This window comes from Anaeromassilibacillus sp. An250 (assembly GCF_002159845.1).
Classification (GTDB): Bacteria; Bacillota; Clostridia; order Oscillospirales; family Acutalibacteraceae; genus Anaeromassilibacillus; species Anaeromassilibacillus stercoravium.
Genome location: NZ_NFJK01000001.1, coordinates 173,014 through 348,348, shown reverse-complemented (window position 1 = coordinate 348,348; position 175,335 = coordinate 173,014). Strand labels below are relative to the sequence as shown.

156 protein-coding genes, 5 tRNA genes, 1 rRNA gene, 4 pseudogenes and 1 CRISPR repeat array (1 of these 167 only partly in view) are annotated in these 175,335 nt (G+C 51.9%); of the genes and pseudogenes, 132 read left to right on the top strand and 34 right to left on the bottom strand.

The genetic code is table 11. From position 1 onward, the window contains the following. Positions 1 to 79 precede the first annotated feature (79 nt). The 6 genes from B5F54_RS01660 to B5F54_RS01635 all read left to right on the top strand — a co-directional run bounded on the left by B5F54_RS01660 (position 80) and on the right by B5F54_RS01635 (position 8,630). A tRNA-Lys gene (locus tag B5F54_RS01660) sits at positions 80 to 155 on the top strand. A 50-nt stretch (positions 156 to 205) separates the two neighbouring features. Next, positions 206 to 280: transfer RNA gene (locus tag B5F54_RS01655), tRNA-Glu, on the top strand. Positions 281 to 337: 57 nt separating this feature from the next. Then, positions 338 to 454, top strand: a 5S ribosomal RNA gene (gene rrf / locus B5F54_RS01650). Positions 455 to 461: 7 nt separating this feature from the next. Beyond that, positions 462 to 537, top strand: a tRNA-Asn gene (locus tag B5F54_RS01645). Positions 538 to 605: 68 nt separating this feature from the next. Next, a tRNA-Ile gene (locus B5F54_RS01640) sits at positions 606 to 682 on the top strand. Positions 683 to 1,151: 469 nt separating this feature from the next. Next, on the top strand, positions 1,152 to 8,630 hold the full coding sequence (locus B5F54_RS01635; RefSeq protein ID WP_172749499.1) for a glycoside hydrolase family 97 catalytic domain-containing protein: 7,479 nt from the start codon (positions 1,152 to 1,154) through the stop codon (positions 8,628 to 8,630). A 298-nt stretch (positions 8,631 to 8,928) separates the two neighbouring features. Here the strand turns inward: B5F54_RS01635 and B5F54_RS01630 are convergent, their stop codons facing one another. Then, positions 8,929 to 10,521 carry a peptide ABC transporter substrate-binding protein gene (locus tag B5F54_RS01630; protein ID WP_140400303.1) on the bottom strand — a complete coding sequence of 531 codons (1,593 nt, stop codon included), beginning with the start codon at positions 10,519 to 10,521 and terminating at the stop codon, positions 8,929 to 8,931. A gap of 255 nt (positions 10,522 to 10,776) precedes the next feature. On the opposite strand from B5F54_RS01630, the gene B5F54_RS01625 reads away from it, so the two are divergent. The 6 genes from B5F54_RS01625 to B5F54_RS01600 all read left to right on the top strand — a co-directional run bounded on the left by B5F54_RS01625 (position 10,777) and on the right by B5F54_RS01600 (position 16,429). Further along, a complete protein-coding gene (locus B5F54_RS01625) occupies positions 10,777 to 12,636 on the top strand; it encodes a sensor histidine kinase (protein ID WP_172749498.1) in 1,860 nt (619 codons plus the stop codon). Beyond that, positions 12,617 to 13,435, top strand: coding sequence for a response regulator (locus B5F54_RS01620; RefSeq protein WP_087229522.1), 819 nt, complete (start codon positions 12,617 to 12,619; stop codon positions 13,433 to 13,435). Before B5F54_RS01625 ends, B5F54_RS01620 begins: the two co-directional genes overlap by 20 nt. 60 nt (positions 13,436 to 13,495) lie before the next feature. Beyond that, positions 13,496 to 14,401: a helix-turn-helix transcriptional regulator gene (locus B5F54_RS01615; RefSeq protein ID WP_087229519.1), complete on the top strand. Its 906-nt coding sequence runs from the start codon at positions 13,496 to 13,498 to the stop codon at positions 14,399 to 14,401. A gap of 97 nt (positions 14,402 to 14,498) precedes the next feature. Continuing rightward, a complete protein-coding gene (locus B5F54_RS17985) occupies positions 14,499 to 15,209 on the top strand; it encodes a zinc ribbon domain-containing protein (RefSeq protein WP_237966390.1) in 711 nt (236 codons plus the stop codon). A 62-nt stretch (positions 15,210 to 15,271) separates the two neighbouring features. Then, entirely contained in the window at positions 15,272 to 15,688 is a 417-nt protein-coding gene (locus tag B5F54_RS01605; protein ID WP_087229609.1) for a secondary thiamine-phosphate synthase enzyme YjbQ, read from the top strand. Between the two features lie 129 nt (positions 15,689 to 15,817). Continuing rightward, on the top strand, positions 15,818 to 16,429 hold the full coding sequence (locus B5F54_RS01600; RefSeq protein ID WP_087229516.1) for a thymidine kinase: 612 nt from the start codon (positions 15,818 to 15,820) through the stop codon (positions 16,427 to 16,429). 73 nt (positions 16,430 to 16,502) lie between these two features. On the opposite strand, the gene B5F54_RS01595 is transcribed toward B5F54_RS01600, so the two are convergent. From B5F54_RS01595 to B5F54_RS01580, 4 genes are all read right to left on the bottom strand, one after another. Then, positions 16,503 to 17,753: an AI-2E family transporter gene (locus tag B5F54_RS01595; RefSeq protein WP_087229513.1), complete on the bottom strand. Its 1,251-nt coding sequence runs from the start codon at positions 17,751 to 17,753 to the stop codon at positions 16,503 to 16,505. A gap of 146 nt (positions 17,754 to 17,899) precedes the next feature. Beyond that, complete coding sequence (locus B5F54_RS01590) at positions 17,900 to 20,035, bottom strand: hypothetical protein (protein ID WP_087229510.1); 2,136 nt, start codon at positions 20,033 to 20,035, stop codon at positions 17,900 to 17,902. Further along, the gene (locus tag B5F54_RS01585; protein WP_330396764.1) at positions 20,032 to 22,224 is read right to left on the bottom strand and encodes an efflux RND transporter permease subunit; all 2,193 of its coding nucleotides are present in this window, start codon (positions 22,222 to 22,224) and stop codon (positions 20,032 to 20,034) included. Before B5F54_RS01585 ends, B5F54_RS01590 begins: the two co-directional genes overlap by 4 nt. A gap of 189 nt (positions 22,225 to 22,413) precedes the next feature. Beyond that, positions 22,414 to 23,664: an AraC family transcriptional regulator gene (locus B5F54_RS01580; RefSeq protein ID WP_172749497.1), complete on the bottom strand. Its 1,251-nt coding sequence runs from the start codon at positions 23,662 to 23,664 to the stop codon at positions 22,414 to 22,416. 158 nt (positions 23,665 to 23,822) lie between these two features. Between B5F54_RS01580 and B5F54_RS01575 the strand changes: the two genes are divergently transcribed. The 13 genes and pseudogenes from B5F54_RS01575 (at position 23,823) to purD (ending at position 37,579) form a co-directional block, all read left to right on the top strand. Then, entirely contained in the window at positions 23,823 to 24,290 is a 468-nt protein-coding gene (locus B5F54_RS01575) for a MarR family winged helix-turn-helix transcriptional regulator (protein WP_087229501.1), read from the top strand. Further along, positions 24,287 to 26,104, top strand: a pseudogene (gene ftsH, locus B5F54_RS01570) (ATP-dependent zinc metalloprotease FtsH). The gene B5F54_RS01575 and the pseudogene ftsH overlap by 4 nt, the downstream one beginning before the upstream one ends. A gap of 215 nt (positions 26,105 to 26,319) precedes the next feature. Next, on the top strand, positions 26,320 to 27,450 hold the full coding sequence (locus B5F54_RS01565) for a THUMP domain-containing class I SAM-dependent RNA methyltransferase (protein ID WP_087229498.1): 1,131 nt from the start codon (positions 26,320 to 26,322) through the stop codon (positions 27,448 to 27,450). A 401-nt stretch (positions 27,451 to 27,851) separates the two neighbouring features. Then, positions 27,852 to 28,136 carry a co-chaperone GroES gene (locus tag B5F54_RS01560; RefSeq protein WP_087229495.1) on the top strand — a complete coding sequence of 95 codons (285 nt, stop codon included), beginning with the start codon at positions 27,852 to 27,854 and terminating at the stop codon, positions 28,134 to 28,136. Positions 28,137 to 28,183: 47 nt separating this feature from the next. Further along, the gene (groL, locus tag B5F54_RS01555) at positions 28,184 to 29,812 is read left to right on the top strand and encodes a chaperonin GroEL (protein WP_087229492.1); all 1,629 of its coding nucleotides are present in this window, start codon (positions 28,184 to 28,186) and stop codon (positions 29,810 to 29,812) included. Positions 29,813 to 30,409: 597 nt separating this feature from the next. Then, on the top strand, positions 30,410 to 30,862 hold the full coding sequence (locus tag B5F54_RS01550) for an NfeD family protein (protein ID WP_087229489.1): 453 nt from the start codon (positions 30,410 to 30,412) through the stop codon (positions 30,860 to 30,862). A 39-nt stretch (positions 30,863 to 30,901) separates the two neighbouring features. After that, a complete protein-coding gene (locus tag B5F54_RS01545; RefSeq protein WP_087229486.1) occupies positions 30,902 to 31,804 on the top strand; it encodes an SPFH domain-containing protein in 903 nt (300 codons plus the stop codon). A gap of 366 nt (positions 31,805 to 32,170) precedes the next feature. Continuing rightward, complete coding sequence (gene purE / locus B5F54_RS01540) at positions 32,171 to 32,674, top strand: 5-(carboxyamino)imidazole ribonucleotide mutase (protein ID WP_087229483.1); 504 nt, start codon at positions 32,171 to 32,173, stop codon at positions 32,672 to 32,674. 36 nt (positions 32,675 to 32,710) lie between these two features. Beyond that, positions 32,711 to 33,751 carry a phosphoribosylformylglycinamidine cyclo-ligase gene (purM, locus tag B5F54_RS01535; RefSeq protein ID WP_087229480.1) on the top strand — a complete coding sequence of 347 codons (1,041 nt, stop codon included), beginning with the start codon at positions 32,711 to 32,713 and terminating at the stop codon, positions 33,749 to 33,751. Then, positions 33,745 to 34,371 carry a phosphoribosylglycinamide formyltransferase gene (gene purN / locus B5F54_RS01530; protein WP_087229476.1) on the top strand — a complete coding sequence of 209 codons (627 nt, stop codon included), beginning with the start codon at positions 33,745 to 33,747 and terminating at the stop codon, positions 34,369 to 34,371. The genes purM and purN overlap by 7 nt, the downstream gene beginning before the upstream one ends. A gap of 19 nt (positions 34,372 to 34,390) precedes the next feature. Further along, complete coding sequence (locus B5F54_RS01525; protein ID WP_087229473.1) at positions 34,391 to 35,101, top strand: IMP cyclohydrolase; 711 nt, start codon at positions 34,391 to 34,393, stop codon at positions 35,099 to 35,101. 12 nt (positions 35,102 to 35,113) lie between these two features. After that, positions 35,114 to 36,292: a phosphoribosylaminoimidazolecarboxamide formyltransferase gene (locus B5F54_RS01520; RefSeq protein ID WP_087229470.1), complete on the top strand. Its 1,179-nt coding sequence runs from the start codon at positions 35,114 to 35,116 to the stop codon at positions 36,290 to 36,292. A gap of 18 nt (positions 36,293 to 36,310) precedes the next feature. Further along, on the top strand, positions 36,311 to 37,579 hold the full coding sequence (purD, locus tag B5F54_RS01515; protein ID WP_087229467.1) for a phosphoribosylamine--glycine ligase: 1,269 nt from the start codon (positions 36,311 to 36,313) through the stop codon (positions 37,577 to 37,579). A 193-nt stretch (positions 37,580 to 37,772) separates the two neighbouring features. Here the strand turns inward: purD and B5F54_RS01510 are convergent, their stop codons facing one another. The 5 genes from B5F54_RS01510 to B5F54_RS01490 form a co-directional block, all read right to left on the bottom strand. Next, on the bottom strand, positions 37,773 to 38,504 hold the full coding sequence (locus B5F54_RS01510; protein ID WP_172749495.1) for an SGNH/GDSL hydrolase family protein: 732 nt from the start codon (positions 38,502 to 38,504) through the stop codon (positions 37,773 to 37,775). Between the two features lie 152 nt (positions 38,505 to 38,656). Beyond that, entirely contained in the window at positions 38,657 to 40,015 is a 1,359-nt protein-coding gene (locus B5F54_RS01505; protein WP_087229461.1) for a DHHW family protein, read from the bottom strand. Between the two features lie 14 nt (positions 40,016 to 40,029). Continuing rightward, positions 40,030 to 41,499: an MBOAT family O-acyltransferase gene (locus B5F54_RS01500; protein WP_087229458.1), complete on the bottom strand. Its 1,470-nt coding sequence runs from the start codon at positions 41,497 to 41,499 to the stop codon at positions 40,030 to 40,032. Between the two features lie 301 nt (positions 41,500 to 41,800). Next, positions 41,801 to 42,412 carry an HAD family hydrolase gene (locus B5F54_RS01495; protein ID WP_087229455.1) on the bottom strand — a complete coding sequence of 204 codons (612 nt, stop codon included), beginning with the start codon at positions 42,410 to 42,412 and terminating at the stop codon, positions 41,801 to 41,803. Between the two features lie 215 nt (positions 42,413 to 42,627). Next, positions 42,628 to 43,047 (bottom strand): metal-dependent transcriptional regulator, encoded by a 420-nt coding sequence (locus tag B5F54_RS01490; protein ID WP_087229452.1) that lies wholly within the window; start codon positions 43,045 to 43,047, stop codon positions 42,628 to 42,630. 101 nt (positions 43,048 to 43,148) lie between these two features. On the opposite strand from B5F54_RS01490, the gene B5F54_RS01485 reads away from it, so the two are divergent. The 6 genes and pseudogenes from B5F54_RS01485 to B5F54_RS01455 form a co-directional block, all read left to right on the top strand. Further along, entirely contained in the window at positions 43,149 to 43,388 is a 240-nt protein-coding gene (locus B5F54_RS01485) for a FeoA family protein (protein WP_087229449.1), read from the top strand. 81 nt (positions 43,389 to 43,469) lie between these two features. Then, a pseudogene (feoB, locus tag B5F54_RS01480) lies at positions 43,470 to 44,888 on the top strand (ferrous iron transport protein B); the annotation flags it as partial. Between the two features lie 709 nt (positions 44,889 to 45,597). Next, positions 45,598 to 46,551, top strand: a complete 954-nt coding sequence (locus B5F54_RS01470; RefSeq protein ID WP_087229444.1) for an L-lactate dehydrogenase — start codon at positions 45,598 to 45,600, stop codon at positions 46,549 to 46,551. A 23-nt stretch (positions 46,552 to 46,574) separates the two neighbouring features. Next, complete coding sequence (locus B5F54_RS01465) at positions 46,575 to 47,747, top strand: NAD(P)-dependent malic enzyme (RefSeq protein ID WP_087229603.1); 1,173 nt, start codon at positions 46,575 to 46,577, stop codon at positions 47,745 to 47,747. 274 nt (positions 47,748 to 48,021) lie between these two features. Beyond that, positions 48,022 to 49,668 carry a recombinase family protein gene (locus B5F54_RS01460; protein ID WP_087229441.1) on the top strand — a complete coding sequence of 549 codons (1,647 nt, stop codon included), beginning with the start codon at positions 48,022 to 48,024 and terminating at the stop codon, positions 49,666 to 49,668. A 46-nt stretch (positions 49,669 to 49,714) separates the two neighbouring features. Then, a pseudogene (locus B5F54_RS01455) lies at positions 49,715 to 50,452 on the top strand (nucleoside recognition domain-containing protein); the annotation flags it as partial. 171 nt (positions 50,453 to 50,623) lie between these two features. On the opposite strand, the gene rlmH reads toward B5F54_RS01455, so the two are convergent. The 4 genes from rlmH to B5F54_RS01435 all read right to left on the bottom strand — a co-directional run bounded on the left by rlmH (position 50,624) and on the right by B5F54_RS01435 (position 55,206). Then, positions 50,624 to 51,103, bottom strand: coding sequence for a 23S rRNA (pseudouridine(1915)-N(3))-methyltransferase RlmH (rlmH, locus tag B5F54_RS01450; RefSeq protein WP_087229436.1), 480 nt, complete (start codon positions 51,101 to 51,103; stop codon positions 50,624 to 50,626). Between the two features lie 7 nt (positions 51,104 to 51,110). After that, positions 51,111 to 51,914 carry an MBL fold metallo-hydrolase gene (locus B5F54_RS01445; RefSeq protein WP_237966383.1) on the bottom strand — a complete coding sequence of 268 codons (804 nt, stop codon included), beginning with the start codon at positions 51,912 to 51,914 and terminating at the stop codon, positions 51,111 to 51,113. Positions 51,915 to 51,974: 60 nt separating this feature from the next. After that, positions 51,975 to 53,258 (bottom strand): UDP-N-acetylglucosamine 1-carboxyvinyltransferase, encoded by a 1,284-nt coding sequence (locus tag B5F54_RS01440; RefSeq protein WP_087229431.1) that lies wholly within the window; start codon positions 53,256 to 53,258, stop codon positions 51,975 to 51,977. Between the two features lie 451 nt (positions 53,259 to 53,709). Then, positions 53,710 to 55,206 (bottom strand): M23 family metallopeptidase, encoded by a 1,497-nt coding sequence (locus B5F54_RS01435; RefSeq protein WP_242969607.1) that lies wholly within the window; start codon positions 55,204 to 55,206, stop codon positions 53,710 to 53,712. Positions 55,207 to 55,659: 453 nt separating this feature from the next. Between B5F54_RS01435 and B5F54_RS01430 the strand changes: the two genes are divergently transcribed. The 3 genes and pseudogenes from B5F54_RS01430 to cas5c all read left to right on the top strand — a co-directional run. Then, positions 55,660 to 55,747, top strand: a tRNA-Leu gene (locus B5F54_RS01430). A 298-nt stretch (positions 55,748 to 56,045) separates the two neighbouring features. After that, entirely contained in the window at positions 56,046 to 58,178 is a 2,133-nt protein-coding gene (locus B5F54_RS01425; protein ID WP_087229424.1) for a CRISPR-associated helicase/endonuclease Cas3, read from the top strand. A gap of 85 nt (positions 58,179 to 58,263) precedes the next feature. After that, positions 58,264 to 58,461, top strand: a pseudogene (cas5c, locus tag B5F54_RS01420) (type I-C CRISPR-associated protein Cas5c); the annotation flags it as partial. A gap of 106 nt (positions 58,462 to 58,567) precedes the next feature. Here cas5c and B5F54_RS01415 read toward each other — a convergent pair. The 7 genes from B5F54_RS01415 to B5F54_RS01385 all read right to left on the bottom strand — a co-directional run bounded on the left by B5F54_RS01415 (position 58,568) and on the right by B5F54_RS01385 (position 64,927). Next, complete coding sequence (locus B5F54_RS01415) at positions 58,568 to 59,872, bottom strand: tyrosine-type recombinase/integrase (RefSeq protein ID WP_087229421.1); 1,305 nt, start codon at positions 59,870 to 59,872, stop codon at positions 58,568 to 58,570. Positions 59,873 to 59,987: 115 nt separating this feature from the next. Further along, on the bottom strand, positions 59,988 to 60,293 hold the full coding sequence (locus tag B5F54_RS18365) for a helix-turn-helix domain-containing protein (protein ID WP_084730545.1): 306 nt from the start codon (positions 60,291 to 60,293) through the stop codon (positions 59,988 to 59,990). A 488-nt stretch (positions 60,294 to 60,781) separates the two neighbouring features. Next, entirely contained in the window at positions 60,782 to 61,282 is a 501-nt protein-coding gene (locus tag B5F54_RS01405; protein ID WP_087229418.1) for a sigma-70 family RNA polymerase sigma factor, read from the bottom strand. 458 nt (positions 61,283 to 61,740) lie between these two features. Then, complete coding sequence (locus B5F54_RS01400) at positions 61,741 to 62,106, bottom strand: metal-dependent transcriptional regulator (RefSeq protein WP_087229415.1); 366 nt, start codon at positions 62,104 to 62,106, stop codon at positions 61,741 to 61,743. Positions 62,107 to 62,109: 3 nt separating this feature from the next. After that, positions 62,110 to 63,591 (bottom strand): ABC transporter ATP-binding protein, encoded by a 1,482-nt coding sequence (locus B5F54_RS01395; protein WP_087229412.1) that lies wholly within the window; start codon positions 63,589 to 63,591, stop codon positions 62,110 to 62,112. Next, on the bottom strand, positions 63,588 to 64,337 hold the full coding sequence (locus tag B5F54_RS01390) for an energy-coupling factor transporter transmembrane component T (protein ID WP_087229409.1): 750 nt from the start codon (positions 64,335 to 64,337) through the stop codon (positions 63,588 to 63,590). Before B5F54_RS01390 ends, B5F54_RS01395 begins: the two co-directional genes overlap by 4 nt. After that, positions 64,337 to 64,927: an MptD family putative ECF transporter S component gene (locus B5F54_RS01385; RefSeq protein WP_087229406.1), complete on the bottom strand. Its 591-nt coding sequence runs from the start codon at positions 64,925 to 64,927 to the stop codon at positions 64,337 to 64,339. Before B5F54_RS01385 ends, B5F54_RS01390 begins: the two co-directional genes overlap by 1 nt. 189 nt (positions 64,928 to 65,116) lie before the next feature. On the opposite strand from B5F54_RS01385, the gene cas1c reads away from it, so the two are divergent. From cas1c to B5F54_RS01355, 5 genes are all read left to right on the top strand, one after another. Beyond that, positions 65,117 to 66,148 carry a type I-C CRISPR-associated endonuclease Cas1c gene (gene cas1c / locus B5F54_RS01375; RefSeq protein ID WP_087229403.1) on the top strand — a complete coding sequence of 344 codons (1,032 nt, stop codon included), beginning with the start codon at positions 65,117 to 65,119 and terminating at the stop codon, positions 66,146 to 66,148. 9 nt (positions 66,149 to 66,157) lie between these two features. Then, positions 66,158 to 66,448, top strand: coding sequence for a CRISPR-associated endonuclease Cas2 (gene cas2, locus B5F54_RS01370; RefSeq protein WP_087229400.1), 291 nt, complete (start codon positions 66,158 to 66,160; stop codon positions 66,446 to 66,448). Positions 66,449 to 66,623: 175 nt separating this feature from the next. After that, positions 66,624 to 68,333: direct repeats of the CRISPR family, unit length 33 nt; unit sequence GTCACCCTCCGTGTGGAGGGTGTGGATTGAAAT. A gap of 222 nt (positions 68,334 to 68,555) precedes the next feature. Further along, positions 68,556 to 70,226, top strand: coding sequence for a phosphoenolpyruvate--protein phosphotransferase (ptsP, locus tag B5F54_RS01365; RefSeq protein ID WP_172749494.1), 1,671 nt, complete (start codon positions 68,556 to 68,558; stop codon positions 70,224 to 70,226). 166 nt (positions 70,227 to 70,392) lie between these two features. Continuing rightward, positions 70,393 to 72,573, top strand: coding sequence for a DNA topoisomerase III (locus B5F54_RS01360; protein WP_087229395.1), 2,181 nt, complete (start codon positions 70,393 to 70,395; stop codon positions 72,571 to 72,573). A 126-nt stretch (positions 72,574 to 72,699) separates the two neighbouring features. Further along, a complete protein-coding gene (locus tag B5F54_RS01355) occupies positions 72,700 to 73,326 on the top strand; it encodes a cytidylate kinase-like family protein (RefSeq protein ID WP_087229392.1) in 627 nt (208 codons plus the stop codon). Between the two features lie 174 nt (positions 73,327 to 73,500). On the opposite strand, the gene B5F54_RS01350 is transcribed toward B5F54_RS01355, so the two are convergent. Then, positions 73,501 to 73,983 carry an acyl-CoA thioesterase gene (locus B5F54_RS01350; RefSeq protein ID WP_087229390.1) on the bottom strand — a complete coding sequence of 161 codons (483 nt, stop codon included), beginning with the start codon at positions 73,981 to 73,983 and terminating at the stop codon, positions 73,501 to 73,503. Between the two features lie 311 nt (positions 73,984 to 74,294). Here B5F54_RS01350 and ispD point away from each other — a divergent pair, with 311 nt between their 5' ends. From ispD to hpf, 22 genes are all read left to right on the top strand, one after another. Beyond that, the gene (gene ispD, locus B5F54_RS01345) at positions 74,295 to 75,467 is read left to right on the top strand and encodes a 2-C-methyl-D-erythritol 4-phosphate cytidylyltransferase (RefSeq protein ID WP_207651938.1); all 1,173 of its coding nucleotides are present in this window, start codon (positions 74,295 to 74,297) and stop codon (positions 75,465 to 75,467) included. Between the two features lie 96 nt (positions 75,468 to 75,563). Then, the gene (locus B5F54_RS01340; RefSeq protein WP_207738211.1) at positions 75,564 to 75,782 is read left to right on the top strand and encodes a DUF3343 domain-containing protein; all 219 of its coding nucleotides are present in this window, start codon (positions 75,564 to 75,566) and stop codon (positions 75,780 to 75,782) included. After that, the gene (locus B5F54_RS01335) at positions 75,779 to 76,921 is read left to right on the top strand and encodes an aminotransferase class V-fold PLP-dependent enzyme (protein WP_087229384.1); all 1,143 of its coding nucleotides are present in this window, start codon (positions 75,779 to 75,781) and stop codon (positions 76,919 to 76,921) included. Before B5F54_RS01340 ends, B5F54_RS01335 begins: the two co-directional genes overlap by 4 nt. 131 nt (positions 76,922 to 77,052) lie before the next feature. Next, positions 77,053 to 77,934: a diadenylate cyclase CdaA gene (gene cdaA / locus B5F54_RS01330; protein WP_087229597.1), complete on the top strand. Its 882-nt coding sequence runs from the start codon at positions 77,053 to 77,055 to the stop codon at positions 77,932 to 77,934. Beyond that, positions 77,931 to 79,211, top strand: coding sequence for a CdaR family protein (locus B5F54_RS01325; protein WP_087229381.1), 1,281 nt, complete (start codon positions 77,931 to 77,933; stop codon positions 79,209 to 79,211). Before cdaA ends, B5F54_RS01325 begins: the two co-directional genes overlap by 4 nt. A gap of 347 nt (positions 79,212 to 79,558) precedes the next feature. Then, positions 79,559 to 81,649 carry a single-stranded-DNA-specific exonuclease RecJ gene (gene recJ / locus B5F54_RS01320; protein ID WP_242969606.1) on the top strand — a complete coding sequence of 697 codons (2,091 nt, stop codon included), beginning with the start codon at positions 79,559 to 79,561 and terminating at the stop codon, positions 81,647 to 81,649. After that, entirely contained in the window at positions 81,624 to 83,798 is a 2,175-nt protein-coding gene (locus tag B5F54_RS01315) for a RelA/SpoT family protein (protein ID WP_087229375.1), read from the top strand. The genes recJ and B5F54_RS01315 overlap by 26 nt, the downstream gene beginning before the upstream one ends. A 31-nt stretch (positions 83,799 to 83,829) precedes the next feature. Next, positions 83,830 to 84,447, top strand: coding sequence for an MBL fold metallo-hydrolase (locus tag B5F54_RS01310; protein WP_087229372.1), 618 nt, complete (start codon positions 83,830 to 83,832; stop codon positions 84,445 to 84,447). A gap of 4 nt (positions 84,448 to 84,451) precedes the next feature. After that, positions 84,452 to 86,011, top strand: a complete 1,560-nt coding sequence (hemZ, locus tag B5F54_RS01305; protein ID WP_242969605.1) for a coproporphyrinogen dehydrogenase HemZ — start codon at positions 84,452 to 84,454, stop codon at positions 86,009 to 86,011. Continuing rightward, complete coding sequence (locus B5F54_RS01300; protein ID WP_087229369.1) at positions 85,968 to 86,939, top strand: uridine kinase family protein; 972 nt, start codon at positions 85,968 to 85,970, stop codon at positions 86,937 to 86,939. The genes hemZ and B5F54_RS01300 overlap by 44 nt, the downstream gene beginning before the upstream one ends. Before the next feature lie 116 nt (positions 86,940 to 87,055). Next, positions 87,056 to 87,421 (top strand): zinc ribbon domain-containing protein, encoded by a 366-nt coding sequence (locus tag B5F54_RS01295; protein ID WP_191362514.1) that lies wholly within the window; start codon positions 87,056 to 87,058, stop codon positions 87,419 to 87,421. 189 nt (positions 87,422 to 87,610) lie between these two features. After that, entirely contained in the window at positions 87,611 to 89,359 is a 1,749-nt protein-coding gene (locus B5F54_RS01290) for a putative polysaccharide biosynthesis protein (protein WP_242969604.1), read from the top strand. 82 nt (positions 89,360 to 89,441) lie between these two features. Beyond that, a complete protein-coding gene (mazG, locus tag B5F54_RS01285; RefSeq protein WP_087229366.1) occupies positions 89,442 to 90,239 on the top strand; it encodes a nucleoside triphosphate pyrophosphohydrolase in 798 nt (265 codons plus the stop codon). 92 nt (positions 90,240 to 90,331) lie between these two features. Then, complete coding sequence (locus B5F54_RS01280; RefSeq protein WP_087229363.1) at positions 90,332 to 90,607, top strand: HU family DNA-binding protein; 276 nt, start codon at positions 90,332 to 90,334, stop codon at positions 90,605 to 90,607. A 124-nt stretch (positions 90,608 to 90,731) separates the two neighbouring features. Beyond that, a complete protein-coding gene (locus tag B5F54_RS01275; RefSeq protein ID WP_087229360.1) occupies positions 90,732 to 90,998 on the top strand; it encodes an RNA-binding S4 domain-containing protein in 267 nt (88 codons plus the stop codon). A 72-nt stretch (positions 90,999 to 91,070) separates the two neighbouring features. Further along, positions 91,071 to 91,355, top strand: coding sequence for a sporulation protein YabP (yabP, locus tag B5F54_RS01270; RefSeq protein WP_087229357.1), 285 nt, complete (start codon positions 91,071 to 91,073; stop codon positions 91,353 to 91,355). A gap of 13 nt (positions 91,356 to 91,368) precedes the next feature. Then, positions 91,369 to 91,947 (top strand): spore cortex biosynthesis protein YabQ, encoded by a 579-nt coding sequence (gene yabQ, locus B5F54_RS01265; RefSeq protein ID WP_087229354.1) that lies wholly within the window; start codon positions 91,369 to 91,371, stop codon positions 91,945 to 91,947. Then, a complete protein-coding gene (locus tag B5F54_RS01260; RefSeq protein WP_087229351.1) occupies positions 91,901 to 92,203 on the top strand; it encodes an FtsB family cell division protein in 303 nt (100 codons plus the stop codon). The genes yabQ and B5F54_RS01260 overlap by 47 nt, the downstream gene beginning before the upstream one ends. A gap of 54 nt (positions 92,204 to 92,257) precedes the next feature. Further along, positions 92,258 to 92,698: a S1 RNA-binding domain-containing protein gene (locus B5F54_RS01255; RefSeq protein ID WP_087229348.1), complete on the top strand. Its 441-nt coding sequence runs from the start codon at positions 92,258 to 92,260 to the stop codon at positions 92,696 to 92,698. Between the two features lie 110 nt (positions 92,699 to 92,808). Then, positions 92,809 to 93,960, top strand: a complete 1,152-nt coding sequence (locus B5F54_RS01250; protein ID WP_087229345.1) for an amidohydrolase — start codon at positions 92,809 to 92,811, stop codon at positions 93,958 to 93,960. Between the two features lie 18 nt (positions 93,961 to 93,978). After that, entirely contained in the window at positions 93,979 to 94,818 is an 840-nt protein-coding gene (locus tag B5F54_RS01245; protein WP_087229342.1) for a fumarate hydratase, read from the top strand. Positions 94,819 to 95,079: 261 nt separating this feature from the next. Continuing rightward, complete coding sequence (gene hpf, locus B5F54_RS01240) at positions 95,080 to 95,631, top strand: ribosome hibernation-promoting factor, HPF/YfiA family (RefSeq protein ID WP_087229339.1); 552 nt, start codon at positions 95,080 to 95,082, stop codon at positions 95,629 to 95,631. Between the two features lie 140 nt (positions 95,632 to 95,771). Here hpf and B5F54_RS01235 read toward each other — a convergent pair whose 3' ends face one another. The 4 genes from B5F54_RS01235 to B5F54_RS01220 are packed head-to-tail and all read right to left on the bottom strand — an operon-like array spanning position 95,772 to position 98,429. Beyond that, positions 95,772 to 96,437 (bottom strand): DUF4097 family beta strand repeat-containing protein, encoded by a 666-nt coding sequence (locus B5F54_RS01235; protein WP_087229336.1) that lies wholly within the window; start codon positions 96,435 to 96,437, stop codon positions 95,772 to 95,774. Positions 96,438 to 96,468: 31 nt separating this feature from the next. Then, positions 96,469 to 96,918, bottom strand: a complete 450-nt coding sequence (locus B5F54_RS01230) for a GNAT family N-acetyltransferase (RefSeq protein WP_087229334.1) — start codon at positions 96,916 to 96,918, stop codon at positions 96,469 to 96,471. A gap of 15 nt (positions 96,919 to 96,933) precedes the next feature. Continuing rightward, a complete protein-coding gene (locus B5F54_RS01225; RefSeq protein ID WP_087229331.1) occupies positions 96,934 to 97,581 on the bottom strand; it encodes a hypothetical protein in 648 nt (215 codons plus the stop codon). Continuing rightward, positions 97,578 to 98,429 (bottom strand): ATP-binding cassette domain-containing protein, encoded by an 852-nt coding sequence (locus tag B5F54_RS01220; protein WP_172749493.1) that lies wholly within the window; start codon positions 98,427 to 98,429, stop codon positions 97,578 to 97,580. The genes B5F54_RS01225 and B5F54_RS01220 overlap by 4 nt, the downstream gene beginning before the upstream one ends. 112 nt (positions 98,430 to 98,541) lie before the next feature. Here B5F54_RS01220 and B5F54_RS01215 point away from each other — a divergent pair, with 112 nt between their 5' ends. From B5F54_RS01215 to B5F54_RS01105, 22 genes are all read left to right on the top strand, one after another. Next, complete coding sequence (locus tag B5F54_RS01215; RefSeq protein ID WP_087229326.1) at positions 98,542 to 99,324, top strand: MerR family transcriptional regulator; 783 nt, start codon at positions 98,542 to 98,544, stop codon at positions 99,322 to 99,324. Positions 99,325 to 99,679: 355 nt separating this feature from the next. Next, entirely contained in the window at positions 99,680 to 100,396 is a 717-nt protein-coding gene (pyrH, locus tag B5F54_RS01210) for a UMP kinase (protein ID WP_087229323.1), read from the top strand. Continuing rightward, complete coding sequence (gene frr, locus B5F54_RS01205) at positions 100,393 to 100,947, top strand: ribosome recycling factor (protein ID WP_087229320.1); 555 nt, start codon at positions 100,393 to 100,395, stop codon at positions 100,945 to 100,947. Before pyrH ends, frr begins: the two co-directional genes overlap by 4 nt. 39 nt (positions 100,948 to 100,986) lie before the next feature. Next, entirely contained in the window at positions 100,987 to 101,715 is a 729-nt protein-coding gene (locus B5F54_RS01200) for an isoprenyl transferase (RefSeq protein WP_087229317.1), read from the top strand. Beyond that, complete coding sequence (locus B5F54_RS01195; RefSeq protein ID WP_087229314.1) at positions 101,716 to 102,534, top strand: phosphatidate cytidylyltransferase; 819 nt, start codon at positions 101,716 to 101,718, stop codon at positions 102,532 to 102,534. A gap of 91 nt (positions 102,535 to 102,625) precedes the next feature. Next, positions 102,626 to 103,777 (top strand): 1-deoxy-D-xylulose-5-phosphate reductoisomerase, encoded by a 1,152-nt coding sequence (gene dxr / locus B5F54_RS01190; RefSeq protein WP_087229311.1) that lies wholly within the window; start codon positions 102,626 to 102,628, stop codon positions 103,775 to 103,777. 1 nt (position 103,778) lies between these two features. Then, complete coding sequence (locus B5F54_RS01185; protein WP_191362505.1) at positions 103,779 to 104,858, top strand: M50 family metallopeptidase; 1,080 nt, start codon at positions 103,779 to 103,781, stop codon at positions 104,856 to 104,858. Continuing rightward, positions 104,855 to 105,901: a flavodoxin-dependent (E)-4-hydroxy-3-methylbut-2-enyl-diphosphate synthase gene (ispG, locus tag B5F54_RS01180; RefSeq protein WP_087229308.1), complete on the top strand. Its 1,047-nt coding sequence runs from the start codon at positions 104,855 to 104,857 to the stop codon at positions 105,899 to 105,901. Before B5F54_RS01185 ends, ispG begins: the two co-directional genes overlap by 4 nt. Positions 105,902 to 105,953: 52 nt before the next feature. Next, positions 105,954 to 110,309 (top strand): PolC-type DNA polymerase III, encoded by a 4,356-nt coding sequence (locus B5F54_RS01175; RefSeq protein WP_087229306.1) that lies wholly within the window; start codon positions 105,954 to 105,956, stop codon positions 110,307 to 110,309. A 20-nt stretch (positions 110,310 to 110,329) separates the two neighbouring features. Beyond that, positions 110,330 to 110,815 (top strand): gamma carbonic anhydrase family protein, encoded by a 486-nt coding sequence (locus B5F54_RS01170; protein WP_087229304.1) that lies wholly within the window; start codon positions 110,330 to 110,332, stop codon positions 110,813 to 110,815. 26 nt (positions 110,816 to 110,841) lie between these two features. Continuing rightward, positions 110,842 to 112,443 (top strand): TIR domain-containing protein, encoded by a 1,602-nt coding sequence (locus B5F54_RS01165; protein WP_140400300.1) that lies wholly within the window; start codon positions 110,842 to 110,844, stop codon positions 112,441 to 112,443. 3 nt (positions 112,444 to 112,446) lie between these two features. Further along, on the top strand, positions 112,447 to 113,133 hold the full coding sequence (locus B5F54_RS01160) for a YjjG family noncanonical pyrimidine nucleotidase (protein ID WP_087229299.1): 687 nt from the start codon (positions 112,447 to 112,449) through the stop codon (positions 113,131 to 113,133). Positions 113,134 to 113,295: 162 nt separating this feature from the next. Then, complete coding sequence (hisZ, locus tag B5F54_RS01155) at positions 113,296 to 114,489, top strand: ATP phosphoribosyltransferase regulatory subunit (protein ID WP_087229296.1); 1,194 nt, start codon at positions 113,296 to 113,298, stop codon at positions 114,487 to 114,489. A 10-nt stretch (positions 114,490 to 114,499) separates the two neighbouring features. Next, on the top strand, positions 114,500 to 115,132 hold the full coding sequence (hisG, locus tag B5F54_RS01150) for an ATP phosphoribosyltransferase (protein WP_087229293.1): 633 nt from the start codon (positions 114,500 to 114,502) through the stop codon (positions 115,130 to 115,132). 14 nt (positions 115,133 to 115,146) lie between these two features. Beyond that, complete coding sequence (gene hisD, locus B5F54_RS01145; protein ID WP_087229290.1) at positions 115,147 to 116,448, top strand: histidinol dehydrogenase; 1,302 nt, start codon at positions 115,147 to 115,149, stop codon at positions 116,446 to 116,448. A gap of 28 nt (positions 116,449 to 116,476) precedes the next feature. Beyond that, positions 116,477 to 117,544, top strand: coding sequence for a pyridoxal phosphate-dependent aminotransferase (locus B5F54_RS01140; protein WP_087229287.1), 1,068 nt, complete (start codon positions 116,477 to 116,479; stop codon positions 117,542 to 117,544). A 43-nt stretch (positions 117,545 to 117,587) separates the two neighbouring features. After that, the gene (hisB, locus tag B5F54_RS01135) at positions 117,588 to 118,163 is read left to right on the top strand and encodes an imidazoleglycerol-phosphate dehydratase HisB (protein ID WP_087229284.1); all 576 of its coding nucleotides are present in this window, start codon (positions 117,588 to 117,590) and stop codon (positions 118,161 to 118,163) included. Between the two features lie 66 nt (positions 118,164 to 118,229). Further along, positions 118,230 to 118,958: a 1-(5-phosphoribosyl)-5-[(5-phosphoribosylamino)methylideneamino]imidazole-4-carboxamide isomerase gene (gene hisA / locus B5F54_RS01130; protein ID WP_087229281.1), complete on the top strand. Its 729-nt coding sequence runs from the start codon at positions 118,230 to 118,232 to the stop codon at positions 118,956 to 118,958. Beyond that, the gene (gene hisI, locus B5F54_RS01125; protein WP_087229278.1) at positions 118,958 to 119,311 is read left to right on the top strand and encodes a phosphoribosyl-AMP cyclohydrolase; all 354 of its coding nucleotides are present in this window, start codon (positions 118,958 to 118,960) and stop codon (positions 119,309 to 119,311) included. Before hisA ends, hisI begins: the two co-directional genes overlap by 1 nt. A gap of 29 nt (positions 119,312 to 119,340) precedes the next feature. Continuing rightward, the gene (gene hisE, locus B5F54_RS01120) at positions 119,341 to 119,667 is read left to right on the top strand and encodes a phosphoribosyl-ATP diphosphatase (RefSeq protein WP_087229275.1); all 327 of its coding nucleotides are present in this window, start codon (positions 119,341 to 119,343) and stop codon (positions 119,665 to 119,667) included. Between the two features lie 814 nt (positions 119,668 to 120,481). Next, positions 120,482 to 122,464 (top strand): hypothetical protein, encoded by a 1,983-nt coding sequence (locus B5F54_RS01110; RefSeq protein WP_087229272.1) that lies wholly within the window; start codon positions 120,482 to 120,484, stop codon positions 122,462 to 122,464. 64 nt (positions 122,465 to 122,528) lie between these two features. After that, complete coding sequence (locus B5F54_RS01105) at positions 122,529 to 124,022, top strand: tetratricopeptide repeat protein (RefSeq protein WP_087229269.1); 1,494 nt, start codon at positions 122,529 to 122,531, stop codon at positions 124,020 to 124,022. Positions 124,023 to 124,248: 226 nt separating this feature from the next. On the opposite strand, the gene B5F54_RS01100 is transcribed toward B5F54_RS01105, so the two are convergent. Then, positions 124,249 to 124,971 carry an ImmA/IrrE family metallo-endopeptidase gene (locus B5F54_RS01100; protein WP_087229266.1) on the bottom strand — a complete coding sequence of 241 codons (723 nt, stop codon included), beginning with the start codon at positions 124,969 to 124,971 and terminating at the stop codon, positions 124,249 to 124,251. Continuing rightward, positions 124,968 to 125,306: a helix-turn-helix domain-containing protein gene (locus tag B5F54_RS01095; RefSeq protein WP_172749491.1), complete on the bottom strand. Its 339-nt coding sequence runs from the start codon at positions 125,304 to 125,306 to the stop codon at positions 124,968 to 124,970. The genes B5F54_RS01100 and B5F54_RS01095 overlap by 4 nt, the downstream gene beginning before the upstream one ends. A gap of 332 nt (positions 125,307 to 125,638) precedes the next feature. Here B5F54_RS01095 and rpsU point away from each other — a divergent pair, with 332 nt between their 5' ends. The 13 genes from rpsU to B5F54_RS01030 all read left to right on the top strand — a co-directional run bounded on the left by rpsU (position 125,639) and on the right by B5F54_RS01030 (position 138,745). Further along, positions 125,639 to 125,815 carry a 30S ribosomal protein S21 gene (rpsU, locus tag B5F54_RS01090; protein WP_054324066.1) on the top strand — a complete coding sequence of 59 codons (177 nt, stop codon included), beginning with the start codon at positions 125,639 to 125,641 and terminating at the stop codon, positions 125,813 to 125,815. Positions 125,816 to 125,918: 103 nt separating this feature from the next. Further along, positions 125,919 to 126,434: a YqeG family HAD IIIA-type phosphatase gene (locus tag B5F54_RS01085; RefSeq protein WP_087229260.1), complete on the top strand. Its 516-nt coding sequence runs from the start codon at positions 125,919 to 125,921 to the stop codon at positions 126,432 to 126,434. Continuing rightward, on the top strand, positions 126,431 to 126,862 hold the full coding sequence (gene aroQ, locus B5F54_RS01080) for a type II 3-dehydroquinate dehydratase (RefSeq protein ID WP_087229258.1): 432 nt from the start codon (positions 126,431 to 126,433) through the stop codon (positions 126,860 to 126,862). The genes B5F54_RS01085 and aroQ overlap by 4 nt, the downstream gene beginning before the upstream one ends. An 88-nt stretch (positions 126,863 to 126,950) precedes the next feature. After that, positions 126,951 to 127,508 carry an elongation factor P gene (gene efp / locus B5F54_RS01075; RefSeq protein ID WP_087229254.1) on the top strand — a complete coding sequence of 186 codons (558 nt, stop codon included), beginning with the start codon at positions 126,951 to 126,953 and terminating at the stop codon, positions 127,506 to 127,508. Between the two features lie 129 nt (positions 127,509 to 127,637). Continuing rightward, positions 127,638 to 128,060, top strand: a complete 423-nt coding sequence (locus B5F54_RS01070) for a CD1247 N-terminal domain-containing protein (RefSeq protein ID WP_087229251.1) — start codon at positions 127,638 to 127,640, stop codon at positions 128,058 to 128,060. Positions 128,061 to 128,198: 138 nt separating this feature from the next. Beyond that, positions 128,199 to 129,260 (top strand): ABC transporter substrate-binding protein, encoded by a 1,062-nt coding sequence (locus B5F54_RS01065; protein WP_087229248.1) that lies wholly within the window; start codon positions 128,199 to 128,201, stop codon positions 129,258 to 129,260. Next, the gene (locus tag B5F54_RS01060; RefSeq protein ID WP_242969603.1) at positions 129,235 to 130,032 is read left to right on the top strand and encodes an ABC transporter permease; all 798 of its coding nucleotides are present in this window, start codon (positions 129,235 to 129,237) and stop codon (positions 130,030 to 130,032) included. Before B5F54_RS01065 ends, B5F54_RS01060 begins: the two co-directional genes overlap by 26 nt. Positions 130,033 to 130,041: 9 nt before the next feature. Then, positions 130,042 to 130,671, top strand: a complete 630-nt coding sequence (locus tag B5F54_RS01055) for an ABC transporter ATP-binding protein (protein WP_087229242.1) — start codon at positions 130,042 to 130,044, stop codon at positions 130,669 to 130,671. Positions 130,672 to 130,850: 179 nt separating this feature from the next. Beyond that, complete coding sequence (locus B5F54_RS01050; protein WP_087229239.1) at positions 130,851 to 132,743, top strand: nucleoside-diphosphate sugar epimerase/dehydratase; 1,893 nt, start codon at positions 130,851 to 130,853, stop codon at positions 132,741 to 132,743. 263 nt (positions 132,744 to 133,006) lie between these two features. Then, a complete protein-coding gene (locus B5F54_RS01045) occupies positions 133,007 to 134,440 on the top strand; it encodes a glycoside hydrolase family 10 protein (protein WP_087229236.1) in 1,434 nt (477 codons plus the stop codon). Positions 134,441 to 134,699: 259 nt separating this feature from the next. Beyond that, entirely contained in the window at positions 134,700 to 135,443 is a 744-nt protein-coding gene (locus B5F54_RS01040) for an ABC transporter ATP-binding protein (protein WP_087229233.1), read from the top strand. A gap of 11 nt (positions 135,444 to 135,454) precedes the next feature. Beyond that, positions 135,455 to 137,323, top strand: a complete 1,869-nt coding sequence (locus B5F54_RS01035; RefSeq protein ID WP_087229230.1) for a COG1361 S-layer family protein — start codon at positions 135,455 to 135,457, stop codon at positions 137,321 to 137,323. 48 nt (positions 137,324 to 137,371) lie between these two features. Beyond that, the gene (locus B5F54_RS01030) at positions 137,372 to 138,745 is read left to right on the top strand and encodes an ABC transporter permease (protein ID WP_087229227.1); all 1,374 of its coding nucleotides are present in this window, start codon (positions 137,372 to 137,374) and stop codon (positions 138,743 to 138,745) included. A gap of 86 nt (positions 138,746 to 138,831) precedes the next feature. Here the strand turns inward: B5F54_RS01030 and B5F54_RS01025 are convergent, their stop codons facing one another. Next, positions 138,832 to 139,050 (bottom strand): heavy-metal-associated domain-containing protein, encoded by a 219-nt coding sequence (locus tag B5F54_RS01025; RefSeq protein WP_242969602.1) that lies wholly within the window; start codon positions 139,048 to 139,050, stop codon positions 138,832 to 138,834. Between the two features lie 235 nt (positions 139,051 to 139,285). Between B5F54_RS01025 and B5F54_RS01020 the strand changes: the two genes are divergently transcribed. Next, entirely contained in the window at positions 139,286 to 140,206 is a 921-nt protein-coding gene (locus B5F54_RS01020) for a GH25 family lysozyme (protein WP_087229222.1), read from the top strand. Positions 140,207 to 140,344: 138 nt separating this feature from the next. Here the strand turns inward: B5F54_RS01020 and B5F54_RS01015 are convergent, their stop codons facing one another. Further along, on the bottom strand, positions 140,345 to 140,749 hold the full coding sequence (locus B5F54_RS01015; protein ID WP_087229220.1) for a putative ABC transporter permease: 405 nt from the start codon (positions 140,747 to 140,749) through the stop codon (positions 140,345 to 140,347). A gap of 178 nt (positions 140,750 to 140,927) precedes the next feature. Between B5F54_RS01015 and nagB the strand changes: the two genes are divergently transcribed. From nagB to plsY, 11 genes are all read left to right on the top strand, one after another. Further along, a complete protein-coding gene (gene nagB / locus B5F54_RS01010) occupies positions 140,928 to 141,680 on the top strand; it encodes a glucosamine-6-phosphate deaminase (RefSeq protein ID WP_087229218.1) in 753 nt (250 codons plus the stop codon). A gap of 282 nt (positions 141,681 to 141,962) precedes the next feature. Next, on the top strand, positions 141,963 to 142,580 hold the full coding sequence (hisH, locus tag B5F54_RS01005; protein WP_087229585.1) for an imidazole glycerol phosphate synthase subunit HisH: 618 nt from the start codon (positions 141,963 to 141,965) through the stop codon (positions 142,578 to 142,580). A gap of 13 nt (positions 142,581 to 142,593) precedes the next feature. Continuing rightward, positions 142,594 to 143,352, top strand: a complete 759-nt coding sequence (gene hisF, locus B5F54_RS01000; protein WP_087229215.1) for an imidazole glycerol phosphate synthase subunit HisF — start codon at positions 142,594 to 142,596, stop codon at positions 143,350 to 143,352. A 221-nt stretch (positions 143,353 to 143,573) separates the two neighbouring features. Continuing rightward, on the top strand, positions 143,574 to 144,722 hold the full coding sequence (locus B5F54_RS00995; RefSeq protein WP_087229212.1) for a D-alanyl-D-alanine carboxypeptidase family protein: 1,149 nt from the start codon (positions 143,574 to 143,576) through the stop codon (positions 144,720 to 144,722). A gap of 191 nt (positions 144,723 to 144,913) precedes the next feature. Beyond that, the gene (locus tag B5F54_RS00990; RefSeq protein ID WP_087229209.1) at positions 144,914 to 146,254 is read left to right on the top strand and encodes a glucose-6-phosphate isomerase; all 1,341 of its coding nucleotides are present in this window, start codon (positions 144,914 to 144,916) and stop codon (positions 146,252 to 146,254) included. 53 nt (positions 146,255 to 146,307) lie between these two features. Beyond that, positions 146,308 to 146,724, top strand: a complete 417-nt coding sequence (locus B5F54_RS00985) for a hypothetical protein (RefSeq protein ID WP_087229206.1) — start codon at positions 146,308 to 146,310, stop codon at positions 146,722 to 146,724. 154 nt (positions 146,725 to 146,878) lie between these two features. After that, positions 146,879 to 147,379, top strand: coding sequence for a YceD family protein (locus tag B5F54_RS00980; protein ID WP_087229203.1), 501 nt, complete (start codon positions 146,879 to 146,881; stop codon positions 147,377 to 147,379). 24 nt (positions 147,380 to 147,403) lie between these two features. Next, positions 147,404 to 147,586 carry a 50S ribosomal protein L32 gene (rpmF, locus tag B5F54_RS00975; protein WP_087229200.1) on the top strand — a complete coding sequence of 61 codons (183 nt, stop codon included), beginning with the start codon at positions 147,404 to 147,406 and terminating at the stop codon, positions 147,584 to 147,586. Between the two features lie 70 nt (positions 147,587 to 147,656). Further along, positions 147,657 to 148,973, top strand: coding sequence for a DUF512 domain-containing protein (locus B5F54_RS00970; RefSeq protein WP_087229197.1), 1,317 nt, complete (start codon positions 147,657 to 147,659; stop codon positions 148,971 to 148,973). Next, on the top strand, positions 148,966 to 150,288 hold the full coding sequence (der, locus tag B5F54_RS00965; RefSeq protein ID WP_087229194.1) for a ribosome biogenesis GTPase Der: 1,323 nt from the start codon (positions 148,966 to 148,968) through the stop codon (positions 150,286 to 150,288). The genes B5F54_RS00970 and der overlap by 8 nt, the downstream gene beginning before the upstream one ends. Before the next feature lie 34 nt (positions 150,289 to 150,322). Next, positions 150,323 to 151,030, top strand: coding sequence for a glycerol-3-phosphate 1-O-acyltransferase PlsY (gene plsY / locus B5F54_RS00960; protein ID WP_087229191.1), 708 nt, complete (start codon positions 150,323 to 150,325; stop codon positions 151,028 to 151,030). Positions 151,031 to 151,168: 138 nt separating this feature from the next. Here plsY and rpmB read toward each other — a convergent pair whose 3' ends face one another. Further along, positions 151,169 to 151,357: a 50S ribosomal protein L28 gene (gene rpmB / locus B5F54_RS00955; protein ID WP_054323139.1), complete on the bottom strand. Its 189-nt coding sequence runs from the start codon at positions 151,355 to 151,357 to the stop codon at positions 151,169 to 151,171. A 361-nt stretch (positions 151,358 to 151,718) separates the two neighbouring features. On the opposite strand from rpmB, the gene B5F54_RS00945 reads away from it, so the two are divergent. The 12 genes from B5F54_RS00945 to B5F54_RS00890 all read left to right on the top strand — a co-directional run bounded on the left by B5F54_RS00945 (position 151,719) and on the right by B5F54_RS00890 (position 161,421). After that, entirely contained in the window at positions 151,719 to 152,411 is a 693-nt protein-coding gene (locus B5F54_RS00945; RefSeq protein WP_087229185.1) for a site-2 protease family protein, read from the top strand. Positions 152,412 to 152,423: 12 nt separating this feature from the next. Next, complete coding sequence (locus B5F54_RS00940) at positions 152,424 to 153,164, top strand: segregation and condensation protein A (RefSeq protein ID WP_087229182.1); 741 nt, start codon at positions 152,424 to 152,426, stop codon at positions 153,162 to 153,164. Then, a complete protein-coding gene (gene scpB, locus B5F54_RS00935; protein WP_087229179.1) occupies positions 153,134 to 153,694 on the top strand; it encodes an SMC-Scp complex subunit ScpB in 561 nt (186 codons plus the stop codon). Before B5F54_RS00940 ends, scpB begins: the two co-directional genes overlap by 31 nt. 9 nt (positions 153,695 to 153,703) lie before the next feature. Further along, the gene (locus tag B5F54_RS00930) at positions 153,704 to 154,333 is read left to right on the top strand and encodes a DUF2953 domain-containing protein (protein WP_087229176.1); all 630 of its coding nucleotides are present in this window, start codon (positions 153,704 to 153,706) and stop codon (positions 154,331 to 154,333) included. A gap of 80 nt (positions 154,334 to 154,413) precedes the next feature. After that, a complete protein-coding gene (gene ytfJ, locus B5F54_RS00925; RefSeq protein ID WP_087229173.1) occupies positions 154,414 to 154,839 on the top strand; it encodes a GerW family sporulation protein in 426 nt (141 codons plus the stop codon). A gap of 48 nt (positions 154,840 to 154,887) precedes the next feature. Further along, the gene (locus B5F54_RS00920; RefSeq protein WP_087229170.1) at positions 154,888 to 156,051 is read left to right on the top strand and encodes a D-alanyl-D-alanine carboxypeptidase family protein; all 1,164 of its coding nucleotides are present in this window, start codon (positions 154,888 to 154,890) and stop codon (positions 156,049 to 156,051) included. A gap of 23 nt (positions 156,052 to 156,074) precedes the next feature. Continuing rightward, entirely contained in the window at positions 156,075 to 156,959 is an 885-nt protein-coding gene (locus tag B5F54_RS00915; RefSeq protein WP_087229582.1) for a pseudouridine synthase, read from the top strand. Next, positions 156,934 to 157,236 carry a hypothetical protein gene (locus B5F54_RS00910; RefSeq protein WP_172749490.1) on the top strand — a complete coding sequence of 101 codons (303 nt, stop codon included), beginning with the start codon at positions 156,934 to 156,936 and terminating at the stop codon, positions 157,234 to 157,236. Before B5F54_RS00915 ends, B5F54_RS00910 begins: the two co-directional genes overlap by 26 nt. A gap of 178 nt (positions 157,237 to 157,414) precedes the next feature. Beyond that, positions 157,415 to 158,770 carry an acyl-CoA carboxylase subunit beta gene (locus tag B5F54_RS00905; protein ID WP_087229164.1) on the top strand — a complete coding sequence of 452 codons (1,356 nt, stop codon included), beginning with the start codon at positions 157,415 to 157,417 and terminating at the stop codon, positions 158,768 to 158,770. A gap of 39 nt (positions 158,771 to 158,809) precedes the next feature. After that, positions 158,810 to 159,169: a biotin/lipoyl-containing protein gene (locus B5F54_RS00900; protein WP_087229161.1), complete on the top strand. Its 360-nt coding sequence runs from the start codon at positions 158,810 to 158,812 to the stop codon at positions 159,167 to 159,169. Between the two features lie 43 nt (positions 159,170 to 159,212). Then, positions 159,213 to 160,616 (top strand): oxaloacetate decarboxylase subunit alpha, encoded by a 1,404-nt coding sequence (locus tag B5F54_RS00895; protein ID WP_087229159.1) that lies wholly within the window; start codon positions 159,213 to 159,215, stop codon positions 160,614 to 160,616. Between the two features lie 196 nt (positions 160,617 to 160,812). Beyond that, positions 160,813 to 161,421, top strand: coding sequence for a sugar O-acetyltransferase (locus B5F54_RS00890; protein ID WP_087229156.1), 609 nt, complete (start codon positions 160,813 to 160,815; stop codon positions 161,419 to 161,421). 150 nt (positions 161,422 to 161,571) lie between these two features. Here B5F54_RS00890 and pyk read toward each other — a convergent pair whose 3' ends face one another. Then, complete coding sequence (pyk, locus tag B5F54_RS00885) at positions 161,572 to 163,323, bottom strand: pyruvate kinase (protein WP_087229153.1); 1,752 nt, start codon at positions 163,321 to 163,323, stop codon at positions 161,572 to 161,574. A 189-nt stretch (positions 163,324 to 163,512) separates the two neighbouring features. Here pyk and B5F54_RS00880 point away from each other — a divergent pair, with 189 nt between their 5' ends. The 7 genes from B5F54_RS00880 to B5F54_RS00850 all read left to right on the top strand — a co-directional run bounded on the left by B5F54_RS00880 (position 163,513) and on the right by B5F54_RS00850 (position 169,836). Then, entirely contained in the window at positions 163,513 to 164,322 is an 810-nt protein-coding gene (locus tag B5F54_RS00880) for a M15 family metallopeptidase (protein WP_172749488.1), read from the top strand. A 97-nt stretch (positions 164,323 to 164,419) separates the two neighbouring features. Continuing rightward, positions 164,420 to 164,629, top strand: a complete 210-nt coding sequence (gene rpmE, locus B5F54_RS00875) for a 50S ribosomal protein L31 (RefSeq protein ID WP_054323125.1) — start codon at positions 164,420 to 164,422, stop codon at positions 164,627 to 164,629. A gap of 84 nt (positions 164,630 to 164,713) precedes the next feature. Beyond that, positions 164,714 to 165,337 carry a YigZ family protein gene (locus B5F54_RS00870; protein ID WP_087229147.1) on the top strand — a complete coding sequence of 208 codons (624 nt, stop codon included), beginning with the start codon at positions 164,714 to 164,716 and terminating at the stop codon, positions 165,335 to 165,337. Positions 165,338 to 165,493: 156 nt separating this feature from the next. Continuing rightward, positions 165,494 to 166,492 (top strand): deoxyguanosinetriphosphate triphosphohydrolase, encoded by a 999-nt coding sequence (locus B5F54_RS00865; protein WP_087229145.1) that lies wholly within the window; start codon positions 165,494 to 165,496, stop codon positions 166,490 to 166,492. 24 nt (positions 166,493 to 166,516) lie between these two features. Next, positions 166,517 to 168,283 (top strand): DNA primase, encoded by a 1,767-nt coding sequence (gene dnaG / locus B5F54_RS00860; RefSeq protein WP_087229141.1) that lies wholly within the window; start codon positions 166,517 to 166,519, stop codon positions 168,281 to 168,283. A 12-nt stretch (positions 168,284 to 168,295) separates the two neighbouring features. Continuing rightward, positions 168,296 to 169,399 carry an RNA polymerase sigma factor RpoD gene (rpoD, locus tag B5F54_RS00855; protein WP_087229139.1) on the top strand — a complete coding sequence of 368 codons (1,104 nt, stop codon included), beginning with the start codon at positions 168,296 to 168,298 and terminating at the stop codon, positions 169,397 to 169,399. A 14-nt stretch (positions 169,400 to 169,413) separates the two neighbouring features. Then, on the top strand, positions 169,414 to 169,836 hold the full coding sequence (locus B5F54_RS00850) for an RrF2 family transcriptional regulator (RefSeq protein ID WP_087229136.1): 423 nt from the start codon (positions 169,414 to 169,416) through the stop codon (positions 169,834 to 169,836). A 141-nt stretch (positions 169,837 to 169,977) separates the two neighbouring features. Here the strand turns inward: B5F54_RS00850 and B5F54_RS00845 are convergent, their stop codons facing one another. Both B5F54_RS00845 and B5F54_RS00840 read right to left on the bottom strand, forming a co-directional pair. Then, on the bottom strand, positions 169,978 to 170,400 hold the full coding sequence (locus tag B5F54_RS00845; protein ID WP_087229133.1) for an Hsp20/alpha crystallin family protein: 423 nt from the start codon (positions 170,398 to 170,400) through the stop codon (positions 169,978 to 169,980). Positions 170,401 to 170,452: 52 nt separating this feature from the next. Further along, positions 170,453 to 170,878: an Hsp20/alpha crystallin family protein gene (locus tag B5F54_RS00840; protein WP_087229130.1), complete on the bottom strand. Its 426-nt coding sequence runs from the start codon at positions 170,876 to 170,878 to the stop codon at positions 170,453 to 170,455. A 422-nt stretch (positions 170,879 to 171,300) separates the two neighbouring features. Between B5F54_RS00840 and B5F54_RS00835 the strand changes: the two genes are divergently transcribed. The 5 genes from B5F54_RS00835 to B5F54_RS00815 form a co-directional block, all read left to right on the top strand. Further along, positions 171,301 to 172,476, top strand: coding sequence for a phosphopentomutase (locus B5F54_RS00835; protein WP_087229127.1), 1,176 nt, complete (start codon positions 171,301 to 171,303; stop codon positions 172,474 to 172,476). Between the two features lie 17 nt (positions 172,477 to 172,493). Next, on the top strand, positions 172,494 to 173,210 hold the full coding sequence (deoD, locus tag B5F54_RS00830; protein WP_087229124.1) for a purine-nucleoside phosphorylase: 717 nt from the start codon (positions 172,494 to 172,496) through the stop codon (positions 173,208 to 173,210). Between the two features lie 27 nt (positions 173,211 to 173,237). Beyond that, positions 173,238 to 173,903, top strand: a complete 666-nt coding sequence (gene deoC, locus B5F54_RS00825) for a deoxyribose-phosphate aldolase (RefSeq protein ID WP_087229121.1) — start codon at positions 173,238 to 173,240, stop codon at positions 173,901 to 173,903. Positions 173,904 to 173,993: 90 nt separating this feature from the next. Beyond that, positions 173,994 to 174,440: a cytidine deaminase gene (locus tag B5F54_RS00820; RefSeq protein ID WP_087229117.1), complete on the top strand. Its 447-nt coding sequence runs from the start codon at positions 173,994 to 173,996 to the stop codon at positions 174,438 to 174,440. Continuing rightward, on the top strand, positions 174,427 to 175,335 hold the 5' portion of the coding sequence (locus B5F54_RS00815) for a pyrimidine-nucleoside phosphorylase (protein ID WP_207651937.1). It continues 423 nt past the right edge of the window; the window shows 909 of its 1,332 coding nt (coding positions 1–909); its start codon is at positions 174,427 to 174,429; the stop codon falls past the right edge of the window. Before B5F54_RS00820 ends, B5F54_RS00815 begins: the two co-directional genes overlap by 14 nt.

The following is a 175,335-nucleotide window of genomic DNA, read 5'->3' as shown; positions in this document are numbered from 1 at the left end:
TCTTTATTCAGTTTTCAGTGTACTGGCAAAAGGTATACTGGCGAATGGTAAGTCGCGGAAGCGGCGAGGCCACAGGTCTGCACCATTAGCTCAGTTGGTAGAGCACCTGACTCTTAATCAGGGTGTCCCGGGTTCGAGTCCCTGATGGTGCACCAAAGAAGGTCAGAGAGGGGCCGGAACCCTCCGGCTCCTGAGCTGACGATATGGCCCGTTGGTCAAGCGGTTAAGACAGCGGCCTCTCACGCCGTTAACGTGGGTTCGATTCCCGCACGGGTCACCAAAAGCAAACAAGGAAAAATGAATATAGAGCTATTTACACAGGAATGTGATAAATAGAGTTGGTGTTGATGACGATGAGGGTCCACCCGTTCCCATCCCGAACACGGAAGTTAAGCTCATTAGTGCCGAAGATACTTGGCTGGTGACGGCCCGGGACAATAGGAAGACGCCAACACAAACATTCCTCCTTAGCTCAGCCGGTAGAGCATGCGGCTGTTAACCGCAGGGTCGTTGGTTCGAGTCCAACAGGGGGAGCCACTTGATGAAGGAACTACTTTTTGTAGTTCCTTTGGTTTATCCGGATATTTTCGTTGAAATGTGAATAGGGGCCATTAGCTCAGTTGGTTAGAGCAACCGGCTCATAACCGGTCGGTCCAAGGTTCGAGTCCTTGATGGCCCACCAACCCTTTCCGAATGTAGGACATTTTGGAAGGGTTTTTGTTTTTATCAATAGTTTTATATAGTTTATTTTGTATGGATGTAGAATGCCCTCCAGAGTTCTGGAGGGCATTTTTTAATGTCTTGATTGGAGGTTAAAATGATTCGTGATAATCATTAAAGAAGATGCCATTTTGTCACGATGATGAAGTGTTTACACACGGATTTCACAGAGTTCGGATACTGCACAGATCGTTTTTTCATATTCTCATCTCTCGTATACTTATTTATTATATAGGATTCTGTTGCGTTAGATTCAAAGAAAAGTGAAAAAGTTTTAATTCAAATTTTTTGATTCAGTAGAAATGAATTGTCTTTTATTAAAATATACTGAAAATTTAATGGATTATGGAACACTTTTGGAACACTTCCTCTGCTACAATAACAAAGGTACCAACAGGCTTTTGCCTGAAAACAAAGGAGGAGAAGAAAGGATGAAGAAAAAAGCATGGCGATCACTTTTGTCGCTACTTCTGGCATTCACAATGGTATGTTCCATTTGGACGCCTGCATTCGCAAAAAGTGAAGCCACGGAAGAGTGGGATCCTTCCGCAGAGTATGAGCTTCTTACTGTGTTGAAAGACGCAGGCATTGAAGTTTACTCTGGAAACACAAACCCGGGTGCAACCGTAGACCTCTGGTGGAATTACCACGATGACGCGTTGTACTGGAGATTGATTCCGGATAGCGATGGGGAATATTACCGGATTCAACCGAAAAACACCAATGCGACCGTTTTGATGCCAATTGATTCGGCGGCTGTGGAAGGCACAGAGCTGACGGTTGGAAACATCGACGACGCAGACGATTCCCAGTGGTGGAAGATTGTCCCTGCAGAGACAGAGGGCCAGTATAAACTGTTGAATAAGGCTTCGGAAGGAACCGCACCGGTTTATATTGCGCTGGAAGACGATGCGGTGGACGATGGGACCCCGGTTATCTTGTCCGATGGGACGACAGCCTCTAGTTACTGGAATATCAGTAAGGTTGAGGTAGCACCTCCGGAGCCGGTTGACCCGGTTGTAAATGTCTCCGCAGGTAAGACCCTCTTGAACGTGGGCGAAAGCACAACGCTTCAAGCAACCGCGTTGGACGAGTATGAAGAGAGCCTTGCGATCGACGAAATCACCAGCAGCAATCCGGATGTGGTGGAAGTTACGCAGGAAGGCAGCGAGTATACAATTACGGCGAAGGCCAATGGCGTTGCTTCGATCGTTGCTTCGGCGACTTTGAGCGATGGCAGCTCCGTAGAAGGCTATACGCCAATCATTGTAGGAACAGAACCAATAGATGGCGCGATCTATCAATTGACGGCGCCAACCTCCGAAGTTTCTGCTTTGTTTGCCTATGATGCGGCATATGGAGTGGCATCCTACGCCGCGTTGAATGGCGATTCCGTTGTTGTCTCGGCCTCTCCCACTGGCATTGTTACCAGCGAAGGGGACTTCCGCAGTGGCCTCGAATTTGTCGATGTCGAAGAGACCAGCGGGACGGAGGATTATGACCTCTTTGGCGCCAAAGTCAAGCATGTCAATGCTTCGTACAAGCAGATGACCTTTACCTTTGAAAAAGAAGGCGCGTCCTATGCCATCATCCTGCGAGTGTTTGACGATGGCGTAGCGTTCCGTTACAGCATCAATGGCGATGAAAGCACGGATCTGTCGATCTCTTCGGAGCATACGGGCGTTCGCCTGCCGGATGGCGCGTATACCTGGGCGATGAATTACAGCCAGTCCAACGAAGACGTAGAGATTGAGCATCCTTCGATTACGGAGCTCAATTATCGGTATTCGATGCCGTTGCTCTACAAGACAGAAGACGATGTATTTGCTTTGGTGAACGAGGCAGACCTGAATGGTACATATTGCGGTGCACAGATGACCGGCGATGGTACCGGCCTCTTGCGCATTGTCTTTACCCCGGAGCAGACGGACGATGTGGAAACCACGCTGCCGTTTGCAAGCCCGTGGCGCTATGTCGTGATCGGCGACTTGCAGACGATTACCAACAATACTTTGGCTGAATCCCTTTCTCCGGAAAGCAAGGTAGAAGATACCAGCTGGATCGAGGCGGGTACAGTTGACTGGACGTGGTTGAACGGCGATCTTCGCCACGATCAGTTGCCGGATGGCGTTACCTTCGAAACTGCCGGCTTGGAGTATTATAAAAAGTATGTTGATTTTGCCGTGGAAATGGGCTGGAAGTATCAGCTTTTGGACGAAGGCTGGCAGCCGCGCGGCAATACAGCGGCCGGTGAACATGAGTACGAAGGTTACTACGATTGGATGCCGGAGCTGATCGACTATGCCGCTGAAAAGGGTGTCGGGCTGATTGTCTGGGCAAGAAAGGCAAACCTGACCGATGATGCATACCGGCAGAAGATGTTTAAAGAATGGGCCGATATGGGCATCAAGGGCATTAAGCCGGACTTCTTTGATTCCCAGGATCAGGAAACCATCCAGCTCATCGAAAAGATGATGGAAGAAACGGCAGAATATCATCTGCTCATCAACGTCCACGGTGCGGGCAAGCCGACCGGCGAACGCCGTACTTGGCCGCACGCGATCGCACGTGAGGCGGTCCGCGGTGCAGAAGCCTATGCGGTGGACAATATCGATACCTGGGGCGCCATTATGAATGCCCATCACAATTGTTCGCTGCCGTTTGTACGCGGCGCGGTAGGCCCGATGGACTATACCCCCATGGTCTCTTACGGTGCAAACGACAACCTGACGAACCACAATCCAGGCCGCTTCACGGTCGCGCACATGACGGCGCTGCCGGTAATTTATGAGTGCGGCTTGCAGTGCTTGGCCGATAAGCCGGATGTCTATCGTGCACATCCCGGTTATGAGCATTACTTCAAGAATATGCCGTCCGAATGGGACGAGGGAATCTTGATCGACGGGTATCCGGGCGATTATGTCAATATGGCCCGTAGAAACGGTGACGAGTGGTATCAGGGTATCATCTGCGATGGAAAGCTGGATGCAACCTTCCCGCTCGATTTCCTGGGCGACGGCGAATACGTTGCTTACATCTACAAGGATTCCCCAGAAGTTCTGGAGGCAGGCCCCGCTGCCTATGACCAGTTTGGCCGCCACAATCAGGACGGAAGCAACCTGGTGGTCGATGAAGAAACGGTCAACAGCAGCATTGTAGAGGAAATCAAGGTCGTCACCAAGGACGATACGCTGACGATTCCGTTGGCAGAGACCGGCGGCGCAGCCATCCACTATGTCCCGAAGGACAAGGTGCAGGAAGAAGCTCCGGCCATCACCGAGGCAAAGTTGATCACGGACCGCCTGATCGAATTGGATTGGAATCAGGACGTGACGGGCGCCGATGAAAAGGCTAGCTTCCAGGTCATGGTGAATGGACAGGAAGCAGAGCTCAACGACTATGGCTACAATGCCGGCAATGGAGCGCTGTATTTCGATCAGATGACCACTTTGGAGCTGAAAGACGTTCCTGCAGAAGATGCACAGATCACCGTTCAGGTGGTTGGCAATGTGACGAACGAACTGAATGAAGCTGCGGATACCGAAGAGGTCTATACAGTCGAAGTGGCCCCGTTCTATACGCAGTTTGTCCAGGCGGATTGCGGCATCACCGTGAAGTCCAGCGATGCAGTGGAGCCTTCCACGTTGCAGGCTGCGGCGGACATGGTGGATGTCATGCTCTCCGAACGCTCGGATGTTGCGGAGAAGATGATTGAGAATGGCGCAGAACTGGCTGTGTATGGCCAGGGCGAAAGCGCCTATAGCATCCCGGAACATCGTGCGACGTATGATCCGGATATGTATTATGTAGAAGGTTACGGCGGGATGGTTGGCAATCCGGTTGCCAGCATCTATGATGCAAATGTCCTCCGTCTTCTGCGGCAGGATTCTCCGAATCATTATACCAGCTATGAAAATGAATCCGTATTGGTTCACGAGTTTGGCCACTCCGTCCATCTGCTCGGCGTGGATTCGATCCCGGAACTGAAAGAGGAATTTGATGCGGTTTATGCCTCTGCACAGGCGAAGAACCTTTGGCCGAACAGCTACGCGATTTCGAACAGGGAAGAGTATTTCGCAACATGCACGGCGATCTGGTTCAATGCGATGTCCGAATCGAACGACGGCTCTTGGGACGGCGTGCGCGGCCCGGTCAATACCCGCGAGGAACTCCAAGCATACGACGTCGATATGTATAACTTCCTTGCGAAGATTTATCCGGAGACCGAAGCGGTTTCGGAAGCTTGGGCGAATGTTCCCGATAACTTCCATCCGAGTGATGAACCGCAGCAGCCGACCTGGAACACAGAATCGGACTATAAGATCAAGACCGTGTTGAACGGCAGCTGCATGGAATCCAACAGCAACAATTCCAGTGCAGGCGCGATCATCGACCTGTGGTGGGATTTCGATGGCGAAGCAGAGTACTGGCGTTTGATCCCGGACAGCAACAATGAATACTATATGATTCAGTTGCAATCTGCAACTTCCACCGTATTGATGCCGACCGGTTCCAATGTCGCGGAAGGTGTTGCATTGACCCTCGGCGCTACGGACACGGCAAACGATGCACAGTGGTGGGAGATTGTCCCGGCAGAGCAAGCGGGACAGTATCGCCTGATGAATAAGGCTTCCGAGGCGTCCCCGCTCTATATTGCATTGGAAAACGATGCAACAATGGATGGCACGTTGGTCATTTTGGCGACCGACGCAGCGCCCTCTAGTGTATGGACGATCGAAGAGCAGATCCGAAACGAGAACTACCATGAGGCGGACCCGGACGCCATCTATCTGAGTGATCTGGAATGGATCAATGCGGTAGACAGCTGGTTCCTGGTTCGCAAGGATCAGACAGTGGACCAGACGGAGATCTCCTGGAATGAAAACGGCGAAACCGTTATCTATGAAAAGGGCATCGGTACCTTTGCACCGTCCCAGGTGACCTTTGACATCACCGGCCTGCATGCAGAAACCTTTAAGGCGATCGGCTGCTTCCCAGCGGGTAGAGGTAGTTGCGAATTTATCGTTCTGGCGGACGGAGAGCCGATCCTCACAAAGATACTCTCGTACGATGGAAACCAGATTACGCCGGACAACGGCGCTTTGGAAGTGGCCATTCCGGAAGGGACAAAGATTTTGACCCTGTATGCAAACGGCGGCAGCAGCACGACTTGGGCAGATGCCCGTCTCTACTGCGACGAGGAAGCGCAGGAGGATTTGGCCCGCGTCACAGCGAGAACCGAAGAGACCTGGATGCAGGTGGGCGAAACCTCCGCGATCAACGTGACCGGTTATACCGGCCGGGTCGGTTGGAGCGGCCTGCAGAACATCAAGGCAGACCTGACAAATGCAACCATCACCTACAGCAGCAGCGATGAATCCATTGTCAGAGTAGAGAATGGTGCGATTGTAGCAGTGGCTGACGGTACTGCGACGATCACCTGCAATGTGGAACTGGACGGCGTAACGCAGTCCACGACCCTGGATGTCATCGTTGGAAACGGCACGGAAGATTCTTGGACCGCTGTTTCCCCGGATGGTTCCATTAAGACCCTGTTTACCCTGCGCGACGATGGTTCCGTCGTATTTGCAACCTCCAGAGATGGCAACACCGTGATCGGTGCTTCTCCCACCGGATTGGTTACCAATCTGGGCGATTTCCGCACAGGTTTGACCTTTGTGGACTCCAAGACCGAGATCGTGACGGATTCCTATGATCTGATCGGCGCGAAGAAGAGCCATGTCGATGCAACCGGCACAGAGCTCACAATGAGCTTTGAAAAGGACGGCGTCACCTATCGCATTGTCAGCCGCGTCTATGACGATGGCATGGCATTCCAGTATCAGATCGAAGGACAGGAAGGCGAGGAGCTGACGATCTCTTCGGAGGCGACCGGATTCCTGATGCCGGACGGCTCCATCGCACAGACGATGGACTTCAATAAGGCAAACGAGGAACGCTACTATCAGAAGGAGATCGAAGAGCTGGAAGGCGGCTATTGCATGCCATTGCTCTATGAGACCGAGAACGGCGATTGGGCGCTCTTGTCCGAAGCAGCGCTTACCCCGCAGTACAGCGGCGGACAGATCGTGGGCCATGATTCCGGTATGTTGGACGTCGTGTTCTCGCCGGAGCAGTTCAGCGACATCGTCACCACCGCACCGTTTGTATCCCCATGGCGCTTTATGGTCATCGGCGATCCGGCGGACATTGCGGAGAACACGTTGGCAGAAACCTTGAACCCCGATTGCGCAATCGAAGACACCAGCTGGATTGTTCCGAGCCCGGTTGACTGGACCTGGTTGAACGGCGATCTCCGCCACGACAATCTGCCGGAAGGCACTACGTGGGAAGAGACTGCACCGGAGCTGTATAAGCAGTACATCGATTTCGCGGTTGAGATGGGCTGGAAATACCAGCTTCTGGATGAAGGCTGGCAGCCGCGCGTGTACAACCGCGGCAACGACCTGTACGACGGTTACTATGACTGGATGCAGGAAGTCCTGGATTATGCAGAAGAGAAGGGGATTGGCCTGATTGTTTGGGCGAACAAGCGCGATCTGGATACGCCGGAAGAGCGCGAGCGCATCAAGGAATGGGCTGACATGGGCATCAAGGGCATTAAGCCGGACTTCTTTGATTCGCAGAGCCAGGAAATCATCCAGCTGTTGGATATCCTGACCAAGGAAGCAGCAGAGAACCATCTGCTCATCAATATCCACGGCGCTGGCAAGACGACCGGCGAAAGAAGGACCTATCCGAATGCAATCTGCCGCGAGGCTGTTTCCGGCGGTGAGAGCTGTTGGAATGACGCATACTTCGATTGTATGCTTCCGTTCACCCGCTTTGCAGTGGGCGGTGCGGACTTCACCCCGATGGCCTCCTATGGCAACACCTTCGGCAACAAGACCGTAACCCAGGCGCACCTGGTGGCAGAAACCATCATGTTTGAGTGCGGCATCCAGACAATGGCCGATAAGCCGGCTGTCTATCGTGCGCATGTGGCATATGAAAACCTCTTTAAGAATATCCCAACCTCTTGGGAAGACAGCATCCTGTTGGACGGCGACCCGGGCCATTATGTCAATATGGCGCGTACTACAGGCGATGATTGGTATGTAAGCCTTTTGGCAAACGAAGCCCGCACTGCGGCGTTCAACCTGGACTTCCTGGATGACGGCGCGACGTATACCGCATACATCTTCCGCGACAGCGATGACCCGATGAACGACGATACCTCCAAGGCGATCATCACCGAGACGATGACCGTTACAAAGGGCCAGGCGATGTCGATTGACCTGAAGGAGACCGGCGGTGCAGTTGTAAAGCTGGTGAAGACGGCAGATTGGAACGAGCTGAATGCGGCGCTGACAGAGGCAAAGAGCTTGAATTCCAGCAATTACACAGCGGCAAGTTGGAGTGCAGTCGAAGCAGCCATTACAGCAGCAGAGCAGCTTCCGGAAACTGCAGACCAGGCAACCATCGATGCAGCAACGAAGGCGATTAAAGATGCCATTGTAAACCTGGCCAGAAGACCCAGCAACAGTGGCTCCAGCGGTTCCAGTTCGTCGAACAGTGGGAATCCGATGGGTTCTGATGGCGTTGTAGTGGCTGTTGGTACAGGTGCAGCAACTGCTCAGCCCAGAGTGATTTCCGATACAACGATTGATTTCACAGTCAAGAGCGGCAGCGCATACTGTTTCAAGATGACTGTTGTAAATGGCAATAACTTGATGCCGAGCTTTACAGTGGGCAATGGCAATGTACTGAAGACGCAGTTTGTAGCCCAGATCGGAAACGATTACTACTTCCGCGTATGGGCGATTGGCACACCTGGCCAGAGCACAGGCGTTTACACGACCTTGCCGGGCCAGAGCGCCGTCAAGCACTGCACGGTGACGATTGGCTGATTGCTTCCGTAAGATGTTCCTTTGTGGAGCAGAAAGAGAAACCTATTGTGATTTGCTTCCGTAGGGAATGCCGTAGGCGCGAAAAGGCACTGTGTGCCCGCGAAAGACGCCGCGCGTCCGATGAAGCATTGTAATTACCATCCATTCAGCAAATTTAAGGGGCAATCCTGCGGAACATCTTCCGCAGGAAGCCTCTGTCCATTCAGTCAAATAGCAAAACATTTCCCAGTAAAAATGCCTCCTGCCACAGGATTCACTGAGGCAGGAGGCGTTTTTCTTTTGTTGTATAAGATTTTATTTAGGTTGAAAAATCTGCATAGATGTATTGGTATTCCGTATTGATATAATACGTTTGGAAATTTGTAAGCTTTGGATTCTTTAATAGCGCGCTTTGCCGTATTTGCAGGGGAATTAACGCCCCGTCTTCCAGCAAAATGGTTTCCGCCTGCGCCAGGAGGCTCATGCGGCTTTGGGCGTCCATTTGGCTATTGGCTGTTTGAAAGCATTCGTCATATTCTTCGCTCTTATAACTGGCATAGTTATAAGAAGAATCCGATGTCCACAGTTCCAGGTAAGTAGCGGGGTCTGCATATTCCGGAATCCAGCCGGATAGGGACATTTGAAAGTTGTGGGTCTCTTCTAAATCCATATGGGTTTGATAAGGGACTGAGAAAACGTTTATATAAATTCCTAAAACAGATTCCAGTTGTTCTTTGATGATATTCGCTTCCGTTCGGGCCCAATAATCATCCGAAACCAAAAGCTCTAAGCGGATGTCCGACGCTTCTTTAAGCCCCAAGTTTTGAAGGGCGGCATTTAAATAGTCGGTTGCCTTTTGCGCGTCTCCATTGAGAGGGAACGCTTCCAGTGGATATTCTTCACCAAAAGTTTTGTGAGTCCCGGGAAGGATCGGCAGCACATAGCGAGAAATGGCAGTCACATCCTCCGACCCCAAAGCATCCACATAGGCATTCCGGTCAAGTGCATAATTTAATGCCAAACGTAAATTTTTATTGCTGAGCGGACAACTGCCATCCATGTTTAACCGTATAAAATCATTCGCACCATTATAATAGTATTGGATATAAGGGGAGAATGATTCTGGGACATTGGTTGTGCTTGTGGGTAAGACGTCCAGTTCACCATTAAAAAACATGTCGAGCAATTTTGTCCCATTGGTCGATATAATAATGGACACCTGGTCTAGTGGGATGTTATCTGCATCCCAGTAGTTTGGATTTTTTTCCAGAACAATCGAATCATTATGGTTCCATTCTTTCAGCATAAACGGGCCGTTGGAAAGCGTTATATCCACCATAGCAGGATCGCTTTGTGCAGGGATTGGGCTAAAAGTTGGCAAGGTCAATAATTGCAGGAAGTAGGGGGTTGGATTTTCCAGAACAAATTTTAAAATTTTGTCATTGGTCGCTTGAACTCCCAAAGTATCTATCGAAAGCTCTTTCCGGTGGATTTTCGCAGCATTTTTGATTGGGTACGCCATAAAGGGACGGCTGGAATCTTCTTCCGTCAGCATCCGTTGAATGGCATAGACAAAGTCTTGTGCACGCACGGGCGTCCCATCGCTATAACATGCATCTCGCAAATAAAAGGTATAGACCAGCCCGTCTGTTGAGATTTCGTAAGAGTTGGCAATCCCATAGAGAAGTTGGTCGCCGTAAGAACGCATCAATCCTTCGTATATATGATAGGCAATGGTTGCTTCAGGAGAGGCATCTACTTTTTGTGGGTCTAATGTGTTGGGCTCTTGAGCCAACGCATACCGCAAGATTTTTGGATGTGTATGATTTTTCGGAGAGGGTTGCGGCGTGCTGCAAGCGGTGAAGCCAACCATAAGGCATATAAGAAGAAAATATATTTTCACCTTTTTCACACATATCACCTGGAATGTATCATAGAAATTTGTATATTTTTTAGCATAGCATAAACGTTTTCTATATACAAGGCACCTACAAGATATAAAAATAAAATTTTGATGGATTTCTCATAGCATGATTTTTCAAAGGAAAATTCATGCGCATGAACTACGTTAGACTAAAATGGGAAGTTCCATTTGAGAAGAGGCACTTGCATGAAAGCTTTGCGAAAAGAAAACAAAAAATATATCTGGGCGGCTTGTCTGTGCTTTATGATAATAGGATTGGTCATCTTTATGGGGATTTGGCAGCCGCTGCATGATCCAGAAATCTCCCGCTTGGAAAACAGTACAGTGGACCTGCAAGGAATTGACTTTGATACGGGGAAACCCATTATATTAAAGGGCGAATGGGAATTTTTTTGGCAAAAATTGTTGGTTACAGATCATTTAAAAGATCAGGAACCGGATGCATTGGTTCAGGTGCCATCTTATTGGACACAGCTGGAACAGGATGGACAGGCCCTGCCCAATGAAGGATATGCCAGTTACCGCATACGGCTTGTCAATTGCCCACCAGAGGCTGACGTGCTTGTAGTGGTCCCCAATCTTCCTTCCGCATACCGGATATTTTTGAATGGGCAGCCGGTTTCTGGAAGCGGGACGGTTTTGAAAAATCCGGAAAACACGGAAGTATTCCCGAGTTATATTGAAATGAACACCTTGCCGCTGCGCTCTTCAGAATGCGAATTGGTCATTGAAGTATCCAGCCATGTTTATCCAGGCCTATGCCTGACGCCCATCTTGATCGACCGCTCTACATACGAACAGGCGGCGGAGCGGGATATCATTTTTAGTTCGCTGCTGTTGGGCATTGCGATTGTGTTTATTATTTTCTATGCAATGGATCGTATGCTGAAACCTAAAAGTGGGTATTCAGTCACCATCCTTTTGGTGATGATTTTATTTTTGCTAAAAAGCTTTTACAGGGGGCCGATCTTTTCTGCGTTTTGCTTTTGGTCACCGATTCCTTATGATTATATGCTTTTCCCCTTCCATGCTGCGGGCGTGGCAGCCTGGGGAATTCTCCTATGTGCGAATCCAAAGCCTTCTGGGGTTCCAAGAAGCAAGAAGAGGATTGTTTGTGTAAACCTATTGGTTCTGGGAGCCTATGCAATCGCTGTAGGGATTGGATTGGCCTTCCACATTACCTGGTGGTGGGCCCTGGTTGATATCCTTCTTGCCCCCATCCTTTTTGTGGGAATGGTAAAACCGATCCTTCAAGATGAACATGCACCAAGTCCTTATTTTTTCCCTTATTACCTCGGATGCCTTTGCGTCTATGCCGGATGCCTTCTGGGGGATATGGCGCTTGGAGGGCTTTTCCCCTTTGACGACAGCTTTGCCTTCCAGATCGGGCTGGTGTGTTTGACCATTGCTATCAAATATGTGGATGGAAAGCGTCTGAATGCAATCCAAAATGAGGCGTTGAAAGTTGCAGAAATGCGCGCTGAGTTGCAACAGGCCCAGACCAATTTGGCCTTGCACCAGATACAACCACATTTCTTATACAATGCGCTGTTGGCTATTAAAGTGCTTTGCCGGAAAGACCCGGAGAAAGCAGAGAAAGCGGTGTACGATTTTTCCACCTACCTGCGCGGAAATATGGATTCGATTGAAAGCACGGAGCCCATCCTGTTTGAAGAGGAATTGCAAAATATCCGCGCTTATTTAAACATTGAACAGATGCGGTTTGGCGAACGTCTTCATGTGATTTTAGACATTCGGTGCCGGAATTTTATGGTGCCGCCTTTGACGGTACAACCCCTCGTAGAGAATGCTGTGCGGCATGGCATCTGTAAAAAGATTGAGGGAGGGACCGTATCTCTGTGTTCCTACCAAAAAGATGGCTTTGTCTGGATCGAGATTTTAGATGATGGGGTGGGATTTGACGTTGAGCAATTGCAATCCTCTTCTTTTGGTGGAGTTGGGATAAAAAACCTTCGTTACCGTTTAGAGACCTTGCTGAAGGCAAAGCTTGAGATCCAGAGCGAGGTTGGGAAGGGGACTAAACAGGTGATTCAAATTCCAGAACAGGAGGCGCAGCTCTTTGATGAAGACGATGATCGTTGATGATGAGCCGCTTGCAGTAGAAGAATTGGCAGATACTTGCGAACAAATCGAAGATGTGCAGATTGTAGGACGCTTTTTGCATGCCGCAGAAGCTTTAAAATATGCGGAAGGGCATCCCGTTGATTTAGCATTCTTGGACATTGAAATGCCGGGAATTCGGGGGTTGGATCTGGCACACCAGCTTCATGCAATCAATGAACGCATTGCGGTTGTATTTGTGACAGGCTATAAACAGTATGCCTTGGACGCTTTTAATGAAGATGCGTATGGCTATATTTTAAAGCCGTTTGAACAGCAGTCTGTGCGCAAAGTTATCGACAAAGTGCGCCGGGTCGTAGGGCCAACAGAAGGGAAAAAAGCCTTTATAAGGACCTTTGGCCGGTTTGGATTGTTTGTCGATGACAAGCCTGTAGATTTCAAAAGTAGCAAGGCCAAAGAACTCCTAGCCCTGCTCATCAGTCAAGACGGCGCGCTGGTTGATATGGATTCAATCATTGGGACCCTATGGGAAGATGAGCAGTATGATAGCAAAGTCAAGGCAAAGTATCGAAAGGCTTGCATGTATTTGCGCCAAGCATTGGAAAAGGTTGGCCTTGGTGACGCGCTCATATCCGTCCGCGGGAAGTTGGGAATCAATTGCGAGCGCTTCGATTGCGATTATTTTCGATTGCTTGCCGGCGATGTACAGGCAGCGGCTTCGTTTGCAGGGGCATTTCTGTTCGAATACTCTTGGGCAGAAGAGATGTTGCCCAATGTGCAGCGAATGGCAGAAATGGTTTTAGCCAGAAAGCAATCTTAAGTATAGTGTGAAAGCCTTTTGTACCCGTTTCTAAGCGATGTGTATAGTAGGGAGGACGATATGCAGACAGGCCGCTTGTTTTCCATCCTATATTTGTTGATGGAACATGGGAACATGACTGCCAAACAACTTGCGGAGCGGTTTGAGGTGTCGCCCCGCACAATTTACCGTGACATTGATCTCCTGTCCGGGGCGGGAATACCAATCTATGCCAGCAAGGGAAAGGGCGGCGGAATCCAGCTCTTATCCCACTTCGTTCTGGACCGTTCGTTGCTTTCTTCCGAAGAGCAGGATGAAATTCTATTTGCCTTGCAAAGCCTACGGGCGGCCAACATGCAGGGGACACAAGTGCTGTCCCGCTTACATGGGCTTTTTCAGAAGCGTGTAACGGATTGGATAGATGTAGACTTTTCCAGTTGGAATGGCGCCTCAGCGGAGCGGGAGATTTTCGGTATTCTCAAAACAGGGATCTTGGAACAATATGTGTTGGAATTTTCCTATTCCAATACTTTGGGGGAGACCGCCCGGCGCTGTGTGGAACCGATGAAATTGCACTTCCGCAACAGCAGTTGGTATTTGCAGGCTTATTGCCGCACCAGACAGGATTACCGCACCTTTAAAATATCCCGGATGCAGCATGTCTGCCTGACCGGTCAGCGCTTTACCCGCGACCAGCATTCATTGCCGGAAATGGAGCTTCCATCCTATGCATCGGGCCATACCGTCCCATTGGTTTTGCAGATTTCCGCAAAGATGGCCTACCGGGTTTATGATGAGTTCCCAGTGGATTGCATCCGGCGGAGGCAGGATGGGACTTTCGTTGTATCCATAGAATATCCGGACGATCCCTGGCTCTGCGGCTATTTATTGTCCTTTGGAGATGCCATGAAGATCCTTTCCCCGCCGGAAATACAGAACCGGATTGCCTGTTTTGCCCATAATATAGCGGACCTTTATGAAAAATAGGGAGGCTTTGTATTTTAATATGACATGCTCTTGTCCTATTTTGTGGTTTATACTGAGGAAACAAAAACGGGAGATCCCCGGGAAAGAAGGAACAGGTATGAACTATGAAATCGTAACATTGCAGAAAAAAAGAATCGCCGGCGTCTCTGTACGTACGAGCAACGCCAGCCCGGACATGCAGCAGAAGATCGGCGAACTTTGGACGCGTTATTTTCGGGAGATCAATGGAAGACTGGCGGGGGGCAAGGGACAAGCTGCCTACGGCCTATATACCAATTACGAAAATGGCGCACAAGGCGATTATGATGCTTTCGTCGGCTGTGAAGTGGATGGTGACCCGGCGCCACAGGAGGGAATCCGGTATGTGACGATCCCAGCCGGTTCCTATGCAAAATTTCAGTTTCATGGCGATGTAACAAAGGATATGGGGATATTTTGGAAACAGGTTTGGCAGGAAAATCTCCCGCGCAAGTTTACTTGTGATTTTGAAGAATATTCTATCGGGATGGGGAATGGCCAACCTACGGATGTGGCGATCTATGTAGCGCTGGCCGACTTTTGTCAGAGCTGCGGTATGCCAATGACAGAAGCTTCCCAGTATGGGACGAATGCGGATGGGACAAGAAATACCGATTATTGCCGTTATTGCTACCAAAATGGCGCTTTTCTAGCGGATTGTACGATGGAACAGATGGTGGATTTTTGTTTGGACGTGGAAAAGGATTCTGGTAGGTATACGGACCGTGCAGAAGCGAAAAGAGCGATGCTGTCTTGGTTCCCGGAACTAAAGAGGTGGAAAGAGAAATAAGGGATTGCGCTTTTCACAGCGGTTGTGGTAAGATGGGAAAAAATATGAAAGGGGCCGGAATGATGAAATCTTATCGGAAAGAGCTGTGGTTCCATGTGCCGGCGCGCAGGGGCTTGGTCAATATCACACCGCAGGTGGAAGAAGCGCTGCGTGAGAGCGGAATTAAAGAGGGGCTGGTTCTGGTAAACGCCATGAATATCACTGCCAGTGTGTTTATCAATGATGATGAGGCAGGACTGCACCATGATTATGAAGTGTGGCTGGAAAAGCTCGCGCCGGAAAAGCCGTATGACCAATATCATCACAATGGGTTTGAAGACAATGCCGACGCCCATCTAAAAAGGACGATTATGGGGCGTGAAGTGGTGGTAGCTGTGACAAACGGCCGGCTGGACTTTGGCACATGGGAGCAGATCTTCTACTTTGAATTCGATGGAAAGCGGGATAAACACGCTTTGATCAAAATCATCGGAGAATAATCTTGTGTGGGGCCGGTTCAGGAGCATCTGGGCCGGCCTGCTTACTTTATAGAGTACAGACCAATACCAGACGGATGTTGTGCCTTTTCATCCGTAGGTGCGTATCCTTCCGGAAAAGGGGGAAAGGGCATGCCAAAGCTATATTTTAAGTATGGGGCCATGAACAGCTCTAAATCGGCAAACGCTTTGATGGTGAAATTCAATTATGAAGAGCAGGGATACCGTGTTGCGCTGTTAAAGCCCAGCATTGATGATCGTGACGGAACAGAGGTAGTAAAATCGCGCATTGGGTTGGAGCAACGGTGTTATGTGATTGATGAGGACATGAACCTGCTGGACTGGTACGATGCACACCGGGAATACCAGGTGCTGATCGTTGACGAAGCGCAGTTCCTTACACCAGAACAGGTGGAACAACTCAAGGACCTGGCGGTGGATGAAATTCCCGTGTTGTGCTTTGGATTGAAGACAGACTTTCAGACGAAGATGTTTCCTGCGAGCAAGCGCCTGTTTGAATTAGCGGATTCCCTTTCGGAGATCAAATCGGTGTGCCGTTGCGGCAGGAAGGCAGAAGTGAACGCCCGTATCCACGACGGGGCCATCATCAAGGAAGGCAAACAGATTTTGATCGGAGGCAACGAGCGTTATGTAGGGATGTGTTACAAGTGTTGGAGGGACAACCGGTTTTCTGGCCTTTCCCATTCAGCGCATACAGGAACAGAGAAAACAGCCTTAAAGTGATGGTGGCAACCATTCTTTAAGGCTGTTTTTAATGGATGTTTGGACTAGGTATATCCCATTCCTACTTTGCGATTTATTTACGTTCAGAATCTATAGAGGAGGTTTCTACCATATTTTCTGCGGCGGCCTTCCCCTTGGTTTGCGCCTCGGGAAAAATTTTTCGCTGGAACTTCTCTTTGGTAAGCCCTTTTTTGTACAGGCGCCTACGAACTGTTTCGCGGAGAAGCGCATAGAGCACCGAAAAGGTTGGAATGCCCAACAGGATACCGACGATCCCAAACAGGTTCCCACATAGGATGATGGAGAGCAAAACCCAAATCGGCGGCAATCCAATGGAGGTGCCGACCACGCGCGGGTAGATTAGGTTCCCCTCAATCTGCTGGAGAATCAGGAAGAATACAATATAGGTTACCGTGTACCATGGATTCACCAAAAGCAGGATAAAACCCGCTGTGAACATAGAGATATAGGGCCCAATGATGGGAATCAGGCTGCATAGCGCGACAATTGAACTAATCAATACCGCATAAGGCAATCGGAGGATACTCAATCCAATGTACACCAGGAAAAACCAGATGCACGCTTCTGTGAGCTGCCCACGCACAAAATTGGAAAAGATCCGGTTGGCCATGCTGGAAATCTCGATGGTCCGCCTTGCTGCACGGTTGGGCAGGAACGCATAGAGTAGGCGCTTCAAATGGCTGGTCAGCTTTTCCTTACCGAACAGCATATACATACAAAAGATAAAACTCATGGCCATGGTAAAAATGCCGTTCGCCACGCTGGCTGTAATGTTAAACAGGGACCCCATAAAATTGGAGGTAACCTCTGTCGCTTTGGACAAAAGGGAAGTCCAATCGATGGAGAGGGAGTTGATTTGATCTTGGGTCACATTGTATTTTTCCAGAAGACGGATAATCTCGTTTGATAAGCGGCTGATGTACGTGGGGGCGTTCCGAATCAAGACTTCTAAAGAGGAAACCAATTCCGGAACGACAAAAAGGATAATTGCGCCTAAGATGACAATCAATGTTAGGAAGGAGAGCACCACGCAAACGGCGCGCCGGCACTTCTTCCACAGTTTGAGATCTTTTTTATTGAGAAAAGCAAATACTTTCTCCTCGTAAAACTTTAAGATCACATTGACTACAAATGCAATGGCAATTCCGATAAAAAACGGGGATGCAAGCGAAAAGATAGAGAGGAAAAAGCTGAACAGCTTGTCCAGGTTGAACAGAGCGAATATCAACAAAACGGTGTAGGTAATTAAAAGCACAATCCGCTTTGTCAGCTTGGGATCTTCGATCAGCTGTTTTAAATTCATATCGTTCACTCCTCAAGCTCATTATAATACGCGGTGTGAGCGAAGTAAAGAAAAGCCGTTCCAATTCATTGGAATTATCAATGGTTCAAAAGGCCGGATGCCATAGGGTTCCCAAGGCATCCGGCGTTATACATGGCAGTATGTTTTTATTGAAAAAGGGAAGTGATGGATTCCCATAACTGCTGGAAAAGGTTTACCACCCTGTCCCAAAAGCTAGTAGGTTGGGAATCTGGGTCCAGATCCTCGACGGGTTCCTCCGCATCGCCTAAGGAGATTTCTTCTGTGCGCAAGATGACCTGAATGCTGGCAGGAGCAGGATTTTTGCGGGATGTAAACGAAACCATCTCTGCTTCTGCGTCCAAATTTAAGAAATTGCTGTCCTCTTCCACTTGATCCAGCTGGTCTTCCACGGTCCCTTTGATGGAATCGCTTGCATCGCGAAGGGACGACGTGCTGCCGGACATATCCAGGGCTTCTGACAATGCGCCGATCAATCCGTCCAGTGTCTTCTGGGTCCCTTCATTCAGATATTGGCCGCTCTCCTTCATCATCGATTCGAGATCTTGTAGGAAGGTGGAGGTGCTGGTCAATGTGGAGCCGAGCTGTGTGGCCAGTTCGGAACAATCCGACAGCAGGGAGATGGTACCCTCCTTATATTGGTTTAAGGTATGGTTTAACGTTTGTACGGTGGTGAGGAAAGAAGAGCAGGTGGCGATGGCAGCTTGCAAAGATGTGCCGGTGCGGTTGAGTTCACCGATTACGTCCGCGGCGGAATCTAAATCGGAGAGCCCTTTCAGGTCGTCCAATAGATCATCGATTGCACTGCCTAAGCCGTCCAACGTGCCAACGGTATTGCTGGTATTGCTTAAAAGGTCGGTCAGCTTTTTCCGCACTTGTTCCAGCTTGACGGTGGCTTCATCCAATCGGTCGCGGTATTTCTTGAGCGGCGCAAGCAGTGTATCGGAGACGCCTTTCTGTGTAAGGTCCGCGATCACCTGGTCCAACTGGCTTTTGGTGTCCTGCAAACCGGTGAGCAATTTTCCAAGCGGGTCTTCCAGGCGGTCGATCGTTCCTTTTAGATCTTCCAAATCTCCCTCAAACGGCGCGAATGAATCGGTTAGATCATCAATGGCGTCTTGTAGGTTGGTGAGATGCTTGCGGCTGATGGTGGCGTCGTTCAGAGCGTCCTCCAGATCTTCCATGCTGTTTTGGAGACGGGAAAGAGAACTGGAAAGGCTTCCCAAGTCGGAGGCTAGGAGGCCGGTGGTATCTACCATGGCATTGATGTCTGCGCTGACATCGTTGACAAGCTGTTCCCCGTTTTGCAAATGCGGTACGAGAGCAACAATCTTCTGCGAGAGTGCATCCAGATCCTTCAAAGAAGCGTCTGCGCCGTCATAGATGCCTCCCTTCGCGGACTGAATGGATGTGCGCGCCTGTTGTAGGGCTTGCAATCCCTCCTGGGTCAGTTCCAGGCTTCCGGACATATCCTCCAGCGCGTTCAAAATTTGATCCAGGCTGTCATAGACGGAGTCGGCGGAATCGCCGATGGTGTCCTTCGCCTCTTTCAGATCCTTGATGGTCTTCATCTGCTCCAGGGTTCCGGGGATCATCAGCATGATCACGCCGGGAAACTCAAAGCTTTCCGTGCCGATGCGGATGGTAAAGGTTGTATGTTCGCCGGGCAGCGCCGCAAAGAGAACCGCTTTGTATGTACCGATGGATTGTGTTTGGGAACCCGGCGCTTCGATGCTGAGTACATCCTCGACATTGACCATGGTAGCCGCCTGCAACAGCAGATTGTTTTGATAGTAGGTTTCTGCGCTCCCGTTCGGAATGCATTCAATATTGATTTCTACCAAGCCGGATGCGCCGGCGAGGTCTTGCGCTTCTGTGGGAACGCCGTTGAGCTTGTAAGAGACTTTGAAGGACCAGGGCAGGATGATGCTGTTTTGCGCAGGCGTGCATTCGTAAAAGAAGTGATCGTTCGCATCCGGGGAGAGGCTCCAGACAACGCCGTCGTTCGTCAATTCCGGCTCGTCGTATCCGGACATGTTGGTGACCTTTGTGTACGATCCATAGTCCTTAAATTCCCGGTTCCCATTGAGGCTGCATCCTTTGACTACGCTGGTGCCGGTGACGGCGCCGTAGTGGTCCAGGTTGACGTAGACGGCCTCATCCGTTGTGACCGGCGTTTCCACCGCATGTGCAGGAATTGTAGCAAGGGGAAGCAGCATGGCGAAAGATAGGATACAAGCAATCAAGCGTTTATATTTCTTCATGATAAGAGGCCTCCTTTGGAGTTTTGCTGAGCTGTATCAGGGGCTGTAGTTTTTTTTCGTTTGTGTTTTTCCAGCCATGTTTTCCATCGGATGGAACGCTTAGCTTTGCGGAGCGCCCGGCGGCGCATTTGATTCATGACCAGTTTGTCGCTGAGCACCAGGAGGACAGGCAGAAGGAAAATCACCAGCAGGGTGCTCAGAAGGGCGCCGCGCCCCACCAAGTGCCCCATATCTGCGATGGCGGAAACAGTGGAAACATAGTACAGGCCGTAACCAACGATGGTTAGGATGGAACCGGACGTCAGAATGGACAGGGCACTTTGTGAGATTGCATGGATGGCAGCCTCTTTTTTGGGAAGATGGGTACGCGCTTCCAAATAATTGTTGGTTGTCAGGATGGAATAGTCCACTGTCGCGCCTAATTGTAAACAGCTTACGATGATATATCCCATATAAATCATCTTGTCGCCCGCTAAATAGGGGATCGCCATGTTGAAAAAGATGGCTACTTCGATGGGGATCATTACCACGATAGGAATAATGAATGAGTGGAAGGTCAACAGGACCACCACCGCGACTCCCAAAAGCGAAAGGATATTGACGTAATTGTAGTCGTTGGTGATGATGGTTTGGATATCCTGTGTCGAGGGTGTCGTCCCCACCAGATAGGAGCCCTCTGGATAATAGGATTCGACAATCGAACGCACTTCATCCGTACATTGATAAGCGTACGCGCTTTCGTCCTTGGTCTTAAGGTAGATCATGATGCGGCTGTAATCGTCCGAGTGGAGCTGTCCGGTCAGGGATTCTGGAAGGAAGTCTTCGGGGACCCCTTCTGGCAGCGTATCTGCGAGGGATGTGACGGATTTTACATAATCCAAATCCCGCAGCGATTCGGTCAAAGCGCGTTCCGTTACATTGTTGGTATTGGGGACCAATGCAAGGACCAGGTTGCTGCGGCCGAAGCGGGTATTGATCGCCTGCTCATCCTCATACACCTTTGTTCCAGGGCTGGAGCCCAAGGAGCCGTTCCCGAAAAGGAACTGGTTCATATTCTGCGCGGTAAAGGCCGGAACAACCAGAAGGGCAACCAGGATGAGTACGCCGTAGCGGATCTTAAAGACGGCCTTTCCTAATCCCTTGAAAGAGGGCATAAAAGAGCGGTGGGCGGTTTTTTCGATCTTATCCCCCCAGCGGAGCAATAAGGCAGGCATCAAAAGCAATACCGTTAAAAGGCTGATGACAATGCCTTTTGCCAGGACAAAGCCCATGTCAAAGCCAATTTTAAAGCGCATCAGCATCAACACGAGGAAGCCGACAATGGTCGTTGCGCCGCTGGACAGGATGGAAGTCACAGAGCTGTGAATCGCATTTGCCACAGCTTGCTCGGGTTCTACCCCCGCTTGCCGTTCCCTGGTGAAGGAATGCAGCAAAAAGACGGAATAGTCCATTGCGATGGCCAATTGCAGGATGGCCGCTGTACTAAAGGTGAGAAAGGAGATTTCCCCCAAAAAGATATTGGTACCCATGTTGATGATAATGGCCACGCCCATGATGAATAGGAAGAGGAAGGGTTCAAACCAGGATGTTGTGGTGAGGCAGAGGATCACCGAAATCATAAAAATCCCCATCACCATGGCGATAGCAATTTCACGGGTCAAGGTTTCATCCAGAGATTTGTTTTGTACAGCGGGCCCCATGAAATACCCCTTATCCCCGGTGATGGCTTCGATTTCGTTGAGTGCGTTGTGCGTTTTGGCATCGGAATCGTCCTCATCAAAAATGATATCCATCACGGCGTATCCGTCCTTGTAATAGTCCTCGATCGCCTCGTAATTGATAAAAAGTTCGGATTGATAGACGTCGGCTGCGGTATCCGCCCAGGTGACCATATTGACCCCGTCCACCGCTTCGATACGGTCCTTGTACAGTTTGGCTTCATAAAGGGATACATCACCGACCATGACGCGTGCCGTGCCGGGGTAGCCGAATTCCTCATCCATCACATTCAATCCGGCTTTCGAAGCGGCGTCGTCCGGCAAGTATTTGCTCAAATCATAATTGACCCGGACAAAGCAAAGGGCAATAATGCTGAGGACAACGGCAACGGCAAAAATCTTTTCAATCCATTTGCGTTTTCTGATGACAAAATTGGAAAAACGGTGGACCGTATGTTTTTCCTTTTCCAACTGCAATCGCCTCCTGTGACAAATTGTGGAAATCATTTGGCATTCTGGAACGAATCAGAAATTCTAGATGAAAAATCGGATATTGCACATGATACTGGATAAAAAACAGAATTGTATACCATAAAAATACATATTATATTATTTTTTCTACCTAGCATTTTTGAAAATCAAAAGGGATAACCCCTTTGTTCAGTGTTCGCCGGGGCGCTTTGCTTTGGAGAGCTTTTGGCCTCGTTTGCGATACTGCTGCGGGGTCATCCCTGTATACCGTTTGAAAATTTGTATGAAATAGCTTTGGGAGATGAAATGTAAAAAGTTACTGATCTCCAAAAAGCTCTCGTCGGATAGGAGGAGGAGATTCTGCGCTTCGCGCACACGTGCCTGCTGGATGTAAGAGGTAATGGTCGTCCCCGTCTCCTGTTTAAAGCGGCGCGAGAGATACCGGGGGCTCAGCTGCACCTGGTCTGCAAGGATCGAAAGGGAAAGCTCCTCGTGCAAATGATCGGTGATAAATTGAATGCACTGAGTGATGGGAAAGGAATACGCTGTCTGCCGCTGGACATTAGCCACCCGTTCGGTCAGGTCGAATACCATGCGTGCGCACAACATGTAGACATCCTTTACCTCCCCGCAGGTTTCCATCTGCTGCACATATACATCGCTGAGGCGGCATGCAGATTCGGCGCTCAGTCCCCCGGCGATTGCGGCGCGTGAAATTACGGCGGCAATCGCAATGGAGGTATCCTTGCTTTGCCGCAAGGGAGTGGAAGAGAGTGTGCCGGCGGTTCCTGAGAGGTAGGTATCCAATAAGCGTTTTAGTTCAGCGGTATTACCGGTCTGGACGCATTTTGTAAACATTTGCTCGAGCGCAAATGGGACTGGCATATTGGTCAATTCCCGCTGGGAAAAGTAGCTGGATTCCAAGGCGCGGTTGATTGCGTCCTGGGGGATCTGCTGCTGTTGGGCGATAAAAAAATCCGAGATGCCGATACTTTCCCCGAAAATTGTCAGATGGAACATCTGCACATAGCGGATAAACTGTACCGTGTTGTAAACAGGGAGCTGTTTGGCAAGAGTGTAGAGCTTATGCGTATCCTTACAGGGATAAAGCGAAGTCAGGTCACGGATGCTGCCCGGAGAGATCTCCTCCAAAAGCGCTGGTCCCAAAATCAAAAAAAGGGATTGTTCATCCATAGAAAAGGAGATGCAGGCACACAATAAGACCGAATGGTATGTCTGTAGGACCGGGCCTTGTTTCGCGCGTGCAATAAGGGATTCAGAAATGGAGCGCGGGAGGCCGATCTCCTGAAATTCTGGGAGAGAGGGAAAGAAAAGGCGCGTGGCCCCATGGATATCAGCAATTTGAATGGGAATTTGTGATACTTCATAGAGCAATTTGCTGAATTCGCGGATGCGTTCCCAATCGTTATCAAATTTCATAGGTTCTCTCCATTCATCGGTTAGCAAAAGCGTTAGGAAAAGTTCAAAAACCGGTAACATGTTTTTATTTCAAAAATATTATACTATAAACACTCTATTCAATATATTATATATACATGAAAACTATTTGAACAAATTATTGCCAACGGAGGTGTGATATGGAGGTCATCGAATTCAAAAATGTGGTTTGGGATATGACGCGCCGGATTTCCGAATGTATGGATGGGATGTTCCGCCCGATTAGCGAACAATATGGCCTGACACACATGCAGATGCGGATTCTTATGGAGCTTTGGTCCGCGGAGGATTCCCCCACAATCGGCCAGCTTGGGCGCACATTGGGGATGACCAGCGGAAATATGTCCTCCATGTGCAAACGTTTAGAGCAAGAAGGCTTCCTTCTTCGGGTCCGGGATTTACAGGATGAACGTATGGTCAAAATCGCCTTATCTGAGAAGGGGAGGGACACTGTCCGGGCGATTGACCGCCTTGCAGAAGAAAAATATGCCTCCTGCTTAGAGAGGCTTGGACGGGAACGGATGGAGCAAGTTGCCGAAAATTTGCGTGAGATCGATGCGCTACTGCGCGACATGTTGGAAAATCATCAGAAAGGAACAGTCGAATGAAAGAACAGAAATCACCGAAAAAATCATTGATCTATTATTATGTAATTGCGCTCGTGGTGCTTCTTTTATTAAATGCACTGATATTCCCCAGTATATTTGGCACACGGGTAACCGAGGTTTCTTATGACGCATTCCTGGCCCAACTAGAGGCGGGTAAGATCACCTAGGTGGAAGACCAGGAGGATAAAATTGCTTTTATCGGGCAGGACGAAAATGGAAAAGAAGCCGTATTCGTCACCGGCAAAATGGAGGACAGCGATACGCTGAGCAGCCGCCTGGATGAAGCGGATGTTCAATATGGAAAGGAAATCCCGAAAGAAGAGTCGCCGCTTCTTACGTTTATTCTCTCCTGGGTATTCCCCATTTTGATGTTTCTTATTTTGGGGCAGCTGCTCACCCGCTATATGCAGAAAAAGATGGGCGGCCCCAACGCCATGACCTTTGGCAAGAGCAACGCCAAGATCTATGTGGAGGCGCAAACGGGCAAGACCTTTGACGATGTTGCCGGGCAGGACGAGGCGAAGGAAGCCCTTTCGGAGATTGTGGATTTCTTGCACAATCCATCGAAATATGCAGAGATCGGCGCTTCTCTTCCGAAGGGCGCTTTGCTGGTGGGCCCTCCGGGAACCGGTAAGACATTGCTTGCGCAGGCGGTCGCTGGGGAAGCAAAGGTGCCGTTTTTCTCCATCTCCGGTTCGGAGTTTGTAGAGATGTTTGTCGGTATGGGGGCAGCCAAAGTCCGCGACCTCTTTAAGCAGGCCCAGGAGAAGGCCCCTTGCATTGTGTTTATCGATGAGATCGACACCATCGGAAAAAAGCGCGAGGGCGGCATGGGCGGCAACGACGAACGGGAGCAGACCCTCAACCAGTTGCTTACGGAGATGGACGGCTTTGACGGGAAAAAGGGCGTTGTAATCCTGGCCGCGACCAACCGCCCGGATTCCTTGGACAAAGCGCTTCTGCGCCCGGGCCGTTTTGACCGGCGTATCCCGGTGGAACTGCCGGACCTGGCGGGGCGCGAGGCTATTTTGAAGGTTCACGCCAAAAAGATCAAAGTGGCACCCGACATCGACTACAACGCTATCGCCCGCGCGACCGCAGGCGCTTCCGGCGCGGAGTTGGCGAACATCATCAATGAGGCGGCCTTGCGCGCGGTACGCTGCGGCCATTTCAGCGTGACGCAGGCGGACTTGGAAGAGAGCGTGGAGGTTGTCATCGCCGGTTACCAGCGCAAGAGCGCGGTGATCTCCGCAAAGGAAAAAGAGATCGTCGCTTATCATGAAATTGGACATGCGCTTGTTGCCGCGATGCAGAGCGACTCGGCGCCCGTCCATAAAATTACCATTGTCCCGCGTACATCCGGAGCCCTGGGCTATACCATGCAGGTGGAAGAGGGCGAGCGGGTGCTGATGTCCCGCGAAGAGGCGTACAACAAGATCGCCACGCTGACCGGCGGCCGTGCAGCGGAAGAACTGATCTTTGGCTCGTTTACCTCCGGGGCATCCAACGACATCGAGCAGGCGACTAAGCTTGCGCGCTCCATGGTGACCCGGTTGGGCATGAGCAAGACCTTTGACATGATGGCCTTGGAGACGGTCAGCAATCAATACTTGGGCGGGGACGCCTCCTTGACCTGCTCGCCGGAGACCGCGGCTAAGATCGACGAGGAGGTTTTGGAGCTGATCCGTTCTGCGCACGAAAAGGCGATTGCGATTTTGAAGGAGAATATGGAGAAGCTGCATGAGTTGGCGCACTATCTGTTGGAGAGGGAGACCATCACGGGCGAGGAATTCATGGAGATCCTAAAGAAATAATGGGACAGCGGCCGGGCACAGGTGTTTATGCCCGGCCGCTGCTGCTTTTCCGGATGGGTTTTGCTTTTGTAGAGGGCCTATGGTATAATCAATCCATTCCGCATGGGCGCTTGCCGGAAAGGGGCAACGGCGTTTGGATGCGGTGTGGGCCGCCTTTTTAGGCGGATGCGAATCAAATCGAAAACGGGTGTTTCCCGGGAAATAGGAGTGTATCTATGGCTGAACAGTGGAAAATGGTAATCCCGTGCCTGTTGGGGATCGAAGGACTGGTGGGGGATGAATTGCGCGCCATGGAAGCGCAAAATGTGGAACCGCAGAACGGCCGTGTGTTTTTTACCGGAGATGCGTCGATGCTCGCGCGCGCCAACCTCGGCTCACGGTATGGGGAGCGCGTTCTGATTGAACTGGGGAGCTTCGAGGCGCGCAGTTTTGAAGAGCTCTTCCAGGGGGTAAAGGCCCTGCCTTGGGAACAGTGGATCGAAAAAGAGGATGCGTTTCCCGTCAAGGGGCGCTCCCTGAATTCCAAATTAGCCAGCGTCCCAGATTGCCAATCCATCATCAAAAAAGCCGTCGTGGAGCGCCTGAAGGGCAAATACCATCTAAATTGGTTTGAAGAGACCGGGACTCTGCATCAGATTCAATTCCTCATCATGAAGGACCACGTCAGCGTCATGCTGGATACCTCCGGGGCGGGCCTGCACAAGCGCGGTTACCGGGCCAATTCCACAGAGGCGCCGATCAAGGAAACCTTGGCGGCGGCGATGGCGTATCTTTCGCGCGTCCGCCGGGATGGAATTGTGATCGACCCATTCTGTGGCTCCGGCACCATTTTGGTGGAATCCGCGCTTTACGCCAAAAACATCGCCCCGGGGCTGCAACGTTCGTTTACAGCGGAACGCTGGAAGAATATCCCGTCCGCAGTCTGGCAGCAAGAACGGGCGCGTGCGCGGGACCTGGTGTGCCGGGATGCTTCCTTTGCCGGGTATGGATACGACATCGACGGGGCTGCGGTGAACCTGACGCTGGAAAACGCGCGCAAGGCCGGTGTGATCTCCTGCATCCATGCGGAGAAGCGGGATGTGGCGGATTTCCAACCACTGGGCGAACGCGGCGACGTCATTTGCAACCCGCCGTATGGTGAGCGCCTGCTGGATATCCGCGCCGCGGAAGAGCTCTATCGGACGATGGGGAAGGTGTTTACCCCCAAGAAAAAATGGAGCTATAACATCATCAGCCCCGATGAGACCTTTGAGGAGTGCTACGGCCGCAAGGCGGACCGCCGCAGAAAGCTTTACAACGGCATGATTAAGTGTCAGTTTTATATGTATTATAAAAGCGGGATTTAGCAGATGGACAGCCAGTCCGCTACGGCAAAAGCGGCTGGTTGCCGAAGCAGAAATGCAAGAAGAGGGCTGGAAATTTCAGGGAGAGTGTGCGGAAAGGCTTTTATAGCGCATGTGGCCGGTTGTAGGAGCAATGGCTTGAACCCGCCATATTTTGTGGACTCCCCTTGGAAATCCGGCCCTGCTTTGCATATTTCTGGGTGAATTGTAAATAATTTATGAAATTGCATTTTTTCGGGAAAAACCCCTTGATTTTTCCTGCGTAAGTGGCTAAAATAGTCTTAGCACTCAGAGATAGTGAGTGCTAAGAACATATCGTTTCAAGCGGCGCGGTCAAAGCGTCGAGCAGTTTGAAAGGGTATGCATGGATTTTGTAGGATCTATTTCTGAAGGAGGAAATTTAAATGACAATCAAACCGTTGGCAGACAGAGTTCTGATTAAGATGGAAGAAGCAGAAGAGACCACAAAGAGCGGCATCATCCTGGCAGGTTCCGCGAAGGAGAAGCCGCAGGTTGCGGACGTCATCGCAGTGGGCCCCGGCGGTATGGTAGACGGCAAGGAAGTCGTTATGAATGTCAAAGTGGGCGATCGTGTCATCACCAGCCAGTATGCTGGTACGAACGTCAAGATGGACGGAGAGGAATACACCATCGTCCGTCAGAGCGACATCCTGGCAGTGGTTGAATAAATAAGTATTTAAGAGAATTTATAGTATCATATTTGGAGGAATAGACTATGGCAAAGCAGATCATCTATGGCGAAGAAGCAAGAAAAGCTCTGCTGAGCGGCATCAATCAGCTCGCAGATACCGTGAAGATTACGTTGGGACCTAAGGGCCGCAACGTTGTGTTGGATAAGAAGTTCGGGGCTCCGCTCATCACGAACGACGGCGTGACCATCGCAAAGGAAATTGAGCTGGACGACGCATTCGAGAATATGGGCGCACAGCTCGTGAAGGAAGTTGCCACCAAGACGAACGACGTCGCTGGCGACGGCACCACGACCGCAACGCTGCTGGCACAGGCTTTGATCCGCGAAGGCATGAAGAATGTCGCAGCTGGCGCAAACCCGATGGTGCTGCGCAAGGGCGTACAGGACGCTGTAGACACAGCTGTGGATGCTCTTCGCGAGCATTCCAAGAAGGTTACCTGCTCCGACGACATCGCCCGTGTTGCAACGGTTTCCGCTTCGAATGAAGAAGTTGGCAAGCTGATTGCGGACGCAATGGAGAAGGTCACTTCCGACGGCGTCATCACCGTGGAAGAGAGCAAGACCGCTCTGACGGACTGCGACGTCGTGGAAGGTATGATGTTTGACCGCGGCTATATCAGCCCTTACATGGCGACCGATACCGACAAGATGGAGGCTGTCCTGGACGACGCCTACATCCTGATCACCGATAAGAAGATCTCCAACATCCAGGAAGTCCTGCCGCTCCTCGAGCAGATCGTACAGGGTGGCAAGAAGCTGCTGATCGTTGCAGAGGATGTTGAGGGCGAGGCGCTCACAACCCTGATCCTGAATAAACTGCGCGGCACCTTCAATTGCGTTGCAGTCAAGGCTCCGGGCTTTGGCGACCGCCGCAAGGAAATGCTGCAGGATATCGCCGTGCTGACCGGCGGCCAGGTGATCTCCTCCGAGCTTGGCTTGGAGCTGAAGGACACCACGATTGCCCAGCTGGGCCGTGCACGCCAGGTCAAGGTGGACAAAGAGAACACCATCATCGTTGACGGCGCTGGCAACCCGGACGACATCAAGGCGAGAGTCCATCAGATCCGCAGCCAGATCGAGACCACCACGTCTGATTTCGACCGCGAGAAGCTGCAGGAGCGCTTGGCAAAGCTTGCAGGCGGCGTAGCGGTCATCCGCGTAGGCGCTGCAACAGAGATTGAGATGAAGGAGAAGAAGCTCCGCATCGAGGACGCTTTGGCGGCAACGAAGGCGGCTGTGGAAGAAGGCATCGTAGCAGGCGGCGGCGTTGCTTTGATCGATACGATTCCGGCGGTTGCAAAGCTGTTGGAGAGCGTTGAGGGCGACGAGAAGACCGGCGTGCAGATCGTGCTGAAAGCGCTGGAGGAGCCGGTTCGTCAGATTGCGGCGAACGCTGGCGTCGAAGGATCTGTCATCGTGGAGAACCTCAAGAAGGAGTCCAAGGTCGGCTATGGCTATAATGCATTGACCGGCGAGTATGGCGACATGATCTCCTTTGGCATCGTTGACCCGACGAAGGTTACCCGTTCCGCACTGCAGAACGCAGCTTCCGTCGCACAGACAGTTCTCACCACCGAGAGCCTTGTAGCGGACAAGAAAGAGCCGGTTCCGCCGGCTGCTCCGGCTGATGCGGGCATGGGCGGCATGTATTAATCCAAATTGCAATAAGAAGTTTTGGACCCTGGGTTTCACTTTTGCGGAACCCAGGGCTTCTTTATTATTTTAGATGTAAATTTATGACCGCGGCGCCGTTTATCCAAACGGTGGGAAGTCCGGCTAGAAAGAGCATGTTTCCACGCTCTTGGACTTGTGATAAGATAGGGACAATGAAACACAAATCAAATTTTTAGTGGAGGGCAAATGTGAATTGGATTGACGAAGTGCATACTGTTGTTTCCAATCTTCTTGCTTTCTGGTGGCAAAAATGGGGTGGAACAAACGAAAAGGCAGCGTCTTGAGGTGATGGAAGATCACTTGGTTCTATACGCCTTGTACCAACCATCCATTTGGTGATCGTCACGACCTTGTCCAAATTTTCCCATAGACTTGTTACAGATTTGTAAGCATTGCTCGGAAATGGACCTTTTTCACGATTGAAGAAGCCTGAATTGCCTTTGGAACGTCCCGGCTAGGAGAAAGGAGTAGCTTTTCAAAAGAGGCCGAAATCCGCCTTCCCTGTCTTTTTCCGCGGTTTGAGGAAATCGGCTGGGTATGGTAAGATAGGCACATCACCGGAAAGGAGGTGCGACAATGGGAGGAAGTTCCATTTTTTGGCTTGTGGTCATCGTCATCGCCGTTGTAGTTGAGGCGTGTACCGTGCAGTTGGTTTCCGTTTGGATGGCAATTGGCGGTGTAGGAGCGCTGATCGCTGGCCTGTGCGGAGCGCCGTTTTGGGTACAGACGGCTGTATTTGCCGGCGTCACGGCTTTGGCGCTCTTGATCAGCCGCCCCATGGTCAAAAAGGTGATGCACTTTCAAAAGGTGGACACAAATGCAGGACGCTACATAGGGAAAACTGGCATTGTCACAGCGCGGATCGATAACACGGAAGGGATTGGCCAGGTGACCGTGCTCGGCAGCGTCTGGACAGCGCGTTCCGCCGACGGCTCCGTGTTGCCGGAAGGAGAGAATGTCGTCATCAAAGCGATCGAAGGGGTAAAACTGATTGTAGAACCGGAGAATCACTATCTGAAGACCGAATAACGACGAACTTAACGAGAGAAGAACAAAGGAGAATGGTTTATGCCATATGTAATTGCGATACTTGTTTTACTGCTGATTGTGATCATCATTGCCAATATCAAAATCGTTCCGCAGGCCCATGCGTATGTCATGGAGCGTCTGGGCGCGTACCATGTGACCTGGGAAACCGGCCTGCATGTCAAGATTCCGTTCCTGGATAAGATTGCCAAAAAGGTTTCTTTAAAGGAGCAGGTGATCGATTTCCCGCCCCAGCCGGTAATCACCAAGGATAACGTGACCATGCAGATTGATACGGTTGTGTATTTCCAGATCACGGACCCGAAGCTCTATGCATACGGTGTGGAAAGCCCGATTTCCGCAATCGAAAACCTGAGCGCGACCACCCTGCGCAACATCATCGGCGATCTGGAGCTGGACCACACGCTGACCTCCCGCGATGTCATCAATACGCAGATTCGCCAGATATTGGACGAGGCGACCGATCCCTGGGGGATCAAAGTCAACCGCGTGGAATTGAAGAATATCCTGCCGCCGGCGGAAATCCAGGATTCCATGGAAAAGCAGATGAAGGCCGAGCGTGAGCGCCGCGCCAAGATCTTGGAAGCAGAAGGCCAAAAGCGCAGCGCAGTCCTGATTGCAGAGGGTGAAAAGGAGTCTGCCATCCTGCACGCGGAAGCGTTGAAGGAGGCTAAGATCCGCGAGGCGCAGGGCGAGGCGGAGGCCATCCTCTCGGTGCAGAAAGCCCTGGCTGACAGCATTAAGATGTTGAATGAGGCAAATCCGGGCGAGGGCGTTATCGCGATCAAGAGCTTGGAGGCGTTCGAGAAAGCGGCGGACGGCAAGGCGACCAAGATTATCATCCCATCCAATTTGCAATCGCTCGCGGGCTTGGCGACCTCCCTCAAGGAGTTTGTGTCGGATGATACAAACCTTGCAAAATAACCCATCGTTGCGTCAGAATATACAAAATGGAGGAGAAAAAGCTGGAAACATCATCTGAACTGGACGAAAACACGAATTCCCTGGAAATAGCTTGCTTTTGTACGGAAAATATCCTAAAATAGATGTAGAATTTTGCGTGCCGGCCGTGGCGTCCGGAAAAGCCGGAGGCAGAAAAGGAGACGGAGGTATAGCAATGAAGAGGATTTCCGTTCGCAAAGGGGCGTTCGTGATTCGCCGGATGGGTGTATCCATGTCCATTTTTGCATAAAAAGATAGGCTGCGTCGTTTTGCCGTCGCAGCCTTGTTTTTATGTCTTCCTGCGGATGGAAATCTTCAGACTTTTAAGAAACAGGAGCGTGTAAAAGTATGGCAGTCAAAAAAGTGGCAGTGATTATGGGCAGCGACAGCGACTTCCCCACGGTTTCCGCAGCAATCAAACGCCTCAAAGCGCTGGAGATCCCGGTGGAGGTACACGTGATGTCCGCGCACAGAACGCCCCATGCGGCGGCGGAATTTGCACAGAATGCGGTGCAGAACGGCTTTGGTGTAATTATCGCAGCAGCAGGCAAGGCGGCGCATCTGGGCGGTGTGCTGGCGGCCCACACCACCCTTCCGGTGATTGGCATCCCGATCAAGTCCTCGACCTTGGACGGTTTGGATGCACTCTTGGCAACCGTACAGATGCCCAGCGGAATCCCGGTGGCGACGGTTGCAATCGACGGCGCCGACAATGCAGCGATTCTGGCTGCACAGATGCTGGCCCTCTCGGATGAGACGCTGGCGGCAAAGCTCCTGGAGATGAAGCAGCAGATGGCGGACGGCGTGGCGAAAAAAGACGCCGCCATCCAGGAAAAAGTGGCGGAACTTTAATATTGTGAGACCGGCGTTGCCGGAGAGGAGTAACGTATGAACAAAAACAGCTATAGCGATCGGTATAAAGAGGCGGGCGTGGATGTAACCGCCGGCTACAAAGCGGTAGAATTGATGAAGAGCCATGTGGCGCGTACGCAGATCCCCGGCGTTGTCTCCGGGATCGGCGGCTTTGGCGGGCTGTTCCAGCCGAATCTCAGCGGGATGAAAGAGCCGGTGCTCGTGAGCGGTACGGACGGCGTGGGCACGAAGCTCAAGATCGCCTTCCTGCTCGATAAGCACGACACCGTCGGCATCGACTGTGTGGCCATGTGTGCGAACGATGTAGTTTGCTGCGGCGCGAAGCCGCTGTTTTTCCTGGACTATGTGGCTGTGGGGAAGAACGTGCCGGAAAAGGTGGCGGCGATCGTCTCCGGCGTGGCGGAGGGCTGCGTGCAGTCCGGCTGCGCGTTGATCGGCGGCGAGACCGCGGAAATGCCCGGCTTCTATCCGGTGGACGAATACGACCTGGCGGGCTTCTGCGTGGGCATTGTGGACCGGGAAAAGATCGTCGATGGATCGAAGTTGGAGGCGGGAGATGCCTTGATCGGGCTTCCCTCCTCCGGCGTACACTCCAACGGTTTTTCCCTTGTGCGCAAGCTCTTTGCAATCGATGAAGAGAATGTCCGGCTCTATGTACCGGAGCTGGGAGGGACGCTCGGCGAGACGCTGCTGACCCCGACGAAGCTCTATGTGAAGCCGGTGCTTGCGCTGCTGGAGCGCTGCGAGGTCAAGGCGATTTCCCACATCACCGGCGGCGGGTTCTTTGAGAATATCCCGCGCATGCTCAAAAACGGCCTGACGGCAAAGATCGATACCGCTTCGATCCCGAAGCTCCCGATTTTTGACCTGATGCAGAAGACGGGCGCCATTCCCACCCGCGAGATGTACAACACCTTCAACATGGGCGTGGGAATGTGCATCGCCGTGGCAAAGGACCGGGTGGATACCGCGTTGGCGGCCCTCAAAGAGGCTGGCACCGATGCGTTCGTCATGGGCGAGGTGGTCCCCGGTGAGGAGGGCGTCGTCCTATGTTAAACATCGCCGTTCTGGTTTCCGGGGGCGGCACCAACCTACAGGCGCTGATTGACGCCCAAGCGACCGGGCAGATACAAAATGGTGCCATTTCGCTGGTGATTTCCAGCCGAACGGACGCCTTTGCGCTGGAACGCGCTAAGAAGGCGGGGATTCCCACCCGTGTATTGCTGCGCAAAGGGTTTGCAGAGCAGGCGGATTATGACGCTGCCCTGCTTGCCTTGTTGGAGGAATTTCAAATTCAGCTGGTTGTGTTGGCGGGCTTTATGACCATTATCAGCGAGACGGTCATCCGGCAATATGAGAATCAAATCATCAATGTACATCCGGCCCTGATCCCATCTTTCTGCGGGCCGGGATTCTACGGGCTGCATGTCCATGAAGCGGCCCTGGAAAAGGGCGTCAAGGTGAGCGGCGCGACGGTGCATTTCGTGAATGAAGTGTGCGACGGCGGCCCGATCATCTTGCAGAAGGCGGTGGAGGTGCTTCCGGACGATACGCCGGAAACGTTGCAACGCCGGATCATGGAGCAGGCGGAGTGGAAGCTCCTGCCGCGGGCGGTCGAGCTGTTCTGCGCAGGAAAGATTGTTGTGGAAAACGGCAGGACCAGGATCTTGGATTAAGGGAAAGGACGGAACGAACATGGTAACGAAGAATTTGGCGGAGGAGCTGTACTCCAATTCCTATCCGGGGCGCGGCATTGTGCTGGGCCGCAGCGCGGATGGCAAACATGCAGTGATCGCGTATTTCATTATGGGCCGCAGCGAAAACAGCCGCAACCGTGTCTTTGTGGAAGATGGAGCAGGGATTAAGACAAAGGCCTTTGATGAAAGCAAAATGGTGGACCCGTCCCTCATCATCTATTCGCCCGTCCGCGTTTTGGAAAAGACGACTGTGGTGACGAACGGCGACCAGACGGACACCATCTATGACTTTTTGCAGCAGGGGAAGAGCTTTGAGGACGCGCTGCGCACGCGGACATTTGAGCCGGACGGCCCGAACTTCACCCCGCGCATTTCGGGCGTGGTGGAGCTGGAGACGAATTGCTATAAGCTCTCCATTTTGAAGAGCGCGGATGGGGATGAATCCTCGACCCGCCGCTATTTCTTTGACTACGATGCGCCGCGCGCTGGCGAGGGCCATTTCATCCATACCTATGAGGGGGATGGAAACCCGCTGCCATCTTTTGAGGGCGAGCCGACCCAGGTCAAGCTGGAAGGGGACATCGACGCCTTTACCGCGATGGTATGGAATGCTTTGAATGCAGATAATAAAGTATCCCTGTTTACCCGTTACATCGATTTAGCAACAGGGGAGACAGAAACCCGGATCGTGAACAAGAATCAGGAATAGGAGGAGTATAAAATGGCAAACGAACTCTTGTTGAAATATGGGTGCAACCCGAATCAGAAGCCGTCCCGCATTTTTATGAAGGACGGCGGCGAATTGCCGATCGAGGTCCTCAACGGCAAACCCGGCTATATCAATTTCCTGGATGCGTTCAATAGCTGGCAGTTGGTCAAGGAGCTGAAAGAGGCCACCGGCCTTCCGGCAGCGGCTTCCTTTAAGCATGTCAGCCCGGCGGGAGCGGCGGTTGGCCTGCCGCTGAGCGATGTGGAAAAGAAGATCTATTTTGTGGACGACCTGGAACTGTCCCCGATTGCGAGCGCTTATGCACGCGCACGCGGTGCAGACCGCATGTCCTCCTATGGCGACTGGGCGGCGCTGTCCGACGTCTGCGACAAAGAAACCGCGACGCTGTTGGCCCGCGAGGTATCCGACGGCATCATCGCCCCCGGTTATACCGACGAAGCGCTGGAAATCCTCAAGACGAAGCGTAAGGGCAACTACAATGTGGTGAAGATCGACCCGGACTATAAGCCTGCCCCGGTGGAGTGCAAGGATGTATACGGTGTCACGTTTGAGCAGGGCCGCAATGAGGTCAAAATCGACGAAGCCATGCTCTCCAATGTGGTGACGGACAACAAGAATATCCCTGAAGATGCAAAGCGCGACCTGCTGATTTCCCTGATTGCGCTGAAATACACGCAGTCCAACTCCGTCTGCTACGCAAAGGGCGGCCAGGTGATCGGCGTGGGCGCTGGCCAGCAGTCCCGTATTCATTGCACCCGTTTGGCGGGCAATAAGGCGGATATCTGGTTCCTGCGCCAGCATCCGAAGGTGCTCGGCCTGAAATTTAAGGAGGGCATCCGCCGTCCGGACCGCGACAACACCATCGACGTCTATATCTCCGACGAATACATGGACGTGCTGGCGGACGGCACTTGGGAGAACCTCTTTGCGGAAAAGCCCGAGCCGCTGACCCGGGAGGAAAAGCGCGCATGGCTGGATACGCTGACCGGCGTTTCCTTGGGGTCCGATGCGTTCTTCCCGTTCGGGGACAACATCGAACGCGCCCACAAGACGGGTGTGCAGTATATTGCAGAGCCGGGTGGCTCGATCCGCGACGACAATGTCATCGAGACCTGCAATAAGTACGGCATTGCAATGGCCTTCACCGGCTTGCGTTTGTTCCACCATTGATGCATCGGAGGATTCGATATGAAGATTTTGGTGATAGGCGGAGGCGGGCGTGAGCACGCGATTATCCGCAAATTAAAGGAAAGCCCGAAGGTGGACAAAATCTATTGTGCGCCCGGCAATGGCGGCATTTCCAAGGACGCCGAATGTGTGGGCATCTCCGCGATGGATTTGGATGGAGCGGTCGCCTTTGCAAAGGACAACCAGATCGATTTGGTCTTTGTCGCACCGGATGATCCACTTGCAGCGGGCATGGTGGACCGCTTTGAGGCGGCGGGCATCCCGGCCTTTGGCCCGAATGCCGCAGCAGCTCAGATCGAGAGCAGCAAGGTCTTTTCGAAAAATTTGATGAAGAAATACCACATTCCCACTGCACGGTATGAGGTGTTCAGCGATCCCAAGGAGGCGGTCGCTTACATTGAGAAGAACAACCAGTTTCCGATCGTCGTCAAGGCGGACGGCCTTGCCCTGGGCAAGGGGGTACTGATTGCGGCGAACCTGGAAGAGGCGAAGGACGCTGTCAAAAAGATCATGGAGGACAAGGCGTTCGGCGCATCTGGCAACCAGGTGGTTGTCGAAGAATTCCTCACCGGCCCGGAGGTCTCTGTGTTGGCGTTTACAGACGGCAAATGTGTGAAGCCAATGGTATCCAGCAAGGACCACAAGCGTGCCTTAGACAACGACCAGGGCCTGAACACAGGCGGTATGGGAACGATCAGCCCGAACCCCCACTACACGGAGGAGATGGCACAGACGTGCATGGAGACCATCTTCCTGCCGACCATCCGTGCGATGCAGGCGGAAGGCCGTCCCTTCAAGGGATGCCTGTATTTCGGCCTGATGCTGACGCCGGACGGCCCGAAGGTGATCGAATACAATTCCCGCTTTGGCGACCCGGAGGCCCAGGTGGTGCTTCCGCGAATGAAGACCGATCTGGTGGATGTGATGCAGGCGGTCATCGAAGAGCGCTTGGAAGAGCAGCCCATCGAGTGGTACGATGGGGCGGCAGCCTGCGTGGTGATGGCTTCGGGCGGATACCCGGGCTCGTACCCGAAGGGGTTGGAGATCACCGGTTTGGATGAGAATGGACAGGTCGATGGCGCGGTGGTCTATCATGCGGGCACCAAGCTGGAAAATGGCAAATTTTACACAAACGGCGGCCGTGTGTTGGGCATCACAGCAAGGGGAGCAACCTTGGATGAAGCGCTCCAGAAAGCTTATGCTGCGGTAGAGAAAATTCATTTTGATGGCGCACATTATCGCCATGATATTGGAAAAATTGTAAAATAAAGAACCAAGCGCCGCCTGTGCAGATTTTTATCTGTACAGGCGGCGCTTTTGTGGATAAGAGTACAGAACTTATGAAAATAAAGCACTCCCAACGGGCCGTTTGTGTAACCGCCTGTTAGGAGTGCTTCGATTTATTAAGAATGTAGGAGGAAAAAAGCAAGATAGAAAATTCCTACCCCTCGGCCAGATCGGGTCAACCACAGGCCAACGACTGGGCGGAGGGGGAATGTGCCAGCGCTTTTTCTGGGGATGCCTGCACAAATTGGACGATTTGCTTGGTGATAGCGGCATGGCCTTTCTCGTTAGGATGGATGCCATCCGCACAGAAGCAGGATTGATAGTGGCACATCTCTAAAAAGTCCGAGGTGATGTCGATCAGCGGGACGTTTTCTTCGTTTGCAACGCGATATACCGCCATATTGTACATTTCGTGCCAACGGTAAATATGCGCTTCATCGCCCAAAAAACGCAGGATGGCGTCAGAATCCAACCCCTGTGTAATCCACTGGAAATACCGCTCCGCATCAATTGGGGGCAGGGAAAGCAACACAGGTACGCCGCCATTTTCACGGATTAGCCGGATCATCTCGCGATAAGTGCCAATGAAAGAGTGCAATGGCGTTTTGCTCCGTTGGGGAGCAGTTGGCGCTTTGGATACCTCAGCCCAATCAAAATCACAGTCGTTTCCGCCAAATTCTAAGACGATATAGTCATAGTCCGGAATCTTGTCCAGATGCTTCTTTACAAGTTCCAATCCCTTTGTGACCGTACATCCGAATTTTGCATAGTTGGTCACAGAAAGCGAGAAGATATTAGCCAATTGATCGGCAAAACCATTTTTAAGAAGGCTATATTTCTGTTTGACGTGATCGAAGACAACACCTTTTGCCACCGAATCACCAAATACACAGATCTTATTAGGCATAAAAGCACCTCTAAACATCATCTAGTTTTTAATACTATATATCATAATCTAGATAATGTCAAGTGATTGAAAATAAACTTATTTATATTATTTGCAATTCTAGAGATGCTTTTATTTTTTACTCCTCGATCAATGGATATACATGCTGGCCATTATTTTGTAAGGGTGGCCATTTTTCCAACCAGAGAAGAATTCCGGGTAGCGGATACGTTGTTCAAGAATAGGACATCTTGCACACCGTTTGTTTTGACAAAGTCCTGGATGTTGCCGTTCCAATAGCGGTAATCAATCACATGGACCGTTTGGTAGTTGGCTGCTAGGAAGGGGATAAAGGCATTTCCAAACGATTCTTTAATCACCAGGCAGGAGGAACCGTCTGTCAGGTCGGAATTCTGGATGATGGTATAAGGATTGTCCCCGCCGATGAAGGTGCTGTATTTGGTGGAGGTTGCCCAGTCGGTCACATCCGAGATCAACGGCCAATTGTATGTGTTGCCGTTTCGGTCGGTATACTGCATCTTGATATTCCCCGGGGGGACGTAGGCCATCACGGTATCCGGATTCTGTGCCAAGGCGGGATTCTTATTGGTATCGGAATAGAACGCTCCCAGGAACCCGCTAAACTCCTTTTTCTCGCATTGAGAAAGCTCCAACGGTGTGGTTCCCTTTACATCTGCAAACGACCGATAGGCGTAATATGCCCCCAGCGCGGTCCAGTGATGGTCTGTGCGGAAATAGATATATTCATCCGAATGGGCCTTTAGCGTATCGTAGATCTGTACCGACTTGATGGAAGGGGTAAGGGAACCGCTGATATACGCAATGGCGTCCTTTTGTGAAGAGGTATTGAGGCCCTGCCGGAAACTATCCGGCAGCATGATGTCCATGCTGGTGGGGATGACCATGTCGTAAACTTGTGCTGTGCCCTCAAGGGTTTGCGCGGTATGGTTGAGCATCCCGATATATTGATCGGCTACATCTTTGGAAAAGTTGTAGTATTCATAACCGCTGTCCCCAACGATCAGCACGGCTCCAAGGCTCTGCGTGACCTCCCCGGTGACATCTTTTTCTGGGGCCGGCGCTTCCGAAGAAACATCCGGTGCGGAAGAGGGTTCCTCTGGTGCAGAAGTGCTCTCGGCCGTTTCCGGTGCGGAAGAGGATTCCGGGGAGGAAGACGGCCGCGAAGGCGCGGAGGGAATGGCATCGCCCTCTTCCACATCCCCGCTCACCTGTACCGGATGAAGCCCGTATAGCTGTCTTAGATAGCTGTTGCCGGTGATGAATGTATCGCGAAAAGGGAAAGTATCGGAGAACCAAAGGTCGATTTGATCGAAGTAGCTGCCGTCGAAGAGCGCCTGGAGGCTAAAAGAGGGGAATTTGGTCAGTTCCCGCTTTTCGAACTCCGAATAGGTTGGGCGCAAGGGGATGATCCATGAGATCACGGTCAATAGGCCCAAGGATAGGAAAAAAAGCAAAATTTTCCTAGAGTGGAAGGAAAGATTCTTTTTCATGAATATACCTCCCCTTAAAACTGGAAATACAGGAATGGATTATAGCTGTTGCCCACTAAGGCGGCCGTGGAGAGCAAAAGCAGAAGCGGAGGGACAAACATTTGCAGTGCATTATACGCATAAGCTGTCCGTAGGCCGCCGGAAGAGAACCTCTCCCCCAAAGCCTTGAGCAAGGGGGTGGTGGCGATCACCGCCGCAATCAGGAAGAATACATAGTTCAAGAAAACGGTGTTGAATTCAAAATTGGTCAGCGGGTTCCCATTTGCGCCAAACATGCCGCCCAATACGGCGTTCAGTAACACCGGTTGCCGGAAACGGAAGATCGCCCAGCCAAAGAACACGACAATCAAGAGGTAAAGATGCGAAAATATGACGGGGATACGTTCCAATATCCTCCCAAGGAAGAGACGTTCTGCTGCGATAAATACGAAGAAATAAAGCCCCCAGAGTACAAAATTCCAGCTGGCGCCATGCCACAATCCCGTCAGGAACCAGACAAAAAAGAGGTTGGCAATGGTGCGGGGAACACCGTGGCGGTTGCCGCCCAGCGGGATGTAGACATAATCGCGGAAGAAGGAGCCAAGGGAGATATGCCAACGGCGCCAGAATTCGGAGACTGAACGGGAGAGATATGGATAATCGAAGTTTTCCTTATAATGGAATCCAATCATCAGTCCCATGCCGATGGCCATGTCGGAGTAGGCGGAAAAATCGAGATAAATCTGAAGCATGAAGGCAAAGACCCCCAGCCAGAGGGAGAGCACAGGGCGCGCTTGTATAGTGGCCAGATTTTGCGCAAGAGAAGCAGCATTTGAGGCAACTGCATCGGAGAGGATCAGGGTATCGGCTAAGGCGCCGCAGCTATTGGCAAGGAGCGCTTTTTTTGCCAATCCGGTGCAAAACCGGCTGATTCCGCGGCTGATCTCCGCTTTTGTCGCCCTTCGAGAGAGGATTTCCTGGTTGACATCCTGGTAGCGGACAATTGGCCCAGCAATACATTGATGGAACAAACTGACATACATCAATAGCAGCCAAAATTTCTTTTGCGCTTTCACTTCTCCGCGGTACACGTCGACCACATAGGAAATCAATTGGAATGTGTAGAATGATATGCCGATCGGCAACGCAATTTGAGGGATGACGGAGGGAAACCCTGTCAATTGATGGAGTGTTTCCGCAAGGAAGCCTGTATATTTAAAGGCCCCGAGAAGCCCTAAGCTGACCACCAGGGAGCCGATCAAAGCGCCTCTGGCTAAAGCAGGACTTCTTCGATCCCTACCTATTTGGATTAAGCGGGCGAAGAACCAATCGGCGAAGGCCATCCCAATTAAGAGGAATACATAGACGGGTTCCCCCCATGCATAGAAGAATAGGGAAAACAGGAGCATAATGATGTTCCGCGTGCGGATGGTTTTTGCCAAGGAGTAGAATAGCAAATTGAGGGGAAGAAAAACAAATAAAAAAAACAGATTGGAGAAGACCATAAATCACAACTCTTTCATGTAAATTGGGGGATATAGTATAGATGGATTTGGAAGGGAAAAAGACGAGTTTTTCCCGTAAAATTTTTATAAGCCCTGCCTCTTCTTAACCTTTTCTTATTGTACCATGTTTGCATCGGAAGAACAGCAGCAAGAACTCTATTTTCAAAAATCAGACGATAAAATCTTTTCAGCATCCTATTTATGAAATTGTGGACTTTTTCGTATGTGCATTTAAGAGGGAATTTTAGGCAGCAAAAATGCGGCGGGTCCGCTCATTTTCCCCGCCGCATGGAACGATGGACTATTTCAAAGATACGCCAGCTTTGCGCAACGCATTTTGTAAAGCATCCGCATCCATTTGATATTGATGAACCGCCATCCCCAAATTGCTTGCTGCTTCGATGTTTTCGAGACGGTCGTCAATGAAGAAACATTCCTCTGGGATTAGATGATAGCGCTCACAAAGAAGTTGAAAAATGGCTGGGTCAGGTTTCACCAACTTTTCGTCGGCGGAGACGATACAGCCGTCCAACAGCGGGAAGATTGGGATACAGGAACAGTATTGATAAAAGCTGGAGGCGGCATTCGAGAGGATATATAGGCGGTATCCGTTTTCCTTCATTTGTTTGCCGAGCGCGTTGGTCTCTGGGATGATGGTCAGTTGATCGAACCAGTGGCAAAAAAGCTCTTCTGTACGGGCACGCAGGGAGGCTGGCAGCCGTTCGCAGATCTGGCGGAGAGCAGCCTGCGGTTCGATGGTCCCTTGATCCAATAGTGGCCATTCAGGGCCGCCAAAGAGTTCCGTACAAACTTGAGCAGCTTCAGAAGGGTCCGGAAAAAAACGCCGGGTATATTTCATCGGTTGGTAGTCAATCAACACATTTCCCATATCAAAAACAATATTTCGAATCATTTCACTTTCCTCCTTAGCAATTTATTTTCCCATCCAGTCTATTATAACATATCAAAGGCCAAAGAACCTTATCCAAAACAGGACTCCTGAACGATCGACCATGGTTCCATGCCCTCCCATCGGACGAGGAAGGGGAACAGCAAGCCATTGACCAAAACCATTCCCGGTGAAGTTATTATAGCATGAACCGCTTAAAAAACGAAGAATGATCTGATTTACAGGGCGCTTTCCAAAAAAATGGCAATGTTACGGATGGTCCGTTCATCGATAAAATGCTCGATACGCTCCACTTGTTCCAGTTCGTTGTCCGAATGATTGATATAGCAAAGGAACTGGTTTAGCAGGTTGTGCCGGTATAGGAGATAGTCTCCCAGAGCGATTCCCTCCGGCGTTGGACGGATATATCCGTACCGCTCCGCCTGGACAAGGCCGGACTCTTTCAAATGATCCACCATTTTGGATGCAGATGACGGCTTGACATTGAGATGTTTGGCCAAAAGATGGACGCGCGTATATCCTTCTTCCCGGCTTAGCCGGCAAATCATCTCCAAATAATCTTCCATAGCGGCCGTCAGCTTATTTTGTTCGGCCAATTCGTATCCCTTTTGCGTATGGAATTTGGACGGCACATCCATGCCCACACCTCCCCCTGGAACATATCCTTCCATAGCGCATATATTAGCAGCAGGAAAGAAAGTTTCCACATCCTAATACTTATTTTGAGGTGAATACACTTATGATTCAGATAGATTCCCTGGCCAATTTACAGGTGGGGGAGCGTGCGCGTGTAGCATCGCTGCTGTCCAGAGGAAGTATGCGCAGAAGGTTACAGGACATTGGCCTAATTGAAGGGACTGAGGTCGAGTGCGTTCAAAAAAGCCCTGCAGGAGACCCTGTGGCTTATCGGATTCGCGGCGCGTTGATCGCGCTGCGGTCGGAGGATTCTTCCAATATTTTGGTAGCGAGCAATGGATGAGCTTGCTGCCTGCTTGCCGGGAGGCGGGGAGAGGCTTCCCGCCTCCCGTTGTATATCCAAATGACAAATGGGGTGATGAAATTGGGGCTGACCAGCAGGTCCACAGGAATCAAAGCGGTGGATATGGGATTGGTGATAAAAAGGCAGAGCGGGGAGGACCGTGTGATCGCCTTGGCTGGGAATCCGAATGTAGGGAAAAGTACCGTATTCAATGAATTGACGGGAATGAACCAACATACAGGAAACTGGCCTGGCAAGACGGTGACCAACGCGCAAGGGACATGTACATACCGGGGGCGTCCTTTTATCCTGGTGGACATTCCCGGGTGCTATTCCCTAATGGCGCATTCTGCGGAGGAAGAGGTGGCAAGGGACTTCTTGTGCTTTGGGCATCCGGACGCCGTAGTGGTTGTGTGCGACGCCACCTGCCTAGAGCGCAATATGAATTTAGTCTTGCAGGCATTGGAGATTACCAACCGGGTGGTCGTCTGCGTGAATTTGATGGATGAAGCAGAACGCAAGGGAATCCGCCTCGATCTGGAACGGATGTCGGAACGCTTAGGGGTTCCCGTTGTTCCAGCGGCCGCACGGTCCCACAAAGGGCTGGACGATTTGATGGACGCCGTATGCCGTCAACTGGATGGCAAAGACGCACCATCTTCCATCCAAGTTTCGTATATCCGCCCCATCGAAGATGCCATAGCCATGTTGCAGCCCTCTGTGGCAACGATCTACGGGGAGTCCTTGAACGCGCGTTGGCTCTCTCTGCGTCTATTGGATCATGACGATTCCCTACTTCGTTCCCTCAATGATGCGCTAGGGTTTGATTTGTTGGAAAAAGAAGAGATTGTGCGAAAATTACAAGAGGCAAAACAGTGTTTACACAGCCGGGGCATCTCCCAGGAGGACCTCCGTGACCAGATTGTATCCAGCATTGTCCGCACAGCGGAAAAAGTCTGCACCGGCGTAGTCGTTCATGAAAAAACAAAGCGCGAGCTGCGCGACCAAAAAATCGACCGCATTTTGACAAGCAAATGGACGGGGTTCCCGGTCATGCTCCTTCTGTTGGGCGTGATCTTCTGGCTGACGATCACAGGTGCCAATTATCCATCGGAACTCCTTTCTGAAGGTTTGTTTTGGTTGCAAGACCGTCTGATGGATGGGTTCATAGCCATAGGCGTGCCGGCCTGGTTGCGGAGCATGCTGGTGGAAGGGGTTTACCGGGTATTGGCTTGGGTGGTATCCGTGATGCTTCCGCCGATGGCTATTTTTTTCCCTTTGTTCACTTTATTGGAGGACCTGGGCTACCTTCCCCGTGTGGCATTTAATTTGGATAAGTACTTCAAAAAGGCGCATGCCTGCGGAAAACAGGCATTAACGATGTGTATGGGATTCGGATGTAACGCAGCAGGCATTGTCGGCTGCCGGATCATTGATTCTCCCAGAGAACGGTTGATCGCGATGATCACCAATTCCTTTGTACCGTGCAACGGTCGATTTGCGCCACCACACAAAGGGGAAACAAATCCTTTCAGAGGTAGGACGCAGCGCATCTAGGACATGCCAAACACATTGGGGACGTAGGTTTAGGAAATTAATAGGCAATGAGAACAAAGGAAAAGGCGTATGGGAAACATCACTTGCTTGCGTTATTTCCTTCATGTGCCTTTAGAGAAGCGAGAATTTGATCGATAATGGCAATCTTTTGACGGGAAGAAAGGCGGGATTGGTTCAACTTCCGCTCGATTATCTCAAAGTAGAACCCATTAACCTTGTTGATTAGACAGCGGATGGCCTCTCCACTGAGAGGGGCTCCTATGATTCTCTGTACATGGTTTTTTCGCATGAAACTCCTTCCTTTCTGTAGCGTGGGTTAGTATGTATGCGTGCAGGCCCTTGGCGCCATTATGCAGTCCCATTTGGTTTGGGGTGAAGCCTATGTTCGGAAATGTACACTGGCCAAAGAATTTTCTCGAATATGGTGGAATATTCGGGAAAATTCTTTACAAAGGCGAGATTGTCGTGTATAATTTTTAATATATTAGCATGGGGGAGAAGGCGGCTTTCTGTTTTGCTTTCTCCCAGATGACGGTTAAAGCTTTTTGCCGGATGGAAAAATCGAAAGGATGCTCTTTATGGAGAAGACGAATTTTTGCAAATGGCAGATCAAAACCGTCCCATGCATCACTATTCAAGGGAGTAAAACTGTATGAAAAAAGGCAAGAAAATCACCATATTGGGAACAGGAAACGTGGGAGCTACTATCGCCTATACGTTGGCTATTGACGGCATGGCTTCTGAGATTTTGCTGATCGATATCAACGACAAAAAGGCCAAGGGCGAAGCTATGGATATCTTCCAGGGAACGCCTTTCTGCGCACCGGTAAATATTCATGCGGGCGACTATGAAGAAGCAGTAGATTCCGATGTGGTTATTGTCACCGTTGGTTTGGCGCGGAAGCCCGGCCAAACCCGTATTGATCTGGCGCAAGCGAATGTGAACATCATCAAGTCTGTTATGCCGCAGATTACCCGCTATGCTCCGGATGCGATTTATGTAGTGGTTAGCAACCCGGTGGACATTATCACGTATGCTATCCTGAAAAACACCAACCTGTCTGAAAACCAGGTGTTTGGTTCCGGAACCATGTTGGATTCGGCACGTCTCCGTTCCCGCCTTGCAGAGCATGTGGGCCTTAATTCCAAGAATATTCATGCTTATGTGTTTGGCGAGCACGGTGATACTTCTATGATCCCGTGGTCCCTGACCACAATCGCAGGCATGGAAATGAGCAAATATTGTACATATATTTGTGATCAGAACAACCGCTGCGGGAAAACCGAACTGAAGGAAATTGAAGAGGATGTCCGCACAGCAGGCGCTCAGGTCATTGCTTTGAAGGGCGCTACATTCTATGCAATTGCCCTTTCGGTTCGCCGCATTTGCGAGTGCATCCTGCGGGATACGGATTCGGTGATGACGGTTTCCGCTATGATTCACAACCAGTATGGCATTAACGATGTATGCCTGAGCCTTCCGTTTGTGGTGGGGGCGCAGGGAATTCGCCGTGCTGTCGTTCCTCCGCTGACCAAAGATGAGGAAGATCTGCTGCACAAGAGTGCTGATGCATTGAAGCAAGTTATTTCTCAATTGGAAATATAATGATTGGAAAGGATTGGAAAACAATGGATTACGCTGCTGAATCTCTCAAAAAGCATAAGGAATGGAAAGGTAAGATTGAGGTGATCTGCCGTGCTCCCCTGGAAACGCGTGACGATCTCTCCTTGGCTTATACCCCGGGCGTTGCCCAGCCTTGCCTGGAAATTCAGAAAGATGTTAACATGAGCTATGAGCTGACCCGCCGTTCGAACCTGGTAGCGGTGGTCACCGATGGTACTGCTGTTTTGGGCTTGGGCGACATTGGCCCGGAAGCCGGCATGCCGGTTATGGAAGGTAAATGCGCGCTGTTCAAGGCCTTTGGCGATGTGGATGCCATTCCGCTGTGCGTCCGCTCCAAGGAAGTTGACGATATTGTCAATACAGTCCGCCTGCTGGCTGGCAGTTTTGGCGGTATTAACCTGGAGGATATTTCTGCACCTCGCTGCTTTGAGATTGAGCGGAGACTTAAGGAATGCTGCGACATTCCGATTTTCCACGATGACCAGCATGGCACAGCTGTAGTCACACTGGCCGCTATGCTCAACGCTTTGAAGCTGACTGGCAAAAAGATTGATGAAATCCGCGTGGTTACCAGTGGAGCGGGTGCTGCGGGTATCGCAATTATCCGCCTGCTCATTGCAATGGGCCTGAAGGACGTTGTCCTCTGTGACCGTCACGGCGCTATCTATCAGGGCCGCGAGAATCTGAATCCTGAAAAAGAAGAGATGGCTGCCATTACCAACAAAGAGTGCCGCAAAGGGACTTTGGCGGAAGTCCTCAAAGGCGCCGATGTGTTTATCGGTGTATCCGCTCCTGGCTGCGTGACCCCGGAGATGGTCAAGTCTATGGCGCCCAACCCCATCCTGTTCCCGATGGCCAACCCGGTGCCCGAAATTATGCCCGATTTGGCAAAAGAGGCTGGCGCTGCTGTGGTGGGTACTGGACGCAGCGACTTCCCGAACCAGATCAACAACGTCTTGGCTTTCCCGGGCATTTTCCGTGGCGCTTTGGACGTACGTGCGAGCGACATTAACGATGAGATGAAGATTGCGGCAGCGAAAGCAATCGCGTCTTTTGTAACCGACGACAAGCTGTCCCCGGATTACATCATCCCCAGCGCGCTGGATCGGAATGTTGGCAAAGCAGTTGCAAAAGCAGTCGCAGAAGCGGCTCGTGCATCCGGCGTAGCCCGTATTTAATGGCATTAGAAAAAGATTGTTTTATCCATAAAAACGCGCTTACAGGTATTGAACCTGTAAGCGCGTTTTTTCTTAATTAGGCCCTTCGGTTTGCATTGGAACGTGCAGTTTCTATACGGGTTAAGGCCCCATGAATAGGCATCAAGCTGGAAAGGGGCGGATATAAATAGGGAAGGAGAAATTACAGGGATAGGGAGGGGATTGAGGGAGAAAGAGAGCTTAGAGGGACCGATATGCAAGTGCCTTTGTCCGATAAGCTTGTGGGGGTGAGTGTTTGCGTTTTTTCATCTATAGCCGCAAATCCGTCTATACAGGCAAAGGGGAAAGCGTCGAAAACCAAATTGAAATGTGCAAACAATATATTAGATCTAAATTTCCAGATGTGGTTGAAGATGCCATAACAATCTATGAGGATGAGGGCTTTTCCGCGAAAGATACCATTCGGCCGCAATTCCAACGCATGTTGCAGGATATTCGGGAAAGGAAACCCGATTATATCGTTTGTTACCGGCTCGACCGGATTAGCCGTAGTGTCAGCGATTTCTCTGCGCTTATAGAGGAACTAAACGATCGAAATATTTCCTTTATCTGCATCAAGGAGGAATTTGATACATCAAAGCCAATGGGGAAAGCAATGATGTATATTGCCTCTGTGTTTGCACAGTTGGAGCGTGAGACCATTGCAGAGCGTGTGCGGGATAATATGTGCATGTTGGCCCGCACAGGGCGCTGGTTGGGAGGGACGCCTCCAACAGGCTACCGCTCTGAAAAACAGCAGGAGATGCTTGTAGATGGGAAGATCAAGATCTCTTGTAGGTTGAAAGAATCTCCTGACGAGTTGCAGGTTGTGGGAACGATCTTTGAAAAGTATTTGGAGTTACATAGTCTAACCGGCGTGAGCAAATACTTGATCCGGCAAGGAATCCAATCCCGCAACGGGACGTGGTATTCCCTCCTCGGAATCAAAGAAATCTTGCACAATCCTGTCTATTGCATTGCGGATAAAGAGGCTTTCAGCTACTTTACCGCACAACATGCAAATGTCTGTTTTGAAGAAAAAGACTGTAAGGGCAGATATGGGTTGCTTGCCTATAACAAGCGTGATTACAAAAAGAAACATGCGCCACGCCAATCTATGGATCAATGGATCGTCGCGATAGGGCGGCATAGAGGGAAAATTCCAGGGAAAAAGTGGGTCGCGGTCCAGGGCATCCTACAGGACAGCATTCCAACTGGGAAAAAGCCCGCAAACATACATAATGAATCTTCTCTGCTGTCTGGGAGGATTATTTGCGGCAAGTGTGGCAGCCGGATGTTTGCCAAAAGGCGCTCCCACCCAGGGACGGCCGGCGGTGAATTCGATTATATATGCGGCAATAAGTTGCGCGGTGGCGTCTGCTTGTGCGATTGTCAAAACATCAGCGGCTCACAGGCAGATGCTATGGTATTTGCATATCTGGTGAATCTCGCGGAGGAAAGCCCAGGAATTTATAAGTTGCTGGAAGCTCTGAAAAGGGACTTACAAAAGCAAACACGGGAGGACCCTCCAGCTTGTATTGAAACAAAGCTCCACAGGTGTGACGATGCAATTAGCCATCTGGTACATACGCTTTCACAAGATGGTGTTGGCGCCGCATTCATACAGCATGTCAACAACCGGATAGAGGCTTTGGAGCAAGAACGGTCCAGCTTATTGCAGGAACGCGAGCAGCTACAAATGAAGCGCAACTCCATCACGGGCTTACATTTAGAGATCGAACGATTGGCAGGCAGCCTGTCCGACCTGAAAGGTCTGTTGCGTTCGCTGTCTGTGCAGGAAAAACGCAGCTTGATTCATTTGCTAGTGCAGAGGATTGTGTGGGACGGCAAAAACTTGCATGTGTTTTTAGACCTTGCATCCAATGGGACAGAATCCCTATAAAACACATTCCATACGTTGTTTAGCGAAAGTTTGCCGTTTGTCTGGTGGTGCATTTCCTACTATTATTGCAATCATCTCCATGTTCTTTATTGGCACAGCCGGAATAGGTGGTTCTGTGCTTTCCACCCTGCTCCTGATGGGTGTGATTGTATTGGGAATCGGGATGACCTTTTTGGTTTCACGCTTGCTATCTGCGACTATTCTGAAAGGCATCCCTTCCTCGTTTACATTGGAACTCCCGCCGTACCGCCGGCCGCAAATCGGGAAGGTGATTGTCCGCTCGATTTTCGACCGGACCTTGTTTGTCTTAGGCAGGGCGGCGGTAGTAGCAGCCCCCGCCGGGTTGCTGATCTGGTTACTGGCAAACATTCCATATGGCAATGCAAGTTTGTTGGCGTATTGTGCCGCCTTCCTAGATCCCTTTGCACAGCTTCTGGGACTGGATGGGGTGATCCTGTTCGCATTTATTCTTGGGTTCCCAGCTAATGAAATTGTTGTACCCATTATTATTATGACATACATGGCGACAGGGAGCCTCATAGATATCAGTGACCTCACGCAATTGCACGCGCTTTTGGTCGACAATGGATGGACGTGGTTAACCGCAGTGTGCACCATTTTGTTCTCGCTGATGCACTGGCCCTGTTCTACGACCTGTATGACTATTGGAAAGGAGACAAAAAGCCTAAAATGGACGGCCATTTCCTTTGCCGTCCCAGCAGGTATTGGGATGTTGATTTGTTTCTTAGTGGCGACAACTGCGCGCATGCTTGGCTTGGCATAATAGAAAAATTAAAAAAGAAAGCCTTTGCCCATTCCCCCAATAGAAGCAGGAAATGGCAAAGGCTTCCTTTTATAAATAGCCGTCACAGGAAAGACCGTCTGAAAGTGAAGATGCAGATCACATGGAGCCGGGCCAGAACCTCCCCAAAAGCATACTTCTGCCAAACCGGAATTATTTATGGTATTTCCCATGGTTTAAAATCTGGAAAGCGCGATAAATCTGTTCGCAGAGCATCACACGCGCCAACTGATGCGGGAAGGTCATGGGCGACATAGATAAGCGCAAATTGGCCGCACATTTTACAGAATCGCTCAACCCAAACGAACTTCCAATGACAAAACAGAGCTTACTGGCTCCGTTTACAGCCATGGAATCGATTTTAAGGGAGAGCGCTTCCGAAGAAAGGGCCTTCCCTTCAATACAAAGCGCGATAAGCGGGGCGTTTCCCACAGCGGCTAAAATTTTTTCCCCTTCGGTTTGAAGGGCTGCTGTGACCTGCGCAGGGGAGGGCGTCTCTGGAAGGCGGCTTTCTGGCAACTCGATAATGGAAAAACGGCAAAAAGCGGAAAGCCTTTTTGCATACTCTGCACAAGCCTCCCGCCAATAGGATTCTTTCAATTTTCCGATACAAAGCAGTTGAATATTGAGCATAGATCCCTCAAAAAAGAATGGTTTTCCCCGTGCTATTTTCACGTGGCGCTACATAGAGCGTATAATCCGTTCCTTCTTTCATCCCACAGAGGGAGAGGGAACAGACGGACGTCTGATAAGCAAGTTCCGGCGTATTATTTTCTGCGCTTAAATGTGCCAAAACAAAACGGGTTGTCCCGCGTTCAGCAAGGCTATACAACTCATCAGCGCAGGCAAGGTTGCTCAAATGTCCGGTTCGCGACAAAATCCGCCGTTTCAGAGGATAGGGATAAGGTCCATTTTGCAGCATGCCAATATCGTGGTTCGACTCAATGGCAACCAAATCGGCTCCACATAACGCTGCCCGCACGGTATCCGTCATATAGCCCAGATCCGTCGAGACGGCCGCGCTGCGTCCATCTGCGGTAAATACCCGGTATCCAACGCTTTCTGCGCTGTCGTGCGGCGTACGGAAGGGCTGGATCAACATACCGGCGCACATAACGCCGTCCGGAGAAATTTCCTCAACAGGGAAATCCCCCTCCAGACATCCCATCTGCAACAGGGCCGAAAGTGTTCCAGCAGAAGCGTATACAGGAATATGAAAACGGGATGCAAATACACGCAATCCTTTGATATGATCGGAATGCTCATGGGTGATAAAGATGGCCTGGACGGCCTTGGGTTCCAGCCCGCAGGTATCCAACATTTGTACCATCTGCTTTGCAGAACGTCCTGCATCGATCAAAATCCCCGCGTGAGAAGACCCTATGTAATACGAATTTCCGCTGCTTCCGCTAAAAAGCGGACAAAATCTCGCCAAGGGTTGCACCCCACCTTTTTCAACACAAAATGGACGGCCCGCGTTTGCGGACCGCCTTCCAGGTTCTGTTTAAATCGCCCGTGCGATCACCGGTTCTGCTATATGCACCCGATTGATATCCGCACCGAGATTGCGGAATTTTTCCTCAATATTTTCATAACCACGCTCGATGTGCTGGATATCCTCTACTTCAGAAGTCCCCTGGGCACACAATGCAGCAATGATCATGGCGGCGCCTGCGCGGAGATCGGTCGCTTTTACCGGTGCGGCGGAAAGATGGTCAACCCCTTCGATCACTGCCAAACGTCCATCAACGGAAATTTGCGCGCCCATCCGCTTGAGTTCTTCAATATAACGGAAGCGGTTATCCCAAACGCTTTCGTTGATGATGCTGGTCCCATTGGCAATTGAGAGCAAAACCGCGATTTGTGGCTGCATATCGGTAGGGAAGCCTGGGTGTGGCATGGTCTTAATATTGCATTTATTGAGCGGGCCTTCCCGTCGCACGCGGATAGAATCGTCATATTCGGTCACCTCGACGCCCATCTCTTCCAACTTCGCCGTGATGGATTCCAGATGCTTGGGGATGACGTTTTTAATTAAGACATCCCCACTCGTTGCAGCTGCGGCAACCATATACGTTCCCGCCTCGATTTGGTCGGGAATGATGGAATAGGTGGTCCCATTCAAATGCTCTACGCCATAGATTTTGATAACATCCGTACCTGCGCCTCGGATGTCCGCGCCCATCGAATTCAAAAAGTTGGCTAAATCAACAATATGTGGCTCTTTGGCGGCGTTTTCGATTACTGTCATGCCCTTCGCGCGCACCGCCGCCAAAATGATATTGACGGTCGCACCCACGGAGACCACGTCGAGATAAATGTGGCTGCCCTTCAGCTGTTCTGCACGGACGTCCACCATACCGCCGTCGAGTTTATAGGAAGCGCCCAAAGCAGCAAAACCCTTGAGGTGCTGGTCAATCGGGCGGACACCGAAATCGCACCCACCAGGCATGGTTACGACCGCGTGAGAAAAGCGTCCCAAAAGGGCACCAAGCAGATAATACGATCCACGGATGTGCTTGGCAAGCTCATAAGACGCTACGCAGGTGTGAATTTTACGGGGGTCGATTTCAAGGGTAGACTTATCAATTGTACGGACTTGTGCGCCCATATCATATAGAATGCGGGTGATCGAACTCACATCCGTGATGTTCGGGATATTTTCAATTCGGCATACTCCATCCGAAAGAATTGCAGCAGGAATAATTGCAATAGCGGCATTTTTTGCACCGCTGATCGTTACCTCTCCGGTAAGCCGATTGCCACCAGTAATAACAAATTTATCCAATGCGGCACGCTCCAATCTCATAGTCGACATACGTCTATTGACGGCATAGGAAGATGGATCCCATTTGCCGCCTTTCCCAGCGCTATATAAAAGAAAAGCATCACTAGCTTTTACAGAAATAGCAGAATTAATGCTGAGGAAGGCTGTTAATATTTATAAATTTTTAAAGTAAAATTCTTCTATTATCACAAAGCAAAAGGGGCAAGAACAGCACCTTTACTTCTAAAGATCATAATACACCTAGCGATAAAAGTCAAGGGAAGGCAGGGATTCTGGCAAAGTTTGTGATTGTAAATAAAAAATGGAGAAAGAGCGGATTTTCGTTGTATCAAAAAATTGAAGGCATCCAGAGGTTAACATAATTTATTTGGCTGAATTCATTTTGAGAGCCTTCCAGAGCTAAAAAAACGGCGTCCCTCCGACTTTTTTCGGAGGAACGCCATCTCTTTTTTTAATTTACATAATTGAATGGGTTCACACGCGATCCATTTTTGTAGACTTCAAAGTGGCAATGTGGACCTGTGGAATTCCCCGTACTTCCCACAAGAGCAATCGCCTGCCCTTTCGCGACCTTCTGCCCCGGAGAAACGAGTAACTTGCTGCAATGCCCATATAGGGTTTGCAAACCATTGCCATGGTTAATTTGAACCCGCAGTCCATAGCTCCCGGAGTATCCAGCCGCTGTGACTGTTCCGCCATCCGCGGCAACAATGGTTTTTCCATATGCGCTGCTGCCGGAAATATCGATCCCACTGTGGAAGCTGCCCCAGCGGTACTCAAACCCTGTGGTAATCGTATGCAGGGAGGGTACCGGCCACATCATGCTGCCTGTGCTGACGCCCGCTTCCGCAGTCTTGGGCCGTTTCTTTGTGCCAGTGACGACCACTTGATCCACCGGTTCTTCGAGCACCGTTGTGCTCAGGTTCTCACGTTTAACTTCAACGCCGTTGAGATAAGTGACTTGGTCCACACAGTGTTGCCGGCCGTTGACGCCTGCAGTGATGACCTTGGAATAATCCGTATATTGGCTGTCGTCCTTCTGTGTGATGGTTTTATAAGGAATGTCGACGTCATATTCCTGATTTTTCATAATATTAACGCTGAGCTTCGGGACAGCCATTTCAATATTCAGAAGGTCGCCTTCGTGAAGAACATCTATGTCGCTGAACTGATTGATGCTGGCCAGTTCCGTCAAGGTCAAATTGTGATCCTGCGCAATCGAGGTGGCGGTATCGCCCGCTTTTACAGTGTAAAGGACAGCGTCCTTTTCCGTACCGGTCAAAAGGCTCTCCATCTCTTCTGTGGTCATAATGCTGTTGGTGGGGAATAAGCCACTGACGGTTTCCACATTCTGCGCAAAGGCGGCCTCTGCGTCCGTATCGCCCTCTTTTGCGGCATTCAGAATGTTTTGCAGAATATACCGAAGGTCCGCGCTGCTTTTTACAGCCCCTATCAACTCGCCGTCAACATAAAGGCCACTTGCCTCTTCAATGATTCCATCAGATTGCTTAATAATCAGATCACAGACCGCGCTGGCTGCAGAATAGCGATTTTCGTCTACAACAGACAGCTTAAACGAAGGAGTGATCTCCACTTGGGTATCTTCACCCTCCACATCGTGAATCATGCGCTGGTTTACCATTTCGGTAGCCTGCTCAAAAATGTTTTCATCTTGGATGGTGGCGATTTCCTGGCCATCATAGGTCAGGACCAACCCGTAGTTCAGACTATTCCAATATTGAATGGTGAAAATCAGCAGTACCAGGGCGCCAAGCGGGGCAGCGATGTTTAAGATGCCGCAGACGAATTTTTTATGCCGGACAAAGCTTTTCCCGGTAACCTTGACGGATTCCTTTAAAGCTTGCCCAACGCTTTGCTGTTTGGCGTCGCGCAAGCGTTTTCCCGCAATTGTAAATCCTTCGCGAATCGAATGGAGTTCCTTGCGCAAACGGGCAAACTGCCGCCCTAAGGTTTTTGCATAGACTCGTTTTATCAAATTGGTCGCTGGGAGGAAAAAACGATGCGTCCGGCGGCGCAAGCGCTTCAAAATACGAACGGATTGTATGCCAACAATATAAAGAAAAGCGTAACACGAGGCCTCGAAAGACTGTATATGTTGTTTTGTCAACCCATGATTTTTCTCCACGCGCTGCTCTGCGGACCCTTTCCCAGTAAATCGATAGGGGAATCGCATAGCCATTTCCTTTCGTGTTCATAAATTAGTTACAAGTTTGTAATGTGATTGCGTTTATCATACACGAAAAGTTACAAATTTGCAACCCTTTTCTCGAATTATCCCAAAGGTGTCAAAAAACTTTCAAATTTTTGCAAAGAATGCTTGACAACTTGTTTTTTGATATGCTATACTAGCCAAGCAGTCAAAAACACCGCAAGGATAAACGCGAGAGTGGCGGAATTGGCAGACGCGCTAGATTCAGGTTCTAGTGAGCGCTTAGCTCATGGGGGTTCAAGTCCCCCCCCTCGCACCACAAAAAGGTCTGAATGCAATAAGCATTTAGACCTTTTTCTTTTGTAAAAGAGTTCAACACAGATTGTTTTGTTGCGGTCTTGGTATAGATGATCAAGAGGTTTACGAATGGAGTGGTACCATTTGTAAACCTTTTTTGTTTGTGTAGTGAATCGTATGTACATAATTGATGTTTTTATCTAAAAATAGTGCAAATAGTAAAACAAAAAAGAGCAATATTCTATAAAATCTATTTGTGGGAATTATTTTGCGTTAGAATACAATCTATAAGATCCTTCAAGTGTGGAAAGGGGAGTATTATGATTGTTGCGCACAAGAGCGCAGATGGACGTTTGCAACCCCTGGAAGAGCATCTGCGCAATGTAGCAGAATACGCAAAACGATTTTCAGAGGTATTTGAAGCGGGAGAATATGCCTATGTCCTTGGCTTGGCCCACGACATTGGAAAATATTCTGCGGAATTTCAGGAGTATCTCTTACACGAGGGAACCGGCGGGGATCATTCCACGGCGGGCGCGAAGGAATTGTTTCGATTACGGATGTTACCGGCGTCGCTATGTGCGGCCGGGCATCATGCGGGACTTCCCGACGGGGGCGGGCCAGGAGATCCGGCAGGGCTCCCCACCTGGCAGGGGCGTCTGAAAAAGCAAGTGCATCCTTATGCAGCGTATCGGCGTGAAATCACTTTGGAGGCGGTATCCCGGCCACCGGAGGCCAATGGGTTCCGAATTGCTTTTTTCACACGCATGCTGTTTTCTGCCCTGGTGGACGCCGACTTTTTGGATACGGAAGCCTTTATGCAGTCTGGCGCTGTGCAGCGAGGCGGATATGCATCGATTTTGTCACTGTTTGATGCCCTAAAGCAATACATAGACCCTTGGCTGCATCCACAGGGGGACGTCAACCCCATCAACCGGAAACGCACGGAGATTTTGAAATGTTGCTTAGAGGCGGGCAAAGGGAAGCGTGGACTGAAAAGCCTGACGGTTCCGACAGGGGGTGGAAAGACGATCGCGTCCTTGGCGTTTGCGCTCCAGCATGCCGTCCAGCATGGGTTGAGCCGTGTGATCTATGTTATCCCCTATACCAGCATCATCGAACAGACCGCTAAGGTCTTTCGCGCAATCGTGGGAGCGGAAAATGTGTTGGAATATCATGCCAATGTCAGCTTTGACCAACAGGGGGACGACGACCGAAAGACAGAGAAACTGCGTCTCTCCGCGGAAAACTGGGATGCTCCGATCATTGTTACCACCAGCGTACAATTTTTTGAATCGCTCTACGCGAACCGGACCTCTCGATGCCGCAAGCTTCACAATATTGCCAATAGTGTCGTCATTTTTGACGAAGCCCAGATGTTGCCTGTGGACTATTTGACGCCCTGTGTGCGGGCCATTTGGGAATTGGTGGAGATGTATGGCATAACGGCGGTGTTGTGCACTGCAACGCAGCCGTCTTTGGGAAAACTGTTTCCGAAGACGGCGAAAATAGAGGAACTTTGTCCCAATACGCAGGAGATGTTCCACTTTTTCCGCCGCACCCAATTGAAACATATCGGAACGCTAACCATAGAAAAATTGGCCGGACAGATGGCTATGCAAACACAGGTTTTGGCCATTGTGAACACGCGTAAACAGGCGGCGGAGCTCTACCAAGCGTTGCCCGCCGGGGGACGGTTTCACCTTTCCACCCTGATGACGCCGTTGATGCGCCGGTGGACGCTCCGCAACATCCGCAGGAGACTGCGGCAAGGGCTTGTGTGCCGTGTTGTTGCCACTTCGTTGATTGAGGCGGGCGTCGACGTGGATTTCCCAACCGTGTTTCGGGCAGAGGCTGGCCTGGATTCCATCATCCAGGCGGCCGGAAGATGCAATCGGGAAGGGAAACGTCCGGTGGATGAGAGCGCGGTCTATATCTTTCGGACCGAAGAACGGATCCCGCCCCGGATGCAGCAAAATGTCAGTATATTTAAAAATGAGATTCAACTAAGCTTTTCCGATGTAGCTTCTTTAGAAGCGATACAGGCTTATTTTGACGCACTTCACAACTTAAAAGGGGATCTGCTCGACCGAAAAAAGATTGTGGACGCCTTTGAGCGGGGGAGAAACGGATGTATGTTGCCATTTGCACAGGTTGCAAAGGAGTTTCGCCTGATTGAAGAGAATACAAAATCTGTCTTTATCCCGTTGGGGCAAAGGGCCAAAAGACTGGCGCAGCGCTTGCAGCAAGGGGAGTGCTCCCGGAGTTTGCTGCGCAAAGCGGGCCGCTATATGGTGAATGTATATGACCAGCACTTTCAGGAGCTTTATCGGGCAAACGATCTCGTTGTGGTTGCGGACGGTCTTGCGGTTTTAACAAATCTTCGACTGTATGACACAAAGGGTACCGGCCTCTCCTTAGAGGCGGATGCGGGAAAAGCCCTGTTTGTGTAGCGTTAAAAGCCATTTTCGCAGGGAGAGAGGTGAGGCATTATTCAGAGAGAAAAGGATGTTTATTTTGGAGAAAGGAGTGAAAGAGATGGCAATTCAAATGGAGGTCTGGGGAAAGTATGCTTGCTTTTCCAGACCCGAAATGAAGGTGGAACGGGTTTCCTATGACGTCATGACTCCGTCGGCGGCACGCGGCATTTTGGAAGCCGTTTATTGGCATCCGGGATTGCGATGGCATATTGACCGCATTCATGTGATCAATCCAATTCAGTTTTCTCAGTTAAAATTTCTATACCCCTTGAAAACACTGGTGTTTCCAGCGTTTTCGCCATCTCGATTTGGCCCTTTTCCCTCATTTTTTCCCTTGCGAGAAGAAATGAGGGAAACTTTTTTCAGGCTGTCCCTACAACCTTATCCAGCAGCCTTGCGGAAGTTCGCTTGGCCTCTCTGGTGGCGTGAGCGTAAATGTTCATTGTGGTACTTACATCAGAATGTCCCAGCAGCTCCTGCACATCCTTGGGTGCTGCCCCGTGAGAGAGAAGGTTGGTCGTATATGTATGCCTCAACAGATGGAAATGAAAGTCATCCATATCCCCGATCTTCTTTCGGGAGTATCGGCATACGCTACTGACCGTTGCAGGGGCTTCATAGGCTCCATCAGGACGCAGGCAAACGAAGGAAACCTGGGTGTAATCTTCCGGGGGTGTCTCTGTCCGGGGCAAGGAATAGACCTCGTAGTATGTGCGGTTCTTTTCCTTGACGATGCGATAGTAGTTTTGAGAGTACAACGGCCCATATTTTATGCTGTTCAGCATTTGCTCCTTTTTGGCTTCCCGCAGGATGGCCGCCAGGGTGTCGCAGAAATCCACAGTACGGATTTTCTTGCGCTTTGTGGGGCCGATCTGCGTTTTCTTCCTTACGGAGTCATACCGCATACTCCGGCGAATGGTGAGACACTGTTCCTTCAGGTCGATGTCCTGCCAGGTCAGCCCGCACACCTCGCCGATACGAAGCCCGGCAAAATAGGCAATCTGGATAGGCAGTAACGCGGGATTATGCTTTTTCTTCAAAAGCTCATTCAGTGCCAAATACTGCTCATGGGAGATTGTCGGCGTTTCAACGGGAAGGTCGCCTGTGCCATCTTCGGTGAACAGCTCATATTCATCGTCTTTGACCCGTTTCACCACATACTGCATCGGGTTGAAGGTAATCAGCCTTTTGGGGAAAACCGCAAACCGGAAGGAGTTTTGAAGCACTGCCGAATACTGGCCCAGCGAGCCTTTGCTCAAAGCCTCAACGGTTTTTCCATCGGGACTTGTTCCTCCGAAGCTCAACAAATCCATATAGCTTTGCAGATGGTCGGAAGTTACCGTCTTGAGCTTGCGCTTACCAATGGGGTGCTTCTTGATACGGGAAACAGTGTTGATGTAGGCCGTCACCGTCCCATCACTCAACGAGCCGGGTTTCAGTTCTTCCTCCACCCACATATCCAGCATATCTCCCAAAGTGATGTTCTTGGCCTGCGCCAGAAACATCTTGGTTTCATAGTCCTCCATCGCCTTACGGAGCAGAGACTCGGTTTCACTCTTGCTTTCCGTTCCCGGAAATTCTTTCTGAACACGGTTGCCGCTGGCATCCTCTACATAAAAGCGATAGTACCACTTCTTTCCTTTCTTTCTTACAGATCCTTTTGCCATAGCAAACTCCTTTCTATGCTGGCAAACGGAACCGTAGTGATGTGTCACCCTGATTATAGCAAAGGGTGGCCAATCTATCAAACATACCGCTTGCTAAATTTCAAGGTTTCAATATTTACTTCACTGCAAGGACCTGATTGCGGTCCAGAAGGTCGCGGCCCTCGTTGATCTGCATGAAACAGCAAATCACATCCACGCGGACAATAGATTTACGCCCAATCCGCAGGACCGGAATTTTTCCCCAATCCACAAGGCGGCGGAGGGTGTTGCGTCCAATGCCGGTATAGTCGGCAGCTTCTTCAATCGTCATGCCGATCTTACCAAAGCCCGCAGGCTGAACAGCGGAGTATCTTTCTGTATGAGTACGCCCGGAAGTCCCGGACGGAATATTCGCATAACAAACAGGCGAATTTGAAGTCATAATTGTTCGCCTCCTTCGAGAACAAAAAAGCAACCGCGCCGATCTGGTTGGAGCCGTTGTAACATACGGCGCACTTCGGCGCGGCTGCCTTGACTTTTCAGTAACTTCAAGCCCGCTGTATTTGCCACGCATCCCCAGCGGTGGGGATATTACAGGCCGCCCCTGGCAGGGCTGTCATAACTCCGCAGCATCGTTCAAGGCGTGTGCCGCAGGGTTCCCCCTCAAGTCTGTGGGAGGTCGTGAGAAAGTATCTTTAACCCCCGCGCTGTCATCGCGCCCGGAGTGCCTGTCCGGGTCTAAGGTATGCGTTGATCGCTCGGATAGCTTGTCCCATCACCTCCTTGAAGCTATCGTCCTGGCGGCGCACCTTATGTCGCTCATCACGCGGGTTTCGTACCTGCAATACCGTATATTCAGTTGTCATGGTTCTGTGAAGGGTGAGGAAAATGTGTCCTTCACCTATCACATTTTTTAAGGCCGTTTGTTAGCTATTTTTGAGTCCCGCTACGAAATTTTTTTGAAATTTTTTTGATTGCCCTGGCAAGCGAACGGGAAACGCTGGCTTTCGTTACTCCTTCGAGCTTTGCAATCTCCGTAACGGACTTTTCCTCGGCACAGTACATCCAAATACGCCGGTACTGCTTGGCGTTCAAAATGCTCCTGAGTTCAGCCAGCCGCCGCTCCGTCAGAGCTTTCTTTACGGCCTGCATATCAGCCTCAATGAGCTTCGAGAAAAATGCATCTTCTGCGGACTGGACTGTACCGATTACATCCAGGCACTCATTCAGATCCATGCGGTTGTCGTTGAAGCTGCGGCCGCTTTTTTCTCTCTCGTGATAATCCTCATCAGACCAGGCTTTCCATTTCAGAAATTCTTCCTCACTGGAAAAGTCGGCGCGGGTGAGCCGGATGTGTCCGCTGACGCTTATGTATATAATGCTGTCCTGATCGTGTTTATTCAGGGCATATTCGCTTTTCTTATCAAACATACTTGTCCTCCATTTCAATTCAGGGGTTGACGGGTGAATTGAAATGGGGGCGGTGGAGATCGGCACCCTACGGAGAACCGCAGGATATGACAAAAAACGCCTGACTGGATATAATCCAGCCAGACGCCATCTGGTGTATTTTGATGCTGCCTTACATCGTATAGTTCATCTTCTTGGGTATAAATCCCCGTTGCCGGGGACAGGCTTTTTTTGGCAGGTAAATTCCTGCCGGATTATGTCGAAACCCTCTGTGCTTCACGGCGGCTCCCTCCTAAAGCCGCCGTAACATTCAGCACAGGGTCGTCATCCTCATAAGGGCATGGAGAACGGCGGCCTTGAAATGTATTTCAAAACCGCCGCCGGGGTAAAAATGCAAATTGCGCGCACAAAGCCACCTGCCCCGCAACGGTTTTTTTCTTTCCCCGTTTAGCGGGGCAGGATAGTTTACTTATTCGGTTTTAGTCTTGTTCGGCTGCCTCTTTCAGCCGCGAAAAGCTCTCATCGCTGATAATGTGTTCAATCCGGCAGGCATCGGCCTCCGCAGTTTTTGGGTCAACACCTGCGGCGATAAGCTGCTCGGTAAAGAAGCAGTGGCGCTCATAGATTTTTTCAGCCACCTCGCGGCCCACATCGGTCAGATGGAGAAAATGATCTTCGTCCATCGTGAGAAAGCCGCCGTCTTTCAAAGTGTTTACTGCCACACATACGCTTGGCTTTGATACTCCCATGTGCCGGGCAACATCCACGGAACGCACCATACCGAGTTTCTTTTGGAGAACGAGAACGCTTTCCAGATAGTCCTCCCCGGACGCATGAAGTTTCATCTTTCATCTCCTTTTCCTTTGTGGCCCGAAGAATAATTCTAACTGCTGTTTATTTTGCAAATTCCAGCCGCCATGCCAACTCACTTCTCCATTTTCAATGAAAATGAAGTAATCACAGCATCTTTCTATCAATTCCGGGTCATGCGTAATAATGAACAATGTTTTTCCCGCTTTTTGCAATTTTCTAAGCACATTTGCGACTTCCTCCATGTGGCGAAAGTCTAATCCGCTGGTCGGTTCATCAAAAATCATGATTTCCCGGCCAGATGCCACAGCGCTGGCTACTGCCACTCGTTGTTGCTGACCACCAGACAAAGACATAGGATGCCGTTCAGTAAATGGCGTCAAATTTAGATCAGATAAAATTTTCTCTGCTATTGGCCGATTTTCTTCTTCGTCTCCATCCATACTCAAAAGAACTTCATCCAACACATCTTCTGTAAAAAGTTGATGGCTTGGATTTTGCATCACCATATAACATTGATTGAGACGTTTTTTTCGTAAGTAAGTTTTCCCCTTTATCGTAATTGCCCCGGATGCCTTTTTTTCCAAACCACATAAGCAACGGGCGAAAGTTGTTTTTCCTGCGCCATTATTGCCTATAACCCCCACAATGCTGCCTTGTGGAATTACAAGATGTTCAACTTTTAACACTAAACTCTCAGCATACGCAAATCGGAAATCGGATAAAATGATTTCGTCTTTGTTCTTTGCTGTAAAAGTGTGATGATTGTGGAATGTCACCGGGTAAAGAGAACGAAGTCCCATACGCGATATTTCATCCGGGGGGATTTTTCGGAAATCAGCTATTGAGAAGTCATTCTCAATCTGTCCGTCTTTCATGTAAAGAACGCGGTCTGCCAAATCCATTAAATAACTTAGTCTGTGTTCAGCAATTAAAATAGTTTTGCCTTGATTTTTCCAAAGTGTAATAACTTCTGCAAGTTCACGAATAGATTTTATATCCAGATTGGAAGATGGTTCATCTAATACAAAAACCTCCGGCTCCATCATGGCTGCCGACGCACAAGCTATTTTTTGCTTTTCTCCTCCTGAAAGCGCAAAGATACTTCTGTCCATCAACGTTTCAATATGCAGCTCCGCCACTGTTCTTTTCATCCGGGCGATAATCTCATTTTCCGCTATCCCCAAGTTTTCACATCCGAAAGCCAATTCAGAATTTGTATCAACGGCAAAAAACTGACTCCGTGGATTTTGAAATACCGAGCCTGTCAGAGAAGCAATTTCGTACAACGGTTTTTCTACAATACTTTTCCCATCAATAAAAACGCTCCCCTCAAGCCGTCCCTCATAATAGCTTGGTATAAGTCCGTTTAACAGCCTGGTCAATGTGGTTTTCCCACAGCCTGACTCACCGCAGAGCAGGACAACCTGACCGTCCGGAATCGTAAAATTGATGTTATGAAGCTGCCCGGCATGATCGCCGTTTTCATAGGCAAAAGAAACATTTTGAAATTCAATCATGCCAACACCCCCAGCAGTCCAATTTTCCGTAAGATGGTCAGAATAAAAAGCACAGCACAAAATGTAATGAGAACTATATCTAATGCCTTAAACCCGATCTTGCAGATATTAGTACGACGTACTGGCGCTCCAAGTCCGCGGGTTAAAGCCGCCGCAGACAATTCCTCACCAATTTTAATAGAGCAAATCATCATCGGGACAAACCGATATTCCAGCATTTTGACAGTTTTCTTCCCGCCAAACCGAATCCCCCGCATCCGCATAGCGTCACCAATCGCATGGTATTCCTCGCCCACTGTGGGGAAAAAGCGGAACATAACAGACAGAGGAATAATCAGCTTTTCCGTCAAATGAATACGTTGCATGGCGGCTACAAGCTCACTGACTGTTGTTGTACGAACGGTGTAATATCCCATTGCCAGTCCTGGCAACACACGGGAAATAAAGCCGCACAAAAAGAGCAAAACAAAATTTGTAGCCCCGGTAGTCACAGGCACAACAAACTGTTCCCCAAGATAGCAGGTCACATAAATGATCACGCAAACGAGAGCCGCTTTCTTTTTTCCAAAACAGAAAAGTAGCAGAATGGGGATAGCGGTCAGCATTGGCTTTGTAACCAACGCAAGACCGCCGCCCTCGCCGCCGAGAACCAAAAAGCAAATAGTAATCAACACGATTAGTTTTGTGCGCGGATCGAGAGTAACTCCCTTTGATTTTTTTGAGGCACTCAGCAATTCCCAGGACATTATGCTATTCCTGCTTTCTTGAAATGCTTTTTCAACAGGCTCTTTCCAATCAAACCACCCACAAGTCCGCTGATAAAGCAAACGATTAACAGCACAACCGCCATCCAATTTGGCAGGTAAGTTTGAATCGTATCGGCCCATGCCTGACCATAGCTTTCAACTGCGTGCTGAAAGTAAGCCTCTCTGGTTACAAATACCGCCATATAGTTGCCGATATACCAAAGGCTGAATACTCCATTTGTTACGATACTCATTTTTGCGCTGGAATATCTTCCAGCTTTCCATACAAGGTCAGCCAAAAGTCCAGCAATTACTCCTGTAATAAGGCTCCAATATCCCATACCAGTCAAAAGCATGACAAGGCCCATCAAAATGCCCATAATGGTAATCATGCCAAATTTTTTTGTTTTCGTCAGAAAGAGCATAAAGGGGATGCCTCCGACAATCGGGCAGATAATCGTCATTAGCGGATACATAATTGGAATCAGGCTTAAAAAAGCCAGCGCACAGGTAATGACAAGATAGATGGCTGAATAAATGCCAACTGTAACAAGGTCTTTTGCTCCAATCCGAGCCGTTTTCGTATTCATAGTAATCAATCCTCCTGACTTTTTGTGTTTATTGTCCATGTTTGACTATTATAACCGTCGCTATACTCCAAAAGTTAAGCCGTCGAAAAGCTGCAATGCATGCTCTCTGAAGGAACTTTGCTTGCCCAAGCTTTGTGGAAGGCGCTCCGCAAAAACCTACATAGAATCCAATTTACAGGGGGAAGAACCATGAGAAAACTGCTCAACACCCTGTTTGTGACTTCACCGGACACCTATTTGGCGCTCGACGGAGAAAATGTAGTGGTCTACCGGGAAGAGGAAACCGTATTGCGCGTTCCTTTGCATACACTAGAACAGATCTTATATTTCGGCTATAAGGGAGCAAGCCCTGCGTTGATGGGGGCATGTACTGATCGGGGAATCCGTTTGGCCTTTCTAACCCCCAATGGCCGCTTTTTAGCTGCGGCATGCGGAAAAGCTCAGGGAAATGTTTTATTGCGCATCCAACAGGTGCGTGTCTCGGACGACCCGGTCACGCGGACCCGTTATGCGAGAAACTTTGTTTTTGGAAAAGTGTTTAATAGCCGTTGGGTTTTAGAACGTACAACGCGTGACCACGCGATGCGCGTGGATGTTGCCGGTCTAAAACAAGTTTCGAAACAAATGAGTGATTTATTGCCCTCCATACGGGAATGCACCAGCGATGAACAACTGCGTGGATTCGAGGGGGCTGCGGCGGAACAATACTTCCGTGTATTCGATCAGTGCATCTTACAAAACAAAAAGGCCTTCTATTTTCATGGAAGGAACCGCCGCCCGCCGCTGGACAATGTCAATGCGCTGCTTTCGTTTGTATACACATTGTTGGCCAATGATTGCTGCGCTGCCTTGGAAGCGGTTGGATTGGACCCATACATTGGATTTTTGCACCGGGAGAGGCCCGGCAGAACCTCCTTGGCATTGGACTTAATGGAAGAACTGCGCAGCATTTTTGCAGATCGCTTTGTGCTGTCTCTGATTAACAATCGTGTGATCATAGAAAAAGGGTTCTATCAACAGGAGACGGGAGCTGTTCGAATGGATGATGAAACGCGAAAAGCCGTACTAACTGGATGGCAGACAAAAAAGCAGGAACAGATTCAGCATCCATTTTTGCAGGAAAAAATTCCATGGGGATTAGTCCCCTATGTGCAGGCAATGCTGCTCAATCGTTGCTTGCGTGGGGATTTGGACGAATACCCACCGTTTTTGTGGAAATGAGGAAATGCTATGTTGGTCTTAATCACTTATGATGTCAATACAGAAACAGCGGCAGGCAGGAAACGGCTTCGAAAAGTCGCAAAACAGTGTGTGAACTACGGCCAACGGGTTCAAAATTCGGTTTTTGAATGTATTTTGGATGCCGCACAGTGCTTCCAAGTGAAGCACATCTTAGAGCAGATCATCGATCCAAAACAGGACAGTCTACGCTTTTATTACTTGGGAAACAATTATAAAACGAAAGTGGAACATATAGGAGCAAAACCCACGTATGAAGCGGAAGGTGTTCTTATGGTTTAGGAAAGTGCGAACCGGAAGCGCACAGACAAGTCCAAGGGGGTTCGCACGGAATTTGAGATGATTTTCTTATAGCAGAGGAGGCGATATTTCTATATCGAATGGATCGGTGTTAGATTATAGGATAGATTGTACAATCGATAGATGTACAAATGTGATATAATTGTTTGTATTTGCTGTCACCCTCCGTGTGGAGGGTGTGGATTGAAATCTCTAACCTTGGCGGTGTTTCTGCACAGAGATTGTCACCCTCCGTGTGGAGGGTGTGGATTGAAATGGAAAATTGAAAGGAGCGTTAACCATGAAAAAGATGTCACCCTCCGTGTGGAGGGTGTGGATTGAAATTGGCATGCTGGGTAATATGCAAAGCGAAAGCACCAGTCACCCTCCGTGTGGAGGGTGTGGATTGAAATAGGTAACACAAAGTCATCAATCGTCCAAACACCTGTCACCCTCCGTGTGGAGGGTGTGGATTGAAATCAGAAATGTCCATCAGGTGTCCTCCTCTCCCTCCGTCACCCTCCGTGTGGAGGGTGTGGATTGAAATTTGGTCGTTGTTTGGTCATTATTTGTGCTCAAAGTCACCCTCCGTGTGGAGGGTGTGGATTGAAATGCTTTAAACCCCGCAAAACTGGCACTAACTTTTAGTCACCCTCCGTGTGGAGGGTGTGGATTGAAATTATATCTGCTATAGCCTGAAACACCGGATAAAACTGCGTCACCCTCCGTGTGGAGGGTGTGGATTGAAATACCATATCAATTGTCAATTCAATAGGAAAATAAAGCGTCACCCTCCGTGTGGAGGGTGTGGATTGAAATAAAATATCTGGCAGGCTATTGTAGATCTACCTGCAAGTCACCCTCCGTGTGGAGGGTGTGGATTGAAATTCTCCGGGCGGTTGTTTGCCCTGCTGGAGTATGGTCACCCTCCGTGTGGAGGGTGTGGATTGAAATTGGAGGAAACAGTACGGAGGAGTGTAATGGATATAGTCACCCTCCGTGTGGAGGGTGTGGATTGAAATCCAAATTCTTTTTTTCCACTCTTGTGTAGTCATGTCACCCTCCGTGTGGAGGGTGTGGATTGAAATTTGTTTGATTTCTGTAATCTCTCGCGTCCCCTCTAGTCACCCTCCGTGTGGAGGGTGTGGATTGAAATTAACGTTGCTAAAACTTTGGAAAATATGGAGCTGGTCACCCTCCGTGTGGAGGGTGTGGATTGAAATCGTTTCCTGTGGTTATATTATATAACTCCTTATGTCACCCTCCGTGTGGAGGGTGTGGATTGAAATCAGGATCAGTGCGCGAGTGAGCAGTGCGCGTAAGTCACCCTCCGTGTGGAGGGTGTGGATTGAAATCTGACCAATATGCCTGTTCCCCTATGGCATTTTGTCACCCTCCGTGTGGAGGGTGTGGATTGAAATAAGTATGTTGTGTCTTGTCGCTGCTATGCTGGTGTCACCCTCCGTGTGGAGGGTGTGGATTGAAATCGGACAGCAGCAAAGTCTTACGGGAAGTAAACTGTCACCCTCCGTGTGGAGGGTGTGGATTGAAATTCTCCGGGCGGCTGTTTGCCCTGCTGGAGTATGTGTCACCCTCCGTGTGGAGGGTGTGGATTGAAATCCTCGCAGGATTGCATAGCGTAGCAAGCGCTCCGTCACCCTCCGTGTGGAGGGTGTGGATTGAAATTGAGGTGGCAAAAACGATCGCCGACCGGGTAAACGTCACCCTCCGTGTGGAGGGTGTGGATTGAAATCGTATACTGCACGCAAAGCCGTTGCGAAAGTACGGTCACCCTCCGTGTGGAGGGTGTGGATTGAAATCTGCTACCACTTCAAAGTGCTCCGTTCTTTCTACGGTCACCCTCCGTGTGGAGGGTGTGGGTTGAAATACCTGTCCGATGTTTACCCTGACAGATCCCTTGACCATTCTCTATACGGAAAGCGCGGCTGAAACACACTATGGACGAAGTTTATTGATAAGATTTTGCTGGGAGTGTCCGTGTATAAGTGTGATAGGTGAGAGGTTGACACAGTCCTCCTTTTTGCGATAAGATTAAACAATATAAAGTGGTTTGCAACCAAAGCAACACAATTGCATGGGAGGTGGCAGTATGCGAACGATTTGCGGAGTAGCAGCATCCAAGGGAATCGCAATCGGAAAGCTCTGCATCCGGCAGAATCCTGCAGAGATGAAAAACATGCCGCCTGCTGCCGATGCAAACATTGAGATTCAGCGCCTGTATGCTGCGCGCACGGCAGCAGAGCGGAAGATCAACAAGCTCTATCGCCAAGCGCTACATAAATTTGGAGCCGAAGATTCGTTGATTTTTAAAAGTCATATTATGCTCTTGGAAGATCATGAATTTTTTGATCATATCCAAAGCCACATTCTTCACGATCATATGACAGCAGAGTCGGCCGTTTATATGACCGCCCAGCATTTTTATCAGTTTTTTTCTGAGATGGAAGACGAGTACATGCGGGCGCGTGACACGGATATTCGGGATGTCGCTAGGCATTTGCTGCGCTATTTAAATCCGGATTACGCAGAACAGTTGAATGGAATGCGGGAAAAGGGAATTGTAGCTGTGGAAGAGCTCTTACCAAGCGAGGCGGTTACATTTAATCGCAGAAAAGTGCTTGCTTTTTTATCGAAAAGCGGTTCCCGTTACTCGCATGCCGCAATCCTTTTGCGTAATGCAGGGATCCCCTATGTGGTTGGCTTGGAGGATTCCTATCAATCTTTGGTCCAGGCAGAGACCGTGGTTGTGGATGGTTTTACAGGCGACGTCGTTTTAAATCCAGATACTATGGCGCTGAGAGAATATGGCGAAAAGCAATATGAATACTTTTTGCATTTGCATGCGCTTCATGAATTGCGCGGCTGTCCCTCTGTGACGCGGGATGGCTATCGCATCGACATCCATGCCAATATTGGGCATGTGGAAGATGTGCAGCAGGTTTTGGACAATGACGCCGATGGAATCGGCCTACTGCGTACAGAGTTCCTTTATTTGGGGAACAATATGGATTGTTCCGAAGAGGGGCAGTTCCAAGCCTATAAAAAAGTTCTGGAAAAGATGCAGGGGAAGCGCGTGGTCATCCGGACACTCGATGTCAGCGAAGAGCCGGAGATCAGCCAGTGGCGCTATGGAGACCGCGTCAATCCTGCTATGGGGTTTCGGGCGATACGCTTCAGCTTGCGCCGGCCGGATTTGTTTTTGACACAGCTTCGGGCAATTTTGCGGGCGTCCGTCTATGGGAAAGCTGCGGTTCTATTTCCGGTTGTGACATCCGAAGAGGAGGTTATAAAGGCGAAAGCATTGTTGCAACAAGCACGTGCGTCGTTGGAAGCAGAAGGAGTTCCGGTGGCTGACAAGATTGAAATAGGGATTATGATCGAAACACCGGCCGCGGTTATTCTGAGCGACCGTCTTGCATCGATGGTGGATTTTTTTAGCATTGGAACGAACGATTTGACACAGTACATTCTCGCAACAGACCGAATGAATGATTCGATCGCTTCGTTGTATAATCCACGGCATCCAGCGGTACTTCGCATGATTGATATGACGGTGGCAAACGCCAAGAAGCATGGAATCTGGACAAGCATCTGCGGTGAATCGGCGGCAGATGCGGAACTGTTACGATTTTACCTTGCGATGGGGGTGGAAGAGCTTTCTGTCGCTCCATCTGCGGTGTTGGAATTGCGCCGTATCGTGCGGCAAACAACGCTTGGAAAGCATAAAGATCGGATTATCCAAAAATATTGCAACGGATAGAAAACGATTGGCAGAAAGAGGACGTGGCTTTCATGTCCTTTTTCTATATAGCGTGCGATCATGCGCATCGAGAAAAAGATTCATTACATCCCTGAAATGTGTGCGGAGAGATGGATGGGGTGTGTTTCCATAATAAAATGATAGAGAAAGAATGAGGGTTCAAACGATGGCAAAGACATTGGTATTGGCGGAAAAACCGTCTGTCGGAAGAGAGCTGGCGCGGGTGCTTGGATGCAGGCAGGGCGGCAATGGGTATCTGTCCGGTGGGCAATATATTGTGACATGGGCGTTGGGACATCTTGTGGAGCTGGCTGAACCGGAGGCGTACGGAGAACAGTACAAGACTTGGAGCATGGATACCCTGCCGATGCTGCCGGAAAAAATGGAATTGAAAGTCATTCCTGAAACGAGCAAGCAATATAGCGTTGTAAAAAAATTGTTGCATAGTCCGGAAGTTGGCTCCTTGGTTATTGCAACGGACGCCGGCCGGGAGGGAGAACTGGTCGCACGCTGGATCTTGGAAAAAGCAGGCTTCCATAAGCCAGTCAAACGCCTGTGGATCTCTTCCCAAACGGATCGCGCCATCCGCGAGGGGTTTGCAAACTTAAAGGATGGAAAGGCGTATTATAACCTGTATATGTCGGCCCAGTCCCGTGCAGAAGCGGATTGGCTGGTCGGGCTCAATGTCACCCGCGCGCTGACCTGCAAATTTAACGCACAGCTATCTGCGGGGCGTGTGCAGACGCCGACCTTGGCGTTGCTTGTTCAGCGGGAAGAGGAGATTCGCCGCTTTGTCCCGAAAGACTACTATACAGTTCGCGCTGACCTGGGAAACTTCTTTGTGACTTGGCACAATGGCAAGAATCAGACCGCAATTTCAGACAAGGAGAAGGCAGATGCCATCGCGGAGAAGATCCGAGAAAAGAAGTTTCGCATCACCGAAGTAAAAAAAACATTTGGTTCGACACCGCCACCGATGCTCTATGACCTGACAGAATTGCAGCGCGATGCAAATAAATTGTACCAATACTCCCCCAAGCAGACGTTAAACATCATGCAGCGGCTGTATGAAACCCATAAAGCGCTTACGTATCCCCGCACGGATTCCCGGTATCTGACTGCAGATCTTGTACCGACGCTGCCGGAGCGCCTGCGTGCGGTGAACCACGGGGAGTTTGGCCCCATTGTAGGGGAGATATTCCGTACCCGGAAGAGCATTTCCCATGCGTGCGTCAACAATGCGAAGGTGACCGATCATCATGCGATCATCCCCACGGAGGAGCAGGTCAATTTGCTCAGCTTGAACCAGGAAGAGAGAAGGATCTATACGCTGGTCGTCAAACGGTTCCTGACCTGTTTCTATCCGAGCTATGACTTTAAGAAAATCCGTGTGGAATTGACCGCTGAGGGCGAGTCGTTTTCTGCGGCCGGCCGTGAGATTATCGAGCTGGGGTGGAAAAAGGTCGAAAAAGGCATCGAAGAGGACGAAGAAGAAGCCGCAGAGCAGGTGCTTCCAAACCTGCGCCAAGGGGATTCCTTTGTGTGTAAAAACATCCAACTCAAAGCGCAGAAAACCGCTCCGCCTGCCCGCTATACAGAGGCGACGCTCCTTTCCGCTATGGAGAATCCTTCAAAGTTCATCGAGGATAAAAAGATGAAGGAATATATCGGCGGCGGACTGGGAACGCCTGCTACCCGCGCGGACATCATTGAAAAGCTGTTCAGTTCCTTTTATGTAGAGAAGAGAGGGAATTCGCTGGTTCCAACGTCGAAAGGCATGCAACTGATCGGCCTTGTGCCGCCGGATCTGAAGGAACCTCTTCTCACAGCGCGCTGGGAACAGCGGTTGGAAGGGATCAGCCAGGGCAAAGAAAATCGGGGTGCTTTTATCAAAGAGATCAAGGGATACGCGACCGCTTTGGTCAAAACGGTTGCCAATAGCGAGGCGACCTATGTGCACGAAAACATGACCCAGAAGATATGCCCGGAGTGCGGAAAGCATCTGCTGATGGTCAACACCAAAAAAGGCAAAATGTTGGTATGCCAGGACCGGGAATGCGGCTATCGCCGCAATGTTGTGACGGAGACGCGGGTGCGCTGCCCCAATTGCCATAAGTTTATGGAACTCTTTGGCGAGGGGGACAATAAGACATTCGCATGCCGCTGCGGTTTCCGCTCCAAGGCGGATAAGTTTTTTGAAAGCCGGGAAAAGCGGTCCAGTGCATCGAAACGGGATGTACAACAGTATTTGAGAAATCAAAACCAGAAGAAAGATCCAGGCGTCAGTGCATTTGCAGCCGCGTGGGCGAAGAGCTTAGAAGCGGCGAAGAAAAAAGGATCAGAATGAGCATGTGGATTCGCACAAAAACATTCTGGAAATCCTTGTTATTTCATGTGTAATATTTTATAATAAGAATAGAGGGTACAACAAATTTTTGGAAGCTTCATTCTACATCACAGGGAGGGCGTTTCGATGAAACCGTTTGTGATTACAGTCGCGCGCGGATATGGAAGCGGTGGCAAGACAATCGGCAAAATGTTGGCGGAGGATCTGGGCGTCAAATATTACGATATGGAGTTGTTGCGGCTTGCATCCGACGAAAGTGGGATCAATGAGCACCTTTTTGCAGAGGTGGATGAGAAGCTCAAAACGCCGCGTCTGTTTAAGCCGCGTAAAAGTGCGTACACAGGCGAAGTGATTCCCCCAGATAGCGAAGATTTTGTTTCCGATCAGAATTTATTTAATTATCAGGCAAAGGTGATCCGCGATTTAGCGGAGAAAGAATCCTGTGTGATTATTGGGCGGTGCGCAGATTTTGTATTAAAAGACTACAAAAACGTTGTGCGCGTATACGTACACGCCCCGTTTGACTATTGCGTAGAAAAGACCATGATGGTTCATGGAAATATGGACGAAGAGGAGGCCAAACGGTATATCCGCAAAGTGGACAAACGCCGTGGGGATTACTATCTCTATTTTACTGGACGCGATTGGCATAATGCAGATAACTACGACCTTTGCCTCAACAGCAGCGACCTTGGCTGGGAAAAATGTGTGGCGCTAGTAAAGGCTTATATGGAGATTAAACTCGGCGATTAAAGGCGCCGTTCGTTGTAAAAAGCTCCCCTCGGATTCTTTCTTGAGAATCCGAGGGGAGCTTTTATAGATGTTGAATGGCAAAGGCCTTTCCATATTTCCAGGGGGAGGCCAAGGATTCCGTCCTCTCCTGGAAAACAGATATCCCTTTGACGCGGTTTTAAATGGGCAATCGCTTTAAAATGCCTCACGATGGCGCTGATGGCGAAGTTCCCGGCGTTTTTCACCGGCTTCCCATTCGGCACGATCTTGGAAATTCTCCAGAATCAGCCCGGGAACAGCGGTAGGGTTGCCCTGGTCATCCAAGGCGACTTCCACCAGATAGGCGGTGTTTACAAGTTTTCGCTCCCCGGAGAGGCTTTCCACAAAACTATCGACGCGCACTTCCATAGAGGTACGCCCGACGTAGGTGATTTTCCCATGCAGGACGACTGTACTGTTCGCATAAACCGCTTCTTTAAATTGGAGATTATCAATTGCGGCGGTTGTGACATTCCGATTGGAATGTCGCCGCGCGACGATTCCGCCTACAACATCAATCCAGGCGGCCAGCTGTCCGCCGAATACGCGGCCAGCCCCATTCAAATGGTTAGGCATGATGGCTTGTACCTGTTCGACTTCAGAGTCTGCCACACGTTTTGCAGGGATGTTGGATTCCATAGGATCATTCCTTTAAACATGATTTTGGAGTGCAGGATTTTGAATAGGTGTGGATCTGTTGGCGCCAAGGCCCTTTTGAAGGCCACACTTGCACAGAATACCAATCACAAAAAATTTACGATTTACCTGGATTCCAAGATTTTCTTTTCTAATTATAACGTAAAATGCCCGGTTCTGTAAAGCTGGTTTGTACAAGAGGCTGAAAGAATGAACAAAAGATTGCAATCAGCCTGGTAGAGGTAACAGGATTGTAGTTGCACCAGGTAGTTTTTGTAGCTATAATGGTTCCTATGCAGAAAGGAGGCGGTGAGATGCCGGAAGAGTCTTGTTGCGCCATCCTTGTCGCGGCGGGAAACTCCAGCCGCATGGGGATGGGAATGTCCAAGCAGTTCCTTTTGTTGGGGGGGAAGCCGGTTATTGTACATACGCTGCTTGCCTTTGAGCGGGCGGCGAGCATTTCCAGCATCGTTGTAGTTTGCCGCCCGGAGGATCAGGCAGCTGTACAGTGTTTAGCGGATCAGCATGCAATTGGAAAGTTGTGCGCCGTTGTAGCGGGGGGAGCGACCCGGCAGCGCTCTGTCGCTGCGGGACTGGCTGCCGTACCAAAGGAAACGGAGTATTTGGCTATTCATGATGGGGCGCGTCCGCTGATTCGCCCTGAGGAGATCGACGCCACCGTACAGGATGCCCGGACTTATGGAGCTGCCGCGCTTTGCACGTTGGTGAAAGATACGATTAAAATGCAGAATACGGATGGATTTGTTTGTTCTACGCCGGATCGCAGCTCCCTGCGCGCGGTGCAGACTCCGCAGGTTTTTGAACGGGGTCTCTACGAACAGGCGATGCAAGTTGCAGCGCAAGAAGGCGCGGATTATACGGACGACTGCCAACTGGTGGAGCATTTGGGAAAAATGGTCCATTTGGTCACCGGCGGTTATACAAATATCAAGATTACAACCCCGGAGGACCTCCCTGCGGCGGAGGCGCTCCTCAAGAAAGAAAGGGGCGATCCTATGCGAATTGGGCACGGCTACGATGTCCACCGGCTGGTGCCCGGCCGGAAACTGGTTTTGGGTGGTGTTGAAATCCCTTATGATAAAGGCCTTTTGGGGCATTCGGATGCCGATGTATTGACCCATGCCGTGATGGATGCGTTGCTGGGAGCAGCGGCGCTGGGCGATATTGGAACATGGTTCCCGGACACAGACCCAGCTTACAGCGGCGCAGACAGCTTGGCGCTGCTGCGGCAGGTGGTCCATATCTTGCAGAAACACGGCTGCCGGATTGTAAATATCGACGCGACGGTTTTGGCCCAGGAACCAAAGCTCAAGCCTTATATTGAGATGATGCGCAGCCGTTTGGCTGAGGCGAGTGGAATGGAACTTGGGCAGGTTAGCGTGAAGGCTACAACGGAAGAAGGGCTCGGATTTACAGGGGAAAAGCAGGGGATCGCCGCTCATGCGGTGTGCTTGTTGGAAAAATAAAGGGGCAGGTTGTTCTTTCTAAGGAAATAGTCAAAGGGCTTGTTTGTAGCATACTCTGGTAATAAAAACAGAGAGGTGATACTTGTGGGCAAGCCTATGCTTATGGTTAGCTCCATCACATACGCGATGAAGGGGCGAGACCTGCTTTTTCAACACGGGATCAAGTCCTATGTAGAGAGAACACCGCACAGCAATGAAAACGCTGGATGCGGATACAGTATATATGTCCCCAACCGCACCGACGAGGCGGAGGCCATTTTGACACGAGCTGGCATTCGGGTCCTGGGCCGGACGGAAAGGGAGGACGTGGGATGATTTATTTCGATAACGCCGCGACCACCTACCCAAAGCCGCCGCAGGTGATTCGTGCAGTTGACGAAGCGATGCGAAAATACGGGGCAAATCCAGGCCGGGCAGGCCATACGATGTCCATGGAGACAGCGGAAGAGCTGTACCGGTGCCGGACGGCTGTGGCAGAATTTTTCCACGCGCCAGGCCCAGAGTGCGTAGTGTTTACACTCAATTGTACGCAAGCGATCAATTTCGTCTTAAAAGGTGTGTTAAAATCCGGGGATCATGTGGTCACCTCCAATTTGGAGCACAATGCCGTCATGCGCCCTCTCCAAGCGCTCCAAAAGAGGGGCGTCACTTATACAGAGGCGCAGGTAGTCCCTGGGGATAACGACGCTACGGTAGACGCCTTCCGGAAGGCACTGCGCGCCAATACCAAATTGATCGTCTGCACGCATGTTTCCAATGTGTGGGGCATTCGTCTGCCCATTGAGCGTTTAGCTGCACTGGGGCACGAGTATGGGGTCCCGATTGCTGTGGATTGCGCACAAAGCGCGGGCGTGCTGCCGGTTGATATGCAGGAGTTTCAATTCGACTATCTCTGTGTGGCTGCCCATAAAGGGCTCTATGCCCCCATGGGGACGGGAATTTTGATTACACCGCATGGGGCGTCCATGGAAACGTTGATGGAAGGCGGGACCGGGACGGCATCCATCTCATTGGAGCAACCGGAGACCATGCCCGACCGCCTGGAAAGTGGGACCATCAACATCCCGGGGATTGCCGGGATACGTGCAGGGATTTCTTTTGTGAAAAGCAAGGGGATTGAACGGATCTACCGGCATGAGCTGGGGCTGATCCAGGCATTATACCGAAGCCTATCCAAGATGGAAGGGGTTCAGCTTTACACACCGGAGCCTGTGGAGCCGTACTTTGCCCCTGTGCTTTCCTTCAATATAAAGGAGGCCAACAGCGAGGCTGTAGCGCAGAGGTTAAATGCGGCGGGGATCGCCGTCCGTGCGGGGTTGCACTGTGCGCCTAGGGCTCACGAGAGCTTTGGGACTTTGCAGCAGGGGGCTGTGCGTGTATGCCCGTCCGCCTTTAATAATATGAATGAGATCCGTGCGTTCTCCAACACGGTTATGAAAATTCATAGAAAATAGGGGAAAAGCATTTGCATATCCCATTAATTGTGATAATATTATATTGGATATTTTTATTATATGAAGGCATACGAACGTTAAAAATAGATTGAGAGCTTGTGAAAAGCGGAAGATAGTGGGTGCAAGAGAATATGGATTTTATTACCGGGCTTTGGGATACATTTGTTGCGTTGATCCATACTTTCAGTTTGAGCGACGCATTGGATGTATTGCTGGTCTCCTTTATTATTTATAATGGAATTAAGTTGATCCGCGAAACACGGGCAGAGCAACTGGTCAAGGGAATCATCATCCTGATGGGGGTCTATGCTGCCTCTGTTGTGATCCATTTGAACATGATGAGGACCTTATTGGATTATTTTTTCAATTTTACCATTATTGCCCTGTTGGTGATCTTTCAGCCAGAAATTCGCCGTGCGTTGGAGCAAATTGGCCGCAGCAAATTGGGTGGGAAATATTGGTTCCAGATCTCTTCGGAGGAAGCGGAAAAAGCCCTGCAGAAAAAACGGAAATGCCTTAACGCAGTCGTGGAAGCGTCTGGCAAATTTCAGAAATCCAAAACAGGCGCTTTGATGGTGTTCGAAATGCAAACAAAGCTTGGCGACATCATTGACACAGGTACAATTGTCAACGCGGAGCCTTCGGTGCCGCTGATTGGCAACATCTTTTGGAATAAAGCGCCGTTACATGACGGGGCGATGGTGATCCGTGACGGAGTGATCTATGCCGCTGGCTGTATCCTTCCACTGACCAAAAGCGATACCGTCAGCGTCGATCTTGGCACCCGCCACCGCGCTGCGATCGGAATGAGTGAAAACTCCGATGCGGTCGTCGTGGTCGTATCCGAAGAAACCGGACAGATCTCCATTGCGGTCAATGGGGTTTTGACGCGGAATTATACGCGTGAAACGTTGCAGAGCGCACTGGAAGCGCTTCTTCTGCCGGAAGAAAATGCGAACGGTGAAAAACGTACGAGCAGAATTCCTTCCATTAGGAGGGGAAGAAAATCATGAACCATAAAAAATTTAGCTTAGGAAGTTTATTCTATAACAATAAATTTGTTTTGATTTTCTCTGTATTTGTCGCGCTGGTCATTTGGGTTGTTTTTGCCACGCGCAATACCGAGGAAATCCCACGTACTGTGACAGATGTGCCGATTGTCGTCAATTTGTCGGACTCGGCTCAGCAGTCGGGTCTAAAAGTGTTTAGCCCCATCAACGCCAAGGCAAAAGTGGCGATCAAAGGGAACAGCCTGACCGTCAACCAGGTTAAAAATACCGATTTGCAGATTGAAGCGAAACAGGCAGCGTCTTTGACCGGTCCAGTAAGCAACTACAAATTGGAGCTTTCCGCCACCAAATTGGGGAATCTCTCCAACTATGAGGTGGTTTCGATTGAACCTTCCAGCATTTTAGTCACTGTGGATTACTACAGCGAAAAGGTATTCAATATTGATACCAGCCAGATTACGCCGCCTGTAGACCCGCAGTACTATTTGAATACGCCGACCCTTTCTAGCGATAGCGTGACGGTTTCCGGCCCAAAACAAGAGGTCGATCAGGTCGCAAAGGTGACCATCCCTTATGAGCAGGACAAGACGCCTTTGACAGAGACCAAACATTTTACAGGCCGGCTGGTAATGCTAGATGCAGATGGAAATGAAATTAAGAGCGATAATCTTACTTTGAGCATGGAATCGGTCGAAGTCACATGCAATGTGTTGTACCGAAAGGTTTTGCCCTTACAGGTGGAATTCTCGGGGAGACCGAGCAACCTTACCGGCTTTGAAAGCCGCGTGACCGTCGAACCAAAGGAAATCGAAGTGGCTGGGCCAGAGGATGCGTTTGCAAATATTTCCGAGCTCACGTTGCCCGCCATTGATTTTTCGACGATCAGCCCCACAAGCAATGAATTTGATGTGGATGTCAGTTTGCCGACGGGATTTAAAAACGTCAGTAATATTTATACGGCCAAAGTGAGCATCGATTTGGACACTTTTACAACCCGGACTGTTTCCCTCAACCCGGAGACGATTACCTTCAAGAATCTTCCCGCGGGATACGAAGCGGCCGTATATACGCAGAGTCTCAGCGTGACCGCTGTCGGCCCGCCGGATGAAATTGAGGCGTTTACGGAAAACAATCTGGTGGCTCAGATTGATATGACTGGTAAAGAGCAATTTACCGGTCAGACGGAAGTCCCTGTCACGATTTCCGTAACGGGCGCACCCAATTCCTGGGTGTATGGCAGCTATATGGTCAATATTGGTGTGAGCGCAAAAATGGAATAACAAGCGATATGCAAGGACCTATGAAAAGGAGCAAGCCTGTTTGACGGCAGGTTGCTCCTTTTCTCTGCTTTCCTGAAAAGTCCAGAACCGTTTGGAAAAGTATTTGGGAGCACAGGCCATGGGTATTGAATAAGAATTGCCAAAATGGTACAATAAAACTCTGTAAAATGATCGTTTGCTTTCATGACGAGAGGTCCTAGTGGACCGGGCGCATGCACAAGATGGTGTATTTCGCGCCTTTCGGAATGCAAGGATGCAATGCGTTATTATCCTAAGTGTGGCAACGGATACGGTGCATGTGCGCACAGGAAACGGTGGGCCCTAGCAGATACGAGGTGGATGGGAAAATGAAGAAGTGGAATGTATTGCCGTGTGATTGGAAAGCGGCGGAAGCACTTGCACAGCGGTATCAGGTCCCGGCGGCGATGGGGGCGCTGCTCCAAACGCGCGGGTTGACCGGGCCGGAACAGATTGAAGCAATGTTTGGATCGGAGATCTCTTTGTCCGACCCGATGCAAATGGTGGATATGGACCGCGCTGTCGAGCGGGTTTGGCGAGCGGTCAATGGCTTTGAAAAAATTACAGTCTATGGAGATTACGATGCAGATGGCGTCACCTCCACGGCGATGCTGTATTCTTACTTGGAATCCAATGGGGCCGATGTGACATACTATATCCCAGAACGGGAGCGGGAAGGGTACGGCTTGAATGTAGCGGCGCTTGACCAGCTGCACCAGCAGGGGACTCAACTGATTATCACGGTGGACAACGGCATTTCGTCCGTCGAAGAGGTTGCCTATGCGGCACAGCTTGGAATGGATGTTGTGGTGACCGACCACCACCGGCCGCGCGAGGTTCTCCCAGCCGCTTGCGCTGTGGTGGACCCGCACCGGCTGGATTGCCCCAGCCCCTTTAAGGATTTCGCCGGCGTGGGCGTGGCCTTTAAATTGATTATGGCTTTGGAAGGGCCGGATTGTGATTTGACCGGCCTGTTGGAAAATTATGCGGATCTGGTCGCCATCGGTACAATTGGGGACGTCGTTCCCCTGCTGGGGGAGAACCGCGTTCTGGTCCGTGCCGGCTTGCCGCATTTGTCCCGGTCCGACCGCCTGGGCTTGCGGGCCCTTTTGGAAAATGCCAGCCTGGACAACCGGGAACTCACGGCGGCCAATGTGGCGTTCGGCATTGTGCCACGGATCAACGCGACGGGCCGGATTGCTTCCCCGGACCGCGCTGTCCGCCTCCTGCTCTCCGAAGATCCGGAGGAAGCGGCTGGACTGGCGGGGGATGTTTGCGATTGCAACGATTACCGGCGGCAGATTGAGAGCGATATCTTTGAGCGGGTTTTAGAAGAATTAGAGAAAGACCCACAGCGGCTATATGACCGCGTTCTGGTAGTCGCGGGAGAAAATTGGCATCCGGGCGTGATTGGGATTGTTTCTGCGCGCATTACCGAGCGATTTGGAAAACCGAGCATCTTGATCTCGGTCAATGGGGCGGAAGCAAAAGGTTCTGGCAGGAGCATCGAAGGGTTTTCTCTATTTGAGGCGGTTTGCTCCTGCTCGGATTTGCTCACCAAATTTGGCGGGCACCCCATGGCGGCGGGGCTGAGCCTCCGGCCGGAAAACATCGAACGGTTCCGCGAGAGGATCAATGCCTATGCCGCGGCTCATACGCCGCAGATGCCCATGCCAACGCTCACCATCGACTGTATTTTGCAGCCGGAGCAGCTGACCCTGGAAGTGACGCGCAGTGTAAAATTGCTGGAGCCGTTTGGAACGGGAAATCCTGCCCCGCTCTTTGGATTGTTTGGCGTCCGCTTGCAGGACATTACGCCGGTTGGCGGCGGGAAGCACCTCCGATTGACGGTGGTAAAGGGGAATTACGCGGTGCGCTGTATGCGGTTTGGCGTGTCCTTGGAGATGTTCCCCTATGCGGCGGGGGATCTTCTCGATTTGGCGGTGACGCTGGACGCCAAGCCCTTTAATGGGAAAGAGACGCTTTCCATCATCGTCAGGGACTGTAAACCCTCCGGGATGGACGGCGCCTCCGTATTGACCGGCGTGCAGGTGTACGAAAAATGGATGCGGAACGAATCGATGACCAAACAAGAGGTGGACAGTCTTACCCCTACCCGGGAGGAATTTGCCAATGTCTATCGGTTCTTACGAGCGAAAAACGGTTATGAAGGTCCCGAAGAGGTGCTTTTTTATCGCACCTGCGCTTCGCCCGGAGGGAATATGGGCAAGCTGTTGACGATGTTAGATGTTTTGTCGGAGCACGGCTTGACGTCACAGCAGCGGTCCGGCGGCGTTTGTAAGTTGACCTTGAAGCCGGTACAACGGAAAGTCAATTTATTTGATTCCAAGATTTTGGCGGGATTGCGGGCTTTACAGAAGGAGGGGGAACCTTATGGCGGAGAAACTCAGAACCTATAACGACTTATTAAAACTGATTCAGGACAGCGAACGGGAATATGACCTAGCTCTGATCGACAAAGCCTATCAATTGGCCTATCAGATGCATGGGGATCAAAAGCGTCTCTCCGGAGCGCCATATATTTCCCATCCCATCGCGGTGGCTTGCATCCTGGTAGAGATGGGTATGGATTCCGAATCGGTTGCGGCGGGCCTACTGCACGATGTGGTGGAAGATACGCCGGTGGACCTTGAGCAGATCCGCAAAATGTTTGGCAATGAAATCGCCAATTTGACGAACGGCGTCACCAAACTCGGCCGGATTCCCTATTCCTCCCGGGAAGAACAGCAGGCGGAAAACCTGCGGAAAATGCTGATCGCTATGGCGGACGACATCCGCGTCATCATCATCAAATTGGCGGACCGCCTGCACAACATGCGCACCATTGAATTTATGGCGCCGCAGAAACAGCGCGACAAAGCACTGGAGAATATGGAGGTCTATGCGCCGATCGCCCACCGCCTTGGTATCCGCATGGTCAAAGAGGAGCTGGAGGATATCTCCCTGCGCTATCTCGACCCCATCGCTTACCAGGAGATTGAAAGCGGCCTGGCCATGCGCAGTGGGGAGCGGAAGGCGTTTATTGAGGTGACCAAAAAGCGCATTTACGACCGCATCTCGCCGGAAATCCCCAATGTGTATCTGGAAGGCCGTGTCAAGAGCATCAACGGCATCTACCGGAAGATGTTCATCCAGGGGAAAAGTATGGATGAAATCTATGACATCTATGCGGTGCGCGTCATCGTCGATACTATCAACGATTGCTATAATGTGTTGGGCGTGATTCACGACATGTTCCGCCCGATCCCCAACCGGTTTAAAGACTATATTTCCACGCCGAAGCCCAATGGATACCAATCCCTTCACACAACCGTGCTCAGCAAAGAAGGGGTTGCGTTTGAAGTGCAGATCCGGACTTGGGAGATGCACCATACGGCGGAATACGGCATCGCGGCGCACTGGAAATACAAACTTGGTGTGACCAAGGGGGACAAGCTGGACGACCGTTTGGCCTGGATCCGGCAGATGCTGGAGAACCAAAAAGACAGCGGCGATGCGACCGACCTGGTGCGGACGATTAAGTCGGACCTTGCGCCGGAAGAGGTGTTTGTATTTACCCCAAAGGGCGACGTGATCAGCCTGCCGAGCGGTTCTACCGTGATCGACTTTGCCTATGCCATCCACAGCGCGGTTGGTAACCGCATGGTGGGGGCCAAAGTCGACAAGCGCATCGTGCCGATCGACTATAAGGTGAAAAACGGCGAGATCATCGAGATTCTCACGGCCAAAGAGGGAAGCCATGGACCAAGCCGCGACTGGTTAAAGATTGTGAAGACCAGCGAGGCGCGCAACAAGATCCGCCAGTGGTTTAAAAAGGAGCGCCGTGAGGAGAACATTGTGGAGGGCAGGGCCGAGCTGGAGCGCGAATTCCGGCGCAACGGCATCGACCTGACGGACGAAGAGCTCAAGAGCTGCCTGGAACTCATCGGCCGCCGTCAGAATTGCACTTCGGAGGACGACGTCTATGCAGCCATTGGCTACGGCGGCATCCAGCTTTGGAAGGTCATGCCGAAGCTCAAGGAGGAATATATCAAATCCCACAAGCCGGCGGTGCAGGAGGAGCGTCCCAAGCAACAGCCTAGGACAAACAAAAAACCGGTCGGCGGCGTGATCGTAGACGGCATGGAGGGGTGCCTCATCAAGTTCTCCCGCTGCTGCAATCCGTTGCCGGGCGATGAGATCATCGGGTTTATCACCCGCGGGTTTGGCGTTTCCATCCACAAGCGGAGCTGTTCCAATGTGCCAAAGGTGATCCGGGACGCACCGGAACCGGAGCGTTGGATTCAGGCGCACTGGGAGGGCGTGGTCAAAGAGGTGTTCAAATCCACACTGGAAATCGTGGCAACAGACCGCCCCGGTTTGCTGGCGGATGTCACCCAACAGCTTTTCAATATGCATTTGTTTATCCATTCCCTCAATTCACGCGAGACAAAGGACGGCAGCGCCGTCATCTCGGTGACCATCACCATCAATGGAAGAGACCATCTACAGACCATTATCAGCCGTTTGATGAACATTTCCGGGATTGTCTCGGTGCGTAGAGCGTAATCGGCTGTGTTATAGAAATGGAGAGTTCCTTATGAAAGTAACCAGATATACCGGCGGGCCGTTGCCCACCAATTGTTATATGTTGACAGATGAATCCACCGGCGCATCAGCGGTGATTGACCCGGGCTTTGTGAATGCCAGCCTCCTGAAAGCGGTGGAGGAAGCGGACGTCCAGGCGATTTTGCTGACCCACGGCCATTGGGATCACATTGCGGGCGTTGCGGAGATTCAGAAGAAGACCGGCGCGAAATTGTACATCGACGCGGAGGACGAGCTGTTCCTCACGGACAGTGCCTTGAATTTGTCCGTTGAACTGACGGGCCGTCCGCTTCCGCCGCTAAAGGCCGACGTCACGGTCTCCGATGGCGACGTCATCCCGCTGGGAAACCTGCGCATTCATGTCCTGCACACGCCGGGTCACACCATCGGCAGCTGCTGCTATGTGGTGGAGGGCGCTATTTTCAGTGGGGATACCCTCTTTAAGATGAGCGCCGGGCGGACGGATTTCCCGACGGGTAGTTATCCGCAGCTGCTCGCGTCCCTGAAACGCCTTTGCGCTTTGGAAGGGGATTATCATGTCTATCCAGGGCATGAATGGGAGACAACTTTGGGCTTTGAGCGGAAGCACAATCCGTTTGTAGAGGGCTGACCTCATGGCAGAAAGAACATTGTATCAAAGCGCCCCGGTGATGCGGCTTTACATTGCGGAGCATCCCTTCCACTATGAGATGGAAAACCTGTGCCGCATCTTTTTTCCATATCATCGGATTGAAACCATCCCCTGCGGAACGGATGGGAACGGGGCGCATATTCTGGACTACGGCACATTGGGTGCTTACACGGGTATGCAAACGGAGTTAGGCGGCATCCGGCTGCAAGCCCGTTTATTCTTTGGCGGAAGGGAGCGGACAGCCGAGGAACGCACATCGCTCTCTTTCCCGGGGGATCTCAAGGAGTTGGAACGGCGTATGGGCGTCTTGCTCTTTGGGCTGCTTACACAGGCCTGTGCATACACGCCAAAGTGGGGAATCCTCACGGGGGTTCGCCCGATCAAGCTGTTGCGCAGCCTCGCAGAGCGCATGGGGGAGGAAGCGGCCTTGCAGAGCTTCCAGCAGGACTGGCTGGTGAGCGCGGAAAAAACGGAGTTGAGCCGCATCACCATGGGGAACGAGCAGAAGATTTTGTCCCTTTCCCGTCCCGAATCGTTTAGCCTGTATGTTTCCATCCCGTTTTGCCCCACGCGCTGTTCGTATTGCTCCTTTGTGTCGTCTTCTGTGGAGCGCACCGCAAAGCTCATCCCAGAGTATTTGGAACTGCTCTGCGTGGAAATCCAACATACGGCAGAGGTGGCAAAGGGGCTTGGCCTCCGCCTGGAATCGGTGTACATCGGCGGTGGAACGCCCACTACGCTTTCTGCGAAGCAGTTGGCCCAGTTGCTGGACACGATTACGGCGGCGTTTGACATGAGCACCTGCCGCGAGTTTACCGTGGAGGCGGGGCGTCCCGACACCATCACAGCAGAGAAGCTGAAAGCCATGCTTCCGCGCGGGGTGACGCGGATCAGCATCAACCCGCAGACGCTGAACGACCATGTGTTGGAGACGATCGGACGCCGGCACACGGCGGCGCAGACGCTGGAAGCATTTTCGTTGGCCCGCGCCTGCGGATACGATGACATCAATATGGATTTGATCGTCGGCCTCCCGGAGGATACCATGGAGAGTTTCCAGGAGACGATGCAGGGCGTGTTGGCACTCCATCCAGAGAGCATTACCGTACACACGCTTTCCTTGAAGCGGTCCGCGCGCATCTTCCAGGACGACAGCGAACCCTTCAGCAGGGATGCTGCGCTGGCGGGGGATATGTTGGATTGGGGCGATGCACAGCTCCTCCAACATGGCTATGCGCCGTATTATCTGTACCGGCAAAGCCGGATGGTGGGCAACCTGGAAAACACGGGTTGGGCGAAGCAGGGGAAAGAGAGCCTCTACAATGTCTATATCATGGATGAAACGCATACCATATTGGCATGCGGTGCGGGTGCGGTCACGAAGGTGCGGGACCCGTATTCCGACCAGCTCAAACGCATTTTTAATTTCAAGTACCCGTATGAATACATCCGCCGCCACGGGGAAATGCTTACAAGAAAAGAACAGGTGAGAACCATTTATGAAGAATATTGGCGGGCAAGACAAACTTTATCATCGGTATGAGAACGACCTGGAGCGCATCAATTATGAGGCGGAACACAATGCCTCTGCGTTTATTGCCCGGACAGAGGCTGCGTTTCATCGGGATATCCGAAGGATCGCGGAAACCATCGCCTCCTCTACGGACCTATGCAAGGTCATCATGCTGGCGGGGCCGTCCAGCAGCGGAAAGACGACCACCGCGCACATCCTGTTGGACGCTTTGCGGGAATGCGGCATCGGTTCGCAGGTGATTTCGCTCGATAACTTTTATAAAGGGGAATCGGACGCGCCCCTATTGGAAAACGGCCAGCATGACTATGAGTCGGTGGAGGCATTGAACGTCCCGCTGTTGGAACGCTGCCTGCTCGATTTGATGGAGACCAACACCTGCGATATGCCGGTCTTTGATTTTGAGAATCACTGCCCGCACCCTTATACCCGGCGTATCCGCTTTGGGGAACGGGAGATCGCGGTGGTCGAGGGCATCCATGCGCTCAATCCAGCGATCAGCCGGCATCTGCCGGAGGACGGTGTTTTGAAAATATATATCAGCGTTAAACAGGGCTTTGAAGAGCAGGGCGAAGCGTTCCTTTCACCGAACCAGGTGCGCTTGGTGCGCCGGTTGGTGCGGGATTCCCTGTTCCGCAACACCCAGCCGGGCCGGACATTGGATATGTGGGATACCGTGATGGACGGGGAGCGGAAATACATCAAGCCCTATCGCGGGGAGGCAGATGTCACAATCAATTCCCTGCATTGCTATGAACCGTGCGTGATGCGGGCGCAGGCGCTTCCGCTTTTGGAGCGCGTGGATCCCTCGGAACCCTATTATCCGCAGGCGTGTGAACTGGCAGATTGCCTGCGGCGGTTCACAACGATTTCGCAGGCGCTTGTGCCGAAAACTTCCCTACTACGGGAGTTTATCGGGGGCGGCGTTTACGGGGAATAGCAAGTGGACAAAGGCATTTTATCCACATTGGAAGAGATTCCTAGGGAAACCCTTGATTTCCAGAATCAATTGGTGCTATAATTGAGCAAACTATCATAAAAAGGGAGCGTGTGAAAATGGGACTTTTTGAAGATGTCGTCGTGAATGCAAAAGAAGCAGTCAATGCCGTTGGCAAAAAAGCGGGCCAGATGGTGGATATTTCCAAGCTGAGGCTGAGCGCGGCGGATCTGAACAATGAAATTTCCAAGCGCTTTGAAGCCCTGGGCAGGGTGATATATGACGCCAAAAAGACGGGAAATGATTCCGCGGACTTGGCAGATGAATGCATCACGACCATCGACGACCTGTATGAGCAGTTGGATGCAGTAAACGATCAGATTTCTGCGTTGCGCAGTAAAGTGATCTGCAAGAAGTGCGGAGCGGAAAACCCGGCGGAGGCATGTTATTGCAATATGTGCGGCAGTAAATTCGATGCGCAGTAAGTTCGGCATTTAAGGAAATAGGTAGATGAAAAAGAGGGGGAAACCCCTCTTTTTGTGTTCTTAGCGTTGTGCAAGGGTGATGGAGGTCTAATCCATCCATAGATACCGTATATATGAACGGATGGGATCTATCCCGGGAGAGCGGCGGTGCAGCCGCAAAAAGATGGAGATGGGATGGTAGGATTATCTATGGGAAAACGGATGGGAGGCCCCACGAAGCAAAGCTTCCTGCACGGCGCATTGATCCTTCTAGTCGCTGTCGCGATTGTAAAGGTGATCGGCGCGCTTTTCAAAATTCCTCTGAATTTAATTATCACGCCGGTCGGCATGGGGTATTTTTCGACGGCGTACAACCTGTATAACCCAATTTTTAGCCTGGCCACCGCGGGGTTCCCCATTGCGATTGCCCGGCTGGTATCGGAGAATTATGCGAGGGGCCGCTTCCGGGACATCCGGCAGATCCATAAAGTGTCGATCCCGATCTTTCTGGCGCTGGGCCTTTTGGCGTTTTGCCTGATGTTCTTCGGCGCGAAGCCATACGTCTCCTATGCAACGGACAGCGGGGATATGAACGCGCTGCCCGCCATCTATTTGCTATCCCCTGCGATCTTATTCAGCAGCATGGTGGCCATTTACCGCGGCTATTACGAGGGCCTGCGCAATATGTACCCCACCGCCCTCTCCGAAGTGGTGGAAGCGCTGTTCAAGCTGGTACTGGGGTTGGCGGGCGCATATCTAGTGATCCAGAACGGATTAAACGAATATGCGGCCTCCGGCACGGTCTATGGAATCCCGGTGGAATCGGTGGAATACGCCAAAGCAGCCGCCCTGCCCTATGCCGCTGCGGGAGCGATTTTTGGCGTGACCGTCGGCTCCGCTTTTGGCTTTGTCTTCCTGTGGATTTACCATAAATGCAATGGGGACGGGATTACGCACGAGATGCTGGCCGGCTCGCCGCGTCCCTATCCGATGAAGCAGACGGTGGTCCGCCTGGTACGAACGGCCATCCCGGTGGCGCTGGGCGCTCTGGCGGTCAATCTTTCCAGCCTGGTAGATACGACGTTTGTACAGCGCCGTCTGCGCGATATTATGTCCGTTCATCCGGAGGTGTTGCTGCAGGAATACAGCGGCTTGTTGAGCGAAGTCGTCATCCAAACGGACCGCGTCCCGACGTTCCTGTTCGGCTGTTACGGCAATGCGACGACCCTGTTTATGCTCGTACCGGCGATCACCCAGGCGTTTGGCGTGTCAGCCCTTCCGAATGTCACCACGGCCTGGACCACAGGCGACCCGAAGAAGATCAAAAACAGCATTGAAACCGTCCTGCGCGTTGTGGCGATGATTACCATTCCGGCGGGCTTGGGGCTTTCCGTCCTCTCCGGGCCGATTACGCAGCTGTTGGGCTATAATGAGATAACGGGAAAAATCCTGATCCTCCTGGGCCTCGGCGCAATTTTTGCCGCCACGGATACCCCGATCAACAGTATGTTGCAGGCGGTGGGGCGCGTCGACCTGCCCATTAAGCTGCTCTCTGTGGGGTTGGTCATCAAAGTGGTTCTCAATTACCTGTTGGTTGGAATCCCGGAGATCAATGTGATGGGCGCAGGGATCGGCACGCTGGTCTGCTATTTCTTCCTGACGGTGTTCGGGTTGGTTCTGCTGTGCCGGGAGGCCAAGATCAAGCTGAACTGGATTGGGCTGTTTGTAAAGCCCTTCCTTTCGGGAGGCGTTTGCGTCCTGTCCGCTTATCTGGTGCAGAAATTTGCCTCCGTGGTGGTAAGCAGCCGTATTGCCACTGTTCTAGCGTTGTTTGTGGCGGTCGTGGTCTATGGCGCCTGCATGCTTTGGACGAGGGCTTTGCAGAAAAGCGATGTCCTGATGCTGCCGAAGGGACAAAAAATTGCCAAAATACTTGAAAATCATGGTTGGATAAGGTAATATAGAACTTGTTCATTTTTGCCCGATGGCAACGGGTTGATTGGATTCGTAGAACGGTTTCGGAAGCAGAGGTGTAAGACACTTGGAGTTTCAAAGAAAAGACAAATACAGTATGGACGACTTGCTGGAAATCATGAAGATCCTGCGCGCCCCCGGCGGGTGTCCATGGGACCGCGAGCAGACGCATCAAAGCATCCGCAACTGTTTCATTGAGGAGACCTATGAAGCGGTCGAAGCCATCGATACCGAAGACCCTGTCCTGTTGCAGGAGGAGCTTGGCGATGTCCTGTTGCAGGTGCTCTTCCACTCGGAAATCGAAGAGGAAGAGGGCCGGTTCGATTTCTCCGATGTGGTGGACGGGGAAGCGAAAAAGATGGTGGAACGCCATCCGCACGTGTTCGGTTCCGTAACGGTGGACGGCACAGAGGATGTGCTCACCAATTGGGACGCGATCAAGAAGAAGACAAAGGCGCAAAAGACGCAGACCGAAGTGCTGCAAAGCGTCAGCAAGGCATTGCCGGCGTTGATGCGCAGCCAGAAAGTGCAGCAGAAGGCGGCGAAGGTCGGCTTTGATTGGCCGGACGTCTCTGGAGCACTGGACAAGGTCGAGGAGGAAACCGCTGAACTGCGCGAAGCAATCCGCGCAGAGGGCGAGGATGCCTGCGCCGAGGAGCTGGGGGACCTGCTCTTCTCGGTCGTCAATGTGGCCCGCTTCCTTCACGTCAGCGCAGAACAATCCCTCAGTGAGGCCTGCGAAAAATTTATCCGCCGTTTCCAGAAGGTGGAAGAATTGGCGAATGCGCGCGGGGTCGATATGCAGTCCGCGGGCATCGATGCATTAGACAAGCTTTGGGAAGAAGCAAAGAAATCTCAAGCTTGATCCGCAGAATACTGAAATAATTCACAGCTTTTCAATCATACTATGGTTGAAGGAAGGCTGTTGAATAATAAAAAAACACGGAGGTACATCTCATGAATAAGACAGAATTGATTACCGCTGTTGCGGAAAAAACCGGTATGTCTAAGAAAGACGCGGACAGCGCCGTAAATGCGGTTCTTGATACGATCATCGAAGCAGTCGCCTGTGAGGAAAAAGTACAGATTGTTGGATTCGGCACCTTTGAGGTACGCGCACGCAGCGAGCGCCAGGGCCGCGATCCGCGGACCAATTCCCCGATCACGATTCCGGCTTCCAAGGTGCCGGCGTTTAAGGCGGGCAAGGCATTTAAAGATGCCATGGTCAAATAAGTTTGTTCCGTATTCGGGTATCAAGGGCTGCAAGGCTCGGGGCAAATCGCCCTGGAGCGTTGCGCCCTTTTTCTTTTAAAACACATGGCGCTCTGTGATGGCGCCTGGGAAAAGGAGTTTTTAAATGAGACTGGATAAATATTTAAAAGTTTCGCGGATTATTAAGCGCCGCACCGTAGCAAACGAAGCTTGCGATGCTGGGCGCGTGCTGGTGAACGGTAAGGTGGCACGCGCCTCCTACGACGTAAAGCAAGGGGACGTATTGGAGCTGCAGCTCGGTTCGCGCAACATCAAGGCGGAGGTTGTTTCCGTCAACGAGTACGCCCGCAAGGAAGAGGCGGGGGAGATGTACCGCGTCCTCTCCGACGAGCCGGCTGCGCCGCGCGCCTGACGCTTTGTTCCGCATATGCCCGCTTCCCTGCGCATAGAAATAGACAAAAGAAATGCAATGGGAGGGATCGGCATGACGGAGGAAAAGAAGATCGTGGGGAAGACGCCCCACAGCGTCATTTTGGAAAACCGGAAAGCCTTCACGGCGACGGGGGTTTCCAATGTGGACAGCTTCGACGAGCAAACCATCGTGGCCTATACGGACCTTGGGGAGCTTGTGGTCAAGGGGAAAAATTTGCATATCAATAAATTAAACGTGGAGACGGGCGAGCTTACGCTGGATGGAGAGATTTCTTCGCTCTCTTATGCAGAGCCCCAGGCCACCGGAGGCGGAATTTTTGCCAAGCTGTTCAAATAGGGAGTGAATCCTCGTGGAAATTTCGCTTGCGGTACAGATGCAGGGGTTCATCCTCGCAACGGTGGCCGGTTTTGCATTGGCAATCCTCTACGACGCGTTGAAGATGGTGCGGACGATGATCCGGAGCACGCCCTCCCATGTCTTTTGGATGGATTTGGCGTTTATGGCGGTTGCGGGGATCGTCACCTTCCTGTTGGCGTTGGCCGCCTCCTATGGGGAGGTGCGGTTTTATCTGCTCGCCGGGGAGGGCATCGGCTTTTGCCTGTATTTCATGACCTTTGGGCTCATCAGCAGCCGGGTTGTTCGATTCGTCCGGAAGATTTTGGACTTCTGCCTCTTCCGTCCGTTGAAGTGCATTTTCCATGCTTTGGCGCACTGGATTCGGAGGAAAGCGCAATGGATTGAAGGAAAAGTAAAAAAATCCTATGCAAAGCGGAAAAAGCGCTTGAAACCCCGCAGGAAGATAGTGTATAATGATGCTAACAAATCCAATGGAAAGAAAAACAAGCGGCAAAAAGGCCGAAAGGGAGGGCGGAACCAGGATTATGAAAGTCATCAAACGAAAAAAACAGCGGGGAAGCCTGCTCCTTAAATTAGCCATTTTTGCCTTTGCCGCCTATATTGTCTTTGCATTGGTCAATCAGCAGGTGCAGATCAATGAAAAAAGCCAGGAGTTGGCCGATCTGCAGGAGCAGGTTGAAACCCAGAAGATCAAAAACGAGGACATGAAACATGCGCTAAATGCCGATGAGGAGGAAACCAAGGAGTATATCGAGCGGGTGGCTCGCGAGGACTTGGACTATGCCAAACCGGGTGAGCGTGTGTTTGTGAATATCGCCGGAGACTGAACCCCGGTTGGTTTAGCGCGAAAGGCTCTATTTTAAGGAGGAAAACACTTACATATGCAGCTTGAGGTAGGAGCAGTACTGGAAGGGAAAGTTACAGGGATTACGAAATTTGGCGCGTTTGTGGAACTGCCCGGTGGGAAGACCGGCATGGTTCATATTTCTGAGATTGCGCCCACTTTCGTCAAGGAGATCCGCGATTACGTCACGGAAAATCAGATGGTTAAGGTGAAAATCCTGAACATCAGCGAAGAAGGAAAGGTGAGCCTTTCCATGAAGAGGGCTGTTCCACCCCCGCCCAAGAGCGCTCCTGCGCCACGTCCCGGCCGCCCGGGAAATTACGAGTGGCAGAGCCGGAAAAACGAGCCGACAAGCTTTGAGGACATGATGTCCCGCTTCAAGCAGGCGAGCGACGAAAAGATGTCCGACCTGAAGCGCACCATGGAAGCCAAACGCGGCGGCTTTTCCAGGCACGGCGGCTATGGCCAATCCAAATAAAGGCATTGTTTTAGCGGAGTGCATGCACTCCGCTTTTTTGTAGAATATACAAATTCGGAAATAGGTTCAGGCGGCCGCGGTCGCCTGTTCGTGATAAGGAGGAAAGTTCCATGCTGATCATCCATGCACATTTGCACACAATGGCAGGCGCGGATATAGCGGACGGTTACCTTCGCACAGAGGGGAACCAGATTGCAGAATTGGGCGGCATGCCCGTGGAGCCAAAACCGGGGGAAGAGGTGATTGACGCGCAGGGCGCGGGGCTGTATCCAGGGTTTGTGGACGCGCATACCCATCTGGGCATGTGGGAAGACGGCCTCACCTTTGAGGGGGACGACGGCAACGAAGAGACCGACCCTGTCACGCCGCAGCTGCGGGCAATCGACGCCATCAACCCGGTGGACCGCTGTTTCCAGGAGGCGTTGCATGCCGGCGTCACCACGGTGGTAACCGGTCCCGGCAGCGCCAACGCCATAGGGGGGCAAATGGCTGCGGTCAAGACCTATGGAAGCTGCATCGACCATATGATTGTCAAAGCGCCGTTTGCAATCAAAATGGCGTTGGGGGAAAACCCAAAAAGTGTCTACCACGGAAAGAACCAGGCCCCTTCGACCCGGATGTCCACTGCGGCGTTGATCCGCGAACAGCTTTACAAGGCCAAGCGCTACCAGGGGGAGCTGGAGCGGGCGGAAAAAGACGAGGACTTCGATATGCCGGAATTCGACATGAAGTGTGAAGCTCTGCTCCCTGCGCTCCGGAGGGAAATTCAAGTGCATTTTCATGCGCATCGTGCCGATGACATTTTCACAGCGGTGCGCATTGCAAAGGAGTTCCAGCTCGACTATGTGGTCGTGCATGGGACGGAGGCGCATTTGATTGCCGGCGGGCTTGTGGAAACCGGGACGCGCGTGCTCTCCGGCCCTTTCCTCTGCGACCGGAGCAAGCCGGAGCTGCGCAACCAAACGCCGGCTACGCCGGGAATTCTCTCCGGCGCGGGGGTTCCAACTGCGATTATCACGGACCATCCGGTCATTCCGATTCAATATTTGCCGGTCTGCGCGGGCTTGGCGGTGCGCGAGGGCATGGATTACGAAGAGGCCCTGCGGGCCATCACGATCAATCCGGCAAAAATTTGTGGGCTTGACCACCGTCTGGGTTCCCTGGAGGTGGGCAAGGATGCGGATCTGGTGCTCTTTGACCAGGACCCGTTGACCATTGCGGCAAAGCCGAAGATGGTCATTGCGGGCGGGAAATTGGTGTAATCGGGAGGAGAAAGGAACATGAGAGAGATCAAAGCAGCACAGATTACGGCCGCGGTCCGGCAGCTCTGCATTGAGGCCAACCGCGTGTTGCCGCAGGACCTGGAGGCATGCATCCGTTGCGCGGCGGAAAAAGAGACGTCTTCGCTGGGGAAGGCCATCCTCAGCGACCTGTGCGGCAATATGGACGCAGCGCGCGAACTGCAAATCCCCGTTTGCCAGGATACCGGCATGGCGGTGATCTTTGCGGAAATCGGCCAGGAGGTCCACATCCAAGGGAATTTCGAACAAGCGGTCAACGAGGGCGTACGGCAGGGCTACGTGGAAGGCTTGCTGCGCTGCTCCGTGGTAGCGGACCCGATCCGGCGCGGCAACACGGGGGACAACACCCCGGCGGTTTTGCACACGCGTTTGGTGGAAGGGGACAAGCTGACCCTAATGGTCGCACCCAAGGGATTTGGCAGCGAAAATATGAGCCGCATAAAGATGTTCACCCCTTCCGCTTCGCTGGACGACATTGTCGGCTTTGTGGTGGAGACGGCGCGCATCGCAGGGAGCAATCCCTGCCCGCCGATGGTGCTCGGCGTGGGAATCGGCGGCGACTTTGAAAAGTGCGCGCTGTTGGCGAAGATGGCCCTGTGCCGTCCTGTTTCGGAACCCAACCCGGACCCGTTTTATGCAGAGCTCGAGCAGCGGATGCTGGACGAGGTCAACGCCCTGGGGGTTGGCCCGCAGGGGTTTGGCGGGGATACAACCGCCCTGTGCGTCCATATCGAACCGTTTCCGACCCATATTGCCGGACTTCCGGTGGCGGTGAACGTCGGTTGCCATGTCACTCGTCATAAAATGATAACAATTTAGTCATGAAATGCTTCCATTTTTTTAGATAATATGATATATTATAAATAGAGAAAGGTTCCGAGGCAAATGGGGGAAGGGAACCCCTCCCTTACACGGACGCATTCGGCGCCTGGATCGCTCCAAAGCATCAAAATGGAAGCACGCGCTGTTCCGGTGTTGCTCCGGCCGGAACGCCTATGACAGGAAGACCCTTCGGTGCGTCCTTGCAGCGGCGGCCCGCGGGCGGCGTCAGCGGCGCGAATTGAAGAAGGAGATGTTACTATGAAGATTACCATTACCGGAAGAAAGGTCAATTTGAGGGATAATTTTAAAGAGCTTGCTAAGAAAAAGCTGTCCCGCTTCGATCGGATCTTTGATGAGGATGCCGATGCCAATGTGGTGGTAACCCTGGAGAAAAACCGTCAGACGGTTGAAATAACAATCAAACAGCGCGGTATGATCTATCGCGCGGAGTCCACGGCCTTGGAAATGAACGACGCGCTCGATCAGGTGATGAGCGCGTTGGGAAGACAGATCCGGAAGAACAAGACCAAGCTGGCCAAAAAGGTGCATTCCGGCGCCATCGACCAGTATCTCATCGATTTCCCGGAGGAAGAGCCGGCAGCAGAGGAAATGGAAGCCGAACCGGAGTACCGCGTTGTGCGCACCAAGCATTTCTTTGTAAAACCGCTCAGTGTGGATGAGGCAATCTTGCAGATGAATATGCTGGACCACCAGTTCTTCATGTTCCGCAACGAAAGCAGTGGGGAAATCAATGTGGTGTATCGCCGTAAGAATGGCGACTACGGTTTGTTGGAACCGGATGCAGAATAATTTGCTCCTTCGGCTGGGCCTAGGGCAAACCAACAGCCGGTAAAGAAGGATTGAAAACAGACGAACGTAATGGTTAATAATTAGGTTGCGACAAAAAATGGGCAGGAAACCTCATGGTTTCTTGCCCATTTTTGCTTTACTTATTTATCATCTACAAACTCAATATTGACATCGCCGTTATTGCTGGACACAGTCAGCGCTTTTTCCCCGCCATCTTTTTTGTCCGGCAGATTGCTTTCCCCTTTTTTTATTTCGGACTGGATCGAAAAATCATCATAACTTCCTACAATCGCGCCGGAAATATCTCCATTTTTAACGTTTAGGGTCAGAGCGCTACCCACATCTAAATTTCCAAAGGAAATATTCCCTCCGTTGGAGGAAATATTGATACTTCCGGTTACAGCCAGTGCAGGGAGGAATATATCCTCGTTTGTTGTAGATAGTGTCAGGGTGTCTAAAAGTGCATCCGGGATCTGCAGCGATATTTTCCGATTTTCAGCGGAGGGCTTCCCTCCGATATAATCCGTCCATTCTTTATCGCTTGCGCTGGCCATCGTCAATACATTATCGTCAGAAACGGAAATATCGTAGTACTCTTTACTATTTTCGTAATATTGAATATGGACTTGTTCGTCCTCGGACAACGACACTTCGATTTCTCGGTCCTGCACATCAAGATGGATTTCATGGATCGGCGTATCCGGCGTATAGCTTTTTTCCTCAAATGGTTCGCTGCTGTTCGAGCAACCCGCCAAAACAAAACAGCCCAACAGAAGGCACAATGCAAGTGAAATCATTTTTTTCATAGTAGTTCCTCCATCAGTTTATAGATCAAATTTACAATTTTAATGCATAGTAGTATTCGCCATGCTCCATTTTCCCCGTGAACTGGAAACCAAAAGAAAGGGATAGATTTTTCGCGTTTCCGTTTGTGCTATTTATGATGAAAACGACTTTTTTAACGCCTTGAATTTTTAGGCCTTTCAAGATATGCTCTAAGGCTTTTTCCTCAAGCCCTCTCTGTTGGAATCGATCATCTATCATAAAGCGGTAGATGGTTGCTGTATCAGCTTGATTTTCTGCACGCTGGTACATGAAAAAGCCAATTAGCACATTGTTGTGATAGATTGCATGGGGGTGCATTCCTGGGTTATATTTTGCTTCCGCAATAGAAATTGCGTTGCAACAGGAACATCTCCCTATTGCCGGACCAATGCCATCTTGGCTTTTGGTCAATTTGCACACATCCAATATATTTTGTGCGTCAACTGCTTTGATCCGAATCATGGCGCTCCCTCTTGTCTATAGAGTTTTTCTTTTTAAGACCACAAGCCCTCCGAGAGACAATGCGGTGCTTAGTAACAGACAAATACAAATGTGCAGGGCTGCATTGCTATTAAACATGATTATCTGGAAAAGTCCAGCCAGGATAGCGCGTAATGGTGCAATCGGCGTAAAAATACAAATAATTGCAATTAATACCGCGTCCGTTAGCCACCCATACCAATGCGTCTGCATGGACAATAGCATATGAAGAAAAACCATAACGAGCAGCAAAAAGAACATTTGCTGCAATCCCGCAACGATCATCCCATTTTCTGTCCATTGACACACGTCCATCATATTAATAACGGTTTGTGCGGGATATATGGGGTCAATCAACCGATGGATGACTGTATTGACCAGGGAAATACAAAACGCTAGGATCCCATAGCTGATGAGACAACCGAGATAGTAATCTTTTTTGCTCGCTCCCAAATGCATGAGCTTTTTGAAAGCATAAAAGACAAAAAAGAATGGGGTCAATACAGCAAGCAGCCAAGTGTAATTTCCATTGCTCAAAACAACATCGCCGGAGGATGTGGCACAAAGGACCACAAGAGCCGTCAGGATGAAACTGATTTTATTGCTTGCAAGCAAGCGTTTTACAATCGCAAAAATAGCCGTCATCTTTTTACACCTCCTTTATGTCCCACCATTTGTATAAAGAAATCCTGCAAAGACAGTGGCTGGATTTCCAAGGAAGCCGTCTGTTCAGGAGGATTGTCGAAAATATAACTTGTTACAAGGCCTCCAACCGCATCTTGACCGATGATATTGAGATTTCGGGTTGCGGCCTCCACATCTTTTTGCAGCCCACTGATACAAAATGCTTTTGTTTCAACCGCTTGCAATGTATCAAAGAAGCGGATGCTTCCTTTATTAATAATGATCAGTTTTTGAATGGTCTTTGCGATTTCTTCGATGATGTGGGTGGATACGATAATCATTCGCGGATGTTTCTGAAAACTCTCTGTCAGCATATCGTAAAATTCCACACGCATAATAGCATCGAAGCCCAGGACAGGTTCGTCTAAAAGGATGACCTCTTTATTACTTGCCAAACAGATAATCGTTGAAACCATCGTTTTCATGCCAAGGGAAAGATGATGAAATTTCTTCTTGCCGTCCAACTCGAAACGTTCCATCATTTCCGAGGCAAAGTCATCATCGTAGTTTGGGTTCACTTCCGAGGCAATCCGCAGCAGTTTCCGCACCGGAAGATTAAAATGCTTTGCAAAGTTTTCAATATAACTCACGCCTGTATCCAAAGTCGATGTTGTTATGGTCTTACCGTCAACTTGAATCGAGCCGCTTGTAATATTCTGATACCCGGCGATGGATTTGAGAAGCGTTGTTTTGCCCGCGCCATTCCTGCCAAGCAAGCAATAGATACCCGGTTCGCCAATCGAAAGGGTAATGTTTTTTAGCACGGTTGCTTGCCCGTACTGCTTTGTTACTTGCTTAAGTTCGATCATGTAGCCATTCCTCCTAAACAGCATTGCAATATGGATTGTCTTTCGCAATCTCTTATGCTAGAATGAAGTATAAACCTTTGTGTTACACAAAGGTCAATAGGAGAAAATAGAAATGAAGAACTATTTTTCAATAGGGGAAGCAGCAAAGGCAGCCCATACAACGAACGAAACGCTGCGGCACTATGACCGTATCGGATTAGTGAAGCCAAGCAAAAAGGATGAATGGACGAATTACCGCTATTATACCGAACAAGACATTGTCCGCCTAAATACGGTGCGGGCTTTGCAGCTGATGGACTTATCTTTGCAGGAGATCAAGACGGTTTTAGAATATGACGATCTTGAAAAAATTATCGATTTTTTAGCGCAAGCAGAAAAAAAGGCCGATGAAAAAATGGCGGCGCTCCAGTACAGCAAATCAAAAATCCAGTTGGCAAAGGCGGACTATGAAAGTAAATTGCAGAGGCAACAAAAGTTCAATAGCTCCTTTGTCAAAGATTATCCAGAGCGTGTTATTTTGCTTTCAGATACTTTAGAAGTTCCAACGCTTGACAATCTTTGGAATTATCTCAGCCATTTCTACGACAAAGTTACGCCTGCCTTAAAAGAGCAGTTTTCCTTTGAGGATTTAGCTGGCATATACACGGAAAACGGAATGACAAGGCTCTTTGCTGTCTGTATGGATTATGTGAATATAGACGGCATAAAGGTGCTTCCAAAAGGGAAATACCTATGCGCGAACTGCACAGAAGAAAATCGAGAGCAAACGCTGCGCAAATTGATTCACATAGCCCAAACAGAATATGGCGTAGAGCCACGGTTTACGGTACAACTCATCGTTGTATCGGGAATTTTACAATGGAATTATGAAGCGCAGGTTTATGTTGATAGATAATATACATGAAAGCAGGTATGGGATTATCCCGCCGCCCTTTTATATGTTTATCAAGGGCAAACGCAACAAAAGCCACCTTTCAGGTGGGATGTCGAGTGCGGGAACGTAAAGGGCTTGGGGGTGTTCCAGCACCGGGCCCCTGGAGGCAGTCCCAGCTTGTTGCTGGAATTTTGTCAAAGAACGACGGCGTCCGTTTCTTTCTGCGCAGGACAATAAGCGGCTGTGGACAAGAGTATGGCGGACTTGTGAATAATGCGTGAAATGCAAAGGAAATGCTTTACATTGCGGAATGCATATTGTAAAATAATAGAAGCTGTTACACAATCTACAAAATATATAATAGGAGTTGTTTCATTTGCAACCGAAATATAAGCGGGTCCTTTTAAAGTTGAGCGGGGAGTCCCTTGCGGGAAACGAGACGCATGGCATTGATTTTGAGACGGTTTTGCGCATCTGCCGCCCGATTAAAGAATGCGTGGACATGGGCGTTCAGATTGCCATTGTCGTAGGCGGAGGCAATTTCTGGCGCGGCCGCAGTAGCGGACAGATGGACCGCACCCGTGCAGACCACATGGGCATGCTGGCAACTACCATCAATGCGCTCGGCGTAGCGGATGCGTTGGAACAGTTGGGGCTGACGGTGCGTGTGCAGACCGCCATTTCCATGCAGCAGATCGCAGAGCCCTATATTCGGAACCGCGCCGTGCGGCATTTGGAAAAAGGCCGTGTCGTAGTGTTCGGATGTGGAACGGGCAACCCCTTCTTCTCCACCGATACAGCGGCCTCTTTGCGCGCTGCCGAGATTGATGCGGATATTATCCTCAAGGCCACGATGGTGGACGGCGTTTATGATAGCGACCCGAAGAAAAATCCGAACGCCGTAAAGTACGATACCCTTTCGTTTATGGATGTATTGAATCAAAACTTGCAGGTGATGGACAGTACCGCTGCCACCATGTGCAAGGATAACAACATTCCGATCCTGGTGTTCAGCATTGACCAGCCGGAAAATATCAAAAAAGCCATTTGCGGGGAACCGATTGGCACCATTGTAAAGGAGGAAGAACAGTGAAAGAAGTATTGAAAAACGCGGAAGAGCGTATGGAAAAGAGCGCAGCAAATTTGGAGCACACCTATGCGGGTGTCCGTGTGGGCCGGGCAAATCCGGCTGTGCTGGATAAGGTAAAAGTGGATTATTACGGGGCGCCCACCGCGATCAACCAGCTGGCAGCGGTGTCTGTGGCAGAGGCGCGCGTATTGGTGATCCAGCCGTGGGATGCGTCGGTGTGCCGTGCGATTGAAAAGGCGATTCAGGCGTCCGACATCGGCATCAACCCGCAGAGCGACGGCAAGGTGATCCGGATGACCTTCCCGCAGTTGACCGAGGAGCGCCGCAAGGAGCTTGTCAAAGAGGTCAGCAAGATGGCGGAGGAGACGAAGATCACGGTGCGTTCCATCCGCCGCGATGCCATTGAGAAGCTGAAGGCGATGGAAAAGAAAGCGGAGATCAGCGAGGATGACCTGAAGAAAGGCGAGAAGAAGACGCAGGATCTCACGGATAAGTATTGCAAAGAGATCGATTCCATCTTTGAAAAGAAGCAAAAAGAAATCATGGAGATCTAATGCTCCTGCATATTCATGAATAGAGATGGGACGAATACGATGAAAGATGCGAGCGGAATTCGAAAAGCAGAGCTTCTTCCACGCCATGTGGGGATTATCATGGACGGAAATGGCCGCTGGGCCAAAAAGCGCGGTTTGCCGCGTTCGGCGGGGCATGTGGCCGGGGCCTCCAATTTCCGGACGATTACAAAATATTGCAGTCAGATTGGCATCCCCTATTTGACGGTGTATGCGTTTTCCACAGAGAACTGGAAACGGCCGCAGGAGGAAGTCAAGGCCCTAATGCGCCTTTTCAAGCAGTATCTGGAGGAGGCGCTCCGGGACTTTACGGAGGAAAATATCCGCACGCGTTTCATCGGGGACGTTTCTGTATTCGACCCGGTTTTGCGCGGCTTGATTGAACGGGTAGAGGAATCCAGCAAGAATAAAACCGGCATGGTGCTCAATATCGCCATGAATTACGGCGGGCGCGCAGAGCTCGCACATGCGGTGCGCCGGTTGGCGCAAGAGGTGAAATCCGGCGCAATCCAGCCGGATGAAATCGACGAAGACGCAATTTCCCGCTATCTCTATACCGCGGGGCAGCCAGACCCGGATCTCATCATCCGCCCCAGCGGGGAAAACCGTACTTCTAATTTTTTGCTATGGCAATCTGCTTACAGCGAATATGTGATTATGGACATCTTATGGCCGGACTTCACCACGCAGGATTTGGATCGCGCCTTGGATGAATTTGCCAAACGAAATCGGCGCTTTGGAGGGATATAATTGAAATCGAGAGTGGTTTCTGGAGCGGCATTGGTTGTTTTTTTGCTGGCGATTGTACTCTTTAATCAGATGTTTCCCTTAGCGCTCAATCTGGCGATTGCCCTCATCTCTGTGATGGGCGTCGTAGAAATTATCTCTGCCCTAGGTATGTCCAAAAATTATATTTTATTGATCCCCAGTGTCGTTTTTGCCGCTGTGCTGCCACTGCTTCAGGGCACGTGGCAGCAGGCGGCCTATTACATTTATACGGTCGTCATTTTTAGCGCGTTGATTTTTTACCATCAATTGTTCACCTTCCGGGAGATCGGCGTTGTGTACAGCATGTCGCTTTTGATTCCAACTGCTTTGCAGACCTTGGTTGGCCTGCGGGAGTCTGGCGGCGGGCATGGGATGTTCTATGTGATTATCGCGATCTTCTCCGCGTGGATTGCGGATGCCGGGGCATTTTTTGCAGGAAGCTTCTGGGGGAAACGGAAGCTATGCCCACAGATCAGCCCGAAAAAAACGGTGGAGGGTTTGATCGGCGGGTTTGTCTTAAACGTCGTGGCCATGCTGGTGTTTGGCTATGTCTTCCAGGCGCTGTTTTATTCGTACGAGGTCGATGTCTCCTATCTATCGCTGTTGGTGATCGGCTTTGTGGGGGCGGGGCTCTCGGTTATTGGCGACCTGGCGTTTTCGCTGATTAAACGAAGCTGCCATATCAAGGATTTTAGCGAAATCATCCCGGGCCATGGTGGGATTCTGGACCGCTTTGACAGCGTGATTTTTGTAGCGCCATTTGTTTATTTTTTGGTACAGTTTTTGCCTATCGTGATATAAAACGAGAGAACGGTTCATAATACTTCATAGAGGGGCCGGCCGGTGCGATTTTCGCAGATGGCCCGCCCCTCGCCCTGAAAGGGGATTTTTTATGAAACAGATGCTTTCCATATTGGGTTCTACAGGTTCCATCGGCACACAGACCCTCGACGTTGCACGCCGCTTGGGGATGCGTGTCTGTGCGCTTGCAGCAAACCGCAATGTGGCGATGCTTGAAAATCAAATCAGAGAATGGAAACCGCAACTTGTTGCGGTTTTTGACTTAGATGCGGCGAAAAATCTCCGTATCGCGGTTGCAGATACCCCGGTCCGCGTGGTGCAGGGGATGGAGGGGCTTTGTGAAGCTGCCTCCATCGCCTGTGCGGATGTAGTCTGCAATTCCGTGGTGGGGATGGTCGGTCTGCGCCCAACCCTGGCGGCAATCGCTGCGAAAAAGGATGTGGCATTGGCGAATAAAGAGACCCTTGTGGCGGGCGGCGCGCTGGTGATGAAGGCGGCGCGCGAAGCGGGCGTCCATATCCTGCCCGTGGACAGCGAGCATTCCGCCATCTTTCAGTGCTTGCAGGGATGCCCGGAGAAAAAGGCGCTGGGACGGCTCATTTTGACCGCTTCCGGAGGGCCGTTTTTTGGCAAAACGCGGGAGGAGCTCGTGTCCGTCACGCCGGAGCAGGCGCTCAAGCACCCCAATTGGAATATGGGGGCGAAGGTGACCATTGACTCCGCCACCCTGATGAACAAGGGCTTGGAAATTACAGAGGCCTTCTGGCTGTTTGATGTCGCCCCGGAGCAGATCGATGTGGTTGTACATCGGGAAAGCATCGTCCACTCGATGGTCGAATACGCCGACCACTCCGTCCTGGCGCAGCTCGGCGTGCCGGATATGCGCATCCCCATTCAATATGCGCTTACATGGCCGCAGCGTTTCCCCTCCCCGGTGGAACCGCTCGACTTTATCAAGTGCGGCGCCCTGCATTTCTCGCAGCCGGATGAGGAAACCTTCCTGTGCTTGCGCGCTTGTAAGCGTGCCTTGTTGCGTGGAGGCTTGGCTTCCACGGCGGCAAACGGCGCAAATGAGGAGGCAGTCCGGCTGTTTTTGGACCGCAAGATTTCTTTCCTGCAGATCGGGGAATTGGTCATGCAGGCGATGGAGCATCAACCGGATGCGGAGATTGCATCCGTTGAGGATATATTGAACGCCGATCAAGCGGCGCGCGCGTTTGTGCGCCAGAAGGCGAAGGTTTGAGGTGATTGTTATCTTACAGGTTTTATTGGTAATTATTGCCGTCCTGCTCTTTGGATTCATTATTTTCATCCACGAGTTCGGCCATTTTATGACAGCAAAATTGAGCGGGATACGGGTAAACGAATTTGCAATCGGTATGGGCCCGACGCTGTTCCGCTTCCAAAAGGGGGAGACGACCTACGCCCTGCGCCTGCTGCCCATCGGTGGCTTTTGCGCCATGGAAGGCGAGGACGAGGACAGCGACGACGAAGGCGCATTTAATAACAAACCCGTTTGGAAACGGATTTTAGTCGTCGTGATGGGCGCGGTGATGAATATCGTCTTGGGGCTTGTCCTGATGATGATTTTGTTAGTGCAGCAGCCGGCCTTCAGCTCCACAACGATCGCGGAGTTCCAGGAGGGCGCGGCGACCCAGGCGGCCGGCTTACAGGTCGGCGATACCTTTACAAAGGTAGACGGGTATAAGGTCACCACGGACCGCGACCTCAGCTTTGCGCTGGCGACGGCGAACCCGGACGCGGTGGACATCGAGGTTTCGCGCGACGGCCAGACTTTGACGTTTGAAGATGTCAAATTTAATACAAGGGATAACGATGGGACGAAAGTCCTGATGTTGGACTTCTATGTAAACCCAATCCCCAAAAATGTGGGGACGTTGATCACCAAGTCGTTCCAGGATACGGTTTCCACGGTCCGGATGGTGTGGTACAGCCTTGCCGGCCTGGTGACAGGGAAATTCGGCCTAAATGATATGGCTGGGCCGGTCGGCGCGGCCAGCGCGATCGGAGAAGTGGCGTCGCAGGGGTTGCAGCAGAGCTTTGGCACCGCGATCAATAACATCTTATACATGATGATGATTATCACGGTTAACCTCGGCGTGGTCAACCTGCTGCCCTTCCCGGCGCTCGATGGCGGTCGCTTTGTCTTCCTGTTGGTGGAAGCTGTGCGCCGCAAACCGGTCAATCCAAAGTACGAAGGTTGGGTAAATGCCGCAGGGTTTGTGCTCCTGATGTGCCTCATGGTGGTGATCACCTTTAGCGATATTCTGCGGCTTGTGACAGGAAAGGGGATCGGCGCATGAGACGGCAGTCCAAACAGGTTTTTGCGGGGAAAGTGGCGATCGGCGGCGGCGCGCCAATCAGCGTGCAGTCCATGCTCAACGTCCCCGCGTCGGATATCGAGGGGAACGTGCGGCAGGCGGTGGAATTGGAGCGCGCCGGCTGTGAGATTCTTCGCGTTTCGATTCCTGACCAGGCGGCGGTCGCCCTGATTCCCGCCATCAAACAGGCGGTGCAGATTCCTCTGGTGGCGGATATCCACTTTGACTACCGCCTGGCGCTGGAATCCGCCGCCGCAGGAATCGACAAAATCCGCATCAATCCCGGCAATATCGGCAGGAGCGACCATGTGAAAGCGGTGGCGGACGCCTGCCGGCAAAGGGGGATCCCCATCCGCATCGGGGTCAATTCCGGCTCTGTGGAGAAGGAGATCCTGGCGAAATACGGCGCCCCGACCCCCGAAGCGCTGGTGGAGAGCGCGCTCTACCACGCCTCGCTGCTGGAGCGCTTTGATTTTACCGATATTATCCTTTCGATCAAATCCTCCGACGTGGATACGATGATCCGGGCGTATGAACTCTGTGCGGAGCGGTGCGGCTACCCGCTCCACCTCGGCGTTACGGAGGCGGGGACGGAGCGCATGGGGCTGGTAAAATCCTCCATCGGGATCGGTTCTCTGTTGCAGCGCGGGATCGGCGACACCATCCGGGTTTCCTTGACGGCGGACCCGGTGAAGGAAATTGCGGCGGGTATGGACATCTTAAAGGCGCTGAATCTGCGCAATGAGGGGATTCAGTTTGTATCCTGCCCGACGTGCGGCCGCACCAAGATCGACCTGATCGCCATTGCGGGTGAGGTGGAACGCCGTCTTTCCCATTGTAAGAAGCCGATCAAGGTGGCAGTGATGGGCTGTGCGGTCAATGGGCCCGGAGAGGCCCGCGAAGCGGACATCGGCATTGCAGGCGGCGACGGCGTGGGGCTGCTCTTCAAAAAAGGGGAGATTGTCCGCAAAGTTCCGGAGGACAAGCTGGTGGACGAGCTGGTCAAGGAAGTGGAGGCGCTGTAACCGGGGGATTCCCCGTCAAACCGTTTGATACCAATTTGGAGGCTGTTGGAACTTGAAGACTTTTGGTGAATTCTTTGGCCCATACATAGAGCTTTCCCGTTACCCGGAGAGCATGCACCACGGTGAGCTGACCGGCCTGCAGATCGATACGCGCAACCGCGTGTTGACCGCGAAGGTCGCTTTCCCGGCGCTGGTGGACCGCAATACGTTGTTTCACGCGGAAAAGGAGATTGCCAGCTGCAAAACGTTGCAATTGCATCGGGCAGTGCTCGACCCGCAGTTCCCGCAGGAGTGCTTTACCGTGGAATATTATCCCAACCTGGTGCAGGAGCTGAAACGGCGGGATGCCAGCATCAACGGGACATTAAACCAGTCCTCCGCGCGTTTGGAGGGCGATAAGCTGATTGTGACGCTCAGCCACGGCGGAGGGAACCTGCTGCTGTCCCGCCATGCAGACCGCCTTCTTTCCGACATCATCCGGGAGGAATTTGGAGTTTCGGTGCAGGTGGAGTTCGACGGCACGCTCACGCTGGACAGCGACAGTGTGGCCTATATCGAAAAGCAAAAGAAGCAGGAGGAAACCCTGCGGCGGGAAGCGGTGGTACAGGAAATCGAGGAATACGAACAGAGCATGGAAAAAAGCGCTTCGCCAAAGAAGCAAAAGAAGTGCATCAGCGTCCGCACGCCGGAAACCATGCTGCCAACCGTCTTGCTGGACACCGCAAAGGAGCTTTATGGCCGCCCCGCGAAAGCGAAGCCGGTTCCAATCAGCCGTATCACGCCGGACATCGGCAGCGTGACGGTTTGGGGCGAAATCTTTTCGGTGGATTCCAAATTGACGCGCGACCAGAACCGCAAAATCTATTCGATCAATATAACGGACTATACCAGTTCGATCACGCTAAAAATCATTGAACTCGTCGCCCAGTGCAAAATGTTGGACACGCTGAAAAAGGGGATGTCCATCCTGGTGCGCGGCGATGTGGAGTATGATAAGTACGACCGCGAGATTGTGCTGCGCCCCAAGGGGATTTCCACGGTGGAACAGCTCAAGGTGGTGGACGATGCGCCGGAAAAGCGCGTGGAACTGCATCTGCATACCAATATGTCCAGCATGGACGGCGTAAGTTCCGCAGGGGATTTGATCGAGCGCGCCTATGCGTGGGGGCAGCCCGCCATCGCCATCACGGACCACGGCGTGGCCCAGGCGTTCCCGGACGCTATGAACGCCTTGGAGCGGATCACCGGGAAAGGCGGGAAATTCAAGGTGATCTACGGCGTGGAGTCGTACTTCATCAACGATATGGTTCCCGCTGTGACCGGCCATTCCAGCAACACACTGGACGATGAATTCATATCGTTTGATATTGAGACGACCGGCCTGAGCCCCAACAAGGAGCGCATCACCGAAATCGGCGCGGTGCGCATCCGCAATGGCGAGGTGGTGGAAAGTTTCGATACGTTTGTCAACCCGCAGATGCCGATCCCGCCGAAGATCACAGAGCTGACCGGGATCACAGATGAAATGGTGAAGGACGCTCCCCTGGAGAAAGAAGCGCTCAAACAGTTCTATGCTTTTTGCGGGAAGGATGCGGTGCTCCTCGCGCACAATGCAGAGTTTGATACATCGTTCATCCGCATTGCGGCGGAGCGCTGTGGGATGGAGTTCCCCTATGCCTATATCGATACCCTCCCCATGTGCCGCGCCATGCTCAAGGATCTGAAAAACCATAAACTCGATACGGTTGCCAAACACTTAAAATTGGACCCGTTCAACCACCATCGCGCCTGCGACGACGCGGCGGTGCTGGCGAAGATTTTTATCATCCTGATGACGCGGCTAAAGGAGGATACAGGCGCAAAAACCGTGGAGGACATCAACACCTCATTGGCGGGGGGCGACCCAAAGAAGATGCGCCCCTATCATCAGATTATTTTGGTCAAGAACCAGACCGGTTTGAAGAACCTGTATAAGCTGATCTCCTTCTCGCATTTGGATTATTTCTTCAAGAAGCCGCGCATTCCAAAGAGCGTGTTGACGCAGTATCGCGAAGGGCTGCTGATTGGGAGCGCCTGCGAGGCGGGAGAGCTATACCGGGCAATTTTCAATGGGCAGCCGTGGAATACGCTGTGCGAAATTGCAAGCTTCTACGATTATCTGGAAATTCAGCCGCTGGGAAACAACATGTTTATGGTGCGCAATGGCGACGTACCAAATGAAGAGACCCTGCGGGAATTCAACCGGACGATCATCAAATTGGGTGAAAAACTCAACAAGCCGGTGGTCGCCACCTGCGACGTCCATTTTATGGACCCGAAGGACGGGGATTACCGGAAAATCTTGATGGCCGGGCAGGGCTTTGACGATGCCGACCATCAAGCGCCCTTGTATATGCGGACGACTGCGGAAATGCTGGAGGAATTCGCTTACCTTGGGAAGGAAAAGGCGTATGAAGTCGTCGTGACGAACACCCAAAAGATCGCCGATATGGTGGAGCAGGTACGCCCGATTCCGGAGGGCGTGTTCCCGCCGTTCATCGATGGGGCGGAGGAACAGCTGAATGCGATCTGCTGGAAGCGCGCCAAGGAGATCTACGGCGACCCGCTGCCGAAGATCGTCCAAGACCGCTTGGAGCGCGAGCTCGGTTCCATCAACAAGCATGGATTCTCCGTGTTGTATATGACGGCACAGAAACTGGTGGCGGACTCCGAGGCCCACGGCTATCTGGTTGGGTCGCGTGGTTCGGTTGGCTCATCGTTTGTGGCCAGCATGTCCGGTATCTCAGAGGTCAACCCCCTCGCTCCGCACTACATCTGCCCGAACTGCAAGAACAGCGAATTTATCACGGATGGCAGTTACGGTTCCGGCTTTGACCTTCCGCCGAAGAAATGCCCCAAATGCGGCACGGATTACAACCGCGACGGCCACACCATCCCCTTTGAAACCTTCCTGGGGTTCGACGGCGACAAGACGCCGGATATCGATTTGAACTTCTCCGGCGAATACCAGTCGGGGGCACACCGGTACACAGAGACGCTGTTCGGCAAGGACCACGTGTTTAAAGCCGGAACCATCGCGACGGTTGCGGATAAGACCGCGATTGGGTTCGTCAAGAAATATGCGGAAGAACACAACATGGTTCTGCACCGCGCAGAGGAGCAGCGTTTGGCCATAGGGTGCACCGGCATCAAGCGCACCACGGGCCAGCATCCGGGCGGCATGGTGGTCGTGCCGAGAGGACACGATATTTTTGAGTTCTGCCCAGTGCAGCATCCGGCCAACGACCCAAATTCCGATAATATCACAACACACTTCGACTTCCATTCCATCCACGATACGATCTGTAAGCTGGATGAGCTCGGGCACGACGTTCCGACCATCTATCACTATCTGGAAGAATACACGGGCATCCCCGTGATGTCCGTCTCGATGAGCGACCCAGAGGTGATGTCCCTGTTCGAGTCGCCCAAGGCGCTGGGGGTCACGCCGGAGGACATCGACTGCCAGACGGGGACCTTTTCGCTCCCCGAACTGGGGACGCCCTTTGTGCGGCAGATGCTGGTGGACGCGAAACCGAAGACCTTCTCCGACCTGCTGCAAATTTCCGGTTTGTCCCACGGCACGGACGTGTGGCTGGGAAATGCGCAGGACCTCATCAAAAAGGGGACTTGCACCATTTCTGAGGTTATCGGTACGCGCGACAGCATTATGACATATCTTCTGCAAAAGGGCCTGGAGCCAAAGATGGCGTTTAAGATCATGGAGATTGTGCGTAAGGGAAAGGCGCCGAAGCTTTTGACCGACGAACATAAACAGGCCATGCGGGACCACAATGTGCCGGAGTGGTACATCGATTCCTGTATGAAGATCAAATACATGTTCCCGAAGGCGCATGCGGCCGCCTATATGATTTCGGCTTTGCGCTTGGGATGGTATAAGGTGCACCGTCCGGTGGAGTATTATGCGGCCTATTTCAGTGTGCGCGGCGAGGACTTTGACGGCGCAACGGTCATCCAGGGGCGCGAAGCGGTGCGCCGCCGCATGAATGAAATCAGCATGAAGGGCAAGGAGGCCAGCGCCAAGGAGGAAGCGGCCTATTCCACGTTCCAGATTGCGAATGAAATGCTGGCGCGCGGGATCGAAGTGCTCCCGGTGGATCTATATAAATCGGATGCGAAAAAATATGTGGTGGAAAACGGGAAGATCCGCTTGCCGTTTTCTTCCCTGGCAGGCGTGGGAGAAGCGGCGGCGAACGCTCTGGCAGAAGCGCGGGAGACGGGCGGCCCGTATATCTCCGTTGACGACCTGCAGGCGCGCTCTAAGGTGTCCAAAGCGGTCATTGAAATGCTGGAGCAGGCCGGCTCCCTGAAGGAGCTGCCGGCCAGTTCGCAGATGACGCTGTTTTAGAGGCAGGGAGAGGAACAACGATGGAACAGAAACAACAGATTGCTTCAACCGCCCGCGTGGCACGCGGCGCGGTTTTGGTGGGCGAGGTGACACTCGGCGAGGAAAGCTCCGTATGGTATAATGCGGTGGTACGTGCGGACAATGCCCCGATTGTCATCGGCGCCCGCTCCAATATTCAGGATTGCTGTGTGCTGCACGTGGACGAAGGGCATCCCATCCAGATTGGGGACGGGGTCACCGTGGGCCACGGCGCCATTTTGCACGGCTGCACCATTGGGGACAATTCGCTCATCGGAATGGGCGCGGTGGTGCTCAATGGGGCGCAGATCGGGAAAAATTGCATCATTGGCGCGTCCGCCCTGGTGACGCAGGGGATGCAAGTGCCGGATGGTTCTATGCTGTTGGGCGTACCGGCCAGGGTGCGCCGCCCGCTCACAGAGGAAGAGATTGAGAGCAACCGCCGTGCAGCGGAGGAATACCTTCATAGTATGAAAACATTGGATTGAGGGAGAAAGAAGGGGAGGAAGAGCAGATGGGGAACCGAATCTTTTTCAGCCATGCAAGTGCGGATAAGGAATTGGTAGAACGTGTCGTTGATTTTTTTGTCTCATCCATGGACATCCAGAGAAGGGAAATCTTTTGTACTTCCCTGAAAGGAACGTTGCCGCCGGGAAAGGAATTCATTCCGAGGATCAAGCAGGAAATTGCCGGTTGTAAAGTGGTTGTGATGCTCATTACACAGGCGTATTTGGAAAGCCCATTCTGCTTGGCGGAATTGGGAGCGGCTTGGGCGCTGAACCAGGAGATCTATCCGTTGACGGTTTCGCCGGTCACCTATAAGGATTTGGAAAGAACGCCGCTAAAAGGGATACAATGTCTGGACCTGCAATCCGAAGAGGATCTTTCCGTTTTATATGACTTTTTTGTAAAGAGTGAAATCGCGGAAAGCAGTGAGAGCCTTTTCCGTAAAGGCTTGTCTCAGTTCTTAGCGGGCGGGCCGGCTTATGGGAGCACTTCCAAAGAGCAACCGGGAATTATTGATCATGCTGAAGAACTAAAGGATTATATCAAAGGTTTGGAAGATCAAGTGGCTAAAAAGGATGTACAAGCCCAGTTTTTGCTGGGATGTATCTATTCCGAAGGGATCTTGGTCCCGCAGGATACGAGAAAAGGAATCGAATATCTACGCGAAGCAGCAGATAATGATGATCCTGCGGCGCAATACCATCTATCGAGCTTATATTATCGAGGGGTGACTGGAAAGCCGGATTTTGATAAGGCTTTTCAATGGGAGAAAAAAGCGGCGGATAATCGATATGTACCGGCGATGGAAGGGCTAGCTTGGCTATACAGAGCTGGTTTGGGTTGTGAGCGCGATTTAGAGAAGGCCAAATATTGGTATGAGCAGGCTGCAGAGTATGGATATGTGGGTGCATATAGTCCATTGGCAGCAACTTGTGAAACATTGTTACTCGATGACGCTGTGAAGTGGTGGGAAAAGGCCGCAGATTTAAATGATTCTTACGCTTGCTACCATCTGGGCAAGCTCTATAAAGACGGATATGGAAAGCAGAAACCGAATTATCAGAAAGCTGCGGATTTGTTTCGGAGAGCATCGGAGCCGGAACATAACCAAGTGGAAGCACAATATGAATTGGGACAAATGTACTATTTGGGTTATGGTTTTGTAGGGAGAGACTTCAAGGAGGCCTTGCGATGGTTCCAGTCTGCGGCGGAAACCGGGCAGGTGGATTCGCAATACAATACCGCCTATCAGTATCAATATGGGTTAGGCGTGGAACAAAATGTTGATGCTGCAATCGAGTGGTATGAGAAAGCGGCAGCACATGGACATGCATTGTCCCAAGTGGATGTGGCGAATCTTTATGCCAGCTTACATACTGCGGCGGGATATGAGAAAGCGCGGCATTGGTATGAACAGGCCTGCGAGCAGAATTGTTTCAAGGCGTATCGAAAGCTGGGCGATCTATATTTCTGGGGGCTGGGATGTCAGGCGGACCGTGCAAAGGCGCTCCGTTATTACCGGAAGGCGGCCGAACAGGGGGATGACATTGCGAAAGCAAAGCTGGGAATGGGTTTAAAAACGATTCCATTTGAAAAGACAGGAGAATGAGATTTGGGAACGTATACGACGCTGTTGCTGGACGTGGACGGCACGCTCTTGGACTTTAAAGCCTCGGAACGTGCCGCTTTGGAAACGACCTTCCAGCGCCATGGATATTTGCTAAATGATTCCGTTAAAGAGATCTATCATGCGATCAACAGTGCGCTTTGGGGCCGGTTCGAGCGTGGCGAGATCTCCCGCGAGGAAGTGATTTACAGCCGCTTTGTGGAATTGTTCCGCGCGCTTGGCATCGATGGCGACGGGCGTGCGTTTGAGGATGAATACCAGGAAGAGCTGGGCCGGGGAGCGTTTTTGCTTCCGGGGGCCGAGGAGGTTTGCGCATATTGCGCACGGTTCTGCGACCTGTATATTGTCACCAACGGCGTTTCCCGCACCCAGTACAGCCGCCTCCACGATTCCGGTTTGGACCGTTATATGAAAGGGATTTTTGTCTCTGAGGACGCTGGGTATCAAAAGCCGATGAAGGAATATTTTGATTATGTATTTGCACGCATCCCCGGCTTCCAGGCGGAAAAGACGTTGATCGTGGGGGATTCGTTGAGTTCCGATATCCGGGGTGGCAACAACGCGGGAATCGATACCTGCTGGTATTGTCCAGATGGAGGACAAATGCCCGGCGACGTGCGGGTGAATTATACGATCCGTCGCTTGGAAGAGTTGAAGGATTTGATTGCATGAAGGCTTGCCAAGAGCAGGTTCGCTTTTTCAGGATGGATAGCTGGATTTCGAGAAAATCCATTAAAATAGGTTGACACATATAGTTTACTATGCTATTATATTAGCACGCTAAAGCGAAGTGGGGAATCCCGCATGCATTTTGAGGAGAAACGGTAGGTTGTTATGAAGAAATACAACAAGATTACACCGGAAGGTACCAAGGATCTTCTGTTTGAAGAATGCCTGGCGCGGCGCTATGTAGAGCAGACACTGTCGGACGTCTTTTCTTCCAGAGGATTCAACGAAGTTGTGACGCCGGGACTGGAATTTTACGATGTGTTCGATCCGGATTTTTCCGGAATCAGCCAGGAAACCATGTACAAGATGAGCGACCGCCACGGCCGCTTGATGGTAATGCGGCCCGACTCGACCATCCCGATCGCGCGCCTGACTGCGACCCGGCTGCAAACCTTGCCGAAGCCGGTGCGCTTATATTACAATCAAAAGATTTACCGCAGCAATCCGGGGCTCACCGGCCGCAACAATGAGGCGACCCAGACCGGAATTGAGCTTTTGGGAGCTCCCGGACGCCGGGCAGATTTGGAAGTCATCGTCACCGCGGTGGAAGCGTTGAGCCGCTGCGTCCCGAACTTCCGCCTGGAATTGGGCCACGCTGGATTCTTCCGCGCGTTGGCCGCGCAGCTTCCCATTGGCGACGACCTGCGGGAGGATATCCGCAGCACCATCGAGTCCAAGAATTACGCGGCGCTGAACACCATTCTGGATCAGCTGGAAAACAGCCGTTCGGTGGACGCGATGCGCCGGTTGCCGCGTTTATTCGGCGGGGAAGAGGTCTTTGCGCAGGCGGCGCCGCTGTGCAGTGATGAGACGTCCAGCAAGACGTTGGCTTATCTGCACGAATTGTACCAGGCGCTGGTGGAATTGGGCCTTGGAGACCGGATGATTGTAGACTTGGGGCTGGTCCAGCGCAATGATTATTACACAGGCGTGATTTTCAGCGCATATGTAGAAAATGTGGGTGACGCCGTTTTGCTCGGCGGCCGTTATGACAAGCTTTTGGCCCAGTTTGACACGCCGATGCCCGCGGTTGGTTTTGGCGTCAATGTGGATGGGTTGGCAGAACTGCTGCTCAAGCAGGGAAAAATCCCGGCGGCAACGCCGGTGGAAGTCTTGGTGCATAGCGACGAAGGGTATGAGATCAAGGCGTTGCAATATGCATCCCGCCTGGCGGGACAAGGCTGCAAATGTGAGAGTTCCGTATTTGAGACGCGCGAGGAGGCCCTGCATTATGCAAAGGTGCGGGGGATTCACCGGGTCGACTGTGTGAGCGATTGCGTGGAAACCATCAATCTATAGGGGAGTCGTTATGAAACCATTGAGAATGGCCCTGACAAAGGGCCGGTTGGAAAAGGATACCGTGGCCCTGCTGGAGCGCATCGGCTACGATTGTGAAGCGGTCCATAACAAGGGCCGGAAGCTGATTTTGCCCGTGGGAGACCGCTTGGAAGTGGTGCTTGCAAAGGCGGCGGACGTCATCACCTATGTGGAGCACGGCGTGTGCGATTTGGGCGTGGTGGGGAAGGATACCATCATGGAAAACGGGACCAGCTTCTATGAAGTGTTGGACCTGGGGTTTGGCCGCTGTAAATTTGCGCTGGCCGCGCCGAAAGGGAGCGATTTCTTTGGCGGGTACGCCAGCCGGACCATTGCCACCAAGTATCCCAATGTGGCGCGCAATTATTTTGAAAGCAAGGCGATGGACATCCGCTTCATCAAGATCGAAGGTTCGGTGGAGCTGGCCCCGCTGCTAGGGCTGTCCGACGCCATTGTCGATATTGTGGAAACAGGTACAACCCTGAAAGAGAACGGCCTGGAGGTCGTGGAAACCATCTGTGACATCTCCGCGCGTTTGATCGTGAATACTGCAAGCCTGAAACTGCGCAAGGCGGAGATCGAAGAGCTGGTTGCGCAGATGGAACAGGCAAAGGAACAGGCATAAAGGAGGCGGGAGCGTTGATTCAATATGTGAAACAGGGCGGCGATTTTGGCCGCGCCTTTATCCAGCAACTAAAGGAGCGCAGCGCGAATTCCGGCAAGAAGGTGGACGACGCTGTCGCTGAAATTGTAGAGACAGTGCGACGCGACGGGGATGCCGCTGTGCGCATGTATACGGAGCGGTTCGACGGAAGCGTTCCGGAACAATTGGTGATTGAAAAGGCGGATATGCAGGAGCTGATTAAAGCATGCGACCCCGCCTTTGTTGCGGCTTTGGAGAGAGCAGCTGCAAACATCCGAGATTTCCATGCCCGGCAGAAGCAGCAGAGCTGGTTGCAGACCGAGGCCAACGGGGTCATTATGGGCCAGCGTGTGCGCGGGCTTGCCCGTGTGGGGCTGTATGTGCCCGGCGGCACGGCTGCCTATCCTTCCTCGGTCTTGATGAACGCGATCCCCGCCAAAATCGCCGGGGTCAAGGAGCTTGTCATGGTGACGCCGCCCGGAAAGGACGGCAAGCCCAACCCGGATATTCTGGCGGCCGCGCTGGTGGCCGGTGTGGACCGCGTGTTCCTGGTGGGCGGAGCGCAGGCTGTGGCAGCGTTGGCCTTTGGAACGGAGAGCATTCCCAAGGTGGATAAGATCGTTGGGCCGGGAAATATCTTTGTCGCTACGGCAAAGCGCCAGCTCTATGGCACGGTGGACATCGATATGATCGCCGGCCCCAGCGAGATCTTGATTCTCGCAGACGATACGGCAAATCCGGAGTTTTTGGCAGCGGATCTCATGTCCCAGGCGGAACACGATCCGCTGGCCTCTTCGATTTTGCTCACCACTTCGGCGCGCATTGCAGAGGAAACCATCGCCGCTGTTTACCGCCAGATCGAAGGCCTGTCCCGAAAGGACATCATCAACCAATCCCTGGACAATTTTGGCGCAGTGATGCTGTGCAACGATATGGAGGAAGCGGTTGAGTTTGCCAATGCATTGGCCCCGGAACATCTGGAGGTCTGTGCCGCGAACCCGATGGAGTTTATCGGGAAGATCGACAACGCGGGATCGGTGTTTCTCGGAAACTGGTCGCCGGAACCGCTGGGCGACTACTTTGCAGGGCCGAACCATGTGCTTCCCACCAGCGGGACGGCGCGCTTTTTCTCCCCGCTTTCGGTGGACAGCTTCGTCAAGAAGTCCAGCTTCATCTATTATACGCAGGACGCCTTGATGCAGGCAAAGGAGGATATCATTAAGCTCGCAGAGACGGAGGGCTTGACTGCGCACGCCAATTCGATCCGCGTACGCGATAAGCAAGAGGCCGCCAATTGAACGTCCATTATAGAACGGAGGAACGACCATGCCCTATACGCTGAACGATAAATTAAAGGATTTGAAACCATACGATCCGATTTCCGGAGATTACTCCATCCGTTTGGACGCCAACGAGTCCTTTTTGGAATTGCCCATTGAGCTTTTGGAAAAGGCGCAGTACGCCATGGCGGACATTGCGTTCAACCGGTATCCCGACCCGAATGCCACGGAGCTCTGCGAAAGCTTTGGCGCTTACTACGGCATTGACCCCGCGCTTGTAACTGCGGGCAACGGCTCGGATGAATGGTTGTTTATCATCACATCGTCGTTCCTGATGCGCGGTGATAAGATTTTGACCGTGGAACCTGACTTTTCCATGTACCGCTTTTATGGCTTTTTGGCTGAGGCGGAGAGCGTGGTCTATCAGAAAAAAGAGGATCTCACGATCGATGTGGATGCATTGATCGCCGCGGTAAACGAGAGTGGGGCGAAGGTGGTCCTGTTTTCCAACCCCTGCAACCCGACGTCCCTTGGACTGCGCCGCGAAGAGGTGCGCAAGCTGATTACCTCCGTTTCTGCGTTGGTGGTCCTGGATGAGGCGTATATGGATTTTTGGGATCAATCCCTCCTGGGCGAGGTGGCGCAGTATGACAACCTGATTATTTTGCGCACCTGCTCGAAGGCGTTTGGCATGGCGGCGGTCCGCCTCGGCTTTGCCGTGGCAAATCCGAAACTGACGCAGACGCTGCGTGCGGTCAAATCCCCGTATAATGTAAATTCAGTATCGCAAAAGATTGGTGCGCTCGTGATGAACGAGCAGGAAGTTCTTCATCAAGCGTTGGACGAAATCATCCTTTCCAGGAAGGCGCTCCAGGCTTCTTTGAAAGAGCTGGAGAGCAAATATCCGGATCAGCTGTATATCTACGATAGCTGCACCAATTTTGTGCTGGTGCGCATGCCAAGGGCCAAAGAAGTGTTTGAAGGGCTCCTGGAGAGGGGAATCGCTGTGCGATTTATGGGCGATACGCTCAGAATTACAGCGGGTAGCGCGGAAGAAAATGCACAATTGTTAAAAAATTTAGAATCTCTACTTTCATCCTCCACAAATCCGTAAAAATGGTGTAAAATAAATTGGATTCAAAAAGTGAGGTACAGCCATGAGAACCGCACAGGAAACCCGGAAGACAAAGGAAACCGACATCACCATAGCGCTTTCGCTGGACGGCGGCGCCGTAGAGATCTCGACAGGAATCGGCTTTTTTGACCATATGTTGACGGCCTTTGCCGTACACGGCGGCTTTGGTTTGCAGGTCAAGGCGGCGGGAGACCTCTATGTGGACGGGCACCACACCGTGGAGGACACGGGGATTGTGCTCGGGAAGGCGTTTGCCAAGGCGCTGGGCGATAAGTCCGGCATTGCGCGCTTTGGCAGCTTTTACATCCCGATGGATGAAGCGCTTGCATTTGCCGCGGTGGACGTGAGTGGAAGGCCATTTTTGGCATTCCGGGCGGAATTTTCCCAGGAGCGCACAGGCGAATACGATCTGTGCCTGACGGAAGAATTCCTGCGCGCATTCGCTATGAATGCCGGGATTACGCTACATGTCCGCTTGGAATACGGGGCAAATGCGCACCACGAGGTGGAGGCGATTTTTAAAGCGGTCGCCCACGCGTTGCGGCTGGCAACGGCCCAAACCGGCGGCGGTGTCCTTTCCACAAAAGGTTCCCTGTAAGTTCCACCTGTAGTTCCTTTTTGCAACGGAATTTTATGGAATACGGAATAGGAGGTAGGCAAGAAGATGGTTATTCTGCCTGCAATTGACATCAAAGATGGAAAATGTGTGCGCCTTGTACAGGGAAAGTACGATTCCGCTTATACCGTTGCGGAAAGTGCAGCGGACACAGCCAAGGCCTTTGAAGCGATGGGCGCAACATGGCTCCATATGGTGGATCTGGACGGCGCAAAAGAAGCAGTCCCGGTGAATACGGATATGATCTTTGACGTATTGAAGCAGTGCAATTTGAAAGTCGAGTTGGGCGGCGGAATCCGCAACATGGAAACGATTGATTATTATATGGACCATGGCATTTCCCGCATCATCCTCGGCTCTGCCGCGCTGAATAATCCTGCGCTTGTCAAGGAAGCGGTTGCCAAATACGGGGATAAGATCGCCGTCGGCATCGATGCCATCGACGGAAACGTTGCGGCGGAAGGCTGGACGCAGACCTCTACCGTGAATTATATTGATTTAGCCAAACACATGGAAGACGCTGGGGTGAAATACATTGTCTTTACGGATATATCCCGCGACGGCATGATGGACGGCCCGAATTTCACCATGCTGGACAAGCTCAACCGTTCGGTGTCCTGTAAGGTGATCGCCAGCGGCGGCGTCAGCAGCTTGACGGACATTGTGGTGCTTACGGCGCTGAAGCTGCACGGGGCGATCTGTGGCCGTGCGTTGTATACGCGCGATCTCAGCCTGCGCCAGGCAGTCGACCTCTGCAAAGGGGTCAAGGAGGCGTGATGGAAGGGAAATACCGCACGGACGATGCGTTCATTGAGAGCTTTTTTCAGAAGGGCGATTTGCTGCCTGCCATTGTGCAGGAGGTCGGCACAAACGAAGTCCTGATGCTTGCCTATATGAACCGCGAATCTATGAAAAAGACGTTGGAAACGGGTTATACCTGGTTTTACAGCCGTTCCCGGCAGGAGCTCTGGAATAAGGGGGCCACGTCCGGCCATCTACAGAAAATTATCAGCATCCATGGGGACTGCGACAGCGATACGCTCTTGGTCCAGGTGGAGCAGACGGGGCCGGCCTGCCACACCGGTGCGCACAGCTGCTTTTTCAATGAGATTTGGCGGCGGGACGAGTAAATTGAAACGATAAAAGGGATGAATGGTTTATGAATGACACCCTCAAGAATTTGTATGAGACCGTTTTAAGCCGTAGGGACAGCCATACGGAGGGGTCTTATACCTGCTACCTGTTTGAGCAGGGGTTGGATAAAATCCTCAAGAAATGCGGAGAAGAGTGCAGCGAGGTGATTATCGCGGCTAAAAACGGCGAAAATCACGAGACAGTGATGGAAATTTCCGATCTGCTGTACCACCTGATGGTCTTGATGGTGCAGTCCGGCATCACCTTGGAAGAAGTAGAGGCCGAATTGGACAAGCGCAGCAACAAGACGGGAAATTTGAAGAAATTCCATTCGGTTGATAAAAACAGCTGAAAGAAGGCTGGGTTCCGCAAAATTTTGCGGAACCCAGCCTTTTTATCGCTTTCAGCATGACAAAACCCCCGGTTCTACCGGGGGTAGGTAAAAAAACCTTGGCAAAAGAAAAAGTAAAAAATCGTTCGTTCTTCAAAGGAAAAAGAATGGTACGGAGGTTCTGAAAGGAAGGCGGGGATTTTCGCGAAAAGTGTCCCTCTCGCAGAATGCTATGAAGTACCAAAGAGAACTGGTTTACCAGTAGCAGGGCAAACGATGCGATGATATTTTTCAGTACCCTTTCCAGGGGTCAGCAAGTACTGACCCCTCTGGGGTCTGAGCAAACCACTAGTTTTCTAGTGGTTGTGATTCGTGGGTAGCAAAAACACTTCGCTTGTCTTAGCCAGAGCCTTGCCCCAATTTTTCACGTGGGATCAGATGAAACCGATTAAAAGTTAAAGGAGGTTATCAAATGCAACATAAAGTCAAATTGACCGTCATTGATAAAAAGTTGTACCCTGAATTACAAGCACAATACTGTGCAGATCCCCATGCGGGTGCATGTCCTTTGCTATAATGTCGGGGATGAATTCATCTTTGAACGCTATGGGATTGCCGACGATATATCACGTTCCGCAAAGAAGCTTTCAGTATAGTAACCGACTTTCAGGTAGTCCTGTCCCATGCGGGACATATCTTTTGATAACGCCTCCTCCCATCACGGTGGCGTCACTGGGGTGTAAAATTGTCTCTCATTATTTTCTGACTTATGTGAAAATTTCAGTGGGGCTATGATAGAATAGGGCCATCAAGCTATGGGAGGAGCGCGGAGGGAATGGGACTTTTCAAGAAGAAAATCACCGACCAGCTTTACGCCGGGTCGCAGTTTTTCCAGAACGGCCGGGTGGCCGGTAAACCCAAGGACCGCCGGGACTTTTATGCGAAGGCCATTGAGGCAGCTCGGAAAAGCGACAATACAGCCGTCAGGAATGCGGACATAGAAAATTATATCTGCTTCCTGCTCACGGATACGGGCCCCAAGGCGGATCTCGGCCTTGTGCGGCGTCTCATCGCCCAGCAGGAACCAGAGGAGTTCCGGAGGGACATTTCCGCTTGGGTGGATGAGATGGAGCGCTTGGGTATAGGCAAGGTGGGCGACAGCCGCCAGGAGATGCAGGACTTCCTGCTGAAGGCCGCGGGAAACGGCAGTTTCGTTGCGGCGGACATAGGCTGGCGGGTCTACGGCACGAACAGGTACTCCCTGGGCACAAGGGGCGGCGAGTTTGAAAAGGCATTTATCGAGGCGGCCTTCTCGGGGTACGGCCCAGCCGCTGCCGTCTTCTTGGCCCGGGAAAAACAACGGGCGCAGAACGGCGACACGCCACACCAGCTTAAATTCTGGGATGAGTTCGTAAACGTCACCCTGGCGGGTTCCCGGCCCTTGCCTCCGCTGCCGGAGAGCCTTGGAAAACTGGATGAGGCACGGCGCCTGGACGAGAGCGTGGTGCAGGCTACCAAGGTAGCTCTAACAGAGGAGTGGGGCCAGATGCGCCGCCGCCGGGACCAATTGCTCTCACGGATATCGGAGCTGGAGGCATGCGCCCTCCGGGACGAGGGCCCCACCATGGACGAGGTCTTGGAGGAGATAAGCTGCTTTTGCGACTGGATACTGGTGCGGGAGGAGATGTACAGCTTTTCCCGGGAGAACAGGGGGATCACGCTGGAGGGCTCCGATGAGGAGAAGTTCAGCCACTTTGAGGGCATGGCCTGCCGGGCACCTCTGGAACCCTGGTCCCGACCGGATTATGGCCGGGAGGCGGAGACTCTTTTCCGCCGGGGCCGCTCCCTGGAACACCAGGCCCGCAGGTTCCCGGAGATAGTGCGGCTATACCGCCAGGCTGCGGAGTTGGGCCACGGAGAGGCCATGTACAGGCTGCACTCCATGGGATCCTTCTGGCCCGGCGCCACAAATGGTTGGGACAGCATCAAATACGACCCCGCCAAGTTCGGCTGGCCCATGGCCGGCAGTTGGCGGCACCCCATATGGAAGAGCGACGATATGGCCTGCGTGTTCCAACTGGCCCGGCAGGGAGATGTCGAGGGAATACGCCACATCTCCGAGATGCTCATCGACCTGCGGCAGAAGTATCGGGGCGATACCACCGGGATATACAAGGCCGTGGACTGGGAGTGCGAGACGATAATGGACCTGCAGATGGAGTACACCGGGTTACTGTCAGACATGGGTGACACGGAGGCCGCCTTCCACTTGGTGTGGCTGCATTTCTTATACGATTCCGAAAAGCTCCAACGCCGGTTCTGGGGCACCGCCCGGAACCGCTGCCAGAAGGAACTCTTCCGCCGGGGCGGCGGCTTGGGCTGTTACTTGGCCCCCTGCTACAACGATGTGTTCGGCATAGCCTCGGAGGACAGCCTGGCCGTGGCACGGAAGGCCGAGGAGATGGGCCTCACCGGCGCCGTGGAGGCGCTGCGGCTCCATTTCGAGTCCATAGAGCAGGCCGCCCGGGCAAACGAGGCCCAGCGCCAGGCCTACCAGCGCATGGCCATGGTGGAGGCCCGCGGAGAGGCTGTGGCCCAAGGTATGGACGAGTACAGAAGCAAGCTGGACTGGGCCGAGCGTGCCCACTCCTACGGCACCGGCGGCTCCGGCGTCACCCGCGAGGAGGCGCACATCTTAGGGGAGGTCTCCACAGAGCAGTACACTCGGGAACGCTTAATACGCAGTGAGCTTGAGGACAGCCAGCGAAGGAAATTGGAGGATGCGTTTGACTCCTCCCACGGCTTCAAGGATGACTAAGGGGCGCACTCATAATGATTAGATTAAAGCCGTCTCGACACCGGCTGTATTATGGAGGTAAACTATGGGACTTTTCAGAAGAAAGAAACCCACGAAAGAGGACGAAGGCTGGAAGTACTACAAAATGGCTTTGGATGAGAAAGGCCGCAACACAAGGCTGGAGCTGGAGTATACCCAAAAGGCCATAGAGCTGGGGGAAAGGCACGCTATGTGCCATCTGGCCTCCTACTATCTTGACCACTGCCCCACTGACAAGGAGAAGGTCCGGGAGGCAACCCAACTCATGGAGCAGGCTGAGTCCATGGGTGCGCTGCTCGAATGCCGGCGCATTGGCTACGCCTACGCCTTGCAGGGGCTTTACGATAAGGCATTCCCCCGCTATCTCAAAGGGGCCGAGGAGGGCGACTCCTTCTGCCAGTTCTGCACCGGCCTCTATTACAAAAACGGCCAGGGCGTGGAACAGGACTACGCCAAGGCCATCTACTGGTATGAGAAGGCCGTGGAGAATAAGGAGGTACTCGCTTTCAATAACCTGGGGCTGATGTACAAGGACGGCCTGGGTGTGGAGAAGGACAATGCCAAAGCCCTGGAGCTTTTGAAGATGGGTTCGGAGCTGGGGAATCACACGCCCAGCGGTAACCTGGCCTTTGACTACTACAAGGGTGAGGATCCCTGCCCGCAGGACTACGAGAAGGCCCGCCACTACGCAGAGCTGGGACTATCCCAAAGCAAGGGGAAGAACAAGAACTGCCGCTATGTGCTGGCCATGCTGGAGTGCGACGGCCTGGCAGGCATCCCCTGCAACCCATGCAGCGCCTACGACAAGGTCCAACAGCTGGCCCGGGAGGAATATAAGCCCGCCTTGGATGGAGGCGTGGGATACTGTCTCATAAAGCGCAGCGACTGGGTGAAGGCCCGCCGCCAAGAGGCACGGAACATGATGGCGGATCGCCCGGAGGAGGCCATCGCCATACTCCAGGAGTTGCGGGACTTGGGTTTCTGGCAGGTGGAGAAGGACATAGAGGCCTACGAGAACATGAAGGCCCGGGAACGGGCTCTGGAGCAGGACGATATGTACAAAAAGGCTCTGGAGGCAAACGATGTCAACGCCATACGCCAGGCCGCGGAGCATGGCTCCCCACTGGCCTGCGCTGATATGCTGGACCGTTACATGAAGGACCTGGAGCAGTCCGGCGGGAAGCCCGGCTGGGAGAGGGAGACAGGCCGGTACTTCCGCTACTGCAACACCTGCACAGAGATCCTTGGCGAGCAGCGTTTCACAGACATACGTGAGCGGCTCTCCCAGCGGGTGCTGGAGCACTGCCAGGAACTCTTGGACATGGAGGACGCCTGGAGCGCCTACATGCTGCTGAGCCAGCTGGACCAGCACAGCAGCGCCGACCTGATGCGCCTGCGTGTCAAGGCCGCGAGAGCACTGGACGATCCTGAACTGCTGATGCGCAGCCTGAAGGCCCTCTCCCTGTGCCAGGACGCCGGCGAGGATGAGCGGCGGGAAGCCGACAGCGAGCTCACGACGCTGAAGATGAAAAACGGGTAATCCTTGGAAACACCGCGTCATCGCGGTGGCATAAAGTCCCCGGCCGGAGGGAGGGTCCTCCGGCCGGGGATTCTTATTAGCATCTCTGTTTGTCAGTCGTTAAGTTAGTCAGTTTTTGATACTTCCTTATCGGCATTAACAAGATGAAGAGCGCCTTGTTGTTGCTTTATTATAGGAAGATGCTGCAACCATGTATTTAGCGATCTAAGTGTAGGAAAAATTTGTTTTATAAATCAATGGCACCCAGGTTCAGGGTTCGCTGATAAATGCGGCGCTGACGTGCCGTCTCCTGGGAGAGGCACTCCGCCTCCAAATCGTTTAGGGATTTTATGTGAATACCGGCCTCCTGCTGCTTAGAAGAAGAGAGCAGGCGGATTTCTTCTAATGGGATTCCGGAGAGATATTGAGAAATTTCATATTTCAAGCTTTCGAAACGGAAGGTCACAACGGCTTCTGTAATACGAAAGGTTTCCGCCAATTCCCCTTTGAAATGCACAAAGTCTTGCCAGGTTTGCAATTGCGAGAATCGCTCTTTGATGCGGGGCAAAAGGAAGCGCGCGGGGAGCAGAAGCTCGGCAGCCCCTTCGTTCGCCTGCCATTCCAGGAAGCGATCTTGGTTTGGACGGGCGCGCTCAAAACAGTTAAAGGACTTTGCCGGACCGTCGCGGTGGAGCGTGACATGGATCAGCTCATGGCCGCAGGTGAAATTGTTCTCGCGCCAGGAAAGGTTCCCGTTGAGCAGGATAATATCCGGCCCGCCATCTGTGGAGAGGCAGGAAATCCCCTTTAGCCCGGGTGTTTTGAAGGGAGGAAACCCAAGGGCGAGGTTTGGAAGATTTTCGCACAAGGAGATGAGGTCCAAAGGCCCGTTTTTCTCAGAAATATTGCATTGATGGCGTAAAATGCGGATAGATTGGTAAAGTTCCGCTTTTGTACAATGCCGGTTCATTTTTTTGAATGTTTCCTTTTTAGTTTCCGGATCATATCGATGGCAATGCGGATGTCGTCCGGATCGATGTTGTTTTCCTGCGCTTCGCGGGCAAAATTGAAATAAACGTTGTTGAGCTGCCCTTCCTGGGGAGGAATCTCCCAACCCATCAAATAATCCGGTGTTACCTGGAGGACGTTCGCCAAGCAAGCCACCTTGTCCGCATTCAGGCTGGAGATCTCCCCGCGCTCCCAGCGGGAGATGGTTGCAGCGCTGACACCAACCGCCTGCGCAACCTTTTCCAGCGTGAGTCCTAAATCTAGCCTTCGGCTCTTTATACGATCCTTCCATTCCATACCCATACCCCTCCTTTGAGAAAACGCCCTTGCACATTCTGTGTGAAATGGCGCCCCAAATACGTACGTTTGTTTTCTTAATTATGGCACAGCTTTTACGGATTTGCAATGATTATTCTAAATTTTATCGGTTTTGTCTTGCTTTCTTTGCCAATTTATGTAATAATAAGAACCGTTGGTAAAAGGCAAGGCTACCTATTCGTGTTCAGAGTGGAGTTTTTTGAGAGTTTGTTCGGAAAGACTTGACAGAGCCGAAAAGTGTATGTATAATAACTTTTATGTAATTGAGTTACTATTAACCCCTGCCTTTCGGCGGATGGGAGGGAAAATAAATGGCTGAAATCAGAATTAAGGACAATGAGTCCCTGGAAAGCGCGCTCAGAAGATTCAAGAAGCAGTGTGCAAGAGCGGGTGTCATTGCTGAAGTTCGCAAGAGAGAAGCTTATGAAAAGCCTTCTGTCAGGCGGAAGAAGAAGTCCGAAGCGGCCCGTAAGCGTAAGTACAGATAAGCGTTTACTGGAATGAATTTCACAAAAAGCGGGCTGTAAGCCCGCTTTTTTAACGTCCAAGGAAGTGTCTGCCCGATGCTTCTTTCCCAAGCGGAGGTGCCCGATGGCTTTGCTTTTGCCCACAGTTGCAGTAGAAACGCTTTTGGATGTCACGCCGGAGCTGCTGGCCTCGATGGGGGTGGATACCGTCCTTTTGGATGTGGACAATACTCTGGCTTATCACGGCTCCCAGGAACCTTTCCCAGGGACGGTCGAATGGACGCATGAACTGCGCAGCAGAGGTTTTCGTGTGATGATTCTATCCAATAATTTTGCAAAGCGTGTGGCGCCGTTCGCTGAAAAGTATGATTTGCCGTTTCTGTCCTTTTCCATCAAGCCGCTCCCCATCGCCTATTTCCGGGCGATCCATAAACTTGGGGCGCGCAGGGAAAAGGCGGTTGTGATCGGCGACCAGGTTTTTACCGATGTGGTGGGAGCGAACCTTTCCCGGATGAAATCCATATTGCTCACACCGCGCGGGGAGGAAAAAGGGTTTTCCATTCGCGTTCGCCGGACGCTGGAGCGGCCGGTTCGCCGGCGGATTGCACGGCAGTCGGAGAAAAAGGGGGGAGACGTATGAAACGGGTTCTGGTGATTTTGGGTCCAAACCTCAATATGGTAGGCGTTCGGGAGAAGGGCGTCTATGGGGATGAGACAGCGGAAAGCATCAATCTACAGATCTTGGAGCACGCCCAAAAATTGGGATATTCGTGCGAGATCTTCCAGTCCAACCATGAGGGGGACATCATTGATAAAATCCACGCATGCCGGGGAAACTATGACGGCGTGGTGCTGAACGCGGGCGCTCTGACCCATTACAGTTATGCCCTGCACGACGCAATTGCCTGTGTACGGATTCCGTTTGTGGAAACGCATATGTCCAATATCCACGCACGCGAGGAGTTCCGTCATAAATCGGTGATCGCGGATGTGTGCGCGGGGCAGATCTGCGGCTTCGGGAAGTTTAGCTATTTTTTGGCGCTGGATGCGCTTAAGAACCTGATGTAATCGGGGAAAGACGAAAAATATGTCTTGAAAAATAGCAGGAAATATTATACACTTAAAGATAGTAAATTAGTTATTGGAGGATATGGTCATGATATCTGCAGGAGATTTTCGAAATGGCGTGACGTTTGAGATGGATGGCAACGTAGTTTCCATCATCGAGTTTCAGCACGTGAAACCCGGCAAAGGCGCTGCTTTCGTCCGCACCAAGATTCGCAACGTCATCACAGGCGCCGTCACGGAAAAGACCTTCAACCCGAACGATAAATATCCAACCGCTTTTGTAGAGCGCAAGGACATGCAGTATCTGTATAGCGACGGAGACCTGTACTATTTCATGGATTCCGAGACCTTTGAGCAGATTCCGATCAACAAGAGCGTTTTGGGCGATAACTTCAAGTTTGTCAAGGAGAATATGGACTGCAAGGTTCTCTCCTATAAGGGCAACGTGTTTGGCGTAGAGCCGCCGAACTTTGTCGAGCTGGAAGTTGTCAAGACTGACCCGGGCTTCAAGGGCGACACCGCAACCAACGCGACAAAGCCGGCAACGCTGGAGACTGGCGCGGAGATCAAAGTCCCGCTCTTTATCAATGAGGGCGAGAAAATCCGCATCGACACCCGCACGGGTGAATATATGGAGCGCGCGTAACGCACAATACATTGGGACTCTTTTCAAGGAAGTGTCGGTTTCGATGCTTCCTTGTATGCACTTTTTTGCTTTTGGCCGCGAAAGCGGTGGGAAGAATTGATTTGATTGAAATTAAAGGAGGCACAAGTCATGACGAACACTGAGAAAGTTGCGTATATCCGCGGTTTGGCAGAGGGCCTGGAGCTCGACGACAGCAAGAAAGAGGTCAAAGTTCTCAACGCGATCATTGATTTACTGGACGATCTGGCGATGTCCCTGGCGGATCTGGAGGATGGCTATAGCGATATGGCAGACCAGCTCGACGCGGTTGACGAAGACTTGGGCTCGCTGGAAGATGATTTTTATGGAGACGATGAGGATGACGAGGACGATGAGGACACCTGTTATTATGAGGTAACGTGCCCGAATTGCCATGAAACGATCTGCCTCTCCGAGGATATCATCGAGGACGGTCAGATGGATTGCCCGAATTGTGGCGAGACGCTGGAGTTCGACATCGACGAGTGTGACGATGACGGATGCGATTGTGGCTGCGAGAGCTGCAACGAATAAAGCTTACATGTTGGAAAACGGCACCGTATCTGTTTAAGCAGGTACGGTGCTTTTTCAAATAGATTGCAATTCTTGAAAAGTTTTCCACAAATGCGCAGGATTGCAGATGCTTTTGTGGGACAAAAGGAGGAATTTTTCATGAAATGGATCAAACGGATTGCCGCTATGGCGTTGACGCTTTGTATGCTGGGTACAACTTTGACCGGTTGCGGGTCCCAGACGGAGGAAACTGCCAGCCAAGCGCCGGAGAGTACACCGGCTTCGTCTTCGGAGGCCTCTGAAGAGCCTTCCAGTACGCCGGCTGAAAAGATTACGATCAACATCGCCGCCCAGAAGGGCCCGACTGGACTCGGCATGGTCAAGCTGATGCAGGACAGCGAGGACGGCAGCACCGCCAATACGTATAATGTCACCATCGCTTCTTCCCCGGACGCCGCGGTCTCCATGATCTCCAGCGGGGAGGCGGATGTCGCAGCATTGCCGACCAATACGGCGGCGATCCTGTACAACAAGACCTCCGGAAACGTGCAGCTGGCGGCGCTCAATACCCTGGGCGTGCTCTACGTAGTGACAAACGGCGAGGAGGTCAACAGCATCGAAGATCTCCGCGGGAAGACGGTTTATTCGTCCGGGCAGGGCGCAACGCCGGAATATGCGGTGAATTACATCCTCTCGGAAAACGGGATGGAGCCTGGTACGGACGTCACGGTCGAATATAAGGCGGATCACAGCGAGCTGGCGGCCAGCATCCTTTCGGGCGATGCCAAGATTGCCGTTTTGCCCGAGCCGTTCGTGACGCAAGTGACCACCAAGGACCCGAATGTCAAGGTCGCGCTCAACCTCACCGACGAGTGGGACAAGGTTGCTGGCGATAAGAGCGTTTTGACCATGGGATGCCTGGCGGTCCGTAAGGATTTTGTGGAGCAGAACAAGGAGGCTTTTGACGCCTTCCTGGAAGAGTATAAAGCGTCTGTTGATTTCACCAATAGCCATGTGGAAGAGGCGGCCGAGCTCTCGGAGAAATACGACATCATGCCCGCTGCTGTGGCAGCAAAGGCCATCCCGAATTGCAACATCGTCTATATGGATGGGGACGAGATGAAGCAAAAAATGCCGGACTTCTTAAATATCCTGTATACAGCCAACCCCAAGTCCGTCGGAGGAGAATTGCCGGGTGAAGATTTTTACTATACCAAATAAGAGCAATTCCCCGAAGAGGAGCCGGGCGGCAGAATGGGGACGGAAGTGCTTGGCGGCCCTGTTTTGGCTGGCACTCTGGCAGGTTTTATATTTGGCCGTTCAACAGGAGATACTGATTGTATCTCCTGTTCGCGCATTCGGACGACTCTTGGAGCTCGCAGGGGAAGCGGAGTTTTGGATTACGGCATTCTCATCCATGCTGCGCATTGTTTCCGGCTTCCTGCTGGGGGTGGTGGCCGGTACCCTTTTGGCTGCATTGACGTCGGTGTCGCGCCTCTTGTACGATGTGTTCCACCCGATGATCAGCATCGTAAAGGCGACGCCGGTGGCATCCTTCATTCTGTTGGCGTTGGTTTGGATTGAATCCCCCTATGTGCCGGTCTTTACCGCATTTTTGATGGTGCTGCCCGTCGTCTGGGGGAACGTGTCCAATGGGATCGCCAAAACAGACCGCAACCTGCTGCAAATGGCGGAGGTCTATCAATTTGGGATTGCAAAAACCATCCGCCGCATCTACCTGCCGTCCATTATGCCGTATTTCACCGCCGCCTGCACAACCGGCATGGGGCTGGCCTGGAAAGCGGGCGTTGCCGCAGAGGTTCTTGCCAATACAAAGCGCTCCATCGGTGGCAATATCTACAATGCAAAGATTTACATCGAGACGGCCGACCTCTTTGCGTGGACGGCCGTGGTGATCGTCATCAGCGTCCTCCTGGAAAAGCTGATGATGCGCCTGATGAAAACCGTTGGGAAAAAATACAACCTTTCGTGAGGAAAATGCATGAAATTAACCATTCAAGATGCCTGTAAGTCCTATGAGGGGCGCCCGGTCCTGGAACAGCTTTGCCTGGCACTCCCGGGAAAGGGGACCGTTTGCCTGTTTGGGCCTTCGGGTTGTGGCAAGACCACGCTTTTCAATTGCATTGCCGGGCTGGAAAAGCTGGATTCCGGCGCGATTTTGGGGATGGAGGGACGCAGAGTCGCGTATATGTTCCAGGAGGACCGCCTGTTGCCCTGGATCAATGCACGCGAGAATGTGGAAGTGGTCCTGCGCCATGCGGATGAAAAACAGGCCCAAAAATGGTTGGAGGCGGTCGGCCTGGGGGAGGACGGCGACAAGCGCCCGTCGGAGTTGAGCGGCGGCATGCGGCAGCGCGTTGCGCTTGCCCGTGCGCTGGCGTTCGGCGGCGATGTGATCCTCTTGGACGAGCCCTTCCGCGCGCTAGACCCAAAGACGCGCCTGCGCATGGAGGCGTTGGTGCAGGAGCACAGCCGGGAGGCGCTCAAGCTTTTGGTGACGCACGACCGGGAGGAGGCGCAGTTCCTGGCGGACCAGATCCTCTATTTAGAGGGGCCACCCCTGCGGATTGTGCGAAGGGAATTTCCGTCTGACCGGCGGAACGACGCATGAGACCGGTTCCATTTTGTTGAGATTTGGAAGAAGATGTTCCTTTTATCGGAAAACTATGCTATAATCGAAAACAGACCCTTTTGAGAAGATGGGCCGGCAGCTGTCATCTGGCAAAGTACGGATTTAATAAAGATACGGCGCTACAACGCTGTGGATCACTCTATTGTGGGGGAATGGTAATGAGACAAAAGAGGGCCAATATTTGGTCAGCCCTGCCTCAGGTGCTTTTTGACATCGTTTGGGTGTATTTCAGCTATTGGATTGCTCTGATGCTTCGGTTTGATGGAAAGGTCCCGTGGTGGGAATTTGAGTATTTTCAAATACAGATCCCGTGGGCAACCTGTATCTGCCTGGTGGTCTTTTTTCTATGCCGGTTTTATACGACCATGTGGCAATTTGCCAGCCTCGATGAATTGATACAGATTTTCTTCGGGGTGTCCATCTCAAGCGTTTTGATTGCAGTGATGGGATTTACTATGGCGAGTCCCGTATTTCATACGAACCGCCTGCCGATCCCCGTATATTTGATGGGATGGGCGTTGATGTTCCTGTTTGTGGGCGGTTCGCGCTTCTCCATCCGCCTGTGGCACCGCCGCAAGCGCAGGCTCTCCCAGCAGGATAGCGAGGAGTTCCACCGCGTGATGGTGGTGGGCGCCGGGGAAATGGGCTCCATGGTTATCAAGGACATGAAAACCGCACCGGAGAGCAAAGGCATTCCCGTTGTGGCGATCGACGACGATAAGAGCAAGCGCGGGACGCGCATTCACGGCGTGAAAGTGGCGGGCGGCCGGGAGAGTATCCCCCGCATGGCCGGACGCTACAACGTAGACCAGATTGTTTTGGCGATTGCCTCTGCGAAAAAAGAGGACCGTCAGGACATTTTGAGCATCTGCGCAAAGACCGGCTGTAAGCTGAAAACCGTCCCGGCGCTTTATGAGATATTGGAAGGCGATATGGAACACCCGGCGGTGCGCGATGTGGATATTCTCGATCTTTTGGGCCGCGACGAAGTTGACCTCAATGTGGAGGAGATCAGCGGTTATTTGAAGAACAAGACGGTGCTGGTCACGGGCGGCGGCGGTTCCATCGGTTCCGAGCTTTGCCGCCAGATTGCGCATTTCCACCCAAAGCGCCTGATTATCTTTGACATCTATGAGAACAATGCCTATGACCTCCAGAACGAGCTTCTGATGAAATTCCCGAACTTAAATTTGGAGGTATTGATCGGTTCCGTGCGCGACCGTGCGCGTGTCGAGCATGTCTTTGAAGTGTGCCGGCCCGATGTGGTCTTCCACGCCGCTGCGCACAAGCATGTTCCCCTGATGGAACTCAGTCCGGGCGAGGCGGTCAAGAACAACGTGTTCGGGACGCTCAACGTGGCGCAGGCCTGCGATAAGTACGGCGTGAAGCGCATGGTGATGATCTCCACGGACAAGGCGGTCAACCCCACCAATATCATGGGGGCTACCAAGCGCATCTGTGAGCTGATTATCCAATATTGCAGCCGCCACAGCAAGAACACAGATTATATGGCGGTTCGCTTCGGCAATGTCTTGGGAAGCAACGGAAGCGTGATCCCGCTGTTTAAGCGCCAGATTGCGGCCGGGGGTCCGGTGACGGTCACGCATCCGGATATTATCCGCTATTTCATGACGATCCCGGAGGCGGCCCGCTTGGTGATTCAGGCCGGCGGCATGGCCCACGGCGGGGAGATCTTTATTCTCGATATGGGCGAGCCGGTCAAGATCGTGGATTTGGCGCGCAACTTGATCCGCCTTTCCGGGCTGGAGCCGGATGTGGACATTAAAATCAAATATACCGGCCTGCGTCCGGGCGAAAAGCTCTATGAAGAGCTTTTGCTGGATAGCGAGGGCGGTTGCCAGAAGACGTCGCACCAATTGATTTATATTGGAAAGCCCATTCCCTTTGATGAGGAGACTTTCTTGGCAGATCTGGAAAGCCTGCGCAAAGTTGCCGGGGTGGACAATGTAAAAATGGTCGAGCTGGTACACCGGCTGGTGCCCACCTATACCGGCCATGCCGAGCGGAGCGATGCGCTGGCAGCCGAATAAAATAATTTCTAACAAAATTGAAAGAATTTGGATGCCTCCCTTGTATTATGGATATACGGGGAGGCATTTTTTGTAAGGATTTCCTTTTTATAAATCCATGGATTTTCCTTGAATTCTATTCCATCATCGCCTATAATAGACATCATGGGAGAGAATTCTAAAGGTTATGCCTAAAATTTGCCCATATTTTGAGCTTTACATAGGAAATCGAGACAAATGTTTCCCAAGGACCGAGAAATCCATCAGAAAAGGAGCGTACGCACGTGAAAAAATGGAGAAAGACCGCGGCGGCTGTGCTTGCAGCAGCGATGTTATGCACGACCGCCGCTTGTTCCGGTTCCCCACAGCAGGTGGAGGATTCCATTGTGACAAGCAGTTCTGTCAGCAGCGAGACGGCATCGGAGAGTAGTTCTTCTGCGCTGACAGAGCCAGAAAGCGCCCAGGAGCCGGAAAGCAGCCAAATCGCCCAGGCTACGGAGGAAGATTCCTCCGCGCAGGCCCCCGCAGCACCAGAGGATTCGCAGCCGCCCGTAGAGACAGAAAGCAGCGAATCTGCGCTGACGGAGGGGACGGTCAGCAGCCCTTCCTACAATGAACCGGCAGCGGCAACCCCGGTTGTTCAGGAAGAGGAAATGCGTGCGGTATGGGTTCCATTTCTCAGCCTGGATATGACCAAGGAAACGGATAAGAGCTATACGGCTTTCCAGAAGAAATTCAACGACATTATTGCCAAGGCGAAGGCCAGCGGCGCGAATACGTTGGTCGTGCATGTACGTTCCCATGGCGACGCCTATTATCCCTCCAGTTATTATCCGTGGACCCATTTCCTCAGTGGGACACAGGGGGTAGGCCCGGGTTATGACCCGTTGGCGTATATGGTTTCCGCCACCCATCAGGCGGGGTTGAAGTTCCACGCGTGGTTTAACCCGCTGCGCATCAAAGCGGGCAACTACCCGCCGGTGGTCGCTTCCAATAGCCCGTACAATCTTTGGAAGAGCGACCCGACCAAGGCAAACTGGACCTTCACGCACAATGGCTCCATTTATATGAATCCCGGCTATTCTGGGGTGCGCGATTATATTGTAAACGGGATTAAGGAAGTCGTTCAAAAATACGATGTAGATGGCGTACAGTTTGACGATTATTTTTATCCGTTTAATGTGAATTCTACGGACGTCACGCTGGACCAAGCCGCCTATCAGCAGAGCGGTTCCACGCTGTCGATCGGTGCGTGGCGGACGCAGAACATCAATAGCCTGGTTTCCTCCGTCTATAAGATGATTAAGGAGACCAAACCCAATGTTGTCTTTGGGATCTCCCCGCAGGGGAATATCACCAACGATCTCAACGCGGGCGCAGATGTCTACACCTGGTGCAGCCAGCCCGGTTACATCGATTATATCTGCCCGCAGATTTATTGGACGTACGACCATCCGACCGCGCCGTTTGAGACGCTGGCCAAAAAGTGGAAGAGCCTCGTGACAGCGGACAATGTGAAAATGTACATAGGCTTGGCGCTGTATAAGGCGGGAACGGATTCCAATGGATGGGAAAAGGCAGATAATATTATCGCCCAGCAGATTCAGACCACGCGCAGCTTGGACTGCGATGGGTTTATGCTCTATTCGTGGGCATATCTGGACAATCCACAGACGGCAAAAGAGATGGCAAATGTGAAAAAACTCCTGAACGGTTAAAGCTCAGAGGTAGGGAAAACGGCCCGTCTACAGGAAACCCCTGTCGGCGGGCCTTATGAATTTATAAATCATTACAGTCTTTTTACAAATAGAGCAATTTGTGGAAGTATATGATATAATGGCCTCACAGTACGGCCCAAATGGAGAAATTCCGTGCTTTTTATCGAGCGGTTGGCCATTGCGGAAACTCCTGAAAAAGTAGGAAATATTCTGGCGGGACCGGCGGGAATCCGGCGGTTTCGCGCATGGGGAGAGATACATGAGCCTAATCAATGTAAAAGACATTCGTAAGGTTTACCGGGTGGACGAGGAAAAAATTGTCGCGCTCGGGCGGATCAATTTGCGGATTGAACAGGGCGAAATCTGTTGTATTTTGGGTACGTCCGGTTCGGGAAAATCCACGTTGTTGAATATCATGGCGGGATTGGAAAAGCCCACAAAGGGCAGCGTCTTTATTGCGGGCAAAAACGTCACCCAGTTTACAGAAAAGCAATGGGCACTGTTCCGCCAGCGAAACATCGGCTTTGTGTTCCAGTCTTACAATTTGATGCCCACGCAGACAGCGATTGAGAACGTCGCTATGCCGTTGATGTTTAAAGGCATCAACAAACGGACGAGGACCAAGGAAGCGGTCCATATGCTGAAAGCTGTGGGTTTGGGCAGCCGGATGATGCACCGCCCTACGCAGATGAGCGGCGGCCAACAGCAGCGCGTCGGCATTGCAAGGGCGTTCGTGGCAAAGCCAAAGATTGTTTTTGCCGACGAACCGACCGGGAATTTGGACAGCAAGACAAGCCGCGGCGTTATGGAAATTATGGTACGCATGGCGAAAATACATCATGAAACCTTGATTATCGTGACGCACGACGTCAATATTGCGAAATATGCCGACCGGATCATCAATTTGCACGATGGAAGCATCATCAGTGACGAGCCGAACCAATCTATTGTCTCCTTGGATGAGGAGAAAAAAGAACCGGCTTCTGCGGCCGTGAATGAATAAGGGGGAGCTTTATGAACAGGTTTGTAAAACAGGGGATTTCGCTGTTTACTATGCTAGTGCTGCTTTCCGCCATGCTGGCGTCCGCGGCGCCTGTTTTTGCAGCAGATGAAGAGTATGAACCCGATCCGGTGGTTTATAGCGATAAGCAGACGGTAAGCAAAAACACGCCCTTTGAGGCTACGTTCGTCTTTGACCACTCGAATTATTCTTCGTCGGCCAGGGTTGAAGAGATCGAAATCGACGTCAGTAGCGTCACCAGTGCCATTTCTTTGGGAAAAAAGAGCTACACAACGGATAAGAACGAAATCCTTTGGACAAACGACACCGACATTGAACTGCCGACTTCATCCGATGACGACGGCACAACAAGGGTGGATTTTGGCTATCAGTTGACAATCCCTGAGAAATATATGAAGCGTGTCAACGACAAGGCAGGTACGTTGCGCTTTAAAATTTCTTATTACGATAAAAATGGAAGCCGGATCAATTCCTTTACCGTTCAGAAGACGATTTTTGACCCGGTTGGCGACGGGACGAGTTCCGATGAGGAGGAAGAGGAGGATAAGCCCATCCTGACGGTGACGTCTTATTCCACCGACCCGGCCAGCGGGATTAAAGAGGGCGACGCCTTTAACCTCAAGGTCACAGTGAAAAACAACAGCAGTGTGGCTTGCAACAACATCGTAGCGGCGTTCGACAATGCGAATGCTCCGGAAATCACCATGCGTGGTGCGATGGACACGTTATATATCGATTCGTTGCCCGCACAAGCCACTGCAACATTAACCTATCCGCTGGTCTGTGAAGCCAAAATGGAGTCAAAGAGTTATCCCCTTTCCATTAAATTTACTTCCAGCGATCTTGCGGCAGATGCCAGCGTTGCTCCCCGCATGTTTATTCCGGTGACGGGGACAAAGGTCAGCACAGAGGAAGAAGCGAGCTCGAATTCCAGCGTCCCACAGATCATTATTGAGAGCTACGACTACGGCGGGATGGCAGTGACAGGCGGAACGGAATTCATGCTGACAATGAATTTCCGCAATACGAGCCCGGATATCGCCATCGAAAATCTGAAGATGACCGTCTCTTCCGCGCCGGATGGCGATGAGGGTGTCGTCGCGTTTACGCCATCCCGCTCTTCGAACACATTCTTCATCCAGAATGTGAAGGGTGGCGGCAGTTTCCAGGAACAGATCGCCCTCTATCCGAAGGTGGACGCAGCGCCAAAGTCTTACGGTGTGACGGTCGACTATACATATGAAGCAGTGGTGGACGGGGTCCGCAAAGCGGACCTAAAGGGGACGGAGACGATCTCCATCCCGTTGACACAGCCCGACCGTTTTGAGATCAACCAGGTGGATCTCTTTGGGCCGATCTATATGGGGGACCAGGGGCAGCTCAGCATCAGCTATGTCAACAAAGGGAAAAGTACGATTTTTAACTTGGCGGTCGATCTGGAGGGGAACTTCACTTCCGAGGATATGTCCACTTATATTGGCAATGTGAATTCCGGAACAGGCGATTCGTTTGAGGCTTCGCTCATGCCGATGGATGTGGGAACCATGGCCGGTACCGCGACCTTCACTTATGAAGACGCCAACGGCGAAACCAAGGAGATCAAAAAAGAATTCTCCTGCGACGTGATTCCACTGCCTGCCGATATGGGAGGGGTGGTTCCAGAAGGGGATATCCCAGTCGATGGGGACCCTTCGGCAACGGCGGGCCCTCCCACCTGGGCGATTGGCCTGACGGTTGGCGGCGGAGCGCTTCTTCTGATTGTCATCCTCGTCTTTATCCGCAAGAAGCTGAAGGCAAGGAAACTCCGGATGCTGGAAGCGGAGGACGACTACGACGATGATCCTTTGGATGGCAGTAAATGACCGTACAGCAACAGAATGCCTCACCATTGAGAAAGGAGGGGCCTCGCCTTGAAATGGAAAGATATGATCGGCATGAGCTTGAGCAATTTGTTCAAGCGTAAAGTGCGTACTTTGCTGACGGTTGCCGGCGTCATTATCGGCACATGCGCGATCGTTGTAATGGTTTCCTTTGGCATCGGTATCAATGAGAGCATGAATACCATGATGGAGGGGATGGGCGACCTGACAATCGTCCAGATCAACAACTATAACCAGACGCCGGAGTCTACCCCCCTCGACGATGACATGATTGCAAAAATTGAAGCGATTCCCCATGTGGTAGCTGTCACGCCGGTGTATACGCTGGATTGGAATGCAGTAACGATCAACAGCGGAAAGTATGCCTATCAGGGGCAGATCTATGGCGTCAATATGAAATCCCTCGCAGATTTTGGTTATACGGTACAGGAGGGTTCGCTGCCCGGCGATGACTTTGAAGAGAATATGATTTTGTTTGGGTGGTCGGCGCTATATAACTTCTACAATACGAAGAAGACCAGCAACAATATGATTTTTGCCCAGCCCGATGCGACCGGAACCATTCCAGACCCTTATGTGGATCCTATGAAGGACGAGTTGGAATTGGTCATCAACGAGATGCAGGGCAACCTGGATGAGGGGACGAGCACGACCACTGCGAGTAAAAAGCAGAAACCGATCGAACTCAAATGCATCGGTGTGATGGGCGACGACTGGAGCCGGAATCCACCGCCGGGATATGCGGTGTTTATGGATGTCAGCTTTGCGAAAAAGCTGCAGGAACAGTACAATAAGATTAATGATGTTGATACGACAAACACGAAATCCAGCTATGATAATGTAAGCGTAAAGGCTGAGAGTGTGGAGTATGTTGCAGAAGTTGAAGAGGCTATCCAGGCATTGGGTTTTGCAGATACCTATAGCATGGAAAGTATCCGCAAACCTTTGGAACAGCAAATGAGCACCATCCAGATGATTTTGGGTGGTTTGGGTGCCATCTCTCTGCTTGTAGCGGCATTAGGTATCACCAATACCATGATTATGTCTATCTATGAACGCACAAGAGAAATTGGCGTGATGAAGGTTCTGGGATGCGTGGTTGGGAATATCCGCACCATGTTCCTAGTGGAGGCCGGTACAATCGGCTTTATGGGGGGCATCCTGGGATTGGCGTTTAGCTATGGCATATCGTTTGCAATCAACTCCTTCGCGGCTGCGGGGAATAGTATTTCTTTGGGCGGGATCGTTGGCGTTGGGGTCACTGGTTCCAATGTATCCATTATCCCCGTTTGGTTAGCGTTTGGCGCGCTGGTGTTTGCCACGATGATCGGTTTGATCTCTGGATTTTACCCAGCCAACCGCGCTGTAAAAATCAGTGCGTTGACGGCGATTAAGCAGGAATAATTTCACAGCATGATTTACACGAAAAGCGGACGCAGTTTTGTTGACTGCGTCCGCTTTTTGCATGGTCTAGGAGATGTGGGAGGAGATTACCTTGTGTTGATGTTGCTTGCGTCCGCTGCGACTTCATAGCCGAGCGTATTGAGTTGATGTTCGATTGCGTCGTAAGACGTGCCGGAACTGTCGTAATCCACGGCCACCAGATTGTGGGAAGGATTCACGCTGACGGAAGTTACGCCGTGCAGCCGGTCCAACCCGCGCTTGATCTCTTTTAAATCGTGTTTTCCATTCACACGTTCTACAATCATATAAGCGCTTTCCCTTGGCATCTTCATCACCTCAAAAGTAGCTTTCCCGAATCGATTGTGGATATGACGCGGCAGGTTTTGGAAACAGAGATAGGAGAAAGGGCGTATCTAACTAACGGGAAGGTTTAAAGCACTCAGAGCGAATCAATCTGTTTTTGTATGGTTTCCAAGAGTCACAAATGGATGCTGTCCTGCATAAAATGGTTTGAATCCATTCAAAAGGGGGACAAGATGCATGAAAGGAATTGATGTCAGCCACCATAACACGGTCGATTGGGAAGCAGCCAAACAGGCGGGCCTGAAATTTGCCATGCTGCGTTGCGGCTATGGAAGCGACCTGAAGGAGCAGGACGATCGAAATTTTGAGGCGAATGTAGAAGCTTGTGACCGCCTTGGAATCCCATGGGGCGCCTACTTGTATAGCTATGCGTTGAATACAGAAAACGCCAAGAGCGAGCTGGCACACCTTTTGCGCCTATTAAAAGGGAAGAAGCCGCTTTTTCCGGTCGCTATTGATATGGAGGACGGAGACGGCTATAAGGAGAAACACGGGATGCCCTCCCGTCAAACACTTACCGACATTATTCGCACAGTCTGTGCAGGTTTGCAGGAAGCCGGGTATTTGGCTGCCTATTATGTCAACAAAGACTGGTACAACCGGATGATTTACCCGGAACAGCTCTCGGAATATGTGTTTTGGTATGCGCGTCCCGGCGTCGAAAAGCCGGATGAAGCATGTGCGCTTTGGCAAAACGAGATTATGTCCACGGGAGGCGAATGGCCGGGCGTGGAAACCGATGGAAAAAATGGTTCGGATACCGATATCAGCTTTCAAGATTTTCCAACCCTTGTCAAAAACAAAGGGTTGAACGGATGGAAAATCGAAAACCCGGTTTCGATTGATACAACGATGGATGTGCATAAAGCCCGCGGGCAATGGTACGGTGTAAAATGTTCCGCCGCAGACCCATCTAAAATTGAACTCTACGCCGGTACGCCGGACATTGTTACGGTGATCCCGGTGCGGCGTACACAGACCGAGCAGTTTTTCCTGGTGGTCCCCATTGGGCAGCCGGGGCAATCCACTGGGATCTGGACCCGCTATGGCGGGGCGGAAGATACGGCGGCCCGCAGGTTTGTTTTCTGGATCTCTTAAATTAGGAATAGGCCCTGTGCTTTCGGGCATAGGGCCTATTGTGTGATTGCCAAAAAAATTTGAAAATGCTGTGCAATTGGTGCAATTTCTCCAAATGCGTACAATCTGCTATTGAAGCGCTATTTTAGGTGGAAAAATCTATTTAGCCATATGCCTTTTCGAGAGGATGAATGGAATTTTATCATACAGATTACAGACAGCAAGCGCAGGGATTGTGATTAAAAACCAAAGGATGGAAAATGGGAGGCAGACTTGCCCCATAATATTCAATGGTAGATGGGAATAGTCCCAAACATCCTGTTTCCATGCAACATTGACAATTAAACCAATCGCGAATTCCACAGAAGTGATAATTCCAGAACCAGCACAGCATTTTACGGCCAGGCATTTTCCTTTCATAGAACGATTACAAATGCGGTCGATCAAGCAAAGGCAAATTCCACCGGCTACGGACATCGAAAGATCGGTATGCCCACGGCACAAAATTTCCAACATCGGGTAGACAGAGCCACCGGTTGCAAATAAGAGTGCGTTTTTCTTCATTTGTCTTTTGCGGCCTCCTATTCCGTTAGATCATCCATAGTTGTTTACAAAATGGACAAAATTATACAGTTCTCACGCTTGCGATTCTCTAAAAAAACGGTATAATGGATTTTAGAATATTTTATTCGGCCGGAGGCCAATAGGGAGGCCACCTGGCGGCCGTGAAAGGAAGGTTTGTATGATAATTTTCAGCGCGCCGGATTATAATGGAATGAGCCGGAAGGCGGCAAATCTCATCTCTGCACAAGTGATCTTAAAGCCGGATTCTGTGTTGGGCCTTGCCACAGGTTCTACGCCTTTGGGCGTGTATGCGCAGTTGATCGATTGGTATAATAAGGGAGACGTCGACTTCTCCAAAGTGCGCAGCGTAAACTTGGACGAGTATTGCGGCCTTGCACCGGACCACGAGCAAAGCTACCACTATTACATGAAGGAGAACTTCTTTAAGCACATCAATATCCATTTGGAAAATACCCATGTGCCGAACGGCTTGGCAGAAGATGTGGCGGAAGAAGGCCGCCGCTATGATGCGTTAATTGAGTCCCTGGGCGGCATCGATCTCCAGCTTTTGGGAATCGGCAATACAGGGCATATCGGCTTTAACGAGCCGAGCGAGAGCTATATCAAGGAGACCCACCGCGTCACGTTAAACCAGAAGACGATTGACGCCAACTCCCGGTTCTTTGCCAGCAAAGACGAAGTTCCGAGATATGCGGTTACAATGGGCATTGGTTCCATTATGAAGGCAAAGAAGGTCCTGCTGGTGGCGAACGGTGCTGGCAAAGCGGAGATCCTCTATCAGTCCCTGTTTGGGCCGATTACCCCGGAGGTGCCGGCGTCGATTTTGCAGGTCCATCCGGATGTTACCATTGTGGGCGATGAAGAAGCGATGTCGGTCATCCGCGAGAAGTGCCCGGAAATGATTTATTGAGAATTTCAGTCGCGTTGTTTATAAAGAAGCCCCTTTCACGGAAATTCCGGTTGAAAGGGGCTTCTTCATTGTATGGGAAAAGAAGGTTCCTGAAAGCGTCCGGTTTTAAAGCGAGCGGTTGCAAAATGTCAGTTGTTTCTTCAAATGGAAAAATTTCTGTTTTTGGCTGGCAGCAGAAAACGTTTGCCTTTATCCGCAGAAAATGATAAAATGATGTATATCTGATTTTAGCAAAGCAATGCGAAAAAGCAGCAGGAAGCGCGGAAAATGGGGGAATACGAAATGATCTCAGTCATCGACTATGGTGCCGGAAACATCCAGAGCGTGATAAAAGCGTTCCACCATATAGGTTGCGAGGTGCAAGTGACCGCAGACCGGGAAGTTATCAAAGCGTCCGATGCGGCAATTTTGCCCGGCGTGGGCGCTTTTGGCGATTCTATGAATTGCCTGAAGAATGCAGGGTTGGTCCAGCCGGTACTGGACTTTATTGAAAGCGGAAAGCCTTTTTTGGGCATTTGCTTGGGCTTGCAGCTCCTTTTTGAGGGAAGCGAGGAAAGCCCCGGCGTGCGCGGCTTGGGTGTTTTGGAAGGGAAGATCCTCCGCATCCCAGCGGACCGAGGGCTAAAGGTGCCGCATATCGGGTGGAATTCTTTGGAGCTTCGCAGCCAGAGCGGCCTTTTTGCCGGGCTGGAAGAGGATCCGTATGTATACTTTGTGCATTCCTACTATCTCCATGCGGACGATCCGAGCGTTGTCTCGTCGACGACGGAGTACGGCGTGCGGATTGACGCTTCAATTCAGCGGGGAAACCTATTTGCCACGCAGTTCCATCCGGAAAAAAGCGGGCGGACTGGCCTCAAGATGTTGCAGAATTTTGTCGCGCGGATCGACGCGGATTGAGGAGGAATGGCACATGTATGCAAAGAGAATCATCCCCTGCCTGGACGTCAACAACGGAAGAGTGGTGAAGGGCACCAACTTCGTCAACCTGCGGGATGCGGGGGACCCGGTAGAGGCGGCAAAGGCCTACGATGCGCAGGGGGCGGACGAGCTGGTGTTCCTGGACATCACGGCCTCCGCACAGGCGCGCAATATCATCCTCGACATGGTCGCACAGGTGGCGGACAGCATCTTCATCCCCTTCACAGTCGGGGGCGGAATCCGCACCGTGGACGACTTCAACGCGCTGCTGCGTGCTGGAGCGGATAAGGTATCCGTCAATTCAGCGGCGATCCGGAACCCTTCCCTGATCCAGGAGGCGGCGGAAAAATTTGGAAGCCAGTGCGTGGTGTGCGCAATCGATGCAAAGCGCCGTCCGGAAGGCGGCTGGACGGTCTATTTAAACGGCGGCCGGGTCGATACGGGTCTGGATGCCGTCGAATGGGCGAAACAGGCAGTCGATCTGGGGGCGGGGGAGATTTTGCTCACCAGCATGGATTGCGACGGCGTCAAAAACGGCTACGATTTGGAATTGACGCGGGCGGTGTCCGATAGTGTCAATGTCCCGGTGATCGCTTCCGGCGGCGCCGGTGCAATGGAGCATTTCTATGACGCTTTCACGGCTGGACATGCAGATGCAGTTTTGGCGGCCTCTCTGTTCCACTTTGGAGAGATCACCATCCCGGATCTGAAAGCGTATCTTGCTGGGCGTGGGATCTCCGTGCGCCGGTGATATTTCCTGGTTTGATGGTTCCTGTGCGAAACGGCCTTTCAACCGCTGTCCCGCACAGGAACTTTTTGTTTTTTATCGGATGGAATTGCGATAATCCGGCAGACAGCGGCATAAGAATTAGGGAAGACCGAACAAGTCCATTGGACGGTTTGGATTCCCGGGCGCCAAGGGCAATTGCCGCAGCCTCCGCTCCGGGAGCAGAACGAGGAGGGAGATTACAGATGAAAGGCAAACGAATTGCGGCGGGGCTGCTGGCCGTTCTGCTGATTGGAATGTCCGTGCCGATGCGCGCCGCATCCGCGCTTTCCGAAGAAGAAGTCAAAGCGCCTGCCGCTGTCCTGATGGAAGCACAGACCGGAAAGGTGTTGTATGAAAAGAATCCGCATGAGAAACGCGCCTGCGCCTCGATCACCAAGGTGATGACGCTGCTGCTTGTGATGGAAGCGTTGGACGCGGGCAAGATCGCTCTGACCGATACGGTTACAGCGAGCGCCCATGCCGCGTCGATGGGCGGGTCGGACATCTGGCTTAAAGAAGGGGAGGCCATGTCTGTGGACGACATGCTCAAGGCGACCGTCGTTGCCAGCGCCAATGACGCCGCGGTTGCTTTGGCCGAATATGTGGCGGGCAGCGAGGAGGAGTTCCTACGGCAAATGAACGAAAAAGCGCAGGCCCTCGGCATGGCGGACACCACCTTCAAAAACTGCAACGGATTGGATGAGGAAGGGCATCTGACCTCCGCCTATGACGTCGCGGTGATGTCGCGGGAGCTGATGAAGCATAAAAAAATCTTCGATTATACGAAGATCTGGATCGACTATGTGCGGGACGGCCAAACGCAGCTGGTCAATACGAACAAGCTCATCAAGTCGTATCAGGGGATCACCGGCCTGAAAACCGGTACAACCGGCCAGGCGGGAAGCTGCATCAGTGCAACCGCAGAGCGCGACGGCGTGCAGCTGATTGCGGTGGTGCTGGGCGCTGCGAACACAAAGGACCGGTTTTCCACCGCTTCCACCCTGTTGGACTACGGCTTTGCCAATTGGTCCGTCGCTACGCCACAGGTGCCCCCGGAGGCCCTTGCGCCTATTCCGGTGCTCAACGGAATGTCCGAACAGGTGGAGACAACCGTCACCGCCGACGGCGTGATGCTGATTCCCAAAGGAAAGGATGCAGAGATTCAATACCAGATTTCGGTGGGGGAAAACCTGACCGCTCCCGTTGAGGAAGGGCAGGTGTTGGGAAAGATCACCTGTATCCTGGACGGCGAGGTCCTCAAGGAATACAACATCCTCGCCAAGACTTCGATCCCCGAAATTACCTTTTCTTCTGTGTTCCAGCTTTTGTTCCGGCAGCTTGTGTCCATGTGACTTCGGTAGGGCCGTGCCCTTCTTCTAAGGGTACGGCTTTCTCTACCGCTTGCAGAAAATACACAAAATGCACAAGCGATTCGGGTTCATAAATTATTAAATTATAAAATGTGTGCCCTCCCTTGCAAATATGGACAAACTATTGTAAAATAACAACATACCCAAGAATGCAATATTTAGGAGGATTTCATATGTCTGTCAGAGTTGATACACAACATCTGTCCGGGTTTGTTGGTGAAAATGAATATAAGGCGCTCGCGCCGCAGGTAAAGCTTGCGCACGAAATGCTCCACAATGGCACTGGCCTCGGCAACGATTTTATCGGGTGGGTGGATCTCCCGACCAATTACGATAAAGAGGAATTTGCCCGCATCAAAGAGGCGGCAAAGCGGATTCAGGCGAATTCGCAGGTGTTTATTGTCATCGGCATCGGCGGTTCTTACCTTGGCGCCCGTGCAGCGATTGAGTTTTTGAAGTCGCCCAACTATAACAACATGAAGAAGGACACGCCTGACATCTACTTCACAGGCAACAGCATCAGCTCCACTGCATTGAGCGAGCTGCTGGCGATCTGCGAGGGCAAGGACGTTTCCATCAACATGATCTCCAAGTCCGGCACGACGACGGAGCCCGCAATTGCGTTCCGCGTCCTGCGCGAGTTCCTGGAGAAGAAGTACGGCAAGGAAGAGGCGAGAAAACGCATCTACTGCACCACCGATAAGGCGCGCGGCACCCTCAAACAGCTCGCTACCAAGGAAGGCTATGAGACCTTCGTTGTTCCGGATGATGTTGGCGGACGTTATTCCGTTCTGACAGCCGTTGGCCTGCTGCCGATCGCCGTCAGCGGCGCGGACATTGACGCGCTGATGGCTGGCGCTGCAAAGGCGCAGCAGGAATATAACAATGCCGATATGTTTACCAATCCGTGCTACCTTTACGCTGCACTGCGCAATATGCTCTACCGCAAGGGCAAGGAGATTGAAATCCTCGTCAGCTATGAGCCCTGCTATACGATGATGTGCGAGTGGTGGAAGCAGCTCTATGGCGAGAGCGAGGGCAAGGATAACAAGGGGCTGTTCCCGGCATCGGTGGTGTTCTCCACAGACCTGCATTCCATGGGTCAATACATCCAGCAGGGCCGCCGCTCCCTCTTTGAGACGGTTGTCCTGTTTGACAAGGCAAAGCAAGAGCTGTACATCGGCAACGATCCCGAAAATGTGGACGGCCTGAATTTCCTGGAAGGCAAGAGCATGTCCTATGTCAACGAGAAGGCCTTTGAGGGAACCGTATTGGCGCACACCGACGGCGGCGTGCCGAATATCGTCCTCCATGTTCCGGATTTCTCGGAGGAATCCCTGGGTGCACTGATCTATTTCTTCGAAAAGGCTTGCGCAATTTCCGGCTATCTGCTCGGCGTAAATCCGTTCGACCAGCCCGGCGTAGAAAGCTACAAGAAGAATATGTTTGCCCTGCTTGGAAAACCCGGCTATGAGGAGCAGAAGGAAGCTCTTGAGGCAAGACTCCACAAATAATTCTGGCGATTTTATCCGCAATGCGGAAATACTATCATACAGGGGGAGTTTCAATGGTTACTCTGATCGTAGGTAAAAAAGGTTCCGGCAAAACGAAAAAATTGATTGAGCGCGCAAACGAGGCGGTAAAGACTTCTGACGGAAATGTAGTTGTCATTGAAAAGGGCTTGAAGCTGACATACGACATCTCCCATCAGGCGCGGCTCGTGGACAGCGATAGCTACAGCATCAGCGGCTTGGATGCGTTGGCTGGCTTTATCAGTGGTATCTGCGCTGGCAATTATGATGTGACAGATATCTTCGTGGATTCCACGCTGAAGATCATCGGCCAGGATATGAAAGCATTGGAAGAGCTGATCGAGCGGATGAACAAGCTCTCCAAAGAGGCGAATGTCAACATTGTCCTGCTGGTTTCGGCGGATAAGAGCGAGCTCCCAGAGGGGATCGAAAGCCTCGCAACGCAGATTTAAGCATTCCATGTGGGCGATACCGCCGGCGCTCTTGCGGTGCCGGCGGCATCTTTGCGTATATTTTGTGTATCTTTGAAATTTTTACCGATAAATTGTATTGACAAAGCGAGCAGGAACCTATATAATAAGCTAATGTAGCGCCGAGGTGTGAAAAATGCTTCTGGAACTGGAAGATGTCTTTTTACAGGAGGGCGCCAGCCGTTCGTTTCGCAGTTCGATGGATCTGTCGTCTGTCGATGTAAACGGTGTATATCCATTTGTCTCGCCGGTAGAGATCGCGGGCAGTGTGGAGAACCATGCTGGTTTGGTGCAGTTGCATGCACAGGCAGCGTTTCGGTTTTCAATCCCGTGCGACCGGTGTGCAACACAGGTGGAGCGGCGGTATGTCTATCCTTTTTCGCATGTGCTGGTGTTGTCCTTGGAAAAAGAAGAGGACAGCGGCGAATACATTCAGGTAGACGATTACAAGTTGGATTTGGACGAGTTGATCCGCACAGACATTTTGTTGGAGCTTCCGACAAAGTTCCTCTGTAAGGAAGACTGCAAGGGCCTGTGTCCGACGTGTGGGAAGAATCTGAACGAAGGCGCATGCAATTGTCAAACACATCAGATTGACCCCCGTTTGGAGGTCCTTAAACAACTGATAGATAGCTAAGCTTTGTATAAGGAGGTGCTGACCATGGCGGTACCAAAGCGGAAAGTATCCAGCGCAAGACAGAATAAGAGACGTTCCAATGTGTGGAAGCTCGACGCTCCTGCACTGATGAAATGCCCGAAGTGCGGGGAGTACAAGGCGCCTCACAGAGTGTGCGACAACTGCGGTTATTACAACGGCAGAGAAGTCATCAAGAAGGAAGCCTGATTTTTGATTTCTGAAGAGTAGAGAAGGAGCGATCCTTCTCTATTTTTTTGCTCTGAACAGGAGGACGAACATGCCTGTAAAAATTCTAGCGGTGGAGCCGGGGGGACCTGCCAGCCATGCCGGGGTCCGACCTGGGGAAACCCTGCTCTCCATCAACGGTAATGAAATCTGCGATATTTTGGATTATCGCTTTTACGAGACGGACCGGCATCTCTCGATTGTTCTGCGCGACGACGCGGGCGCAGAACGCACGGTGCAGATTCGGAAAGGGCAATATGAATCCATCGGATTGGAATTTGAAACGTATCTGATGGATCAGCAGCACTCCTGCACCAATCGATGCATCTTTTGTTTTATTGACCAGCTTCCCAAGGGGTTGCGGAAAAGCCTCTATTTTAAGGATGACGATTCACGCCTTTCGTTTTTGTTTGGAAACTATGTGACCCTGACGAACCTGAAAGAGCGCGAGGTGGACCGCATCATCAAGATGCATATCAGCCCGATCAATATCTCCGTGCATACGACCAATCCCGAACTGCGGGTCAAGATGATGGGGAACCGCTTTGCGGGGAAATCGTTGGATATCCTCTACCGTTTTGCGAAGGCTGGCATTAAGCTGAACTGCCAGATTGTGCTGTGCCGGGACATCAACGACGGGGAGGAGCTGGACCGCACGTTGAAGGATCTGACCAGTTTGTGGCCCTCCGTGCAGAGCGTGGCCGTCGTCCCGCTTGGGCTGACCAAGTACCGGCAGGGGCTGTATCCGCTGACCGGATACGATTCGGAGACCGCACGGGCGGTGGTGCGTCAGTTGGAGCGCTGGGGGGACCGCTGTGAACAGAAATATGGTCAGCGCATCTGCTATGCGGCGGACGAGTTTTACTTAAAGGCACAGCTGCCGATTCCTCCCGCGCCCTTTTACGGCGATTTTGACCAGCTGGAAAACGGCGTGGGGCTGATGGCGAGTTTGAAGCAGGAATTTCTGGATGTGTTGGAGGATTTCGTCCCGCCGGTAAGTGCCCGCAAGGTCACGCTGGCCACCGGTGTGGCGGCGCACCCGTTCCTGGATACGCTGCTTGACGAACTGCGGCAAAGATGTCATAATTTAACATGCAATGTGGTCCCCATTGTCAATGACTTTTTTGGGGACACGATCACAGTGGCGGGCCTTGTGACAGGCGGAGACCTCCTCAAGCAGCTCCGAGGCCGGGAACTGGGTGACGCGCTCTTGTTGCCCGATGTGATGCTCCGCAGGGAAGGGGATATTTTCCTCGACGACGTTTCCCTGGAAGAATTGTCGGAGGCATTGCAGATACAAATCATCACTGTGCCAAACGACGGCTATGCGCTGTTGGACGCAGTGGTAGGGAGGGAAGAACATGGCTAAGCCAGTTGTGGCGATTGTCGGCAGGCCAAATGTCGGCAAATCAACGTTGTTTAATAAGCTGATCGGACAGCGCCTGTCAATCGTAGACGATACGCCGGGCGTCACGCGCGACCGGATCTATGGAGACTGCGAGTGGGAAGGGCGCAAATTTTCTTTGGTGGATACCGGCGGCATTGAGCCGAGCGCCAGCGATGTGATCCTTTCGCAGATGCGTGCGCAGGCGCAGTTGGCTATCGATGCGGCCGATGTGATTATATTGGTGACGGACATCCGCTCCGGCCTGGTGGCGACGGACGCCGACATCGCGGCGATGCTGCTCAAGAGCGGCCGCCCGGTCATTCTCTGTGTCAACAAGTGCGACTCGGTGGGCGAGCCGCCGGCGGATTTCTATGAGTTTTATAACCTTGGTTTGGGGGACCCTGTCCAGGTTTCCTCCGTTCACGGCCACGGGACCGGTGATCTGCTGGACCGTGTGGTGGAGTATCTCCCCGCAGAGCCGGAAGGGGAAGAGGACGGGGAGCTGATCCGCGTGGCGATTATCGGCAAGCCGAATGTGGGCAAAAGTTCTCTGGTCAACCGGATTTCCGGGGAAAACCGCTGCATTGTCTCCGACATTGCGGGAACAACGCGCGATGCGATCGACACAGAGGTGGAAAATGCCTACGGCCGCTTTATTTTGATTGATACCGCCGGGTTGCGCCGCCGCAACAAGGTGGATGATTCCATTGAAAAGTACAGCGTCATCCGGGCGCAGATGGCGATTGAGCGTGCGGATGTGTGTGTAATTATGATCGATGCAACCGTAGGGTTTACGGATCAGGATTCCAAGGTGGCCGGCTTGGCGCATGAAGCGGGGAAGGGCTGTGTGATTGCCGTCAACAAGTGGGATGCGGTTGAAAAAGACGGGAGCACGATGACGGCCTACCGCAAAAAGCTGGAGGAAGATTTCTCCTTCATGTCCTATGCGCCGTTTTTGTTTTTGTCGGCAAAAACCGGGCAACGCATCGACCGCCTGTTTGAATTGATTAAGCATGTGGCGAATTCGAATGCTATGCGCATTGCAACCGGCATGCTCAATGATGTGCTGGCGCAGGCCACCGCGCGCGTGCAGCCTCCTACGGACAAGGGCAAGCGACTAAAAATTTATTACATGACGCAGGCTTCCACAAAGCCGCCAACGTTTGTCTGTTTTGTAAATTCGGCGGAACTATTTCATTTCTCTTATCAGCGGTACTTGGAGAACCGTATCCGTGAGACATTTGGCTTGGAGGGGACTCCGGTGCGTTTTATTATCCGGGAGCGCGGGGATAAGTGATCCGCTGAAACGATTTAGGTAGGGGGAACGATCCATGGGTATTTTCATGAGCGCTGTCTTGCCGGCCATCTTGACGATGGTCATTTCCTATTTGCTGGGAAGCATCAACTCTTCCATTATTTTTACAAAGTTGTTCAGCCACGAGGATATCCGCGAAATGGGAAGCGGCAATGCTGGAACAACGAATGTCCTCCGCTCCGTGGGAAAACGGGCGGCGGCCTGTACCTTTGCGTTTGACTTTATCAAAGGGGTGCTGGCGGTCTTCATCGGGAGGTTGCTGTTCCAATATTTTGCGGCCGCCTATCCGTTGGCGGGTGTCTCTTCGTGGGAGTTTGTCCAGTACGGCGCGTATTTGGCTGGTATCTTCTGTGTATTGGGGCATGACTTTCCGGTGTTCTTTGGTTTCCGGGGCGGAAAAGGGGTCTTGACCAGTTGGTCCATCATTCTGCTGATCGACTGGCGCAGTTTTGTTGTTGTGATTGTGGTGTTTATTGTGGTTGTCCTGCTGACGCGCATTGTATCGGCAGGATCGATCAGTGCTGGGATTGCATTCCCAATTTGCACGTTTGTGTTTAACTATCTGGTCGATTACCGCATGTTCCAGATTGGAAGCCCGACGTATTGCGTCCTGACCATGATTGTGGCGCTTTTCCTGGGAGGGCTGCTGGTCGGAAAACATCATGCGAATATCGCGCGCTTGCGTGCGGGCACGGAAAAGAAACTCAGCGTGAAAAAGCATTGAGCGACTATAACGGAAAAAATCGAAAAAGGCTGTTGAACGCATCCGTCTCGATGTGTTCAACAGCCTTTTATCGCTTCTCTTATAAAATTATAACGAAAAAGGAGCCCTTTAGGACTCCTTTCAGCTTCTTTGTTCAGTTTAGACGGCACGGGTAACCTTGCCGGAACGCAAGCAACGGGTGCAGGCGTAAATACGCTTGGGGCTGCCATTTACAATCGCCTTCACGCGACGAATGTTGGGCTTCCAAGTTCTGTTCGCACGTCTGTGAGAATGAGAAACCTTGATACCGAAAGCAATATCCTTGCCACAAACATCACATTTTGCCATGAGTCTGCACCTCCTTTAACGGGCTTATCAAAATTACAACAGTAGTATTCTAGCAGATTCCTCTGGCAATTGCAAGCTTTTTCGCAAGAATATTTTGCAAAGCGGCAAACATTTCCACAAAATCGCGCGCTGGCCTCCCATATCTTGTATTTTGAAGCCAAACGTATTATAATAAAACGACAAAACGTGATGACCTATAAGAGGTACGGCCGCTCATTTGATGCAATGGAAAAAGCGTTTGCTGCTATGGAAGTAAACAGGAGCTGTGCGGTTCCTTGGAAAAGCATGGTGTCCATCAACGGCCTAATCGGTTGGTTTTTCCGCCGGGCGGATGTATTATATTTAGAAGGAGCGTGTTTTTATGCTGTTTAGTGTCATTCGCTCGTTGTTCAGCGGTGGCTCGGTCGATTTTATGAGTATCCTGATGCAGATCGTGGCGGTGTTGTTCGTCATTTTCTGTATTTTGCCTTTGCACGAGTTTGCCCATGGGTGGGTGGCGTATAAGCTTGGAGACAATACGGCCAAATACCAGGGCCGCTTGACCTTCAATCCCATAGCAAGTGTGGACCCGTTGGGAGCGTTGTTCCTGCTGTTGTTTGGCTTTGGTTGGGCAAAGCCGGTGCCGGTCAATCCGAACAATTTTAAAAATCCCAAGCGCGGGATGGCCATCACAGCGCTGGCGGGACCCGTTTCCAATCTGTTGGCCTCTCTGATCGGCGCTTTGATCTATATCGGCGTCCTTTTGGCGACGAATTTCAGCGTGCCAACCTTTGTGCTGGTGTTCTTCCAATATTATATCATCATCAATGTGGGCCTGGCGGTGTTCAACCTGCTGCCCATCCCGCCTCTGGACGGTTCCCGGATCGTGGGCGCATTCCTTTCAAACCGGGCGCTGTACAGTTATTACCGGTACCAGAATATCATCATGATGGTGCTGATGCTGGTGCTTTTTACGGGCCTGTTGGACGGCCCGATCAGCTTTTTGCAGAACATCTGCTACAACGGTGTGATGTGGCTGGCCCAGCTCCCATACCAGCTGTTTGGCCTGTTATAATACGAGGGCCCTATGGAAAAGCTATCCTATAAGTTGGAAACATTTGAAGGGCCCTTGGACCTCTTGCTCTATCTGATCACCAAGAATAAGTTGGACATCTGTGATATACAGATTTCCGAGCTTCTGGATCAATATATGGAGCAGATCAATGCCATGCAAGAGGCTGACATGGATGTCTCCAGTGAATTCCTGGAGATGGCGGCGCGGCTTGTATATATGAAAACGGTCTCCCTCCTTCCAAAGCACGAGGAGATGGAGGCGCTCCGGCAAGAACTCACCGGGCAGTTGCTGGAATACCAGGAGTGCAAAAAGGTTGCGGCGCAGCTTGCGGAACGGTTTTCTTACAATATCTATGTGCGGGAACCGGCCGAAATCGAGCCGGATAAGCGTTACAAGCGGCACCACGATCCGCGGGAACTCTTAAAAGCGTATTTAACTGCGGCGGGGCGTGGAAAGCGCGCTGCACCGCCCTCCCCGCAATCGTTTTCTGGGATCGTCACGCACAGGATTGTGTCGGTCGCTTCCCAGATTGTCTATGTGCTGCGCCGGTTATGGAAAGTGAAAGCGGTGGAGTATGAAAGCCTTTTCATAGAAAAACGGGATAAGTCCGATCTGGTGGCGACCTTCCTCGCCGTACTGGAGCTGGTGAAAGGCAAGCGCGTGCGCATTGAAGGCGAAGGCGGGACGGCGACCGTAAAATTGATGGACGGCGGTGAACGACATTGGAAATCAAAAAGATCCGAGGAGCAATAGAAGCCATCCTCTTTGCCAGCGGGGATGCGGTGTCGACGGATCGCGTGGCGCAGGTGCTTTCCCTGGACCGGACAACCGCCGCCAAATTGATGCAGAGTGTGATGGACGATTTTAATACGGAGGACGGTGGCGTCCGGATCGTCAAATTGGAGGACTCTTACCAGATGTGCAGCAACCCCGCGTATGCGGAGGAGGTGCGCCAGGCGCTCGACCTGCGCAGGAACACGCCGCTTTCCCAGGCCGCCATGGAGGTTTTGGCGATTGTCGCCTACAACCAACCGGTGACTAAGGCGTTTGTGGAACAGATTCGCGGCGTGGACTGTTCCGGCGTGTTGGGAAGCTTGACCGCAAAAGGGTTGATTGAGGAACGGGGAAGATTGGAGTTGCCGGGCAGACCGCTCTTATATGGGACAACCTCCGATTTTTTGCGCTGCCTCAATATCTCTTCTCTAAGCGAACTTCCTCCTTTGCCGCATAAACAGGAGGAAACGGAGGAAGAAGAAGCCGGTGAGGAAGTGGAACAGAGCTAGGGGGCGCTTATGATAGCTGTTTGGATTGTAGCGGGAATTCTGCTCGCATTGTTTCTGCTCTTGCTCTGCCCGGTTACGATCGTTGTAGGCTTCCAAAAAGAATTCACGATCAAAATCCGGTATCTGTTTTTCACCTATCAAGTGGCGCCTCCCAAGGAAAAGCCCAAGAAAGAGGCGAAAGAGTTCCCTGAATCCGAGAAAAAGGAACCGGAGGAGCACAAGAAATCAAAATTTCAGGAGATACTGGAAGAGAAGGGCATTTCCGGCTTATTGAAGCTTTTGCGCCAAGTTGGCGAAGTGGCCACGAGGACGGCGCGCAGGCTATTTTCGCATCTGGTGGTGACACGTCTGCACCTTGAGATCCTGGTGGCGGATGAGGATGCGGCGCAGGCGGCCGTGAACTACGGGTATGTATGCGGGATTGTCTGTACGGCGTTGAGCGCTTTTTTGCACAATTGTATTTGTAAACGGTACCATGTGCAGATTACGCCGGACTTTGATCAAAAGGAAAGCAGCGCCGTTTTGGACTTTCAGGCGCATATCCGGCTTTTGTTTTTGATCAGCGGTGTGCTCGGGGCGCTTGTGCACCTGGTGCAGCTGCAAAAAGAAGGCGGACAAGCGGTTCAGAGCACATCCTAAAACAAAATTTTGCCCGGATCAACCTTTTACGGTATGTGGATAAAAGAAGCAAACCAAATTGAAAAAGGCGGTGTATCAAAATGAGCGACCATCCAATTGAAGGCATGATGAATACCACTTTGGAAAAAATCAAGCAGATGGTGGACGTCAATTCCATTGTGGGGGACCCGATTACGGCCCCGGACGGAACCATCATCATACCCATTTCGAAAATTTCCTATGGCTTTGCCTCCGGCGGCTCGGATTTCCCCTCCAAGGTGCAGAGCGAAAAAGAATTTTTCGGCGGCGGCACGGGCGCAGGGATCTCCATCAATCCGATTGCGTTTCTTACGATCTCCAACGGCAATGTCAAGCTTTTGCAGATCGACCCGTATAATAGCTCGGCTGACCGGATTGTCGGCATGGTGCCGGACGTTGTGGATAAGATCAGCGGGATTGTGAGCAAGAAAAGCGAAGAAAAAAAGGCGAAAAAAGCGGAGAAAGCGGCGGAATCCCCAGCCGAATAAAATCGAATACTAAATTGCGCAGCCGCCTGCATATACCTTTATGGGCAGGTGGTTGCTTTGTGTAAAAAATCATTATGTGCAATTCTGGCAGGCGTTGTGAGCTTTTTTCTATCCGTCAGTGCCGCTCCGGCCGCATTTGCGGAAGGGGGGCCTCAAGTCTCCGCGCAGGCGGCGATTGTGATCCATGTGGACAGCGGAAAGGTGCTCTACGAGAAAAACGCGGACGAACAACGGTCCATGGCCAGTACAACCAAGATCATGACCGCTTTGATCGCCTTGGAAACCGCGGCGGCGGACGATCCAGTGGTTACCATTACCGATGAAATGGTACGCGTGGAAGGCTCGTCCATGGGGTTGCAGCCTGGCGATCAGCTGACTCTGAAAAGTTTGGCGGCGGGGATGCTCATTGTCTCTGGCAATGATGCAGCCAATTCTGCGGCCATCGCGATTTCTGGATCAACGGAAGCTTTTGCAGAGAAAATGAACCAGCGTGCCCAGGAGCTGGGCATGGAACATACGCATTTTGTCACCCCTTCTGGTCTGGACGACGACGCGCATTATTCTACGGCGCGCGACATGGCGACTTTGGCTGCGGCGGCTATGAAAAATCCGGATTTTGCCGCCATTGTGGGCCAGAAAGCGATGAATATTTCTTTCATAACCCCGGATCAAACCCGCAGGTATACCAATCACAATAAGCTTTTGAACTTGTATGAGGGATGTACTGGTGTGAAAACCGGCTTTACAAAAAAGTCGGGGCGCTGCCTCGTTTCAGCGGCGGAGCGCGACGGTATCCGTTTGATTGCGGTGACGCTGAACGCCCCGGATGATTGGAACGACCATATGGCGCTTTTGAATGATGGGTTTTCCAAATTGGAGTGCTACCCAGTGGACGACAGCGGGTATATGGCAAGCCTTCCGGTCACCGGCGGGTTGGCCCGTTCGGTTCAGGTGCGGGGGAGCGCAGGCGAGGTGGTGGTGATCCCGCGGGGCGCCGCCGAACGGGTCAAGCGCATTGTGGAATTGCCGCGTTTTGTATATGCGCCTGTGATGGAACAACAGGCGGTGGGCCGGGTGCGCTATATCCTGGACGGGCAGGAGATCGCGGAAACTGTTTTGACCGCACAGGGATGCGCGGAACAGACTCCCAGGGAAAAGAGCTTATGGGAACGGCTGGTGGAGGCCGTGCGGACCTTTTTTCAGATTGAATGAAATTGGTAAAGGATGTTGAATGGATGGCTAAAGAGGTACGATTACAGAAAATGCTCGCCGACTGCGGCATTGCCTCCCGGCGCAAGGCGGAGGAGATGATCGCGGCCGGCGAAGTGCGCGTCAATGGGTCTGTGGCCAAGATTGGGGATAAGGTAGACCCCAAAAAGGACAAGGTCACGGTGAAGGGGAAGCCGGTGGAATCCCATGTGCAGGAAGTGTATATTATGCTGCACAAACCGCGCGGCTTTATTACGACGATGAGCGACGAGATGGACCGCAAATGCGTGGCAGAACTTGTCCAGGAAATTCCAGAGCGGGTTTACCCCGTGGGACGGCTCGACCGGGACTCCGAGGGACTTCTGCTGATGACAAATGACGGCGCGTTTGCCAACGCGATGATGCATCCTTCCAAGCATGTGCCGAAGACATACCGCGTAACCGTGCGGCCTTCGATTACAGAAGACCAGCTCACGCAGATGGCGGTGGGCATAGAGATCGAGGGCAGAAAGACGGCCCCAGCCGATGTGCGGGTGCTTTCCCAGGAACCTGGGCGCGTGGTGCTGGAAATGGTGCTCTATGAAGGGCGCAACCGCGAAATCCGGAAAATGTGCGAGGCATTGGGACTTGAAGTCGCACGTCTCAAACGGATTGCCATTGGCCCCGTGCGCCTTGGGATGCTTCAGCCGGGAAAATGGCGGGAGCTCACAGCCGATGAAGTCAAGCGCCTGATGGCGGGCGCGAAAGCGGACAAACGGGCGCAACAAAACCAAATGAACCGGAAAGGGGAAACAAAACATGATTACCATACTTCCGCTGCAAGATCCCAAGCGGGTCCAAGAGCTGCTGGCAGACCTGCCGGACAAAGGAGACCACGCCGCCGTTTTGATGATGGGCGATCCGGCCGATGAACTCGGCTATGTGGCTGTGGATGTAAAGGACTCTGTTCTGCGGATGCGGAAGATGGAGGTGTTCGGTTCCAATCTGGAGCAGCCGGACTTAAACGCCCGGATCTGTTCGGACAGTTTGATGCGTGCGGCCGCGTCCTATGGCGCAAACAAGGGAGCCTACCGCATCGAAACCGAAGTTCCAGGCTTAGGAACGCTGTTAAAAGCATCCGGATTCCTCGCAGAAGGGAGAAAGTTTGTTTGTGATTTGTCAAAAATTGTAAAAATCTGTAAAGATTGAGGACGAATTGCCCAAGAAACTCTTGTCAAGACTTTTGGAATATATTATAATAAAAACAATTGTAATAATCTATTTATTTTATTGCGGAATGTTTTTATGGAATTTTTATCTGCTCTGCTCCGTTGTTCTGGTGGACAAGCAGGGTGGCACCAATCGATAGAATGGAGGAGTTATCATCATGAGCACAGGAAGCAGTGCAGAACGGCTACAAGCGTTTCGCGAGGCTGCGGCAAAAACAAAGGGGTTCCAATGTATCACCGCTTTGTTTGACGAAGGAACCTTTAATGAGGTTGACGGCTTTGCAAAGTCGGGCGACGGCTCTGCAGAAGTGGTTGCCGGCTACGGCGAAGTGGATGGTTGCCCGGCGTACGCCTTTGTCCAGAACAGCGATGTGGATGGCGGCGCAATGTCGAAGGCGCAGGCAGCGAAGATCAAAAAGATTTATGATTTGGCGGTCAAGACCGGCTCGCCGGTGGTGGGGATCTACGATTCCATCGGAGGCCGCTTAAACCAAGGGGCGGATATGCTGGCCGCCTATGGGGAGATCTTATTGGGAAACAACAACCTTTCCGGTGTTGTTCCGCAGATTTCCCTTGTGCTTGGCCCCTGCCTGGGCACTTCTGCAATGATCGCGGCGAGTGCCGATATTGTTGTCATGACGAAAAAGGCGCAGCTGACGATTGATACCACGGGCAAAGACGGTACGGCGGAAGATGCCGCAAAGCTGGGCATCTGCCATGTGGTGGCGAAAGACGATCAGGAGGCAATGATGCAGGTACGCAAGTTACTTGCCGTTTTGCCTTCCAATAATTTGGCCGGCGCGCCGGTGTTTGAATCTTCCGATCCTTCGGATACGGCTATCACAGCCGGAGCGGATACAAAGAAGATCGTAGAGGCGATTTCCGACAAAGGAAGCTTTATGGAGTTAAACGGTGCGTTTGGCACATCTGCGGTCACAGGTCTGACGCAGATTGGTGGCTCTACAGTGGGCGTTACTGCATTGAACGGGGTGCTGGACGTAGATTCCTGCTCCAAAGCGGCGCGGTTTGTTCGTTTCTGCGATGCGTTTTCCATCCCGGTGGTCACGCTGGTGGATGCGAAAGAGTTCACTTCGGTGCGTGAAGCGTCGAAGTTAAGCAACGCCTATTCGGAGGCGACCACGGCAAAGATTACCGTGATCACGGGCGAAGCATATGGCCCGGTGTATGTTGCAATTGCTGGACGCGGTGCGAATGCCGACTACACGATGGCCTGGGCCAATGCGGTTGTTTGCCCGTTGGCGCCGCAGACAGCGGCGATGTTCCTGTGGAGCGACCGGCTGAAGAAATCTGGCAATACCAAAGAGGCCCGCAATAAGCTGATTGAGGAATACAAAGCGACCGAGGCAACGCCGTTTGCAGCGGCTGCCGAAGGCTTTATTGAAGATATCATTGACCCGGCCGAAACGCGCGCGAAAGTGATCGCCAACCTTGAAATGTTGGAAGGAAAGCGCGTTTCCAGATTGCCGAAGAAGCATTCGAATATTCAGATCTAAGCATTAAAATTTTGTCATTACTGTCAGGAGGATCACAATATGAAAACGCTCAGAATTACGGTAAACGGCACGCCTTATGATGTGCAGGTGGAAGAGGTCAGCGGCGGTGCTGCTCCTGCGGTCCCGGCTGCCGCTCCGGCACCCAAGGCGGCTCCCGCTCCGAAAGCGCCTGCGCCGGCTGCCGGCGCAGAGGTCATTTCTTCTCCCATGCCGGGCACGATTATGTCCATTGATGTAAAGGTTGGCCAGGCGGTCAAGAAGGGCGACATCCTGGTGATTTTGGAAGCGATGAAGATGGAAAATGAGATTATGGCACCCCATGACGCGACCGTTGCGGCTGTCCATGTCAACAAGGGCGACAGCGTTGAGTCCGGAACGGCGCTTGTTTCCCTCCAGTAAGAGCTTTTCATTGAATAACATTTAGGAGGGACATATCAAAACTATGGCTAATAAAAAAATTGGAATTACCGAAGTGGTACTTCGTGACGCGCACCAGTCCCTGATTGCCACCAGAATGCCGATCGGCGATATGTTGCCGATTTTGGAAAAGCTGGATCAGGTCGGCTATCATTCGTTGGAATGCTGGGGCGGCGCGACTTATGACGCCTGCTTGCGCTTTTTGAATGAAGATCCATGGGAGCGTTTGCGCACCATCCGCAAGCATTGCCCGCATACCAAGTTGCAAATGCTGTTCCGCGGCCAGAATATGCTGGGATACCGCCACTATGCGGACGATGTTGTAGAATATCTGGTGCAGCGTTCCATTGCAAACGGCATCGACATCATCCGTATTTTTGACGCGCTGAACGATATTAAGAATTTACAGACCGCCATCCGCGCGGCGAAAAAGGAAGGCGGCCATGCGCAGGTTGCCATTTCCTATACCACCGGTCCGGTCTTTACCACGGACTATTATGTGAAATACGCGAAGCGCATTGAAAATGCGGGTGCGGATTCCATCTGCATCAAGGATATGGCCGCTTTGCTCACTCCCTATGAGACCTATGACTTGGTCAAGGCGTTGAAGGGTGCGGTCAAGATTCCGATCCAATTGCATACGCATTATACATCCGGCTTGGCTTGCATGTGCATGCTGAAGGGTATTGAGGCCGGTGTGGATATGATCGACACGGCAATGTCGCCGCTGGCGCTGGGCACTTCGCATGCGCCGACCGAGTCCATGGTGGCGGCCCTCCAGGGCACCAAATACGATACCGGCCTTGACCTCAAATTGTTGAATGAAATTCGCGAGTATTTCATGCCGCTGCGCGCGAAGTATATTGAAAGCGGCCTGCTGGACCCGTCCATGCTGGCGACCAACACCAAAGCGTTGGTGTATCAGGTCCCGGGCGGCATGCTGTCCAACCTGTTGTCCCAGCTGAAGCAGGCGGGCAAGGCGGATAAGCTTGAAGACGTGCTCAAAGAGGTGCCGCGCGTGCGCAAGGACGCCGGTTATCCGCCGCTGGTTACGCCGACCTCGCAGATTGTCGGTACACAGGCGGTGTATAACGTTATCACTGGTGAACGCTATAAGATGTGCACAAAGGAATTCAAGGATCTTGTCGCTGGGAAATACGGTACCACGCCGGTGACCATCGATCCGGAGTTCCGCAAGAAGATCATTGGCGACGAGAAGCCGATCACCTGCCGCCCGGCCGACCTGCTGGAGCCGGAGCTGGAGAAGCTTCGTTCGGAGATCGCTGAGTGGTCTGAGCAGGAAGAGGACGTGCTCTCCTATGCACAGTTCCCGAAGGTGGCATTGGACTTTTTCAAAAAGCGTAGGGATGCGGAATATGGCATCAACAGCGCGCTGTCCAATGCGGAAAAGCAGGTACATCCTGTATAATTGCATAAAGATTGAAGGTGTCTCAGGGCAACAGATGGTTCTGCTTGCTTTGGGACATCTTTTATCATATAGGGAATGGAGTGAGGGATTGATGCTGCACATGCTTGCATAGGATAGAAAAACCGCAAAATCGTTCCGGTTATAATTTTGTGCATGGTTGATTTGAAGATCATAGAAAAGGGAAGGCGTGATATTCATGAAAAACGAATGGGAGAAGTGTATGTCGGGGGAATGGTATGATTGCCATGCACCCATCTTTTTGGGCTTTAAGAGCAAGGCACGGAGGCTTTTAGCCGCCTACAATGCCCTGCCATACGATCAGAAGGAAGAGAAACGGAAAATTTTAGAGGAGATGTTGGGCGGAATCGGGTCCAATGTATCCATTGGAAGCTCTTTCACATGCGATTATGGATGCAATATCTACCTTGGCAACAATGTCTCGATCAATATGAACTGTACCTTTGTGGATTGCAATCGGATTGAAATTGGTAACAATGTGCTGATTGCATCAAATGTGCAGATTTATACAGCGACACATCCGGTGGAGCTGAAGGAGCGCCTGACGCCCGATTGGGACCCGGAGAGCGGCGAATATTTTTGCAGGACATACGCGCTTCCAGTGACGATCGGGGACGGTTGCTGGATTGGCGGAGGTGCCATCCTCTTGCCTGGCGTAAGAATTGGAAGAGGGAGCGTGATCGGAGCGGGAAGCGTCGTCACAAAGGATATTCCGGAAAACTGCGTCGCGGTCGGCAATCCCTGCCGCGTGATCCGCAGGATCAATGACGTAGGACGCACGGAGTAAAGGGTTTAAGGAAAAGCCCTTTGGCAATTCCATATTATTTTATAAGAGATGTCTTCCGGGAATGCTTGGCCAGGGAAGACAAAATAAGAAGCCTGTACCGCTGTTGTAGTCGGTACAGGCTTTCTGTTGAATCGAATGCGTCTATATGATTTATTGCTGTGTAATTCCGCTGAAAACAATGCCACGGGATGCATCCAGCGTAACCGTCGTGCCGCTTTTCAGAATCTGTGTGGCATGTTCCGCGCCGGCAATGACCGGCTTATCCAGCGCAAGCCCGACGATCGCTGCATGCGAGTTGGCGCCGCCCTGCTCGGTGATAATACCGGTTGCAGACTTCATCAAGTTGAGCACCCGGTTGGTCGTTTGCGGGATGACCAGAATATCGCCGGTTTTAAACTTGGCGAGCGCTTCCTCTTCATTATTGCAGACGCAAAGATTGCCGCAAGCAATGTTTTTCGTCACACCCATGCCAGAGAGAAGAACGTCGCCAACCAGCTGAACCTTCAAAAGGTTGGTGGTGCCGGAGACTCCGAGCGGTACGCCGGCAGTGATAACGGTCAAGTCGCCGTTTTTCACGAGGCCCCTGTTGCGTGCAACGTCTACGACGTGGTTGAACAGCTCATCCGTGTTGTCTTTTTCGTCCACCATGATCGGGATGACGCCCCAGGAGAGGTTCATCTGACGGAGGACCGTGGGGTCTGTTGTGCCGCTGATAATGGGACAGCACGGACGGTATTTCGAAATCATGCGCGCAGTCTTACCGGATTTGGATACAGTCATGATCGCTACAGCGCCGAGATCGTGCGCGGTTGTAACGGTGGCATGGGAAATTGCAGAGGTCACGTTCGGCTGTTCGTCGATATCGCGCTTTTTGAAACGCCCTTTGTAGTCGATATCCTCTTCCGTACGTTCCGCAATGGTAGACATGGTTTTGAGCGCCTGGATCGGGTACTTGCCCGCGGCCGTTTCACCGGAAAGCATAATCGCGCTGGTGCCATCATAGATTGCATTGGCAACGTCGGTTGCCTCGGCGCGGGTAGGACGCGGGTTCTTCATCATGGAGTCGAGCATCTGCGTGGCGGTGATCACCTGAAGGCCAGCATTATAGCCCTTTTTAATCAGTTTCTTTTGGATGACTGGAATTTCCTGCAGAGGGATCTCAACGCCGAGGTCGCCACGGGCGACCATAATGCCATCGGAAACCCGGAGGATCTCATCGATGTTATCGACGCCGTCCGCATTTTCAATTTTTGCGATGATGCGGATGTTATGGCAATCGTGCTTTTCCAATTCTGCGCGCAGGTCGAGGATATCCTGGGCCGTGCGGGTGAACGAAGCCGCAATAAAGTCGAAGCCCTGTTCCACGCCAAAGGCGAGGTCCTCTTTATCTTTTTCGCTGATGAAAGGAAGCGAGAGATGCGCGCCAGGGACGTTGATGCCCTTATGGGAGGAGACGTCGCCTCCGTTCACAACGGTGCAGATGATGTCGGTATCCGTACAGGAGTCCACGCGCAATTCAATCAGGCCATCATCGATCAGAATCTTCGAGCCGGTTGCCACTTCCTGGGGCAGGCGCGGGAAGGTGATGCTGACGATTTTGTCGTCGCCTTCCACATCACGGGTTGTCAGTGTAAAGGTTTGCCCTTCTTTCAGTGTGACCTTTTTCTGGGAGAAGTTCCCCGTGCGAATTTCCGGACCCTTGGTGTCCAAAAGGAGCGCAACCGGAAGATTTAGCTCTTCACGAAGTTTTTTAACCATGTCGATCCGGACTTTTTGCTCTGCATTGGTTTGATGAGAAAAGTTCAGGCGGGCGACGTCCATCCCTGCAAGCATCAATTCCCGCAGAACCGATTCATTGTCCGTCGCAGGTCCAAGCGTACAGATAATTTTTGTCTTTCTCATAAATAACGCCATCCTTGAAATTTAAAATTATTTCAATATATAGTATACTAGATGTTGCGTCAAGAAAGCAATCCCAAATTATTATTTCCATTTCCTGTACAAGGAAATGCCTATTTATTGAAAAAAATTAGGTTTCGCGATACAATAAGTACAAAAATGGATTTTTTATTGTGGAAAGGGGATGATGGGATGCGCAAGAACAAAGGGGAAAAGGTGGTCAAATCGCGCGCCGGTTGGAAAAAGGCGGACCAAGTGCGTAAAATAAAAATTGTGATGACCTTTGTTGTGGTTGCGCTGTGCATTTCCATAGCGGCTGGAGCTGTTTTGGCCTGGATAGAGATTGAGCAGCCGTTTGCGGAAGAACCGAGCAGTGCGCCTGTGTCTTCCCAGCCGCCGGTATCGTCGGAGGCGGAATTACCCGTGTATGACAATACGTTTAATTTGGTGGTGGTGAATCTGGACACGCCGCTTCCGGATGACTTTACGGTCCAATTGGAGGAATACGAGGGATTCTCCTTCGAGGAGCGCATTGTGGAAGCCCTTTCAAAAATGGTGGAGGATGCGCGGGCAGATGGAATCGCCTTGGAGATCGCAGGGGGCTATATTTCCAAAGAGGAGCAGGATGCCCAGTACCAGGCGGCCGTGCAGCAGCTGATGGAGCAGGAGGGATACAGCCGTGTGCGCGCAGAAGACCAGGCGGAGAAGACGGTCGGCCGCGGCGGTTACAACGAATGGCAGACGGGGATGCTGGTGGACTTTTCTTCATCCGGAGAGGATGTGCCTTTTGAGCAGTCCCAGGCGTACCAATGGCTGATGCGAAATTGTGTGAACTATGGATTCGTGCTCCGTTACCCAGAGAACAAGACCAGCGCCACCGGGACCGCCTATACGCCTTCTTGCTTCCGGTATGTTGGAACGGAGAATGCGGTCAAGATGCGGGAATACTCCATGTGTTTGGAGGAATACGCACAGTACATCCGCCAACAGTCGGCAAATTGAATTGCAGAAAAATTGTGGGATTACCACTTGCATTTTTAGTCGTTCTATGTTAAAATTCAAACGTTAGGTTGCAGTTTGGGTGAAAGAGGTGACAGAAATGAAGGAAGCGATCCATCCGAAGTACAAAGAAACGACGATTACCTGCGCTTGCGGCAACGTGATTGAGACGAGATCCACGAAGGAAAACATCCGCGTTGAAATATGCTCCAAATGCCATCCGTTCTTTACTGGTAAGCAGAAGCTGGTCGATACGAGCGGTCGTGTTGATATGTTCAAAAAGCGTTATGGCATGCAGGACAAAAAATAATTCGGGTTTCTTTTTGATGAACTGGGCGGCGCAAAGTGATTTTGCGTCGCCTTCTGCTTTTTCTGAATCCATCGGAGGCGCGTTATGACAGAGTATAAAACCGTTCTGAAGCGGGCGGAGGATGCGTTTGTGGAACGCCGCTCGCGTTTTATCGGCCATGCGGCCCCTGTAAAGACCGAAGAAGAGGCCGTTGCCTTCATCAATGAGATGAAGGCGAAATACTGGGATGCGACCCACAATGTCTATGCATATTGCTTGCGTGACGGGCAGATCAAGCGCTATTCCGACGACAGCGAACCCCAGGGGACAGCGGGGATTCCCACCCTGGATGTCCTGCAAAAGTCCGGCGTCACGGACACCGTCGTGGTGGTTACGCGGTATTTTGGCGGCGTGTTGCTGGGCGCGGGCGGCTTGGTGCGCGCTTATTCGCATGGGGCTTCCATTGCGCTGGAAGCTGCTGGGATTGTCACCATGCGTGAATGCGTTATGGCGTCGCTTTCCTGCGACTATAACCAATATGGGCGGCTGCAGGCGTTGATCCCGGAATGCGGCGGGACGGTAGATGATACTGTGTTTGGCGAGCGTGTAACCATGTATTTCCATCTGACCGACGCCGATTTGGGGCGTATGCGGCCAAAGTTGGCGGACGCAACCTGCGGCTCCGTTGAGGTGCAGGAGGAGGGCAAAAAATTTTTTCAGGTTTTATAAAAATTATGCAGGAAATTTGCTCTTTGCCGCGTATAAAATAAATAGCGACAGGTTCTTTGGAGAGATCTGCCCGCTTATGGAAAAAGGAATAGAATCTTGCGGGGGACATTTTCCAGAGACTGGTCCGATCTTTGTAGGAAAGAAGGTGCGCCGGATATGAATGTCAGAGAACGGACCCAACAGATCGAAGAACAGACGCTATCGCCGTATGCCGCTCTTTCACGCAACACAAAGGGCAGGGACCGCCCGGAAGAGGAGTGTGAGCTCCGCACGCCTTATCAGCGGGACCGGGACCGGATTATCCACTGCAAGGCATTCCGCCGCTTGAAGAGAAAGACACAGGTCTTTTTGTCTCCGGAGGGCGACCACTATCGGACGCGCCTGACCCATACGTTGGAGGTTGCGCAGATTGCGCGCACGATTGCGAGGGCACTGCGGTTGAATGAGGATTTGACGGAGGCGATCTCTTTGGGCCACGACCTCGGGCATACGCCGTTTGGACATGCCGGGGAGCGGGCGCTGAATGAGATTCTGCCCGGCGGGTTCCGCCACTACGAGCAGAGTGTCCGTGTGGTGGAAAAGCTGGAAAAGAATGGCGCAGGGCTCAACCTGACCAAAGAGGTGCGCGACGGTATATTGCACCACACGCACGGACAGGAGGCCGCTACGCTAGAGGGGCGGATCGTGCGCTATGCAGACCGCATTGCCTATATCAACCACGACATCGACGATGCGGAGCGGGCCGGTGTTTTGGAGGAATCGCAGATTCCCAAAGCGATCACGGACCTCTTAGGGACGAGCAAGTCCGCCCGGATCAACCGCTTGGTCAATGCGGTGGTGGATAACAGCCAGGACGGGCAGATCCGCATGGACCCCGAATGCCAGGAAGCTTTTGACGAGCTGAATACGTTTATGTACCAACAGGTTTATTATAATCCCTACGCGAAGGGGGAGGAGAAAAAGGTCCCAACCTTGATCGAAATCCTCTTTACCTACTTAAAAAACCCTGATCACCTTCCGGAGGACATGAAGCGTATTGCGGAAGAGGAGGGGTGTGAGCGCGCCGCCTGCGATTATCTCGCAGGTATGACAGATCATTATGCCATCCGTCTGTTTGAGAATATTTACATCCCGGAGGCGTGGAGTCACTATTGATGGAATTGAATCGGAGGAATGGCAATGCCTTTGCCGGAAGCTTTTTTGCAGGAGCTGAAGATGCGCAGCGATATTGTCGATGTGGTGTCTTCGTATGTCAGCCTGCGGCGCAGCGGCAGGAATATGGTCGGGCTGTGTCCCTTTCACCATGAGAAAACGCCGTCTTTTAATGTGTACGCGGAAAACGGCTCGTTTTATTGCTTTGGCTGCGGTGTGGGCGGGGATGTCATCACCTTTATCCGCCGCATCGAGAATTTGGACTACATGGAAGCGGTGCGCTTCCTCGCACAGCGCGCCGGCTTGCAGGTGCCGGAGGACCGCGTGGACGATGGGATGGCAAAGCTGCGCGCGCGGATCTTGGAAATCAATCGCGAGGCGGCGCGGTTCTATCATTCCGTGCTAATGTCTGAGCAGGGCGCGGCGGGGCTTTCCTATCTGCGCGGCCGCGGGTTGACGCAAGCGACCATCCGTCACTTTGGGCTGGGGTATTCGCCGCCGTCCCGCTTTGCCTTGGTGGACTTTCTAGCCAAGAAGGGTTATCAAGAGGCGGAGATGATCCAGGCGAATGTAGCGTTTAAAGGGCGCAGTGGACGTGCATTGGACCGCTTTTTCGGCCGGGTGATGTATCCGATCATCGACCTGCGCGGCAATGTCATTGCATTTGGCGGGCGTGTGCTCACCGATGCAAAACCCAAATATTTGAATACTTCCGATACGCTGGTTTTTCGCAAAAGTGACGCCCTGTTTGCGCTCAATTTTGCAAAGAACCAGGGAGGCCAGCAGCTGATTCTGGCCGAGGGCTATATGGACGTGACTTCCCTGCATCAAGCGGGGTTTACCAATGCGGTCGCCACGCTTGGGACGGCTTTGACCATGGAGCAAGCGCGCCTGATGTCCCGTTATGCGAAAGAAGTGGTGATCTGCTACGACGCGGATGAAGCGGGCCAAAAGGCCACGGCGCGGGCAATCCCGATGCTTCGCGAAGCCGGGTTGCTGGTGAAGGTGCTCAATATCGTGGGCGGCAAGGACCCGGACGAGTACATACGCTCCTACGGGGAACAGGGGCCTGCCCGCTTTAAACAGCTTTTGGACGCCTGCGGGAATGACCTCGAATACCGCTTAGCAAAGATCCGAAGGAATTGCAATATGGAGAGCGCGGACGGGCGCGTCGCCTATTTGACCGGCGCGGCAGAGCTCTTGGCGACCTTGGACAACCGGATGGAGCAGGAGGTCTATGCGGGAAGGCTTGCAGAGGAAATTGGCATCGACCGCTCCGCCATCATGATGCAGGTGGACAAAAACAGCAAGAAGCGCCAGAAACAACAGCAGCAAAAGCAATTTCGCACCTTTCAGCAGCAGACCGCTGGGATTGGGGACGACATCAACCCCGAAAAGGTCAAACATTTGCGGGCCGCCAGCGCAGAAGAAGCGTTGCTTGCCTATGTGGTCAAATATCCCGACCATGCCAAAGAGATTTATACCCGTTTGCCGCCTGAAAAATTTTCCACTTCGTTTAATCGCCGCGTATATCAGGTGATTATGGGGAAAATTATGGATGGCAAGGACTATAGCCTTACAGATATTTCGGGGGAATTCTCCGTGGATGAAATCGGAGCAATCGCCCGCATTTTTGCCAAATATCACGATGTATCCGCCACTTGGCAGGATGCACAGGAATATATCGAAGTTATTGAACAGGAACATGCAAAACTCCGCCTGGAGGATGCCGCCTCGGTTCCGACGCAGAGCATTGAAGCGTATCTGGCGGAACTAAAGGCGAAGAAGAAATAGGGGGATTTACAAATGGGAACAGGAGCAACACCGGACAAGAAAACGGTCATTCGAGAATTGATTGAACAGGGGAAGGCAAAAGGGCAGCTCTCTACAAAAGAGATTCTCGACGCTCTTGGCGAGCTGGACTTTGAGCCGGAACAGATTGAAAAATTTTACGACACCTTGGAAGCGCAGGGAGTGGAAATTATCGAGGACTTTGCAGACGCTCCCTTGGACGACATCGACTTTGCCGCCGAAGCTGCCTCCGACGAAAATCTGGAATCCAGCCTCAGCACCGAGGGCATTGCGATTGACGACCCTGTAAAGGTGTATTTGAAAGAGATCGGCCGCGTGCCGCTGCTTTCCCCGGAAGAGGAAATCGACCTGGCTATCCGGATCAAGGAGGGGGATGAAGCGGCGAAAAAGCGCCTGTCAGAGGCCAACTTGCGCTTGGTCGTCAGCATTGCCAAGCGCTATCTGGGCCGTGGGATGCAGTTCTTGGACCTGATCCAAGAGGGCAACCTGGGCCTGATCAAGGCGGTGGAGAAGTTCGACTATACCAAGGGCTTTAAATTTTCCACCTATGCGACGTGGTGGATCCGGCAGGCGATCACCCGCGCGATAGCGGACCAGGCGAGGACCATCCGTATCCCGGTCCATATGGTGGAGACCATCAACAAGGTAAAGAAAGTCTCCAGCCAGCTGCTGCACACCAACGGGCACGAGCCGAGCGCGGAGGAGATCTCCGCAGAATTGGACATGCCGGTGGACAAGGTGCGGGAGATCATGCGGGTTGCGCAGGAGCCCGTCTCTTTGGAAACACCGATCGGCGAAGAGGAGGACAGCCATTTGGGGGATTTCATCCCCGATGACGACGCCCCCGCCCCGCAGGACGCAGCTTCCCATACCCTTTTGAAGGAACAGCTTGCGGATGTACTGGACACCCTCACCCCCCGCGAGGAAAAGGTGCTCAGCCTGCGCTTTGGCCTGGAGGACGGCCGCTCCCGCACGTTGGAAGAGGTAGGCAAGGAGTTCAATGTCACCCGTGAACGCATCCGCCAGATTGAAGCCAAGGCCCTGCGCAAGCTTCGCCATCCGAGCCGCAGCAAAAAGCTGAAAGACTTTTTGGACTAAGAGGTGGACAAGCGATGCACATGACCCTGGAGGCGGACTATGCGGTGCGGATCGTGGAATTTCTCGCGGCGGCCAATCAAAAGGTGGATGCGCGGACGATTTCGGAAGAAACGCATGTGCCTCTGCGCTTTGCCCTGAAGATCCTGCGCAAGCTGGTGGCGGACGACATCATGATTTCCTACAAAGGCGCCCACGGCGGGTACATGTTGGCGCATCCGGCGGGGGAGATCACCCTGCGCCGGGTCATTGAATCCGTGGAAGGCCCCTACATGATCAGCCGTTGTCAGCAGGGAGAATATGCTTGTACCCATACGGCGAGCTGCCGGTTTCATGAGATTTACAACGAAATTTCGGAAATTGTCCGGCAGAAGCTGGATTCTTACACCTTTGCGGATGTTTCGGGAGCCGGCCACCCTAGTTCGACGGAAAAATCGTGAACTTTGTACATATAGAAATCAGGCGCGATTACAAAAATCCCCCGGTGCAGCGTAAGGCTGCACCGGGGGATTTTATCGATACGGTGTTTTGCCAGGGGCGTTCATACCCCTTCTTTTAGGAAACTGGAGGATACACCCGTATTAGTGAATTTCAATGCGGCGGTTTGGAGTGACCGTCGCCTCCTTCTTTGGCAAAGTCAGCTCCAATACACCATTTTCATATTTCGCCTGGATACCGCTTGTGTCGATCCCGGAGACATCAAAGCTACGGCTCATAGAACCATACCGTCTTTCGCGGCGGATGTAGGTGTTGTCATCCGTTTGCGTTTCCTCTTTATGCTGTGCGGAAATGGTCATCCGGTCGCCGTCCATGTCGATATGGATATCCTCTTTGTTGTATCCAGGAAGATCGGTCCGCAGCAGGTACTGATTGCCCTGGTCGATGATATCGGTGCTGCACGGAACGACGCTGCTCTCCGAATTGCCCCAGAAAGCGCGGTTCATTTGGTCGAGATAATTGAAAAGATTGCTGGTTCTGCGCTCAAATGGAATCAAATCAAACATGATAAAACCCTCCGTTTTGTTCTTTTGTAATCATGCAATGGAATACTGGCCATTACTGAATTTCAATCCGATGGTTTGCGGGAACCGTCTCCTGCTTCTTAGGCAGATCCAGCTCCAAAACGCCGTTTTCAAATTTTGCCTCGATATGATCGGCGTCGATGGACGAAATATCAAAACTGCGGCTCATGGAACCATACCGTCTTTCGCGACGGATAAAGTTGTTCTTCTGATCTTCCGTTTTGTTTTCTTCCGAGTGTTCCGCGGAGATCGTCAAACGGTCGCCTTCGATGTCGAGGTGAATGTCTTCCTTTTTGAAGCCCGGCAGGTCGGCCTTCAAAACAAAGCGGTTGCCTTCATCGAGAATATCGGTCTTGCAAGGTGCGATGTCGGTGTTGCCGCCGAAGAATGCACGTTCCATATCATCAAAATAGCGGAATAAATCATTGTTTCTATGTTCAAAAGGAATCAAATCAAACATAAGTCATAACCTCCTTAACGGCTTCTATCATTTTCTATCAATGTAATGGATTGTGGGTTCTGCAAGAAAGTCTTTTCAAGCGAACCACCTTCTTTCCTCTTTGGCTCTCTTGCTGTCTACGCTTTTTAGTATAGGGTTCGGCTGTTAAAAATGTTTTTCAAAATTGCGAACAAACTGTTAATTTTAGCACTCTATACTTGAGAGTGCTAAATACAAATGGCGCAACTTTTTAAAATGCGATCTCGTTGCATGTCCTTTCAGAAGACAGAAATATATGTCTTGAACATAGCGGAGAACACAGTTGTTTCAAGTTTTTCCTGCAAAATGATAGTCAATTTAGGAAGACTGTACTATAATGATTATTTAAGAAATACAAAGCATATTTTAAGACCTGTCGATCGAAAATCTATAGGAGGCATATTATGAAGCGCGTTTTTTTGATGGTGCTGGACAGTGTGGGGATTGGAGAAATGCCGGACGCTGCACAGTATGGCGACGCGGGAAGCAATACGCTGGCCGCAGCGTCGAAAAGCCCCTATTTTTCCATGCCCCATATGCAGGAGCTTGGCCTTTTTAATATCGATGGCGTTACCTGCCGTCCGGCGGTGGAGCACCCTTCGGCAGCGTTTGCACGCATGACGGAACTCTCCAAAGGGAAGGACACCACCATCGGCCATTGGGAAATTGCAGGGATCGCGTCGCCCAAGCCGCTTCCAACGTACCCCAACGGCTTCCCACAGGATCTTCTGGCGGAATTCAGCCGCCGGGTGGGGCGAAAGGTGTTGTGCAACCGGCCCTATTCGGGGACGGAAGTAATCAAAGACTATGGGAAAGAGCATGTGGAAACCGGCGCGCTGATTGTTTATACTTCTGCGGACAGTGTCTTCCAAATCGCGGCGCATGAGGCGGTAGTGCCCGTCGAGGAGCTTTACCGCGATTGCCGGATTGCACGGGAGCTGTTGACCGGGGAGCACAGCGTTGGACGGGTGATTGCACGGCCGTTTACAGGCGAATATCCGAATTATGTCCGCACGAAGAACCGCCATGATTTTTCGCTCCTTCCGCCGGGCACCACCATGCTGGATCAGCTTTCCGAAAATGGATTTGACGTGATTGCAATCGGGAAAATCTATGATATATTCGCTGGAAGAGGGATTACAAAGGCCATCCGCACCGGCGGCAATGACGAGGGCATTGCGCGGGCCATCGAGTGGACAAAGCGCGATTTTCAGGGGCTTTGTTTCATCAACCTGGTGGACTTTGACATGTTGTATGGCCACCGGAATGATGTGGAGGGCTATGCAAAGGGACTGACAACCGTCGACCGGGCGATCCCGGAAATTTTGGCGGGGCTGCGGGAAGACGATCTCCTGATGATTACCGCCGACCACGGGTGCGATCCAAGCACACCATCCACGGACCATTCGCGGGAATATACGCCTTGGATCATTGCAGGGCCAAACGTAAAGGCAGGAACAAACTTGGGAACCCTGCCGACTTTTGCGGACATTGGCGCAACGATTCTTGATTTCTTTGGCGTCCCTCAGAAAATTACAGGGACATCGCAATTGGGAAACATCATAACAAAATCATTTTGAAAAACAGGAGGATTTGTATGGCTACAACTACACCGACGCCGCACAACGCGGCCAATCCGGGCGACATCGCCAAGACCGTTTTGATGCCGGGCGACCCGCTCCGCGCGAAATTCATTGCAGAAACGTACTTGGAAAACCCGGTCTGTTTCAACACCGTTCGCAATATGCTGGGATATACCGGCACTTACCAGGGAAAGCGCGTTTCCGTGATGGGCAGCGGGATGGGGATGCCGTCCATCGGCATCTACTCGTATGAGCTGTACCATTTCTATGATGTGGAGACCATCATCCGCATCGGTTCCGCTGGGGGAATCGCGGATCACGTACATGTGCGTGACGTCGTGATTGGGATTGGCGCGTGTACCGATTCCAATTATGGCTCGCAATTCCACCTGCCGGGTGCGTTTGCACCCATTGGAGATTTTACGCTTGCGCAGAAGGCGGTGCAGTATGCGCAGAAACATAAGATTCATACGGTTGTGGGGAATGTCCTGTCTTCGGATACCTTCTATGGGGACGATCCCGACGCCCTTCCCGCGTGGAAGAAGATGGGCGTGCTTGCCGTGGAGATGGAGTCCGCGGCGCTGTATATGAATGCGGCACGCGCGGGGAAGCGGGCGCTCTGCCTATTGACCATTTCCGATTGCCCGTTCACCGGGGAATCCCTCTCGGCGGAGGAGCGGCAGACCAGCTTCCGGGAAATGATGGAGATTGCGCTCGCAATCGCGGAATAAATTCAAACGGGAAAAGGATGAATGCATATGGACCGTCAGAAAACTTTGAGTATGGTCGACCACACCCTGCTCACGCAAACGGCGACATGGAAGGAAATCCGACGGATTTGCGACGAAGCCATCCGCTACGGGACGGCCTCGGTCTGTATACCCGCCAGTTATGTGAAACGCGCCAAGGAGTATGTGGGAGATCGAATGGCTGTATGTACGGTCATCGGGTTTCCAAACGGGTATTCCACAACGGCGTCCAAGGTGTTTGAGACGCAGGATGCCATTGCCAACGGCGCGGATGAGATTGATATGGTGGTCAATATCGGGTATATCAAAGACGGCCTTTACGATTTGCAGCTTGACGAGATCCGGCAGATCAAACAGGCGTGCGGCGGCCATATCCTGAAGGTGATTGTTGAAACCTGCCTGTTGACCAAGGAAGAAAAGATCCGCATGTGCCAGGTTGTCACAGAATCCGGAGCGGCCTTCATCAAAACCTCTACAGGCTTTTCAACGGGCGGCGCAACCTTTGACGATGTGGCGCTATTCCGGAAGTATGTTGGCCCGCAGGTGCGCATCAAGGCGGCAGGAGGGATTTCCTCGCTGGAGGATGCCGAGCGGTTTATCGAGCTTGGGGCGTCTCGGCTGGGCACCAGCCGCATCGTCAAATTGATCCAGCAGGAAGAGGCACACGGCGATTAAGCCGGGCAGACCGGCAGGACAGAAAAAAGGCCGCCGCAGGGAAGAAAACCGCGGCGGCCTGCGTTCTCTCTGGGGAGGGGTGTCATTTTTATGGAAGATCAGGAATTGGTCCGCTTGGCGCTGGGAGCCAGGGAGCGGGCCTATGCGCCGTATTCCAAATTTCAGGTGGGGGCGGCGCTGCTCACAGGAACAGGCCGTGTCTATCAGGGGTGTAACATTGAATGCGCCTCCTATACACCGACGAATTGTGCGGAACGGACCGCGTTTTTCAAGGCTGTCAGCGAGGGGGAGCGCGACTTTGTTGCCATCGCGATTGCCGGAGGACCCGCCGGCGCGCCGGTCAAACGGGCATGCCCGCCGTGCGGGGTATGCCGCCAGGTGATGCGGGAATTCTGCGACCCGTCGTCCTTTCGGGTCATTCTTGCCTCCGGGCCGGATAACTGGGTGTCCTACCGGCTGGAAGAGCTTCTTCCGCTCGGCTTTGGCCCGGAGAATTTAAACAGGGGGAAAGGAGGCGCGGGCTGTGCGCATGTATGATATCCTTGCGAAGAAGCGGGATGGAGGAATCCTGACGGACGAGCAGATTCAATTTTTTATCGACGGCTATGTGAGCGGTGCGATTCCGGACTATCAAGCGAGCGCCCTGCTGATGGCGATTTTTCTAAAAGGGATGACGCCACACGAGACAGCAGCGCTCACCAGGAGTATGGCGCAATCCGGCGACCTGGTGGATCTTTCCTCAATCGACGGGATCAAGGTCGATAAACACAGCACCGGCGGCGTGGGGGATAAGACCACGCTGATCGTGGCGCCGGTTGTCGCTTCTTTGGGCGTGCGCGTGGCCAAGATGAGCGGCCGCGGGTTGGGGCACACCGGCGGGACGGTGGATAAACTGGAATCCATCCCCGGATTCCGAACCACACTGGATCGGGAGGCCTTTTTTGACGTTGTCCGCCGGGTGGGGGTCAGCGTAATTGGGCAATCCGGCAACCTGGCACCCGCGGATAAAAAGCTCTATGCGCTGCGCGATGTGACGGCTACGGTCAACAGCATTCCGCTGATTGCTTCCAGCATTATGAGCAAAAAGATCGCCGCAGGCTCCGATCGAATCCTTCTGGATGTCAAGACCGGCAGCGGCGCCTTTATGAAGACCCTGGAGGACTCCATTGCGCTGGCAAAGGAGATGGTGTCCATCGGCGAGCATGTGGGACGCCGAACAGTGGCGCTCATCACCGATATGGACCGTCCTTTGGGTTGTGCCATCGGGAATGCGTTGGAGGTTTGCGAGGCGTGTGAGACCTTGCAGGGACGCGGCCCGGCCGATCTGACGGAGGTCTGTATCGAGCTGGCTGCCAATATGCTTTGGCTTGCGGAAAAAGGGGAATTGGCGCAATGCCGTTCTTTGGCCAAGCAACAGATTGCAAATGGGGAG

Excerpts from the sequence above, each read along its gene's own strand:
- B5F54_RS01350 (WP_087229390.1), bottom strand. The coding sequence starts at position 73,983 with ATGGAATCCAACATCCCTGCAAAACGTGTGGCAGACTCTGAAGTCGAA.
- ispD (WP_207651938.1), top strand. The coding sequence starts at position 74,295 with ATGCCGGAAGAGTCTTGTTGCGCCATCCTTGTCGCGGCGGGAAACTCC.
- B5F54_RS01095 (WP_172749491.1), bottom strand. The coding sequence starts at position 125,306 with ATGGAATGGAAGGATCGTATAAAGAGCCGAAGGCTAGATTTAGGACTC.
- B5F54_RS01405 (WP_087229418.1), bottom strand. The coding sequence starts at position 61,282 with ATGTTTGATAAGAAAAGCGAATATGCCCTGAATAAACACGATCAGGAC.
- B5F54_RS00980 (WP_087229203.1), top strand. The coding sequence starts at position 146,879 with ATGCTTCTGGAACTGGAAGATGTCTTTTTACAGGAGGGCGCCAGCCGT.
- B5F54_RS00845 (WP_087229133.1), bottom strand. The coding sequence starts at position 170,400 with ATGTTTGATTTGATTCCATTTGAGCGCAGAACCAGCAATCTTTTCAAT.
- B5F54_RS01550 (WP_087229489.1), top strand. The coding sequence starts at position 30,410 with ATGGGAGGAAGTTCCATTTTTTGGCTTGTGGTCATCGTCATCGCCGTT.
- B5F54_RS01575 (WP_087229501.1), top strand. The coding sequence starts at position 23,823 with ATGGAGGTCATCGAATTCAAAAATGTGGTTTGGGATATGACGCGCCGG.
- B5F54_RS00985 (WP_087229206.1), top strand. The coding sequence starts at position 146,308 with ATGGTTACTCTGATCGTAGGTAAAAAAGGTTCCGGCAAAACGAAAAAA.
- B5F54_RS01565 (WP_087229498.1), top strand. The coding sequence starts at position 26,320 with ATGGCTGAACAGTGGAAAATGGTAATCCCGTGCCTGTTGGGGATCGAA.
- B5F54_RS00870 (WP_087229147.1), top strand. The coding sequence starts at position 164,714 with ATGACAGAGTATAAAACCGTTCTGAAGCGGGCGGAGGATGCGTTTGTG.
- B5F54_RS01465 (WP_087229603.1), top strand. The coding sequence starts at position 46,575 with ATGGATTACGCTGCTGAATCTCTCAAAAAGCATAAGGAATGGAAAGGT.
- B5F54_RS00930 (WP_087229176.1), top strand. The coding sequence starts at position 153,704 with ATGATAGCTGTTTGGATTGTAGCGGGAATTCTGCTCGCATTGTTTCTG.
- B5F54_RS00865 (WP_087229145.1), top strand. The coding sequence starts at position 165,494 with ATGAATGTCAGAGAACGGACCCAACAGATCGAAGAACAGACGCTATCG.
- B5F54_RS01490 (WP_087229452.1), bottom strand. The coding sequence starts at position 43,047 with ATGGATGTGCCGTCCAAATTCCATACGCAAAAGGGATACGAATTGGCC.
- recJ (WP_242969606.1), top strand. The coding sequence starts at position 79,559 with ATGAAGAAGTGGAATGTATTGCCGTGTGATTGGAAAGCGGCGGAAGCA.
- B5F54_RS01360 (WP_087229395.1), top strand. The coding sequence starts at position 70,393 with ATGGCAAAGACATTGGTATTGGCGGAAAAACCGTCTGTCGGAAGAGAG.
- B5F54_RS01315 (WP_087229375.1), top strand. The coding sequence starts at position 81,624 with ATGGCGGAGAAACTCAGAACCTATAACGACTTATTAAAACTGATTCAG.
- B5F54_RS01390 (WP_087229409.1), bottom strand. The coding sequence starts at position 64,337 with ATGTCCTGGGAATTGCTGAGTGCCTCAAAAAAATCAAAGGGAGTTACT.
- B5F54_RS01105 (WP_087229269.1), top strand. The coding sequence starts at position 122,529 with ATGGGACTTTTCAGAAGAAAGAAACCCACGAAAGAGGACGAAGGCTGG.
- B5F54_RS01525 (WP_087229473.1), top strand. The coding sequence starts at position 34,391 with ATGGTAACGAAGAATTTGGCGGAGGAGCTGTACTCCAATTCCTATCCG.
- ptsP (WP_172749494.1), top strand. The coding sequence starts at position 68,556 with ATGCGAACGATTTGCGGAGTAGCAGCATCCAAGGGAATCGCAATCGGA.
- B5F54_RS01020 (WP_087229222.1), top strand. The coding sequence starts at position 139,286 with ATGAAAGGAATTGATGTCAGCCACCATAACACGGTCGATTGGGAAGCA.
- B5F54_RS01015 (WP_087229220.1), bottom strand. The coding sequence starts at position 140,749 with ATGAAGAAAAACGCACTCTTATTTGCAACCGGTGGCTCTGTCTACCCG.
- B5F54_RS00945 (WP_087229185.1), top strand. The coding sequence starts at position 151,719 with ATGCTGTTTAGTGTCATTCGCTCGTTGTTCAGCGGTGGCTCGGTCGAT.
- B5F54_RS01140 (WP_087229287.1), top strand. The coding sequence starts at position 116,477 with ATGCCCTATACGCTGAACGATAAATTAAAGGATTTGAAACCATACGAT.
- ytfJ (WP_087229173.1), top strand. The coding sequence starts at position 154,414 with ATGAGCGACCATCCAATTGAAGGCATGATGAATACCACTTTGGAAAAA.
- B5F54_RS01220 (WP_172749493.1), bottom strand. The coding sequence starts at position 98,429 with ATGATCGAACTTAAGCAAGTAACAAAGCAGTACGGGCAAGCAACCGTG.
- B5F54_RS01335 (WP_087229384.1), top strand. The coding sequence starts at position 75,779 with ATGATTTATTTCGATAACGCCGCGACCACCTACCCAAAGCCGCCGCAG.
- B5F54_RS18365 (WP_084730545.1), bottom strand. The coding sequence starts at position 60,293 with ATGACTTCAAATTCGCCTGTTTGTTATGCGAATATTCCGTCCGGGACT.
- B5F54_RS01070 (WP_087229251.1), top strand. The coding sequence starts at position 127,638 with ATGACGAACACTGAGAAAGTTGCGTATATCCGCGGTTTGGCAGAGGGC.
- purE (WP_087229483.1), top strand. The coding sequence starts at position 32,171 with ATGGCAGTCAAAAAAGTGGCAGTGATTATGGGCAGCGACAGCGACTTC.
- B5F54_RS01635 (WP_172749499.1), top strand. The coding sequence starts at position 1,152 with ATGAAGAAAAAAGCATGGCGATCACTTTTGTCGCTACTTCTGGCATTC.
- hisI (WP_087229278.1), top strand. The coding sequence starts at position 118,958 with ATGGAAGGGAAATACCGCACGGACGATGCGTTCATTGAGAGCTTTTTT.
- B5F54_RS01340 (WP_207738211.1), top strand. The coding sequence starts at position 75,564 with ATGCTTATGGTTAGCTCCATCACATACGCGATGAAGGGGCGAGACCTG.
- B5F54_RS01260 (WP_087229351.1), top strand. The coding sequence starts at position 91,901 with ATGAAAGTCATCAAACGAAAAAAACAGCGGGGAAGCCTGCTCCTTAAA.
- purN (WP_087229476.1), top strand. The coding sequence starts at position 33,745 with ATGTTAAACATCGCCGTTCTGGTTTCCGGGGGCGGCACCAACCTACAG.
- B5F54_RS00990 (WP_087229209.1), top strand. The coding sequence starts at position 144,914 with ATGTCTGTCAGAGTTGATACACAACATCTGTCCGGGTTTGTTGGTGAA.
- B5F54_RS01415 (WP_087229421.1), bottom strand. The coding sequence starts at position 59,872 with ATGGCAAAAGGATCTGTAAGAAAGAAAGGAAAGAAGTGGTACTATCGC.
- cas2 (WP_087229400.1), top strand. The coding sequence starts at position 66,158 with ATGTTGGTCTTAATCACTTATGATGTCAATACAGAAACAGCGGCAGGC.
- dnaG (WP_087229141.1), top strand. The coding sequence starts at position 166,517 with ATGCCTTTGCCGGAAGCTTTTTTGCAGGAGCTGAAGATGCGCAGCGAT.
- B5F54_RS00840 (WP_087229130.1), bottom strand. The coding sequence starts at position 170,878 with ATGTTTGATTTGATTCCTTTTGAACATAGAAACAATGATTTATTCCGC.
- B5F54_RS01425 (WP_087229424.1), top strand. The coding sequence starts at position 56,046 with ATGATTGTTGCGCACAAGAGCGCAGATGGACGTTTGCAACCCCTGGAA.
- rpmF (WP_087229200.1), top strand. The coding sequence starts at position 147,404 with ATGGCGGTACCAAAGCGGAAAGTATCCAGCGCAAGACAGAATAAGAGA.
- deoD (WP_087229124.1), top strand. The coding sequence starts at position 172,494 with ATGGCTACAACTACACCGACGCCGCACAACGCGGCCAATCCGGGCGAC.
- B5F54_RS01605 (WP_087229609.1), top strand. The coding sequence starts at position 15,272 with ATGAAATCTTATCGGAAAGAGCTGTGGTTCCATGTGCCGGCGCGCAGG.
- pyk (WP_087229153.1), bottom strand. The coding sequence starts at position 163,323 with ATGAGAAAGACAAAAATTATCTGTACGCTTGGACCTGCGACGGACAAT.
- rpoD (WP_087229139.1), top strand. The coding sequence starts at position 168,296 with ATGGGAACAGGAGCAACACCGGACAAGAAAACGGTCATTCGAGAATTG.
- B5F54_RS01275 (WP_087229360.1), top strand. The coding sequence starts at position 90,732 with ATGAGACTGGATAAATATTTAAAAGTTTCGCGGATTATTAAGCGCCGC.
- B5F54_RS01590 (WP_087229510.1), bottom strand. The coding sequence starts at position 20,035 with ATGAAGAAATATAAACGCTTGATTGCTTGTATCCTATCTTTCGCCATG.
- hisE (WP_087229275.1), top strand. The coding sequence starts at position 119,341 with ATGAATGACACCCTCAAGAATTTGTATGAGACCGTTTTAAGCCGTAGG.
- B5F54_RS01620 (WP_087229522.1), top strand. The coding sequence starts at position 12,617 with ATGAAGACGATGATCGTTGATGATGAGCCGCTTGCAGTAGAAGAATTG.
- cdaA (WP_087229597.1), top strand. The coding sequence starts at position 77,053 with ATGGATTTTATTACCGGGCTTTGGGATACATTTGTTGCGTTGATCCAT.
- B5F54_RS01040 (WP_087229233.1), top strand. The coding sequence starts at position 134,700 with ATGAGCCTAATCAATGTAAAAGACATTCGTAAGGTTTACCGGGTGGAC.
- B5F54_RS01100 (WP_087229266.1), bottom strand. The coding sequence starts at position 124,971 with ATGAACCGGCATTGTACAAAAGCGGAACTTTACCAATCTATCCGCATT.
- B5F54_RS01025 (WP_242969602.1), bottom strand. The coding sequence starts at position 139,050 with ATGATTGTAGAACGTGTGAATGGAAAACACGATTTAAAAGAGATCAAG.
- purD (WP_087229467.1), top strand. The coding sequence starts at position 36,311 with ATGAAGATTTTGGTGATAGGCGGAGGCGGGCGTGAGCACGCGATTATC.
- B5F54_RS01170 (WP_087229304.1), top strand. The coding sequence starts at position 110,330 with ATGGAACAGAAACAACAGATTGCTTCAACCGCCCGCGTGGCACGCGGC.
- efp (WP_087229254.1), top strand. The coding sequence starts at position 126,951 with ATGATATCTGCAGGAGATTTTCGAAATGGCGTGACGTTTGAGATGGAT.
- cas1c (WP_087229403.1), top strand. The coding sequence starts at position 65,117 with ATGAGAAAACTGCTCAACACCCTGTTTGTGACTTCACCGGACACCTAT.
- B5F54_RS01580 (WP_172749497.1), bottom strand. The coding sequence starts at position 23,664 with ATGAAATTTGATAACGATTGGGAACGCATCCGCGAATTCAGCAAATTG.
- B5F54_RS01470 (WP_087229444.1), top strand. The coding sequence starts at position 45,598 with ATGAAAAAAGGCAAGAAAATCACCATATTGGGAACAGGAAACGTGGGA.
- B5F54_RS01520 (WP_087229470.1), top strand. The coding sequence starts at position 35,114 with ATGGCAAACGAACTCTTGTTGAAATATGGGTGCAACCCGAATCAGAAG.
- B5F54_RS00835 (WP_087229127.1), top strand. The coding sequence starts at position 171,301 with ATGAAGCGCGTTTTTTTGATGGTGCTGGACAGTGTGGGGATTGGAGAA.
- B5F54_RS01215 (WP_087229326.1), top strand. The coding sequence starts at position 98,542 with ATGAAGAACTATTTTTCAATAGGGGAAGCAGCAAAGGCAGCCCATACA.
- B5F54_RS01545 (WP_087229486.1), top strand. The coding sequence starts at position 30,902 with ATGCCATATGTAATTGCGATACTTGTTTTACTGCTGATTGTGATCATC.
- B5F54_RS00915 (WP_087229582.1), top strand. The coding sequence starts at position 156,075 with ATGGCTAAAGAGGTACGATTACAGAAAATGCTCGCCGACTGCGGCATT.
- B5F54_RS01600 (WP_087229516.1), top strand. The coding sequence starts at position 15,818 with ATGCCAAAGCTATATTTTAAGTATGGGGCCATGAACAGCTCTAAATCG.
- yabP (WP_087229357.1), top strand. The coding sequence starts at position 91,071 with ATGACGGAGGAAAAGAAGATCGTGGGGAAGACGCCCCACAGCGTCATT.
- deoC (WP_087229121.1), top strand. The coding sequence starts at position 173,238 with ATGGACCGTCAGAAAACTTTGAGTATGGTCGACCACACCCTGCTCACG.
- B5F54_RS00995 (WP_087229212.1), top strand. The coding sequence starts at position 143,574 with ATGAAAGGCAAACGAATTGCGGCGGGGCTGCTGGCCGTTCTGCTGATT.
- B5F54_RS00900 (WP_087229161.1), top strand. The coding sequence starts at position 158,810 with ATGAAAACGCTCAGAATTACGGTAAACGGCACGCCTTATGATGTGCAG.
- hisH (WP_087229585.1), top strand. The coding sequence starts at position 141,963 with ATGATCTCAGTCATCGACTATGGTGCCGGAAACATCCAGAGCGTGATA.
- B5F54_RS01290 (WP_242969604.1), top strand. The coding sequence starts at position 87,611 with ATGGGAAAACGGATGGGAGGCCCCACGAAGCAAAGCTTCCTGCACGGC.
- B5F54_RS17985 (WP_237966390.1), top strand. The coding sequence starts at position 14,499 with ATGAACTATGAAATCGTAACATTGCAGAAAAAAAGAATCGCCGGCGTC.
- B5F54_RS01255 (WP_087229348.1), top strand. The coding sequence starts at position 92,258 with ATGCAGCTTGAGGTAGGAGCAGTACTGGAAGGGAAAGTTACAGGGATT.
- B5F54_RS01165 (WP_140400300.1), top strand. The coding sequence starts at position 110,842 with ATGGGGAACCGAATCTTTTTCAGCCATGCAAGTGCGGATAAGGAATTG.
- hpf (WP_087229339.1), top strand. The coding sequence starts at position 95,080 with ATGAAGATTACCATTACCGGAAGAAAGGTCAATTTGAGGGATAATTTT.
- B5F54_RS00880 (WP_172749488.1), top strand. The coding sequence starts at position 163,513 with ATGCGCAAGAACAAAGGGGAAAAGGTGGTCAAATCGCGCGCCGGTTGG.
- B5F54_RS01325 (WP_087229381.1), top strand. The coding sequence starts at position 77,931 with ATGAACCATAAAAAATTTAGCTTAGGAAGTTTATTCTATAACAATAAA.
- B5F54_RS01085 (WP_087229260.1), top strand. The coding sequence starts at position 125,919 with ATGGCTTTGCTTTTGCCCACAGTTGCAGTAGAAACGCTTTTGGATGTC.
- B5F54_RS01055 (WP_087229242.1), top strand. The coding sequence starts at position 130,042 with ATGAAATTAACCATTCAAGATGCCTGTAAGTCCTATGAGGGGCGCCCG.
- B5F54_RS00905 (WP_087229164.1), top strand. The coding sequence starts at position 157,415 with ATGAGCACAGGAAGCAGTGCAGAACGGCTACAAGCGTTTCGCGAGGCT.
- hisF (WP_087229215.1), top strand. The coding sequence starts at position 142,594 with ATGTATGCAAAGAGAATCATCCCCTGCCTGGACGTCAACAACGGAAGA.
- hisZ (WP_087229296.1), top strand. The coding sequence starts at position 113,296 with ATGAAGAAATACAACAAGATTACACCGGAAGGTACCAAGGATCTTCTG.
- B5F54_RS01300 (WP_087229369.1), top strand. The coding sequence starts at position 85,968 with ATGAAGAATATTGGCGGGCAAGACAAACTTTATCATCGGTATGAGAAC.
- B5F54_RS00970 (WP_087229197.1), top strand. The coding sequence starts at position 147,657 with ATGCCTGTAAAAATTCTAGCGGTGGAGCCGGGGGGACCTGCCAGCCAT.
- B5F54_RS01200 (WP_087229317.1), top strand. The coding sequence starts at position 100,987 with ATGAAAGATGCGAGCGGAATTCGAAAAGCAGAGCTTCTTCCACGCCAT.
- plsY (WP_087229191.1), top strand. The coding sequence starts at position 150,323 with ATGGGTATTTTCATGAGCGCTGTCTTGCCGGCCATCTTGACGATGGTC.
- B5F54_RS00820 (WP_087229117.1), top strand. The coding sequence starts at position 173,994 with ATGGAAGATCAGGAATTGGTCCGCTTGGCGCTGGGAGCCAGGGAGCGG.
- rpmE (WP_054323125.1), top strand. The coding sequence starts at position 164,420 with ATGAAGGAAGCGATCCATCCGAAGTACAAAGAAACGACGATTACCTGC.
- B5F54_RS01295 (WP_191362514.1), top strand. The coding sequence starts at position 87,056 with ATGGGACTTTTTGAAGATGTCGTCGTGAATGCAAAAGAAGCAGTCAAT.
- B5F54_RS01230 (WP_087229334.1), bottom strand. The coding sequence starts at position 96,918 with ATGATTCGGATCAAAGCAGTTGACGCACAAAATATATTGGATGTGTGC.
- B5F54_RS01355 (WP_087229392.1), top strand. The coding sequence starts at position 72,700 with ATGAAACCGTTTGTGATTACAGTCGCGCGCGGATATGGAAGCGGTGGC.
- B5F54_RS01595 (WP_087229513.1), bottom strand. The coding sequence starts at position 17,753 with ATGAATTTAAAACAGCTGATCGAAGATCCCAAGCTGACAAAGCGGATT.
- hisA (WP_087229281.1), top strand. The coding sequence starts at position 118,230 with ATGGTTATTCTGCCTGCAATTGACATCAAAGATGGAAAATGTGTGCGC.
- B5F54_RS00850 (WP_087229136.1), top strand. The coding sequence starts at position 169,414 with ATGCACATGACCCTGGAGGCGGACTATGCGGTGCGGATCGTGGAATTT.
- hemZ (WP_242969605.1), top strand. The coding sequence starts at position 84,452 with ATGGCAGAAAGAACATTGTATCAAAGCGCCCCGGTGATGCGGCTTTAC.
- groL (WP_087229492.1), top strand. The coding sequence starts at position 28,184 with ATGGCAAAGCAGATCATCTATGGCGAAGAAGCAAGAAAAGCTCTGCTG.
- hisG (WP_087229293.1), top strand. The coding sequence starts at position 114,500 with ATGAAACCATTGAGAATGGCCCTGACAAAGGGCCGGTTGGAAAAGGAT.
- B5F54_RS01400 (WP_087229415.1), bottom strand. The coding sequence starts at position 62,106 with ATGAAACTTCATGCGTCCGGGGAGGACTATCTGGAAAGCGTTCTCGTT.
- der (WP_087229194.1), top strand. The coding sequence starts at position 148,966 with ATGGCTAAGCCAGTTGTGGCGATTGTCGGCAGGCCAAATGTCGGCAAA.
- purM (WP_087229480.1), top strand. The coding sequence starts at position 32,711 with ATGAACAAAAACAGCTATAGCGATCGGTATAAAGAGGCGGGCGTGGAT.
- B5F54_RS01110 (WP_087229272.1), top strand. The coding sequence starts at position 120,482 with ATGGGACTTTTCAAGAAGAAAATCACCGACCAGCTTTACGCCGGGTCG.
- B5F54_RS01250 (WP_087229345.1), top strand. The coding sequence starts at position 92,809 with ATGCTGATCATCCATGCACATTTGCACACAATGGCAGGCGCGGATATA.
- aroQ (WP_087229258.1), top strand. The coding sequence starts at position 126,431 with ATGAAACGGGTTCTGGTGATTTTGGGTCCAAACCTCAATATGGTAGGC.
- B5F54_RS01615 (WP_087229519.1), top strand. The coding sequence starts at position 13,496 with ATGCAGACAGGCCGCTTGTTTTCCATCCTATATTTGTTGATGGAACAT.
- B5F54_RS01510 (WP_172749495.1), bottom strand. The coding sequence starts at position 38,504 with ATGCCTAATAAGATCTGTGTATTTGGTGATTCGGTGGCAAAAGGTGTT.
- B5F54_RS01495 (WP_087229455.1), bottom strand. The coding sequence starts at position 42,412 with ATGATTCGAAATATTGTTTTTGATATGGGAAATGTGTTGATTGACTAC.
- B5F54_RS01395 (WP_087229412.1), bottom strand. The coding sequence starts at position 63,591 with ATGATTGAATTTCAAAATGTTTCTTTTGCCTATGAAAACGGCGATCAT.
- B5F54_RS01385 (WP_087229406.1), bottom strand. The coding sequence starts at position 64,927 with ATGAATACGAAAACGGCTCGGATTGGAGCAAAAGACCTTGTTACAGTT.
- ispG (WP_087229308.1), top strand. The coding sequence starts at position 104,855 with ATGAGACGGCAGTCCAAACAGGTTTTTGCGGGGAAAGTGGCGATCGGC.
- B5F54_RS01225 (WP_087229331.1), bottom strand. The coding sequence starts at position 97,581 with ATGACGGCTATTTTTGCGATTGTAAAACGCTTGCTTGCAAGCAATAAA.
- B5F54_RS01625 (WP_172749498.1), top strand. The coding sequence starts at position 10,777 with ATGATAATAGGATTGGTCATCTTTATGGGGATTTGGCAGCCGCTGCAT.
- B5F54_RS01235 (WP_087229336.1), bottom strand. The coding sequence starts at position 96,437 with ATGAAAAAAATGATTTCACTTGCATTGTGCCTTCTGTTGGGCTGTTTT.
- B5F54_RS01500 (WP_087229458.1), bottom strand. The coding sequence starts at position 41,499 with ATGGTCTTCTCCAATCTGTTTTTTTTATTTGTTTTTCTTCCCCTCAAT.
- B5F54_RS01280 (WP_087229363.1), top strand. The coding sequence starts at position 90,332 with ATGAATAAGACAGAATTGATTACCGCTGTTGCGGAAAAAACCGGTATG.
- B5F54_RS01065 (WP_087229248.1), top strand. The coding sequence starts at position 128,199 with ATGAAATGGATCAAACGGATTGCCGCTATGGCGTTGACGCTTTGTATG.
- B5F54_RS00895 (WP_087229159.1), top strand. The coding sequence starts at position 159,213 with ATGGCTAATAAAAAAATTGGAATTACCGAAGTGGTACTTCGTGACGCG.
- B5F54_RS01310 (WP_087229372.1), top strand. The coding sequence starts at position 83,830 with ATGAAAGTAACCAGATATACCGGCGGGCCGTTGCCCACCAATTGTTAT.
- dxr (WP_087229311.1), top strand. The coding sequence starts at position 102,626 with ATGAAACAGATGCTTTCCATATTGGGTTCTACAGGTTCCATCGGCACA.
- B5F54_RS00890 (WP_087229156.1), top strand. The coding sequence starts at position 160,813 with ATGAAAAACGAATGGGAGAAGTGTATGTCGGGGGAATGGTATGATTGC.
- B5F54_RS01245 (WP_087229342.1), top strand. The coding sequence starts at position 93,979 with ATGAGAGAGATCAAAGCAGCACAGATTACGGCCGCGGTCCGGCAGCTC.
- rlmH (WP_087229436.1), bottom strand. The coding sequence starts at position 51,103 with ATGCTCAATATTCAACTGCTTTGTATCGGAAAATTGAAAGAATCCTAT.
- B5F54_RS01485 (WP_087229449.1), top strand. The coding sequence starts at position 43,149 with ATGATTCAGATAGATTCCCTGGCCAATTTACAGGTGGGGGAGCGTGCG.
- rpmB (WP_054323139.1), bottom strand. The coding sequence starts at position 151,357 with ATGGCAAAATGTGATGTTTGTGGCAAGGATATTGCTTTCGGTATCAAG.
- B5F54_RS01560 (WP_087229495.1), top strand. The coding sequence starts at position 27,852 with ATGACAATCAAACCGTTGGCAGACAGAGTTCTGATTAAGATGGAAGAA.
- B5F54_RS00940 (WP_087229182.1), top strand. The coding sequence starts at position 152,424 with ATGGAAAAGCTATCCTATAAGTTGGAAACATTTGAAGGGCCCTTGGAC.
- hisB (WP_087229284.1), top strand. The coding sequence starts at position 117,588 with ATGAGAACCGCACAGGAAACCCGGAAGACAAAGGAAACCGACATCACC.
- B5F54_RS01050 (WP_087229239.1), top strand. The coding sequence starts at position 130,851 with ATGAGACAAAAGAGGGCCAATATTTGGTCAGCCCTGCCTCAGGTGCTT.
- rpsU (WP_054324066.1), top strand. The coding sequence starts at position 125,639 with ATGGCTGAAATCAGAATTAAGGACAATGAGTCCCTGGAAAGCGCGCTC.
- B5F54_RS01505 (WP_087229461.1), bottom strand. The coding sequence starts at position 40,015 with ATGAAAAAGAATCTTTCCTTCCACTCTAGGAAAATTTTGCTTTTTTTC.
- nagB (WP_087229218.1), top strand. The coding sequence starts at position 140,928 with ATGATAATTTTCAGCGCGCCGGATTATAATGGAATGAGCCGGAAGGCG.
- B5F54_RS01035 (WP_087229230.1), top strand. The coding sequence starts at position 135,455 with ATGAACAGGTTTGTAAAACAGGGGATTTCGCTGTTTACTATGCTAGTG.